We start from the raw sequence: 230,686 nt of genomic DNA on the forward strand, positions 1-230,686 counted from the left end.
ATCTATTCCTTCTCTTAATAACGGAGTTACATTATAGGCTAATCTTATATCTTTTGGAGTAACTACTGAGAAAGCTACTGCTTGAGTAACATTATATAACGTATCAGGTCTCTTAAATATGGCCTGAGTAACATTTGATCCTATTATTATAGCATTTCCTAGCAAACTAGGTAAATTGCCTTCAAATTTATAATACGTAATATTATTAAATTTTAAAGAATAGAACTTGCCGTTAAAAGCTTTTTCTAATTCTTTCATTTGTCCAGACGCTACTATAACATTTAGATAACTTTTCGCATTTATATTGAATGATTTAAGATATTGAAGAATATTATTTATAGAACTTTGAGGTACGAATAATTTCTCAACTTGAGAAGAGTTTAATACTGTATGATTTTCTAAATAAAGTTGTAATAATTCCAAATTTTTTGGTTGTTCTATGACCGTAACTGTTATATAGCTATTTGAATTAAGAGACGAATTTAGTGAAGTATTTATATGATTAGTTGAGATTAATGGTATTACTTGAGCGAGAATAATAACTGCAATTAACAGACTTTTTAGCATATTACTTTACTATTGATTATATTAGATAAAACTTTTCGATAGATCGTTTTTGGATAAGTCTACCACGTAAAATCTGTAATATAATAATTATGTGTATATTACATTTTTTTATAGATATTGAAAAACCATAAGAAAATATAAGACTATATTGCAATGCAAATAATGATGTATACATTTCCAGAAGAAGGCGAAAAGATATCTTTTAAAGATGGTAAATGGATAACACCGAATAAACCAATAGTTCTATATATAGAAGGAGACGGAATAGGTCCAGAAATAACACAAGCTTCTATAAAAGTAATAAACAAGGCAGTAGAAAAAAGTTATGGAAGCTCTAAAGAAATAAAGTGGGTTGAAGTATACGCTGGAGACAAAGCTCAAAATCTGATTGGAGATAGATTTCCTAAGGAAACTAGAGACGCATTAATGAAATACAGAGTAGTTCTTAAAGGACCACTACAAACTCCTATAGGAAAAGGATGGAAATCAGTAAATGTTGAAATGAGGTTAATGCTTGATTTATATGCCAATATACGCCCAGTGAAATACATAAAAGGAATAGAAAGTCCTCTTAAGAATCCAGAAAAAGTAGATCTTATAATTTTTAGAGAAAATACAGATGATTTATATAGAGGTATTGAATATCCGTTTGATTCGAATGAAGCCAAAAAAATAAGGGAATTCTTAAGAAATGAGCTAAATGTAAATATAGAAGATGATACTGGAATAGGAATAAAAGTAATAAGTAAATATAAAACTGAAAGAATAGCTAGAATGGCCTTTAAATATGCTATAGAAAACAAAAGAAGAAAAGTCACAATAATGCATAAGGGAAACGTAATGAAGTATACAGAAGGTAGTTTTATGAATTGGGCCTATGAGGTTGCCCAAAATGAATTTAGAGAAAAAACTATAACCGAAAACGAAATAAATCAAGGAAAAGATCCATCAGACAAGATAATAATAAACGATAGAATAGCTGATAACATGTTTCAACAGATAATAACAAGACCTGAGGATTACGACATAATATTAGCTCCAAATGTAGATGGAGACTACATTTCTGACGCTGCAGGCGCACTAATAGGAAATATAGGACTTTTAGGAGGAGCTAATGTTGGAGACGACGCCGGAATGTTTGAAGCAATACATGGTACTGCACCTAAATATGCTGGAAAAAATGTAGCTAATCCTACAGGGATAATCAAAGGAGGAGAACTAATGTTACGATTTATGGGATGGACTGAAGCAGCAGATCTTATAGAAAAAGCAATAAATACTGCAATAGAAGAGAAAAAAGTTACGCAAGATATAGCAAGATTTCTTGGAGTAAAAGCACTTGGTACAAAAGAATTTGCAAGTGAACTGGTCAACATAATTGACACGCTAAAATAAATATATTAACCCCCCAGTTTTACAGTAAAACAGCAAAGTTTCTTTAGTCATATACCCTAATATTTTTTGAATAACAGTCTTTTATTACATTTTAATATTGGAAAACTATATTCAAAACATATTATTTATGTATGATGCGTTATTATAATGATAATCAGTAATTCCTCATTCCAGATATTACCAAATATATATAACGGAGAGAGTAAAGAAGCATTGTTTTTAGATACCAAAAAATTAGTAAGAAGATATAAGTTTGTATATTTTAAAATTATGAAATTAAAGTCGTGATAAGTGGAGCTGTAAACTTCAAGAAACAGTTGAAATTCACAGAGAGAGTATTAGGGAATTTATATAAAGAAACTCTGTAGATGTACTGTAAAACTGGGGGGTTTCTCTGATGATGTATTACTATTACAGGCTATTACCTAGGTTATACTCTAGATAATATTGGAAACATGATTTAACTGAGGAAACAATTGAAACTGCTGTGATCAGAGAAGCATTAAAAGGTGGCAAAGGAGAGGTAATTAAAAATCCGAAGGTCTTTATTGACCCTTTGTCTGTATTTACTGACATACCTTATAGGGAGGATATAATCAGGGAAACTGCAGTAGCAATTAGATACTTTGTCAAAAACGACGTTAGATTTTCTAATTTGTTTCTTGGGCTTACAGGTACTGGGAAAACCTTTGTAGCTAAATACATGTTTAATGAAATCGAAGAGGTTAGAAAAGAGGACGATGATTATCTAGAAGTTAAACAAGCTTATATTAATTGCAGGGAGGTAGGAGGTACTCCTCAAGCTGTATTGTCTGTTTTGGCTGAAAAATTGAGTAGTGGTATCGTTCCTAGACATGGTGTAAACCTGGGAGAATATATAGATAAAATAAAAAATTCTGTAAAAGGAAAAAAAGCCATAGTATACTTAGACGAGGTAGATACGTTAGTGAAACGAAGAGGTGGGGATATAGTATTATATCAATTATTACGTTCCGATGCAGAAATATCAGTAATAATGATAAGTAATGATATAAATGTTAGGGATTATATGGAACCTAGAGTATTATCTTCACTAGGTCCGTCTGTAATATTTAAGCCATATGACGCAGATCAGTTAAAGGAAATATTAGCAAAATATGCTGAGTATGGTATCTTTAATGGAACTTATACTGATAATGTCTTAGCTTATATTGCCGCAGTTTCTGCTAAGGAACACGGCGATGCTAGGAAAGCTGTAAATCTTCTATTTAGATCTGCGCAATTAGCCTCTGGCGAAGGGTCTATAAAGAAGGAGCATGTTGATAAAGCTATAGTAGAATACGAACAGGAAAGGTTAGTTGAGGCTATAAAATCTCTTCCATTCCATTATAAACTAGCTTTAAGATCTGTTTTAGATACTGATGATGTAGTTACTGCACACAAGATTTACACAGATTATTGTAATAAGCTAAAGCAACGCCCTTTATCATATAGAAGATTTTCCGATATTATTTCTGAGTTAGATATGTTTGGAATAGTAAAGATTAAACTACTTAATAGAGGTAGAGCCGGCGGAATAAAGAAGTATGTAGAAGTACAAGATAAGGATAAGATATTGAAGGCTTTAGATGAGAACATTCTAGATGAAATGGGGTATGAATATTGAAGAAACTCTGAAGTTATACAGTAAGGTGAAATAAGATGCTATGGGAAAAAGTAAAAGATATAGAGGAAAGATTGAATGAAATAAAGCAAGAGAGAGAAAAAATAGAAAAAGAAATAAAAGAATTGCCAGATGGACATATAGACATTAAAAAAATAGGAAACAGAAGTTATTATTACCTAAGATATTGGGAAGAAGGAAAATTGAAAAGCAAATATTTAGGAAAAGATGCTAGTGAAATTGCTGCTAAAGTTAATTTGTGCAATGAGTTAAAGAGAAAATTAGTTTTAGTTAAAGACGAAGAGAAAAGGCTTGAAAAAGCTATAGAAAAGATAAAAAACGCTGTAGAAAACTCTTAAGTTTTAACGTGTGCACTTAATTCGTCCATCTTCTCCGCTAATTGAAAGTCCAGATCGGAGAGACCACCTACGTCATGTGTTGTTAGCTCTACTACAACTCTATTATAATATATACAGACGTCTGGGTGATGGTCTATACTATCAGCTACCGGTTCTACTAAATCTAAGAAGTTAATAGATTGCTTAAAATTGGAGAATTTGAATTCTTTCTTCAGTTTATTATTATCTAATGTCCATCCTTTTAGATTTTTTATTAAAGAATTTATTTCGGCTTCCGAAAGTTTCTTCATATAATAGTACTATCAACAATTAGTTTTAAGTGCGTTTTTTAAATAAGTCTAAATACTTACGAAATCAGACTGGTTCTTTATCTCGTCACCTATCAATTCAGGGCTCACTCATCATGTTAAACCTGAACTTTTACAGGATTCTCCCCATTTTCTTCTTAATCCCTCTTTTATTGCGTTTAAATACTCTTCTCTCGGGGTACCTTGGCCTTCCTTATAATCAGAGACATAAGCTGATGCGAAATATTCTTTACCGTTTTCATCTAAAACCTTCACTGTTTCTCTAAAATACTTTATAAGATGCTCTTCAGCTTTGTCTAGAGAGTTTAAGTCGTCTTCAATCATTAAGTAAATATATCCGCATACTTTACCCTCTGGATCTTCTTTTAAATTTGCGCAATATCCATACTTACACTTTACGTTAAATATTATACTATATCCTGGTAGGACCGCATTTATTTCTTTCAAGATTTTTCTTACACCTCTCTCCTTTAATATCTTAATATTGGTATTTTCGGCATAAGCAAAGTAATTTATTACTCTAGGCATTCCAACATATGCAGAGTAATCTCCACTTTCTATTTTGTCTCTGTATGAGATATCTTGATTATATACATAAAGATATACTCCATCCAAGTAATATTTTCTTTTCTGATCAAAAAATACTCTTGTTTTGTATCTTATGTACAGATCGTCTTCCTTACCCTTATAGTCCTCTACTTCATCCAGTGTTTTCAGTAAACTGTCATTAATTTCATAAACTTCTCCCCATATAATACCGTCTCCCTTTATTACACCTGGATAGCTTCCCAAATCATACATTTCAAATCCTTCTGTAAAACCGTATCCTACAAATCTGCTTTCTTTTAAGAAATGATTTAATTCAAATCCGTATCTTAAACTTCCATAAGCAAATAAATACATTTATTCTCCCTCTATGAATTCTATCCAAAAGCCTAATTCACTATCGTCCATCTTTCTTACTTCCTTTCCATTTTCTATTATTTTTGCATCTATAATCTCGATATAATTATTCTCTTTTTTTCCAGTTATTTCTATTGTTCTATTTACATCTTCTTCTATCCCAGAAGCTTCTGAATATGATGGTGGATAATAAAAGATCTTTATTATAGAATTTTCTTCTTCTATACTATAATTACTAGACGAATATAATTTTTGTAAAGCGTTATACGACAACTTCATTACTATTTGATTTCTTAACAACTAGTTTTAATCCTTGCATGCCAATAACTACTACTGTATCTCCCGCTTCTATGTTTTCATTTGATACTGCTTCCCAATATTCACCATTTACCATTATATATCCTCCTTGATTTGGAGATATATTATCAACAGCTTTTCCAATTTTCCCAACATATGTAAATAAATTTCTTTTTCTAGTCTTAATTATTATATAAAATATTCTATATGATATAAATCCAATAATTATGAACGATGGTATATCAACTAAAGGATCCGAAATGTATCCAGTAACTATGAGAGCTATAAGTACTACTATGATAATTATTATTGGAATAACTATGTGTGCAGCCACAAATTTTTATTTGGTAATTACATATAAATAGCTATATGAAAGCTATCTTTTTGATACTTATTATATTATTGCCGTTAGTATATACTCCTTTCTTTCATTCTCAGTCTACATTAGCTTATCCTACTGGAATGACGTTCTTTCCATTTACATCCAGTATATTGACTAATTTTGTGGAAGGCGTGATAAACGTGTATAACTTGTCTATAGGTAGTTCTTATTTGCCTAATGGTGCATATTTAACTTCTGGTAATGCATCATTACAATTAAATTCAATATTAAATGGAAAATTTTGGGCTCAGAACGTGGCATTATTTCATGAGATTAACTCTAAAGAATTTCTAGTGACTATGGTAGTAAACTTCTGGAATCTTTCTGGTCCGTTTGAAAATTATCCTAACACTACAACTTACGAAGGTTTAGGAGTATATTGTTATCAAGGGCCTTCCTTTATTCTTAAAACTCCATTTTCTCTAATTCTTTACATGAATTCTAGTAACGGTCTTGAATTCGGTTATATAGTAAATAATACACTTCATACATATCTGAAATTACCTTTTCCAGGGGAATTTACTTTAGGCGGATTTACAGCCGGTCTTCCTAACGATTTAGAACTTGTTTGGGGAGGTCCTGGAGGAGGAAGTACAGTATATATAAACGAAGTCGCATCAGAAGAACTATTTTATGAGAGTTCCAATAAACTTTCTATAGTTCCCTCAGCAATTAGTGTTGGATTAGATACTGCTGAGAGCGCATATGGAATTTCTGTAACATCAAATCTGGATAATATATTTCATCCTTTTGCTACTATTTCCAAAGGTTATAATACTCCTTCTATACTTTGGCCTATACCTCCATCAATAACTGTTACTCAAGTTAATAAAACAGTGAATGTAAAAGTCAGTATAAATGGTAAACCATTAGTAAACCAGGAAGTAGAGGTTCTTTATCCTACTTTAACAGGTTTTAAAGTAGGCTATGAAAATATAACAAATTCTTCTGGACTTGTAACATTCCCTAACGCTTCTACTGCTCTCTATATAATTTATTATCCAGGTAATTTTAGTTTGGCTACAGCTTATTCTTTATCATCATCTTCTGCGCCTATACTTCAAAGTATAGCATCAAAATTCATTTCTACTTTTCAAAGCTTAACTAATTTCCTTAAAACTTACAATTTTAAGAAGGCATTAAGTTCAGATTTTAATCACATAAAATATAAAGGATATTCAACATATAACATTAATTTAGTTCTTATAGAATATATATCTGCGTTTGCAATAGGAGTTTTAATATCGGCAATCTTAATTAAATATAAGTTTTAAATCTAGTAAGTTGAATATATATTAATGAGCGATTTAGGTTTAATAATAGGTTTAGTTTTCCTGTTAATAATAGTTCTTGTATTTGTAGGTCTGTCTTTTAGGATAGTTAAAGAATGGCAAAGAGCAGTAGTTTTAAGGTTAGGAAGAGTTTTGGGAGTTAAAGGGCCAGGAATAATTTTTCTTATTCCTTTTGTTGATAGACCCGTAGTAGTAGATTTAAGAATAAATAACGTTGATATTCCACCGCAAACTATGATTACTAAGGATAACGTTACTCTATCTATAGACGCTGTAGTATACTATAAGGTTGTGGATACAATAAAGGCTGTAGCGAATATATCCAATTATAATTCAGCCGTTGTAAATATTGCGCAAACTTCGCTAAGAGACATTATAGGGCAAATGAGTCTAGATGAGGTTTTAAGTGAAAGAGAATCAATAAATAAGAAGCTTCAAGAGATATTAGATAGTTATACTGAAGGCTGGGGAGTTAAAGTAACAGCGGTAACGGTTAGAGATGTTAAGTTACCTGCTGATTTAAGTACTGCTATGGCTCAATATGCAGCAGCCGATAGATTAAGAAAAGCTAAAGTTATCCTAAGTGAAGGAGAGAGACAAGCATCGACAATCTTAGCTGACGCATCAAAATCTTATAAGGAAAATCCAATAGCACTTCAATTGAGGTTCTTAGAAACTCTTTCAGATATTTCTCAAAAAGGAGGTTTAATTATAGTAGTACCAGCAGGACAAGAAATATATCCTACTTTATCAACAGCTGTTTCAGCAGGTCTTGTTAACTATAAGAAAGGCGAATGAGCTTTTGAAGGTCTTTCTAATTGGTGTTGGTCCTGGAGATCCCGAGTTATTGACGTTAAAGGCCTATAGGATAATTAAAGAATCTGATGTCATTTTCTATACAGGATCATTAATAAGTCCTGAAATTAAGGAGTTTTTTGTAAATAAGGAATCTTTTGATACCTCTAAAATGACTATAGATGAAATCACAGATAAAGTTTATAATAGACTCCTAGAAAACAAAAAAGTCTCAATTTTGCATGATGGAGATCCATCAATTTATGGTGCAATTAGTGAGCAAATATATTCACTCGAAAATAAGGGTATAAATGTGGAAATAATTCCAGGGATAAGTTCATTCCAACTTTCATCTTCTTTATTGGGACTCGAATTAACTTGCCCTCAAGGACCTCAAAGTATTATAATAACTAGATTACCATATAGAACAAATTATGAAAAGAAACTGTTATTATCGAAAAATGCGTCTATAATAATTTTTCTTTCTATTCATTTAATAGATAAAGTGAAGCAGCAACTCTTAGAAGTTTTTCCAGAAGATTTTCCATTTGCGGTTGTATATCATGCTGGATGGAAAGATCAGAAGATAGTAACTGGTGTAATAAAAGATATAGATAAAGTAGTTAAGTCAAATAAAATTTATAAAACGGCATTAATACTAATAAGTGAATGCTTAAAAAGAATTGAAAGGCACAGTAATCTTTATTCTGAGAACTTTACCCACTCATATAGGAGATCAACAAAATGAAACTATTTGGTATAGGCGTTGGTCCTGGAGATCCCGAGTTATTGACGTTAAAGGCCTATAGGATAATTAAAGAATCTGATGTAGTAATAGTTCCATTTAGTTCCAAAAAGATAACTTATAACATAGTGAAAGATCTTATAGCAAATAAGGATATTATAAAATTTGATCTTCCTATAAGAAAAGGTGAGGAAGCTTATAAAAAACTAATAGAAAATATTAGAGGCTATAATAAAGTTGCATACTTAACTTTAGGAGATCCGGCATTTTATAGTTCTTTCTATAGGCTAGCAAAATTTTTAGAACCTTATGAGGTTATCCCTGGAATTACGTCTTTTTCGTGGTGTTCTGCTATAAATAAAATACCTATAGCATTAGGCAAAGAAAATGTTCTAATAACTACACAATATCAAGAAAATGATAAAATAGATAATATAATCTTAATGAAAAATCAAGACAAATTTGGAGTATCGTGTGGTAACGGATATTTTACAGTTTCCCTTATCAAAAAACATCCTTATTATTGAATAGCTGATAAAACTAGATATTCTTCTAAATCTATATATTCTTCATATCTGCACATTTTTCATCAATATTACTTCTTAGCATCATTGTTTAAAAATACTAGCCTAAGGGATCTATAGACAAATGTCTATTGATTTATCTCCTTATCTAACCATTCTTGCCATTTTATACCATTTTCGTCTATTCCACTTTCTATTTCATATCCCATTGAAATCCAGCTCATCATACCTCCTAGCATATTAATAGTTTTCTTCTTGTATAAGTGAGGCATACCATATGTAGCATACCTGGACCTATTGCCATGTTCGCATACTACTGCGATCTCCTTATCCTGAATATATTTAGATAAAATCTCTAGATAATCCAAAGGTATTAACAAAGCGCCGGGTATATGATGATCTTCATACTCTTCTGGAGTTCTTACATCAACTAATGTTATTTGATTTTTTTTCCATAATTTCCTCACTATAGACGCAGGTAAGTCTATAATATGTCTAAAATATGGAGAAGAGTAGTTCTCTATAACTTGCATAAATTGATTTTCTTTAACGAGGTTAAAAAATCTTCTATATAAATTACATAAAATTTATTTTTATAAAAAATTTTTATAAAGATTTAAAAGATTTAGATTATATTAGTTTAATTAAAAATATAAGTCAGTTATAACAGGTAATTCTGTGACCTTTTTCCCTATAGCTTTTTCTATAGCTCTTGCTATAGCAGGCAATGTTCCTATTGCGGCTCCTTCTCCGATTCCCTTACTAGGTAGTGGAGCTTCAGACATACCTTTCTCTATATATTCCCAACTAATGTTAAATGACTCTACTGCTGTAGGTATCATATAGTCGCCAAATGATCCAGTAAGTAGATTTCCTTCGTTATCATAAGTTATTTTCTCTAATGTGGACTCACCAAAACCTTGAATTACCCCGCCCATGACCTGTCCCTCAGCTAACATTGGATTTACTACAAGTCCTATATCATCTATTGCATGATATTCTAAGACTTTTACGTTCCCAGTATCCTCTATCTCTACCATTGCAATATGGCTGCCGTAAGGAAAAGTCAAGTTATCTAAACCAAAGTATGCAGTGGCTTCTAAACCTGGTTCTTCTTTATATTGCCAAACTCCTCCTAAGGTTGCCATTCCCTTCTCTGAGATTTCCTTAAGTGTCATGAACTCCCCGGTTTTAGGATTTATAACCTTCCCATTATCATATTTTAGTTCCTGTATATCACTTTTCATAAATTGCGAAGCTAAACGAATTGCCTTATCCTTTACTTTTCTGGCAGCTAATAGTGCAGCATTTCCAGCTAATGTTAGACTTCTACTGCCATATGTTCCAAAGCCTTCTCCAATAGCATTAGTATCTCCCCATATTATTTCTACATTGTCTAGGTCTATTCCCAATTCTTCTGCTACTATCTGTGCAATGCCAGTAGCAGTTCCTTGGCCATGAGGTGCTGCGCCTATTATAACTGTAACTTTTCCATCGCCTCTGACTCTTACTGATGCACTTTCCCATGGTCCGAAGTTATTTTCTTCGAGATAAAATGAAAATCCAACTCCTACTCTTCTTCCTTTTTTCTTCTCTTCTTCAGCTTTGTTTTCCAGTTCTCTATAAATTTTTTCTGCTTTATTTAATAAATAAGTATAATCTCCATTATCATATTTTATCCCAAATGGATTAACATATGGTGTAGTTTTAATAATATTCTTTCTTCTAATTTCTATTTCATCTATTTTTAACTCGTCTGCAAGAATATCCATTATCCTTTCTATGACAAATGTAGCTTCTGGTCTTCCTGCACCTCTATACTGATCTAATGGTGTCTTATTAGTGTATACTCCATAAACTTCAGCTTTTATGTTAGGTATTACATAAGGTCCAGGTAACATTGTTGATGAAATATCAGCTAAATAGTAACCATGAGATGCTGCTCCTAAATCAATTATAACATTATCTATTATTCCTTGTAGTGTTCCATCTTTTTTAGCTCCTACTTTTATTTTATGAATTTGTCCTCTTCCATGATACGTCTGTCTTATATCTTCACTTCTTGTTGCTATCCATTTTATTGGTTTTTCAAAAATTATACTAGCGTATGCAGTTATATAATCCTCTGGATAAGGGAAAAGTTTTGAACCAAAGGCTCCACCTACATCAGCTTGTATTACTCTAATATCCTTTATCATATTTCCTAATGATTCGAGTAAATATCTTCTCATATAATGTGGAGACTGAGTAGAAGCATAAATTGTAAGAAATCCTTGTTGATAAATTGAAAGTAGACCTCTAGGTTCCATTGCGGCTGGGTATACTCTATTTAAAACGAATTTTTCTTCTATCTTAATATCTGATTCTTCTAATGCTTTTTCAGGATTTCCAGCTGAATATGTTTTTCTATACGCTATATTACTTCTGCCTTCAACTGCTTTCACATCATCTTTCAAAGCAATTTCTGGATCTATTACAGAGCTCAAAGGTTCATAATCTATCTGAACTAATTCTACAGCATCTTGAACTACATATCTATCAGTACCTACTATTGCTACTATTGGTTGTCCTACATATAACAACTCGTTTGTTGCCATAGGGAAATTCGTTGGTCTGTTCTCTACTTTTAAATTTAATCCGCTTATTACACCGACTATTCCATTTAACTTAGTAGCATCAGAATAGTCTACACGTTTTAAGATTCCATGGGCAATAGGACTTCTTACTATTGCTAAATATAGTGTTCCAGGATATTCTATGTCGTCTATATATCTTCCTTCTCCTGTTATTAGCTTTGGATCTTCTTTCCTCTTTATCCTTTGCCCAATATATCTATACTGAGACATCAAAGTAGATTAAAGAATAATGGATTTTAAATTATCTTATTGAAAATGATTTTAAGAGAACCAAAATTTAGATTGGTTAAATAGATAACCTCAGTACTAGTTGAAAATTCTTAATGTTATAGTCCTTAATTATCCATAGATTAGCGTATTAGTTTAAATGAATGTAAGAAATCGCTCTGAATATTATGTCTACCCTCTTGTAAGATTAGCGTTGATATTCTTTATAGGTTCTATATCGGAATTAATACTTGAGAATTTATCTAATATTATTTCTAAGTTAACAATAAGAAGCTATTTGACACTTATGTTAGAGAAGAATTAATAAGACTGTAATAAAATGTTAATTAAAATTGTTATTTATTCTTGTGAAAAATACTCAGTTTATAATTTTAGTAAACTCTTTTTCTATGCTTTATAACGAAACAAAGTGATTGAAGCGAGAGTGTAGAAACAAATTGTCAGAAAGTTTAAACTTTAAGTAACATAAGATATTTTAAAGTAGTTCTCATCTTTAAGTCTAAAGAAAACTTAATATATTTTCTTTTCCTGTTATTGGCTTCCTTCCTATGTACCCTTCTTCTGCATAATGCCAAAATTTTATGTCTTCTTCATCAATTTTCCAGCAAAGATATGCCGGCCTATCATTTATTATAGCAGGAAAATCAACTAATCCTAGATCAGGATCCCTAATAATTATTCCTTTTTTAGTAATTTCCTTAATTATTTTATCAACATTTAATATGTACTTTTCTATTTCCTTTTTATTTCCATTAACCAGTACTTCTTCAGTATTGTATTTTATTTCTTTAAGTTTTAGTAATCTCTCTTTTAGCCAAGGTAATATCTCTCTAGCAGTACTTAAATCAAAGTAAATGTAATCCATATATATTATCTTTGATATTCTTATATTATAAAATGTTTTATCTGTATTGGGGTTAATGGGGGTCGGACTTTCATAGAGGTTTCATGAATTTGTATTCGACCTCTCGTCCTCATGCCCCTTATTTCTCTCCCCATGCCGTCTACGGGAGCGGTAGTTAAACCACTCCCTTCAAGGACATAGGGAGCCTCATCGAACCCATCCTCCCCCTCACATTGCTCATCGAGTTCATTGTAGGGCTCTCTTCTACATGATAGTATGTAACTACAAAATTTATAAACTCTCATGAGAAGAGCTAGGAATGTTAAATGATATCAAATGACATAAAATTCACGGTTTATCTGAAACTGTTGACGACGGCGGAAGATCCCATCCGTGAGGTGGAGGATGGATAACCCACTTTGTAAAGCTTAAATAATTCTTTTTCAAATATTCTCTTAATGACACTCACTGACGGAGTAAGCGTTACCGCCTTGGTTAAAGCGAGGGTCCATATGGTACGCCTCTGCTCCAATCAATAGTTCCATATTGAGACACCGTAGGTTCACTGCTCGGGGTCGGAACGATAGTGCCTGTGGAGCTCCGCCCTCTGGCAAGGTGGGGCTTTGAAGCAGGAAGCCACGTCCGTTAGGGCCTGGTAGTTCACAAACAAGGATTTAAGATAAGATAAAAGTGGTATTATAAAATGATGTACCTTACAAGGGCTGACTGATGAAGAGCCGGTCCTTTCTGATCATTTCTTTTTAAATAACCTTGTAATATCATATATTTCTAAGTTATTTTTTGGACATGCTTCTACACAATCTCCACATCCAACGCAACTAATTCTATTGCTAAATCCTTTTGATAGTATATCTTTTCTTATTTCAATTTTAATAGGGCAAGCCTTTTCACATTGTATGTTATTACATACTCTACAATCCTCTACATTTTTTGCTTTTATCTTAAATATTATTTTATTAAATAATCCTACAAAAGTTCCGAATCCACACCATCCTTGTCTAGAGCAAGAATATGTACCAAATATAGGCGTTAAAAAGAAGAAGAACCACCATATATAATTTAATGTGAACATTCCAAATATATCCAAAGGATTTATAGCTGTCATTCCAATATGAGGTACTTTGGTTATTCCTAATTCCATACTGGACCAATATCCAAAAGTAATCAGCATTAGTGTGAACGGAATCCATCTAAAGTAATCCCAAAATCTGTAATTTTTCTTCGGCTTAAATTTATCATAGAATATATTTGTCCACATATGAGCAGACATGCACGCTAAATTGCAATAAGCTCTTTTGCCAAATAAGATAGACGCTATAATTATAGCAATTATTGATATTGAGAATCCTATTAATGTTACAGGGAATATCATACCACTCATCCCAAATATATAAAAGTCTGTATAGTATGGGATTAACCAAACAAATATTGGCATTCCTATCATTATTGCTATAGCCCAATACTTAATTTGTGAATTTTTACTTATTTTAAATCTCTCATAAACAAGGTATATCATTTCCGCTCCCATCATTATTACATAGAATGGCATCATAGTGGTCATCATAATAAGAATATAGGAACCCCAGAAAGTAGCGAAAATAATATTGTGACTATTCATTAATACATCTTTAAAAGACATTATTGTCATTGATAATGGATTCATTGGGAAGATCCACCAATATGGATTAGTGAAAGGACTTCTCATTGGCATTTTCATAGATTCCATGTGATGCGTCATAAAGATAGAGTTGGTAATGTTGAATCCTAGAACGCTTTCTCCAAATCCCATAGTAAGTTCTGCTAGATTTATTAAAATTAGAAAAATGAACGGATATTTTATTCCTATATTAATCTTTCTATCAGAAAATCTATAGAATATAAGAATGAAATACCATATCATAGAAAGTATCATAGAAATTGAAATTATGTAAAGATCTTTATAAGCAGCATAAGCTGAGAGACCTAACATCATAAAGAAATCAAATCCAGCTAGAGAAATTGATAAGAGTTGCATGTTGAAGGATATTCTTCTTATTTCAATTAAGTATAACATTATAATATTTATAATCATAATGATAGATGATACTGTAGAACCTACTAAACTCAAGTAAGTTCTAAATGTCAAAAAGATATTTGGCATAAAGGCCATTGACGCAGCAAAAGAAAATAGAGCAAATTCTCTTATGTTCTTTATAGAGGAAATTGCAAGGAAGAATATAGCATCACTAAGCATCATTATCCCGAAGGCTATATTACTTACTGAAGAAATTAAGGGATTTAATCTAGGGCCAAAAGCAGAGGAAAAGGCGTATCCCATTGCTAATTCGTCCAATACTATTGTAAATGCCAATGTTATAGATGCTACCTTATCTGCTCTCCACTGGATTGATGAATCTTTGAGCTTAACTGAAAGCACTGCTGGAATTGAAGCTAAAAGTAGGCTAATTGGTTCTGAAAATATAGAACCTTTATAGAATATTATATATCCTATATCTGCAGCCTCTACTGCCATATAGAGGAGTATCGAGGAGATGAAGAATATTACTCTTCTTGTTACTAAGCTTCTACGTAGTACATAGAACAATATTATGAAATCAGCTATCATCATTCCAACAATATATACGAGGATTGCTATTTGTAAAGGATTCATAGTATCAAATGAAATAGATCTACATTATAAACTTTTATTTATAAAATGTTAATTTTGCTAAATGTTTCTGTAAATTTATCAGCTAAATAAAATCAAATAATATGGGAATAAATATATCTTTTAACACTATAAGTATTGTTTGAATGAAAAAGATAATAAGAGAGGTAATTTCGTCTATACAAAAAAATACTTCTGGAGTAATTGTACTTCCTGGATTAAATGTTGATATATTAAGTAAAATTTTTGAAAGTATTTCTGGCAAATACTTACTTATAAGCAAGAGAAATGGTATAGATGTTTTACGTAACTATGTAGATGTTTCAAGTAAACCGTTAAAAGGTTATACTAAATACATAATTGATACCGCACATTTTTTTCCAGAATATGCAAATAAAGATGGATATATTTTAATTACGGAGTCACCTACAAGAGATATTATCAATAGTAATATCTTGCGTATATACCACTCAGAAAATTTAATAAAGAAAAAATATCTAGAACCTTTCAGAATAATTAGATACACTCCAAATAAATTACTGTCTCAACATAAAGGGTATAATAATCGAGTAGAAGTTTTGAAAGACATTTCTATAAAATATCCAAATGCAACAATTCTAGCATCCAATTCGATTGAGAATGGAGAATTACAAAAAGAAGGAATAAGTTCTGTTTTAGATATGAATGATATAAATACTAATAACGTAATTTTATCTAGAGAGCTAGAATCAATTCCTGGGTATTTATTTTTGCGTAATAAATTATGGGGAGGGACATTAATAGATTTGACAGATACTACTGAAAAATTTGAAAATTGGGAAAAAATAAGATTAGGTGAATTAGGCTTTTATAATGCCAATAAATATGATTTCGAAGGATATGAGTCATTTAATTTGGAACAAGTTAAAAACTTTACCTTAAAGTATGATGGGGAGAGTATAATTAAACCTAGATCTAATATTCCTAGTTTAATAATTAAAGACAGAAAACTTTTCCTTAAAGAAAAAAATCTAGGCGAGTTTGATACAAAGTCCAGGAAAGTAATTATTAAGATAAATTGTAGATCTATCCAAACATTTGCTTTATCTAAGCTTTCTTTAAGTCCATTTATTTCTCCCTTATCTACTGGAAGATGTAGTCTGCTAATGGCTTGTGTTGAGGTTTTTCAAGATAAGGATTTATGTACAAGAGTAGCTTTTGAAGGATTTCTCAAAATTAGAGATTATATTAGTAACTTATATAGCTCAAATATAGGTAAAATATTGTCATCTATTGTTACAAGAAAACTAATAGTTGATATAACCAAATCTAAAAGAATATTAAGTATAAATATTTCTGGAAAAAATATAGTTCTTGAACTTAATAGGAATGGAAATTATATAACTATAAGTTGTGATAGTTGTTCTAAAAAAACAAAAATAAGAATAAGAGGCGATATTAACTCAACTAGATACATTCTTATAAATTCCTTATATGATATCATCAAAAATGAGATATAGTTATAATATTTCCTAACATGAAATCTTTATCGTTTGTAGAAATTATTAGTTTAGATTTGTTATTTTTTATTAAATTAATCAGTTTTACTTTGAATTCGTTACTTAAATTTGCTTCTGGATCTTCAATGATAAAGTATCCATTTGAAGTTTCTAAGAGAAATTTCAATGGAAATAAACTTAAAGTATCTGGGCTTGCATTATAACCTGAAACATTATTTATCATAATTCCATCGCTTGCAGAAGTTAATTCATTCCCGAAAATATCATAGTTTACTCCTTCAGGAATTACTATAGAATTAATAAATTCTGAAACTATTCCTAAAGTTTTAGGTATGCCTGGAGTGCCCTCATTATGTAATATTAAAAATTTATGAAAAGCAGCTATAAGTCCAGATCTGTTACCAAGGATTATATATGGTTTTAGCTTCGGTATAGAGTTAAAATAGTATGAGTCTAATTTTACTAATCCTGATAACGAATTTTCTACATCGGGTATATCAAGTAATTTTACCTTTACAAAAATATTTTGTGTATCTAAATTTCCCTCTATAGAAATTTTGTCTGTGTTTATTTCGAATCTCATGTTATTGAATTTAATTCTTTCTAATTCCATATCAGATTTTAATATATCAAGAAATTTTATTTCGAATTCTTTTTTCCAAGCTTCTAAAATATTATCCTTAATTGAAATCCCATATAAACGTGGCATTGAATATAGAGTTTTCAGAATATAATATACTGCCCTATCTATTTGATACCTATCTGAAGAGCCAGTCAATGTGACTATTTGATCTTTTATGCTGACATGCTCTTTGCCGTAGTAAATATTGATCTCCATAATATCATAATGGATATATAGAAAGTAAATTTTTAACTTAAATTTAAGCTAGGACTTCATGGAAGTTAAATATTACCAGGTATTTTTAGATTTCGATTTTAATGAATTATACTATAGAGGAAACGAAAAAATAATAATAAATACTGAAGATAAGGTAACGCTAGATCTTGACGGAATCAAGATTTTATCAGTTAAAGTTGATGGAAAAACTGTAAAATATACATTAGATGACCAAAGTCTCATAATAGATTCTGGCAAATTTTCTGGGACTTTAGATATAGATTTTGAAGGAAAAGTTAGGGATGATCTTGTTGGAATATATAAAGCTCCATACAATGGCTCATATATTATAACTACTCAGTTTGAATCCACGCATGCTAGGAAATTTATACCATGTGTAGATAATCCTTCATATAAGGCAGAATTTAAGTTAATTGTTAAGGTAGATAAAGATCTAGATGTAATATCTAATATGCCTATAGAGAGAATTACAAATGAAGGAAGTAAGAAGACTGTAGAGTTCTACAAAACACCTAAGATGTCTACGTATTTACTGTATTTAGGTATTGGGAAATTTGAGGAATATCAACTCGGAGAGACTCCCAAAATAATTGTGGCTACAGTACCAGGTAAAATTTCGAAGAGTAAAATCCCTGCTGATTATGCGCTTAGATTTATTCGTTTTTATGAAAATTACTTTGGGATAAAGTATGTAATGCCCAAAGTTCATCTTATAGCAGTTCCAGAATTTGCTTTTGGAGCTATGGAAAATTGGGGAGCTATAACATTTAGAGAAACTGCTCTATTAGCAGATGAAAATTCTGCATTTAAGCAAATTAGAAGAGTAGCAGAGGTTGTAGCTCATGAATTAGCTCATCAGTGGTTTGGCGACTTAGTAACGATGAAATGGTGGAACGATTTATGGTTGAACGAAAGTTTTGCTACATTTATGAGTTATAAGGCGGTTGATTCTAATTTCTCTGATTGGGATTTTTGGGGAGAATTTATATCGGAAGAAACATCTGGCGCTATGTTAAAGGATTCTTTACATATAACTCATCCTATTGAAGTTGAGGTTAAATCTCCATCAGAGATAGAACAAATTTTCGATGATATAAGCTATGGTAAAGGGGCCAGCATTCTAAGAATGATAGAAGCCTATTTAGGTAAGGAAGATTTTCAGAAAGGTATAAGAGACTATTTAGAAGCTCATAAGTTTGGTAACGCAGAAGGAAAAGATCTATGGCAAAGTTTAGAAGTAGCTTCTGGAAAACCTGTCTCTAGAATAATGCCGGAATGGGTTACTAAAGAAGGATATCCTATAGTATTTGTTAAAACAAATGGAAATAGCATAGAACTTAGTCAAAAGAGATTTATGCTTTCTGGTTTGGAGGATAAGGTATATCCTATTCCATTAACTATAGAGATAAATGGTAAAAAAGAGTCTATTCTACTAGATAAGGATAAGGATATAATTAATTTTGGTGAGGATATAAAGTCATTAAAATTAAACCTCGATAGAACTGGAATGTACAGAGTTTACTATGATAATCTAGATTTATTCTGGAACTCTAATCCAAACCATTTTGAAAGATTTGGATTAGTTAACGATTATTTTAATCTATTACTTTCAGGTAATATACAAGTTAACGATTATTTTAAAATTATAAATCATGAGATGAATGAGCAAAACTATTTACCTGCAATGGAAATTTCTGATCAACTATTTACATTATATCAGATAAATTCTGATAAATATAGAAAAATTGCTTATGACTTTCACTCTTCTATGGTACAAAAATTCGAAAACGCAAAAAGTTCATTAGATAAGTTAGCCTTTGGAACTATTGCAGAGAGATTCATTAAAATAAGTGATGAATATGCGAGAAAGATATCTGAAGAGTTTTATAATTATGATAAATTAGACCCTGACATAAAGGACGCAGTGGTCGAGGCTTATGCTATAGTAAAAGAAGATGAGTCATTAGATACATTGCTAGAGAAATATAGAAAAGAAAAATTTGATGAGGACAGAATGAGATATTTAAAGGCTCTCTTATCATATAAGAAATCTTATCTAGTTGTTAATAATTTGAGTTTAGCTTTAACAGGAGAGATTAAAAAACAGGATGTAATAACAGTAATTTCTAACAGTATTGTATATCCTGAAGTAAGATACGCAGTATGGACATGGCTTAAAACAAATATTCAGTTTATAGCTAGAATATATCAGGGAACTGGAATACTTGGAAGGGTTATGTCTAATGTTATACCTATTTTAGGATTAGGAAGAGAAACTCAAGTAGAGGACTTCTTTAGTAAAAACAAAGTTTCAGGAGCAGAAAAAGGAATATTACAAGGATTAGAAATTTTAAAAGCGTATTCTAAGCTTGCATAGATGTTATTTTTTCTATAAATGTTAATGCCTTTTCTTTGCTTACTTCTTCTATAAAATCTATTTCTTTATTATTTTTAATATCTACTGAAGTAGACGTTATTATAGCCTTATCGTCTGCTACAAGTATAGAAAAACCTGGAGGATTCTGTAATTCTACTACCTCAAGATACTTAGACAAGTGTTGTCTAATATCATTATATTGGCCTTTAATTTTTTCTAATTCTTGTTCCTTTAAGGAATATTCATACTTATAGGACTTTACTTTATTTCTCGAAATGACTACTGAAATTACGATTACTATTATACCTGTAATAATTTCCGTAATAAGGTAAAGGGATACAGTGTAAGTCTTCAAGAAAGTAATAATGCTAATTGCAACAAATATAGTCATGACAATATATGGAAATCTTTCAAAGAATAAAATTCTATTTAATAATGCAGATAACTCTTTATTAAATCTTCTTTCCTCGTCGTAACCATAAGAATTTTTCCTATTTTCTAGCCATCTAGACCAATTCCTATCTGAAGTAATTACCTTCGATCTAACTCCACTACCTGCTTTTCTTTCAATATCTTCAACTATTGCGTCATTTAATTTATCAGAAAGTAAAACTATTGATATAGTGGCTCCATTTATAAACGACCTAATTTCATCATATATATCTTGGGCTACTTTTAGTTCCATTTTGGATCTTTCTCCTAGATTATTACAATAGAAGGCATTAATGGAAGTGCTATACCTTTCTTTCCCTTAATATCTGGTGCTTCTGGATCATCAGAATAATAGACTCTTATCTCATCCACATTGAGTTTATTTAATAAAAAGTTTACATTGCCAACTATAGTGTTAAATTCATCTAGATCGTATTCCAATATTAAATCCTTAATTAGATCTGGTATTTGTTGTAAATTATTTCTTATTCTTATTAGATAGTCAGACTCTGGCAACTCCTTATGTGCTCTTACTGCGTTTATAACATCACGTATATAGCCAATTTTTTCTGGACGTGTTACATAAAATATTATTTTTTCTGATTTTTTATTTAATATACTTTCCATTTTATTTATATAGTCTATAAGATATCTTATATATTCCATTGACATTAATATTTTCTTGTCTAATTGAAAATCGCTTGCGTTTGGAAATGATTCTTTAGATACAAATGTAGAATATCTTGAATGCCAAAGTTCTTCTGAAATAAAAGGAGCTCCTGGTGATAATAGTTTTATCCATGAATCTATAAATTTATTTAAAATATCTTTATTTGGATTTTTTCTAAACTCTAGATATTCTTTTAATAATTCATAAAATTCATATAATATAATATTATACGCTTTTCTAAACTCAAGATTGTCCATAAGAGAAGATATCTCTTTTATTTTATAATGTAATATTGATGAAAACCATATATCTTCGTCTTTAATATCATTGCTAACTTCCATTTTTGAAAAGAACATTATGGTATCATAAATCCTTTTTAATTGATTAGAAATAGAATTTGTAATATACGAGCTAAAATCTGTATCCTCAGATATTTCTGAGGATACTGTTAAAGCCAATCGAATAGGATCTGCACCAAATTCGTTTATAGCCTTGAATAATGGATAGACGTTTCCAAAACTTTTACTCATTTTTTTGCCTCCAACTCTAACAAATCCGTTTATTATAATTGACCTTGGAAGATATTTTTCACCAAAAATAGCAAGATGGTTATATAAGTAAAAGGGCAAATGATTTCTTATTAAATCTCTTCCACTATGTCTAGAATCTACTGGGTACCAATATTCGAATTCACTCTTGATATCTTCTAATATTTTTTTATCTAGTTGAAGTTCTTCAGAAATTTTATTTACATCTCCTTCGCCTAATAAGACGTAATTCCAAAAAACATCTTGGAGCTTTTCGGGATCCTGAGGTAATTTATGGGCTATTGTATAGAAAACTGTATATATAGTTGAGTCACTTAAACTGTCAACTATTTGTGAATTATCCCAAGGTAGTCTAGCGCCTAATCCTCTACTTCGTGAACATGCTCTCTTATTAAGGGAAAATATTACTTTTTCTAGATCTTTCCTTTCATCTTCTGGTATAATCTTTATCTTATCTAAAGATTTTAGGGTTAGTGATTTCCAATTTGGATCATCATAGTTAATAAACAATTGATTCTGCATCATTTTAACTACTATTTCAGTACCGCATCTACAATAAATAGGACCGTTAGATATTTCATAGATATTATCATAGTGTCCCAATTTCTTTAATAACTCTATTATTTTTTCCCTAGCATCCTTAACTGGTTTTCCATTAATTTCATCTTTTATATACTGTTTCATAAAATCGGGTACTAGATTTTCAAGATCATTAGCCATATAGCCCTTGTAATATTCGATTTTATATAATGATTCTATGTAATCTTTCAACTCTGCTGGAGTTTTTGTCCCAGCTATAGAGACTACCTCAACTGATGGTATATCTTCATATTCTGATGTATAGATTATTCTTTTTAACTCAGGCTTAATTCCTGATTCAATTAATGCTAAATAATGTAATGGCTCATGAGAAGGTACAGCCATAACTATTCCTGTTCCTACATCTGGCTCAACTATTTTGTTAGGTATAATATCTAACTTTTCACCAGTTAAAGGATTAATAACCTTTATTTTTAGTAAGTCTTCTAGTTTAATTTCTCCTATTTTTTCTAAATTCATTTGATATGATAATTTACTAAACGCTTTATCTGTTAATATCCACTTTTTAGAGTCCTTTTTAACAATTATGTACGTAGCTTTTGGATTTATCATTAATGCAGTAGCACCAAAAATCGTTTCTGGTCTAGGCGTTACAACAGGAAATAAATAATCATTATTTTCAAAAAGTATTACATTTTGCTTTACTATTTCTGGTTCTATATCTCCTTTAGTATCATGCATTCCTACTGGAAAATTATCATTAGGACAAAATCCTACTGCCTCAGTAGACTGCGAGACATAACCCTTATCCTTAAGTTTTCTAAATTGCCATTGTATAAATTTCTCAAACCTTTTATCTACAGTTGTAAATTCTCTTCTCCAATCTATACTGAGGCCTAATTTTTTTGCAGTATTTTCCATCTCATTCTTAAAATACTCTGCTAACTTTAATGGATCAGTGAATTCTTCCAATTTTTCTCTAGGAATGCCATAGATATCTATAAATTCAGATATTATATCTTTATCTCCTCTTTTTATAGCTTCTGACATAGAAAGTATAGGTGTACCTGTAAATTGGAAAGCTAGCGGGAAAAGTACATTATGTCCTTTCATTCTCATATATCTTGCGTAAATATCTGCAGTTACATATGTTCTTCCGTGTCCTATATGAAATGGACTGTTTGTATAAGGAAATGCTACAGTAATAAAGAATTTAGGCTTCTCATTAGGATCTACATTAAACAAGTTACAAAAATCTTTACTCCATTTTTCGGCGAGTTTGTTGAAGAATTGTTCATTAGACATTACTATTTAATAGATTGAGAAACTTAAATTATATCATTAAATCATGGAATTACTTCTGTAGAATCTAAAGTGGGATCATACTTAAGGTCGCTAAGTTTTATTGATCCTTTTCTTATAGCATTATCAATTTCAGGAATTATAGACAGTACTATTTTTAAATACTCTTTTGTAATATTATCTACAATATTAAATCCTTCTTCTCCCCAATATTTTTCTTTAGATGCATAAAGACATCTTCCGCCACAGTACCTATTATATTCGCAATTTTTACATATTTCTGGCAAGGGATCTTCCATTAGTTTGAAACCATCCACTGAACCTAATTCAGCCCACTTTTCTCTCACAGCTATAGGGCAAGATAATACTCTTCCATCAGATGTTACAGTTACTGACTTATATCCAGCTCCACAAGGAGATCCTTTATAACCTTCAAAATAATGAGCGGAAATTACACCTAATATAGGTATTATCTTAATTATTTTTCCTTCCCAAATTTTTTCTACAAAATAGTCTACCAATTTCTTTATTCCTGGTATATAATTTTCTCTTGCCCACCTTTCCACGTTCCATTTCTCTGTCCATATTACGTTTAGTTGCCAATGTATTTTGTCATATAAGCCTAAATTTATCAAATGCATCACCTCCTCATAAATATCTGAATCTTCAGTTACGGTCATTCTTGCTATAGTCTCTATTCCTAAAGATTTAAGTAATTTTGAATTTTCTGTGACTACTCTATAAATTTTTTTTCCTCTATGCTTGTCTGTAATCTCTTCTCTTCCATCTATAGATAATAACGCTACGTTAATTTTTTTCCAATACTTTAGAGGTAAAATTCTTATTAAAGTTCCATTAGTTTGTATACCTATTCTTTTAGCTCTCACGTTGTCAATAAAGTCCATTATAAATTTTGGATTATTAAGTGGTTCTCCACCATAAAAAATTACTGTAGGGTTACTATCATTTTCTATTAGTTTTTTAAGCTTATTTATATTATATGTAGTCTTCCATGGTACTACGTCTTTTGGGAAAGATCCACCACAATAATCACATATTAGATTACATTTCCCAGTAGTCACGAGTAGCCATAACATAAGGGTTAAAGGTTTATTAGACTAATAAATTCTTATTTAATCTTCAACTTTTCTTAGCAAAAACATTGGAGTAAAATATATTATCTACATTATTACTAATAAAAATATTAAATGAATATTGAGCTAGTTCGGAAAGGTTTACTTTATGTAGGGATAGGTTTGGTATTACTTAGTGTAATAGTTGGAGATATGTTTCTAAATGGAAATATGACAGCATCGAATCTAGTTCTAAATCGTAATCAGTTTAGTACGACTTTTACATTTTCTGAACCAGTAGCAGTAGAAGTTCATTCTGAAGCAAACGTAAATATAAAAGGAGGAAACGTATATACTGTTGGAAATAATTACATTGCAATACCTACATCTACTGAATTATTATTAAGTATAAAAAATTCTACATCTAGTTTTATATCAATAAATATATTTAAGCTACCGTCATATATCTATATGATATTTTCACTTATATTAACTGGAGTAATGTTAATAATCATTTCTATAATTATTATTATTTATATTAAGTTTAAGAATTTCTGATAGAATCTAGAATCTCTTTAGTTAATTTCAATGCTATGTCTTCCTGTGCTTCTTTAATTCTATAATATAATGATAATGAAACTAGAAGTTTATTTAGGGCCCTACTTAATGTGTCTGAATTTATAGGTCTCTCAAGGTGTGTTGCAATTCTTAGTTCATCATCAAGAGTTATAAATTCTATACCTTCAGAATTCAATAGATCGTTTACTATATCTTCTCCGTTAAAAGGAAATAAATTTAGATCGTTTCCTGTAAAAATCTTGTTTCCGTTCAAATGTAATGTTATATATTCTCTCCAATATTTTGGTTTATATAATATTTCTCTAAATTTGTCGATTTTACTAATTTTGTTTGAAAATGCATTCAGTAAATCGTCTGGAGCGTTAGTAGGATATATTAGAATCGCATACGTATCGAATTCCTTGCTAATATAGCTTCCCTCTTTTCCTTTTAATATGCTCCAGTCATTTTCATATGTTATTTGATAGTTTGATATTGATTCTCTAAATGCATAAAGATTGAAATATATCTCAATTATAGCTTCAGCGGTGGTCCTCTCATCATAATTCATGTAGTGCTCGACCTCATCATTTACTCTAGAATAATATATTCAGTCAGTTTAAATATTATATCATCCAATCCAAGGGGTGGAACATCATCACTAAATTGCATAGACTATATTAGGGGTTTGGGCTTCATAGGATTTCATAATATTTCATATCAATCCTCAGCCCTTGGGCTTCACCAGAGTCACGGGGAAACCCGTTACCCCTCCGCCCCTTTAGCGGGATAACCCCAACCCACACCCGCGGAATATCACGGATGCGGGGAAACCCGCACATCTTGAGGTATATGTTGAGAGATGCGTTCAATTGCCTATCCAGAGTGAACCCACACCTCTCACACCTAAAAGTCCTGCCGACCTTTCGGGAAACCCATCCACATCTGGGGCAGGACTTGGAAGTGAGGTGCGGGTCAACCTCCTTAACGAAAGAACCATATAAGGGAGCCTTGTATTTAAGCACACGGTGAATTGTCCTCCACACAGTCCTTGAAACCTTCTTAGACAGCTTGTCATCAGCGTCTTGGAACATTGACTGCTTATCCAACTTTTCAACAGCAATCAGAGTGAGAGGATACATTTCCAACAGTTTGTTCACGAACTTGTGAACATAATCCAGCACACGATTCCTCTCCCTATGAGAATACTTATTCATTAACACCTTCCCCTTCCTACCGTGTTTAGAAGCAAAAGATTGTATTTTACTCCTCTTCAACTCCATACCGTACTTCAAACTATACAACTCCTTCAAGGAGAAAGTGACGAACTTCTCCCCATCGTAAGCGTCTAATGTGTAAAGGTTACTATCAATTGAGAGAAAATCTATGGGAGTAAACCAAGGTAACCTGTAACGGAACGGTAGGTGAACTCTATCCTCCTTAATTATGGGCTCACACAACTCAAGCCCTTCAACCCTTCGTGAAAACCACTTGTGAGACCATGAGAAGGTGACGTATTCGTGAGGTCTTACAGTAATCCTAACGTCTTCGCCATCAACCTTCCTCAGAGTAGACTTTACCCTAACGTAAACCTTCCTCAGTGTTGGTTTCCTTAATGACGCTTGCCCCTTCTCAGCCCTCCTCTTCCAACTCTTCAACACTGAGTAAGCGTCATTTATTGCTTTGTCCACGTAATGTGAAGCTAGATTGTTAACCTTCTCAAGCTCATCCCTCAACTTCTTGTAAACCTCCTTTTTTTTAGGGAGAGTTATTTTAACCTTAGCGAAAATTTTCTTACCCTTCTTGACCTCCTTCCTCTCTATCCTAGTCTTTTCCCACAGATAGTCTAATGCCTTTTGCAGTAGGGCTCTGTAATTCTCCAGTAGTATTTTCGTCTCCTCCTTCTTATCGTTCTTCAGGGAGTAAGTTAGGTAGACGTATTCCTCCTGTGGTTGGAATGATTTAAGCCTTAAGTTCTTCGACACACTTCTTCACCTTCTCTTTCCTCATTCCTTGCAATTTCTCGCTGAATGATACTAGGATTGAGATTAAGTCTTCGATTAACTCTTGTTCTGGGGTTTTGTCCTCCTTGTTTAGCACCACGAGCTCGCAGTTGTGTGCTTTGCACACCTCTTCAATTATTTCAAAGCCGAACATTACTAGTCTGTCTGGGTAGGCTATGACTATTTTTGATACTTCGTTATTCAATATCATTCTCAGTAATTTGAGGAAACCTTTTCTCTTCATGTTTAATGAAGATCCCACGTCTGTTATTACTTGGTCGTAGTCCTTAACGTTCTCCTCTAGGTATTTAACTTGGTTTATCAAGTCGTCTTTTTGTGTGTTTGATGATACTCTAGCATAAAGTATCACTTTCCTCTTCCTAACAATCCCCATCAGTCTTTCTACGTCCTCTTCTCTGAACCTCCACTTCTCGCTCTGTAATACTACTGGTTGAATGTAGCCTTTCTTTACGTATTCTCTGAGTGTTGCGTATGAAATTCCTAAGCGTTGGCACACTTCTTTAGGTCTTAGCATTGTATAAAAGTTTATGATGAAATAATATAAACTTTACGGTTTATCTGAAACTGCTAACAACGGCTTTATTATATATAACTAAGTATTTATCATTTTTAGCTATTTGAAGTATATTCTATGGAATTTTGGCCAAAATATTTAAGATGACTAAAAGACATTCTCTATAAACCTTTTTATTTCTATAGAGTATTTGTTAATAGGCCTAAATTCACTTGAAAACCTTTTTTTATCTGAATAAACGAAGCTATTACAATCTGATGCCCATAAAATTTCCTTTTTATTAGAATTTAGCCAATAAATTAAATTAAAGCAGGAACCATTTTTATTTTTGATGTATATTTTTAATTTCCTTTCAGTGTTGAATCCTGGTTTATCTTGAAGGAACTCTTTATTTAATTCTATTTTTAACTCTTCTAATCCAAAATCTATATATTTCTTTGGTTCAAATCTAAATTCGCTCATGTCAATAAGAAAATCTTCAATTATAGATAATGGTATTTCGTGAATAATATGAGTTTTATTTACGTCTTCTTGAGTATTGTTTATCATATTATTAACTAATAATTTTATTTCTTGTATGGCTTCACTATCCTTTTTTACTGAAAGGTTATTGAAATCATACAATCTTCCATTACTATAATTAACTCTATGATTAGGATTAAAGATATTAAGAATTAATACATTATTATTCCAAGTTAGTTCAATTATATTTGATCTACTATTACATTGGAAGTTTATAGAAGTTTCACTACAATGGAAAGAGAAACTAAGTTCACTTATCCAGGTCATTCTATACCACTAATTTTTGTCTCATCGTTTCTCAGCGCGGATTCCCAGAACATTATTTCAAAGTTAATACTATCGCGAAATATAGTATTGAGTTCTTCTTTATAATCTATAGAATTTAGCGAGTCTAATATTATATCTATTCTGCTCTTATATTCATCAGACGCATAAAATTCTGCCCATTTTTTATATATATTATTTGAAGTATCTATTACATATTTTCCAATTTCGTAATATCCCCACATACATGGAGCCCATGCCGCTAAAAATTCTGCCCAACCTATTGTTGAATAATAATATAAATGTCTAGTATATGCATAGTTAACTAGAGAATATCCAGTTTTCTCTATTTCTTTTTCAGTAATTCCTAGTTTATCTAGTAAGAAAGAATGAACTTCTACTCCTTTATCTCTAGTTTGAAAAATCTTTGTAAGTATTTTAGAGGTTTGCTCGATAGGACCTAAAGAAGAAGCCTTTATCAAACTCTTTAACATTATTTTAACATATTTTGAATCCTGAATCAAGTAATATCTGAAATTCTCCAAATTGAGTGTGCCATTTCTCATTTTTACTACAAAGTCATGTTTTACATATCTTTCCCACAATTCTTTATTATTTTCTTTTAATTTATCGCTTATCATATTAATCTCACCCCACCATCTACTGGTATGACTACACCATTTACCCATTCTGCTTCTTCAGTCATTAACCATACTATTACTCTAGCAAAATCTTCTGGAGGTGCTTTTACATCTCCAAGTTTTCTTAGACTTTTCCAGTTTCTGCCAATTTCAAACTCCCCATAAATCCAACTAGGTGCTATGCCCACAACTCTTATTTCCTTTTTTATTAACTCTGAAGCTAAAATCTCTACTGCTTTTGCAGTACCTGCTTTAGATATAGAATAAGATAGCTGATTAGGTAGTGCCTTGTCTATACCTCTTAGAGCCGATACTAGAACTATAGCAGAATTTCTATTTAGATAATTCTCTGCAGCAGATACTATATATAAAGGCAATTTAATATTATTTGTTATCATCTCATCTAATCCTGATAAATTTTCTATAGTATCTTCAATATATCCTCCTATAAGTATGGCTAATCCATCTAGCTTTCCTAGTTTATTAAATGCTTTTTCTATGATCTCTTTTGCGTTTTCTTTAGATGATATTCTTCCTTGCAAATAATCTATAGTTCCATACTGCTTTAGTTTTTCTGAAATTTCTCTCAATTTAATCTCATTACCTGAATTTATTATCACATTTGCACCTTCTTGTAACAAAAAGTATGCTAAAGCGTAACCTAATCCTTTGCTTACACCTATTATTAATATATTCTTGTTCTTGAGTCTCATTAAAATCACTTTATAATTTAGTTATAAGAAGTCTCTTTACATCTTTCTCTTCAAAAATAGGTAAACTACAAGTATTTCCTATGCATATAAATGCTCGACTTTTTCCTTCAGACTCTCTCATCATAGATCTTATCAGACTGTTAACGTAATCTTTGTCATCAATACTTACCTTTTCTACAGCCTTAAATGGATAATACGTTAATATAGCTTCTTTATGCAATTTATTGGCATTTCCATCTTTCTCATCTATTATAATAATATGAGCTCCACCTTTTATATAGGAGCCTAAAGTTAATAACATTCCTGCTGTGAACGATGGATCGTCAGAGTCTGAAATGGAGCTTTTAAGAGTATTGCTAACGTTAGTATATCCCATTAGTTCTAGCTTGTACATTCCTTTTAATAAAAGAGATATTGCTGATTCGTTGGGTATATCGTTTTTTGGTATATCGCCTTGAGAATCTATAAAAATATCATTGGCCCTAAATTTTTGTAAAGAATTAAAAATATCAATGGCCATATCCAAATATTTATGTTGGGATGTTACTTCATAAGCTACTATACTTGCATTTAACGCAGATGCATAGTCTTCTATTAATCCGTCTTGACCGCCTTCTAGTCTTCGCGAGATTTTTTGTAATTTATTTACTATATTTAATCCTTCATTTAATCCTTTTCCAGAAACCATAGAAGATAGAACTAAAGATTCGGCTATTCTACAATTAGAATACGTATATTTATTGTCATCTATATTAGGCATTTTTCTAGAATTTAATCTATATTTTAATAATTCATCTCTAATATTACGTAAAAACGATATAGTTTCATTTATACTCAAATTCAAAAATTTTGATATATCTCTCATATCGTAAGCTAATCTAAGTACTTTTCTTCCCTCAACTTCTCCTCCTAACTGATAAAATCCGAATATTTTCTTAGCCTCTTTAGATTTTTGTCCAAGAGCTTCATCAAATTCATTCTCTGTCCACGTATAGTATCCTCCTTCTATTCCATCGCTATCAGCGTCTATGCTATTAGCAAAACCTTCACCTAGATATAAATCTCTCAAAACAAAATCTACGGAAAGATCCAGCGCGTCTAATATTTCTGGATCATTTAATGCTATATATTCATTAAAATAATCTAAGATAAGTTCAGCATTATCTATAAGTAATTTTTCAAAATGTGGAACTAACCATTCACGATCAACAGTATATCTATGAAAACCTCCGCCCACTTGATCAAAGATTCCGCCATAATACATTTTTTTCAAAGTATATAGCGATAATTTTTTACCTAAATCGTCACCTGTCCATGCGGAGTAAGCTAATAGGAATTCATCAATTTTAGGATGTGGAAATTTCATTGAATTACCTATACCTCCATATTCTATATCATAAGCTCCTACAATAGCAGAGTAAGACGATGAGATTAAATCGAAGTCTAATTTAGTATTTCCTTCTTCTATATTGAAATGTCTAATTATAGAAATGGAAGACGAATTTATTTTGTCTCTTTCATTTTTCCATATATTTAGTATTTCCCTTAAAAGTTTTTTAAATCCAATCCTACCGTAAAAGTCGTCTGGAGGAAAATACGTTCCACCGTAGAAAACTTTCTTATCTGGTGTCATAAAAACGGTTAAAGGCCAACCTGATTCACCAGAAATTGCAAAAACAGCATTTTGTAATGATTTATCAAGATCTGGTTTTTCATCTCTATCTACTTTTATTGCTATAAAATTTTCATTTATTATTTTAACAACATCTGGATCCTCATAACTTTTATCCATCACGTGGCACCAATGACACCAGGAAGCTCCAACGTCTACTATTATAGGCTTATTTTCGTTTTTTGCTATTTCAAAGGCTTCTTCAGTCCATTCATACCAGTTTATTGGGCTATTAATGGATTCTCTTAAGAAGGCACTTTTACTATTAGCTAATTTGTTCATTAATTAGACTTTTATCTTGAGAATTTAAACATAAAAATAAATCTCATTTATTTCTTTTATTAATAAGGTATATTGCGCCTAGTATTCCAAAGAAAGCCAAGCCTGCAAATTCATATTTAGGTATTGTAATAGGAGTTCCTTTATATTTAGAGAAGATAGCTGTTACAGACGTATTACCGTACGCTATTATCCAGTATCTTGGATAATTAGATAAGTTAGACCACGAATCAAAAGTATAGCCTTTAGATGCTTTTGGCTGCAATGTTAAAGTTGTTCCTTCAATTAATTTTAATTCTGTGGATTTATTTATAACAATTATTGATCCATTATATAATTTTGCAATTATTTCTCCTGGTCCATCTATACTCAAATTAAGATAAACGTAATTTGGAACTAACGATACATTTAACCATGAGACATTGTTTGGATTTATTTGAACTACGGATGATTCATTATTATTTATTTCAATATTATAACCAATGTCATTGGTATAAGCAAGAATTGTTACGCTAGAATTTGGAACTTGTACTGTGGAGTTTTTATTTAAACTTAAGATTGTACTGCCGTATTCTACTATTACTGTAATACCTTTGTTAAGTATTCTTACATGGATTGTACTTGAACAAGCAAGTGTTGAGAGTAGCGTAACTATAAGTATAATAAATAGCAAGTATCTCATGCTTTAAAAAAATGGTTAAAAATGATGCAGTCTTTTCCGAAAATTAAATCTTAAATACATTATTGCTAATAGTTTATCCTGAGTGTTGATCTCGACCTTATCTGAAAAATGATGATAGGTTGTTCGTCTGAACTATAAGTATTATGAATGATTAAGATATAACCTGTACTACCACATCATTTTCTGTGAAGGTAATACTAGGAGTTCCAGATACGCGAATACCAGTTTGGGAATTAAATTCTGCAATAATGATAAATCAACGTTCTTGGTCTAAAATTCCATGGGATAATGAAACATGGGTGGATAGTGGCGGATATCAAATAATGAAAGGAGAAAAAATTAGTCTAGAAGAAGTTGTAAAAAAATATCAAATTTTAGACGGAGATCAGTTCATGAGTCTTGATATTCCATCGTTTTGTGGTCAAGTTAATGAAATTAATTTTAAAAATTTTGAATATTTGTATGAGAAGATAAATGTAATACCAGTTATTCATGCTTACGATATTGATAATATAGACAAAGCTTTAGACTTTTACAAGAGATATTCAGATAAAATAGCATATGGGGGAATTGTTCCTCCTTCTTTAAAGGGAGGTAGAAAAATAGTTACTCTAATTTATCATTACTTAAGGCGAAAAGTTAAATACGTTCATGTTTTAGGGGCAGGTTCTCCTTTTATGAGAAGGATATTTTTTAACGCTGATAGTGTAGATACAGCCACTTATAGAATTAAAGCTATGAACGGTTTAGTGTTAATTCCAGGTAAAGGAGAAAGATACGTGGGTGAAAGGAAAATTTCTTGGAAAGCTAAAAGAGCTACAGAAGAAGAAATTGATAGATTGTATGATTTTTTAGATAAAACACGTTTTCCGTATTCTATAGATTTGCAAAATTGGAAAAATAGAGCAATAATAAATGCATGGACTTTATTGTATTCAGAATATGAGGATGAGAATTATAATATATCCTATTCGGTAGAGGTAAGTAAAATGGGCGAGGATTATTTAAGAAGTAGTATTGAAGATATATGTAAAAAGGCGCAAAAAATTGAATTGTCCTCCGCTTAAGGGAGAGAGAGTAATAAAAGAAAAAGGTAAAGATCCTTTCAAACATCCAGTAGTAATGGAATGGCATCAGTTTTTTATTAAGAATTGGAAATCTGATAAGGAAATAGCGTTCTTATTGCCATGTACATCAGTAAAACCATATAATAGGTCTCCAACACATAAATTAGCATATTCTATAGCTAAGAAGTTTAATTTGAATTTGCAGTTCTATTCTGTTTCTGAACCAATGCTATTAGTTCCACGTGAATATGAAAATTGCTATCCTTTTAATTCCTATGACTATCCTCCTAATATGATGACAGAAGAGGAAAAACAAGAGTTTATTAATTTATTATCAGTAGCTCTTCAGAAAATTGCGGAATTTCATAATAGAATAATAGCAGTTTTACCTAAACATCATTATACTATAGTGGAAAAAGCTGAACAGAAAGCTAATATAAAAATAGAACTTCATCCATATGGCAAATTAGCGTTTAAAACAATTAGCGACACACTTAAGTCTATTAAATAATTTTTCTTATTCATTCTAGATAAAAATATAATATGCTATCTAATTATGTTTGGTTAAAATTTTATCAATATTTATATTATTTTCATTAATTTTTATATTAAGTAGACTTTAAAGAAACTTAAACTATACAAGTTAGAGAATTTTAGGAAACTATTATATATAGAAGCCTATTCCCTTTAAAATAAACAAAAATAATACACTAAGTATGTTAGAAGATGGAAAAACTGTAGGAATAATACTGCAAAAAGGTGAAGCTAACTCATTACAAGCTGTAATTAATCCTTTTGAAGATATAACTTCAGGGCAATTATTTATCTTAAAAGATAACGATAAACTATCACTAGGTAGATTAGATAGTTATGAGTATATAAACGAATTTTATGATGAAAAAATTCCAATGTTGAAATCTTTAATTGGAGATAATAATTCATTTGAATTATTAAATATGAATACTATAATAAAAGGATCTATTAGTATAATAAAAAGATATAACCATAATTCTACTCCTAAGCCTGGATCATTAGTTAAATTATTACCCGAAATAAATAGTGAAATATCTTTAATGGAGTTCTACGGTATTTCGGATATTTCTGGGAATATAAAATATGGAAAATTTGTCGGTTCAGATATTCCATTGTTATTGGATTTAAACTCTATAACAATGCATGTAGGAATATTTGGAGAAACTGGTAGTGGTAAAAGCTATAACATGCGATATCTAATTTATTTGTTGTCTAATATCGAAATCAAAGGCGTTAAAACCGCTCTTCCATTGGTAATAATTGATGCTAACGGAGACTATTCTGACTTTGCGTCAATTAATTATTCGGTAGTTAAAGGAGGTAGAAAGTGGATAAAAAGATTCGTAATAAGAGATCCTATAAACGATAGTGAATCTAGACTTACTATAGATCTTTCTTTATTTACGCCAAAGGATTTAGCAGATTTTATAATTTCTTTAAAATTTAGTGGAGAATCCTTAAACTCTCTTCAAAGTAACTTACTAGATTTCATTTTATCTAGGCATGATATAAAGGAATATAACTTTTTGCTTGGAACTGACGAAGGCATTGAGAAGCTAAAAAGTGAATTTCAGGATCCTTCTCTAAAAGAAATAGGGTTTAGTTATGGAACTTTAAGGGCTGTATTAAGTGCATTAGAAATTTTCAGATCTAAAATGATTACAAAATATAAGCTCGTTAGTAATACTTCTAGTATTAATGAATCAGTCTTAGAGTTATTATGGAAAAATAAAGGGATGCTTATAATTGATTTTTCTGCTGATGGTTCTCCTGGAGTAGATATAGCAACAAAACAACTAATAGTAAGTTATATTTCGAGGCTCATACTTAATTATTTGACTAAAACTAAATATTCCGGATCTCAAAAACTTATAGGTTTTGTAATAGAGGAGGCTCAAAATTATATTCCTTCTAACGATTATCCAGTAAATGCCAGTATTACCAAAGATACGTTAGTCACTCTAGCGACTCAAGGTAGAAAATTTGGTGTTTCATTATTCCTGGTTAGCCAAAGGCCAGCATTCGTTGATAAATATGTATTATCTATGTTAAATACGTTCTTTTTCCATAGAATATACCATGAGGACCTTAGATACGTTATGTCAGCATCAGGGGGTTTACCAGAATCCTTAGCTAAATCGTTACCTTCATTAGATGTGGGTTACGTTATTGTAAACGGATTAATGTCAGAGCTTAAAGTTCCTGCACTTGTGAGAATACCTTGGGATCCTAGGTTAGGATCATACGCAGGTTCTGTAGAAAGAATTGATAGGCTACTTATTGGAGAATAGATCTAAAATGACTTGTAGTTACAGACTAAGTGAAACTTCTGCTGACAGTGAAAGTATTTATAAAATTTACAAGTGTGTTATGTCTAAGACCAAATTTACAGATAAATTAAGATTTTTTAGGCAAATAGGAGAAGAAATTATAAGAATAAAAAGTTCACGTGAATCTCCAGAGATTATTGTATTATTGGCAGACTGGGGTCAAGGTAAGACTACATTTCTGAATATAATTGAAGAGGCGTTACTTGAGGAAAAAAGAAGTATAAGCAAAATAAATTTCCTAGATATATTAAGAGATTTACAAAAATTAAATGAAATAGAATTGTCTGATATCTCTTTAATAGATGAAGTAGAATCTGGAATAGATTTTGCAGTTTATAAAGAATATTCAAGCTCTATTAGAGAGTTTTGGATTTTCATTAAAAATCTTGCAAATTCTAAAGGGAATAAAATAATATATCTTTCTATGACTCCAAGTGCGTTTTATAAGATATTCTCAAGCGGCGGACAATTAGGTATTATGTTTCCTGAAACATATTATTCTTTTTTACAGAGAATAAAAGTTATAAATATTAATACACCTAGTAAATTGGAATTTTATGCTATGTTAAGCTGTTTATTGGAATTTAATAATAAAGACGATAGTCTATTAAGATTTATGGACCTACCTTTTTGGACTATATCTCAAGAGAGAAGAAAGTATGCTAGATTTTTCAATGATATAATATGTAATTCATTTAATTTTGATAATATAATGGAATACTTATTCAAGTCTATTAAAGATTCTAAGTGGCTCAATGAAGAAGGAGAAACAATTAGAGAAAGTAATTTGTTGAATTTTGAAAAAAACATGGATATAGACGAAATAGAAAAATTCCATAGAGCGTTACTTAGCAGAATCTTATACAGAGATGAAATAATAGCTAAGTTAAGTCCATACGTGGTTAAAGGATTTACAATAGATTATGATTCTTGGGTTGAAATAGCCGGTCCTACTAATATTGATGATTTCGTTTTAACTTTTTTACCGAGTAAAACTTTTGATGATAGTCTTAAGGTTTTTGTATCTGAAGAATTAGATAAAATTGTTTATGAAGGATTTAACAAAGATGACTTAAGAAAAATATTAGATAGATTAAAAATTAGAAAAATTGATGAAGCATATAGTTTGAGTTGGAATTTCTTTGAAAGTTTAGTAAATACAAACGTAGGCGGTTTAGTAATAGATTTTAAATCTAGAGAAATAAAGGAAAAAGCTATAAAGTTTGTAAACGAAAATCTTATAAATCCAGAAAGGGAAATTGATGCTTTATATTCATTTATAAAGTTATTAAATAATAATTCTGAAGAGAAAAATATTTCAGAAAAAATAAGACTGATATCTCTACAATTAGATAGAAAGTATTCTGTAATTGTTGCTAACATAGCAAATGAGAGTGATTATACTAGATTGATGAATATATTAAATTCTAGGGAAAGAATAATTAATGGGTTAATATTGCTTTTAAATGATTTTATTAAAAACAATGATGACATAAGTAAATCAATAGCTAAAGAGACAGATAGACTTTCTATAGCATTTTTAGCGCTTGATCTTTCTACTCCAATAAAGAGGCAACTACTCTATTTGAATTTCATGGACATGCATCCGCAGTTAGTAAAACTGAGAGAAGACATAGTAAATCTAAGATTAGGGGATTTGAGAGATAATATTTCAAGACTTTTAAACGAAATGAAATCCAAAATAGAAGTTTATCAATTACCAGTAGCTAAAGGAAATAAAAGACCGTTACAATCAGTTAATTGGATACTTTTTAATGATGATATATATCCTGATAAAGTACGTAATGTATTTTCTAAAGTAGATGAGCTAGTTAACGAGAAGTTTAGGATTTTTGGTTCCAAACAATTTAGCCTGGAAGATATAGAGTCTGACGAAACTCTGAAAAACGATATAGTACAATATATGGCTGAAAATGAAATAATAAATGTATCAAATGAATTAATATATTACGATGACTTACCTGGAAGAATTGTTAAAAATTTCACAAAAAATCTATCTGGTTATCTTTATCAAAGGTTTGGTAATGAAACAGAAAATATGATCTTGGAGTATCTATTTTATCTTTCAAAGCTCAGAGACAAACAACAATTGACAAACATAAGTAAAATATTTGATACGAAAAAACAGACATCATTAGATTTCTTAATATATATGTCAGTAGTAAGCGGGGAAATAATTAATTATATAGATAGAAATAAAGTTATAAATAAAATAGAGGAACAATCTAAAGAAATATTAAATAATATACAAAACATTGATTTACAGCACGGCTATTTTATTACTGCTAAAAAAAGAGGCGCGGGGATAAGAAGCTTAAAAGATATGAGGGATTCATTAGTTAAGTTTAGGCAGAGCGCTATTAGATCTTTGGAGCGTGAGGATTTTCGTAATTATATTAGATTATCTTTTGTATTTTTTACATTATATTCACTATATAAAGATTTTATTGATGAAACAGAATACTCAGAAAATATAGTAACTAGTATTAAAAATGATATGAACACTAAAATCAATCTAATAAATTCCGCTAGGAAACTTATTGGAATAAAAGATAACATAGATGAAGAAAAAATTCTAGTAGAGATATTTAATTCTTTAGAATCTAATTTTGAAAATTATATTTCAGATATCTTTATCTCTATTGATATATTAACTAAGAATAAAGAAATGGATGATTTAAGGAATTTTATTCAAATAATACAGAAAAACTTTAATAATGAATATAACAATTTATACTTAATAATATGGGAAGCTATTAAATTGAGTCTAGACGGAATAATTTTACCATTCCCGCAATCGTTTAGAAATACCAAATTACATAACGATGCTTTAAGGTTAGTTGATATAGGAGGCAGTTTAAGAAGGCTTAGTAACATAATTTCAGAGATAAGAAAGATAGATCCTGAAATATCTAAATTAAGGGAAGAAGTGATAAGAAAGAAGGAAGAAGTAAACAAGTTAGTTAATACATTAGAGGCGAAGATTAGTGAATTTAACTGAATTAGTAATGGAATTAGAAAATTTTAAAAATAATTCAAGCTGGGATAAATTGAGAGATGAAAAAGAGAAGTTAGATAGTATATTAGTAAAATTGCAAGATGCCAATAATATAATTGATAAATTAAAAATTAATATTGAGAAATGTAAAAAAAGTGATTTAGAAGAAATAAATTTAGAAATAAACTACATCTTAAATATACTTAAAAGTAATAATGGTGATGCAATAAGTATCTACAGTGCAATCGAAAACGCTTATGAAAGATCTGATAAATGCATCAAAAAAATGAACGAAATTAGGTCCAAATTAATTATGGAATATACTAATAAATTAAAAGAATACAATAACAAGATCTTTATATATTTTAGACTATTCAATAATATTTTAAAAATTAATATAGATATATCTACTTTTGAAATATCTGATAATCTTAAAGAACTAGAAAACGAGATTAAAGAGGCAGAGAACGAACTTAATATTCTAAATGATAGATTAAAAGAGGAACTAATTAAGTCCAATTTAACACAAGAATATGCTAATCTATTGTTAGAGTTTTTGAATGAGGGAGAAATAGTAATCTCGAAAAAGAATTCTGATAAAATGCTTAAGTTACTAGAATTTTTGCTCTCAAAAAATATACCAATAAAAGTGAGAATTTGAAGCCAGAAGAAACGTTCAAGAGATTAGAAGATTTAGCAAAGGATGAGACTGAAAAATTAAGGAAAATAAGTATTATAACAGATTATATTGTAGACGAGATTACTTTAGGAAATATTGATCTAGATATGGAGATTGCTGAGCCTGAGGTTAAGCAACATGTTGCTACTAGCGTAGACGGAAGTATGTATCAAGTAGATATAGGGGATATATATTTAATAATAGCAAGAGCAGTCAAGATAACTGGTATATATTCTCAAAAGCGGGAAATTCCACCAGAAATATCAGAGGATTTCAAGATAGTTAGCGATTATTACGGTATAGATACTGCGAAAAAAGACGCTATACTTCTAATGCTAACTCTTGAAACCAACTTACTAGAATCATGCAATAGTGATATAATTTTTATTGATGGACCTTTAGTAGACCCTCCAGTTTTTAGTGACCAGATATATGGTAAAAATATACTTGAGAACTTAGCTTATCGTAGGAGTGAAATATTTAATAAAAATTATGATAAGGTAGTAGGAATAGTTAAGCGTTTTAGTCAGAGATTTATGATTAATTATTTATTATCAAGTGGATATTCTCAAATTGTAAATTCTATGGAAAGATTTTTCATTAGTAATTTAATATCTAAATTAAGGAATAAGAAAGGAATTAAAAATAACGTGCCAATTATATTAGGCTGGATTAACTGGGATAAAGCATTTGAGGGATCAGTTATCGACGATTTAGAGAGTACAAAGATAGCATATTTAAAATATAGAGAGAAATTAAACTATAGTATTTTCTCTGCATATTACCAATATGATGTAATCTCGCCAATAAGTAGAGTTGATGTTTTAGGCTTAAATTATCCATATAATTTACAAAATTTTATTACTGCATGGGGAGCAAGCGGGTACTCTGAAGTTACAATATTAAATAAATTAGCAGACGATTTTTCTGAGATTTCTAAAAACGAGGCAAACGCATACGCTAAGCTTTTGTTTTCAAAGATTAAAAGAGATATTAATCCTTCAGATATTGTGATGATGAGGAGATCACCAAATGATCTGTGAGTAGTCCTAGTCCAACTGAATTTTTAAACTGAAGGAACTTTACTTTTAGTTTAGTAATGGAAGATAAAATAAGTCTGTTTACTGAGGCAATTAAAGTAATATTATTTCAAAAAATACAACCAGAAAGAGCCTTTGATATAGCGTTCAAGAAATTGAATTTTCAAGGAGATAGAAGATCGTTATATTTAAGTTTCTTAGACATAATAAAAGGTTTTCAATATGTATCTTATATTAATCCTGAATTATCTATAAGAGAAAAAGTAATAAGAGCTATAGATTGTGATTATGACCCTTTATATTCATTTCCTAATTGGATTCTTGAAAGGCTTCTTCCTATACTAGGTAAAGACGGCTTAAGAAAAATCTATAATAAGTTTTACTGGATACGTGTTAACACATTAAAGGCCGATGTTGATAAAGTAGTGAGAAGCTTAGAAGCACAAGGATTCACCTTAGTTCAAGACGATTTTCCTTTCTTATTCAAAGTTGACAAATGGTATAAGATATCTAAGACAGAAGAATATAAACTGGGTCACATAATACCTCAAGATAAGGCTGCGGTACTTGCGGTTAAAGTTTTAGATCCTAAACCTTACGAAACAATTATAGAAATAGGTGCTGCTCCAGGGATAAAGACTTCATTAATTCAACAATTTACTGATAACAAATCAAGAGTAATATCTATAGATATTTCCAGTAAGAGGTTAAAAATTCAGCAAGAACTTATGAAAAAATGGAACGTGAAAAATGTAGAATTAATTCAAGCTGATGGGACTAGATTTCCTGCAATAAAAGGAGATAAGATATTTATAGATGCGCCTTGTAGTAACAGTGGAACAATTAATGCTGATCCATCAGTATATATGAGATTGACGAAATCGGAATTAATGAGACTCATACAACTTCAAAGTAGAATTTTAAGAGAGTCTTCAAAACTTAAGAAAGAAGTTGTGTATGTAACATGCTCATTATTTCCTGAGGAAGGAGAAAAAATAGTTGAAAAATACCAAAAATATTTGCGTAAGATAAATAATAAAGAAGATATGTATGGATATTTAAAAAGTAAAGTATGGTTACGAGTTATGAGAACTTATCCTCATATTCATGGGTCAGAAGGATTTTTTATTGCTAAGCTTTGTTTTGAGGAAGATTCTGAAAGTCTTCTGGGGAATTCTTACCTGTTACATAAGCCATAACCATAAGGTACTCTCTCATATGTCTTGTTATAACGAAGTTATTTCTAACGTGCTCCTTTGCGTTTTCTCCCAATCTTTTTGCTATATCTGGATTTCTAATAGAATGTATAATATAATGTGCAGCACCTTCTACGTTATCTACTAGGTATCCAGTAATATTATGTATAATCTGCAAAGGTATTCCGCCTGTTCTTCCTCCTATTACGAGTTTTTTCTTCCACATTGCTTCACTTACTGTTAGGCCAAATCCTTCTTTTATAGACTTTTGAAGAACTATTGTAGCTCCAGTTTGGAATGCGTTTATTTCAAGGTCACTATAAGGCGGCAACATTAGAAGACGAATATCTTTTTCTCCAGAAGCTTCTGCAGCAGTTTTCTTATATACTTCTTCTCCTTCTGGATCATCAGTAGCTGGACTACCAACATACGCCATTTGCAAGTCTATATGCTTTTTAGCCATTTTAAAAGCTCTAATTGCACCTATTGGATCTTTTGCATAATCAAATCTGGAAATTTGAACTAATAACGGCTTATCTAAATCTAACTCGTACTTATACAAAATTCTCCTTACAGTGCTGTCAGGTATTTTCTTATTCTTTATGCTTAATGGATCAATTGATGGCGGTATTATAAATTGAGGTATATCAACATCGTTTCTAGCAAATACTGGAGTAGATATTATCATTGAGTTAAATTTTGATAATCTTTTATTAAGGAATTCCCATACTGGCATATAAGGGTTAGAAATATCTATATGGCATCTCCATATCCATTTTCCTTTCTTTTTGTAATCTATTAATCCTAAGGGTTGCGGATCATGAATCATTATTATATCATAGTCTAAAGGTACCTCAGCAGAGTTGATCTCTTGCCATTTATTATAAGTTTCGAAAGCGCCTTCTGGTAAATTTCCTTGACCTGTCTGTAATGCATTATGGAATGATTTTGTTACCTTAAAAAAGTCATTATCTCCTCTTATTACTTTCCAGTCCACATTTAATCCTAATTCTCTCATTAATGGTACCATTCTATTTAATATTTCAGCTACTCCACCTCCAGCTCTAGTAGAGTTAACATGAAGTATAGAAAAATCCTTTAATTTTGCCGCTATTTTAAATAATGCGTCTATTTCATCTTCTCCTACTATTTCAGAATATTTTTCTATCATTTTAACAATTCACCTTCTATAATTTTTAATATATCATCTCTGAATTTCTCCTCATCTGTATATGTTTGAGGGTCTACTTTAGATAATTTTTCAGATAATTCAAATAAACCAAAGTTTTTTTCTAGCCAATCGCTTAAATCATTTTTGGTTTTCTCTCCTACTATACGTTTATAAACAAAATGATAAAAAAGAGATCTTGCGGGAACACTAGCTACTGAATCCAGAAAATCCGATAAGGTCTTTATTTCTATACCAAGGTAATATACTACTGGTACACAGCTTATAAAAATAAACGGATAATCTGCAGATTTATTATTTATGCCATAACTCTTAATCAATTCTAAGATTTCATTCCTTATATCTTCTACAGTTAGCGGCTCTAATCCAGAAATATCAGCTACAAGTTCAGCTAGATTCTCATCGTGCAATGAGTCCCTAATCCAAAATGCAAAATCATTAGGTAAATCTTCTGGAACTACATGACTAGAAAGCATTGGATGAAAAACATGATAAAAAATCGAATGCTTATCAACTTTGCTTATACCATCGTAAAGTTCTTGTAGTGAATTAGCCTTAATTTTAGTGTACGTAGGAGGATAATATGCAGAATAAAATCTGAATGGTATACCTTTACCACTGGAATCTAAGTCCATTTACAGTCTAGATTATATACTATAGGTCCATTAAATATATTTTATAAAAATAAGTATTACGTCATATGAAAGGTATGCTTATATTGAATAAAACTATAATTACAAGATTTATTATTATAATGATAATTGCTGCCAAAATCGCTATTCCAAAAGCCCCTCCCCAACCTACATTAAAAATATTCTTAAAAACCCATAATATACCAAGAAACCCAATTATCTGAGGTATTGGAAATGGCAATATGAGACCAAAAATTGCACTTAATATATAAAAAACTATTAACCCCGCTATTGTAGCTATCATAGCTTTGCCTAAACTAGCCGAACTATTAAAGAATTTGGCCGATATCCATATTGGAAAGGATATTATTATCCATGCGATTATTAAACTAACTAATAATATAATAAAATGTTGTAAACTATGTATCATGTAACTTATTTAAGATCTTGAATAAAAAAATTATTCTTCTGGAAAAGCTTCAGCATACATTTCTTCATCCAATTCTTCCTTTATTCCTTTTTCTAATGTCTCTAAATTATCCAATACTTCTTTCAACGTTTTATAATCAGTTGGAATATATTTTATTCTACCCTGTGACATCATATAAGAACCTGGGCATAGGAATTGCTTTTTAACTACTATAGCATCTACACCTAAGTCTAATATTACTCCCATCGCAGCCTCCTTACTTACGTTATGAGCAGGATTCTCATATTGTTCTACTTCTTTCTTTTCCTCATCTATTACTGCTATTATATCTGCCTCATCTAGAGGCTTTAGATTCTGACTTTGATCATATGTTATGGCTATTCTCATGTTCCCATTAACATAATGAATACTAGCTTAAATATAATTCGATTAAAGACGATTTATGATCTTTATAACGATAACTTTAAAATCTTAGTTTATTTATCAATTTAACATGAAAAGCATTAGAATAATTTATTGCAGGCCATGCGGTTATTTGGAAAGAGCTCTTGATCTTGCTAGAGATATACTTTCTTATTTTGATGATGCAAAAGTTGAATTAGAACAAGGTAAGAATGGAATATTCGATATATATTTGGATGGAAACAAAATTTTTTCTAGGTATGAGGAAAAAAGATTTCCAGAAAATGAGGAGATATTAAAAAAGTTAGCATAAATCTTATCTTTTATTTATTATTTTTATTATATTTAGTTTGGTATTTATTCTATCTAATCCAGAAGTTATTTCTTTTGGAACTTCTAATTGCATGGCTATTGTATTTATTGCTTCTCCAATAGATGCATTAGCCAAATTAGCAGATCTACCTTTTAACAATGTCAATACTAGGTTGCCTAACCATCCTAATGTAGCTACGTCAGCAATTACTGCACCAGCACTTGCTACTACTTCTGGTATAATATATGTAGGTATTAATGGAAATATCTCAGCTCTTCTTATTAGTCCAGTTAAGCCTAGATCATCAAAACCTACTACTATCATTGCTGTTCCTATCATATATCCGACCATGTGAATCCAGCCTATTTTATTAGAATACCACATTTTACCAGTTAACATTGGTATCATGTAATACAATGTTGCAAATCCTGCTGGAACTATTGACCAGAATATCATAGCATGGAAGTGACCAGGCACCCACATACTATTATGAATTATAGAATCAAAACTTAGATCAGCGTTAGCTATTCCAGTTACACCTGCAGCTATTGCTCCTGCAAAGCTAATTGATATCCAAACACTAATTAGATTAAGATTTATATTAGCCCCTTTTACTGTAGCCCATAAATTCAAGAACGTCATCATTGATGGTACTACTACTGCATACGTTAATACTTCTTGAAGTAGTTTTATTGCGACTGGTAAATCAACCATATATAAATGATGTATAGGCACATTATTTGAAAATATCAAATATAGTAATGCTGCAATCCTAGCACTTTTTTCACTGTAAATTGGCTTATTAGCTAACATTGGTATCAAATAATACATAGAAGCTACTGCAGGCATCCAAACTATATAAACTATTGAATGTCCTAGGATCCAAAATGCTATCTGATTTGCTATAGGATCCAAACCTGTTATTCCGAAATATGCTAAAATATCCCATGTGTTTGCAGCAGTTTCTCCACTCCATCCAATAGCTATCATTAATGATGTCATTAATGCGAAAACTGCAAATATAGGCAATTTTTCCTTTGTAGTCTTTGATACTAAATAATAATGGTATATTAGCCATATTACAAATATATAAGTACCTATATCCATTAATTCATAACCTATGAACCATAAAGGACTAAGTACATAATTAGAGTAAGTTGGAATGCCTAATGGGCTTAAATAATACCATCCACTGGCTCCGAAGAAATTGTCGTTGAAAGTTGGATATGCGACTATTGGGCCTTCAATTAACATAAAAGCTATATTAAATAATACGAATCCTATGTTTAAGAACCATTTAGCTCTAGGTTGGAAATTTAATAATTTATATGAGAGAAAAATAAAAATAGCTATTTCTAATTGTACTGCAAATCCGAATAAATCTCTAACTCCATGTAGTGTTATTCCTCCATAGTATTCTTGTGACGTCATAACTAGAGAGGCTGATGTAGCCCAGGCTGCCTCTTGGATTCTTGCCATTAATGCGTCTATTATTCCTAGCATCCCCCATATTAGGCTCATTACTATCATTGCCATAGTTATTCTCGATACCCAATCCTTATCAAGTTGAAATATAGAGTTCAGAAGTGTAACGAGTGAATTAGGCCTAGTGCTCATAAAGCACAATTTTTCTTTATCAGATTTATATCTTTCTTTTATAAATGTTATAAAAACTAGAATAAGTTAATTAAGAGCATTAACTAAAAAATCTTCTAATATTAAAGATTATTATTTATATTTAATTTTTCTTCTAAATAAGTTTCTAATTACATGTCTCACATCATGAAACATTATATTATTATACGGACAAGCTTCTACGCAATCTCCAACTCCTACACATTTCATAGATTTGAATTCGCCTTTCTTTATGAAGTTTCCAGCCATATCCGTTAGACCCACTGGGCAAGCTCTTGCGCAATCCTTAGTTTTACATTTTAAACAGATAGTGGGATCCTTAACTTGTAGCTTGAAGAATCCAAAACTGCCTATAAATTGATTAAATGTTCCCCATGAGCACCATCCTTGTGTTAAACAAGCATATGATCCCATAAATGGTATAGATATAAACACTATATACCATAATACGTTAAAATAAAAGGAATATAGAAATACTGTAGTATCAACTCCAAATATAGTGAAATTTAGAATACCTATTTCATTGAGATAAGATATTATTGCAGCAACTAATAAAGCGCTCCACACACTTATTACTATTAATTTAAACCAAGGTTTTAATTTACTTCCGAGCGTTTTTCTTCCTAATTTGGAAGATCTATTAAAAGTTTTAAGAGAATCATAGAAAGTTCCTTGATACATTAGAGGAGCAGTACAAGTTACTGAACATATTTGTCTTGCTCCGAAGAGAAATGAAAGTACTGCAGATACAGCATATGTGCCTATTATTCCAGTTAATAGTACACTTGGAGAGACTGGTCCTAAAGTTCCTAACCCCATTGACCACATATAAGGTATATATTGTACTTTAGAAGCTATTGGCGAGAAAGTAGGTAAAAATATAGTGTAAATTGCATAAGCTGAAATCATTAGAATAAATCTTATTTTATTTTCAGTATTCTTAAGGTTCTTAATCCTAAATACAGCTAGCATTCCCATCTCAGTTCCCATCATAATAAGGAACCATACAGAACCAGTTACTGATCCTATTATCGATATTAAATCAAATAATAGGCCTAAACCATAATAACTTAAAGGGTTTACGTATCCTAGGGATAGTGAAGAAATAAATCCTGGTATACTGGGAGCGAAAATTCCAGTAGCAAAATCTAAAACCCCTCCCATAAACCATTCCATTATAAATGTTAATGTTATGAATGAAAAAGTCCATTTAGCATTCTGCGTATAGTTTCCCTTTATTTTGCTAGGTCCAGAAATTGCTCTAAAAATAAACCATGTCATTCCTGCTATCATAGAAAAATCAAACAAGTACCAGCTTCCAATCAGAAAATATACGAATTCACCAGCCATCATTAACGTAAATATTATCATCATTTCTAGGGACGTCATAGTTTCTTGTGTAGCCTTTAATCTTTCCCTATATAATGTCTCGTAGATTATTATCGTAGCTACTATCATTAGACTGGCTGTAACCCAGATGGTATCATAAACAAATTTTATATTATTAGGAAATATGACAGGAGAAAATATCATTATGGGAAATAGTATAGCCAAATATTCTCTTAATGGGAAATTGATTGTTTTCAAGAAATATACTAATGTAAATAACATTTCAGTAGCCATCACGCCAAAGTAATAGTAGTTTTCAACTCCTAATAGTGGATTGCCTAGACTCTTTGTTAAAATGGAGTAAAACGTTTCACCCATTAAAGCTTCAGAAACTGCCATCAATAGAGCAAAAACAAATATGGTAAGATTATTTCTTATGTTACCAATTTTCTTCTTAACTAGTCCTAAAATAGCTAGTAAACCTATTATCATATAAAAAGAGTTTGACATTAAAACCAATGCTTCAGTTATTTTATTCTGTGTAGAAAAAAAGAAAGGCAAACTAGCGAACATTACGACCATGCTACCAGATAAATAAAGAACTACAAGAAAACCCAGTCCATTAATACCTTTTTTTATTAAGTAAATTAAATATATTGAAAATAATGCCATCAGTGATGCAACTACGATGAAAACTAGATCAAACTCCATAATTAAAAATCAGATTATTAGTTTAAAAATATTAACATATATGTTTTTTGTTTATACAACTTTTTAAAATATAATATTAAAATTTAATAGAGTATACTATCCGTTTTCATCTAAAAAAATAATAAACTCTTTTCTCTATAAGAAGTATAATGTATGTAAACTTAGAAGATCATAATAATTACTGCGTTATATCGTTTAATACGGGCGGTAAATATAATTTAGTTAATATAAAATTTATGATAGAATTCCTAGATACTTTGGCTGAGATAGAAAAAAATAGATCTTATAGATTTATAATGATTCATGGGGAAAACGGTAATTTCGGAGCTGGAGCAGATATTAGAGAATTACTTAAAGCTTCTGAAGATAAGGAATTTGCAATATCTTTTTTTAACTATATGAAAGCCATGTATCAAAAATTACTAAATATAAATAAGATTACAATAGCTCAAGTTAATGGCGTAGCGTATGGTGCCTCATTAGAGATGTTATTACTCATGGACTTTGTTATTGCTGAAGAAAGCTCTAAATTCGCGGCCCCTGGTGGTAAAATAGGAGTCTTTCCACCAGTATTAGTATCACTAGGTCCTTATATAATAGGTTTAAGGAACGTTAAAAGATTGGCAATGTTAGGCGAAGAGATAGATTCTAAAGAGGCCAAGAATATTGGTCTTATAGATTCGTATGGAGATATTAAGGAGGAGACGAATAGTTTAGTTTCAAAACTCGTGAGTTTTTCTCCAACTGCATTATTATCAATGAAAAGATTAGTTTTGAGTAATATGAGTCATAATCTAGATGATGCTTTTGAAAGCATTATTTCTCAAGTTACTAGCGATAATGCAAAAGAAGGAATATCATCATTCTTAGCTAAAATAAAACCGTCTTGGACTAATTTTCAGTTTTAACATTACTCAAATTCTCTTAGTTTCATTAATCTACTACCTAATGCTAGGAATATTAGTGTTCCTAATATTACGTAAATGATATAGAAGGGATTCGGAGGTACGTTATATACAATAATGTCTCTTATTATGCTATCTATAACGGAAACTGGTTGATATTGCACTACAACCCTTAGACTAGAAGGAAATGCATAAATAGAGAAAAAGGCTGTGCTAAGAAATATTAACGGGATAGTTACTACGTTAGCAGCTACATTAGAAACAAATAATTTATCTTTTGGTGTTAATCCAAATATTATTGCACCAAGACCAGAAAACATAAGCGTTGAAATTATCAGGAATCCAATGAAAGAAAGTCCAATTAAAGGTAGAAATCCGAATAATAATGATAATGCTAGAATGGGTGTAATAGAGATGAGCGTAATAATTATCTCATAGATTACTAATGAGGTTACCCATTCATAACTCTTCAATGGAGAGGCTGCTAATCTATCTACCAATCTATCCCTATAATATCCAGATGCTACTCCAGTTACTCCGAAAATACCATTTGATAATGCTACTACTCCAATCATTCCAGATATTATATATTCATAATATGAGTTTCCATACTTAAGAACTGAGGAATAGTGAATTTGTGAGTTATTAGTATAGTATTGATTAATTAAAGCTTGTAAGGACGGTACTAAATATTTATCGTCTTGAGGATAATAAATTGATACATTATCCTTGATAATCTGTACATAAATATAGTTGTGAAGAAGGGCTTCTTTTTCATTATTCCCATACAATGCAGTAAATAGTTGGCTACCATTTATAAATTTACCAACTTGGCTATTATTTATAATAACAAATTCATGGACTTGCGTACCTGCTCCAAAACCTAGTGCGAAAATTAGTGTTAAAAATATTGGGAAAAATATGATAAAGAACCAGGTCTCCTTACTATTAAGATTATCTTTAATGATGGCTTTTGTTGTTAAAAAAATATTTTTCATCATTGCTCACCTAAACTTTCCATTAGTGCTAAATATGCTTCTTCTAGGTTAGATTTATTAAATTCACTCATAAGTTCTTTTGGAGTTCCTATTCTCACAATTCTTCCATCATATATCACTGCTACCTTATCAGAAAGAATTTCAGCTTCGTCTAAATAATGCGTTGTTAAAAGTACTGTTATTCCACTTCTCTTTAAATCTCTTACAATATCCCACAAATTTCTTCTCGATTTTGGATCTAATCCTACAGTAGGCTCATCTAAGTACACTATTTTAGGATCTCCTGCTAATGCACAAGCTATAGCAACTCTTCTCTTGTACCCTCCAGATAATTGTTTAAATTTAGTTTTAACGTATTTTTTAAGATCTAGAATATCGATAAGCTCGTCTATATCTGATTTTTTATCGTATAAACTTGAGAAATATTTTATATTATCTTCCACTGTGAGATCAGAAAAACCTTGGAATTCTTGAGGGACTATGCCAACAATTTTTCTAACCTCATTACACATTTCTGGAATATTAAAGCCTAGAACACTCACTTTACCTTTAGTAGGCTTTAGAACACAGGAAAGAATCTTAACGGTAGTTGTTTTACCTGCACCATTAGGTCCTAATAACGAAAATACTTCTCCAGAATTTACTGAGAAGGAAATTCCTCTAAGAGCTTCAACCCTATTTTTATATATTTTCCATAAATCTTCAACTTCAATGCTCATCATGATTTATTTTATTTTTTCACAAGTAAATAATGTGTCTTTTGGTAAAATTTCCCCTGAGCAGTTTTTAAGTAGAATAAAATCTGGTAATTGCATTATATGTCCAGCATTAGGTGAAGACGATGCGGTATTAAAACTTAATAAAAAATATTTAGTTATTCATTCTGATCCTATTACAGAGTCTGGTCTAGACTCTGGATTTCTCTCAGTGGTTGTAGCATGTAACGACGTTAATATGAAGGGCACAGCATGTAAATGGGTACTTACTACTGTATTATTATCAAGAGAAGACAATCTTAATAATATAATAGACGGAATAAATGAGGCTTGTAGTTTAATAGGATGTAATGTTGTAGGAGGGCATACTGAAGTGGTTGATATAAATCGTGACATAGTAGTTACTACTGCATTAGGAGAAACAGATAAGATAATGGAAATCAATTCTGTTAAGGATGGCGATTATGTAGTTTTAATAGGCGACATAGGAATAGAAGGATCTTGGATTTTAGCTACTCAGTTTCAATCTTTACTTAGATCTAAAGGCGTTAGTGATGAAGTAATAGAAGCTGCTAAAGCCTTTAAGAAGGAATTAATAGTACAGTCTAAGGCTTTAGCTATTTCTAGATTAGTGAAATTTATGCATGATACAACTGATGGTGGGCTTTTACAAGCACTTTTTGAACTAGCTAAAAGATCAAATATGACAGTATCAATTAGAGAAGACTCTATACCATTAAGAAGAGAAGTTCACGAAGTAACGGCAGCATTAAATATTGATCCATTAAAATTTATCTCTTCTGGGGCTTTTATAGCTATAACTGATAATCCAAAAGAAATACTTAGTAAAGTAAATGGCTATATCATAGGCAAATTAGTAAAAGGGGAACCTATAGTTAAAACCGAAAAAAGAATAATAAATGATAATGTAAAGGAGGAATTAGCTAGGATTGAAAATAGTTATAATGGCTGGTGGAAAAGGTAGTAGATTATCTCCTAGAAAGCCATTATTAGAAGTCTGTAGTATTCCAATGATAGCTAGAGTTTATAATGTGGCTGAAAAAATATCAACTGATATTTATATTGCTACAATAAAAAATCATGTTATAGAAAAAGAGCTAATTTTACGTTTTCCTAATATAATTTACACATCAGGGAAAGGATATGAGAATGACGTATTAGAAGCTGTAACAACAATAGGATTTCCAGTTTTAGTTCTTCCTTCAGATATACCGTTTTTAAAAATAGATTATGTTAAGCCTCTTTTCACTTGTAAATCTTCTATCTGTACTCTTCTCTCTAGAGGAAAGTTTGTTGGTATAAGTTTATGGAATTCAGATAATCTTAATGACTTTTCATCAATTGAGAGTAATGTAGATATTATAAATGTTAATACTAAAGAAGATCTTTCCATAGCAAATAAATTATGCTATGAGAATATTTAGTGAGAATCTTGAAGAGGATAGTTATATTTTCTCCATTTAGAGGAATGTTATTGCCAGTTTATATTTTGCTTGGATTACTTTTAATGGTAGTAGCACTAGGTTATTTTAAGGATTTATTAGTATTCGTGGGTATTAGTAAAAAACTGAGCTATTTTTTTGCATTTGAGTTATCTTTTTTAAGTCTAGCGTTAAGTCCAGTAAATGTGGTGCTCAAAGAAGTTAGAAAGAAAGATCTTTCTCAGTCTTATGATGTTGTGTATGTTTTTGGTATACCATTTTATGTACCTAAACTTTCTCTTTCATATACTACTACGCTGATAGCTTTTAATATTGGTGGGGCTATAATTCCCGTATTATTATCTTTAACTTTATTGTTTTATCTTGTTTCTAAAATTTTTCTTATTTTAATAAATATAATTCTAATAACGATAATATCTAAATATTTTTCAAAAGTTATTCCAGGTGTAGGGGTAGTGATGCATCCTCTTATACCTCCAATATTTTCCACTATAATCAGTTACATTCTATTTTTGCATCAGCCTATTCTAGTTCCAGTCTCTGCATATATAGGTAGTGTATTCGGAACACTAATAGGTGCAGATTTACTTAATCTAAGGAAAATTATTGAAGCTAGTCCACAGATAGTTAGTATTGGAGGAATGGGTAGTTTTGACGGAATATTTTTATCTGGATTATTTAGTGTTGTATTCGGAGAATTACTAATATCTATATGATATTCTACCCTTCTTATATATCTTAATGAGAGCTACCGCTTCTCCTTGTTCTTTAAATTTTACCATAACTTTTCCTCCAGTAAATTGCCCAATTAAGTATTGTATATTACCTTCGGAATAACTATCGTAATCAAGTAGCTCTCCTAAGTTGAATTTATTTCCTATTCTGTCTAGAATGAAGAGTTCATAGTCTTCAGAGCTTATAGACCTAGGAGGGGTAGTAAAAACATATATCTTTCTCATAATTAATGATTAATACCATTATAGCTTAAATCGTTTACGTAAAAATAGATAGTATGGTTGAACAAACGGAAAGAGATCAAGTTTTGTTAAAGTTAAAAGAAGCCGCAGATTATTTTGTATCCAATCCTAAATCTTACTTGCTAATTCCAGAAATAAGAGTGAATATAGTATATGCATTACCTGACGCTAAAGATGAAAAAGACGTTGCAGCTATTCCTGGCAGAATAACTTCGGCTTTTAGTAGAGCAATATATTGTATGCCACCAGCTTTTGGCGCTTCAGATCATGTAGCTAGGGTTGTGCTAACTGCAATGAAGTATAATAAAGATAGAAGGAGTGCTATAGATATAAGATATTATGATAATATAGTAAAAAAATTAGATGATGTGTATATATTCGATAGAAGACAGGAGCCTCTAGAGTCTAGAGAAAAGGAAGGACATACTATGAACTTTATGGTAGATACAGCTTTTCGTAAAAAAGGCCAGATCCCCACTTATATAGTAGATCTAGGAGATATCGGTAAAGAACCTACAATATTTATACTAGGTAATGATCCATTGAGTGTAGTAAAGAAGTCTCTAGAACTACTTTCGTTCATTTAGCCTATTTTCTATTTCCTTCTTACAATTGTTTAATATTTCTGAGATTTCCTTATATTTTTCTTCATCTAGAATATCTTTATAATTATAAAGGAAAAATCCTAAATTTATTAGTTCTGAAACTAATCTTCTATATTCGCTATGAGTAGCGAAGAAAGTATTTACTTTTTCTTTTATCCTCAAATATTCTTTTTTGCCATCTTCAGTTATATAGTAAATTTTTTTGGAGTCTTTTTCTTCAACTCCTATAAGATTTTGAGACATAAGACCTTTTAATACTGGATACAAGGAACCTGGACTTGGTTTATAGATGCCACCGAATTTTTTCTCGATAGTCTTCATTATTTCATATGCATGCATTGGTTTTTCATTTAAACATTCCAGGATTAGTAGTTTTAATTTGCCTTTCTTTAGCCTCTCTAAGTTCATTCTCACATTATAAAATACTTCTGAAGTGTATAATATGTTTAGTTAGTCAGTGTGTAATTCTTATTTCCTACTAAATTTTCTATAACAGTGTTTATTTTATATTATAATCTAGTCCTCAAAGTATGTTAACTTGATTATTTAGATTATATTTTTCTATAAATTAAAATAAAAATCATTTAGTGTAACCCTTAAATAGTGAAAAACCAAAAATTGCATATGGCAAAAGTTGTAGTGATAGGAGGAGGAAATGCTGGTAGTATAGTTGCCAATAGACTTCAGAATAAGGGAATTGATGTAACTGTAATAGAACCATCGGATTTACATCTTTATCAGCCTGGAATAATAGATGTAGCTTTTGGTGAAGAAAGAGAAGAAGAAATAATTAGGCCAGTAAATCAAATTATTAAATCTAATATAATAAAAGATAAAGCCACTAAAGTCGATATAGAAAATCATAGCGTATATACTAGTAGAGGTCTAAAAATAGAATATGATTATTTAGTTATAGCCGCTGGAGCAGAAAATAAAAAAATAGAGGGATTTCCTCAATGGCACTCAATAGATGGTATAGGAGGGTTAAAAGAACAAATAAATAAATTTGATGGTAAAAAAATTGTAGTAGGTTACTCTGGAGTGATAAAATGTCCAGCTGCACCTTTTGAGTTTGCATTTTTTTTAAAACAAAAATTCCCAAAAGCAGAAGTAACGTTAGTTAATCCAGTTTCTCAGCCACCAGATATTCAGAAACCTATGGCAGAACTATTAGGGAAAAGAAGTAAGGAATTAGGAATTAATGTAATAAGAGGCTTTAAAATAAAAGATATAGATAAAGACTCTAAGATAATTTACTCTGAAGATGGCCAAAATGTTTCATACGATATGGCACTCTTGGACACTCCAATAAGGGCAGGACAAGAATTTGAGAACCTAACGGATAAAACTGGATTTATTCCTGTAGATAAATACACGTTAAAATATAAGGACTATGATAATGTGTTTGCAGTAGGGGATATTACAAATATAATGACCCCACCAAAAACTGGTGCTATAGCACACTTTGGAGCAAAAATTATTGCAGATAACATTTATGCTGATGTAAATGGCTATGAAAAGAAAAAATTCGATGGATCTATATTTTGTGCTGTATATGGAGGTTTTGGAAAAGGCTTACTAATACGTACGAATTATGAAAAGAGTTATGCTGCTGGTCCATTTTCAATTTTCTATATAGTAAAGAAGAGTTTTATAAGGCTATATTGGAATACGTTGACTGGAAACTTTATAATATAGACTATACAAAACTTTTTTACATAATACCTTGAAGGGAGATATTACCTATTTTTCTTTTCTTCTGAAACTTTTTCAGCTATTTTAAAAAGTTCTGGATATATCTGTTTTAGCCCTAATTCTAGAGCTTCTTTAGCTACCTTGCTCATTCTAAATCCAGGTTTAGTATTGTATAAGTATTGCAATACGAGGAAAGCAGGATAACTCCATACACCTATCTTTGGATCTTTATCTAGAAACTTCTCCATAGAGTCTTCTATTGGATCCCTAGATTCTTTAGTATTGTTTCTAGTGTCTTCTTTTACTATTATTCTTTCTTCTCTCTTCTCTTCATTTTCTTGACTATTTTTTGCATATTCTAGAGTATTCTCTTTCTTCTCTGTATTGTTCTTCTCTATACTATTCTGTGCATCTTCTTTCTTCTCTCTCTTCTCTTCATTATTCTCTATAGATTTTTTCCTATTCAGTAAAAAGTCTAGTTCGCTCACTCTAGAGTCACCTTTGCTAACTCTTCAAAGTACTTTGATATTTTCAGTCTCTTCGTTCTAATCTCTTCATACCTAGACGCTGGAACTCCTAGTCTAGATGCATCAATAAATAGTCTAGACTGAGGAACTGCTATGTTAACAAATTTAACGTTCTTAAGATCTAGGTTGGTTGCCTTCTTTGAGAAATTAGTGTAAGCTATAGCTATTTTTCCTATACTTTGTAGTCTAGAATCTAGATTTTTTATTGCCTCGAGTGCTAATGGTTGTGGAGCTACTGGTGAAATAATCTTATCTGCTGCTAACATGGAAGATACTGCTAACGTGCCTAAATTAGGCGGTGTATCTATAACTAAGATATCAAAATTTTTAGATATCTCTTTTATTATATTCACTATTTCATTTATATCTCCATTGAGTTCTAACTTAAGTAATCCTAAATGTGCTGGAAACACTTCTACATTAAAGATATTAACGCTCTTACTTCCTAAAGGTAACTCTTTTCTTTCTCTCTTCATACCGAAAGATGTCGTTGTTCCCCCTTCAGGATCTATATCTAATAACCCAACATTTTTAGTCTTAGAAACTACGTAAGCTAAATTGACAGAAGTAGTTGTCTTTCCTACACCTCCCTTTTGGTTAATAACCGTTATTATCATGTCTAGAGTATTCGTGCTAGACAAATTAAAGGATAAAACCTTGTAATACGATAAAAAAGTAGAGTGTATCAAATTATAAGTGTAAATAAGAGCTTATTACTTAATCTAGCTTACATTATTTTATGTAGAAATTTTAGACAGTAATCCAGAGTATACACTGTATACTCTGTATTAGAAACTTAATACATCTTATTTAAGGAGAATTAGGAGGCACAATGCTAAAAAAGCTTCAGTAATGTATGATTTTACTCTTATGTCTTTTTATAATTCTGCTCTAATTTTAGATAAATGTAATTAAACACTATTTTAATATGAGTTTTTAAAGATATTATTTTTATTGAAATAAAATTTTAAGCGAACCTTTAAGCTAAGCATAAAAATTTATTTTAAGAAACTTTATCTATATTATGTCTGTAGAGGAATATTTTCTTAAATATAACAATGAAAAAGTGTTTGTTATTTTGCTAGGCAGTAATTCTTCTAGGTCATATTTTTACTATCCCAAGGGCGATGCGTTATTTATAGTTAATGATCATATTGAATTGAAGGAGATAGATCAAATAATAGGTTCTTCATTAGCAGGAATGAAGCTTTCGAATCCTACAGATAGTTGGGATAAGATAAAATCTAGAGAAGTCAAATGGTATATTTTAGGGAAGGAAATTATTTCTGATAATATATATATAGTTCTTGAATCAGAAGATCAATTTAAATTAATTGAAAATGCGTCTCCAAATAGGTTAAAATATTATGTTTTACATGATCAAAATCCTTTTGATTATAAGGATTGGTGTTGTGTTTTAATTGCGTCTACTAAGGATATAGAAGTACCAAGCACATTCAAAAAAATAAGTATAAGGGAAATTTTAAGTAACTCTTAAATAGTAGTTACTATAAATTAGTAGTGATAACATGGATAAGTTAGTAGAAGAGAATTATTTAGACGAAGTTTTTGGCTATCAATTGTATAGTAACTTAGCCATCAAAGAGAATAATCCGAAAGTAAGGGAGATTTTGGAAGAACTTGCAGAAGGAGAAAAGAGGCATTCAGAATTCTGGAGAATGATAGCTTCTAAGAAAAATGTTTCATTAAAGTCGCTTACTTTTTGGCTAAAGTTTAAATTATTACTATTATTATTTTTGAGGAAAATTATTGGAATAGCTTTAACTTTAAAAATAGCCGAATATGGAGAAATTTCTGATGCTGAAAAATATGACAAGTTATCTAGAATGGACATTTTCTCCGATACCGAGAAAGAGGAAATAAATAAAATTAAAATGGAAGAACTTTATCATGAGGATTTACTAGTACAAACACAAATTAATATAGATAAGATTAGAGATGCAATATATGCTATAAGTGATGGGCTTATAGAAGTTTTAGCTGGAGTTTCTGGACTTTCAGGAGTTTTTAATACTCCTATTCTCGTAGCTCTAGGAGGTTTAATTATAGGCATTTCAGGAACAATTTCTATGTCTATAGGGGCTTACCTATCTTCTCAATCTGAAACAGATATAGAGAAAAGTTCTCTAAGGAAACTAGGTAAAACATCTCAAGATTCCCAAAAACCTAAGGAAAGTGTTACTACTACAGCAGTATCTTATATTATAGGTGCTCTTATTCCAGTTTTGCCATTCTTGATCGGATTATCTGGTATAGTAGGTATTATAGTAGCATATGCTGCAACAGGATTGGCAACTTTTGTTGTGGGAAATATTATAGGCTTATTGAGTAATGTAAACCCGACAAAGAAAGGTTTGCAAATGACTGTTTTAGCAATAGCTGCAGCTCTAGTGACGCATGCTATAGGAAGTTTATTCCACATTATAGAATAAAAGATAATATTTTTACTTCTTAAATATAAGTCTAATTAATGAAAAATGTTAAAATACCTGAAGTTATTTATTCTATCTTGCTTCAGAAAGCAAATGATGAGAGGAAAAATCTTGAGGACGTAATAGTCGATCTACTAATATCTTCTTTAAATGGTGACAAATCTAGACTATATACTCAGCTTTCTAGAGAGTACCTTCAATTGGCTACGAAATTAGAAAAAGAAGGTAAACTAAGTGAATCTGGAGAAGCATATTGGAAGTCTTTATCTTATATCTTAAGGAAAATAGGTAGTGAACTTAAAATGGATATAGAGAATTATCATGACTATTTTTCATTAATTGAATATTTATCATATAGAACGGACAATAAGGAGCTAATAGTAGATTTCTTAAATAGCGAGAAACTCCATGGTGAATTTCATCCAAGATCACAGAATGTAGAAGAATTTAAAATTAGAGTAAATCATCTTAAAAATCTTTTAAATATATTAGAAAATATTAATATTTAAATTGGCATTTTGTTCAATATTCCGTCTATAATATTTTCTTGAATAATAGTTTTTTTCTTAAAATCGTAATATATTGACGCTTTAGTAGTAGAGTCTAGAGTATTTCCTTTTATAACCTCGTTAGAGTCAACCTTTCCTGAAAGTATTTCATAGCTTAGACTTTCGTTATTCTTTTTAATTATAACCTTATTTTCTAGAAGCTTCACATTCATGGCTATTATAGAAGGAATAAGGAAAGTATCTAATGTAGGAGTTAGGTTTATTATAACCTTATCGGCCTCAACAACTTTATCTACAGATTTGGATTCCATAAATATACTTCTTTTCTTCTCTATATTTACTATTTTACCATTCTCAAATGTAACTAATACATCATCTTCACCTTGTTTTGATATTGCCTCATTTAATGAAGAATAAGAAGGATATGGCATAAATATGAATCTAAAGGTTCCTTTATTTACTATAGCTTTAGCAGGTACTAGATTGTTTTCTACAAATGTTATTTCGCTCTCTTCACTTATTGGAATAGCATAGTATGGAAATTCTATTATATCTTCTCTTTTAGCGTTATCTAATACTTCTTCGGCTTTTTTTATAAAAATGGATCTATCATATCCATACTGTTTAAAAATATTTTTTAGAATTGGCTCAAGATCTTTGACTAGGGAAGTTAATAAGTTATCTTCTAGGTAGAAGGATAATATAGGTACTAAGTGATTTTCTTCGCAATATTTTTTAGCTATATCTATTATTTTTGTAATAGCCGTATTCTTAGCTAACTTTGAAAGAGAACTTGCTTCCATTCATAAAATACTTTGTAAAAGAGTTAATAAAACGAGCTTGTAAAACGCTATACTATATTAATTAAATTTCTTCTACCGATGTATCAGATATTTCTTTCAATCTTTCTAATCTTAAGTGAAAATATGATAATGGATCTATATCTGCGATTGCATATCCATCTTCTTCACCTAATTCCGCAACAGTCAAAGTATCTACTAATTCCCCCTTTTTAATAGGTGTTAGAGCAAAGCTATTTCCTACATAATTAGGAGGATCTAATGCATTTGCGTTTACTATAGCTATTCTATTCTCTAGAGAGCGTATTTTTATATAATCTTTCCATATTTTTAATCCTTCTGTCGTTATTTTTGATGGAACTAGTAATATTTCTACGCCTTTTCTAAACATATTTCTAATCGTTTCAGGAAAATCTATATCATAACAAATTGATATGCCAAATTTTATTCCAGAATAAGTAAAAATAATTGATTTATCTCCTGGTAATAATCTTTCTTTTTCTTTCCCAAAAAGATGTAATTTTTTTGCTATACCTCTTACTTTTCCTGAATTATCAATTATAGGAGCGATTACAGAGACTCCGTCTTCTATAGCACCAGGGATAATATATGCAGTGTACTTTAGTGCTAGTCTCTGAAAATCGGATAATGGTATCTCATCCAGTGTTTTTACCCATTTTTCTGGTAATAATACAAGTTGAGCCCCTTTACTAAGTACAGTTTCTGTAAGTTCTATAGCGCTTTTAACGTTGCTAGGTTGTACTATACCTATTTTCAATCTTCCTCTCTCTTGAATCCTTTCTTATTCTCTATGCGTTTTAATTTTCTTATCAGCCTTTCCTCTACTTTTTCTACAGCTTTTTTAACAGCTACAATTGGATCCCAATCTGTTTCATTAGCTATGAAGTTACCTATTTTGGTTGAGGCATTAACGGTAACTTTGTATATCGTTTTATCCTGACTATTAGCTTCTTCCTTAAAAGATACTCTAAAGTTAATAATATCAGTTAATTTGTCAAGTTTGCTTAGATATCTTTCTAGAACTCCGTCAATCTCAGCCTTTATTTCCTCTTTTTTCAAATCTGAAGTTAGTTTTGCTTCTAAAGGTAGGGTAAGCTGATATTTAGATTGCAATGAGCTAATTATATCTATTCCGCTTAAGACTCCAGCTATATAATCTCCTTCTAATATTGGTAGGCCAGAAATCTTATTTTTCAATATTTTTTCAGTAACCTTGATTAGAGATTCATTTCCGTTTGCAGTGATTACAGGCGAAACCATAATCTCTTTTACGGGCATAGCCATTATTCTTTCTTCTTCAGTTAAAATTGATTCCTTTTTCTTTTCACCAACAGAGTATAATATGTTTACAATATCTCTAGATGTAACTATTCCTTCTAGCTTCTTTTCTGCTAATAATGGTAACCTAGTAACATTATTTTTTACCATTTCCCATCTAGCTCTAGCTACAGATTCTGATATATCTAGCGTAATAGGTGGAGAAGACATAAATTCTCTAGCCTTATTTTCTGGAATTTGTTTAGAATCTAGTAAATATTTTAATACCGTTTCTCTTGTTATTAGTCCAGTCAGTTCTCTTGATGAATTAACTAACGGAATAGCTCTAGCTTTACTTGTATAGAATTTAGCTACAACTTTTCCAAAATCATCGTTTTCAGCCAAGGATACCGTAGGAGAGGCTAGACTTAAAACTCTAGTCTCTAGACTTACTCTTCTTTTTAAAAGGTCTTTATCAGTAAGCATTGCTATAAGTTTCTTATCTTTTATAACTGGGACTACCCATTGATTTTCTTCCTTCATTTTATTAAGGATTTCACCTAGCTTGCTATTTATTGTAGCCACAACTTTAGGTTCTATGGCCAGGTCAGTTAGAGTCAAGTTCTCACGTGTAATATTTTATAATGAGAATTATTAAAAATATCTAATAGGAATAAGCTTTGCACAAGACAGCATTTGTTTGGGATGATAAATATCTATTATACTCATTTCCAGGTGAGCATCCATTTAAACCTCTTAGGGAGAGTATGGCAAAAAAATTAATGGAAGAAAGAGGTTTCTTTCACGAGATAGATTTAGTAAAACCATCAAGGATAGACGAAAATATACTACTTAAAGTTCATGATAAAAATTATGTAGATTTTGTAAAAGCTATGAGTGAAAAAGGTTCGGGTTATTTAGATTCTGGAGACACACCTGTATTTAAGGGAATTTTCGAAGCTGCTTTAATAAGAGTAGCAGGTACATTAAAAGCTTTGGAATTGTTAAATAGTTATGATCATGCGATTAATATAGGTGGAGGATTTCATCACGCTAAGAGAAACTCTGCAGAAGGATTTTGTGTTTTTAATGATGTAGCATTAGCAGCTAAAATAGCTGAAGAAAAATATGATAAAATAGCAATAGTAGATATAGATGGACATCATGGTGATGGAACACAAGAAATTTTATATGCAGATCCTAAAACCCTTAAAATCTCATTACATATGTATCATAGAAACTTTTTCCCTGGTAGTGGAAATATGGAAGAAATTGGAGAAGGTGATGGAAAAGGCTTGACGGTGAATATTCCATTACCTCCAGGTACTGCAGATGACGCGTATATTGAAGCATTTAACGAGATTGCTGTTAAAAAAATTCAGAAATTCTCGCCAAATCTCATTATCTTGGTAGAAGGAGGAGATTCTCATTTTGATGATCCTTTAGTTGAATTAAAATTGACAACTTTAGGTTATTTACAGATAGTAAAAGAAGTGCATAGACTAGCTCATGAATATTCTAATGGTAAATTATTACTTTTAGGAGTAGGAGGATATAACTATGACGCTACTGCGAGAATATGGACAGTTTCTACGGCAGAGATAGCTAACATAAAATCTCCAGACGTAGACGTTCTTAATGATTGCTGCTATACATCAAGTACTCCTTTTGTAATAAATAAAGTACATGATATAATAAATAAGTTAAAAGAAATTCATGGGTTAGTCAATTAAAATCATTGAAGACGCTTTTCTAGCTTTTTCTTTAGCTTCGTCTACGTTATTGCCTGTAGCTAACACTACTCCCATTCTTCTCTTTTCGTAGCTAGACGGTTTTCCAAAAAGTCTTATTTGAACTCCTGGAATTTTTAGAGCCTTATCTATATTGAGATATTTAGGAGCCCACTCTTCTTTTTGAGCCAAGATTACATGAGATGCTGCTGGACTCACTAATTTAACTTCTGGAGTAGGTAAGCCTAAAGCGCTTCGTATATGAACCTGAAATTCATTTATATCTTGACTAACTAGTGTTACTAACCCTGTATCATGAGGTCTTGGTGCTACTTCACTAAAAAGAACTCTATTCCCTGAAACTATAATTTCTACTCCATATATTCCTATTCCTCCTAAAGCGTCAACAACTCTTAATGCATAATCTTTTGACCTATTTAATATATCTTCATTTACATTAGCTGGTTGCCATGATTCTACATAGTAGTAACTAGGCCTTTTATGTTCTATAGCTGGGAAAGTATTCATAACAATTCCGCTATCATCTATATATCTATAAGTTAGGATAGTAAGTTCAGTATCTATTTTAACGTATTCCTCTACTATTACTCTTCTACTTTTTCCTCTAGCGTGAGAAATAGACTCTTTGAAAGCTCCTTCTACTTCTTCTTCATTGTTTATGAGAGCATGTCCATGTCCGCTTGAACTCATTTCTGGCTTTATTAAACATGGATATCCTATATCTTTACAAATTCTTTTTATTTCATCTGGACTTTCTGCAAATGCATAGTTAGTAGTTGGTACTTTTACTTTTTCTGCAGCTAATTGTCTTAAATCCATTCTATTCATACATATTTTAACCGCATTAGCATTGGGTATTATTCTAAATCCAGAATCTTCCAAATCAATTAACGCATCAGTATTTATAGCCTCTATTTCAGCTATTACTGCATCAGGATTTTCTCTTCTTACGACTGATTTTATTGCATCTTTATTCATCATGTCTATAACATATTTCTTATTAGCTACATGCATAGCTGGAGCCAAATCATATCTATCTACCGCAGTTACTTCTATTCCCATTCTTTGGGCTTCTACTGCCATTTCTTTACCTAGTTCCCCACTTCCTAACAATAGAACTTTATTACCACCTTCTAGAAGTGGTGTTCCTATCTGCATGAATGAAATAACTTGAATAAGTTAAAAAATATATATGCTTTCGAGTTTTTCTTTATTTGTTCAAGTAAAAATCTATACGTTTGGTTAGTCTTTCTATATCTAGAACGCAATTATTTACACATTGCCAAAATTTCGGCACTCTACAATTTCCAGAGAAAGGGATAGCTACAATACCATATTTAAAATAGCGCGAGTATGTTTCTATTTGATGATAATTATATTCCCCAACCTTTGCCTCTATAATCACCTTATTATTTACTAGAAAATCTGGTATATTGAAATTCCTAGAATTGGTTAATTTGCTCAAAGATTTAAAAATATTTGGATGTTTTACTATGTTATATTTGCCTTTTAGTCTTTCATAAATAAAATCCTCAAACGACGTGCCTAGTATCTGCAATAAACGTAGTCTACGCTCTTCCTCGGGATAAACAAGAGCAGGTAGAATATTTATTTTTTCTATTTTATTTATTTTTTCTATTAATTTGGCATCATCATTTGATAATAAAAATGAAACTTTATTTGTATCAATTTCTTCGCCATTTTTATACATAATTTTAACTAACTCTCCATCTACAAACGCTACTATATTACCTTTAGGATCATGGATAAGTTTCCCATCTTTTAGTGAAAAACTGAAAAGCCTCACCAGTTTTATAAGGTATGTCTATATTTAAAAAGTGTGATACTGACACTTACTGATGTTTTATGGGGCTCTCTATTAATAGTTTGGGTAGCAGTTGTTACACTTTATATTTCAAAAATATTTGCAAAAAAGTTCAACATATATGTTGCAAGGAAAGTTATTCATATGATGGGAGGTGGCGTTGTAGCAATTTTAAGCCCTTTTCTACTTTCTTCTCCTCTAATACCCATATTATCTGCATATCTACTAACAGTTTATTTATTAATTCATAGAAAAGAAGGAAAAATGTTATCGTGGTTTCAAGACAAACAGGATATTGGAGAGATTTATTTTACTTTTTCATTTGGAACAGTTTTGCTTTTGTCATGGATACTTCAGCCAACTTTTTGGTCTATAAATAGTAAATTCTTATATGTGGCTCTATTGCCTCTATTTTATATGTCATTTGGAGACGGTGTTACAGGAATAATAAGGAATTATGTATACAAAAAGCGTGTTAAGGGATTTTGGGGCTCATTAGGAATGCTTATCATTTCTTCTTCTTTAGGCTTTGTCTTTCTTTCTATTCCAGGTTTAATTTCAGGTATATTAGCTACATTTCTAGAAAGAATAAAGAAAATAGACGATAATCTAACTGTATCTTTAGTATCATTTCTATTTCTCTATATCGTTATAAAGTTTTTTTAATTTAAGAAATTCTTCCTGATTAAATATTTTTATTCTTAAGTCTGTGGTGTTTATAACTATTATACCATCTATCTTTGCTTCTTTTAATGAACTCAAATTGACATCCAAACTCTTGTGGTACTTTCTTATTAGAGACATTATTTCTCTTATTTCTTCTTCACTTCTTTCAAACGACGATTTTAAAAACATGTTAGGTACGGGAGGAATGTAGAAAGAAGGCACTGCTATAAAAAACTCTTTTGCTATATTGCTATACCTTGCTATTTTAAGTGCAGTTCTACTCCTTAGAAATTCTTCTTGGCTATTAGCAAAGTTTGGTGGGACAAATCCAGTTTCTACTTCTATCCCAATATCTATTCCTTTAATCCCGTAAACATCCATTATTTTTCCAGAATTTTCATATTCAACTGTAGTCCTAAATCCATTTTTTATCAAGAATGCTGCTGTTATTAACTCTAATGTTGAGTGCCCGGTATTTATGAAACCTAGCTTATGAAACTCGATAAGCTTATTGAAGATGTCCTCTATGTCTATTATACCGTAACGAGTTAATATCTTATTTTTTACATTTTGTAAATCTTTTATAAAGTTCCTATTTTTCATAATCCCACTCTCAGTGTGGGGAAACGCTCTTCACTGCTCAGAAAACCGTCACGTCATCACTGCTACATAATTTTAACATCTCTGGATTAAAACTATTTTTATGATAAGTTGGCTTCTTGGGTCTCAAGCTCCTCCTTGGTATTATTTAAGGGATATATTTTCAGATTATCGTAATGCAGGAATATATATAAATAATAAAAATGAAATAGAGATAATTAAAGTAAGTGATTTGGATGATTTTTTCATTCCTACATCTGTCCTATTACATGCAAAATACTTAAAAGAATTAAAACCTTATTATATAAAATTAGAAAAATATGTAGCCTTTCCTATTTTTGATATTAACGCTATAAAAATATTGATTCAAGGAAAAGGTTGGAGATCTATAGAATATTATTATTGTGACAATTTTATAGGTGGTTGGGTATTATATGATTGCACTAATTGTGAAGAGAAGCAAATGCTTCATCTTCAAGTTTCAAGAGACTTAGGTACTGAAGATCTTGTAAAAGCTCATCTAAAAATTTATAATTCATGAGCTTCTCTTCCTAATTCAAAGTTTTTTATCCCTCTAAATCTATCTAAGAGGTATTCCTTGTTTTCATAACCATTTTCTATCATATCTACAAGTAAAGACGCTATTCCAGGTCCTATTTCAGCTCCATATCCATTAAACCCACCTATATAAAACAGATTATCCAACAGTCGTCCATAAGCAGGTCTCATATCAGGGGTTCCTTCACAAAATTCACCAGAAGTATAAATATGTCTTAGATTACCTAGTCTTTCTTGAGCTTTTGTAATAACTTCCAATGGATTCACATTGATCTTAGTACCAGGTTTTGCTTCTATTGTTTTACCATCACCTACTATAGCAGTTTTTAATCCTATGCCAAGAAATGGTCTAGAATAGAACTCTTTCTCGTAATCATAAATAAAAATGTTATCCAGAATTTTATTCCTTGTAATTACTAATGATGCCCAGCAATAGTAACTTTTAGAAATTACGTTAAACAATAAATTATTCCATGGACCACTGGCTAAAATAAATATATCAGCATCTATTTTCTTATTATTTACAAGAACTTCCACGTTGTTACCCTTTTGTGATATAAAAGCCTTTTCTTTAACTATGGGTATAGAATCTATCATTCGTTTTACATAGACTAGTCTATCTCCATGTTCTGCTACTATTCCTTCAGTATTTAACCAGTCTATTTTATCTTTCTCAATTTTAACGCCAACTTGAGACCATAAATCTATTAGTTTTGCATCTATCTTCCCTATTGTGATTGATTTGAACTCCTTTAAAGGAATTTTATTTTCTATGTAAAAATCTAGACTTTTCTTAGCTATTATTACATCGCTGTCTTTTAAAAGCAATGAATGGATTAATGTCATAAATATTTTTCTAATTCTGGGATCTATCACAAATACTTCGTGATGTTTTTTCTTTAATTGAATATATAAGGAACTTCCTGCTATTCCTCCACCTATTATTACTATTTTCAACAAAACTCTTAGAATTGCTATATGTCTTATAAAATTATAGTTAATGGAAAGTTCAGATGATGATTCACTTGTATACACAAATATCCATAGAAATATTATAATTCAACTAATAAAATGTTTTAATAGAAGAATATTAATTTTCAAGATATTCTGCTAAAAATATCTAATAATTTTTACAATAATCATGAACACGAATATACTCGAAAACAAATTTCTTAATTATATTTAGAGAGATCAAGATATAGATGAATTATTAAACAAAACTTTGTCTGGGTGAAAGATAACGGTAACCGAAGGTTATTTTATAAAATATAAAGACGTTATATGGTCTGTAAAAGGATGCTTCCATCCTGACGGTTATGCGATAGCTGTTCCTAGATATTATAAGAACAAAAAAATTAAGAGAATGAAGGAATCTATGGATATTGTACAGCAGAAATTCCCATATTTATTAAAATATTATGACGAAATAGGATTTCGAGTTCCTGCAGTTCCATTAGATGAGAGTATTATATTAGATCCTTTTTCTTTTAATCCTTATGGAGTTCTTAGAGACTTTTCCTTATTTTTTAGGAACGTAGGAATAACAGGGAGTTATTTATATGAAGGAGATGGGAATGATATTGATTTATTGAGTTTTGATGAGAATAATTATAAAATATTAAGGCTATTAAGACAACAAGGAATTACTTCGCCTCTAGAGTCTATAAATTCAGAGGAAGTAGAAGGTTTAGACTCTAGAGACTTCCTAAATCTAAAGAAATTCAGAGTATTAGAAGGATTCTTTAAAGGGATTCCTTATACTTTTAAAATAGTGAGATGTGAAGATTTTGGAAAAGTAATGAAAATGGAAGAATTTAGTGGGACTCTAGAAATAAAAAATGCTATAAAACCCTATTCTATTCCAGTTAAATATTATACAGATAATTTCGTATTAACTAGTTTTAGAACAAGATATACAGAATTAGAAGAAGGGAAAAAAATTTTTGTAAAGGGAAAAGTACTGAGGAGAGATATATTTAATGATTTAGATTTAGACATAGCAGAGGAAGTTAAGATACTATCCTAGCGTATTAATAACTATTATTAAGCATTATTAGAATCTATTATTATGAATTCACACGAACTACATAGGGAATTAGCACCAAAGATATTGAATTTTTTTGTAATTACCATAAGCACATCTAGATACGAAAAAATGATAAAAAAGGAGCCAGTAGTAGACGAGTCTGGTGATGCAATAAAGCAAGAAATAATTACTGCAGGACACAAGATACTAGGATATGATTTAGTTCCAGATAACAAAATAAAAATACTTAAAGCTTTCTTAAATGCAGTAGATAATGAAAATGTAGATGTAATAGTTTCAACAGGCGGAACTGGGTACTCTCCATCTGATACTACAGTAGAGACTTTACGAAAGATTTTTGATAGAGAAGTAGAAGGTTTTAGTGACGTTTTTAGAATGCTCAGCTATAATGATCCAAAAGTAAAGTCAGCTGCATATTTAACTAAAGCATCTGCTGGAATAATTAATAGTAAAGTAATATATCTCTTACCTGGTTCCCCAAGTGCAGTAACTTTGGCAATGAAAGAATTAATTATACCAGAAGTTTCGCATCTGGTATATATAGTACGCTCTAAGTAGCAAATAGCTTTTCTATTCCTTTAACTATGTGATCTCTAATATTTTTATCTAGATCTATATATTTATCATTATTTAAATAAAATAGAAGTAGCTCGTCTTTAGATCTACTACTAAGAAAGTTTTCAATTAGATCTGTAAAGGCCTCATTTTTAACATTATCGTCAATATCAGTATACCATTCTAAATCTTTAAATAGTTCATTAAGGCTTCCTAGATAAGATATAAAATCTTTATAAAATTTATCTGAAATAGAATAGTCTATTTGAACATTGAATAAATCTAAAATATTTTTTATCCCTAACCTTCTTGCAGCTAGTGGACATAGACTTATATCGGCATTAGGATTTTTCTTACCATAACCCTCGTTATTGACTTCATTAAGAAATTCATAGCTGCATGTTTTATCTGCATTTTTAAAATTAGCATCATAAAAACACGGTACATGAACCTTCATTTTTTCTAGTTTATTCTTGATCTCTTTTTCAAGTAATTGGTATATGAACGTAACGTCAATTATTTTCACATTTTGGAGAGAACTTAAAAAGTGAAATTCTTCTGGAGTAAGCGTAATTATTTCGTCTATATATTTTATTCTTTCCTTAATATCATTATTAAATTCGGATTTTATTAATTCTGCATACGAAAGATCTAATGTAATTATGCCTACTTTTATTCCCATTGAATCAAGTATTTTGAATGCCTTAATTGCAAATTCTTTTAGATCTTTAGAAATAACTGTTAAAACTATTACTCTTCTAGAAAAAAGATTTATGTTAATACCAAGTTTAGTTTCTGGAAATTTGGCACTTTTAATAAGATCTAAAACTATACTAAGATCTACTGGACATACGTTTGTGCATTTACCACACATATGACAATTAGACACTTCTTTTTCCTTGCTAAAGGAAGACAATACGTAAAATCCTAATGGTGAAAATACACTAGAATCTCTCTGATCTTTATGCGGGCAAACTTCAGTGCATTTTCCGCATAATATACAGCCATTAAAAAGTATCTTATCATTAACATCCGAATATACAGTAGTATTTGGTAAGACTAACGGATTTTGTGAAAAAGCATAATAGTATACTTCATTTTTCCTGAAATGGAAATAAACTAAATCTGATCTCGAGAAAACTGAAGGTTCAAAAGAGACTAAAGTTATGTAGCCAGCATATCTGAATTTATGTTTTCTTATATCTTCATAAGGTGGTTTACTATCCTGGAAATTATCGATGAATTTTTTTACTAATACTTCTCTCGTTTTTGTATATGATACAAATACCTTGGCTTTATTGTTTTCTTTAATCAGTGTTACATCTCTAAAAACAGGGAAATCAGAAATAAACCATTTTTTAACTAGATTTGCTAGATATAGGAAGTCTCCTTCAAGATACTTGTAACACATTTCCTTATTTTCCTTATTTATTAGTACTGCAGATATTATTCCACCTTTGTATTTTCCCTCATATTTTTGGCCATCTATATAAGCCTCAACTTCTACTCTATCCTTAATGTATCCAAACTCATTAAATCCAAAACATGCGTCATTAAAAGATACTGAACCACCCACAGTAAAATCTCTTATACAAAAAATTTCTGGATTATAATTAATTATTTCTTTCCATTTAGTTCCAGGCATCACTTTAATTTTGTCTCCTAGATCTTCTACTCCTTTAAACTCGGTCAAATCAGCTATTTTGTTTCCCTGAAGTCCTCTTATAAATTCATATCTAGGAGTAAAATCTCTTAAGTTTTGTAAATCGTCTTCCTTACGTACTTTAATAATAACCTCTGGAGGATTTACCTTAACAGTAGGGGATAATGCTGAAAATAGAAATTTTTCCATCGTAACATCACATGATTTTTGAAGATTTTAATTCTATTTAATACTTATCTTATACTCTCTCCCCAAAATTCTTCGTCTTTGCTCCTTGTACCTTTCATTACTTCAGATATCAGTCTTAAGGATTTTCTTCTAGAAAGAACCTTATTATTATTCCCACAATAAGGATCATAAATGCATTTTGGGCAACCATCTTCACAATCACATTTTCCTACAATATCTAGGGCTACCTCATATGCGTCCTCTAATCTATCATAAAGTAATTTAGAGACACCGCTTCCACCAACTATTGAATCATAAATTACTACGTGCCCACTAGGATAACTTATACCAGATAAATCAGTGAGCGAAGCTCCAGCTACAACTCTTCCTGCTGAAATAAGTACATGTTCAGTAGCATGATACGCTTCCATTCCATCCATTAATGTGAATTCATCTAATATGGGATGTTTTATTATAAGACCTTTTGTTCTATATGAATAAGATATTGGATTTTCAAATTTAAATTCAGCAGAACTCTTATCTTTTTTTGAATAAAAATCATGTACTGTATATCCTTCTACTGACACTTTTACCATTACTTCTCCATATTTAACTGGGAGTCCAAATACGTTTCTATTTTCTATTTCATTAAATTCTTTTAAGTCTACTGAGTATAATGGCTTGGTATAATAAGGTAGATTATCACTAGTTTTCTTAACAGTAGCAATCATTTTTTTGAGATCAAGATTATCTACTATATAATTTCTCTTAGATGCAATATAAACTGCGTTAGGATATAAATCGTATAATGCTATAGGTAATTCTCTCTCACCTATTTTTTTATCATCATTATAAATCTTTACTATAGGACCTGAGCTTCTTAGTGAAGATTCTAAAACAAATTTTCTTGTTTCTTTAGTAGCGTAAGCTATCCCATTTACAATCCTTATGACGTTATTCTTTTCAAGTTCTTTACAAGCTTTTTGCCATAGATTAGGTAATTCTTTAATTTTTACCATATATTTCTCAAGAATGTATGCTGCTGTATGAACTTTAACTACCTCAATGTTTGATGTATCAAACGGTATAGGAGTTAGTTTTCTTGCAAAGAACTCTTTCGGTTTTCTTAAGAAATATGAATCTATGGGATCATCACTTAATATTGTAAACACGTACCCTGCTACATTTCTTCTTCCTGCTCTTCCTGCCCTTTGTAAATACTTTGGATAACTTGGTGGATTTTCTGCCATTATTACAGCGTCTATATTGCCTATGTCAATACCTAATTCGAGAGTAGGCGTAGCAACTACTCCATTTATTTTACCTTGTCTAAGGCCTTGCTCAACTTTTAATCTCTCTTCTGGTAAAATACCAGCTCTATGAACTTCTAGATCTGCGCCAAATCTTTGAGCTATTTTAGCAGTAACCTCAGCCATCTGTTGAGAGTCAGTAAAAATAAGTATCTTTAAGCCTAGTTTAATGAGGATAGCAGCTAAATAAGCTGAGAGAGTCCACCTACTTACACCATTAGAGTTTATTAAGACGTGAAATGCCATTCCTTTTCTTCTACTACTACCATATATTATTTCTCCTTGTTCTCCAAACATAGCCTCAAACATATAAGGCGAGGCGCCTATAGTAGCGCTAGAAGATATAATATGAATTTTATTATTGATATCTCTTAGTCTATCTATTATCATTCTTAAATGTGAGCCTAATACACCTTCATAAACATGAATTTCATCAAATACAAAATGATCAGCTTGTCGTATAGTTTCACTAAATCTTCTGCTCATAGCTAAACCAAAATGCAACATGTCTGGATTAGTTATCAGAATCTCTGGGGGATCTTCATATATTCTATTTCTTTCTATTCTAGGCGTGTCTCCATCGATAACCCCTACCCTTATTGGCAAATTTTTTATAAGTTTACAAATTCTATTTAGTTGATCTCTAGCTAATGCCTTTGTAGGATAAATTAATATACTTTTTTCGCCATTTATTGCAAAGTTTAATATTGGTATTAGAAATGCTTCTGTTTTTCCAGTTCCAGTACCAGAAATTATTAATATATTTCTTCTGTCTAGAATTTTATTTATAGCTTCTTCTTGGTATTTATATACTTTTTCAATTCCTATATTTTTTAACGATTTTTTAATTTTCTCATTTATATTTAGATTATCTACAGTAGATCCCAGATCTGGTTCAAAGGCTGTTTCAGTATAAATATGAGTGATTTCAGCGTTAAACAAATTTAATCTTTCCTTGACGTTCTCCAAAATATCCATATATTTATTAAGATGGTATTAGAAGAAAATAACTATGTCTGAGATATTGGATAATGAAGGTGATTTAAGTACATTCCTTGAAGCTCAAGAAAAATTGAGAACGCAAAAACTTGAGATAGTAATACCAGAAAGATTATTGGAAGAATCTCCTTATATTAGCAAAAAATACGGTTATTCAATAATAGATGGAGAAGATTTACCTAATGGATACATTAAATTAACTTTAGTATATAGAAGATAACGTTAAAACCTCACTTTTTACGCTTTAAAAGATAAAATTGTGTAGCGTAAGTGGAGTAATTATTTTTGATAATTCTAATTTTGATAAAATAGAGAAGAAATTTGCTCAAATAATGAAAAAGGCTGAGGATAGAGGTAGAGATAGTTTTGGAATAGTAGCTATAGAAAAAGATGGAAATGTGAGATCAATTAGATCCTTAGGAAAGCCTTCAGATTATGAAGAGAAACTATATGGAATATTTAATGAGAACACTAACGTTGTAATAGCTAATAATAGAGCCGAACCTACTACTGAATACATTAATAAGAAATCTGAAAAAGATATCCAGCCTTTTGAAGGAGGGAGATATGTTGTTTCTCATAACGGGATAATAGCTAATGATAATGAAATAGAAAGGAAATATGGTATACATAGACAAACTAAAATTGACTCTGCTATTATTCCTCCATTTTTAGATAAATTATGGGATGGTAGTCTTGAAAGTTTAAGAAAATCTCTTTCCGAAATTAAGGGAAGTTTTGCTTTTATATTAGGAGACAAAAAAAGACCCGATAGAATATTTGCAGTACAGAATTTTAAGCCAATCTATATGGCTTATGATTTTTCATTAAAAGCAGCATTTTTCTCGTCATTAGATGATTATTTTGACGTAAAGCCTTTTGATCCAGTTAATGTAAAAAAGTTAGATCCATACAGTATAGTAGAGATAACAAAAGATATGAAGATTAATCAAATACCTTTAATTTCAAAGTTAAGTAAAAGAGCGTTAGTAATAGCTAGTGGAGGTCTAGATTCAACTGTAGCTGCTACAAAATTGATAAGAGATGGATATGATGTAACTCTTATACATTTTAACTATAATCACAAAGCTGAGGAAAAGGAAAGAGAAGCAGTAAGAAAAATTTCCGAATACCTTAATGTAAAATTGATTGAAATGGATACTAATATATTTAAGATTATAGGTCATACGTCCCTTTTAAAAAATGGTGGCGAAATAATTAAGGATAGAATGGGAGAAGAAGGAGCAGAATTTGCTCATGAGTGGGTTCCTGCTAGGAATTCAATCTTCATGACAATAGCTCTTGGCATAGCTGAAGCTGAAGGTTATGATGCAGTAGCTACTGGTATAAATTTAGAGGAATCTGGAGCTTATCCTGATAATGAAATGGAATTTATAAGGTTATTTGATAAATTATCTCCTTATGTAACTGGTCCAAATAAGAAAATTGACATACTTATGCCAGTAGGTAATCTAGTAAAACATGAGATTGTTAAGCTTGGTGTCGAAATCGGTGCCCCTCTTCATTTAACGTGGAGTTGCTATGAAGGTGGAAATAAACATTGTGGAAGATGCGGTCCATGTTATATGAGAAAAACAGCGTTTAAAATAAATGGCTTAAAGGATCCTGTAGAATATGAAAGTTAGATTAGTTTAACATTTATAGTTTTTTTACCTTCAACCTTTATTTTATCTCCTTTACTGATCTTTAACGGACCTATAAAGGCTCCTAAAGAAATATATCCATTCATATCAGATTTTATTAGATCTTTTATAGAATATGAAGGACCTCCTTCTGCAGTGAATTTATCGTTTATAGATAATTTAAATATACCAAACGGTGGTTCAATCTCTTTTCCTACATAGAGTCTACCTGCAAAAGCATCGTCTGCTATTATATACTCTTGTGACAGATCCCATGTATTAAATCTCGTAGCAGGTAGCTCTAGTCCTAAGAAAGTTTTTTCCAATCTTCCATTTTTTACAAGTGCTATTATTTCCACTTCTAGTTTATGGGTTGGGAACCATAATTCAACATTATCAAAAGTTATCATTTTCTTGGTCAATATGCCTATGACTCCACCTTTAGCTATTTTATATCCTCCAAATCCTTCGTAAGAAACTAACATATTACTAAACTCTTTCCCTATATCTTTAGCTTCTTCTTGAGTTAAAGGAAAAGGCTCAATAGTTTTTCTTTCTTTATAAGCTTCGAACAGAAGTTCGGCTTTATTCATACCACTCATACTCAAACTTAATAATTTAGTTAAATAAAATAATTGCATGATAGCGTGTACGAGAGACTGTTATGATACATGTATTTTCGACAATAAGTATAAACCTTTGAATATTTTTCCCATAAATGGTTTTACTTGCTCAAGAGGAATTATGGATATAAAAAGAAATTCTATTAATAGGATAGAGTACCCTATTATTGATGGCAAAGAAGTTTCTTTACATACAGCAATTGAGCAAATAGCGAGAGTGATTAAAGGAGTAGAAGATAAAAGCAAAATTTTGCACATAGATTATGATGGTAACCAAGGTCTTTTAACTTGGTATTATCCTTCAAGATTATGGAATGTTATAGGAGCTTCTACTACAGACTATTCAATATGTAGTCTAGAGGGACATGAGGCAATAAAACAAATATATGGAACAAGTTTTGGTGCATTGCCTGAGGATTTTCTCAAATTTAATACGGTAGTATTTTGGGGAAGCGAGTCTGCAATAAGTTTTATTCATGGTTGGAAAATTTTGAAGAATAAATTTAAAGTCACAATAGATGTTAGACTAAGTGAAACAGCAAGAAGAAGTGACAAATATTATATTATAAAACCTGGATCAGATGTCTTTTTAGCAATAGGTATTCTTAAATTCTTATTAAAAAATAAGAAAATTGAAAATATTAAGAACTTGGATTTATATAATGTTAGTGATATAAGTCAAATAACAGGTATTTCAGAAGATAAAATTGAGGAATTAGCCAATTTTTATTCAGAAACTAAACCTTTAACAATTATAGGTTTTGCGTTAGGAAGGTCATTAAATGGAGGAAATGCTATAAGTACAATCTCTCTTATACCATATTTGCTAGGAATTCAACATGGATTTTTTTATTCTAATAGTCAAGGCTGGGGAATAGATTTTGATTATCTTAGGGGTCTTCACTTAGCTAGGCCAAGTAAAATAGTAAGCATGGCTGAAATAGGTGATAAAATAGATGAATTCCAAGTAATATTTGTATGGAATTCTAATCCTATAGTCTCTCTGCCTGGAGGAAATAAGATAGTCGAAAAAGTGAGAGAAGGTAAAGTTATTTTAATAGTTCATGATCCTTTTTGGTCAGAAACTGCAAAAATAGCTAACATAGTCATACCAGCATCTACTTTTTTGGAAAAAGAAGACGTAGTGTATAGTTATTGGCATCAATATCTAGTTTATAATGAACCTATTTTACCTAAAAAAGGAATCACAGAAATAGAATTTATTAATTTATTATCAAAAGAACTTAATATTCAACATAGTTTGCTTGAAGAGTCTCCTTGGAATGCTGTAGATTATTCTTTAAGAAAAACTGGTATTACTGTAGATTTATTAAAAAAGGAGAAAATAACGAAAATAACTCCTAAGATTACTTATAATGTTAAAGTAACCATTCCTCATCCTAATGAGTTGATAAAGCCAAGTGGAGATTTCATAGTATATTCTGCCCATCCTAATTATACTAATAGCCAATTTAAGGAAGTATATGGGGCAAAAACTGCGGTTATATATAATTCTAGTTTTGAAGGATATGGTTATATAACTTCTACATCAGGAAAATTAAAGGTACGATTTAAAAAAGATAATAAAATACCGTCTGGAGTATATTTTGTGTTTAAAAATTCATTATTAACTGATGAAGGGATATCAATAAACTCTATTATTCCGTCAAACAAAGGAAAATACGGAGGACCGTTACTTAACGTTAATTTAAAAATAGATTTTCTTAAAAATTAATAGAATAGTTTATTAGCTTTGTTTTTTGGCTTAAACCGAATATAGTTTGATAAATAGAGATACTAGATGGATGTTCTCAGCTTTATTTTTTGGTATAGTTAATGGTCCATTATCAACATTAGTTAGTTTAGAGATACTTAATTTAGGAGGAAACGCAATAGATGTAGCTTACGCTATAACATCAGCAAATGTAGTTCTTATACCAGCATCCATGTTTTGGGGAATTATTGCAGATAGATATCACTTAAGGAACATAATAATTCTAGGATTTTCGTTATCAACCTTATTTTTATCATTAATGTACTTTACGTATTCTATACCTCTTTTGACTCTATCTTATTCAATATTTACTTTCTTTAGTGTTGCTTATAGTACTCCAATGAATCTACTAGTTATGGAAACTAGTGAGAAAAGTAAATGGGCATATAATTTTTCAAGACTCTCAATGTTATCTTCTATAGGTTCTTTAATAGGTCTTATTTTATCCACATTATTAGTTGCAATAATAAGGATATTTCAAGTCTATCTTTTTTTAACAATATTTGGAATAATGGCTTTAGGTTCTTCAGTTCTTTATACACCTAAGACTATTATAGGAATAGAAAGGACTAGTATGCTACACCATAAGGAGTCATTTTTAACTAGATTAAAAATGATACCGCTTATTTTTCTTCATTTTCCTTCAGTTCATAGTTTCAAGATGTTTAAATTATCAAGATTATTACGAAAACCTATAAATTATCTTCCTTTGCTTTATCTAGCTATATTTATATTTTATATATCTAGTGGTTTATTTAATACAGTATATCCAGTTAGCCTTTATCAAGGAAATTTGTCTAAATCTGAAGTATTAGGTATAATAACTGAAGGTATGTTAGCGCAAATAGTTACTTTCCACTTTACCGGTAAATTATTAGAAAAAATCGACGAAAGAGAAGCTGCCTCTAAAGCTTTACTTTTAAGGGGAGGAAGTTACATAATTTTGGGTATAGTTACTTTATTCCCTAGTCTTCTCCTTGGTGCAGGAGCAATTTTTTATCCATTAGCAGCAGGTTTGGCATTTTCTACGTATTACTCGGCATCGAATACATTAATTTTTAAGGCAGTTGGAGGTAGAAGACAAGGTACTACATTAGGAGTATATAGTACATTAGTTGGAATAGCAATGTTTATAGGTTCTTTATTGTCCGGATATATTTCGCATTATTATGGATTTATAACAGATTTTATTATTGCTGGTACATTATTATTTATATCTAGTTATATATTTAGATATATAGAGGAAGGTTAATTACGTTTTCTTCCTACCTCTAATAAAACCTATAACTCCTACTGCTATGCCTACAAATATTGTCACTAGGCCTAAAATACTAGCCAATTCGATCAGAGTAATATCGAGGGCGCTAATATATCCATAAGAATAATACAAGTTTTGAGAGGTAGTTTGATTATTAGTTATTTGCATTGTTCCTTCTAACGGTCTTATATAATAAATATAAGTATGATTCTCTATATTAGACTCAGACACATTGGAAGGTAATCCGCTAACTCTAAGAGGTAGATAAGAAGAGGTATTGTATATTAATACGAACATGCTATTATTATTTTTTCCGTTAAAATATATATTTGTAGACTCTCCAGGATTTAATGCTACTTCATGTGAATTTTTGATTATTTGCGACGAAATATAATTAGCTTGTTGATATGCTAAAAGAGGTGATAATACAAATACTAAAACGAGTCCTACTATGGCTATTATTATACCTATCTTAAGTAAAGTATGCATTAATATATTACATCTCGTGATTGTCTAAAATATTTTATCCTAGTTTTATGTATACTTCTGATTTATCTAATAATATTGATGCAGATAAATATATTGAAAAATATTTGGAAAAATAATAACAATTACTCATTTAATCTTTCAATTTAGTTAGCTTCTTTTTAAGACCATTTAAACACGCATTACAACATGCATAGTATATTTTTTTACCTCTTTTGTAAATAATAGGTTCAGATTCAATTTTTCCTCCACAATAATCACAATATAACGAAGTTCTAACAAATCTCTTTCCTAAGGAACGGGCTAATATTACATTTTTTGGTTTTATCTTTTCAAGTTCATTCTCTATTTCGTTTAGAGTATTGCTTCTAATTAGAGAAATGAAGTCTCCGGAAATAGTTTTATAGCATTCTGTAGATTTACACGAATCAGTTACAACAAATGCTACTAATTCTTTATCTTTAGCCTCTATAGTAAACTTAACTCCTTTTTTCCTTAAGGAATTTATTATTCTAGAAACTGTTACTCTGCTTAAACCTAGCTGTTTTGCTATTTTAGCTGCAGGCATTCTAGCGTCTTCCTTTAGTATCTGAAGAACTCTAAATTCTATGTCAGATAGTTTTATTTCGTTTGTTTCTTCAGACATTGATTATAAGTTACATAACGATATTAAAAGTCTAGAGTAAATTGACGAATAGATAATAATCAATAATATTTTATCTCGAATATATAACATTAAATTATGATAGATCCTGTATGTGGAATGGAAGTCGACGAAACTTCAATTTATAAGACTATGTATAAAGGTAAACTATACTATTTTTGTAGCAATGGATGTAAAAAGGCATTTGAAAAGGATCCTGAAAAATATTTAAGGGAAGGACCTAAAGGAATGCCGTAGTCTACTAAATCATGGGCAACAAATACTTTTGAATGTAATCAAAACTTTAGAATATCAAGGAATAATCTGTTTTCCAAGCTCTTTTTTTATTTTTTCGAAATTTTCCTTTTCAGTAATTATTACGCTTATAAAAAACTCATCTCCATAATTATATACTTTGTCTAATACTTTATCAATAATTTTAGATTTATCTTTGCATGATGCTTTTTCTATTCCTACAAGAAAGTATTGGTCTTCATTTACAAACAAGTAAGCTTCCCCGGTAATCTGCTTTAGTACTTTATAACCCTCATATATACCTTTTGAAACATTCATATTTAATTTATTTTGAGTTACATACTAAAAATTTTTATCGTTATAGTTCTGGTTACAGATATTTAGTGCTGGTTTGCCCTTGCGGTATATTCCCAAAAGTATCAGTAAATTTAAAAATTACTAGCATACCTGCATTTCTTACGAAATAAAACGAATTCATGAATTCGTTTGCAGTTAGATTCTCTGCTATTACAACTCGTGTTATTTGAATAATTTGGGGCACTTCCTGACCCATAGGCAAAAATATTACATCTAATCCCATTTTTAATATATCGTATTTAATTTCATTAATGAATTTTTTTCTATCAGAATCTTTTAATTCTTTCAATGCGTTTTGATGAGTGGGATGTACTCCTACTCCCATAGCTATAATATAGAAATTACTATTCTCTAGCGGTCTTACAATATCTACCACTGGTCCTCCTTGTGGTGGAGTCACACTTATGTGGAAAAATTCTTTAGCTTGAGGAGGAGTAAATATTGATAATCCTAATGACTGAATCCAGTTTTTTATTTCATTATCTAGATCCATAAATATTAACAGTTAGGTAAATTATTATATCTTATGGTCAATTTTCCTTCCTATACATAGAGAATTATTTGGAAATAATGATTTAACTCTATAAACTCTATACAATTCTATACCAAATCCATATTTTTTACATAAATAAAGTAATTCCCAAGGGTAAAATAGTCTATAAAACCTATAATATGGACTTCCATTAATTACTGTTTTTTTATAAATATGCCTTTTAAATAAATATCTAAACTGGGCTAGCCATACGGTAATAATTATTATACCATTATTTTTAAGAACTCTTTTTCCTTCAATTATGGCATTTTCTGGAGAACGTAAATGATGAATAGACGCTATATAAATTAACGTTCTGAAAGATTCGTTTCTGAATGGTAAAAACTCCATATCTCCTTGAACTAAATTTTCGCACCCTTTTTTTCTTGATTCTAAAAGTTGTTTTTCCGCTATATCAAGACAGATTACATAACCTTTTATGGCTGAACAGTTTTGTCCTGATCCACATCCTATATCTCCTGCTGGAAACTCGGTTACATGAATGTTTATAGGTTTTCTTCTATGTACTATATGTTCATAAGCTTCCTTTGTAAGCTCTTTTTCTTCCACAAGATTATATATCACTTGAGCATTTTTGATTTTAATGAGAATTCTAGTTTTACATGGAAAAGGATCATCTCCAGACAAGATTAAGTGGCTTTCCAAACCATTAGAAGAATTTGGAGAAATTATAGTACCAGATTTTGATTATGAGGTAAAAGAAGGTGTAGAAAAAGCATTAAAGTATGACTTTGACTGTATAGCAGGTCATTCTAGAGGTGGTACAATAGCGCTAATGTCTAGTGCATTAACAGGCAAATGTTGCATTGCAGTTTCTGCGCCTTCTGATAGAGTAGAACAAATGAAATATCTATCATCTTTTCCTCAAGATAGCATACAATATAGAAATTACCTTGATTTATCCAAAATATCTATAGAAGATTTAAAAAAATATTCTCCAATCAACTATGCCGATAAGTTACATAATGTCCTTTTAATTCATGGAAAAAATGATAATATTGTATCTCCTACACATAGCATAAACTTATGCAATAAAATAAAGGAAAACGGCGGTAAATGTGAACTTTATCTAATTGAAATGAAACATTCTCCTCCAATGGATAAATACTCAGAACTTGCAGGTATTATAAAAAAATGGGTTAAAACTCAGATTTATTAACTCTGAGTTGTTACTAATTTTAATGCGAGACTCCTTCGGTTGGAAGAACGTAATAATATCAGGAATGGGAGTTTTTACAGATGGATATAATTTATATTCGATTTCACTAAGCTCATATTTTATTATACTAAGCATACATTTAACGAATTTAACTCTTGGATTACTTGTAGCTGGAAGTTACTATGGAGCAGCAATTTCTGCACTCTTCTTTGGAGTAGTTGCAGATAGGATAGGAAGAAAAAGAATGTATGGAATAGATGTAACTCTCATGGGTATTGGAGCTTTAATGCAGGCTTTTTCAGGGAACTTTGCTGAGCTATTTATTTCAAGGTTAATTTTAGGTATGGGTATTGGAGCAGATTATGTTCTTTCCCCAATTATAGTAGCAGAAAATTCATCTGCAAGAAATAGAGGTAAAATGATGGTTATTACGTTCGCTGTAATGTGGGGATTAGGTGCTGTTTTAGCTGCTTTTGTAGAGCAAGTAACGTTAATGCTAGCTCTTCCGGCTAGTCTTATCTGGAGAATTGTCTTAGGTTTCGGAGCTATTCCTGCTCTTTCAGTTATTTTACTTAGAAGGAGAATGTATGAGACAATTCTCTTCTTATCTAGAATAAAGCCAGATTATAAGGAAATTAATAGAATAGAGAAGGAAATAAAAAATAAGATATCTATCAATAAGGATACTTCGTCCTTTATATCAAGGCTAAGATCTTCTGTTTTACTTATTGCCATGTCCTCAATATTATGGTTATTATACGATGTTTATTCCTCAACTTTTGCTATATACGGTCCTATAACAATAGCCGAAAATTTAGGGCTAACTCCCATAATGTTTACATATGTAGCTCAGTTTATAGCCGGAATACCTGGACAATTAATTTGCATTTCTCTAATAGATAAAATTGGAAGAAAACCATTAATAGTAGTAGGTTATAGTGGAGTTGCATTTTGGTTATTTATGTACTCTTTGCTTTTATTAGATCCAACTTTATTTGGGGTCTCGCTAGTTAAAGGAGAATTAATAGGTTTTGCTGCAGAGTTAGGGTTTTCTTTCTATTTATTAAACTATTTATTTTCAGCTATGGGACCTGCATCAATTATAGGATCTGCAATGGTTGCGCCTGAATTAATACCAACAAAAATAAGAGGTACAGGACAAGCAATTAATGTGAGTATAGATAGGCTTGCGGCTGCATTAAATATAACTGCTTTTCCTACATTACTATTAAGCTTTGGCTTAGGTGCGGTCGTAGGAATATATGCATCTATAGCGTTAATATCTAGTCTAATTACATTAATCTTTATACCAGAAACTAAAGGAAAAAGCATAGAAATTATAGAGAAAAAGGAAATTGTAGATAAAAAAGAAACTGTTTCTTAAAAAAATATAAAGCCCAGATGCTTAAAAATATTTTTTGTCGAAGTTTAAACTTATGGAGCCGTTCTACTTCAAATCATATGATAGGATAGTTGGAGTCGCCCACGACGTTAATGAGTTGGAGAAGGAAATGGATAGGTTATCTAAAGAGGATATTGATTGTTTGGAGTATCATTTGAAGGAGGGTCATATAGTATCATGGTTGAATTACATAGGTGAGAGGGGTTTGGCTGAGATGTTGAAGGGCGTTAGCGATCCTAAGGAGGCTTTAGCTAGACTTAGAGAATATAAAGCACTAAAGGTAATACCTAGCTACCCAGACTATAAAGTAGGCCATGAGTATAAGGCTAGTTTTGGCAAAAGAAAATCCAAGAAAAGGTTCTGATTTTTTCTAAAAAGTCTTTTTTCTTAGATTCAGCATAGTTTTAGTTATAATGTTAATAAGAAAACCGGTAAGAATGCTGTCTGGAGTTAGTATAGTTTCTATAATGGTTCATCCTCATAGGTGTCCTCATGGTAAGTGTATTTTCTGCCCTGGAGGAGTTGAATATGATACTCCTCAGAGCTATTATGGTAGAGAGCCTACTCTAATGAGAGCGATAGAGAATAATTACGATCCTTATTATCAAGTTCAGTCTAGGTTAAGTCAATATATATCAAATGGGCATGTTCCTAGTAAGATTGAACTTATAATAATGGGAGGAACTTTTCTTTCTACTTCCATAGATTATCAAGATTGGTTTGTTACTAATGCGTTAGAAGCTATGAACAGATTTCCTGGAAGAAAAAAAGAAGGTTTTGTATACTTAGAGGATGCTCAAAATAGAAACGAGAAGTCTAATATAAGATGCGTTGGTATGACTATAGAAACTAAACCAGATTGGGGAAAAGAATGGCACGCTAATCAAATGTTAAGGCTAGGAGCTACTAAAGTTGAGCTAGGGATACAAACAATTTATGATGATGTACTTAAGATCAATAATAGGGGACATACGGTTAAGGATTCTATAGAATCAACTAGAATATTGAAAGATTCTGGTTTTAAAGTAGTATATCATATTATGTTAGGACTGCCAGGCTCTTCTCCAGATAAAGACTTAAATACTTTAAAAGAAATTTTTTCTAACCCAGACTTTAGGCCAGATATGTTAAAAATATATCCTACATTAGTTGTAGAAAGCGCTCCTTTAGTTGAATTATGGAAAAGGGGTAAATATACTCCATATGATACTGAAACATTAGTAGACATAATATCAGAAGCATATAGATATCTGCCTAGATGGGTAAGAGTAATGAGAATTCAAAGAGATATTCCAGCTAATATTATTCTAGCAGGCAATAAGAAAGGAAATTTGAGAGAATTAGTAGAAAAGGAAGTTGAAAGGAAAGGTATAAAGAATAATGATATACGGTATAGAGAAGTAGGATTAGCATGGCTTCATAGGGGAGTTATACCTTCTACGCCAAGGTTAATAAAAGAAAAATATGAAGCAAGTGGAGGAGTTGAGATTTTCATATCATTTGAAGACGATAAAGGAATTTTAATAGGATATCTTAGGCTAAGATACCCTAATAACCCTCATAGAGAGGAAATTAAGGGTTCTACTATAGTTAGAGAACTTCATGTTTATGGAATAGAGGTTCCAGTAGGAATGTGGGATGAAATAGGTTTCCAACATAAAGGTTATGGTTCAGCATTACTTGAGGAGGCTGAGAAAATATCTGCAGAAGAATTTGATGTTAAAAAGATTTCAGTACTTTCTGGAATAGGGGTTAGAGAATATTATAGAAACAAGGGATATGTTAAGGAAGGTCCTTATATGGTAAAATATCTTAATTAATTATATACGCTTTTATTCCCATTTTTCGTAGGGAAGAAACTAGATCTATATTAAATTTATCTCCATTTGTACAGAATATATAATTTTTATCTATTCCAGTTTTAAAAATGAATTCTATTACGTTTTTAGGACTTAACTGTATACCTTTTGCACATTCTGCACTATTAGTTAAGTTAATAATTATGGAATTTTCTGGTATTTTGTCAATAATCAGATCGTTTATATTAATAGATTTATTAGTATTTAAATCGACTTTTTCAACAGAATTTACAACACTCTGTATTGCATTGTCTAATTTCTTATCTATTTCTATAATCTCATTATAGCTTATCTTAATCTTAGGATGAAAAGAGAATATTGAGCAATACTCTGGTACTTTTTCTGAATACTCATATGTACCTATTTTTCTTGCTATTTTAGTTATTTCGTCCTTGTCGAAGCCAACTAATGGTCTTAACATTGGAAGAGAAATTTGATAATTTAGTGTTTTTATTGCAGGTAAGGTTTGAGTTGATACTTGTCCTAATGACTCTCCAGTCACTATAGCTTCATATCCCATCTTTTCGCTAATCTTTTCGGCTATTTTATATAAAGCTCTTTTGAATACTAGTGGCCATATTTTCTTATCCGTTTGAGTCATTATAGTTTTTGTTATTGCACTACAATCTGCAACGAATATTTTTGGAGTATATCCTTGACTCCATTCAACAAGTTTGTAAATTACATTTAAAACAGCATTTTTAGTTATTTCGCTTCCTAAATTGCAGTATAAGAAATCTACAGCTACACCTCTTTTCATTATCATCCACGAGGATACTGGAGAATCAATTCCTCCAGAAATTAGTGAAATTGCTATTCCTTCTGATCCTAATGGTAAACCTCCTGGTCCTTCAATAATATTATCGTAAAAATATGCTATATAATCTCTAATTTCAATATATAATTTTATTTCAGGATTATCTAAATCTACTTTTCCATCATGTTTTAATAGTACTTCTCCTACAAGCCTGGCCACGTCATATGAGGAAAAATTATGTTTTCCTACTCTTCTCACTATAACTGCAAATTTTTTCCTAATGACCTTATCTGCCCAAATTTCTACCGCTTTTTGAGCTATATCATTAATATTCTCAAAATGTAATTCTTCAGCAATACTTACGCTTTTTACACCAAAGACTTTTATTGAAGAGTTACTTAGGCACTCTACATTTCCATAAAGAAAGATTCTTCCTTGCTGTTTTTTTACTTCTGTTTTACCGCAATTATAAAATTTAGCTGAGGCTAATAAATTACTTATTAATGTATTTTCCATTTTATTTCTTGTTCCAGGTTTTTTAATTCCTATTTCATCGTATCTTACTATAAGTACTTTCATTAATTCTTTAATATGATTAGAAGATTAAACGATTATGCAGAACAACATAAGTAATTTAAATAAACGATAGCATAATTTACTTATGGAAATTATAGTTCCTAATGTAACTCCTTTCACTAAAGATAATAGAATTGATAAGGATAGACTAAAAGAGCATCTTGAAAATCTTATAGAAAAAGGTATAGACATAATCTTCATAAATGGAACTACAGGAATGGGTCCATCATTATCTGCAGAAGAAAAGAAGGAAATTTTAAATATATCATACGATGTAACTGGAAAAATAATTTTTCAATTAGGAGGTCTTAATTTAGACGATACATTAAATCTTTTACAATACTCTAGAGATTTTGATATAATAGGTGTAGCATCTTATTCTCCGTATTACTACCCTCAATTGCCTTCTAAGTGGGTTATTAGGTACTTTAAGACATTAGTAGAAAAATCTCCTCATCCAGTTTACGTATATAATTTTCCTGCAGCTACTGGTTTTGACATGAATTATGAGCTTATGAAACAAATAGACGGATTGGCAGGATTGAAAGATACTAATGATAATTTTGTTCATTCATTGCAATATAAAAGATTTCTTAATATAAAAGTCTATAACGGTAGTGATTATCTTACTGTACAATCATTAACTTATCTAGACGGGACAGTAACAGCTGGAGGAAATTATATGCCTGAACTTCTGTCGTTGCAGAAGAAACTTGTTTCCGAAGGTAAAATTAACGATGCTTTTGAAGTTCAAAAAACATACTATAAATTCCTTGATATAGCAAGAAAATATGGCCAAATGTCTGCTCATTATATACTAGTGAAGGAACTACAAGGATATGACGTAGGATATCCTAGAGAGCCTCTATATCCTTTAACTGAAGATGAGATAAAACAATTAGAAGCAGATGTTAAGGAAATAAAAAATGAATATACTTTCATTCTGGATAAATATGGTATCACTTCATAGCATTCATAATCTTATTTTTAATATCATCACTAAATGTATTTAATGCATTCATCATCAATTTTTGATCTCTATCCTGATAATTTTTAGGTAACTCTGATACTGCTTGCATTCTTAGCTTTAAAAATGCTGATAATGTATCTTCTGGTAGGCTTGATGCTACTTTTATATTAGTTTTGCACAGATTAATATATTCCTCATCAGATGCTCTATCTCCCATTTCTTTCAATAAGTTTTTTAATATCTCGAGTTTTTGTTTATCCGGCATTTTTAGGAGTTCTGAAAATAGACTAGACATTGTTTTTTCTCTTTCTTTTTCGTTTAACTTGCTTATTTGAACTATATCTGGTAAATTAATGCTCATACTTTAAAGATAGTAAAAACTGATTAAAAAATCTTTAATTAACAGTGTTTTATTCCTATAAAATATTTAATTAATATTATATAATCATATTATATTTTTTGCCACAAAATTAGAGGGAGATTAATATAAAAATTTACTAGTATTGTTTATTATTATATTATATATTCTTTTTAATAATAAAAACGTAATAATCTTGTTTATAAATAAAGCTTATAAGCCAGAAGATTCTCATATAGAATGCTGAGCTTATGAGGCGGGGGATGGCGTCCCCCTGGGTTATCCCAAACCGCCCGATATAGTATGAGGGCTGATGACGCCTATCTCTAATAGGTGAGATAGGTGAAGCCCATAGATTTAGAAACAATAAGCTTGGTCTTAATTCCTATAATAGCTAATGTATTCTTTTTTAGAGGTATAAAATATTCGAGTATAATAGCAGGAATACTTGAAATAATATTATCTTTAACTTTATTTATTAATTTACCAATAATAAGTTCTTATTTCTATATAACTAGAATTACATGGTACTTTATAATAATGGTATCATCAATTTATCTTCTTTCTGTTGTATTCTCTCATAATTACCTTAAGGGCGAGAAGACTAAAATAAGTGAAAGAGAATATTTTGCCTTACTGAATTTTTTTGCGTCGTCAATGTTCTTTACACTCATAATAAATAACTTAGGTCTAATGTGGGTAGGAATAGAGGCCACTACAGCATCTACTGTAATCTTGGTAATAACTGAAGGTACAGAAACTGCAATAGAGGCAGGATGGAGATATATAATTATAGTATCTGCAGGCGTTACATTTGCATTTATTTCCGTAATATTAGTATATTATGGATTACATAGCCTTCAAGTATCTTCAATCCTAGGAACACACTATTCACTTGTTCTGCAGTTAGCATCAGCAATAGCCCTTTTAGGCTTTGGAACCAAAGTTGGAGTATTTCCTGTAAATACGTGGCTTCCTGACGCTCATAGTGAATCGCCAGCACCAGTTAGCGCGCTTTTTTCAGGAGTTCTATTGCCTGTAGCGTTATATGTCTTGTATATAGTTTATCAAATATCTCCATTGCCTATGCTTTATTCTGCTTTCTCTATTGTATCAATAATAATAGCGTCAATAAGTATGGCCAGTCAAACTAATTTCAAGAGATTATTTGCATACTCTACAATTGAGAATATGAACCTAGCTTTGTTAGGTTTTGTTACGGGATCAATTATAGGCGCTATTATTCTCCTTGTAGCTCATGCTTTTGGAAAAGCGGGCGCATTCTATTCTTCTGGATCAATATTTAGAATGGTAGGAAGTAAAAAAATAGATGAGTATGGTTTATGGAAACTGAAATTTATTCCTTATTCATTGCTTTTATCATCTTTAGCAGTCACTGGTACTCCTCCATTTGGTACATTCGTAGGTGAGTTTCTGATATTATCTGCGTTATTGAAATTTTCTATTGCAGAATTTGCGTTATTAATTCCTTTTATAGCAATAGCGTTTATTTCGATAAACTCGCACATAAGTAGAATGATATTTAAGGGTGACAAAAACCTCAAGGAAGATAATTTAATGGGTATTATTTCGTTAATTTCGTCATTGATTTCCTTGGCTATAGGATTATTTCTAATATGGTGGTTATAATGAGGAGACTAATAGGGCAATTAGGAAAGTTTTGCCTTTATTCTGATACATATTTTGAAGGTACATGTCCACATATAGAAAACGAAGAAATAGCAAATTCACCATACGGTGCGTTTAATTTTACTTACGGTCCTTCAGCAGGTGGCTTATTTGAGTCAGTAGGCATTGATATAAACACCTTTGGCGAATATATACGGAATATTAAGGTTAATCCAAATTATAAGAAAAGAGAAATAAGAATACTGGATAAAAGCATAGAAGATGCTATTTTATACATAGAGAGAATAAATGCTGCATTTTCTGCTTCTCATGTTATATCATTTCTATCTGCAATAGATAAGATATCAGAATCTGACATAGATTCTGATGTGTTAAATTTAAGAATATTACAAATAGAAATGGAAAGAATTAGAAATAATCTATTTGTAATAGAAAGGTTAGTAGAATCTGCAGGTTTCCAGGTTCCTCTATATCAATTGCAGTATCTTATTGAAAATGTTAATAGGAAAATAGGAAAATTATTTGGGCATAGATATTTCTTTGGTGTTAATTCTCTACGTAAAATAAATATTAATGATCCAAAAGTAGATTTTACTGGAATTGAAAGAGAATTTAAGACGATTTACGAAGACATTATAGAAAACAGGATATTTATAGACAGACTACAGGGTAACGGGATAATCAAAGATGAAAGAAGCATTGGTCCAGCAGCTAGAGCAGCAGGATTTTATTATGACGCAAGAATAGAGGATGAATTTTTACCTTATAAAGACTTCGATTTTAAGATATCGACTTATAATTCAGCAGACGCTTTTGGCAGGTTAATTGTTAGAAGTGAGGAAATATTTGAATCATTAAGAATAATCTCTCAAATAAAAGTAAAATCTAAAGAATATAAAATTAAAGTAAATGATGGAGAAGGAATTGGAAGAGTCGAAAGTCCGTCTGGTGATTTAGCATATTTTGTTAAGGTAAACAATGGTAAAGTTGTAAATATAGATTTGCTATCTCCTTCTTCAATAAATATAGAGCTTTTTTCTAAATCTATGGTTAAGAATATTTTTACAGATTTTCCATTTAATTGGGAAAGTTTTGGTATATGGATATCGGAAGTTGGGGTGAGATTTATATGAATTGGTTTTTGAAAGGTCTTAAAAAAGGTATAAAAACTGAGAAATTTCCAAAAACAAACCCTATTGATATAGCTCCATGGTCAACAGAATTAAATGGTAGCGGTAATGTTAATTGTCCTACTAAAGCTATAGATAATGGAAGTTGGAATTCTGAAAGATGTATATATTGTAGAAGATGCTATCCTTTGTATTCTCCAACAGGAAATATAGATATTTTTAAAGTTAATAAGAAAAACAATATTTTCAGAAGGTCTTTTTACGTTTATCCTATAGATATTGGAACTTGTGGAGGATGCAACCTAGAATTAAAGCTGATATCCTCTCCGCAATATGATATGACGCGTTTTGGAATATTTTTTACTAACACACCTAGACATGCTGATGCTTTAATCATTATGGGTGTAATGACAGAAGGAATGAAAGAGCCTTTATTAAATGCTTATGAGGCTATGCCAGAACCTAAGCTCATTATAGCTTTAGGAGTTTGCGCTATATCTGGAGGGATACTGGGTACTGGTTCGCAAATAGAACCAGACGTTATAATTCCTGGCTGTCCTCCAAATCCATATACTATACTTAAGGCGTTAATTGAGGCTAAAGGTGATAAAGAATGATTTATTTTATTTACTTGTTGTTTATTTTGTCCATATTTCTATCCATATTTAAAAAGAAAATAGGATATGCTCTTTCTGCTATTACTTCTATAATATTTGTATATTATGGAATAACTATTGGAAATATATATGGCTATTTCTTTATAATATCCGGATTAGTATGGCTATTTTCTTCAATTTTTTCCATATTTTATGATACTTATGGTAGATGGCTTTCTCCGCTTTTTATAACTTCAATACTAGGCATGACAATAGCTCTAACAGCTAGGACTTACATAGAATTTTTAGCCGGTTGGGAAATAATGACTATTCCAGCATATGCAATAATAGGTTTAAATAGAAAGCTTGATTCTCCGGCGTTCATTTTTATGGGATTTGGTGAATTAAGTACAATTTTAATTTTCGCAGGATTTATTTATGCATATACTACAAGTAATTCCTTTTATTTTACAGCATTAGATACTTATATTCCGTTAATTGTGGTAACATTTGGTTTTATGATAAAGATGGGTATATTTCCATTTCTAGTTACAGAATGGCTACCGATAGCGCACGGTAATTCTCCTGCAAACGCATCTGCTATATTAAGTGCCACCATGACATTAGTTGCTGCATACGGAATAGTTAAAATGATGCTTCTTTCTCCTGATATTCCTATCCTAGGTTACATTCTTATGGGAATAGGTGGTTTTTCTGTATTTTTTGGTGCATTATATGCATATATTTCGGAACATGTAAAAGGTCTATTAGCATTTAGTACAATAGAAAACAACGGAGCTATACTATCTGCTATAGGAGTCTATATGACATATCCTACAAAAACTATTGCAGAATTTGCATTAGATGTAATTGTGACTTTTGCATTTGCTCATTCTATAGCTAAAACGGGTCTTTTTATGATATCTGGAACCGTAGAAGGTGAAGCATTAAGTAAATTGAAAATTATAAGGAATAAACTAGGAGAGATAGGAGGAATTTTACTTGCTTCTTCAATGTCAGGTTTGTTGCCAAATATAGGTGGTGTAGCTACATGGAGCTTATTGGAAAGTTTATTTATGGAGGCGTATATTTTACATTCTACTTTATCTTCAATTTCTATAATTACTGGGTCAGTAATAGCTATGGGTGAAGGTTTTGCATCGGCCGCTATGATAAAATTTATATCTTATACTCAAGTATTTAAGGGAATTACTGGAAAATCTGCTAAAATTACTATATTCTCTATAATAGGTTTTGTTATATTGATTCTAGGTTCACTTAGTTATCTGCTTTTCAGAAATTTCATATACGGTGTTCCATCGCTTGGTATTCCAAATGGGTTTATAATAATCTCTGAATACTCTTCAGGAAAAATATTCGGTGATATATCACCTTTCTATGTATTAATACTAATAGTAGTTTTTAGTTTGCTAACTCTAGGCATATTTGGAAAACCAAAAGTAAGAAAAACTAACACATGGAATAACGGAATAAAGCCAAGAGAAGAATATACAGCCTTTGCGTTTGCTAATAATATTAGACTTATGCTTTCTAAACTTTTAAGAACAGAAATAAAGAGAGATTCACTAGAAACTTCAACAGATATTTTTTGGAAAGTTATGTATTATATTGCAAAGAAATATGTAATTTTTTCTAGACTTTTAGCTAGAAGTTATATGAACAGTTCAATAAGCTGGTATATTATTTACATGATATTGGCTTTTATTCTAATTACAATTTTAGTGGTGATATTATGATAAGTGTATTTCTAGAAACTATAATTCAAGTAATTGGTGTAATTTTAGTTTCACCATTATATTCAGGAATACTTGATAAATGGAAAGCTAATGTAGCCTCTAGAAAAGGTCAAAGTATATTTCAGCCTTATTTTGATATATTTAAATTATTGAAGAAAGAGACAACAGTTTCTTCTAATGCGTCTTCCATATTTATTTATACCCCTTATGTTGTATTCTCTACCTATATAGTGATATCTTTAGTTATCCCAGTTGTATATCCAGAGCCTATACTATTAACTCCTACAGTAGATTTCCTTGGTGGTGCATTACTATTTTCACTTGCCGGATTTCTTAAAATAATAGAAGCCATGGAGTCTGGTAGCAATTTTGTGGCATTAGGCTCTGCTAGGGCTACTTCGTTTAGTTTCCTTGGAGAATCGACTCTTATAACAGTATTTTTTGCTGTAGCGCTAATTACTGGTACTAATAATCCTTATATTGAGCATGAATTTGCGCAGATACCTCAATATTATTTAGCTTTAGATCATATACTGGCAACTGTAGCTTTCTTTATGTTATGGTTATTCGAGACAGGAAAGCTACCAGTCGAAAGCTCAGGATTAGCAGAGTTAGGAATGATAGATGACGCTCTTATTTACGAATATAGCGGAAAGCCACTTGCTTTATTAAAATGGGGAGGATATATGAAGCAATACTTACTAGGATCTGTTCTTTTGAACGTCTTTCTTTTACCATGGGGAATGCAATTAGGTGTTCTAGGAGCTATGGAAGATATAGGGATTATGTTTATTAAATGGTTATTTTTACTATTCATAGCTTTAGTAATAGATACTAGCTTAGCGAAATTAAGGTTGTTTAAAGTTCAAGATTTTTTGGCTGTCGCATTTGTTCTTTCAATCATGTCGCTTTTGCTTTCGGTGATACAAAATGCTTAATATAAATACTGAAATAATAGATCTAGTATCTGTTTCAATCATAGCATTAGCATTTTACATGCAAGGCCAAGCTTACTATAAACCATTAATAGAAGCTAGCGGAATACAATCAGTTATATTAGCTGTTTTATCTACTTTCTTAGGATTTATCACAGGTATATATGATTATTTCGTTTTAGCAATAATTTTAATTTTATTACGAGGTATAGTAACTCCTTACGTGCTATTAAAGGCATTAGGAAAAAAATATGGTGAAAGAGAAAAAATAAAGGGAGTTACGTCATTATTAGTAGTAGATCTAGCATTTTTCTTTACTGCTGTCCTAATAATTTATGAATTTGTAATATCTAAAATACTTATTTCTACTACATACGGAGTATATGAGTTAATATTCCCACTCTCTTTATTTTTCCAAGGTTTATATCTAATAGCATCAAGGAATTCCACTCCTGCTCAAATATTAGGTTATATAGAAGAGGAAAATGCTTTAGTAATGTTTGGAATATTCTTAATTCCAATACCTTTGCTTATAGAAGCTAGTGTATTTCTTGATGTTTTAGCGTTGGTTGTTATATCTTCAGTCATCATTTTTGAGAAGAGAGAACATACGCCTATTGATGAACTAAAGGGATAGAAATGCCATGTTCAAGAGAAGAAGAAATACTAAAGAAGATAAAAGAAGAGAAGAAAACAATAGAAGATTTGAGGAAGAGAGTAGAGGAAGTGAAGAAAGATATAGAGAAGATAGAGATACTACAAAAGGAATCGAAAGCATGTACGAAGATGAATGCATAGATCTATTACGAGAGTTGTCTAAACTAACTTCGGAAAGTTCTTCTCTAAAATTTGAATTATACCAGCTAAATGAGACAGCACGTATAGAAACAATGAGACTAGCTGCTCTAATTTCAGAATGTGAGTTTTATGATAAAGAGAAAGCCCTGTTTTTAAGAAAAGAAATGGAGCCATATTTTAAAAAATATGTTCCTTTTTAATGAGAAATATACTGGAAAATTATAGTTTATAGCTTACTGCGTACTGTGCTACATAAAATTCTAATGTTATTTCAGAAATATTGTCATCATGAAAGCTTACAAATAAATCACAATCTTTAAAGATCTCACCTATTGCGGTTGCGGTAATATTACTAGTATTTATATTTCCATTTAACAAGAAAGTGCTACCTCCTTTAACTATAATGTCTAATGTTGTAATATTCGCTTTTATTCATCTTTATCACATTATATTTGAAAACTCTAACTAGATAATACGAGAGTTAGATTTTGAGTTGACGAAGAAGCACTATAGCCTTTGAAAGTGTTTTGAGACCATATAATAAATGAAAAACTTATAAGTATTATTAGAGCTAATAGTCTTTTGCTCATTACTAATATAATGTTTATGCTAGTTTTTTAGCTATCGTTTTTAATTAGATTCGACCTAGTATAATTGTATAGAATTTAGCAATGAACATTTCGACTTTTATAAAATAAAACTTTATATTGTAGTACAATTAAAAGTTTTAATCAATAGGTTTATAAATAATATTATAGTATACTTCAAATAATATTACAGTCAATAGAATATAACCGATGAATAAAACTAGGCGGAAATATTAACGAATTCTTAAAATAATGTTATTAACTAGTTTTGCCTATATTATATATGGTAACATGGAACTAGCACAGCTAACTATAAGAGATTTACAGAAACTTGTAAGGAGTTTGATTTATAGTATAAGTATTGTCGCTATGGGAGAGAAGGGCTCAACAAAGAAGGATTTGTTATCGATAAGGAACGAACTTAGGAGTTTTCTTAAAGAATTAAAAAAAGGTAAAGTAGGCTATGAAGACGTAGCAGGCGAATTTGGTTTTATTCTACTTTCTTTATCTATAATAAAGGGCGAGACTCATAATGATAGAACTATAGAAATGATATCTAAAATAGAGAGTATGCTTTATAGTTAAAAACTAATTAACTTACACTTATTATTTTTTATATTATAACTTAAGCTATGGATAAATATTATTTTGCACTTTTAGGTGAAGCTGGAGCGGCAGGAATAGCCAAAGCCTTCTATGTACGATTTAAATCTGAAAAACTTAAAGAATCATACATACAAGAAGAATCCCATTGGAAATATTTTAAAAAATATAGACGTTCAATACTAGAAATGCCAACGTACTACACTTTATTCTTGGTTGGAATAATAATTTCACTTTTTGGTTTTAAAATAACAAGAAAGGTTATAATAAGATTAGAGACTGCAGCAATAAATTTTTACATTAAAAATTTTTCAATTCAAGGAGATATTGAAAAGATTTTAGAAGATGAAAAACATCATATGGAGATTTAAGTATTTTTGAGAAGAATTAATATTATGAATATTGAAATTCTAAGCGTTAAAAAAGACGGTAACAAAACAGTGGTAGACGGCCTTGTTCCAGCTAAATGTGCTATAGGTTCTTATAAAGTTAGGATAATATTAGACAACAATAAGTTAGTCTCTTCTCAATGTCAATGTAAGGAAGAACTTTGTTCTCATGCAATAAAATTATATCTACATTATAGAGCATATAATTATATGAGAAATAGAAGTTAGATTTTTTTATCATTAAGAAAAAATGGAAAATTATGGACTACAGGCAACTTCTTATAGCTTCTAATCCTTTTGATAGGTTAGACGCATGGTTTAAGACTAAATGGATCTTAGACAATAATGTTCTAACGAAGGAAGACTTGATAGGTCTAAAGGAAAAGTTCTTAGAATTATTAAACGATTCTGATGAGACAGTTAGATTACATGCGTGGCAACAAACTCCTTTTCTTTTAGAAAATGGTATAATAGATTATTCTGATATAGATAAATACAAGACTAATCTTATTCTGTCTTTAAAGGACGGTTCTCTAGAAGCATGGCTCTTGGTTAACGATTTGTATCTAGGGAAGATTATAACTAAGGAAGACGTAGATAACGTAATTAATACATTTATTTCCATGCTTAAGGGTAATGAACTAGATAGAATAGCTGTATGGTCTTTAGTGCCAAATATGTTAAAAAACTCGTTGATCAGTGCGGAAATAATTATGGATTTAAAGAAATATGTTTTAGATTTGTTGGACTTTGACGATTATAATATACAGTTTAACGTTCTTTTCCTAATTGTTGATTTATACAGATCTAAAGTTATTACAAGAGACGAAATACAATCTAGAGTAGACAAAATAAAGGAGATAATGTCTGATGAAAGATTTAACGAATTTCTAAGACTATATGAGAAAAATTCTAGAGATTTAGATGAATTAATAATTATGTAGAAAACTACTGTGAATATTCCATATTCATTTTTAAAATATAATTCAAGATAATTAGTATGCAAGGATTTTCTACTGAAGAAATTGAAAACACACTAAAATTCTCAGGATTATTAGTTACAAAAATAGATAAAATATCTAATGGAGTTAGATTTTTTATAAATGGTAAGTCATATATTGACTTAATATATGATGGACATTTCATTATATATTATTTTAGGAAAATAGCTTGTAGTGAAATAGACAAGATAAGGCAATTAATCAAACATGAACCTAATGATATTATGAAGGGATTCTATATAACTGAAAAAGAATGTTTTTTACTTATTTCAAAAAGTAGTTTTAAGGAAGAAGAATTAGCAAAAAAGTATATAGAATTAATTAAAATAGCTGATTCCATTATTGATAAGTTATAGGCTTTGTTAATGAATGGAAATCTTCATAAAAAATTTAGAAATTTTCCAAAAATGGCATTTAAAAGTTTAATAGTTGTTTAATAATAGTTTACATTTATGGAAGATCCAAGTAAGATTGTTAGAGAGCATACTTTTGGAACATGGAGAAAACAGAAAGGTTGGGAACCAATAAATATCGTGAAGGCAGACGGGGTATATTTTTACGATTCTGCTGGCAAAAAATATTTGGATTTTTCTTCTCAATTAGTCAATGTCAATTTGGGTTACGGAAATAATCACGTTATAAAAGAAATAGAACATCAATTGGAAAATTTACAATACATATCTCCAGCTTTTGCTACAGAAACTAGGGCTAAAGCTGCTTCTTCTTTATTACAAGTGATGCCAAGAAATCTTACTAAATTCTTTTTTTCTACTTCTGGGACTGAGGCTAATGAAGGAGCAATAAAAATTTCAAGACTTGTGAAAAAACCTTCATATAAAGTAGTAGCTAGATACAGGGCTTATCATGGTTCTACCTTAGCTTCAATGAGCTTAACTGGAGATTATAGAAGATGGTTTACTGAGCCTAACACAATGCAAGGAGTAGTAAGAATACCTGAACCGTATTGTTATAGATGTCCGTTAAATCTTAAATACCCAGATTGTGGAATAGCTTGTGCTACATATTTGGACTATGTTATAAAAAATGAAGGTAACGTAGCTTCTGTTATAATTGAACCTATTACTGGAACAAATGGTGTTGTAGTTCCACCTAAAGAATATCTACCAATAATAAGAAAAATAACAAGTGAGAATAATGTGATTTTAATAACTGACGAAGTTATGACAGGTTGGGGAAGAACAGGAGAATGGTTTGCTGTAAATAATTGGAACGTAGAGCCTGACATTCTAACTACTGCTAAAGGTGCATCTGCTTCTTATCTTCCCATAGGAATTACTGCAGTAAATAAGGAGATAGCAGAATTCTTTGAAGATAATATTTTTGCGCATGGACACACGTTTGAAGCACATCCTGTTACTTTGGCTGCAATTCCAGCAGTTATAGAGGAATATAAAAGACTGGATTTACTGTCGCACGTAAAAGCTATGGGACAATACTTAGGTGATCGACTAAAGGAATTAAAGGAGAGACATAAAAGTATAGGTGATGTTAGAGGCATGGGACTATTTTGGGCTATAGAATTAATTAAAGACTCTAAGAAAACTCCTTTTGGCACTTATGAAGATAAATATGAAGGTAAGAGCACTCCAGTAGACGTTTTAACAAAGCGTTTGATGAATGATGGTATATATGTCTTTGGAGGACCGTCTTGGTTAGTTATATCACCTCCATTGATAATATCCAAAGAAGATATAGATATTGGAATAGAAAAGATTGATGAAACATTAAATTCTCTTGATAAGCAGTTCACATAAATTTTTTAATAATAATTTTATAATTGAATTATGGATGTAGATGTTTTAATAGCAGGAGCAGGAGGTGCTGGATATCCTGCAGCGTTTAGACTTTCTAAAGCAGGTTTTTCAGTAATAATGGCCGATCCTAAAGGCGAACTAGGTGGAAATTGTTTATATCAAGGCTGTGTTCCTTCCAAAACAGTCAGAGAATTAACACAAATGATAAAAAGAGCTAAATTATTAAATACAAATATCGATGTTAACTTTCAATTAATCCAAAATCATAAAGATAAAGTTCAGGAAACCAGATTTAAGCAACATAAATCAGAACTTTCAGAAACTCATGTTGAGTTTATAAAAGGAGAAGTCGAAATAGTGGATAATCATAACGCTATAATTAAAGGAGATAAAGATCTAAATGTAAGGGCAAAATATATTATTTTAGCTACTGGAAGCGAGCCTTTTAGACCTAAATTTCCAGGTGAAAATCTTTGTATAACTAGTGACGATTTATATAAATATAAATCTCCTATAAGAGAATTGCCTAAAGAAATGGTTATAATTGGTGGCGGTTATATAGCATTTGAAGCAGCTACAATGTTTAATATTTTGGGGACAAAAGTTCATGTTCTTGTAAGATCAGATAAGATATTAAGGGGAATTGATAGTAAATTGTCTTCCACTTTATTATCATTAATGGATAAAAATATAGATATAAGATTTAACTCCCCAGTTTTAGAAGTAAAGAAAAATAGTAAATCTTTAGATGTAATATTTTCACATAATGGCAATAAGGAGTTATTAACTGCAGACCAAGTTTTATTAGCTACTGGTAGATCGCCAGTTTATCCTAAAGGTATAGAGAAAACTGAAGTAAAAACTGATAGAAAAGGAATAATTGTAGATAATTCCATCATCACGTCTGTTAATAATATTTTTGCTCCAGGCGATATTAATGGTATATCAATGTTTTTCCACTCTGCAGTAAGGCAATCTTTAGTTGCTGCTCATAATATAATGTCTGGTGGTACCCCAATAGACTATATGGATTTCAATAGCGTGCCTAAGACAATCTTTACTTTTCCTCCTATAGCGTATATAGGCATAACACCAGACATTGCTAAGAAGAATGGAATTGAAATAGTGGAAGCTTCATATCCCTTTGCAAAGGATTCTAGAGCTCAAATGTATGAGGAAACGGAGGGCGAAATAAGACTCTTCTTTGAAAAGACTAGTCTGAGGCTTATAGGAGGATGGATAATAGGAATTGATGCACCTTCTCTAATCAATGAAATAGGAATAGCAATGGCTAATGGACTTACAGCTAGGCAGATAGCCGATTATGCTGATCAGCATCCAATGACTAATGAAGGCGTAAGTTACGCTGCAAGATCCATATTCTAAGTTTCAAAAGCTTTTTTAAATTTTTCATAAATTTTTCTTATATTTTCTTTCTCATCTATAGAAAGATTATCCCAATTATCAAGAATATAATCCACAAGCGAGTCTAACTCTCTTATACTATTAGATATCTTATTTTCTATGCTTGTTTCACCTATTATTTCTCTTCCTTTATCTGTTATTCCATAATATTTTTTCGTACCTTCAGTTTTAACTACCTTTATTAAACCTTCGTCTTCAAGAGCTTTTATCATAGGATAAACAGATCCCGGAGATGGTTTCCACATACCCATAGTATTTGCCTCAATTTTTTCCATTATTTCTGCTCCAGTTAAGTTTCCTTCATTAGCAAGCATATAAAGAATAAGATATCTTAATCCTCGTCTATGAAAATGGTGGTGCATCATAATATTACATGCTAATTATCAAAAAACTGTTAAAATGTTTTCTGTCACATCAATTTATTTCCGCAATTTAAGCAGAATTTAGCTCCTGGAGGATTTTGATATCCGCATTGAGAACATCTGAGACCTTGTGCTGTCGTCTGTGGCATTTGGGGCTGCATTGAAGGCATTTGTGGCGTTGGAGTCATTTGTGGTGACGGTGTAGGAGTGTAAGGCATATCAAATAACCCATCGTTAATTTCCTTATCTATCTGTTTGAATAATCTATGATCTATTAATTCTCTACCTAAGGCTCCTATATGTTCCTCTTCTATTATTATTCTAAAATCATTAGGTGCTCCAGTTATTCTTATAATCAATTCCTCAGCATGGTGCATATGCCCTTTTTTTAAACCTCTTACTATATAGTCCTGCATACTTCCCATAGGTGGGCTCATCATTTGTGTACTGCTTTCCCATCCTTCACCCGCTAATATACTATTTATCTCTTGTGCTAATGCTTGTAAATTTATATATCGACCTGTATATGTTTTCTCCATAAACTACTAACGTAATATTAAATTAATAAATTTTCGTCATTCTTTTTACTCATTCAATTGTAAATCTTTTGTTTCTTTCATTCTAATTGTTGAATAGATGGCTATTAGAATAAATGCTATTGAATATAGTGGATATAGAGCATAACTGATTGACCCTAAGAAATCTGATATATAGCTAGCAGGTCCAGCTATAAACGAATTTCCAAATTGATAAGCAGATGAACTACCAGAGTATCTGACTATTGTGGGGAACATTTCTGATAATGAAGCTGCTAATGGAGAATATCCTAATCCATGAAAAATTCCAAATAATGTCACGAAAAATATAAACGATGCAGGATTTCTAAATTCAAATGCTGGAATGATAATTGCTAAAGAGCCTAAATTTGATAACAGAAGTAGCAGTCTTCTTCCTATTATATCTGAGATTTTTCCAGATATAAATACAGTTGTTAAATCAGCTATAGCTAATAAACTTACTGCTATAAGTGAGATATTTTCACTTATGATTCCTAGTCCGCTAAAAACAACAGGTAATAATACAGCTCCAACATAAAATATTGTGCCTAAAGATCCTGCTAGTAACGTTCCTAGTAATAATTCTTTCCAATATCTGACTACCATCTCCTTACCAGGAAATCTAACAATTAATCCGGAATTTTTAACCTCTGTAAATAGCCGTGTTTCATCTATTTTTAGTCTTATTGTAATTCCTACAGCCACCATAATGAATGAAAGTAAAAATGGAATTCTCCATCCAAATGAGAACATTTCAGATGAAGGTAAATACGATGTTAAAATTAAAAATACTCCAGTTCCAAGAAGTAGACCTATTCCTACTGTAGACTGAACAAATGCACTAAAAAACGCCCTTTTTCTTTCGTTAGTTTCGTTAACTAACAATATAGCTCCTCCCCATTCTCCACCTAGTCCTAATCCTAGGACTAGCCTTAAAATAACAAGAAGTATTATTGTAATTAATCCTAGTTGTGCATAAGTAGGTAAAACTCCTACTAAACCACTAGAAATTCCAGAGATTAATAACGTAATAAGTAATGAATACTTTCTTCCATTTCTGTCTCCATAGTGTCCAAATAAGAATGCTCCTATAGGTCTGGTTAGAAATCCTAGAGCAAAAACCAATAATACGTCAAGTACAGCTACTGCTTTATTACTAGATGGGAAAAGTTCTTCTCCTATATATACGCTTCCAGAACTAAAAATGAAAATGTCGTACCATTCTATAATAGTCCCTATCATAGAACCTGCTATTGTTATTTTCTTCATAAATATGTGGGAAACTTTATTTGATATATAAATTTCTATATTTACAAGTTAAAATTGTTTATATTAGCTCTAACTAAGTTGCTTGAATAATATTACTTGATGTATTTTCAGACGTTATCTATTATTTTATTTTTAATACAATTTGATAAAACGCTTTAAAATAAAAACTCTTATATCATACTTATGCCTGTAGCAGTTGATGTCGGAGGAACTTTTACTGACATAATTTTTATGGATGAAAAGGGAAATTTGCAGTATTACAAGTTATCTACAACACCAAAAAATCCTGAAATTGGAGTGTATCAAGGTATTAAAAAAATTGGTATAAATACGTCTGAAATTATTCATGCTACTACTATAGCTACAAATTCACTACTAGGGCAGGTCAATTTAGATTTGCCTAAAATAGCACTTCTAACAACTAAAGGTTTTAGAGATATAATAGAAATAGGAAGGCAAAATAGGCCAGAACTTTATAATCCTTACTTTGAAAAACCGCGTGTTATAGTTCCTAGAGAATATAGATATGAAATTAATGAAAGAGTTGACGCTAACGGAAATATAATAATACCTTTAGATAAAGAGGAAGCAGAAAGTAAAATAAAAGAGATTGACAATAATGCTACTTCAATAGCGGTATCTTTTCTTCATTCTTATCTGAACCCTTCTCACGAAAAAATTGTAAAGGACATTGCGAGTAAATATTTTAAGTATATTTCAATATCTAGTGAGATTGCTTCAGAGCCGAGAGAGTATGAAAGAACTTCCACGACTGTTATAAATGCGTTGTTAATGCCTATAGTATCTAGATATTTGGAATCTTTAGAAAACTTGCTTCAGGAATTCGGAAGACCCAGATTATATATAATGTCCAGTTCTGGAGGTTTGATAGATTCTAAAGAAGCCTCGTATAGGCCTGTCCAAATAATTGAATCGGGTCCTACGGCAGGCGTAGTTGGAATACTAACAATGTCTAAATTTCTTGGTATTAAAAACGCTATAAGCTTCGATATGGGAGGTACTACAGCTAAAGCTGGATCAATTATAAATGGAGAAATAGAAATAACTTCAGAGTATGAGGTTGGAGGCAAAACTCATTATGGAAGAGTAGTTAAAGGTTCAGGCTATCCTGTTAGATTTCCTTTTGTTGATTTAGTAGAAGTATCTGCTGGTGGAGGTACAATAATATGGAAAGATGATGCAGGAGCATTAAGAATAGGTCCACTAAGTGCAGGAGCAGATCCTGGTCCTATGAGTTATAATAAAGGAGGAGACAAACCTACACTTACTGACGCTAGCCTGGTACTAGGTAAAATAAATGATAGACTACTTTCTGGAGATATGGTATTAAGGAAGGACTTAGCTATAAAAGGACTTAAGGAGTTAGGTGATGAAGAAGTCATCTCGACTAATGCACTAAAGCTAGCAAATCTCGAAATGAGTAGAGCTATAAGGTTAGTAACAGTTGAAAGAGGATTAGATCCTTCAGAATTTACTCTTTTTGCGTTTGGCGGGGCAGGTCCTCAGTTTGCGTTAGACATTGCTGAAGAATTGAGCATAAGAGAAGTTGTGGTACCGCCTGCACCTGGCCTATTTAGTGCTATGGGAATGCTTTTTGCAGATAAAAAGTTTGAAGCAAGAAAATCTTATCCTACTGATTTATTCAGAGATTATGAGACTCTAGAAAAAGAACTAATAACTAAACTAGGTAAAGTCGATTATTTCATAAGATATGCCGATGTTAGATATGAGGGACAAGGATGGGAATTAACTATTCAAGTATCTGATCCTTCTAGAATAAAACAAGACTTCGAGAATAAACATTTATCAGTATATGGATTTAAGTTGGATAAACCTATTGAAGTAGTTACAATTAGAGTCTTTGCAATAATATTATCAGCTAAACCTAAAATTCCAGATCCTCCTTCGACGCTAAATCCAAAAAATAGTTATAGGAAAGTAAAATTTGAAGACTGGATTAACGTTCCTGTATATATTAGAGAATCACTTCCATTAGGCTTTCATATAGAAGGACCAGCTATAATAGAAGAATATAGCTCTACTACTGTTGTAAAGCCAGGGTGGACTGCGGATATAGGGAAAATGGGTTCTATATTTTTGAGGTGTGCAAAATGTGGGAAATAGTTCATAAATCTTCAATATATATAGCCGAAGAAATGGGGGTAGCGCTAAAAAAATCTGCACTTTCTCCGAACATTAGAGAGAGAATGGATCACAGTTGTGCTATTGTTAACGATGAAGGTAAAATTATTGCTCAAGCCGAACATATACCAGTTCACCTAGGATCTTTTAAAATAGGAGTTACTAATATTCTAAATTATATTGAGAAAGAAGGTATAGAATTAAATGAAAATGATATGTTAGTATTTAATGATCCTTATATTTCTGGAACTCATTTAAACGATGTAGGAATTATAGCTCCTATATATATAGATGGAAAAATATCCGGTTATGTAATAAATAAGGCCCATCATGTTGACGTAGGAGGCCCAATTCCTGGAAGTCTTAATCCTTTTGCGAAAACTATCTATGAAGAAGGAACAGTAATTCCTCCTTTAAAGATAATGGAAAAAGGCAATATCAATAGAAGTGTGTTATCTATCATAAGAGAGAATTTCAAGGTTCCAGATTATTCTATAGGAGATATTAATGCACAAATTGCAGCTAATAGATTAGGTATAATTAGAGTAAAGGAGCTTTTTGGGAAATATGATAATGTTAAAGAAAATTGGAGAATATCTATAGATTATGTGAGAGAATTAGTTTTATCTCAATTAAGGAAATGGCCTAAAGGAATTTTTGATGCGGAAGATTACTTAGAATGGAATAATAACTTAGTTCCTATTAAACTAGAATTAAGTATTACTGGGGATAAAATATCTGCTGATTTTTCTGGAACTTCAGCTCAAATGGAAAATCCATTAAATGCAGTATTTGGTGTTACGTATTCTGCAGTATCCTTTGCAGTTAGATCGCTATTACCGGAAATTCCTACTAATGACGGATTTTATTCTATTATTGAAATTAAAGTACCAGAAGGTAGTTTACTAAATCCTAAAAAGCCGGCTGCAGTAGGGGGCGGCAATGTGGAAACTTCACAAAGAGTAGCTGATGTAACTTTCCTAGCCTTATCAAAAGCTCTGCCTAATAAAGTTCCAGCTGCAAGTTCTGGTACAATGATGAATATTATGCTTGGAGGTCTTTTTAATGGGAAATATTGGTCATATTATGAGACAATTGGTGGAGGAAGTGGAGGTAGACCTTGCAAGCCTGGAGTTTCTGCAGTTCAAAACAATATGACTAATACTCTTAATACACCAATAGAAATAGCCGAAAAACAATTTCCTATACTCTTTACTAAATATTATATTAGAGAAAATAGCGGAGGAAAAGGAAAATATCCTGGAGGAGATGGTATTATTAGAGGATTTAGGATACTTTCTAGGACAAGAATATCAGTTATAGCAGATAGATTTATGATAGGTCCATGGGGTATTGATGGAGGAGAAAGAGGAAAGCCTGGCAAGATCACTATTTCTGGTAAAAATATGCCTAGCAAGTTCTCAATGGAGATAGAACCTAATGACGAAGTTATAGTAGAGACTCCAGGAGGAGGAGGATACGGTAAGTTTAATTCCAATTTAAAATAATGCATTTTTAACTTAGATTGTGTATTTTACGAAGATATATTTTCAATGTACGCAATTATATATTAGGATATTTTTTTTATCTAATTAGTTTCTATAGAAAAATAAGAAAAAATTAAATGAATATTATATTGCTAAATTTATTTTTTGACAATTCACTGTTCCGTTCCACTGGAAAATCAAGAGATATCTCTTTTCTTGAAACTATAATTTAAATAGTTGAAACTAATACGAAGACTTATGAGTCTAAAACATAAAATTGTCGTCATATTATTTCTTTTTATATTTTCTCTTTCATTTATGAGTGAATATAATACATTAGAATTACAAGCATATTCTCCAGCTTCTACAAACTACACAGTATATTATTCAAAGTATGATTCTGTGTTATTCATTCCCACTCAAATGCCTCTACATGGTACTTACATGCATATGTTATCCCTTAATTCTACAATATATATGGTATCTAGCGAAAGATTTTACTCATCAAGTTTTCAAGGAAGTAATGTTCATCTAAGAGATAATTATGCAATATATTATATTACTGAAGGAACCCTAAAAAATGAGGAAATAAACTATACTATATCAATAAGAGACGGGATGTTTATCACTGTTCATTCCTCTCCACAGTTAATAAGAGTTTTAGTTAATAGTCAAGGAATGTTAAAAGTAGTATGGGCAGGTTATTTAGTAACTACAGGAAGTGTGACTGGATATACATATATTAATAATTCTGCAGAAGTTATTTTACAATATCTTAATGGTACATCAGTATTAAATATCACTGTGACTGTTAATCCAAATTCAAATGTTTCTGGACATTTGAATACATTTCTTATGAATTCGCAAATTACTAAAATTATATCTTATCTTAGAACTTCAATAGTTACAATTAATATGCCTAAAAGATATAGCAATATATATTCATTGGTGACATTGCACAATAATTCTATAGGATTGATTGAAAGATATAATGTTACTGTATCTCAACTTAACGGAACACTAGTTCCAGCAATATATTGGAACGGAAGTTCGTCTGTAAATTTTAACAATACAATACCTATAGTCAAACAGCCCATATCAAATAGAGGAGAAATTTATAGTCATTATATAGGATTTTATGGAATAAATGGAAGTCTAATAGGGTTCATTAGTACTAAAACATTTTCTTCCTATAGTCAGAAAAGCTTCATAATAGGTGGCAAGATTACTAGTAGCATGATATATACCTCGCAAATGATAGTATTTATAAACGGACATAAGGCTATAAGAACAGTATCTATTAATATCATGCACTTAAACAATGTTTACTTAGCTATAGCAATAACTGTTAATGGAAGTCTAGAGTCAACAGCTAATATTAATTTTACTCATACAGTATATATATCAACACCAGGAATTTTAGCTAAAGTATCTGTGAATTCCACAACCTATTATATAGTAGCGTTTAAAAATAATTATACCGCTCAAGTTCACACAATAAAACCATTATCTACACTAAATACTACAATAAATTATAATAACAGTAAATATTTTGCTGAAGAAGTTAATATAAACTCTAGCGGATATGTTTTATTTAATGTAACGTTGGTTCATAATTTAGCAAGAGTCATAGTGCTCGAGAAAACTAGCAGTGGATTGATGCAGTTAAACTCATCAGATTATTTTATTGTAAATAATACTGTAAACATATTTACAGATCCATACTCGACATATTATGTTATATATCCTACTATATCTACTTCAGTTCCTACTACAACTTCCGCAACTTCATCTTCTACAACTAACACCTCTGTTCCATTATCTTCTACATCCACGACCATCAGTTCTAAACTAAGTTATTATATAATAATTGGAATAGTTATAGCTATAATCATAGTAATTTCCATAATACTATTAAGAAGAAAGTAATTTAATTTCTTTTCATAAAATCTTCATAGAGCTTTATTTGATCTTGCGTAACAGAAGGCTTTACGATCTGTAAAACTTTTTTAAAATCATTTATGTTTATTTTTGTCCTTAGTATTTTAGTCTGTGTAGCTTCCTTAAGCAAATTTCTTTTTATCTCTTCAATTACTAGTTTAAGATCTGCTGGAGTAAAATTTTCAGTTAGTTTAGCTACTTCTTGAATAGTAAAATCGTCTATTTCCAGACCTCTTGTAATTACCTTTAGTACTTTTATCCTTCCTACATAATCTGGTGGTGGAACGAATATTATCTTATCGAATCTACCAGGTCTCAATAATGCAGGATCTATGTCCCAAGGTCTATTTGTTGCTCCTATTACTATTACATCTCCTATATCACGTATTCCGTCCATTTCAGCTAATAGCTGTGTTAAAGCGTTTCTCCACTCATTAAAAGCTCTTGCTCTAGCTAACATATCGACTTCATCTATGAATATTATAGATGGCGAATTATCTTTTGCTACAGCAAATTTTTCAGAAATAAGTTCTGGTGCTTTCAGCGGTCCTGCAGACGCTATTTCGTCTCCTGAAAGGATTATGAAACTAGCATTTATTTCATTTGATAAAGCTTTAGCTATACTGGTTTTACCAGTTCCTGGAGGTCCATAAAGTAGAATTCCTTTAACTGGTTTTATACCTAATTTTTCAGCGAAATCCTTATTCTTTAAGGGAAGCTCTATAGAATCCCTTATTATACTCTTTACATTTTCTAGATCTCCTAGGTCGTTCCACGTTACGTCTGGAATACCATAATTTTCTATTTCTACTTTAGTTCTAGAATATTTTTTAGCTATGTTCTCAAACTTAATTATAGTAGATATAGATACTGATGGTTTATAGTTTTCTATATATTTTAAAAAATCTTCTGTAGAGGGATATTTTCCTTTTTCATTACATTCTGAAATTACTTTTTCAGAAAGCAGTTTAATATCTGCTGGAGAAAATCTATTACTCTTTTTAGCAAGTAAGGAATAATCTATTCCTTCTATACCTACATATCCCTTCCATATTCTTTCACGTTCTTTTTCGTCTGGTAAATCGACGTAGATAACCTCATCAAATCTTCCTGGTCTTAGGAAAGCTTCGTCTATTTCTTGAGGTATATTAGTAGCACCTATAATTAGTATTTTATCGTTTTTATCATGCATTTCCTGAATTTTAGTTAATAGAATGTTAACAAGTCTATGAGTAACTTCGTGGATATCATCACTTCTACTCATAGCAAAACCATCAATTTCATCTATAAATAATATGGAGGGCGAATTATTTTCTACATCGTTTAAAAACGAATACAGTAAATATTCACTTTCTCCATACCATTTACTAAGTATATCGTTGGCCTTTAACTCAAAGAAATTCCATTGCATCTTATTAGCTATAGCCTTTGCAATCATGGTCTTTCCTGTTCCTGGTGGGCCGAATAAAATAACACCGTATGTCTTTCCCTCTTTTACTTCGTTTGCTATCTTTTCAAGCCTATTTTTTACGTAGTCTCTATCGTATATTCTATCCCAAGATACGTTTGGAATATAGCTTATTTTTTTAAGTCTCTTTTTTGCAAAGGTATTAGCTCTCATCATCATTAGAAAGAACATTATTGGTACTATGAAGAAAAGCACTTGAAGAATAAGTATTGCAATGTTAAGAGCTTCACTAGTGTTCATAAAAAAATCTTGAAATGCAAAAATAAAAATTATTACGTGTAAGGAGGAATAACTTCTCCTTTGGTTGGATCTTTGCTATAATCTATGTAAATATTCTTGACCTTGACATACTCTTCTATTCCATACTTAGAATTCTCTCCTGCTTGTCCAGACATTCTGAATCCAGTATGATATCCTTGGCTAGCCTCAGGTCCTGGCATATTAATATAGAGTTCTCCAAATTTAATCTCTCTAGCAGCTTTCATAGCTAAAGAGACGTCTTTTGTAAACAAATATGACGCTAAACCGTAATCTGAATCATTAGCTAAACTTATTACTTCATCGAAATCATCAGAAACCTTCATAGCGCCTATTACTGGCCCAAATACTTCTTCCCTAAATATTTCCATGTTCTGCTTTACGTCAGTAATAATAGTAGGCATGTAAAAGAATCCATTAGAATATCTAGAAGGCAATTCCGGCTTATTTCCTCCATAAATAATCTTAGCTCCATCTGATACAGCTTTTTCTACAAACCCAGAAACTTTAGAGAGAGCAGCTTTATTTATTAATGGGCCCATATCACTGCTTCTTGGTTCTCCTATTTTTAGTGATTTTGTCTTTTCTATGAAGAGATTTAGGAATTTATCATAAACGTCTTCGTGCACATAAAGCCTTTCGGCTGCTATACATGATTGTCCAGCGTTCCAATATTTAGCCCACATAAGAACTTTTGCTGCTAATTCTAGATCAGCGTCTTTCCATACAATGAATGGGGCTTTACCACCTAATTCTAAGATAAGCTTAGCCATTATTGATGACGAAGATTTCATTACCTCTACTCCAGTTTTAGACTCGCCTGTTAACGTAATAACTGATATTTTCTTATGGGAAGTCATATAATCTCCTATTACGCTTCCTTTACCTGTAATTAGATTAACTGTTCCTGCTGGGAACCCAGCTTGTCTAGCTTTTTCTACAAGCCAACCAGCTACAAACGGTGTATCAGAACTTGGTTTAACTATTACTGTGTTACCAGTAATTAAAGCCGGTCCCATTTTTCTTGCAACCATTGCAGCAGGGAAATTCCATGGTGTTATAGCTAAAACCACACCATAGGGTATTTTGTATTGATATATTACTCTATCTGGTTTTGTACCTTCTATTACATCTCCAGTTATTTTTCTTGCAAATTCAGCATAGTATTGTAATTGATCTAATACTCCATCAACTTCTTGGCTAGCTTCTTTCCTAGGTTTTCCTACTTCGTCCATTAATAACTCTTCAAGAGCTTCCCTATCTTGATTTATTAGCTCAATTAATTTGTATAGATATTTACTTCTTTCTACTGATGTTAACTTTTCCCATTTTTTCTGAGCATCATAAGCAGCATCAACTGCTCTATCCACATCTTCTTTTGACGCTGAAGCAAATTTACCATATAATTCTCCAGTACTGGGATTATATTTGTTAAGATATTCTTCAGAAGAAGGTTTTACCCATTCTCCATTAATGAAAAGATCTTGTGTTTTTTCCATATATAAATTAGAGATAATGTCTTTAATAAACTTCGATACAATATCTTCTAGATTTTGTTCATTAACACAGTTACAGATGCTATATATTGTACTTTATAATACTATCAAATATTATTAGTAAAATTATATATTATAAATTTATTTTCAAGCCAAATTATAATCGAACTTTATATATATAATTTAGACTTAAATATGATAAGGAGATATAGAATATATGGCTTTTGTAAGATGCTACATGTGCAAAAATATGTGTGGAATTATAGCCACTGTAGAAGGTAAAACAGTAAGAGTTGCTGCTAATAGAAATCATCCACAACCTGGAATATGCGGTAGAGGTGCTGCAGGTCCTTATCTTTTAACTCATCCAGATAGATTAAAGGGACCTATGATAAGACAAGGAGAATCTCTTGTAAAGACTGATTGGGATAGAGCTTTAGATGAAGTAACAAAGTACTTTAAAGAACTCATTGATGAAGGGCATCCAGAATATCTTGCTATTACTTTCCATGATTATGGGAAAGAAATCTTAGAAAGGTTTGCAGCACTTTATGGGACTCCTAATCTTATAGGTCATGAATCAGTATGCCATGGATCTAGAACAGTAGCTGCAGAGCTAGTTCTTGGAGCCGAAGGTCCTAGAAGTATAGATCCAGATTATCCGAATTCCAAATTCGTTGTATTTATTAGCAGAAATCCACTAGAAGGGATAGTTCCAGATATAGTAAGGAGAATAGATGAAGGAAGAAAGAAAGGAATGAAAATAGCAGTCATAGATCCTAGAAAATCAGCAATTGCTGAAAGGTATGCAGATCGATGGATTCCAATAAGGCCAGGGACGGATAGCGCATTCTTGTTGTCAGTAATTTATTATATGATAAAAAATAAAATGTACGATGAAGATTTTTTAATGAAATATAGCAACGCGTCATTACTGATATATGATGACCTTTCATCTGCTAACACTTACGCTAACTCTTTACTTTATGAAGGTCAAATAAATGGTAGGAAAGTTAGTACTGCATTTTCTCTACTTATGAAAGAAGGAGAAAAAGTTTATCCGAGACTAAAAGATATTACTGGTGTTACTTACGACGATGTCAAGTATATAGCAGAAAATCTGTGGGATAATAGACCGTCGGCAGTAATTGATGATGCATGGCATACATCTTTTTCAACAGATTCCACGTATGCTTGGATGGCAGCTTTAATTTTGAATACTATGATCGGAAATATAGATAAAAAAGGCGGTTTAATATTTTCTAAAAAAGGTAAGGTAAAATTATATGACGAATCTAGAGTAAAAGCTAAACGAATAGATAAAATAAGATATCCATTATCATATGCTGCTTTCCAAGAAGTTTATAGAAGTATCCTAACTGGAAATCCTTATCCTATTAAAGCCCTTATGGTTGTAGGTACTAATCTTGACGGTAGAGATCCCAATTCTGATTTTGTAAGAAGAGCATTGAATTCAGTTGATTTCCTTGTAGTAATAGATGTTATGCCATCTGACGTTACTGAATATGCAGATGTAGTACTTGCAGAATCTACATATTTGGAAAGAGACGAACTTCCTTTGCCTGTTGGATGGACTTTAGAGTCATGGATAGACGTGCATCAAAAAGCAATAGAACCATTTTATGATACTAAGCCTTTATGGTGGATAATCCTAGAGCTAGAACATAGGCTAGGTCTTTCTAAAGATACATATGCCGATTTAGAAAAAAAGATTTTAGATCAGTTTAAGATAAATAGGGAAGAACTTTACTCTAAAGGCTGTATTGAAATACCACAAGAGATTTATGAAATCTACCCTTACAAGAGGCCACTTTCTACTCCATCAGGAAAAGTAGAAATATATTCTGAAACTCTCCATAAATATGGATATTATCCTATTCCTACTTATATTGAGAAAAATGTAATGCCAAGAGCACAAGATGAATTTTTCCTAACAACTGGGCATACTCTTTATCATACTCAGGATAGCATAACTTTTGATATTCCAACGTTAATTAGACTTGCTCCAGATAATCCAGTTATGATAAGCAAAAATAAGGCGCAATTACTTGGCATTAAGGACAATGATGATATAGAGGTTATTTCACTTACTACTGGACAGAAGGTTAAATGTAAAGTTAAGGTAACCGATGGTATAAGAGATGATACTGTTTTCACATATTTTGGATTTGGCAGACATTCAAAAGGTGAAAGATATGCATATGGACACGGTTTCGATGTAAATAGCTTAATAAGCGATCAGATAACAGATCCAATTTCTGGAAGTGTTGCCCAATCTTTAAATATTGTTAAAATAAGATTATCTAAATGATTTATTTTATAAATATATTTTTCACTCAAATGGAACAGTAAAAATGCTATGAACGGAAATATAATCTTAAGGTGGAATGCTTATCATAACTTGACTGAAAATGAAGAATGGTATATTAATCGGGATCGTATTAGCAATTTTAGTTGTTATTGGTGCTGATTATTATATAATTAGTTTTCAGAGTTTAACACACACTAATGCATCTAATTCAACTACTTTTTCTTCTACTCAATCTACTTCATATCAAAATTCTCAAACTACAACTTCTCAAAATTCTACAAATAAGGAAACAAATAATATTCAACTAATACCTAATAAGGCGTTCTATTATAATGGATATGTAAAGTCTAGACTATTTATAAATGGTTTATACTTTTACGTATTACATGGCAATGATACTATAATAGATAGTACATCAAAAGGAATGAATATAACTACTATTAATAGTGTTATAGCTATAGGCTATATTATCCCAGGATATTATTACGAAACTACTGTTGATTTTTCGTTTAACCAACAAGGACCTTTTGGAGTATTTTTAAAAATAATCAATACATCACAATTAAATAATGAACAAAGATTGGATTCTATAGTGATAGCATTTTATAAACCACCTACTGCTCAACCGCCTGATGCAATATACTTATATAATATAACAATTCCAATAATTATCAATGGAACAGAAGAAAACGTAATATTTATGATATATAAAAGTCCAATACATATATTCTTTATCCCTCAAAAAACATTGTTAGGAAATATAACTCTTATACTGAAATATTTCACAGAAGCTTCTAATTATACTCTACCATATCAAGTAGGAATATTCGATCATTCTACCTTAAAGTCTAATACTACGTCAATAGCTACAGATTTTGTGTATAATTGGAGTTTAGATTACATTAAGTTATTTCAAAATCCTAATGAAATAGAAAGTCATATTCCAAATAAATTTGAAAGTATTATGAAGGAAATTTCTATCCATAATTATACTGACTTTGTAATTATAAAAAACGGATCAATTGAACTAGGAGGAGAAAAATATTATGCATTAAATTCCGGTATGCTTATTGTTGAACATTCACAGCCTAATAATGTAAGCTATAAGCAAGTAATGTTTGGAATATCTCAATATTCTAATGCAGAAACGTACAGTCAAATCCAAGCTTTAACAATAGGCTTAGCATATCACATACTTAATGGTACAGATAATTTTGGTATTAAAATAGCTTCAAATCAAGAAGTTTATTTGTTACTATATTCATCCAATATTTTAACATCTTCTAAAGTAGTAAGAATACCTATGGAAATTAATGGACATCCAGTATTTATGAATTTTTATGAAATTAAAAATGATAATGTAATATATTTATATCCTGAAAATGATATAAAAAGTGCTCAAGTAGTGATAAATGCGGAGATAGTGCTAAAAGTTCTAAAAATACCTGGCGAGGTATATTATGTAGATTTAGGAAACATATTACCTAGCAGTAATTATATGTACAGTATATTTTCTTAAAAAATTAAATTTTCTTTTCCTTTAATATATCGTCTACGGAAGTTATCAATTTTCCGTCCTTTTCTATTTTTGCTTTTGCAGGATAATTATCTTTATAGCTAGGAGCTTGTTGAAGTATTCTTTCTTCATAAATTGGAACTAACTCATTTTGATAGAATATACCTATAGGTATCCTAGTTCCCCACTCTAACGATTTCTGCAATGCTTTACTCATTTTTTCTCCTTCTTCTTCAGGAGATTTTACTATAGGATCCCAATCTTTTTCTGAACTCAAATTATATATTCTCTTATCATAGAATTCCTTAGTATAAACGTCATTATATGTTGGGCATGGTTGTAAAACGTCAATTACTGCTAAACCCTTATGTTTTATTGCTGCTTTTATGAGCTCTTTTAATCCATTAACGTCGTAGGCGTATCCTCTAGCTACGAATGTATATCCTGACGCTAGAGCTAAAGCTATAGGATTTGCATTATCGCTTATGTTAGGTACTGGAAGAGATTTAGGCTTATCTCCTCTTCTTAATGTAGGCGATGCTTGACCTTTTGTTAATGCATAAACTCCATTATCATGAATTATAACTGTTATATCTGGGTTTCTCCTTCCAGCATTTACAAAATGAGCTGCTCCTATACCTAATCCGTCTCCATCTCCAACATTGACTATTACTTCAAGTTCAGGGTTAGCTAATTTAATGCCTTGCGCATAAGCTAAAGATCTACCGTGTAATGTATGAACTCCAGATACTGGAATTCGCATAAAATGAGGAATTTTTCCTGAGCAGCCTATACCAGATACCATAATAATCTTTTTAGGATCTTCCCCCAACTCTTGGATTGCTCTTTGCTCAGCGTTAAGAAGACCAAAGTTTCCACAGCCTGGGCACCAATCTGCCCATTCTAATTTCCAGTTAGGCCCCGCCATGTAACACCACCTTTTTCTCGTCGTTATTTATAACTGCCTTTAAACCTTCTTTTACTTCATCTCTTCCCATTGGTCTACCATTCCATTTAAGTATATAGTGTGTAGCTTCTATTCCAGTATATAACTTAACAACCATAGCTGCTTGCCCCATGTAATTTCCTTCTATATCTATAATTTTTTCCTTATCTAAAAGTAGTTTTCTAACTAGATTTTTAGGAAATGGACTAAACATTCTTAGTTGAAGAACAGAGAATTTTATTCCTTCACTTTTTAATTCTTCCATAGCATCTAGAACAGGTCCCTTAGGAGATCCCCATGTTATTACTATATTTTTAGAATCAATATCTCCAAATGTCTTTATTCTATTCTCTTCTGGTATTTCTTTGTCGGCAGTTTCCAATTTTTGCATTCTTTTTGCGTACATTTTCTCTCTATTCGTAGAGGCTTCTCTAATGTGGCCCATTTCGTTATGTTCGTCTCCAGTGTAAAACATATATGTACTACCTAGAAACGCTCTAGGTGAAATTCCATCTTCTGTAAATTTAAATCTCTCATATTCATCTCCAGGGTTCTCAACTATTTTACCTCTTTCTGCATTTAGTTTTTCCATTTCTAGATCATCTATATCGAAGACTGAATATGCATTGGCGATAGCTTTTTCAACAAAATGAATTACTGGAGTTTGATATTTTTCTGCTAAACTCAAAGCCCAAACAGCGTCTTGAAATGCTTCTATATGATCTCCTGAGGCTAAAACTATTCTAGGAAATTCACCATGACTTACATTCATTACAAATAATAGGTCGGCTTGAGATGTCCTTGTCGGTTGACCAGTAGCAGGACCGCCTCTTATGTAGTAAGTTATAACTACGGGAGCCTCATCCATTCCAGCCCAACTTATTCCTTCTGTCATCAACGAAAATCCTGGACCTGATGTAGCGGTTGCAGCTCTAGTTCCAGTTAAAGATGCACCAATTGCCATATTTATTGCCGCTAATTCATCTTCTGCTTGCAAAACAACTATTGTTCTTTTCTTTTTATCTCCTGTTTCTGGATCTATATACCAAACTTCTTGATGAGCTTGTATATATGTGCTTTCATCACTTGCTGGAGATATTGGATAAAAACTTTGAAAACCTAATCCTCCATAAATTTTTCCTATTGCTATAGCAGTATTTCCATCAAGCTGAACTCTTTCTTTCGTCAATGGAATTTCTTTTAGTTGAAACATTGGAGACACTTGGGAAATACCCATTTCTGCAGCCATTGTATTGAATTTAACAAAGGTTTCATTTTTAAAAACATCTTTTATTGCTTTTAGTAAATACTGTTTATTTAAACCGAAAAGACCATAAGAAGCACCTATTGCTGCAGTGTTTTTTGTTCTCTCTACTACTGAAAGAGGAACTTTAACTTCCTCTGCAATTTTTCTTATTATTTCATCGTAATCTATTCCTATTACTGTTATTCCTTTACTTTTTACATAATTAACTACATCTCCTATAGTTGTATCATAACCATTTTGTTTAAGTACATTTATAGCTTCATCTGTAATTTCCGGTTCCATACTTTGAACATATTCTGCCTTAGTATTTAGAAGCCCTTTATTGTATATCAGTACTTTTTTCACTTCTGTAAAGTGTTGAAATACCGTTTCTGCATCAAAAGTCGCCAAAATATCGGTTGTAAATGAAAAGCTTCTTACTCTCTCATCGCTTACAGTTAGTGCAAAATAGCTATGCCTTCCTTTTATATCTGAATAATATTCTCTATTTCCATATATATAGTATCCGGCTCCTGCAATGGCATTACCAAAGACTAAAGCTGCAGTATCTACTCCTGCACCTTGTGCTCCTCCAATTAGCCAGTTTATCTTCATTTCACTTTATCTATCAACTCCTTACTATTTAAAGGATAATCATTATTAAGTGTTTAAAAAAGGTTTAACAATGTTAATATGTTTTTTCTAACTCCTTATTCTAATTAAAATTATGTATTTATATACCCCTAAAATCGAATAGGGAATTTTAAAATATTCTATATTGACATTACCGTCATGAACGAACTTCACTCTCTATGGGGAATAGTATTGTTAGATAAGAAAGTTAGGGTCTCCTTAGAGAAAATTATAGGTCTGCTTATAGAATTACATGAAAAGGAAGAAATGACGCTAGAGGAATCCAGGAAGATTATAGGGGATAAGGCATCTCATCCAATTATTATAAGAACGTTGGAAAAGCTTAATGTTTTAGAAAGATATAGATGTGAAAATAGATATTGTATAAAACTTACAGATATAGGAGAGAAAATCGTAACTGCGTATAATGAGTTAGACAAATCCATTATAGAGTGACTATTTTCTCTTACACTAATAAGGAATTTATATAATACCACTTTTATTAACAATTATGCAATTGAATATATTTATTCCAGATCCGTTATTTGAGGAAATAAAAGCAATATCAAGGAAGAGAAATACTGATATAGGGGATTTAATAATAGAGGCTTTAGAATATTATGTTGAGATTTCTAAATATGATTAATAAATATTATAAATTAAGAAAATTAATAAGCTTAAGTTAACTCTTTTTACCTTAATTTTCTTCCCGAATATTTTTGGGGTAATATTCTTTTCATATATTTTCAATATATAGCAAGGTGATTAGATGGGTATTGATCCAAACTTCCGAACGTCTAAACAAGTAGTTGGGGAACATGAAGGGCATAAGGTTTATGGTCCAGTAGAACCACCTAAAGTTTTAGGAATTCACGGAACTATAGTAGGAGTAGATTTTGATCTATGTATAGCAGATGGTTCTTGTATAACGGCTTGCCCGGTTAACGTATTTCAATGGTATGACACACCTGGACATCCAGCTTCAGAGAAAAAGGCAGATCCAATAAATGAACAAGCTTGTATATTCTGTATGGCATGCGTTAACGTATGTCCAGTAGCAGCAATAGATGTTAAACCACCCTAAACGAATAGAAGTTTATGTTATCCCTTAATTTTTTCTAATGATAAACCTTTAGTTTTTAGTCCGAATATTCCTAGAATGCTTCCAGATATTATAGCTGTTAAACCTACAATTGTAAAAGCTAATATTACATCTTGTTGATAATACAAAGATAAAATTATTGGGCCTATAACTCCACCCAAGTGTCCTATTCCATCTGCTATTCCGAAACCTAAAGTTCTTATTTTTGTAGTTATATTTTCTGCAGTGTATGTATACATTACTGGGAATTTGAATCCTTGTAGGAACATTATTGTAAATCCTATTCCTAAGAATGAAATTCCAGATAAGAATGGCCAACTAATAATTAGCACACCACTTAAGAAATTTGTTAGAAATGACGTTAGTTTCCTTTCTATCTTATCGTTTACTATAGAAGCAATTAATACTCCTAATGGATCACCATATAATATATATGTAAAATAAACTGCAGTGTTGTTAAAGCCTTTATTTCCAATTAGTGAAAAAATAGGATCTGAAAAAAGTGCATATCCTGCAAAATAACTAAAAAACCATGCTATTAGAAAGAGCAAGATGGTATTATCCCACTTGAATTTTTCGTTAGATTTCTTTATCCAAAGTTTTGACTCTGGTAAATAAAATCTAAAAAATAAAGACGGAATGGCTATTGTTACTCCTGCTAAAAATAATAATTTCCAATATTCTTGACCAGCTAATACTGCAATTGGACCAACTACAAGACTCATTAGAAAACCAAAAGACTCAACAATACCTATAGTTTTTCCTCTGTTTTCCACCATTTCTGAAATATAAGAAGGTACTGTAGCAACTTCACCTTCTATTCCCATTCCTATTATAAATTCTGATATAATTATCATAATAAATGATAATGATAAAAGTCCTATTACTGATCCTAAAGAAATTAATCCCATTGATAATATTAGTCCTTTCTTTCTTCCCCACTTAGATGCTATGTATCCATTAAAGCTACCTCCTATAAAATAGCCTAACATTTCTGCGCTTAAAGGCAAACTAGAAAGATCTGTGTTTACATTGAATATTTTTGATGCATAATCAACTATATATGGAACATTGAAAATATCCCAAAAAGACAAGGATGTACCTAACGCTAATAAGACTAAATATCTTCTTTCTAGCATATTTGTTTATACTTTTTAAACATCTTTAAATTTATCGTATATTTTCTTTTAATTAAACGCTTAGCATAATCTCTATAAAAGACTATTAATCTTAATTATGGGATTTTAAGACGAAAATTTTGTTAGAGTTACCAGTGAATAATTTATTGTTATATTTGATAATTTAATTTTACTTAAAATTTTCATTATAGTATTTATAAATATAAGTTCTTATCTTACTTAAAATTGCTATTATTAATAAAAAGATAAGAATAAAAATGCCTTTAATGCTAATTATAATTATGTTAAGAATAGTTAAATCTATAAAGACTAAGCATGATAGGAATTCATTGATTATTATTCTCTCTGATCCTTCTTTTATTTTACCTAGGATATTTCCTCCTATAAAAAGCGTCGAAAATAATAATAGTTCATTTATAGCTAAGGGTAAATTCTTATTTACAGATTTTTGTCTTAGAGGAAATGTATATTCTTCAATTGATAATATACGGTATATTTTTACATTGAAATCTGGGAATAAAACAGGTAACGGTAAGTTAGAATTTCAATTTACAGAAAATATTAACATAAGCTTTGAATATGATGGATGGAGAGATCTAATGGCTAGAAATTTTATGTCTAAATGGGTAAATGATTTTCTAGATAAATTAGACGAAGATATAAGAATGGAAAGAATAAGGAGAAAGATATAATTTTTTGTTAATTTAATAGTTAGTTTTTAACATGCCAAATAGTAAGGTATTTAACTTAGAGTAAGGAGAATGAATTAATGAATGAAGAGAATTATATAATTTTTCTTACCATCTCTTTGCTTATCGGATTCATATATTTTATGATAAATTCATATTTTGCTGTATCATCGCCTAAATTATTACCTAAAAAAAGTTATGATCTAAAAAAAGTTACCGCTATAATACCAGTATATAATGAAGATCCGGATCTTTTTGAAAAGGTTATGCAAAGCGTATCAGGAATAAAAACTATAGTAGTAGGAGACGGTTGCTTAGAACCATATTATTCCATAACTAAGAAATATGAAGGAGAGTTTATTTACATCAAAAATAGATCGGGTAAAAGGAATGCATTAGCTCAAGGATTAAAGAAAGTAAAAACTGAATTTGTATTGTTTTTAGATAGTGATACTATACTATCTGAAGGATCATTAACTCATATGTTAAGTCTCATGGACGAGAAAACTGGAGGAATTAGTCCAAGAGTTCTTATGATTAATAATAACAAGTACTCTTACTATTATTCAGAATTTTTTGAAAGAATGTCTGAAGTACTTCAAAGAGCCTTAAGTAGAAGAGGTAAAGTAGCAGTATTATATGGCCATTGTGCATTATATAGAGTTGATTTAATTAAAAAAATAGTTCTATCTAAAAATTTTACCAACCCTCAAGTGCTAGGTAAAAGGCTAACTATAGGTGATGATAGACAATTAACAAATTTTATTTTAAATAGTGGTTATAGAGCAATAATCGATTATGAGTCTACAGCTTTTACTATGCCTCCTGAAGATATCAAAGGTTTCGTAAATCAAGTTATAAGATGGACAAAATCTAACTATTTCTATTTTATAAGTGACGTTATTCATGGTACTATTTTCAAAAAAGGCACTTTATATATATTTAATTCATTTTACACTAATGTACTTCCGCTATTATTCATAGTATTTTTATTGCTTGATTTCTCGCATGATCCTAAAAGTTACATGTATGAATTATTTGAGTATCCTAAAATTCTGCTATACGTGATTTTCAGAATTATGGATTTTCTGGCATCAATGCCTATACTTATAAACATATTATATATTCATACTTCTCATTCATTCCATGGTACTCCTATACATTTATTCTATAATGGGCATAAGTTGCACGTAAAATTTCTCACGACCACTATTCATATTCTCAGTTCTTTATCATCATTACCTTTTGCTTTTGCTATGTTTAAATTAGTAGAAAGAGACAGATTGAAAATAATTATATTAGGTTCAGTAGCACTAGTCGTTCAATTTTTTGCTGCATTTTATGCTTTATTAACCTTATGGAAGCAGGATAGCTGGAGGACTAGATAGTTATATTTTACAATAATTTGTTTCAGTCCCTCTATAATTTGTTTTTTCATAGTACAAATATCCTGCATTTTTATCTGGTTCTTTTAAATGAATCTTAGCTGTAGTTATATAAAGTATATTCAAGTTATCTCCTCCAAAAGTTACAGAAGTTACATTTGGTGTAGGTAGTTCAACTTCATCTAGTATGTCACCATTATTTGGATCGCATCTTAAAACTTTCTTTCCTCCAAAAAGAGCTACCCATAGTTTTCCTTCAGAGTCTATAGTCATTCCATCAGGATTTCCATTATATTTAGAAAGATCTATGGCTACTACCATATTTGATAGATAACCTTCATTTATGTTAAAATCAAACGAAAATACCTTTTTTGTGGGAGAATCTATAAAATAAAATTTTTTATTATCAGAACTCCACGCTAATCCGTTAGATATTGTAGTTCCATCAAGTACCTTTTTATAGTTTTTGTTTAGATCCAAAACAAATAATCCTCCAGTAGGATATTTTTCCTCTAAATTCATTGTGCCTATCCAATATCTTCCTAAAGCATCACATTTACCGTCATTGAATCTGTTTCTAGAATCCCAATCCTTAACTTCAAAAATTTTATGAATATCGTTTTTCTCGAAGTTTATAGAATAAAGTCCGTGTCCTGATGTGGCTATTATATTTCCATTTACATGAGGCTGTATTGAACTAACATAGTTCTCTAAAACAATTTTTTTATATTCTTTTCCCTTTAATCTATGTATTTCTCCCTTTAGAATGTCTACCCAATATAATGAGTCCTTCACCCATATTGGTCCTTCATAAAGCTCTCCACTATAAGGAGATATTTTATCCATAGATTTACTATGCTAATATATTAAAAATATTTTATCTTAGAGTGCTAAGAGAGCGAAATTTCCCTTACACTAGGAGTATACTAGAAGTTTCATAAAATCCTTGTTAACGAAGCGAGTACGAAATAGCGAAAAATAATATAAAAAACCTTCCCAAAGTATTGTCGTCAACTAAGTGTTACTTTATCTCAAGGATTATCTTCTTATTTCTAATGCAGTTCTCTTTGTCGTGAACTGCCACGCCCTAACGGGCGTGGCTTCCTGCTTCAAAGCCGAGGCTTGCCAAAGGTAGAGGTCTCAGCTCCACAGGCACTAAGGGTCGTTCCGACCCCGAGCACTAATGTGAACCCACAGTATCCCAATATGGGACTGTTGAATGGAGTAGAGGCGTACCACATAGACCCTCGCTTTAACCAAGGCGTCTCGGTGACGCTTACTCCGTCAGTGACTGCCATTAATAGAATATTTGAAAAATACGTATTTAAATGTAACTACAAAGGGGGCTCCTACGGCGATTTTCACGAACAACACTCCTAAACAAGAAGACAAGCCTTACAAGAGTAAAACTTTTATAAAGAGAACAAGAAAATAACACAAGCCGAAAGTGAACATGGGGATAAAACCCCGTTGGATAGGCTGGCTATACGTCCCCGCGATCTAACATGTGGGACAACATCCCGAGTAGGAGCGTGCAAAAATTTAAGGGGACGTTCTCATAGTTAGTTCGCACTATCTCCTAACAAAATTAACAATACAACGCGTATTATAGAAAAATTCAAGAATTAGAAAAAGAGTATTACACATACAAAGTGAAGATCCTAAAGTTAACCTCTATCGAGTGGTTTCCTCGGCTCTTCAAGCTATCGCCTAGCCATGTTAGAGGCGAAGCATGTGGAGCCTATCCATCTCCACCCTTACAGATGGAGTCTTCCGCCCCCTTTGAACCCCTTGTTCAGATAAATTTTAACTAAGTTTTCCATAATCAGTTTAATAATACTATAGTATACAGTTTTCTAAAATACTGACATGGATCTTAGTTTTCTTTAAAATATAAATATATAGCTATAAATAGTTTACATAAATGAGCCTCCAAGTAACTGTTAAAGAAACAGAGAAGAGATTAAGTAAGATTTACTCTTTAAAAATAAGGAAATATTTATCAATAATATATTTATCAATTGGTCTATATTTTCCTATAGTTTACACTCTCACCGTATTTCATTTTAATTCTTTCATCCTAAATATAGTGGAAACTAGTATTTTCCTATTTATAGTAGGGTTTTGTATTTATCTAGACGTGAAGCTAAGCAAAGCTTTCACCATCCTACGAAAGCTACGTAATGTAACTCATACAAAAAATAAGGATAAATATTCCTTCTCCTTTTCTTCAATAGCATTTTTAGTAATTACCATCATAACAGCGTTATTTATAAGATCTTACTTACAGTACGTGATTCCCTTCGCTTTCCTAGAATATTATCTCTTTAACTTGTTTTTTTACCAAAGAGTTCACGCAAATGTAGAAGACTGGATAGTAATTGTCTCTACAATAAGTCTAATTTTTATTCCTCTAGATCAGCTATTCTTATCAATATTATTCAGTGTGAGTTGGATTACCGCAGGAATAATATCACTGGCGAGACTTTATGAGTGACGAGAAATCAAAAGAAATAGGTGAAATTCTCAAGTTCGTAGCTTCAAGTCCCATCTTTTCATCACCTATAAGGCTAACCATTCTTTTGGCGCTTGCTGGATTTAAAGAAATTAACTTCACAGATTTACAGAAAGCTCTAGAGGTAAATAAATCAACGTTATCAATAAACTTGAAGGTTCTGGAGTCAGAGGGAGTAATACAAATAAAGTATAAAATAGACAGGAATAGACCTAAGCAGATTATAATAATAACCGAAAAAGGCAAAGAGATAACTGAAAAATATCTATCAATGCTAGAGAAATATAAAAATTTCTTGACTAATTTATAAATGGACTGAAGATTCGTCCTTAATTATTAAATTACGTCTATATAGTCTTTGTGATCTCTTGTTTATAATAGTTAGTAAAAATGATATCATAACTGCTCCCAGACTCCATAATAATGAGTACGCGTTACCCTCTAGAGAATAATAAATTGATTGAGATACATAAGTGCTGGGTTCAAGAAAGACCAAATACCTATATGGTAGAGGAATAAAAGATAAAGGATAATAAACAGGAGCGAAGAAAGTTAATGCAAAACCCAAAACGTTAGAGTACTGACTCACCTCGTATGGATTTTTAATTACTGAGGCCAGTGTCATTCCAAATATAGAAGATAATGCTATAGAAGAAGATAAGGCAATTATAATTAAAGGAATAGATTTTAACTGTATATTGTATATAAGTACTCCTATAGTCAAAATAGTTAATATAGGCATGATATCTAAAATTATCTGTGACAATGCTATACTAATACTGTATAATTCCTTCCTTACTCCTGCATCTAGTATTAATGAAAACCTGCCAGATTCAATTTCATTAGCAAGATTATTCGCTACGGCAGTAAAAGTACTTATGAATAGATAAGCTGTAAGAGTGCCAGATATAATATAGAGTCTGTAAGAGTTAGACACGAAAGACGCAAATACTAACATAAATCCTAATGGAAATAGTAGGGAAAAGAACACGTAACCTAATGCATAACTCTTAGCTCCCTTTATCTGCATTACTACTATATAAAGTATTTCCCTTAACATCTCACTCACTTTGGAATATTTGTAGATATATATCCTCTAGACTTGGCGTTTTAACCTCGAATTTACCTTTAATTGACATTACTATATCCTTGACCTTGTCCCCTCCTACCTTGTATACTTTATTATTAGTATAATCTATGACCTCATACCATTCCGTGAACTTAGCCTTTATCTCCAACGGAGTACCTGAAAATATAACTTTCTTGTTCAGAAAGTAAATCCTATTAGACAACTTCTCTGCTTCATCTAAATAATGAGTAGTGAGAAGTATACTTTTACCATTCCTTTTCATATCGAGTAAAAGATCCCATATTTTCCTTCTTCCCTCAGGATCTAATCCGGTAGTCGGCTCATCTAAAACTAGAAGTTGAGGGTTGTTAACTAGCGCCATTGCAAGCAGTAACTTTCTTTTCATTCCACCAGATAGATCCCTAGCTATTTTCATCTTCACATGCTCTAGGTCAAGCTTTCTGAGTAACTCTTCTATCCTTTCCTCTAAAGTTTTCTTATTAACCCCCTTTATTCTCCCTATGTAAAACAAATTATCATAAACTGTTAACTGAGTAAAAGGTCTGACTTCTTGGGGAAGTGTGCCTATTTTCTTCTTCACTTTTACGTCAGTAGGTCTCTTATCTAAAATCCTTATTTCACCTTTATCAGGTTCAAGTTCTCCATAGATTTGTTTCAATAAGGTAGTTTTCCCTGCACCGTTAGGTCCAAGTATAGATACTATTTCATTCTCTCTAACTGTCATGGATACTTCTTCATTAGCCACAATTTTACCATAGCTTTTCCAAACGTTGTTTATCTCAATTAAATCCGTAGCTTTACACCTAGATTTAAAGTATGATTTTCAATTAGTTTAAACTATAGCTATAGTTTACTGTTTTAAACTTCAAACCATATATAATGTTAAAAATCTTAAAAATGGCATATCAATTAGAGGACGCAAAAAGATGATAGGTTTTAGTTTATATTCTATTAGAAAATTTGAAAGATATGAATTTCCTACAAATAGAAGATATTCAGATTTTACAGACTTTTATATAAATGGCAATTGTGGTTGCTCTACTGAACCTATGAGTGCCGCTACTTTTCCAGTGATGGTAGCTAGACATGCAAATATTTGTACATAGAGGAGGATACTGAGATGTCTTATAATGATTTTTTCCATTTAATCATTTACATCTATATACCAATACAACTACGTTAATTATAGATCTATTATCAATATTAAGCAATTATATATCATCTTTGCAAAATATTTACAAATTAACTCTTGAACACCTATTATCTGGTATCCCCAATTTAATTTTAACAAGTATAAAAAATGATGAAGACAATTTATCTTAACAAGGGGTTCAAAGGGGGCGGAAGACTCCATCCGTAAGGGTGGAGATGGATAGGCTCCACATGCTTTGCCTCTAACATGGCTAGGCGATAGCTTGAAGAGCCGAGGAAACCACTCGATAGAGGTTAACTTTAGGATCTTCACTTTGTATGTGTAATACTCTTTTTCTAATTCTTGAATTTTTCTATAATACGCGTTGTATTGTTAATTTTGTTAGGAGATAGTGCGAACTAACTATGAGAACGTCCCCTTAAATTTTTGCACGCTCCTACTCGGGATGTTGTCCCACATGTTAGATCGCGGGGACGTATAGCCAGCCTATCCAACGGGGTTTTATCCCCATGCCCACTTTCGGCTTATGTTATTTTCTTGTTCTCTTTATAAAAGTTTTACTCTTGTAAGGCTTGTCTTCTTGTTTAGGAGTGTTGTTCGTGAAAATCGCCGTAGGAGCCCCCTTTGTAGTTACATTTAAATGCGTATTTTTCAAATATTCTATTAATGTCTGACGTAGGGTTACGCTTCAGAGCGTACACTAACGAACAAACATTGAGGGCGTTAAAAGCCCAGTTGAGGTTAGCGTCAGAAGTATACAACACCCTACGTTGGGCAGACATCTATTTTCATGAAAGAGATGGAAAAGGACTCACTAAGACGGAGTTGAGGCAACTAGCTCTCGATCTGAGAAAACAGGATGAACAGTATCAACAAATCTATTCCCAAACACTGCAGCAGATTGCAGACAGATTCTACGACGCTAGACAGAGGTTCTTCGATGGGTTAGCACGTTTCCCAAAGGAAAAGAAAGCACACAAGTGGTACTCCCTCGTCTACCCTCAATCAGGTTGGAAAGTCCTGAAGGTGAGAGAAATAAGGACGAAGAGCAAGAAGAACAAGAAGAAGGTAATAACGCTTCAGCTGTCAAACCTAGGGATCTTCAACGTCGTTGTCCATAGGGACTTCCCGCTAGACAAGGTAAAGAGGGTCATAGTGAAGTTAACACCGTCAGGGAGAGTGTACATTACTTTCGTTGTGGATCAAGAGTATCCTCAACTCCCAAAGACAAACAAAGTTGTTGCTGTGGATGTTGGCGTAGAGAAACTTCTCACTACCTCTGACGGGGAATATGTCCCCAACCAGAGACCTTACGAGAAGGCACTCAATAAGATGAAGAGGCTTCATAAAGCTCTCTCACGGAAGAAGTTCTTGTCACGCAACTGGTTTAAGGCAAAGATTCGTCTAGCGAGGGCTCACGAACACTTGAAGAACCTTAGGAAGGACATGTACATGAAACTTGGTAAGTATTTTGCTGAGCATTATGATGTTCTCGTAATGGAGGATATTCATGTTAAGCAACTTGTTGGTAAGTCTCTCAGAAGGCTGAGGATGAGGTTACACGATGTTGCTATTCATGAGCTTAGGAGTATCATGGAGTATCAACTTGGGAAGTATGGTAAGAAACTCACTCTAGTGGATCCTGCTTTTACTTCAATGACTTGTGCTAGGTGCGGGCATGTTAAGAAAGATTTGACGTTGGCTGATCGTGTGTTTGTCTGTCCCAAGTGCGGTTGGGTCGCTGATCGTGATTATAATGCTTCTCTTAATATTCTGAGGAGATCGGGGTCGGAACGACCCTTAGTGCCTGTGGAGCTGAGACCTCTACCTTTGGCAAGCCTCGGCTTTGAAGCAGGAAGCCCCGTCCGTTAGGGCGGGGTAGTTCACTGCATAGTGAGATATATGATGATACATACCTAGATAAGGCTGCTATTGATAAATGGAATATTCTAATAATAATTTACAATTTATTTGAGACAATAAGGTATTTCTTACTTATTAATATAATTAATTCTTTACTCTCTGTTAATCATAAAGATCTACCAAAAATAATGTTGTTCGGTTATGGTGAATATTTACTTAACTATATAGTGAGAGACGTTTTCGCACAAAAAATTAAAACTTCTGAAATAAGTAATAGATATATATCGATCTACGCAAGTAGCCTAGGTCCAATACTTGACTATATTAAGGTCAATTCTAATGGACTTATGGATCTAACAAAAATAAGAATATACGCTGACAACAAACTATAATTTCTTCTTCCTTTTACAGAATGGTTATTATCTTGTTTCCTGTCATTTCTAAGACTTTCCTTCTTTGCTCTTTTTAATATATTTTCCACTTGTAATACTTTTCTATTCGTTACATTATAATACATTAATTCTTAGTGAAAGAGACTATAACTTACCTGCTTAAAACTAAGCCTTGATGATATGGCCCTACATAAAATTCCTTTTCTATTTTAAAATTTTTAAAAATATTAAGGTAATCTTCTTTGCTCATTCTAATACTCAAAGGAGGGCCGAAAGAAGTATTTTCCTTTTTCCAGTCTATTATAATAACTTTTCCTGTTGGTTTGAGTATTCTTAATACTTCTTCATAAACTTTCTCCTTATTTTTCATATCATGGAAAGAATTGGCAAAAATTACCTTATCTATAGAACTAGAAGGTATTGACGTGTGTGAAGAGTCCTCTATAAGAAATATAACATTATCTGAATTTACAATTCTTTTTGCTTCATTTATAAATTCTTCATTTTTATCTACACAATATATCTTATTTCTAGTAAGTTTAACTAGAAATTGGCAATAATATCCAGGTCCACAGCCTAAATCCGCTATAGTATCGTTTATATTAATTAAGTTAGGGAGAAACTTTTCAGGATCTTCAAACTTCTTTCTTAAAGGGCTAAGAAGAAAACTGTGATTATGCATAAATATATTTAGTATAGAAGTTTAAATGTTTATTGTAAGTTTAGAAAACAACTCATTATAATATTATTTTATGTTAATTTATCTTCATTAGAATTAATTACTGTAAAGTTTCTATATATTATTCTAGACATAACTTAGTGATATCTTATTCTTATTTTTATAACTTATAGTTTTATTAATTACTAATGCTAATTAATTTATTTTGATTCACTCTGATTTCTAGGTTATTGTGTAACCTGTTAGAAATCCTTTTATTATATTATCAGATAATTTATCAATTTGATTTGGAATATCTAACTCATTTAACGTTCCAGAAAATCCAAATAATTTCTCTATAAATGGTATGATTATACCTATTCCAAGTTTTTTTCTTTGTAATATTTTCTCTACTTCTATTCTAATATCTTCTAGATCTTTTGGATATGGTGGTACCATGTTTACAGTTAATCCTAGGGGTTTTCCAATATTAGTCGATTTCTCTATTTTTTCTATATAATTTTCTGTATTTTTCAATGTAGTAGCAGAATGATCAGAAACATATATTCTATAGGACTCTATATTAGGTAAGATTCTATAGAATACTTCTCTCTCATGGAATACTATATCGTTATTATAATTTACCATAGCGAAATTATCTACGATATAGAAATCGTATTTATTAGTATGCAGAATATTCGAGTATATCTCTTCAAATTTTTTCTTTGCTTCCCTATTTCTAGTAAGTATATATGAGTCGTTAAAAACTCTTGACGGATCTCCGTAAAATTTTATAACATCCAAATATCCATTTTCTATTTTTACACTTTTAAAAAAATTTGCCGAAATATTATCTATTATTGAATTTATCAAACCTTTATCTTTTATTCCTATAACATTAGAACTCCAACCTAATGGATCCCTATCGATTATTAGGACTTTCTTCCCTTTTCTTGCTAGTGTCTTTCCTAAGGTTAAGCATATAGTAGATTTCCCTATTCCTCCCTTCACTCCGTATACGGTAATTCTCATAAGTTCAATATAAATATCTATAAAGATAAAAGTTTTTTTGTTAAAGCTTTCTTACACCGCTAGTATCTATAAAAATGTTAGTTTTAAACTACATTTATTTTTCAAAAGTTTCCAAAGGAAAATCTTAAAACTCATTGAATAATCTATTTTCATGCTTTTTAATGTTATACCAAGAAGCAGATACCTAGATATATTAGCTGAAGGGCAAGAAGGTATAGTAACATTTCCAACTTATATACCTGGCTCTTATGTAATAAGAGAGTTAGAACGAAATATAATAGAAATTGAAGGAGTTAGAATGTCTAAAAATAAATTTTATGTTAAAAGTAAATTTAAATATAGAATATACACTTTAAGTAAAGATCAGAGAGAAGCTATATCTACAAGAGATTATTTATTTATTAATCCAGCTTCAGTATTTCCTTTTCAAGATATTAATGAGAAATATTGCGTTCAAATAGAAACTTCATGGAATATAATAACTCCGCTAAAAAAAGAGGGTAATTTTTATTGTGGTGAAAATTATCATGAGTTTGCAGATTCACCTATAGAAGCTTCTCCTTTTCTGAAAGAAATAAAAATAGACGATCTTCATTCAATATCTACAATTGATGAGATAGATATTTCGGCCATTAGAAAAATAGTTGAAGAAGCCGACAAGATAATTAAACCCAAAGAAAAATACATTTTCTTCTTTAGAAGATCTGATAAAAACTACGGAGGTATTGAGCACAAAAATTCGTCTGCAATTGTGGTTTCTTGGGAAAGAAAAGATTTATCAGAACTATTTGCTCATGAGTATTTTCACAGACTTAATGTAAAAACATTAATACCTAAAGATCTTGTTCACAATTACGAGAGAGAGATTTACACTGATTTATTATGGTTTGCAGAAGGATTTACTGACTATATGGCTCTTCTCATTTCATTAAGGGCCGGTTTAGATACTCCAGAAGAGGCACTGAGGGGTATTCTTTCTTCTTTATATAAATTAACATTTCCAGGTGCAAAAATAATGAGCTTAGCCGAATCTTCATATACTACCTGGATAAAATACTATAGGCAAGATGAAAATTTTCTTAATTCATCAATATCTTATTATAACGGAGGATTATCATTAGCATTTTATGTTGACATAAAGTTGACAAAAAATGGAAAAAGAATAGATGAAATATTTAAAAGACTACCAAACAGATATTCATTTTCCGATATACAAGGCGTATTAGATAAATTAGGATTTTATGAATCAGATCTAGTATATTCTCCTGCACGTAAGATATTAGACTCAATAAAGGAAGAAATATCCTTAGAATTTATGGACAAGGATAAACCTTACTATGGAATAATGCTCGATAATAATAAAATCCGTTTTGTAGAAGATAATTCTCCCGCAGACAACGCAGGATTACTTCCAGACGATCAAATAGTTGCCGTAAACGGAATAAATAAGCCTTTAGAAGTTAAAGACGAAGTAAATCTAACTGTTTTGAGAGAAGGAAGACTTAAAGACGTTAAGATTTCCTCTGGGAGAAATCCTGGACACGCTTTAAGAGCTAAAATAGATGGTAAGATTGCAGAAACTATTTTTGGTAAAAATGAAGTAAAAGCAGAATATACTTCAAGTATTCTTTAGGTCTTTCTATAACGCATTAAGGATATTATTTTATATACTACTTTTTATATATATGTTTACGATGAGGCGTAATTGGTTTACGATGCATCGTAATAATATTTATTTCCTAAAGCTCTTTGGTCCGGCATGGTTAGTAATGATGGCAGATATGGATGCTAGCAGTACCATAGGTGCAGCCGAAACTGGAGCTATTTTTAAATACGGATTAATTTGGTTCCTGCTTCTTCTTGTCATTCCCCTTTATTTTATACAAGAGGTTTCAGGAAGAATTGGTGCAGTTACAAGAAAAGGACTTGGAGAAGTAATAAGAGAAAACTATAGTAGAAAAACCGCTATCCTTTTATCTTTTCCAATGGCTCTAACTGATGTTATAACATATATAATAGAATATCTAGGTGTGGCAATAGGTTTAGAAATGATGGGAGTTCCAGTATATATTACTGTGCCTATAGTTTACATAATTCATATTTTAATAGTAACTAAAAGAAAATATATTAAAGCTGAAAAAATATTACTTCTAATATCATCATTACTTATAATTGGCTTTGGTGCTACTCTGGCAGTTAGAGGAATAAAGGACTATTCTCCAATTTACTTTGTGCCATCTCCAGATTTTATTTACATACTTGCAGTTAATGTAGGTGCAGTTATAATGCCATTCATGTTGTTTTTTCAAGCATCAGCAACTGCAGAAAAAATGAGATGGATTCCTAAAACTAGTGAGAATTTCTTAAATAGAGCAATAAAGCATGTAAAAGCTGAGACTCTTATAGGTGCAATAGTAACTGAGCTCTTAATGGCCATAGTAGAAATGGCTACTGCTGGAATAGATCCTTCTGCAAATTTTGCTTCCGCTAGCGATCTCTCAAGCGCTTTACAGTATATAGCAGGAAGTTATTCCCCATATCTCTTTGGAATCGGACTTATAGGAGCCGGATTTTTAGCTTTAGTTATAATATCGTTAGGAAGTGCTTGGGGTATCGTAGAAGCTCTAGGCATACCTAGGGAAAAATCTTATATCGTTTACATTCTAGAAAGCTTACCTGCAGTTATAGTAACATTAATCATTCCTTCTTATTTATTAATAAATGTAGTACTTAATCTTCTTGTAGCATTTATATTTGTATTAATAGGACCTGCAATAGTAATGGGAATGATAGCCAGAAATAAGAAAATAATGGGAGAATTTAGAAGTTCTTGTTTACAGAATGTAGAGTATTGGGGTAGCCTAATATTTATAGTTATATTCGGAATACTTGCTATTCTGTGAACTATCACGTCCTAACGGACGTGGCTTCCTGCTTCAAAGCCGAGGCTTGCCAAAGGTAGGGGGTAGAGCTCCACAGGCACTATCGTTCCAACCCCGATCTCTTCAGTATGTTGAGAGAAGCATTATAGTCACGATCAACAGTCCAACCACAATTAGGACAGACAAACACACGATCAGCCAAAGTCAAATCCCTCTTAACATGTCCGCATTTAGCACAAGTCATTGAAGTAAAAGCAGGATTAACAAAACGAATCTCCTTACCATACTTCCCAAGTTGATACTCCATGACACTCCTAAGCTCATGAAAAGCAACATCGTGTAACCTCATCCTAAGCCTTCTGAGAGACTTACCAACAATTTGCTTAACTTGAATGTCCTCCATGACCAAGACGTCGTAATGCTCAGCAAAATACTTACCGAGTTTCATTTACATATCCATCCTAAGGTTCTTCAAGTGCTCATAAGCCCTTGCTAGACGAATCTTTGCCTTAAACCAGTTGTGTGACAAGAACTTCTTCCGTGAGAGAGCTTTATGAAGTTTTCTTGTCTTGTTGAGTGCCTTCTCGTAAGGTCTCTGGTTGGGGACATATTCCCCGTCAGAGGTAGTGAGAAGTTTCTCTACACCAACGTCCACAGCAACTACTTTGTTTGTCTTTGGGAGTTGAGGGTACTCTTGATCCACGACGAAAGTAATGTAAACTCTCCCTGATGGTGTTAACTTGATTACTACCCTCTTTACTTTTTCCAGCGGGAAGTCCCTATGGACAACGACGTTGAAGATCCCTAGGTTTGACAGCTGAAGCGTTATTACCTTCTTCTTGTTCTTCTTGCTCTTCGTCCTTATTTCTCTCACCTTCAGGACTTTCCAACCTGACTGAGGGGTAACCCTACGTCGGACATTAATAGGGTATTTGAAATAGAATTATTTAAGCTTTACAAAGGGGGCTATCTATCTCCTTACGGATGGAGTCTTCCGCCCCCTTTGAACCCATGAATCTGATAAATCTAATATATTAAAAATGATTTTAAGAGTTTATATTTTATAAAAAATAAATAAAAAAGTAAAAAATATTTTTAATTTTATATTTTATCTTCTTCTTAATAATACTACTACAGCAGCCACTACAATTATTACTATAACTATTGCTATTCCAGCGTATACTATTGGAGATATTGATGGAGGATGAGTAGTAGTTGTAGTAGTTACTGGTGGGTGAGTTGTAGTTACTACTGGTACAGAGCTTACATTCAACGAACCATAAGAGTATTCTTCTAATCCACCAGGACTGATAATCTTAGCAACTATTTCATATATTCCTGCAGGTAATCCAGTAGTATTTATCATCGCTGAATATTCGCCTGGTGCTATCATTGACATTGTTACTGGTTTAGTGTAGTTACCATAAGGTACTCCCGGTACGTCTAAAGCTTTCAGCCATACATACGCAGTTCCGTTTGCGGGTGTTGGAACTAAGGAATCGGTAGAATTATCCCAATTATAATACGTAAATGTAGTAGTATAATTATATGGTGTTCCTGCTTTTACATTTGCCAAGAATATCAATGGATCTATCTTAAAGTAATGTGGATTATATGTTAACGTGAATTCTTCATCACTAAATGCACTACTTGTACTGTTCCACATATATGGCCCGTTACTTATTAATGGAGCATACTTATCTGTCCATATAGTCGCAGGTTGAATATGAGAGTATACGCTTGCTGGGAAGTATATGTCTATTTCAGTTAAAGTTTCATCTATTACTAAATCACTAGTTGAATTTAGATAGAATACTATTTGATATGGATTAGTTACTTGACTATCTACAAGTTGTGGGATAGATCCAAAAACATCAGTATTGATAAATGAGTTATCTATCAAATATGTGTAATTGAGAGTTATTCCATCAAATGTGTTAGTTCCACTTATTCCAGCTAAATCATAATACCAATATGTAAAGTTAACGTCATAAGCTGTTACCGGATATCCATTTATCCATGTTGCATTATGTACTAAGTTTACTGTAAGTATTGTTCCATTGACTATTTTTTCTCCGTTTGGAGCAGTAGTAGTTACTCCAGTGTCGAGTGTCCAATTCTTGGCTAGCATTGGTACTAATTGAGATGGTGGCAATACTGATGTTACATCTGTAAGGGGCGTTGTAGCCAACGGTTCATACATGCAATCTAATACGTTAAATGCATATAGTGATTCTGAAGCATATGGTTGCATATGTCTAGGTAGATCGCTAGCTACGGAAGAGAATAGAAAGTCTCCTGTTAGTGTGGAGTTTACTGGATGTATGTTCAATACATTTATAGCATATACTGCTGTTCCATCTTTCATATAGATATAGTTAGCCCAACCAGGTAAATAAACTCCTTGTATTGCATTACTCCATACTACTATAATATAAGGTAATTGCTGCTGTAAATCTAGTTCTACTTGCTTCATTATTGATATTGACTGAGAGAGAGACGGTGCAGTTTGTGCTTCATTTATTAAATTATCTATAGTAGCATTACTAAAACCTCCTACATTTTCTGGGGAAGTATATATAGTCATCCATTGAGGAACTAGTGGGCCTAGGTCAATCCATCCAAAAGTAGTCATATTGAAATCATATGGTGGTGTAACAGCGGTTTGAATTAAGGTGCCAAAAGGTTCTGCAAGTATAGTTACTGATATATTGATTAGTGCAAACTGGTCTTTTAGATAGTCTGCTAATCTTAATTGGGGTTGCTCATCTTCAGCATAAATAAAACTTAATGTCAATGGCTTACCTTTGTAATACCACTTACCATCTACGTGAGTTACATTAGGAATACTTTCTAAGTACATGACTGCTCTTGTTATATTATATGATTCATATTTCTGATAATATTGTTCAGCAGCTGTACTAAACCATTCTGAATAAACTTTAGGGCTAACGAAATATGGATAATCGATTCCTAATATCCCATTTTCCCAGACTATGTTAGTTATGTTTATAGGATTTATTAAACTACTTACTGCATATCTGAAGTATAGGTTAGAAGTTAGAGAGGAAATTGTACTATTAAATGAGAATACGAGTTGACCAAAACTCTCTACAGGAGCTATTCCTACAAATATTGTAGAATTATATTTTTCTAAAGCCTCTTTTACTTCACTAGCATGGTCTATTGTAGCAAAATCTATTTTGCCTGCAGTTAGGGCCTCAAACTCATCTGTATGTGAGGTATAAGAATAGAGGAAAGTTATTTTTCCTACCCAAGGTTGTGTATATCTTGCTTGGTCTGGGTTTAGTATCGGTGTATTAAAGTTGCCTATTGCGTACCCAGTAGTAAGTACTGGCATAGTTACTTCTAAGGCTATTACCATTATTAGAAATAATACCAAAAATATTCCTATATTTGGAAGATTTATGTTACTCATTTAGATCAGTTAAAATTTATGTTTAATATTTTTAAACCTTTCCATAGCAGTGCGTGATAATTTGAAAGTAATTTATAGTTTTAGTTATTAAAATGAAATTCTACTAAAATAAAAATGGATATTCTTTAATAGGTTTCATAAAATGTGTCATTAAAATCTAAATATTCAATATAGTTTGTAAGTTTATTAAATAGCTATTAAAATTAGTGTCTTTACTCTTCTGAAAGTATTTAAATATTAACCAAGTAGGACAATTACATAGGATGAATTCTAAAAATATGAAGATTATATCTATAGCGCTAGTTGTCTTCTTTATTATACTTTTAGTATCTGCAATATATTCTACATACTTTAGTGAAAACTATTCTATAATATATTTACCAAAATTTTCTAAAATAGTTTCATTTATACCTATTTCTTCTAACAGTATATTAATAGCAGGAAATGAAATTCTAGGAAATACAACTGAGGGATTAGCTGGAATATATTATATAAATAATAATTCGTTTATCGATTTAAATCTAAATGGATCTTTCGATAATGGTAGTATATATTCTGTAGCGTCTAATGGTTCTTCGTATCTTTTTGTTGGAGCTAAATATATAGGAACGGAACTGGTTCCGACAGCTTTCCTATATGATAATGGAAAAATATATAATTATAGTAAATATTTTTCTAGCTTTGCTCCTGGCCAGGCTTTTGCAGCAGATTGGTTTAATAGGACATGGTTAGTTGGTGGAGATTTTGTTATATATCAAAGCGGTGGACAGCATAGCATTATGTTTATGTTCTTGGTAGGGATAAAAGGTAATGAAGCAATAGACTATACTAAGAATATATCAATGGAATTAGGAGAATTACCAGAGGGTGAGATATTTACAATAAACAATAGTTCCAATGAAGTACTGATAGGTGGCTCTTTTTCAATTTATACATCTGTTTTTCTATTAAGTAATGAGAATCTGAACGTAGATCCTTCAACGATTCTGTATAAGACTCCTGGTTCTATACTTACAGCTTCACCTTATGGAAAATTATGGTTAGCAGGTGGGATGGAATTTACTCCTCAAAGTGTAGAAGCTCCTCAGCCTTATCCAGTTCCTTATCTAATTACAGTTGGTAATAATATTAGCCAAATAAATATTCCATATAAGATAGGAGTTATAACTTCAATTGCCACTGAAAGTGACAAGATTGCTGTAGCAATAAGAGTTCCCTTTAGTCAGTACCAGAATATTACTGGCGGTAGTGTTATTCTATATGGCAAATTATCTTCTCTATCCAAGGTATATCAAAGTGAGGATATATCTATTAACCAACTAAGTTTTATACATGGCTATCTTTTAGGTGTAGGATACAAAATAGCTGGAAACAATTCAGTTGGAGTTCTATTATTATATAAAGTATAAATTCTTTTCATCATAAATTATGGAAAATATTTTTAAGTGACTATTACTGAAATTCTTTTAATGGAATCTGCTCAGCAAGAGCTACGTAAAAACCTTCTTTCAGCGAGGAAGAATGCTCTAAGGGCAAATTTACGTTATATAGGTAGACGGCTGGTTTCTAGGCTTATTTTGCTTTTTGCTATAATAAACTTTAATTTCTTTTTATTTGATATCATTCCTGTAATATTTAATATTAATATAGCATCTTTTTATGTTCCACCAGGTTTTACTCATTCAGGTTTGAGTAGATCTACAATTGTTGAAGGAGTCGAGAGACAATTCGGTCTTAATAAGCCATTAGATATTAGATATATTGATTATCTTAAGGATATAGTTACATTTAATTTTAGCACCTCATTTCATTATGAAGAACCCGTTACGCAATTAATATTACAAAGGCTTCCCATAACGGCTATGATAGTCATACCTGCCTTGATACTAACTACTATAATGGCAATATTTTTTGGAGTTTACTCTGCAACAAGAGAAGGAAAGGCAGTAGATCATGTGATTTCAAATTCAGCAATTATAACTTATTTTATACCAGTGTTTTGGTTAGGTTTTATAATATGGTATTTTCTAACTATACAGACTAATTTATTTCCGTCTAGCTATACTTTAGCATTACTTGAGAAAGGAAACAGAGAACTTAATTTGATTTATTTACTTATACCACCAATTCTAACTTTATCAATAACATCTTTTGGAGTTAGAACAATACTTATGAGAAATAATTCTATAGATACTTTAGATCAAGATTTTGTTACAGTACTTAAGGCAAAAGGTTTACCAAGATCTAAAATCTTATATAAACATGTCTTCAGAAATGCTTTCCTACCAGTATTTACTAGAGTTGGAATAGATTTAGCGTTTCTATTAAGCGGTATTGTGTTCATAGAGGACGTATTTAATATTCCTGGATTGGGTAGATTGTTATTAACTGCGGCTACTCACTTTGATATACCTTTACTCTTGGGAGATTTCTTTACAATTAGTTTATTCGCAATTATAGTACTAACTTTGATGGACTTTCTATATGTATTAATAGATCCCAGGGTGAAATATTAAAATGAATAGTACATTCAAAAGATTAATATCCCAAAAATCATTTATAGTATCAATAGTAATAATAGGTTTTGTAGTAGGTTTAGCGCTATTCTCATTAGTGTATGGTAGTTATAATCCATACTATACCTCTTCATATTATGTTTCTGCGCCTTATTCCGTTCCTACATGGGCTACTATCTTTCCACAATATAAAGGTCTTCCCCCTAATTTGCATGAAAACTTTACCTATAATGGCCAACTTGAAAAATATAATTCTACAACATACGAAATAATAGTTAATCCTGGTCAAGTTAAAAATATATTTTTCGAAATTAATTGGAAATATAAAGCTCCATATTCAAGCGTTTTTAGCTTAGATGTATATCCAAATGTTTCAAGTAATCAAGCTTTCTTTATTAATATGTCATGGATTACTCCTTCTAATGTAAGTGAAGAATTAATTTCTGCTGCGCCAGTATCTCAAGAACCATTTATATTTGCTTCGTATATGACATTCATTTCTTCGGATAAATGGATTCCTATAGTATTTAATACTCAATATTCTACCACCATTCCCTCCCCTTTCGTATCTAGCTTACCTTCAAGAGATCAAATAATAGCTCCAGAAATCTTGCCGGATCTAATGTTTCCTAAACCTGGAGAATATCATCTTGAGCTTACATTTTCCAATAATTCTACAAAACCAGAAGAGTTTCTTTTTACTCTGCCAAGTTTTTCTGAAAAAGGATATGTATACGGTTTGTTAGGTACTGATGAGAATGGAGCACCGGTTTTTCCTGAATTTGCAATAGGAGCTAGATTTGATTTAGAGATTGCATTAATAGCTAGTATTTTAATTGTTTTCATAGGTGCAGCTTTTGGAATAATAAGTGGTTATTTTGGAGGAAAAACTGATACTGCAGTAGTAGGAGTAACCGATTTCTTCTTGCTTTTACCGGGCTTACCATTACTTATTACTCTAGAAATAATTCTAGTAAAGGCAGGAATTAATATCCCAAGAATTGATTTAATAGTTCTTTTAATTTCAATATTATCGTGGCCTGCGACTACTAGAGTAGTCAGATCCCAGGCTCTATCAATAAGAAGTAGAACTTTTATAGAGGCAGCAAAGAGTTTAGGTTTAAACAATAGACAAATAATGTTAAGGCATGTATTACCAAATTTAATTCCTATAATTGCTGCCCAAGTTGCGTACGATGTTCCTACAGTTATTTTAATAGAATCTGGATTAGATTTCTTGGGATTGGGGATAACTGGATTTCCTACATGGGGAAATATGTTAGGATTCGCTAGTACTCATATTTCAAGTGCAAATAGTTTTGCATGGTGGTGGGTTCTTCCGCCAGGACTAGGGATAGTATTATTAAGCGCAGCTTTCTATTATTTAGGAAATGCCTTCATAGATACTTTCAGCTCACGTAGAATAGGTGAATAATTATGTTCGATGAACTTGTACAAAATCCTATACTAGAAGTTAAAGATTTATCAGTTCATTTTTATTCTAAGACTAGAGAAGTTAAGGCTTTGGACAATATTTTTATCTCACTAGAGAAGGGTAAAGTCCTTGGAATAGCAGGTGAATCTGGATCTGGTAAATCTACTTTAGCTAAGGCTATATTTAGGATTCTTCCTTATAATGCTAGAATTTTAAAGGGACAAATTATTTATAAAGGTACTAATTTAATAAACGTAAATGAAAATGATTTACAGAAGAAAATAAGATGGAAAAGTATTGCTTATGTGCCTCAAGTTTCTATGAACAGCCTTGATCCAGTTTATAGGGTTAAATCGCAAATGTTAGAAACTATTTTTGCACATGAGGATGTAAGCAAAGCTGAAGCTTTAGAGAGAATAGAAAATGTTATAAAAGACGTTGGTTTACCTTCAGAAATTTTAGATAAGTTTCCTCATGAACTTTCTGGTGGGCAAAAGCAAAGAGTTATGATAGCGATGTCTATGTTGCTTAATCCAGAAATGCTAATAGCCGATGAGCCCACTACAGCACTAGATGTTGTAATTCAAGCACAAATAATAGCAATGATTAAGAAAATTCAGAAGGAAAAAAACTTATCAATGATATTTATAACTCATGACCTTTCTCTATTGGCTCAGATAAGCGATATCATGGCTATAATGTACGCAGGTAAAATAGTAGAAGTTGGTAAAGTAGAGGATATTTATTATTCACCTTTGCATCCGTATACGCAGCTTTTAATAAAATCTATACCTTCCATAAAAAATAGAAAGAAAAAATTAATAAGTATTCCAGGCGAAGTTCCTGACCTATCTGATCCTCCACAAGGCTGTAGATTTAATCCTAGATGTCCTCTTGCTCAAGAAATATGTAGGAAAGAATCTCCAGAATTAACTAGAGTAAATGGATCTCATTATGTAGCTTGTTTTATGGTAGGTGGGCAATAATGATAGAGGGAAAAGCTCTTAAAATATTTTTTAAATCTAGAGAGAAGTTAATAAAGGCGGTAGATGATATAACTATAAAATTACAAAAAGGTAGAATATTGGGGATTGTTGGCGAATCAGGTAGTGGGAAGACCACTTTGATTAGAGCTTTGATGGGATTACAGAAAATAGATGATGGAATAATTTTATATAATGATAAAGATATTTCTAAGTTGAAGTCTAAAGAATGGAAGGAATTTAGGAAAAATAATCAAATGATATTTCAGGATCCTTTTGATGCTATGGATCCAAGATTCAAGGTATATGATACTGTAGCAGAAGGTATAAGGGCTCAAGGTATTGCTTCTAGTAAACAAGAAGAGAAAGAGCTTGTATACAATACCTTGAGTAAAGTCGGATTAACTCCACCAGAAAAATTTTCCGATGTTTTTGTTACTCAATTATCTGGAGGTCAGTTACAGAGAGTCTCTATAGCAAGGAGTCTTGTATTGAAACCAGAAATTATAGCTGCAGATGAGCCTGTATCTATGCTTGACGTATCAATTAGAGCAGGAATTCTAAATATATTTTTGGATCTGAAAGAAACTGAGAATGTGGGTTTCGCAGTTGTCTCGCATGATCTATCTACTTTGTCATACATTGCCGACGAACTGTATATAATGTATATGGGTCGCTTTATGGAATCTGGAACTGTTGATGATATAATAGAGAAACCACTAAATCCATATACACAAGCCTTATTATCGGCAATTCCAGAACCTGATCCTAAACATAGAGGAAATGAAATAACGTTGAAGGGGGAAATCTCTTATGATCATTTTAAATATGGTTGTAGACTTTATCCAAGATGCCCATTCGCCATGGATATATGTGCCAAAGAAGCTCCTCAGCCGATTGAGGTTTCTCCTGGACATGTAGTGGCATGCCATCTTTATTTAAGGAGATAAGATGCAAGAAGAGTTAGAGAATCCATTAAGTAAATCGGAAAAGATATTTGCAATTTTTTTAGTGATTTTATCAATTATTATATCTTATCTGGAAGGGAATATTCCTTTATATCTATCTATATGTAGTTTATCAGTATTTGTTCTACTCTATAGATTCTATAGTATAGTTAAAATGCTAACTCAAAATAAGTATGAAGTAAATATAATACCAAAAGTTAGATACGAAAAAACAAGGTTTATTAATCTAACTATAATAGTAATGCTATTCTTATTCGTTCCCTTTGCTCTATTATATTTATTACCATTACGCTTATGGATAACAGCAACTTTAGGTATTATATCATTATGGCCTATTAGTTCACTATTAGCGTCTTTAATTATATATAAGATTGAAAGGAAGTTTAACGGAAGATTATTCAGATATTATATTATAGAAGAAAAATTAGGAGAAGTTGTAATAAAGGAATATGGATATAAGATAATCAAGTCATAGATTTTTCGTATATTTTAAATTTGTCTATAAGTTCTTGAGGAATTTCAGTAGCTTTCCACTTTTCTGGATCCACGCATACCATTACCAGATAGCCTGTTGTCAATAATTCGCCTTTTCTCTTTATTTCAAATGAATATTTTATAGCCTTTTTAGAGAGAAGTTCTGCAGTAACTTCCACGTCAAGTTCATCCCCTAATTTAGCTGATTTCATGTATTTAGCAGAAGATTCTACTACAACAAACCATACTCCTCTGTATGCTAAAGTTTCTGTGGAATCTCCAAAAACTTCTTTAGAAAAATTAGTTACAGCATCAGTAAAAAACCTATAATATGCAGCATAATGCGCTACTTGCTGAAAATCTGTATCATAAACCTTAACTACTTCTTTATTTACATACCTTATAGCCATAAGTATTTAGTGTTACTTAAAGTAAAAAATCTATACGACGTTCTCTTCTATTGATTTTTTAATAGTCAAAGAGAGGAAATTTTCAAGGAACTCAGAATTATCTTTTGTGACAACAATTTCTTCAATTTTTTGAATTTCAAAAATTTTCCATTTATGTATATTTTTAAATTTTACAGCTATTACTGCCTTTCCATCCATAGTAAACATTGAAAGAAATTCAAATAACTTTCTAATTTGAATTTCTCTTACTTTAACCTTATCTTCCCAAGTACTTTTACATTCTATAGCTAATAATAAGTTTCTCTTAGTAGCAAATATGTCTGGCAAAGGATTTGAGGAAGAGTTTGAAGTTGGTATTCTTACAGCGTAAAAACCTTCAGATTTAAGTATAGAGACTAATTCTCTTTCGGCGTTCTTTCCTATATCCCTGTTCACTCTTAAATAATAGGAATTGAAAGTCTTATAAGTTAGTTGCTTTTTGTGAAATAGATCCTCTAGGCCATGTTAGTAACGTCGCCATAACCACTGTTAATGAAGCATAACCCATAATGTTACCCCATACAGACGCTGAAGATAAGCCGTAAATTTGAACTAATGATCCCATTATTATTGAGCCTATACCCCCTATTACGCTTCCTAAATTGTAAGACAATCCAGTAAGTGCAGATCTAACTTCTGGAGGTACAGATTCTACTATTAATAATGGAGCTAATGGCCAAAATCCAGTTGATACTGAATATAACATTAATCCAGAAAGTATAGTTGGTGGGGAACGTAAATAGAACGAAATAGGTAACATAAAAGGTAAACCTATCATTTCTCCTATTACTCCTCCTATTATTAGTTTTCTTTTACTTATTCTATCTGCTAGTCTCCCAAAAATTATAAATGATATTCCCAATGCTATATTCGAAACTAGCATTATTGAACCCACAAAATTTTTAGATAATCCAATGCTTTCAGAAAATTCTGGATAAACTGCGAATATGGAATAATAAGAGAAGAACATTCCAGAAATTATTACTGAAGATCTAATTAGAACTGAGTAGTACTCCTTTATGTCTACTTTAATTTTACTTATTTTAATACTTACATTTTTAACTTTTAACTGAATATATGGCAATAATATTAAAGGAAGTGCTCCAGTTAATAGAAATATTCTCCAACCTATACCTTCCATATAAGGCGAGAATAAAATAAAAGCCATACCAGTAAATGCATAGCCCATTCCATAACCGGCTTGAACTATACCATTTATTAATCCTCTAAGGTTAATAGGAGCATTTTCGTAAGCTATTACTGTTCCTGCTGTCCATTCTGCACCCATAAAAAGTCCTTGTAGACTTCTCGCTAACAAAAGTATAATTATGTCTGGAGAAAAAGCCATTATACCTTGAAATAAAGCGTAACCTGCTGTACCTAGAATCAATATTATTTTTCTTCCTCTAATATCTGCTATTTTTCCAAATACATATCCACCTATTACTCTAAATATTAATCCTAAGGCAAATAGTAAAGTTCCATCGACTGTATTTAAACCTAAGTATTTTTCTAGATATTCATATACGTAAGTAATAATTAATAGATCATAAATATTTCCAGCCCATGCAAAGAAGGACGCTATTGTAGCGTGAATATAACATTTCATAAAATGGAGAATAATTTATAAAATAAAATAATTAATTTAAAGGTTATCTAGATGCTATTTATATTTTATTCATATAGCTTATATATTACGGTTTATGTAAAAGTAGTTAAATCAAAAAATATTTTTAAATTTCCATATTGAATGCTACTTATGAGCGAAGAAAAAGTATTATCTTCTCCTATAAAGAGAAAGATAGTATATTTATTAAAAACTGATGGTCCAATGATTTTTAAGACAATAAAAGATGAAATTTCTATATCTTCTGATTCTTTAAAAATCGCATTAAACGATCTTGAAGCTGACGGGATAATTAAGAAAAAGAAAGGTAAGATAGAACTTACAGAATTAGGGAAAGAAATTTCTCAAAAAATTTCTTCTATGGAGTAGTACTTTTTGCTAAAACGCTCATTCCCTCATATAGGATATTTGCGGCTAGCATTGATGTTATTTCGCTAACATCGTAAGGGGGAGAAACTTCAACAACGTCAAAGCCTATTATATCAAACTTAAAACTTCTCACTATTTCTAAAATGTCGAAACTCGTTAATCCCCCAACCTCGGGCGTTCCAGTGCCTGGAGCAAAAGCAGGATCTACAACGTCAATATCTATAGAAACGTAAGTTTTGCCCGAAGGGAGTTGCTTTTTAACTTCTTCCAATTTATATTTTAAATCTCTTATTGTGAAGCTCTTTATTTTTAGTCTTTTTGAATCCTCTATATCGTCTTTAGAATATAGTGAACCTCTAATTCCCATTTGAACAACTTCTTTTAATAGTCCTTCTTCTAAAGCTCTTCTGAGCCAAGTACCGTGAGTATATTTTTTACCCCAATAAGAGTCCCAAAAATCATAATGGGAGTCTAAATGAACAAGATTCACTTTACCGTAAGTTTTATACATAGCTCTAAGTACAGGTAATGTTATAGAATGATCTCCTCCTGCTATGAAAGGTATAGCATTTATTTTACTAACTTCTTCTTCTATTATTCTCATACTATCCTCTATATAACCAGGAATTGCATTAACATCACCTGCATCGCACATGTTTAGCGTATCGAAAGGATGAATATCAACGAATTGATTATAAGGTCTTAAAAGCCTAGATCCTTGCCTTATTGCTGAAGGACCAAACCTAGCTCCAGGCCTATAGGTAGTAGCATCATCGAAAGGTATTCCCAAGAATACTGCCTTTACGTTAACTAGTTCTTCACATATAGGTAATCTTCCATATGTTGAAATTTGTGTGAATCGAGGAGATTTTAATGCATCTAATTGTCGCATATTAACTCTTTTATATTAATCTAAAATTTAAGTCTTAAGATATTCAAACTAAAAATTTTTAATGTTATGTATACTACCTTAAAAACCTAAAAGTAGTAATTCGCTATATTATATCAAATAATAATCTTGGAAATCTCCATAAAATACGCATTATAGATCTAATTTAGAAATAAATGAAATAATTAACATTATGAAGATCTGTAATCAGTCTTTATAAAGTCTGCTATTTCATAGTTTATGTTTATATATAATTATTTTTATAATTAAAAAATGTTCATCTGATTACCTTAAATGTTTTTATATTATTTTTAACATAGACTTACTAGTGATAAAACCAAGAAAAATTACGGAAAGTAAGTTTTTCTTTGAATATGACGAGCCTTATTATTCAAATTTACTTGAAATTATTGATAAAATTCCTGATTTCTTCAAATACGTAGAGTTAATAAATGAAGTAGCTTATAGAGAAGGATTTACGTTCTATACGCAAGACTATTATAGATCAATAAAAGTTGATCCTATTCCACGAATATTACAAGCTCAAGAATTTAGAGAAATATCTAGGGGATTAAAAAATAGGGCTCTTGCAATAAATAAATTTCTATACGCAGTCTATCATGGTGAAAACACTCCAGTAGCTGAAGATTTCATAACATCTTCTCCTTATTTTAGGCCTGAAATGATGAATTTTGATCCTCCAAAAGGAATATATGTATATATTTTCGGCGAGGATTTAGTAAAAGTTAATGGATTTCCATTAATATTGGAAGATAATGTAAGAATACCTTCTGGAATGACTTACGCAGTTAAGGCTTCTGAACTTTTTGAAAGATTTTTGGGTGAGATGATGCAAATAAATAGGCAAAGACAGGATGGATTAGAATTATTAAAGAAGACTCTCCACTATGCTTCAGACACGAGAGATCCAGTAATTGCTATACTAAGTGATGGAACTTTAAATTCAGCTTATTTTGAGCATAGATTTTATTCTGATAAGTTAGATTTTCTCCTTATAGAACCTTCTGATCTTATAATAAAAGACGGAGAAGTTTTAGCTAAAACTTTAGACGGGGAAATACATATAGATGTAATATATAGAAGAATAGAAGATCTTGATATTTTAACGCCTGGATTAATGAAGGCCTATCTGAGAGGATGGGTAAATTTAGTAAATGCGCCAGGTACAGGGATAGCAGACGATAAGATAACTTTCTGTTACATGCCCCAAATAATGGATTATTTTGGAATAAAAGAAGGAGTAAAGCAACCTTTTTCCGTTCCTTTGGGAGCGTCTAAAGAAGAAATAATAAATAAGCTTGAAAATATGGTATTAAAAAGAAGAGAAGGTTATGGTGGATCAGGAACATATGTAATGAAAGATATGAGAGATGAAGAAAAGAGAAAAGTTTTGAAAGAAGTTTTAAGTTATCCAGAAGAATTTATGGCTCAGGAATTACTAAATTTTGATACAGTTTTATCGGCTATAAATGATAATTTTTATGAAACCTATGCAGATCTAAGATTTTTTGTATTCATAGATTCTACATCAAATACTATTTTAAGTAGAGTAGCTCCTCTAGGTAGTAGGATAACTAATAATTCGTCAGGAGGCATGGTGAAGCCTGTATGGGTGGTGTAACTTATGGAGTATTTTACCAGGCAAAATACGAATACGAGGATGTTGTAATGCTTAATGATAATACACTAAAGATAGTTCCATATGATGGAGATAATCAGCATGTAATCGAAGAAAAATTGGATACAGAACCTAAAGGGTATAGTGTAAAATTTAAGGATAATTTTGGAAATACTGTATATAGAGTAAAGATTTTGGATCCTCATAACGCAATGGTCATTACAAGTAAAAGTGTAGTGGAAGTCTACCCTAAAAAATTTGAAGATTGTGAAATTCCATGTTCTGAAGATTATGTTTTTACAAGGTCTTCAAGCTTAATAGATATAGACTACTTTAAGAATATAGCTACTGAACTACTAAAGAGCCATAAAACTTTAGATGATTTTGTTAGATCAACAATAGATCTGGTTAGAGGTAAAATAAAATATAAGGAGGGAGTAACTAATGTCTATACTAAGGCTCATGAAAGTTTTTCTTTAGGTTATGGCGTTTGTCAAGATTTTACACAAATAACTATAGGTATATTAAGAGCAGCAGGAATACCAGCAAGATATGTAATGGGTTTAGTAGATGATAATCCTAATACTACGCACGCATGGGTAGAATTTAAATCTAGGGATGGATGGATTCCAGTAGATCCTACAAGGAATAAATTTTATGATTTGTCCTACGTTAAATTCGCAATAGGAAGAGACTATAATGATGCTTCACCTATTGTCGGCTCATTCGTAAGTAGGGGAAGGGGATGGTTAAAACAATCTATTGTAGAGGTGAAAAAAATTGATTAAAAGTACTGCGTATAAAGTTTATTGGACAGGAAGATATTTAGAAAGAATAGAAAATATTGCTAGGTTTGGCGTGTATTTAGCTAATAATGGTATTTCTATTCAAGAGATGAATAATATTCTAGGAGTCAAAGATGCGTTCTTATATATTTCTAATGAATTTCAATTATTACGAGAAGATATTAGAGGATTTGGAGACGAAGCTGTTATGAATGCTTTATCTTCATTAGAAACTACTATTTATGCTAAGAGAGATAATTTAAGCAAATATTTTGCTGATATTTTAAATACTATCATATATCTGGAAAATATGGTAGAAGAAAATCTAAAACCTCAGTTCGTTTCTATTATGCCTAAAAAACAAGAAGAAATAGGTTCTCAAGAGAAAATAAAAAAGAGCTAACTTTTACCTTCCTTTTCTAACTAGACTAACTACTCCTATTATTATTCCTATTATTGCAATGATTATTGCAACATATATTAGATCTTTTATCGAATTTAATGATGAGTTTACTGAAGATATGTCAGAACTAATTTGAGAGCTTAAAGTAGAATTCTGCTCTTTTAGTTCTGTAGATAAATTACTTACTTTTTGATTAACTTGAGTCAAATTATTATTAACATTCGTTAATTCATTTTCGAAATTTACATAAATAGTTGCAGACGACTCTAAATTATCGTTCTGCAACGACGTTATTGTTAAATTGTATGTTCCATCGGGATATTTTTCGGTATTTAAGGTATATGTAAATGTTCCATTTCCTGAAAATGAAGTTAGCATTTTTCCATTTAAGTATAGTATATCTTGAGAGATGTTCTTCCCAGTTACAGTGAAATTTATCGTAATACTGCCAGTAACGTTCTGGTTATTTAATGGATAGGTAATACTTATAGTTGGTAATGATGGTGATATGTTAGTTATTACAGACTCCATAGTCAATATCTTAGAATTTTCTAAGGATATAGTATTTACTTTCGAATTTATTAAGATTAACATAGAATTTATAGCATGAATATTATCGCTTTGCGAATATAGTAGAGTCACATTTGAGTTATCAAATGTCACGTTTGTTATATTTGAATCGAGAATTCTCACGTTACCTATTACAGTGTCGTTAATTAGGATATCGTTAGTAAGTGAACCGTTAGTTATTATAGTGTCGTTAACTAATACTGCATCATAAGTTTGAAAACCATCTACTTTCTGGTTTTTAATCAAATTATATGGTAGAACATAGAATGTCTTTTCTGCAGACGGAGAATTTAATGTGGGATAAGCTTCTGAAGAGAGTCCAGTTACTAGGATCTCAAACGGTGCACCGTAGTAAAGTTCTCCTTCATAATATGTTAAATTACCAGAATTAAATGTAGAAGGTAATGTAACATTACCTATCCATTCTCCAAGATCAGAATTATACCATAGAGGTAATTCAACTATTTGACTTACTAATGAATATTCATTTGTTATAGCCATTGGATATACAGTTGCTGAGTACATCCCATAATTTACTTCACTACCGTTAGGATACGTTATATTAGCATATATCGTTAACGTCTGCCCTTGATAAGCATAACTTTCAGTTTTAATATTTATATGTGAGTAGTTATTTACATATATTGCTCCATAGAAGAAGCCTGTAATATTCTCACCAAGTGTAATTGAGCTGTAGTTAGACTCTAAGTAAATATAATAAATTCCTGGTTCTGTATTAGGAACTGGAAGATATCCTAAATATATTCCCTTCTCAAGATTAAATGGAATAACGGCCTTACTTACTACTTTCCCAGAACTGCTCACTAATTCAGCTGTTATGTTTGTCCCTTGAAGAATATTGTTAAATATTGGTTCTCCAGTTTGAATTGAGGTTATTGTTACTAAATTATATGGTGGAGTAGGCAATCCTTGTATTATTATATTTTGTCCAGGAGCTACAGAGCCAGGTTCTGCTACGTTTGGGGGTAATATAAATAAACTTTGTAGCATAGTCCCACTAGTGAATGCGTCAAAACCTTCGGCGTTTTCAGAAGTTATATAAAGATCTCCAGAAGGTAAATAAGGTATTTTCCCTACCCATATTAAACCAGGATATCCTATAACAGAAGCGCTAATTGGAATAAGATTTAATGTAGTTACTGGAGTATATTCATTAATACTGATATTGTAATAGTAAATGTTTACAGCAATTGGGAAAGTAGGCTGATTTCCGTATATGTCTGTTACGTTAGCTATAATTGCACTAGATACTCCAGTAAATATAGGCGCAAAAGTTACTGGAGATAAAAATTGTACATAATATCCGCTGAATGTCTCGTAAAATCCTCTTCCTGAAATTCCATCGGAACTTCCATATACATTTACGTAAAGTATTCCATTCGCAGTAGATGGTAACTTTAGTGTTCCTATCCACAATTTCAAAGACGGATTAAACGTTAATTGGACACTACTAATATTTCCTTGAGTAGTCTCTACTGTAGCATAGAAGTTACCAGAGGTTATAGATATTCCTTTGTAGGTTATATTTGCAATAATTTCCATTGTTTCGTTGGGGAAGAACTCTATAGGTGTTTCTCCAGTTGAATTTAATACATTAACTTCTATATTCAAACTTGGTTTTGTAATAATTTTACTATAGTAATATGCAAACTCCCCAACATTTAACGTACCCCATCCTGTTACTAGATTGTAACCATAACTAGCTACCCATGGAATATTATAACCAAAAGTTATAGGATTAAACACTTTATTATATAGAGAGGAATTAAATCCTATTTCGTATAAAATCGGATTTATTAAACCTAAACTACTGTTAACGTAATTCATTACTAAAGTCAATAAACCTGCATTTAATGGAGATGCCTCACTAGTACCTCCAGTTATGCATGTTATGTTGCCCGGACAGATTATATAAATACCAGGGTATACGTTAGCATTTCCTGAAATATCTGGAACTTCTCTACCGTTTGGATAACTTAAAGGAGTCTGCAAACCCCACTGATAGTAAGGTATTGGTTCTATTTCGCTTATACCTCCTGTAGAACCCCCATAATTTACATCATTTGGAACAAATCCGTAGTTAGACCAGGCTGATTGATAATATGAACCAGGGAACTGTATATATGTTGTAGTGCCCCCTACTGCAGTTACGAAAGGAGAAGTTGATGGATATCCTACTGTTCCTAAAGGTCCATTACTATATCCTGCCCCACCAGCATCCCCACTACTAGCTAGGAAAGTTATACCTTCTGCAGAACCCATCGCATAGTACATGTCAGATTCTACTACACAAGCATAAAATTCCTGAGCGTTAAATTGTGAAAAAGCCTCCTCTGGAATTGAAAAACTCTGGGATAAATCATTGACATTATCTAGTTGGTCTATATATGATATTATTGCAGCTAATGGAAGTGCACCATTAGCTATAAATAATGTTATATTAGCCTTAGGTGCCATAGTATGAGATATCTGTACATCCAAGCTTATTTCTCCTGCCCAACCAGTCTCTATTCCAAGGTTCGGATTATATGGCCCTATAGGGATTATCTTAAAACTTGGGGGATTAGGTAATCCAGTAACTTTATCGTAATATGCTAGTTGTTGTTGAATATAAGGATCACCGAAGAAATCTAAAATTCCAATTGATCTATTTTGTCCTTCATCTCCTAATGCATAAAGTGATGTTGCATTGTATACTTTTTGTAGCGCTGTAGGCCAGTAAGCTTCAATTGGGAAAGTCATATTAGATATTTCCACAGATTTTTTCAGATTTTGAATAGTCTTTCCTGTAACTAGAGTATTAGGATGAGAGAAAAATATTGTAGAAATATTACTAGAGTATACAAAAGCATTTATTGTAGGAGTTCCATATGCAGAATAATAGTAATCTGTCCCATTACTATACATCACGTAGGATAATCCTAGATATTGATGAATTTGAGAAACTGTACCTTCTGCGACTATAACTGAATCGGAAGATGTTAATAATATATTAAAGTTATCATTTTTTAAATAATTTAATACTTGATTGTATTGCTTTACAGGATAAAACATTTTTTCGATTTCTTGTTTGCTTAGAAAATGGTGATATAATGATGAAGAGGGATTGGAAGTTTCCTCAGCATAGTAATATAGATATCCTACGTTCTTAAGTGGTAAAAATATTGTAAACAATACTGGAGTATTAGGATTTAACGTTCCTATTTCTTTGAATCCATGAAGTTGGTAAGGTTGTATTGTAATACCTTGAGGATTAGATATTCCCAAACCAGTTATTCCTATTATACTTATTAAAAATACAGTTACTAATAATAGAGGTTTTAATGACATATAATTTAATGTTTTTAAATGATTTTAAATCTTCATGATATCATTATATAAAATTAAAACGTATTAACATAGTAAGTATGGATAATCTACTTTATTTTAAATAAGTATATATTCTTGTGATCAATAATAATGGATATCATTTTTTGCATATAAGATAAAAATTATTTAATCACTCGGAATATTTAGATAATATAAAATTGTACTTTCTAGAAGTTTAAGGGCAGACATTATTGTAAAGCTCATGATAAATTATGCATTATAAACTGACAGCAATAAGAATCTTGGTCTTTAGATTCTAAGAAAATATAGCCGGTTTATGATAAATTTCAGATTTTATGACAAAAATTTAAGATAGATATTAGAAATATTCATACTAATACAATATACTATATAATTTAGTTAAAAATTAAGTAATAATAACTAACAAATAAATATATTAATCGAATTCTTTCGCTCTGCTTATATAATGCTTTATAGTTAGATTTTATTTCTTTATATAAAAAATGTTCATATTTTTAATATTTTTGGAAATTTAAACGCTAGGAAAATTCTAATGCAAGTAAAGTTAATGCTGTAGTACCTAATTTAAGAACGCTCTCATCTACCATAAACTTTGAACTGTGATTCGGATAGATGTATCCTTTTTCTTCATTTCTAGTTCCTAGGAAAAAATATGTTCCTGGCGCTTTTTGTAGAAATCTTGAGAAATCTTCTGCTCCTAATATAGGCTCAGTTTCTATAGTTTTGGTTCCTTCAATTTTTTCTAATATTCGTATAACCTTTTCAGTGATATTAGGGTCATTTACTGTTATAGGATATACGTCTTCCATGAATTTTACTTCACAGTTAGCATTAAACGCAGAACAAATAGATTGAACTATTTTTTTAGTATATTCTATCGCTTTTCCTCTAGTACTTTCATCTAAACTTCTTATTGTTCCTTCCATTATTGCATCGTCTGGTATAATGTTATCTTTAGTTCCAGAATGAACGCTAGTTACTGAAAGAACGAATGGTTGTCGGGGATCTATAATTCTACTTCTAATTCCTTGTAATGCAAGGATTATTTGAGCTGAAATAAATACAGGATCTATAGTTTCATGCGGTGCAGATCCATGTCCACCTTTTCCATGAATAATAATTTTAAAGGAATCCGGTGTAGCCATTATAGGGCCTTTCCTCAATGCAAATGTCCCTACAGGATAGGCAGATGAGATATGAAGTCCAAATACGTAATCTACATCGTCCATTACTCCTGCATCTATCATTGGTTTGGCCCCTCCTAGACCTCCATCCTCCTCAGCTGGTTGAAATAACAATTTTATTCTTCCTTTTGTTAAATATTTTTTTATTAGAATAGACGCTCCTAGAAGCATAGCCACGTGACTATCGTGACCGCAAGCATGCATTATTCCCTTATTTTTGGATTTGAAAGGTAAGTCCGTTGCCTCTTCTACAGGAAGAGCATCCATATCTGCTCTTAACGCTACTGTATTTCCTGGTTTGCCTGAATCTATTATACCTACTACTGCAGTTGGCAATCCTACACCTTTAATTACTTGAATTCCTAGATTTTTTAAGAAACTTTCCACTAAAGCAGATGTATTAAATTCCTTATAGGAAAGCTCTGGATTTTCGTGAATTTTTCTCCTTATTTCAATTATTTTTGGTTCTATTTGTTTAGCTTCATTTAAAATTGATGTATAATTCATGGACTAAGAAAGTAAATAATAGTTAAATATTTTAATGTTTCAAGAATGCGTTTTGAGCCTTAGTCAACAATAAGAATAATTCTTAATAAAATTAAGTTATAGAAGCTAAAAACTTAAATTATCAACTACATAAGATTATTTAATGTTAGAGATTTCAGATGGAGATCTGATAGCTCAAATAATGGAAGAGGGAGCATACTTATATTCATTAACAAAGTCTGGAAAAGATGTTATTTTGAAAGGAAAAGAAAGGAAAACTCATGGGGGAATGGCACTTTTAATTCCTTATGCCAATAGAGTGAAGGATGGAGAATATATTTGGGAAGATAAAAAATATGAATTGCCAAAAAACTCTGAAGGTAATGCCATACACGGTCTTATAATGGATAAACTGTTTGACGTTAAATTCAAGGGTAAAAGTAGAGTAACTTTAGAATACCTATTAAGCCATCCTGGATATCCTTCTACCTTAAGAATAACTATAACGTATTCTGTTGTATTTGATCTCCTTGATGTATTCATAACTGTTAAAAACGAAGGCGAAGTTAGCGCTCCTTTAGTTGTAGGTGCACATCCTTATTTTCTAGTTAGAGGCAAATGGTCGATAACTCCAGATAGAGTTAGAAGGTGTCTAATGGAAAACAAAATACCTACTGGAAATGTTGAAGATTTTAGAATAGTTCAGAAAGATTACGATGACTGTTTTATAATAGAGAATAGGGAAATTACTCTGAAATCCGATTATTCTACAGTTGCAATAGAGAAAAGTAATATGGATTATATTCAGTTATACACTGGTGAACCAGGCGCTGTTGCAGTAGAACCCATGTCTGGAGCTCCAGATGCATATCATAATGGACTAGGGTTGATAATTTTGGAACCATCAAAAAGTCGTGATTTTAATTTTACTATTTCAGCAGTTATTCATTAAGGGGAATATTATTGCCTAAAAAATTTAGATTGAACCCAAAACCTTACGAGATACTTAAAATGTCTTCTTTATTACTCTTAGTTTACTCTTTTTCTTTTTCAATAACATACGAACTTGATCATAGTCTATTTTCCTATTTATCAATAATAGCATCTACTTTTTTTATTTTTGGATTCGGATATTATGTTAGGAAAGCATTTAATAATATGAGTGAAGAATACGGTCTAATAATAAAAGTATCTCCTGTCCTCTTTATTGGCCAACTAATTTATTTAGTTTCGTTCTTCCTTTATGATATTTCTTTTATGTCTATTGTAGAATATATAGGAGTAATCCTTGTTTTAGCTTATCTTTTAGAATTTTCTTTAGAAATATTGAGGTTAGCAGGCGAATTTAACTTAAGAGAATTGAAAATTTCAGCATATGTTATACTAGCTTCTCTTTTAGCGTTTGTAATTGTAGGTCCTATTCCTTTTTCTTTTATCCTTACAATAGGCTCAGTTATTCTCTATCTAGGTATAAACAAGATTTTGTATTTAAAATAGGAATTCTAGAAGTAAGGAATTTTGTAAGAACATTCAGAGAAAGCTAAGAATGATATTATATTAAAAGTTGAAAGTAGTTGATGTTAAAAGCTTCTTAATTTAGGAATAAGTGTGCAAGGCTCAAAGAAGTTAACATTGTTTCAAGCATTGTCAATAGGGTTAGGCAATATCATAGGTGCAGGAATATTCATAATGGCAGGTGCAAGTATAACTGCTGCAGGACCAGCTGCAATTTTAGCTTTTCTAATAACTGCTTTTTACGCTACTACAGTAGGAATTAGCAACGCCGAATTATCTTCAGACTTTCCTTCAGTAGAAGGAGGAGTCTATAGTTTTACTCTGCTTACTATGGGGGAAACACTTGGATTTTTGGTAGGATGGTTTAGATTAATAGCATATTCTATTAGTGGAGCAGCAACGGCTTTAGGATTTTCTGGGTATTTAATTTCTATAGGTTTACCTAAAATATTATATTTCCCTATAGCGGCTTTTCTTATATTAATTTTAGTGATAATAGACTATTTAGGTTTAAGATTAGCAGCAGTAATTGAAAGCTCTTTAGTAGTTCTTAATATTCTAGGTCTATTATTATTTTCATTTTCTTCACTATTTATTTCTGGAATTAAAGTAGGAAATTTTACTCCTTTTTTACCTCATGGTATTTTAGGCGTACTTGTAGCATCTAACATAGCGTTTTTTGCATATTCTGGATTCAATACTATAGCTACTTTAACTCCTAATGTAGAGAATGGAGAAAAAACAGTTCCAAAGGCTATTATTTTTTCTTTAATCATAAGTGCTTCACTTTATATGCTAGTTACATTCTCTATGGTGGACTCATTGTATTGGAATAAATTTGGTACAGCTTCAGATCCTTTATCTCTAGTATTGTCCAGCATAAGGGCTCCGTCTTATCTTATCTATTTTATAGATCTTACTGCTATTATTGCTACAATTACTGTTACTCTTTCGATAATAATAGCAGGAGAAAGAACTCTATCTCAAATGGTAAAAGATTCCATGTTGCCAAAAATTTTAGGAGGAAAAAAGACTACACTTTTAATCATAAGTGCAATAATGATAGCTTCATTATCTCTAGGAAACGTAGAAAGTATAGCTTTAGCTTCTAATTTTGGAATAGTATTTTCATACATGCTCTCTGGAATACAAGTGGCTATTGCAAGAAAAAGAAAAATCAAAGGAAAATTTAGATCTCCACTTTATCCATTTCTTCAGATATTTTCAGTAATTCTCTCAGCACTATTTATGGCATCATTAGGAGAAAATGCTTTAGTGATAGGAGTAGTAACTCTAATAGTAGGCCTAGTAGTATTTTCACTTCATAAAGAATTCATAAAGGAATTTGAAAGTAGAAGAGCAATTAGATAATTTAGTTCTGAAGAAAGTTAATATTTGAGTCTACGTTGTAATTTACGTAACGGAAAAATCTTGAATGGCAGAGTTTCATTTTAATATACTATTTATATAGATAGTAAATGTTCTCATTTTACTACTAACTAAAGTTAATATCTTCCAGTAATCTTGAGATAATACCTTAAGTATGGAGTATCCTCGATTTTTTCCTTAGTTAGAAATTCTAAATATAAACCAGTTGGTTTTTTCCTTTCAGAATGAGTTCTTATTAGTTCTTGTTCTGTCGCAATTATATCTACTGGTACATCAAAAATCTGATATGGAATTTCCTCAACAATTTGAACGCTATGAACTGTGGTAGCTACAGGAGTTTTTTCATCAATTTTACTAAGTTCTCTCAGTATAGCATATTCAAGCTCGCTATAACCTTCACCTTTTCCTACTCTATCTCCTTTTCGTGTAACTGCTACTGAACCTACTATAATAAGATCAATAGGAGGTATTTTATCAAAGTTTATCTTTTCTCCAAACGACGTAAATCCAGAGATGCTGGACGCTTTTTTAGGATCACTAATTTTCTTTCCATCTAAAAGGAAGAACTCTCCTTTAAGTCTTGGTGTAGGTGAGAGTACTTTCTTACCCTGTGTAAGTGCAATTTCTCTAATTTTACGTTGTGGAGAATCAGGATTTACCTTAATCACTTCAGCTTTTTTAAATTCTGGTGTTTTTGACAATATTTGGGCAGCTATATTAGAACCCTTAAAGTTAGGTATTCTTCCATATACTGGCCTGGGAAATGACGCTATGTTCTTTTCCTCTAATATTTTCCAAATTTCTTCTCTTATTTCCTGTTTATCCATAAAATATCATCTATTTCAAAAAATAACTATTTTAGCATTAAATAAGTTTTAAGATACTCAGCGTGAGACCATAATAGGGGCATTACTGAAAGAGGGCCTCCATTAAAGGGACTAATTTGCTCTGGTAACAATCCTGAAATTGAATGCTTTTCTGCCCATGCTAATAACTCCTTAGCCTTATTCATATCTTTTTTCTTTGCATAATATTGCGCTAACCACATTGTGGTTATTATCCAAGGATTACCAGGTATTCCATTATAATCTCCCTCAATTCTTTGATAAGAATCATTTTCATATCTAGCTAATCCTCCAATATTTTTAACCCATAATTTGTTTATAATTTCATTAATACTACTAGTTACTATTGGATCGTTAATATCAAAGACGTCAAATGTGACTATGCCTAGAATACTAGATTCCACTGTTTTATCTACAGAAGTTATTTTACCATCGTCTATGTTAATAAATTTGTAAAATATTCCTCTTTCTTTATCAAACATATAATTTTTCAATGAATTCTTTATTTCTTCTGCTACATCGTTCCATTTCTTCATGTTTTCCTCATCACCTACTACATTTGCAAAATTGCTTGCAGCTTTCAATCCTGCATATACTGATGCCACAGTATATGTATGCACACCTAGTTTTTCTTCCCAAAGATCAAAAGTCTCTAGGGGTAATTTCAATTTTTCATCTCTAAATTTAACCATAAAATCTGCAGCGTCTCTTATTGTATGATATATATTCTTTAACATGTCATAATCTCTGCTTTTTGTGAAGTAATTCCAGAAAGCCCATATAACTGTCGATGTTTCATCTTCTTGAATATTAAAGGATTTTTTTGTCCTAGCAGTCCACGAGTGCCATGTACTTCCCCACGTTCCGTCTGGATTATATTTTTGGAATAAATAGCCATTTTCAAATAATTTGTGGAATACTAAATCATAAAATTTCCTAGTAAACGATGAATATCCAGCCATGTCTAAAACATAGGCAGTTAAAGCTGCATCTCTTGGCCATACGTATGCATATGTATCTAGGTTAAATTTCAGTATATCAGTATCTAAAGAAGCTGGTACTGCACCATTATCGCCTATATGTCCTAACATTATGGCTAGACTTATTTTAGCTAGATTATCTGTAAACTCCGAGGTTATTGAATTCCAATAAAATTTATTTTTTGCGTAATGAAACTCTGGGTTTTCCTTAATCTCCTTATAAATACTAACTACATGATCAAAGGTTTCGCCAGCTATAATGAAGTAATAGAATGAAGGATATGCAATAGAAATTGCAGAAGCTACAGAACCTTGAGCAATAGAGTTTTTATTTAATGTTCCATCCTCACAGTCATTTAAAACTTCCTTTTTATCTCTCCTTCCAGTAGTATATTCATATAACTTATGAGAAGACCCTATCAAGAACCACGTGTTATCCTTATAGTGCAGTATGCTATCTAACTCTGGATCATAGAATGCTGTGTCACCAATTTCGTTTCCATTCAATTTGAAATCATGATAAAATATTATTCTAATATATCCTTCTCCTTTAACATCTACTTTCCTGATTATAACACTATGAGAAAATATAGCTACATCGGAGAATTTTACTTTTATATTATACCACTCTATTTCTGCATTTACTATTAAATTATCCATGTATATTTTCTTATCCTTATCATTAATCTGATCTAACCATGTAAATTTTCCGTCGTGCCAAATTCCTATTTTAAAGTATCCTCCTACTGAATGATTATATTGGCCAAGATATGGATAATAAAGCTCTCTTATATAGAAATTGTTATCATATAGTGCGGAGATTTTTCCATTAGATGTGAAACCTGATCTCATATTATTAATAGCGTAAAACAATATTTAACTATTTATTAATAATCTACATTAGTAATTCTTTATAATAGCCTAAAACTTTTATCTAGTTATTCAATCTATTAAGTTTCATATCAAATACATACATATTTCTTCTTTATATATAGATATAATTACTGAAAATTATTATTTCTTTTTAGTAGCCAATGCGTATATAGTTATAAATATTCCAGATCCTGTGATAATTAACCCTGCTATAAATCCATATTCTACAAATACGTCTTTCATTGTAGCTTCCTCTAAAATATACTGGAAAACTGATGTAGAATTATAAGGATTATATAGAGATAAATTTCCTTCTTTACTCGAGAAAAAACAAATTGTATATAATACGCTATTATTTAATAATGTGGCAGAAGAAGGATATCCACTGACATTTACTGGTAAAGTAGAGTTGTACGTAAATATAATTTCAGAGTCACTTAGATATGGTACAGAATATCTACTATATGGACCAAGAATTATGGAATTATTGGTTTTGTAAGTTTCTTCATGTGAGAAAATAAGTGAAAAAGACGCTACAATAACGCCAATAATGATAATTACTATACCTAAAACGGAAAGTAGCTTCATAAGTTTAAAGAAAAATCTATTGTTAAAAAGATTTTCTATAAGAAATTTTATATTTAATTAAATAAATAAAACATGATATATTAGCTAATATGAATATATAACATAACTAGTTTTGACTTGCTACACTTATGTAGATAAGAATGGAAATCTTTTAAAATGGGTAATACCATATTTTCATTCTAGGAAATGAGAACAGTTATAATAAATTCACTTTATGATAAATCCATGAGTAAACATAAGCTGTTAGCAAAAGACGTAATTGACGAGATTTTGCCTAAATTGATTACTAATGCGCATTATTTTAAGAGTAAGGGATCTATTTTTTCTTTAGCTTCTAGTAGTGAACTACCCTGCCCTAACGGGCGTGGCTTCCTGCTTCAAAGCCGAGGCTTGCCAAAGGTAGTGGGTAGAGCTCCACAGGCACTAAGGGTCGTTCCGACCCCGAGCACTAATGTGAACCCACAGTATCCCAATATGGGACTGTTGAATGGAGCAGAGGCGTACCACATAGACCCTCGCTTTAACCAAGGCGTCTCAGTGACGCTTACTCCGTCAGTGACTGCCATTAAGAGAATATTTGAAAAATACGTATTTAAATGTAACCACAAAGGGGGCAATCCATCTCCACCCTTATGGAGTCTTCCGCCCCCTTTGAACCCCTTGTTAAGATAAACATGTGTGGACCATGAAAGTTACTTTAGATCCCTTTAATGTAATACTATGTAAGTATGATTACAGTTATTGGTTACTTCCAGATCTAGAAATGAAGCTTGATATGTGCTTTAAATTAGAAGGTGAAATAGAAGAATACTTTAAAGAAAGATTTTTGAGATATTTACCAGTAAAAATGGAAGAATAATTAACAAGAAGTTTAATGTTTATTTTTTATTTTGTATAACAAAGTTTCTTTTGAGAGTCTAATATTTTTAAATTTCTAAGTAAAGTATGAATATAGCCAATTTCGTTAAGAAATACTTTTATCCTATTCATAATGCTCCTTCATATTCTATTTATGCCTTGGTTTATTACAACGAAATATTTTATGTAGATATTTCTAAAGATAATAAAAAAATATTAATATATAAGAAAAAAATAAATTCTAAATTAGATAAGATTTTAGAAAGTAAGGGAGGTATAGAAGATTTTAACAATATAAAGTTGGAAATAGATGTAGATAAAGATATTTTAGGAATTTTAAGAAAAGCTATATATTTTACTGAGGAATCTCATTACTCTAATAATATTAGAAAAGAATACAAAACCTATATTACTAATACAAAGTTCATTATAGGTAGGATGAACGTTAAAAAAGCTAAGAAATTGCTGACTAGAGCCAAATTACTAGCTAAAGATTTTTCCAAAAAATATAATTCCTGTGATTTACTTACAATGATTGATGTAGCTTCTTTAATAATAAAAGCTTTAGAAAAGAAAGAAGGCAATCCAATTGAGTTATACTTTAAGTATGCCGATTTTAGGAATCCTATTACTAACGAGGTCTATGGAGGAAAAGTATGGAATATATGTAAAAATAAAAAAGAAGAAGAATGTTTTGAAGAACTTTATAAATACTTGGATGAAAAGAGAAAAAATGGAACTTTAGAACCTATGTACTTTTATCAAAGTACTTATGATCACACTAACGAGATTTACTCTGGGAATTATGATTTCCATATACATTATGATGGTATATGGTGGGTCGGTTTCCACGACTTTACCTATAATTCGGATTATGCAATGAAATTTCAAGAAGAATTAATTAATGCTAATCTAGGTATAATAGTAAGCGATTTGGATTTTCTTTATAATCAATATATAAATCCAGAGCCTAAGGAACTTTCTTGGGAAGGGCTCCATTTTTATGTGCCAAAGTACGCTATTCCTATAATGCCAAATATTTCTGTACTTACTGATGACGGATTAAAAGAGTATGAAAAGATGAGGAAAAAAAGATACGCAATTCATTTAAAACATGACCTATAAGAAGTACTAAAATAATCATAGTGCTTATTAATAAAATTTATTGTTTTTATCAAATAAAAATATTAATAAGAAATTAAACTAGACCGTTTTAATTAAGGCATTACCAAGTTAAAGTTTAACCAGCAACAATGGAGAACGAATTAACAAAAAGTTTAATGCTTATTTTTGTATACTAATTATCAGTAATGAGTATTAATATAAGTGCAGAGATATATTATAACGAGGCTGAGGAGCTCTTATCTAAGGGTGATCTTGTTCAAGCTAGTGAGAAGTATTATAAGGCTGCTGAGGAGTCAGTAAAGCTTCTGGTTTTTGAAAACAATCTTAAAGACATAATAAAGGAATCTGAAGAATATGGATGGGATTCTAAGACCTTAAATGATGCAGTAACTGAATTATCTTACAAGCTAGGAGATAATCTAATAGACTTGTGGGCATCTGCAGTAACATTATTTACAAGTAGAAAATACTTAGATAAAGATTTAATAGAAAATTATAAGAAGGATGTTAAGACGTTGGTTGAGAAAGCCAAACAAAGCTTTCATCTTAAGGTTGTTGAATGAGGCTGAGGAGCTCTTATCTAAGGGTGATCTTGTTCAAGCTAGTGAGAAGTATTATAAGGCTGCTGAGGAGTCAGTAAAGCTTCTGGTTTTTGAAAACAATCTTAAAGACATAATAAAAACCATTGAAAATAGAGGAAGGTGGGAAAGTGAAGACTTATTTAAATCTTGTAAACTATTAAGATTTAAAAATAGTGAAATATTGAGATTTTGGACTAGCGCCTGGACTCTTCATGTAGAAGGATTTCATGAGCTGAGCTTAAGCGAGAAAGAAATTAGAAAACTAAAGGAGGACGTAAAAAGGCTAGTTTCTTTCACCATTAGTTAGATTTTTTGCCAAATTTTTTAGAAAGTAAAGTTTGTATTCGTTCTAAACTTAAACCTATCAATACTGAGCTAACAACAAATCCTTCTTGAGCGGTGTTTAATGAGATTGTATTTTGATGAAAAGAATAGCACCAGAAATCACTCCAGTATCGTATCCAAATAACAAACTACCTATTGCTGTAATTACTGTAGCTATTATAATGAATTTATCTTCCTTACTCTCAGAGGCATACTACAGATATAATATTCTAGTTAATAACTATTTCCTAGAAATAATGTAATATCTAAACCTTTAAAATTAATACTTAGCATATAAATTTAATTAATATTATAATTTTTATATTAATTGGAAAACTCAGAATTGAAACTATTCACAAACGAATTTCTGGACTTTCAGTAAAACTGAGACTATTTTTAGTTTTTAACTTACTTTCCTAATATCAAGTTATGAATTACTTAGTTCTAGGTTTAGGGTTTGTAGCTACTCATGTAGCAGAATTTTTATCAAATTATGGAAATGTTACCGTTACTTATAGGAATTTAAATCCAGTAAAAGAGATTTATATGGATTTATTAAAGGAAAAGCACGTGAACATAATAAAGTTAGATCCACTAATAGACGATATTGGAAAATATATCGCACAATCTGATACCATCATTAATTTAATAGGAGAAATCTCTGGTTCTGAAGAAGCATTAAGAAGGGCTAATGTAGAAGTTCCAAGATTATTATCTAAGACAATATCTGAGATTAATCCCAATGCTACTTTAATTCATTTAAGTGGTCTCCCTGGAGTTACTGGTAATAATGTTAAGCCAGAAACATCTCATTGTGAAGGGATAAATCCTATTACTCTATTCGAGAAAACAAAATGTGAAGGAGAAAGAGTTCTTAAAAATAATGCGAAATTTAATCTTGCAATATTAAGACCTAGTTTAATTTACGGTAAATATGGTGCTCATATTCAATTTATTACGATGTATAGATTTGCTAAAATGGGTTTTGTTCCATCATTAGGATTTAGGTTTTCGGTAATAAGCGCTAACGCCTTATCAAGAATAATCAAAAACTTGAGTGAAGCTAAGCCTAAATTTACATATTTTTATGTAACAGAATGCGAGCCAATTAGGATTGACGTCTTTTTTGAAATTATGGCGAAGACGCTCGGCAAAGGATATATCAAAGTACCTATACCTAAATTTTTAGCTAAGGCTTATCTTCCATCAGATATAAGGAATCTTCTAAAATATGACGGAACAACTTTCGATTGCAGTAAGGCTAAGGAATTTGCTGGTGATCTTAAATTTGATGAGAAAGAAGTAGAAGAGAACGCTAAGTTTTTACAATATCTAGATAAAAATAGAATTTTAATACCTACTTAAAAATTTTTAATCCATCATAAAGTACTTTTTTATATTCCAACATTTTCCTTATAATTGGATCTTCTAACTTATCTGTAGTTAATACCAAAATATCCGCTGAAAAACCTCTTTTCATAGCATATAATTTACTTGCTTCTTCTGCACTATCTTTAACTTTATCTAGGAAAATCATAATGTCGTAATCGCTTGATTCCCAAAAGTCTCCCCTAGCTCTAGATCCGAAAAGCGCAATGGAGACTTTTCCGTTATAATATTTTATAATCTCATTTATAAAATCCTCAAACCTCATTATGTTTAAATTATAGTATTTTTATTAAAAAACTATGGTTGAAAAGTTTTGGTTTGAAAAGAGTAAAGAATTTCTTGAAATAGCAAAAAAACTTCTGAATGATGGATATTTTTGGTATGCTTGTTTTAGTAGCCAACAAAGTGTAGAGTTCGCGCTTAAGGGAATTCTAGTTAAATATAAGGGAAGTTTTCCTTTTACTCATGATTTAGGAGAAATAATGGAAAAGATTGAAAATGAACTATCTATAAATGTTCCAGAAAATATTATGCATAATTGCGATTTTTTAACTCCTCATTATACAATGTCAAGATATTCTCAATTTACTGAATATAATAAAAGAAAGGCAGAAGAGTGCATAAGTTCAGCCATGGAAATTTTAGAGTGGCTAAAGAAAAATTTTAGTATATAAATACGCTTTTTTAATTCTTTATACTCTCTTTTTTTGTGGAAGAAGTAAGTTTTGCGCAAGCTATAGCTGTAGGACTAGGTGCTATAATAGGTGCAGGAATTTTTGTATTGAGCGGAACAGCAATATCATTAGCAGGTTCCTTATCTTTGATTGCATTTCTCTTCATAGGATTAATGAGTGTATTGATAGCAACACAATTAGGTGAGTTGAGTACTATTTTTCCTCATGCTAAAGGTTCAACGTATTCTTATGCATTTGAAGCTTTCGGGTATGAATTAGGATTTTTAACTGGAATAATGGTTTACTTTAGTTTTTCAACTTCTATAGCAGCCGTCGCTGACGGTTTTGGTGCTTACATTGTTTCTATTCTTGGTTTAGGTAAGTCAATAGCGGTAATTTTCTCAATAATATTAATAATTATTTTAACAATTTTGAATATAGTAGGAATTCAAAAAGCTGCAGAAGCAGATTTTTTCCTTGTATTGATAAAATTATCAATATTATCTATATTCATATTAGCAGCTTTCATAATAGCGTTTGGTCATTTCTCAATATCTCATTTTTATTCGTCACCAAATCAGATTGGGATTTTGCCATTCTTTTCTTCAAGTATAGCAATATTTTTTGCATACACTGGTTTTCAAGTTATAACGTCTTTTAGCGATAGGGTAAAAGGAGGACCTAATAATGCTGCCAAGGCAGTAGTGGTATCAGTTTTAATAAGCATGATATTTTATATTTTAGTAGCCTTCTCTTTAATTCTTCTTGTTCCTGCTAGTAGATTCAAAATAAATGCTGATCCTTTATCTTTTGCTTTAGATTATGCACATGCTCCTTCATGGCTTCATATAATAGTTGACATAGGAGGAATGATTGCCACAACGTCTGCAAGTTTAGCAATGATTCTACTATCTGGAAGGACTCTTTACCAAATAGGTAAGGATATGAATTTTCCTTCTTTCATAATAAAATATAATCAATCCAAAGACGTAGCGCCTATTGCAACCATAATATCTTCATTTATAGCAATCGTATCTCTTTTTGCCGGAAACGTTTATATTGTAGCGTCAATAAGCAATTTTGGCCTTATTTTTTCTTTTCTAATTAGTTCTCTAGCTGTTTTTCATTTTAGAAGGAAAAAAATTATTGGTACATATAAAGTGCCATTTTATCCATATTCTGTCATATTGACTATAATAATGCTAATGTTATTGTTAGTAGGATTTCCACGTGAATCTTTAGTAATAAATTCAAGTATAATGATTATTATAATCATTCTATCATATATACTTAAAGATTTAAGAGAAGAGAAGTTAAAAAATAACAAAATAAAGTATAATTAATAAATATTAAAATTAAGAGTTTAAACAGAAAAATTCATTAACATTCTAAATAGTAATAAAATATTCCTTAAACAAGATATATTATAAATATTTTTTAAAAACATTATATAAAGAAAAATTACTTTTTAATCAGACCTTTAATTTGTTCCCACATTTCATCTACATAATCTTGAAGTTTCTTTATATCTTCTGCAGATAATTTGGCAAATCTTCCTTGATACTTAATGTAGGATTCTACAGGTTTTCTTTTATCTTTATCTATTAGCACTTTACTTATACTAGTTAATCTGAATTCTCCATTTTCTATTTCGTACAATGGCCATATTCCAGTTTCAACTGCTAATTTAGCTATTTCTATCGTTAAGCTAGAATCATATCTCCAACCTGGAGGACAAGGAGATAGTAAGTGAATATATCTAAATCCTTTAATTTCCTTAGCTTTCTTGACTTTATTCTGATAATCAAAAATATATGCTACAGATGCAGTAGCTACATAAGGTACATTATGTTCTGCAACTATCATTGGTAAAGGTTTTTTAAATTCTCTTTTACCAGAAGGTGTTGTAGTAGTCCATGCCCCATAAGGGGTTAGTCCAGATCTTTGTATTCCAGTATTCATATAAGCTTCATTATCATAGCATACGTAAATTATATCCTCATTTCTTTCTGCGGCACCACTTAGTGATGCGAAACCTATATCTCCAGTACCCCCATCTCCAGCCCAAACAACTACTGAATAGTCTTTTTCACCTTTACTTCTTAACGATGCAGAAATTCCTGAGGCTATAGCCGGAGATGCTGCAAAAGCACTATGTACTACTGGAACAGTTGAAGGCATACCAGTAGTATCTCCCATTATTACCGTGGTGCATGAAGCAGGAACAACTAAGACTGTCTTTTTACCTGTAACCTCTAATAAGGCATCTAATTCTTTAGGAATAGGACAACCTGGACACGCTGCGTTTCCTCTTAAGAATTTCATAATAACCACCTCTCATTTTCAAGTTTTCCTTCAATCATATCTTCAGTTATTTTTTGAATTTCCATCGGTCTTACATCTTTTCCTCCTAATCCTGCTATTACATTATATATGGGAGTATCTAATCCGTATGCATTTGCCCTCGTTTCTATCCCTAAAACTCCGCCCGATCCAAAAGAATACGCTCTATCAAAAACTAAAGCTCCTTTTCTTCCCTTTAATATATCGTTCACTTCCTCCTTAGGGAATGGTCTGAAAACTCTTATTTTGAGTAACCCTACTTTTTTACCTTCATTTCTCATTCTATTTACTGCTACTCTGATATCACCTACCCATGCTCCCATTGCAATTAAAAGAAACTCAGCATCGTCGCACATATAACATTCGGTTAGGCCATATTGGTTCCTTCCAGAAATGTCTTCATATTCTTTAGCCACTTCCTTTATTACATTCTTTGATCTTTCCATTGCTTGCATAGCCTTATATCTAAATTCAATATACTTATCTGGAGTAGCTATAGGTCCAACACCTAATGGATTATCAAAGTCAATAAGATTAAACTGTCTAGGTGGAATAAATGAATCAACTACATTATCTGGTAACGTTTCTACTCTTTCCATTGTATGCGTTAAAATAAATCCATCAAACCCCATCATTACTGGTAAAACAACTCTTTTATCTTCTGATATTTTGAAAGCTTGTAATGTCATGTCATAAGCATCTTGGACATTCTCAGCCATCATTTGTATCCATATCGCGTCCCTCTTACTTACAAAATCTTGATGGTCATCCCAAATAGACCAAGGAGATGCAATAGCTCTAGTAGCTATTGCTGCAACTATTGGAGCCCTTTGTCCGCCTACCCAGTATATCATCTCAGTCATGTAAAGTAAGCCTTGAGAGGAAGTAGCAGTGAAAACTCTTGATCCACTTACTGCGGCACCATATATAGATGCCATTGCAGAATGCTCACTTTCAACTTTAATCATTTCGGCTTTTAATTCTCCTTTATCTACATACTCTGATAATTTTTCTAACATTGTAGTTTGAGGCGTTATAGGATATACTGCCAGAACTTGAGGTTTAGCTTGCTTTACAGCATAAGCCACTGCATGATTTCCTACTAAAGCCAATACTTTTCCTCTTACTACTTGCACTTCATTTCACCTCTGGTATCATATTTATGGCTTTTGTTGGACATACTTGTGCACATACTCCACATCCCTTACAATAATCATAGTCAATTCTTGGGTAGAGATTATTTTCTTGATCTATAGTATTTTCAACACAATACAAAATGCATAATCTACATCTAGTACATTTACTAAAGTCTATTACTGGTCTAATTACTCTCCAATAACCTGTAAGTCCTGCAGATCCTTTTTTAGGAGAAGCTAAAGGAAACTCATCACTCAAGTTTTTTCACCTCATTGAAACCTAATTTCACTGCTTCCGCATTAAGTTCACTTAGTTTTCCTTCAAATTCTTCCTCTGCAGCTTCTTCTACTTCATCTCTATTTAGAATGTCCGTTATTTTAGCTATAGCTCCTACCATGGCAGTATTTACAACTGCCCAACCTGCTATTACTAGACCTAATTGCGTAGCTATCTTTGTAGCATCTAATACGTAGGTGTTTTTCCAAATCTTCTTGGGATTGCTTGAGTTAATAACTACTATCCCAGTATTTTTTATACCTTCTAGCATATTTTCCAAGTTAATTAGCGAAGGATCGAAAATTGCTATTATATCTGGATTATATACTCTCCTATGCATAAAGATAGGTTCTTTGGACACTCTTACTTCTGAAGTAACAGGAGCTCCTCTCCTTTCTCCACCATAGAAAGGAATAGATTGACCGTAAATTCCTTCTTTAATTGCAGCAGAAACAAGTAATTCACCAGCAGTGACTACTCCTTGTCCTCCTCTTCCTTTAAGAGAAATTTCCAACATTAATATATATTTGTCTTCATAAGGAAAAAGTATTGCTTATAATTAAAAAACGTAAAAATGTTTAACCATGTTAATTTGCTGTAAGAATAAAATATAGATAAATAAATCTTTTAAAAAGATATATTCCGTTTATTGATTATATATTAAGTACAAAATATAGGATATAAAAGATCTATAATATACAGTGTATAGCAATGTGTATGTTTTATTATAATATGATGTTTTGTTCATATATTTTAGTTTATAAGACCTTAAGTATCATAATTTTTTAATTATCTTGATGAAGTGAATGTAAACTTTTAACGTTAAATCTAACATAAGCCATCGTAATAAACTTTAAAAGAGTTAAGGATTAAAAAAGAATTGACTTAACTTATTACCAAAAATTGAGCAGAACTATTTTATTGTTTTTTCTGCTCAGATCCTTGAGCTTGTTTCTTCTGTTTCTTTGCCATTTTAGCTCTAATTAAAGAGAGGTACGATATTAATATTTAAAAATTCCTCTTATGATTGATGTTAAATAGTTATGTAAATAGTGTATGGGACCATTAAATTTAGTTAGAATAATAATCTTGATCTATTAAAAAGTAATAGAATCTATCACTAACATATCTTAAATAGAGTTTAATTTTCTTAAGAGGGAGAATATATTTTTTTAAGGGTACTTAATCTAGTCTCACCTAAAAATACTATGTAGAGAACAATATAATATATATAATTATAGATTATATGAATAATCTATTAAAAAGAAATATTTTTGGATAATATTTTCTAGCGATCACTTCAATAGAGAGTTGAAAATGTATATAGATTATAGAAAGAATATACTAAAAACTTATTATTTTACTTTCTAATACATCGTTATGATAAGTTTAATTATAGTAAGGCATGGTGAAGCGGAGCCCAAAGTAGACAGTATTGAAGATAAAGAGAGAAAATTAATAAAGAAGGGAATAAAACAAATGAGGAGAGTAGCAGGATTTATTGATGAAATGGATTATAATTTTGATAGAATACTTACTAGTACTTACATTAGAGCTTATCAATCTGCCGAAGCTATATTAGATGAGCTTGGAGAAGATGAGAAAAAAATAGAAACTATCAATGAGTTAGACCCTGATAAGGATCCTTCAGAATTTATAAATAAAATAAAAGAATCAGATAATACTTCAATGCTTGTGGTTGGGCATGAGCCATTTCTTTCCCAGTTAATTAGGAATCTTACTGGAGGTAACATTGAGATAAAAAAGGGAGGTTTAGCGGTAGTTGATTACAATCCCGTCGACGGAAAGGGTGTTTTAAAAATGCTAATAACGCAAAAGATAATGAAGCTGATTTAAATGCTTTCGGCTGTTATAGATACTGGCTATAATTCTACAAGGCTATGTATCTATGACGTTTTTCCAAATAAGACCTTTAGATTATTAGGTTCATCAAAGTTTTTTCTGAGAATAGGCGAAGGTATAGAAGAAGGAAGTTCCATATCTGAAAATAAAATAAAAGATCTAGAAAATACATTTAGACTGTTTAGGAATTTATTAGATAAGAAAAATGTCAATAATATTAAAGTCGTAGGTACTAGCGCATTTAGGTACGCAACAAACGGCTTAGATGTAGCTAAAAAAATCACTGATATAATCGGAAGTCAAATGATAATTCTTTCAGGTGAGGAAGAAGGTAAAATGGCCGCCTTAGGAGTTATAGATACCTTACCTATTGACTCTGGAGTAATTTTCGATTTGGGAGGAGGATCGCTGGAAGTAATTTATTTCGAGTCAAGAGAAATAAAGGAGGTATACCATTTTAGACTAGGTGCACTAAAACTTTCAAGAGAGTATAAGTCTGAAGGAGAATTAAGAAAGAAAATTAGAAATGAGCTTTCGATTTTAAAGCCAATAAAAGGTACATTAATAGGTTCTGGAGGAAATATAAGAGCTTTAGGAAAGATGGATCAAAAGCTTTCAGCATATCCGTTAAAATCTGTTCATGGATATATAATAAAAACTAGCGAAATATCTAAGTATTCCAAGGTATTAATGAATTTAGATCCTGAAGAAAGATCGAGTTTACCAGGAATAAGTAAAGATAGGGCATATACTATTCACACAGCCTCTGTTGTTATAGAGGAGTTAGCTAATATTTTAGGTGCGTCATCCATTACTATTTCTGCATATGGCATGAGAGAAGGAGTTTTAATTCAAGATAAAATAGACGACATACAAAAGAATTGGCTAGACACTATATCTAGAGAATTTTTAATTGACCCACCGTGGGAGATATATAATTCATTTGATAATCCTTTTATGAAATTATCATCCTTTATAGCCACGATTATGAAAGAGGCTGGATTTTTGGATCCGTATGAGGCATGTTTTAGATTTTTAAAATATTCCACAATACCAGGATTTGAAGACAATGATGTTCTTATTTCATCCTTGTTATGTAAAGGAGCCTCTGGTAAGTTGAAAAAGAAATATTTTAAATTGATTAAGAATAATTACAATAAGAAGGACTTCCTTAAAATGGCTAAGGAAGTTAAAGAAGTAGTAAATGCGTCTGTAGCGGGAGTTAAAATATGAAAGGAAGTTTAATAGCCTTTGAAGGAATTGACGGTTCTGGAAAATCCAGTCAGACAGTTCTTTTGAGAGACTGGTTACTAGAAAAGAGAGACACATTTCTAACTGAATGGAATTCGTCAGAATGGATTCATGGAATAATTAAGGAAGCCAAGAAAAAGAATATACTTACACCAATTACATTTAGTTTAATTCATGCAACAGATTTTGCTGATAGATATGAGAAATACATTTTACCTATGCTTAAAACTGGATTTGCGGTTATTGCAGACAGATATGTTTATACTGCTTATGCGAGAGATAGCGTTAGAGGCGTAAATATAGATTGGGTTAAGAAATTATATTCCTTTGCAAGAAAACCAGATATAACTTTTTACATTAGGGTGACTCCAGAAGTTGCATTAGATAGAATAAAGAAGTCTAGAAGGCAAATAAAACCTACAGAAGCAGGTTCTGATGTTTTCCCAGGTTTAAAACCTGAAGATGGCTTCCTTAAATATCAGTCTGCAGTGCTTGAAGTTTATGATAAAATAGCAGATGAAAACAACTTCTTCATTATAGATGGTACATTGTCACCAAGGGAAATTCAGAAGATTATAAGGGAAAAGGTGATGGAAATTTGGAAAGAGGAAAAATAATAGCAATAGAAGGAATAGAGAGTTCTGGAAAATCGACTCATGCACAGACACTTAAATCGTACTTAGAAGATCAAGGATATGGTGTAATAATATTTGGACTGCAAATGTCCAAGCTAATGGCAGAAGCAATAGCTAGAGTAAAGAAAGAAATAGTTTTCCAGCGTAGAACTCTATTTCTAGCATATTTGACTGACTTAGCTGATCAAGTTGAGAATGTCGTTAAACCTGCTATAGACTCAGGTTTTATTACTATAGCGGATGGTTACGCTTTAACTTTGGAAGCATGGGGTCTAACTAGAGGTTTAGAAAAAGATTGGATGGAAGACGTTTTATCTGTGCTACCAAAGCCTTCAGTTTCAGTCTCTTTACTATCGCCTTCAGTTGAGATAATGAGGAGAATAATAAGGAAAAGAGGATTTTTGGATCCTTTAAGTGAGAATGTAGATCTTTGTGTAAACAGTGAAATATTTTCTTCATATAAATCATATATAAATAAATTTCAGTCATATCTGAAAGATATATCTATAGGTAAAAATATTATAACTAAGAAAAAAATAGAAGAGGTTAACGAAGAAATTGCCAAATATGTAATGGAGGTAATAAATCTTGAGACCTGAAGAATATGCAAACTTTCATCTTAAAAATTTTCTCAAGAATACCGGAATATTAGAAAAAAATATACATGATTCAAGAGTAGATTTAAGAAAATATCTCGCTGTAGCTAGATCAACTTATGTTCTTCATGGTAAAGCTGAATGCATACTTAAAGGTAAGAAAATAATGAAAAAATTGGGAAAAATAAGAGATATGGACGTAATTACTTGTTTAAAGACTGAAGATAGAGATAGTTTGGCAGTTGAAGTGGTTAAATCTTTCAATACGTTGGAAAATTGTTTTCTACCAAAACTTTACGGAAGTAGAATAGTAATTATTAAAAGCTTATATAATAATTATATAAAGCTTCTAGAAGAAAATGACTTTCATAAGATTAGAAAATTAATAAGAGAATCAAGATTTCTAATAGATAGTTTAGGATACAGTTCGCTAGATCTCAAAGATATATCTCAGGAGCTTGGCAATATGAGAGATACATATTTATTTCAAACTGAATGTCAGAATTTGCAACAAAAAATAGACTATGAAAGACTAAGAGAACTTAAAGAAAAAGCGTTAGTTGAAATTAGGTCTCAAATTATGATAACTAATTTTATTCACATAAAGGAATTACTTACTCATCATTTGAAATAAGGAACCTTATTATTTAGTTCTTGAATGATAGAATATAGTTTATCGTCGATTTCTATTCCTCTTTTCATTTTTATTTCTCTCATTTTAAGTCCGTGTTCTCCTGGAAGCTCTGATTTTATTATATTTCTCATAAATTCCAGTGAATCCTCTTTAGATTCCAAATATCTTGGATTTATTATTATCATTATTTCTCCTTTGTTAGGCGGATTTTCAGTGTTTAAGACACCCTTAACTTGTGGGCCTACTGCTGATCCAGATAAGTATGATACTAAAAGCTCTAATGCTAGCATTAGATAAAATCCTTTTTCTCCTCCTAACGGCATTATTCCACCGTTTAATGCGCTTTCTGGTTCGTCTGTTATCTCTCCGTTTTTATCTACTGCAACTCCATAAGGTATCTTGTATCCTTTTCTTGAAGCTTCAATAATTTTTCCTCTAGAAGTAGATGCTAGTGCCATGTCAAGAATTAATGGGATTTTACTTGGAATAGCAATACTTATAGGAGTTGTTGAAAGAATTTTATCTGAACTTCCAGGTTTTACAACTGCAGGCTCGGCATTTCCTATCATTATCCCTACTTTGCCTTTCTTAGCTACTTTTTCTGTATAATATCCTAAGAATCCTACATGGGAAGCATTTCTTACAGCTATTATACTTATTGTATCTCCAAATTCTTTTTCTGCTAACATGTTCCAAAGGGATATTCCTATACTATGCATTCCATCGACTAATATAGAATCGTTAGTTTCTCTAATAACTTCGAAGCAGAGTTCTTTCCTTATTGTACCAAGTTCTACTCCTTTAACTAATGGTATTAATCTTTGAACGCCGTGTGAGGAGTGTCCCCTTAGTTCTGCTTCTACAAAGTGATCTGCTATTACTTTACTTTCTTCTATTCCCCTTTTATTTAGAACTTCTGTAACTAATTCCTTTAATTTATTATAATCTGTTAGCATTAAACTAGAGACAAGAAAATGTATTAAAAAGATTTCCGTAACTGTCTTCTAATACTTCTTTAAATATCTAAGAATTAATTTGTTTAAAAAAATATAAAAAATCATGACTTCTTTATGTTTGATTTTATTGCATTTAAAACTTCATCTGGGATCGAATTCATCTTATGTTCAATTCGTGCATGAATGGAAAGTTCCTGCAGAAGTTCTTCTTCACTTTGGGCTCCATATATCTCTAACCCGCACTTTTGTCCTATATCCGAACATTTAAAAGAGTATTTCATAAATTAAGACTATATCTTAGGGATTTAAGATATAGTTAGAAGATTTCTAACAATTCTATATATATGTCTTGGACTAGCTTATATTTATGCTATTCAAAAAGAAAAAGTATTATTTTAATTGTGAAGATATAGGAATGAATTGCGGATATTCTATAAAAGGAGCGTCAAGCGAAGAAGAGGTTTTAAATATTCTCAAAATTCATGCAAAATATTCTCACAATATAAACGAGATATCTAATGATTTATTAGGAAAAATAAAATCTAATATAAAGAAAATGTAATTTTTCTAAAAATCTGAATTAGTTTTTATTTTTATTGTAATTTAATCCATATATATAGAAAAGTTTATAAATCTTTTTATAACACTGTTAATCATGGATGAGATTGACAAGAAGATATTATACTATCTTCTAAAAGATGGTAGAGTATCACAACGAAGTATATCTGAAAGTTTAGGATTAACTCCTCCTACTTTAGTTTATAGATTTAAAAAAATGAGAGAAGATGGAATTTTATATGGGTTTTCTGTTCTTGTAAATCCTAATTTTTACGGTAAATATTATGGTTTTGGAGCTTTTAAGAACATAAAGGACTTTTCAGCAGATTGGATATTTTTTAAATTAAAATGTTTTGAATGGTTAAACGTCTATGGAATAGAAGGTAACAGTATTGAAGATATTAAGGATAAGATATCTTACATGAGTAAAGATCTAGGAGAAATTCAGATGACATATGTACCTGAACAGGAAATAATTACACCTAATCAATTTGACGTAAGGATATTATCTAAACTTCTAGAAGATCCTAGAGCTCAGCCTTCTGATATAGCAGAAAGCCTTAATCTATCTTCTAAATTAGTTTCCAAAAGATTAAAAATAATGGAAAGTAGAGGTTACATTAAAGTTCTTCCAATTATAAACATTCCTAAATCTGGAAGCGTAATATTCTCCATGTTTTCAATGAGAATTAAGGATATAAGAAATATTCTAAATGAGTGCAGATTTATGGAAATTACGGACATGAAAGCTGGGATTCAAATATGTTTTGCAGAAAGTATGGAAGAAGCAAAAAAATACATAAATGCTGTTAGGGCTGTAGATAAGCAAGCTGATGTTATGCTAATATATGATTATTTTATAAAAAGAGTAGACGTAAAATAAGTTGTTTAAAATACAAATTTATGACACTATTTTAAGTAAAAGGATAGATTTGAACAGTATTTAGTTGTAATAATAACAATGTTTAAAAGGACTACATTGATGTTTGCAATATGGAACTAGATGACACTGACCTAAGGATATTGAAAATGATACAAGGAGACGCCAAGTTTCCATTAGAAAAAATGGCCGATATCTTAAGAATACCTAAATCAACTATTGCTTATAGAATAAAGAAAATGGAAAAATCTGGGATAATAAGAGGATACTTTACTTCTATAGATCCATCAAGTATAAAATTAGATTATGTTATAATATCACTAGTAAAGGCTAAATATGGGAAAGATTATCATGATATATTAGGCAAAAAACTATCAGAATTACCAGGCGTATGGGGAGTTTATTTTGTTTTAGGAGATAATGATTTTATTGTAATGGGAAGATATAAGACTAGAGAAGATTTCATGAAGAATTATTTAGAAAGACTTATGGATATGCCCGAAATAGAGAGAACAAATACTCAAGTCGTAGCAAAAACTATCAAAGAGACACCTTATGTAGTTATAGAAAATATTCTGAATCCAGATAATAAATAAGGTAATTTTATAAGATCTTATCAAATTCTCTCAAGTGGATTCAAAAGGAATATTTTATTCCGCTATCACTATTTTCCTTATAACGTTTGCTATTAGGGCATCAAATAATATGCTAATAACTACAATACCTTTAATTGCAGATTATTATTTTCATTTTACACCGACATTTATAGGCTTAGTGTCCTCTATGGCATCTATTTTTTCGTTTATTTCTAGTATTTTCATAAATTCTAAATTATATCCTAGTTTAAGAAGGAAAGTCTTCATAGCTTCCTCTTTTCTATACGCGTTTACTTTTCCTCTTTTCTATCTCGTAAATCCTATACTAGTGTGGATTTTCGCATCAATAGCAGGATTTTCTATGGGAATAATATTCCCTAATATTATAACATTCGCAGGTTCAATAGGAGATCAAAAAAGCAGGGAAAGAATGCTAAGTCTATATACTACCTCTTTGAGTGTTTCATTAATCTTAAGTCCATCAATAGAATCTTTAATCTTATCTAAGTTTACTTTGATTCAAGCTTTCCTGTTCTTTTCTTTATTAAGTGCTATAGTACCAATAATAGCACTTAAAATAAAATTTTTCGAAACTAATAAAAAGATGGGTAAAGTAGCTTTTGCCAATTACAGAGTAATAAAATCACCAGGATTTTTAGTTTCACTCTTTAATAACATAATGTACGATATACCTTTCGGTATGATCGAAACTTTTGGAGGTATTTATGCAATAACTCTTTTTCACGTAAGCTATTCTACAGCAACGCTGTTATTTACTTTCTATTTTCTTACATCCTTCATCAGTAGAAGTATACTTACTATAAGGCCTCCATTTCATGTTATAAAATTAGTAATTCTAAATTCTGTAATAAGCATTATAGGATTAGCTTTAGCTTCGATGTCATATAATCTATCTATGTATATATTCTCTTTACTTTTACTAGGAATTCCACATGGATTAACGTATCCTTCTTCTCTTATATTATTGTCAAGAAGTTTTACTGATGAGGAGACAAGAAGCGTGGCAAATAGTTATTTTAGTGGAATACTTATAGGTTTAGCCGCTATCATTCCAATAGTTATGGCAGTGTCAGTAGAAATTATAGGGTTAAGATATTCTTTTGGTTTATTAACTGCAGTAGTATTATTTTTCTTTTTACTAGTAATGAAAGAATATAATAAGCTTAAACAAAATATTTAATCTCAATTTTATTCTTCCAAATTTTATAAAATAATATAAACATTTTTCATATTTATAAATTTTACTCTTATTAATCTAACATTATCTTTAACAAGTTTTCTATAATTGGCTTATAAAAATAAAAGATTTTAAAGAGAATATGAAAAATATTTTTATATAATTTTTAGATTCCTTATCTCGATATATATGTTATTCACTCCTAAAGAGCAGGAAAAATTACTATTATCATGGGCAGCTGAAGTAGCCAGACGAAGAAAGGCTAAGGGCATAAAATTAAACTATGAAGAAGCTTTGGCTATAATTTCAGATTTTATAATAGAGAGTGCTAGAGAAGGTAAAAAAATGTCCGAAATAATTAAAGAATCGCAAATGCTTCTAAGCGAAAATGATGTTATGGAAGGTGTGCCAGAACTTTTAGATCTGATTCAAGTAGAAGCTACTTTTCCTGATGGCACGAAACTTGTTACAGTAAGAAATCCAATAAAATCTGACAAAAGTTTTCTAAATACATACGATATCAAAGATGGAGAAATAGAACTTTTAGATGAAGGAGAAATTTCAATAACTAATTCTGGAGATAGGCCTATTCAGGTAAGTTCTCATTATCATTTATTTGAAGTCAACAGTAAGCTTAAGTTTGATAGAGAGAAAGCTTTTGGTTTTAGATTAGCTATACCTGCAGGCACTGCAATTAGATTTGAGCCTGGACAGACTAAGTTAGTCAAAATAAGGAAAATTGGCGGGAACAGAAGAGTAACAGGCTTAAATAGATTAACTGAAGGTTCTCTTGATCATAATAAAGAAGAAGCTATGAAAAGAGCTAAAGAGAAGGGATTTATATGAAATTAAGTAGGCAAAGATATTCTGAACTTTATGGACCTACAGAAGGAGACAAAATAAGGTTAGCGGATACTAACTTGTATATTAAAATTGAAAAAGACTTAATTACAAAGGGCGATGAACTAGTTTTTGGCGCAGGAAAATCAGCTAGAGACGGATTGGGATTACTTCCTACATCTAGAGAAGAAGACTCTATGGATCTAGTAATAACTAACGCCATAATAATAGATCCAAGTATAGGAATAGTAAAAGCAGATATAGGAATTAAAAATGGAATAATTATCGGTATAGGGCACGCTGGAAATCCTTTTATAATGAACGGTGTAGATTTTGTTGTAGGATCTTCTACTGAAATAATTTCTGGAGAAGGTTTAATAGCTACCCCAGGATTTATAGATTCTCACGTCCATTGGGTAGCTCCTCAACAAATCTTTGATGCATTATCTGCTGGTTTCACGACCATAATAGGAGGTGGTACTGGACCAGCAGAAGGTACAAAAGCTACTACTGCCGTTCCAGGCAGTTGGAATTTAAAAATGATGATGGAAGCATTAGATCCCTTTCCACTCAATTTTGCCCTAACAGCTAAAGGATCCTCAGGAAGGATTAGTATGGAACAAGTAATACATTCTGGAGCTTCTGGTTTTAAGATTCATGAAGATTGGGGAGCAATGCCTAGTGTAATAGACGAAACTTTAACTGTTGCTGATGAATATGATGTCCAAGTTACAATACATACTGATACCTCTAATGAAAGCGGATATTTGGAAGATACATTAAATGCCATAGGCGGAAGAACTATTCATGCCTATCACGTTGAAGGTGCTGGCGGTGGTCACGCTCCAGATATAATAAGAATATCTGGGGAACCAAATGTTTTACCGTCTTCTACTAATCCAACTAAACCTTTTACAATTCATACTTATGATGAACACTTAGAAATGCTAATGGCTGTTCATCACCTAAATCCTAAAGTTCCAGAAGATATAGCTTATGCAGAATCTAGAATAAGAGCAGAAACTATGGCAGCAGAAGATTATCTTCATGATATAGGTGCAATAAGTATGATGTCCTCAGATTCTCAAGCTATGGGAAGAGTAGGTGAAACTGGAATAAGAACTTTTCAGCTAGCACATAAGATGAAAGAACTGAATTTAATAAATATAGATGATAATTTCAGAGTATTAAGATATATATCTAAAATAACTATTAATCCTGCTATAACTCACGGTATTTCTGATTATGTGGGTAGCTTATTACCTGGAAGGGTGGCTGATATTGTATTATGGGATCCAAGATTTTTCCCTGTAAAACCTTATATGATAATAAAAGGCGGTGCAATAGCATGGGCAATTATGGGTGAAACTAATGCATCAGTAGCCTACGCTCAACCACTACTTTATAAGCCTATGTTTGGTTATTATTCTGCTCCTATGGTTTCATTCTTTTTTACTAGCCAGGAAGGAGTTAAAGAAGCCTCAAAAGTTGTAAAAAGATCGGTCTTACCTGTTAAAAATACAAGGAAACTGGGTAAAAAAGACATGAAATATAATTCTACTCTACCAAAAATCGAAGTGGATCCAGATAGTTACGAAGTAAAAATCGATGGAATAATACCTAAAGTTCCTCCAGCTGTAAAACTTCCACTAACTCAATTATATTTTATGTTTTAAGGTGATAGTTATGAATGTCATTAAAAGGCTTGGAAATGAAAACCAATTTAGAAATTTAATTGAAAAAGCAAGAAGATCCAATTTATTAATAGAGGCCTATGTAGATCGACAATGTTTTGAGAGGCATAGATGTAAGATAAAGGTAGATAATAAAGAGATTTCTGTAAATATGTTAGGCATCCCGCTAAAGGACGGCGATGTTTTAGTGACAGATGAGGGATATATTGTAATACTGAGACTTAAAGAAGAAAGCGTGCTCTCATTCAAACTTAATGAATTAGAGAAAAGCTTCAAACTTGGTTATGAAATAGGAAATCTTCATTTAAGAATAATGTTAAAGGATAATGAGGTTATAATACCTACTGAAATAGGTATTGATTATTTATTACAAAAATTTAAGGATTATAATCCAAAATTAAAAAAAGAAAAGTTCCTTCCAAATATAGAACCTACAGCAGTAGTGATAAGCTTTGCTGATACCTAGAATTTTCCAGATCTTTGATAGTGCCTTACCTATAGGTTCTTTCAATTACTCTTCTGGAATAGAGGAGGCATATTATAGAGGATATAATATAGAGAATTTTATATATACGGTTTTTAATAATGTTATTTTAAAAGGAGACACAGTAGCTGTCATAAAATCCTTTAAAGATCCTTATTATATGGATGAGTTAGTGTATGCTTCTAAACTAACTAATGAATTAAGAGAAATGACAACAAATATGGGAAGATCTCTAGCTTCTTTAGATTTATGTCAAGATGATTTCATTAGAAACGTTAAAGAAGGTAAGACTTACGGTACTTATCCAGTTGTAGTAGCTAGAATATGTAAATGCTTAGGTATAAGTGAAGATGACTGCGCAATAGGACTAACCTATAGTGAAGCTTCTCTTTTAGTATTTTCTGCTGTAAGATTAGGCGCTATAAGTTACTATAGGGGGCAAGAGATTCTTTCTACACTTTTAAATAGAATAGAAATTCATGAAGAGTTTGAGCCTTTTGATCCTATTTTAGATATTTTATCAAAATCTCATGAGAAAAGGGAACCAAAGGTGTTTATGTCTTGATTAAAATTGGTGTTCTAGGTCCAGTAGGTTCTGGAAAAACTACATTAATAGAATTTTTAGCAAAAGAATTTATAAAGATGAAATTTAAAGTAGGAATAGTTACTAATGACGTAGTTTCAAATTTTGACGCAGTAAGGATATATTCAGATTTAGTCTTAAAAGATAAAGTATTGCCTAAGGAAAATATTGTGGGATTAGTTACTGGGGGATGTCCACATACTGCAATTAGAGAAGATCCTTCTTTAAATATGAGAGCTATAGAAACGTTATCAAGGAAATCTAAATTAGATATAATATTTATAGAAAGTGGTGGAGATAATGTAATGAGCACTTTTAGCCCATTATTATCAGATTATAGTATATTCGTATTAGACACATCTGCTGGAGATAAATATCCTAGAAAAGGAGGATTGGGTATTACACAAAGCGATTTGCTTGTTATCAACAAAATAGACTTAGCTCCATACGTAGGAGCAGATCTTAGCAAAATGAGAGAAGATGCAGAATCTGTTAGGGAAGGCAAACCTACGGCATTTATAAGTTTAAGAACTATGGAAGGAACAGAAGAGCTCATGAGAATATTGCTGGAGGATTTGAATATTGAAGGCTTACTTGGAAATAAATAATTATAATAATAAATTTTACATATTTAAAGAAGGTCCTCTAGGAGCATTTAAAGTAAATAAAACAATATATATTGTAAATCCTTCAGAAGTTCTAGCTAACAACGACAATATAGAAATTAAAATAGCTACTGATGAGGGGAAAATTACTGACCAAGCTTATACAAAAATTATATCTAAATCCATTGTAAATCTTAGAATTAGTATTTCTGGAAGTTTTTCATATATACCACACCCAATACTTTTTTACAATAAAGCTAATGCAGAAATAAATAACGAATTTTATGTTTCAGATAAAGCTATAATAATTGAATCATATATTTTAGGAAGGAAAGGACATGGAGAAATTTTTAGAGAAGGTAAAATCAAGTCTATTACAAAGATTTTTTCCAGAAATAGATTAAAGATATTTGATATTTTTAAGGTAAAAAATGAAGATTATAGAAATCCAAATTTAATGGGTAAAGAATGTATAATAAATATATATAAGATTGAAAACGATGAAGTCGATATAGATAAAAGAATAGTTTCTACAGAAGACATAGAAGAAGAATTATCTTTACTATATATGCTTACTAAATAATCGCATAATATTTATTTTTTATATATATAATTCTTCTAAATATTTGAAAGAATGAATGTATAAATTAAAAAATTCTTTAAAAATGCATAGGGAGTTGTCTCTAAACTATAAAAATTTTTCACAAAAACAATTATATAGTATAATAACATATTAATTAGCGGGTGGTAGAATTGATGTCTTTAAAATGTACGAATAAACATATATTTAGGAGTAGTTTATTTGAATATTTGATTCTTTTCAAACCTAAACAATAATTTTGGTGTATTTTTATGTTCGAGAATTATTATGCTGATACTATCAATTCTAAGGTTCTCTATGAAGAGGCAACAACAATTATCCCATACGGCGTAAGTAGTAATTATAGATTTTTCGATCCTTATCCTCTTTACCTAAAGCGAGGGAAAGGAAGCAAAGTATGGGATGTGGATGGAAACGAATACATAGACTTCAATTTAGGTTTTGGTGTACTAGAAGTAGGTCATTCAAATGAAATTGTTGCAGAAGAAGTTTATAACGCATTTAAGGAGAGTTCTATTCTTGGTTTTGAGTATTGTAAGGCTATTGAATTAGCTAAGATAATTAAGAAAAGGTATAATGTTGACATGGTAAGATTCTCTTCAACAGGCACAGAAGCAACAATGCACTCAATAAGAATAGCAAGAGCATACTCAAGAAAAAAGAAAATAATAAAATTCGAAGGACACTACCACGGATCACACGACCAATTACTAGTAAACGTTAATCCTACAAAAGAAGGTATAGTTCCATCTTCCTTAGGTATTCCTGAGGAGGTAATTAAAAATACTTTAATAGCAGAATGGAATAATCTAGAATCATTCGAAAAAATAATAAGAGAAAACAAAGACATAGGAGCAGTAATAATGGAACCAATAGCAATGAACATGGGACTAATACCCACAAAACTAGACTTTCTAAAGGGTGTAGTGGAGTTATCCAGAGAAAATAACATAGTAGTAATTTTTGACGAAACTAAAACGGGAGGGAAATATAACTCAGGTGCAGCTGGATATTTTAATCTTGAACCAGATATTAAAGTAATAGGTAAATCTATAGCTGGAGGTCTTCCTTTATCAGTAATAGCAGGAAAGAAAGAAATTATGTCTGTTATAGGTCCAGGTAAGGTAGCTCATGGAGGTACTTTTAATGCTAATCCTCTTTCAGTAAGAGCTGCAATTGTTACCTTAGAGAAAATTCTAACAGAAAACGCATTCTATCATATGCATAGATTAAGTGAAATTCTAGAGTCAGGATACAAGGACATAGCAGAAGATTCTAAGATAGAGCTAAGTGTAACTAGATGGGGACCTAGTGGTTCTATTTACTTTCTAGATAAGGTTCCAATGAGTTATAAAGAATTCATAAAAGCCGATTTTGGAAAATGGGGAACTTATTTCTTTGCAATGCTATCTCAAGGAGTGATACCTATGGCTGGATTTAATGAACAATGGACTATATCAATAAAACATTCTGAAGAAGATATACGTAAGCATTTAGAGTGTGCAGATAACGCGATAAAGTTAGCTAAAAATAAAAGAACAGAAGTAAATTTAGACGAGTCGTTCTAATGAACATTTTAAAGTTAATCATCTACTTTGCCTCAATCATAACTTTCTTAATATCCATTTTTAGGTTTCATAATATTTAATACTTTTCAGTGAATAGTCTTATATATAGGGTGTGAGGTTTACAATGTATATTTATTAAAACCAATTTTTTTACACTGTATTTATCCAAGGGATTTTAAACTTTTATTCTAGATGGTCTTCACGAATTTGGAGATGCAAAGTAAAAAGGTCTTCATAAGAGAAAGTTCCGGGTTAGTAAGAGAAGTAAGTCCTTGGTCATCCTTATTAGCATCATGGGCTTTAGTAACTGGAGGAATACCTATTCTGATTATAGAATGGTTATATCTAGCACCCGGAATAAATTGGACATTATCGTTTTTAATTACATTAGTGCCAGCAATGGGTTTGGCTTTTCTTTTTTATGTTGCAGGAATTTCTATGCCTCGTTCTGGCGGAGATTATGTTTTTAATAGTAGAGCATCTAACCCCGCTCTAGGTTTTATAAATTATTTTGGACTGTTTGTGGCGTTTGCTCTTTCATTGGGATTATATAGCTATTATGCCGCAAGTTGGTTTGCTTATTTGTTTTCTGGGCTCGGTCTTTATTATAATAGTTCATTTCTTTTATCTTTAGGTAATTTCTTTAATACAACAATGGGAAATGTTGTAATAGGAACTATAGTTGTTATAATAAGTGCAGTTCTCGCTGTTTCTGGTAGATATGCGTGGAAATTTATTCTCATATCTGGTATAATAAGCGTAATATCTACAATAATAATGTTTATAGCATTAATTAGTATAACTCCCACTGAGTTTTATTCTGCATTATCATCTTTTACTGGAAAACTCAAATGTTTACTCTAGTGTAATACACTCGGCAACGTCTAACGGTCTATCCTTCGTTACAAGCCCAATATTAGGATCCTTAATAGGTATACCTATAATTTGGTACTATTATTCGTGGTATAATTTACCTGCATCTTGGTCAGGAGAAATGAAAAGCGTTAGAAAAAACGTTATGTATTCTATTATAGTTTCCATGGTATTAATTGCAGTCTATTATATTCTATTTACTCAATTGACTCTTGACGCTTTTGGTTCTAGATTCCTCACTGCGTGGTCTTATATAAGTGGAAACAGTATTAATAATCCAGTTTATAATTCATTGTCTAGCATAGGTCCATTTACTCCGTTCTTTATGCTATTGGTAGACCATAGTATACCTCTTTATTTCATATCGTTCATAGCCTTATGGTTACCGAATTTTTATAGCAATCCGCCATTAGTAATAGCGTTAACAAGATATCTTTTTGCTTGGTCTTTTGATAGGATAGCTCCAGAGTCCTTAGCTGACGTTAATGACAGATTTCATGTTCCAATAAAGGCAACACTATTAATAACTATAATAGGTATATTAGGGGTATTGCTCTATGCTTTTCTACCAGTTATGGAAACAGTAGATGTTACTGTTGTTTTCGAGATAGGTTATGCGGTATTTGCAATATCTATAGCATTATTGCCATTTTTTAGGAAAGAAATATATTCTAATATTCCATTTAAGAGAAAGATACTAAATATTCCTATTGTGAGCTGGATTGGATTTTCGTCCTTTGCCTTCCTAATGTATGCGTTATTCATTACGTGGAATAATCCGGTATTATTGCCAATAAATGTTCCAACAATAGGCTCATTAGTGATAATATATGGCCTTGGAGCAGCAATATATTATGCCTCTAAGGAATTAAATAAGAAGAAAGGAATAGATATAAGTTTGGTATTTAAAGAAATTCCGCCAGAGTAGGCTATTCTATCCCTTTAGACAAAATATTTTTTATATCATTTAATGTATCATTTATCTCTTTTACTTTTAGTATAATTAGATTCATTAATATGTTGTAATCTAAATTAGAATATTTTTCTAATTCTTCCTTTAACTCTTTATTTTCAATTTCGTTTATTAGCTTGTCCGTATTTGATTTTTTCCTTACTACTATAATTTTCATTTTTACACCTCGGATGCCTTCTTAAGTATATCTCTTATTTCCTTCATGGATTTAGATTCTTCTTCTAGAGTAGAAAGAAGTTGAAGTAACATTTTCATGTCATCCTTAGAATAATCTTCTGTAGACTCTTCTAAAATGAATGCCCATAGAAAGTTAAATCCTGAAATAACCAGCGCAGCTATAGAAATTATAGTAGCAACTATAATTTCTACTTTAATTTCAAATAGTTCAAATGGTACCAGTATACCAATAATTAAACCACTAATAATTAATACTATTGAACTACCTTTCATCCTTTAGCCCCATTATAACTTGATTATTTATAATAATTTCGAAATCCTTTGCATAATACATTTTTCTTTTATGAGGCTTAGGTTCTTTTATCTCTATATATTCTGCTTTTAAGATTCCAGCTTCTTCTAACGCTCTAAGATGAAGATGAGCTAGTGCGTAAGGCATCTTCATGTCTTCCGCTATTTCTTGAACATACATAGGTCTTTGCAAAATCATTTTCAAAATTCTCACCCTTTGGGGTACTGACAAAGCTTTAGCTACTCTTACTAAATCGGAAATTCTCTCCAAATTCATGGTTTTCTCCTTACATACATGTATATAATTAGAAATATAATAGCATAGATAGATATTCCAATATACCATAAAATGTTCAGTTGGCCATCTAGGTTATATCTTAGTTCTTGTGCTACATACGTTGTTGGTTCAAGTAACGTTGGAATCTTAAAATATAATGGCAATACATAAAATGGTATAAATGTTGCTGCAAAAAAAGATAAGCCAAAAGAAAGCACTTGAGACAATTGATTTACTTTTCTTTGATCTAGTGACAGACCGAGATCTAGACCCATGAAAGAAGAAACTAAAAGTGAGATAAATGCGGTAATAGCTAATCCTAGCCAATTAACGTCTATTTTCACTATATTTTCTGCTAATATTACCAATATTATAATTAAAGGAATAGATGTAATAGTTGTCAGAAAAGCTAAAGCCAAACCTACCATCCATTTAGGAGCTCCTGAGGTATATAAAAGAGTTATATGGCCATCATGTTTCATGAAGGATATTTGTTGTGAAATAGATAGAAAGCCATCTATGAATATATATAATGTTAAAGTTCCTGCGACAACACTTGTTGAAAAATATGACTTTGAAAAGTCCAGTAGAAATGCTATAGGGAGTAGAATTAAGAAAAATATGGTTGTGAGAAGATAAAATCTTGTTTGTCTAAGAAATATTTCTATTAGAGTCAAAAATTTCATTGTGATATCACCTTCATATAAATATCTTCTAAAGAAGGTAATTTCACCTCAAATCTGAAATTTACAGAATTTAAAAATTTCTTTATTTCGTCTTCTTTTACATAATACCTTTCCCCATTTTCAATGTTTACAACCTCGTAGTAATTTGAAAATCTCTCTCTAATTTCTCCTATTTTTCCAGAAATTAATATCCTTTTGTTCATAAAATAAACTCTATCAGATAATTCCTCAGCTTCATCTAAGTAGTGTGTAGTCATTATTATAGTAGTTCCATCTTTTTTTAATTCCTTTAAATAATCCCATACTTCTCTCCTTATTTCTGGATCTAGTCCTACAGTAGGTTCATCCAAAATTAATAATTTTGGATTACTAATTACTGCAGATGCAATAAGTACTTTTCTCTTATTTCCGCCCGATAAGTCATCTACTCTTTTTTTAGGTTCTAGCTTCAATTTTTGTATTAGTTCATTACTCTTTATTTTAGCTTCTCTTCTAGATAATCCCTTTAAGATTCCTAATAGTTTTATATGCTCTTCCACAGTTAAATCTGTTAACGGCCTAGATTCTTGAGGAACTACTCCTATATACTTAATAGCTTTTTGTGGGCTCATTCCCATTATTTTTATCTCTCCTTTATCAGGATAAAGCTCTCCATAAATTTGTCTCATTAATGTTGTTTTCCCTCCTCCATTAGGTCCTAAGAAAGTAACAAACTCTCCTTCATCTATTTCAAATGATATATCCTCGTTTGCAATTATTTTGCCATAACTTTTCCATACATTTTTAGCTACTATCATTATTTAATTAGTAAAAATTCTAGTATATAAATCTCTATCAAGTGTTACTGATAGTGAATAAAAATACTTTTAATTATATTTCCATGATAATAAATAAGTATAATCATAAATACTAATTTTCATTATATCCTTATATTAGCTATTATCAAAACTCTTAATATGACACCAGAAGAAGCGTACTCAATTAAACTAGTTTCATATGTAAAAATTTCAGATAAAGGTTTATTACATGTAGAAACGGAAATTGATAAAGATAAATATAAGAACTATATTTATTTAAATAAAGTAAAGATAGGAGAAGGTCTTATTCCTCAATTTTACTTGAATAATTTCTATTATATAAGGGGAGATAAGACGAAATCCCTTATAGTTCAGACTGAATATGGAGAACCAAAGAAACTTTTTACGTTGGCTAAAATTTCTAAATATGTATTTCATAAAAAAGGAATATTAATATTAGGAGAAGAAAAAGCAAGCAAAAAGGAACCTTTTTACGCTAATAAGTTAAAATATAGATTTGATGGTAGAGGTCTACTTAGAAGTAGACAGTCTCTTTACATCTTTGACGGTAATTTAAGGAAAATATTGAGTGGGGATTTCGACGTAACAGACGTGGCTACTAATGGAGATAGAGTAATAGTTTCAACTACTCAGAGTGGAGATGATTATGGGTTAGACGATGTTTATGAAGTGAATATAGACAACGGTGATGTAAGAAAAATAACTAAAGGTGAAGGAAGAGTTTCTGCTATAGCCATGAATGAAAAAGGGGATATAGCTTACTTAGGCCATAGAAAAGGACTTTCTCCTTGGGCCACACAAGAAATTATCATGCCAGAAGAAGGTAAAAGCTTTATGTGTGGAAACAATTGTGGTAGTTCTGTCTTAACTGATCTTTTTGATGGATCTTCTAATCAAATAATTTTTAACAAAGACGAAATTTTATCTTTAGGTCAAGAAAAGGGCTCAGTAGATATTTACAGAATATCAGATAATAAGGTTGCTAAGCTAACCAACGGAAATAAAGTAGTTAAAGGATTTGACTATAATGGAAAGTTAGCTTATTTCTATACTACTCCAGAAAAACCATCTATATTATATTATGATGGAGAATACGATCCTAATCCTAATATTAAGGGAGTCTCGCCAATTCATATAGAAGGAGAAATAGAAGGTTGGGCTATAATAAGAGGAAAAGAGAATCCTACAATTGTATTTATTCACGGTGGACCTCATACTGCTTATGGTTACGGTTATTTTATAGAATTTCAATTCTTTGCAAGCAACGGATATAACATAATATATTGCAATCCAAGAGGTAGTCAGGGATATGGAGAGGAATTCGCTAAAGCATGTGTAGGAGATTGGGGCGGAAAAGATATGGAGGATATATTGAATTTTACTAAAAAAGTTATTTCACAATTTGACCTAAAAGGAAAAATTGGCGTAACTGGAGGATCATATGGAGGTTTTATGACTAATTGGATAGTAACTCAAACTGACTTTTTCTCAGCTGCCATAAGTGAAAGGAGTATTTCTAATCTTGTTAGCATGTGTGGAACAAGCGATATAGGTTTCTGGTTTAATACAATAGAAGCTGGAATTACAGATCCTTGGAGTAAAGACGGAATTCAAAAACTCATGAGTATATCTCCAATATATTATGTTAAGAACGTTAAAACCCCAACAATGTTAATTCAAGGTGAACAAGATTATAGATGTCCGATAGAACAAGCTGAGCAATTCTTTATTGCGTTAAAAATGAATAACATACCTACAATGCTGGTTAGATATCAAGGAGACGGACATGAACATGCTAGAAAGGGTAATCCAAAAAACATGAAAGATCGACTTAAAATAAAAATGGAATGGTTCGATAAATATCTTAAATAAAAATTTTATGACATATATATTAAATGTATATTTCTAAATTCATTATAGTTTTTAACATAAGTGTTATTAGTTCAATAAAGTAGAGTAGAGAAAAATTTTTAGATATTAGGGTAATAAAAAAGTATATGGACTGTATAACTTTGACTAATGTAGTGAAGCGATACGGAAGTTTCGAGGCTCTTAGGAATCTTTCATTTTCAGTACCTTGTGGCGGTAGATATGCTCTTTTAGGTCCAAATGGAGCTGGTAAATCTACCACTATGAAGATCTTAGCTGGATTGTTAAAACCCGATTTAGGTACTGTCAGTATAGCTGGTTATCCTCCAGATTCTAAAGAGGCAAAGGCAATTATGGGGTATTTGCCAGAAGATCCATTACCGTATAGAAATCTTACAGTAAGGGAGAATCTAGAGTATATAGCGGCTTTAAGGGGAATAAAAAATACTAAAGAAAAAGCCGACGAATTAATGTACGCATTCGATCTTACTCAATATGAGAAAATAGCCGCAGGAAAGCTTTCTAGAGGGAATCAGCAAAAATTGTCTATTGCATTAGCGATAATGCATAATCCTCAAGTAGTATTACTTGACGAGCCTTTAAATTATCTTGATATCCCTACTCAAGAGAAAGTTATTTCAATATTAAAGAACATGAATTCAACCTTTTTAGTTTCAACTCACATAATGTCAATAGCAATGAGATTAACTGATCATGTAATAATGATAGTTAACGGTTCTGTTTTATGGGCTGGAAGTATACAGGATTTAAAAGCAATGGGAAAAGAAGATGAGCCTATAGAGAGTGTAGTAGCAAGGATGATGACTAATGCTAGGTAAACTTATAAAACTTCTAATTTTAAGTAGATTTACAAAACCTCTATTAGCTTTGAACATATTAATTCTCCTTTTGGATTATACCTCAATGGAAGGACTTCATGATACCCCTCACGTTCCTAGGGTATTTACAGAAGAGGCTATTTTCATGTTAACTTTTCCTGTTATAATCTCCGCCTTAGCCTCTAGAGTAGTAGTAACTAAATCCGATATGGATTTTCTTTTTACTTTACCATTGGATAGAAGAGAAATTTTTACTGGCATTTACATAGCTTCAATATTTGCTACAGGGATTTTTTCTTTATATTTTGGTATATTTGCTGTAGTAATTTTAGGTACCATCGGCATAGTTATTCCAATACTTCTTGCTATAATGAGTACATCAATGTCTATAACGTTTTCTTCAATGAAGGGATTATATAGAGGAATGATAGGCGCAATACTTACAATATGGTTTGTTTCTCCTTACTTTGGTTTCCCATTTTCACCATTATCAATGATTATAGGATATTATTATGGGTACCCTATACTAATAGCACTAACTTTAATCTTTGTATATTCGTCAATAAGAAATTTCGATAATATAAAGTTCAAGACTTTTCAAGGTAGTAGTAAACCTATTAAAGACCTAATATCGTTTGAAGGCTCTACTCCTTTTACTGCTATATTAAAAAGAAATCTTTCATTTGTGGAATTAGGTGGAAGATTTAATTTTGCTGGGACACCAATGTATAAAACTGCCAGAGTAAAACTCTACTATATTATTCTTGCATCTACTATTATATCTATTATCTATTATTTTATAGTAAGAATGATAGGATTTTTCTCAATTTCCTTTTATTTAGTTATAGCAGAATATATATTAATTCTACAATTAGCACAAACAGCTTTCATGTACGAACCCTTATGGTTAGGATTGGGCATCATAAACCCTATACAGTACGTACGATATTATTTAGGTAGTAAGTCAATAGCAGCATTCTTCATGCTCCTACCATTTGGTATAGTCAATATCATTTTAGGAGTATATAGTTTAGGATTAGTCACAGTCATAGGTATACCTTTAAGCATGATATATTTGGCATCAATAATAGCAAGGCTAAACCCTATTCAAATAAAGGATGAGAATATTCCAAACGTTAGATTCACGGCTATGCAATGGTTAATAGGCCTTTTTACTTTCCCGATTTTAGTTATTGTTATGGTATCAGTATTTTTCCCTGGGATTATCTATGGCATTATAGCGGACGTTATATTAGCAATAATTTCTTTGCCATTTCTATTTTATCAGGGATTTTGGGAAAAGGTGAAAGATAAGATGATTGAAATGGGATTTGTATGATAAAACATTTGCCATTTTTTCTATCTAATGATTTTAAATTCGTAATAACAATATATTCTGTTTCAAAACTTCTTGTTTTTATTACAGGCTTTTTTATTCTTGGTAGTGATTTCTTCCAAATTATGGGAACAAAATGGGATAGTTATATTTATGAAAGTATAGCAAGCCATGGATACGCTGGATATTATATTGTCTTTTCTCCAGTTTACCCAGCGTTAATTTATATTCTTCATATTATACTGCCTACTGTATTTTCTGCATATATAATAGTAAATATATTTGGATATATTTTTGTATATATTATTTATAGATACTTAGGATTAAAGACCGCCTTATTAATTAGTATTTTTCCAGTCTATGTAGTATTCTCCACTATACCGTACTCAGACGATATATTACTTACATTTATATCTTTAGCATTATTTATTAATTCCAGCACTATATCTTCCATTTTTCTTTCATTGTCTGTATTAACATTTTATAATATCATAATCACAATTCCAGCATTTATCATGAAAAATTGGAAGATTATTATAATGCCAATTCTAACAGGCATAGGTATATTTATAGCCTATTTTATATTTTTTGGAAACCCTTTCATATATTTTAATATAGAAAAAGAATATTGGAACGCCGGTTTTACTTTACCGAATGTGCAAGCAATGTTCTTGTTAAATGGTTGGTTCACTAGTGAGCCCTGGAAGTTTTTAAACTTTGAAATTCCAAGACCTCTTTGGCTTATTAGAAATTACTTGTTTTTTATTTTCTATTTCCTTGGAGATTACTTTTTATTAAAATCCAATCTAAAAAACAGAAAGTTCCTTTTTCTATATTCTTTATTAGTCGAAATGCCTTTATTGTTCATTAATGGAGTTCCAGCAATATCTATTCCAAGACTACTTCTTCCAGCATTTCCTATATTCTATGGATACGCAAGCTTGCGTAAAAATATTATATATTTATATGCAATCATTTCGATATTTTTGATCCCAATAATTACAATATGGCAAATGACAGCATTTTTCTCGTAAGAAGCAATATATGCAATTAGTAGTTCACATTGATTCAATAGCTTCTAGATAGCTATTTGTAATTAGATATTTTCTCTAAGTTCTTTTATTTCATTTTTAATATTTTCATTTTCAATAATATCTAAAGGAAAGTATGCAGTAACTATCCAATTAGGAACATCAACTAGTTCGCTAACTTTAAGATCTAAGGCGGCACTAGATAACATGTAAGCTTCTATGGGCTCCATAAAATTAGATAATATTGATATAATTCCTTTTACGGCGGTTTTTGTTGCAATCCACAAATCTTGAGATATGCCCGGATAAGCTATATATTCTTTATAATCCATTTCTTTAACCTTAGATGTGTAAAATATGGGCTGTGAAATATTCATATTTTTGATAATTTTGACTTTTATCTTAACTTTTAAAGGTGCTTCTATCGCACTTCCACACACTTCTCCATCTCCTTGAGCTAAATGTGTATCCCCTATAGAAAGTAAACCGCCTTTTTTGAATACTGGCAAATATATTTTAGATCCAGTAGTCAAATGCTTTATATCAAGATTTCCTCCATTTTCTCTAGGGGGAATAGTACTCCACTTACCTGGATAAGGTAAAGCAGTCCCTATAACGCCGGGGAATGGAAATGTCCTTATTCTCACGTTAACTTTTCCGAACTTGGCTTTAGCGTAGCCTTCTTCAGTATTCCATATTGTTAATTCAGGTCCGGCTAGATCTATAGGAGTTGTATATAGATCTTGAGAAAGAAATCCAAAGCCAGGAATAACTGCAGTCCATCCCCAGCCAAAATCACTAAAATTTAAAAATTCTATTTCTAGTGCATCGCCTGGTTCTGCATCTTCGATTTCAATAGGTCCAGTTAATGGATGAATAAGATTAAAATCTAATTTCTTTAAGTCTTCCTTTGTTGAAGATTTGGTAATTTGACCATCGGATGCCTCTTTAGTCTCTATTTCTATTTCATCTTCATTTTTTATACTTATTATAGGCTTTAGGGAATTATCCCATTTATTATGGGTCTTAGCATGTATAGTGTACATTAAATAATTGTATAATATGAAGCTTATTTGTATTGCGAAATTGCTCTTATCAATCCTATCATTCTCTAATGATTATAAATCAAGAAAACTAACTTTAAATTAGTTTTAGGAATTAAAACTATTTTTAATAAAAATATTGTATACAAAGCAAAACTTAAATAAGCCTTAACATCACTTATATATGAATTATTAGGTTAATAACTATGATTAAATTTTTACGCAAGTTTTTAGTTACGAACGGTTATATAATATATAGTCTATAGTTTATTATGCTCATTTATAAACAATTTTTATCGTATTATAGTTATAAAAGAAACGCGTATATACTTCTTAACCTAAGAGAGATTATAGAGGTGAAAATAATGATAAGCAAAGTAACTTCGATAGTTGGCGGAATAGTAACATTAATAGCAGGATTGGTAGATATAATAACCAGACATCCATTAGATCACTATATTTATGGATTGAACATCATTAGCGGGTCTATAATGATATATCTCGGTATATTAGGAATAGTGTCTGGATTAATGACATTATACGGTACATACAAGGATAATAAGGACTTTGTTATAGCTGGAGGAGCAATAGGATTAGCTACTCCTACAGAATTCTCGCTCTTAAGTATAATTGGAGGACTTAGTATGAAAACTGAAAAACAAGCTACTAAGTCATGATTTTTTATTTTATAGCTATTTCATGATTTTTTGTTTCTATCTTTTTAGGCCATGTGTACATTGATACAAAAACTACACTTAAAGATGCTAAATTTATGACATTTATAAAATAAGGTAAAGATGTCATTCCAAAATATGCTATAAAAACTCCTAGTAAGGCTGAAATTACTCCTCCAGCTACTGCACCAATATTGTATGAAGTTCCGGTAATAAAGGCTCTAACTTCGGATGGAACTGAACTTGCTACTATTCCAGAAATTAATGGCCAAAAACCTACAGCAAAAGCATATAGAATAACTCCAGAAGACATTATTGAAATACTTTTGAATATTGATAACACGGGCATTGAAAGGAATGCTGCAATTAAAAGTGTTATTATACCAATATATATTAATTTGAAAGTTCCAAAGATATATGATAATTTACCGAATATTACATATGCGGCAGCCTGGATTCCATTGGCTAAAGCCATCAAAAATCCTACATTGTAAGTAGAAAATCCAGAGAATTTTGCAAAATCAGGGTAAATACTAAATATTGATAAGTATGCTATAAACATTCCAGACATTGCAAAAGAAGCCTTTATAAAATAATCCATATAATCTTTTACGTTTATTTTAAAAGTAGTAGAAACTGGATGAAACTTTTCTGAAACCTTAAACGCTATGTAAGGTACTATTGCAAGAGGAATTCCTCCAGTGAGCATAAATATTCTATAACCAGTAAGAGAATCTAGAGAACTACCTATAAACAAATATGTTATTCCAGTTAACGCATATCCTAAAGCATAACCTGCTTGAACTATGCTATTTATAAGTTGTATTTTTCTTGGAGGAACTTGTTCTATTGCTAGTACTGTTCCAGAAGTCCACTGAGCTCCCATAAATGCTCCTTCAATAGTTCTAAACAATGCCATTATAGGAAAGATTGTAGAAAAAGCAAAAGCTATTTGAAATATTGAATATCCTCCTGTTCCTACTATCGATATTATTTTACGGCCTTTCTTGTCTGCAAGTTTTCCAAATATACTTGCTCCAGCAACTCTACCTACTAATCCTAACGAAAATAATAAAGTAAGTTCTGGATAACTTAAATGTAAATATTGATGTAGAAATTCATAAGTATAAGTAATTAATACAAGATCGTAAATATTTCCAGCCCAAGCCAAGGTTGATGAAGTTACTGCGTGAATATAACTTTTCATACCATAAAATGCGAAATAACTTTTTAAAAATTTTATTTAGATAAAATTGTCATTTCCTCAATAGGAAAAGCTTGTATTTTTAACTAGAATTCTTACATTCTTCAACAAGTTTTTTGTAAGCTTCTTTATTACTAGGTCCTCCCGTAATTCCATTCTCTTTAAAATCTTTTTCTCCTATTATTAAACCATCAGCCTCCTTACAGAAATCTTTGAAATTTTCAAGAGATATTCCACTTCCTATGACTATAGGTAATTTTATTGAGGATTTAACTTTCTTAACTGTGTCTATACTTGGTGGAATATTGCTTCTATAGCCGGAAACTATAACAGCGTCAGCTCCTCCTCTTTCTGCTAAATCTTGTGCAGCAATCTCTATAGGTAGATTATATAAAGGATATGCATGTTTAACGTGAATATCTGCTGCTATCATAACTTTAGAATTAAGATACCTTTTTAATCGTAAAAGTTCTGCTGCCTTTCCCTCTATTATTCCTTGATCTGTAACATACGCTCCAATAAGAATATTACATCTTATAAACTGCGAGTTGGTTATATGTGAAATAGAAAAAGCGTCTATGCAACCATTTCTTAGTACATTTACTCCTACTGCATCAAAATTAAAATTTTTCCTAATTTCTCTGGTTATTATTGTCATAGAAGTTATAGTTATTGATGGTATTTGATCCTTAAAAAATGGATAATCTCCTAGATTTTCTATTATTATACCGTCTACTTTAGCTTCTTCTAATTTTTTACCTTCAGAATATGCAAATTTTAATATTTCATCAATATTATATACGTTGTTTGGAGATCCTGGTAAAGGAGGTAAATGAATCATTCCTATTATATACGGTTTTTTATGAAATAGGTCATCTAGCATTTTCTTAATACCTATAATTTCAATCTCTTTAAAATCTCTTTACTATAATTATAGTAATCTAATTTTCATTTATATAAATAAATTTATATTGCTATATAGTCTTCATTCTCTTTATCTTAACAAGGGGTTCAAAGGGGGCGTAAGACCCCTTCCGTTAGGTAGGAGATGGATAGGCTCCACATGCTTTGCCTCTAACATGGCTAGGCGATAGCTTGAAGAGCCGAAGGAACTACTTGATTGGGGTCAACTTGAGGGCCTTCACCACCTCCTCCCCTATACCTAGTCTTCTTAGTCTCACCCTTGTATTCCCCATCCTTGAGTACGTGATAAACTATCCTACACATCTTGTTGGCCAAGGCTAATGTAGCCTTTTTGGAATTGCTTGTCCTCTTCAACAAGGCTTGATAGAAGCCATTAAATTGGGCCGTGTTCTTAGCGGACCTTGCAACAAGGAATAGAACGCGGGATAAGTGCTTATTCCCCTTGATGAGACCGTTGTGAAATTCGGTCTTCCCGCTCTGCTTAGTCCAGAAACTCCAGCATAAGAAGCAGCTTGTTTCGAAGACTCAAACCTGCTCACGTCTCCAAGCTCAGCGTAAATTGTGGCTGCAGAGATTGGGCCTATTCCGGGTATCTTAGTCACTACTGCTTCCTCGGGTAGGAACTTCATTATCTCGTTCTCCACTTCCTTGATTTGTTCTTCTATAATGTTCATTAGGTCCAGGAGTTGTTTTAGGATGAACGCTTCTATTCTAGTTAATTTTCTTCCCAATAATTTGGAGTACTCCTTGATCTCTTCGTCAGTTAGCTTCTCATCAGTGGCTAGTTTTCTCACTATTTCCTTTGTCTTCTTTTCGAAGGTAGCTTGTATCCTGCTGTTTCTAGAACTTTCCTTATCTCGTTCTTTACTTGTGTCTTTCTCTCTACTAGTCCTTCTCTGTGTCTTGTCATTTCTCTTAGTTCTTGCATTTCTCCCGTTGGTACGATCCTTTTACTGTGCCTGCAGCGTAGGCTATTGCGAGTCTTATGGAGTCGTTCTTGTCTGTCTTCTTGCCTAGGACTTCAACTGTTTGGACAGGGTTTATCACGTTTACTTTTAGTCCGTTGTCTCTCAGTACGTTGTATACGTGGTAGAAGTATACTCCTGTTGCTTCCATTATTCCTTCTTCGTATCCTTCTAGGAATTTTATAAGTTCTTTGAGTCCTTCCTCGTTGTATTTGAATTCTCTCGTATCAGCTTCTTTTACTGTGTTGTTGTTTATTTCCATCTTGGTTGCAACAAGTCTTGATTCCCCCACATCTATTGCAAATACTTTAGGCTTTATCTTCCTTTCCATGTGTAATACTCTTTTTCTAATTCTTGAATTTTTCTATAATACGCGTTGTATCGTTAATTTTGTTAGGAGATAGTGCGAACTAACTATGAGAACGTCCCCTTAAATTTTTGCACACTCCTACTCGGGATATTGTCCCACATGTTAGATCGCGGGGGACGTATAGCCAGCCTCCCACATGGGGTTTTATCCCCATGTTCACTTTCGGCTTGTGTTATTTTCTTGTTCTCTTTATAAAAGTTTTACTCTTGTAAGGCTTGTCTTCTTGTTTAGGAGTGTTGTTCGTGAAAATCGCCGTAGGAGCCCCCTTTGTAAAGCTTAAATAATTCTTTTCAAATATTCTATTATGTCCGACGTAGGGTTACGCTTCAGAGCGTACACTAACGAACAAACATTGAGGGCGTTAAAAGCCCAGTTGAGGTTAGCGTCAGAAGTGTACAACACCCTACGTTGGGCAGACATCTATTTTCATGAAAGAGATGGAAAAGGACTCACTAAGACGGAGTTGAGGCAACTAGCTCTCGATCTGAGAAAACAGGATGAACAATATCAACATCTATATTCCCAAACACTGCAGCAGATTGCAGACAGATTCTACGACGCTAGACAGAGGTTCTTCGATGGGTTAGCACGTTACCCAAAGGAAAAGAAAGCACACAAGTGGTACTCCCTCGTCTACCCTCAATCAGGTTGGAAAGTCATGAAAGTGAGAGAAATAAGGACGAAGAGCAAGAAGAACAAGAAGAAGGTAATAACGCTTCAGCTGTCAAACCTAGGGATCTTCAACGTCGTTGTCCATAGGGACTTCCCGCTAGACAAGGTAAAGAGGGTAGTAATCAAGTTAACACCATCAGGGAGAGTTTACATTACTTTCGTTGTGGATCAAGAGTATCCTCAACTCCCCAAGACAAACAAAGTAGTTGCTGTGGACGTTGGTGTAGAGAAACTTCTCACTACCTCTGATGGGGAATATGTCCCCAACCAGAGACCTTATGAGAAGGCACTCAACAAGATGAAGAAGCTTCATAAAGCTCTCTCACGGAAGAAGTTCTTGTCACACAACTGGTTTAAGGCAAAGATTCGTCTAGCGAGGGCTCACGAACACTTGAAGAACCTTAGGAAGGACATGTACATGAAACTTGGTAAGTATTTTGCTGAGCATTATGATGTTCTCGTAATGGAGGATATTCGCGTTAAGCAACTTGTTGGTAAGTCTCTCAGAAGGCTGAGGATGAGGTTACACGATGTTGCTATTCATGAGCTTAGGAGTATCATGGAGTATCAACTTGGGAAGTACGGTAAGAAACTCACTCTAGTGGATCCTGCTTTTACTTCAATGACTTGTGCTAGGTGCGGGCATGTTAAGAAAGATTTGACGTTGGCTGATCGTGTGTTTGTCTGTCCCAAGTGCGGTTGGGTCGCTGATCGTGATTATAATGCTTCCCTCAACATACTGAGAAGATCGGGGTCGGAACGACCCTTAGTGCCTGTGGAGCTGAGACCTCTACCTTTGGCAAGCCTCGGCTTTGAAGCAGGAAGCCACGTCCGTTAGGGCGCGGTAGTTCACTTTGCTAAGGAATTGCAAATTGCTTCTATACTTTCAATTTTACAAAATTATGATACAGAATGGAAAGAAAATTATTCAAAAATAATAGAAATTTTAGATAAAATGGACGACTATATAGTAAATGGTAAAGAGTTACCTGACTATACTCTACTCAAAGATCTTGATAAGGGTGACATTACGTACTCCTATTCACAGCTCCAATCAATTCAGTTTTCTGAGAAAAAGACTAAAATATCTTTATTGTATTATGTAGCAGGTTTAATACAAGAAAATCTATATTGGTATTCTATACTCGCTAAAAAGGATAAATACGCCAAAAATTTTAATCCAGACGCGTTTGATATATTATATACATTGTTAAGCGTTGTAAGAAAAAGAGCCTATAGCATATTTCAAGAGAATTAAATATTTCTTAAAATCTTACTACTTTTTCCATAATAGCTTAATGAGTTGTTATGCTACAAAGTAAAAGCTAAGTAAAGATTTTGTCTTGTACCAATTTCTCTTCCACTTTTCTAATAACTAAGTGTTGCTCATAGAGTTTAACTAAAGCTTAAGTTAAACTTATATTTACGTTAAACAATACTATTAATATGGACGTTAAAGTGCATAAAAAGGGAATTATTGTAATTCCTGCAGAAGTTAGGAAAGAGTTTAATATAAAAGAAGGTGCAGTTATCGACTTAGAAATTGAAGAAGATAAAATAGTTTTAAGACCAAAACAAACTTTACTTGACGCTTATGGAATAGACGGAAAAGAGGCTGGAAAGAAACTACTGGAAGAGTTAGAAAAAATGAGGAAAGAAGAAGTTGAAAAAGAAAATTCTTCTTGATACTGGTTTCTTTCATGTTTATTTTTCAGGTTCTAACTATATTAGTAAGAAGGTAGTCGAGGAAATTTATGCAAATAAAATTATTGCGTATACTTTGGATTTAAACCTAGCCGAATTATTCTATACATATGCCAAAGTTAATGGAATTCAGTCTGCTAAAACTAAAATTTCATTAATACTCAGTTCACCTATAAAAATAGTAAGTACTACAAAGGATCTTGCAATAAAAGCTGGTGAGTTAAAGATAAAGAATAATAACTTGTCCATAGTGGACTGCTATCTGATTGCACTTGGCGAGACGGAAAATGCAGAAATATACACTACCGATTCTGAGATAGCCAAAATATATAATAATACTAATTTTTTGGAAAGAAATTAGTCTTCAAAATATTACTTAATGCAAATTTTGACTATAAATATAAAATTTGTATAATAAAATAATTATATATAAAGAATATATGACAAATATTAATACTTATATTTAAAATATATACTAGAATATCTAAAAAGCTAATTTCATTTTATTATTTATATCCTTTGCTACTGTGTAAAAGCTGTCGTCTTTATTAAATCATAAATTAATATTAAAGTATTTTTAATATATGGTAAAAAAGGCAGTAAAAGATTTTGTAGAAAAATAATGGGATATAGTGGTAAACTTAAGGCTGTAGTATTTTAAAGAATATATATTAAACTATTATCTACATAAATCATAAATATTTTGAAAACTATGAGAATAATGGTATTTAATATATGAAAATATATAAATGTCCTAAAATTTCATTAAAATACTACTATGTAAAGTTTAGTTCAGTCTGTAGGTTTTCTCTATCTGCAATGTATTACTGTAAAACAATAAGATAATATCAGAATGATATTGTAGTTGACAAATACTAATGTAAGAACGTTTTTAAATTATCTATAACATTAAATATATCATTTTATGTTTATAACGTAATTATATTAAAAGACTATTTGACTATAGTGCATAATATTTAAAAATTAAATAATATAATTTACACTATGGTTCGTGGGGCATTAATTAAATTTGCTATAAAGAGATTGATAGATGGTATAATAACGCTTTTCTTGCTGGTATTATTTGTTTTCATTTTAATTCATGCAGCTGCTCCAAATCCTGCAGCTCTTGCAAGAATATATGCAGGTAATCCTCATGCTCCTCCTTCTGAAATCCAACAAATAATAAACGAATATGGATTAAATAAACCTATATATGATCAATTTATAAGTTATATGTCAGATATATTTAGAGGAAATTGGGGTTTAGATCCTATATATAAGGTTCCTGAAATTAGTCTTCTTCCAGGTTTTCTTGCTATTAGTTTACAAATAGTAATTCCTGGAGATATTTTAGCTGCAATATTAGGTATAATTACTGGTGCAATAGCCGCTGCGAATAGGGGAAAGGTTAAAGATAAGGGCATAAAGGCGACATATGTTTTAACTTGGGCTTCACCACCATTTCTTGTTGCGTTTTTACTTCAATTGATAATAGCCTATTATTTAGGTTTACTTCCAGCTACTGGTACAGTAAATATACTTCTTCCTACTCCTCACAATTATACGCCATTCCCTATACTAAATGCTTTAATATCAGGCGATTGGGCATATTTTATTTCAGCGGTAAGACATGCGGTTTTGCCTTCCTTATCGATAGCCTTGATAACATTTGGCCTCTTTACAAGAGTAACTAGGGCCTCAATGCTTGATGCAATGGAGTCAGATTATACTAAATTAGCTTTTGCTAAAGGATTATCTAGGAATTACGTAGTTTATAGAATAGCATTAAGAAATAGTTTAATACCAGTTATGACTCTAATAGCCTTATTTTTTGGTTATTCGGTTGCAGGTGCTGTAGTAGTTGAAGACATATTTGACTATCACGGAATAGGTTGGTTCGTAACTCAAGCTATAGAAAGTTTAGATTATATTGCAGTTCTGGATTTTACGATAATAATAGGTATTGCAGTAATTATAGCGAATTTTATTGCAGACGTACTTTACGCATTATTAGATCCTAGGGTGAAAATAGGATGAAAAAATCTTTCCTAATTCCTATTATATACTTGATCTTAAGTATAATATTGTTCGCAATATTTTCATCTAGAGCCATATTAAAAATAACTGGAATATCTATACAAGATATTGTCCCTTTTATAATTTTCCTTTCAATAAGCATTATGATAAGTGTAGACGCGATATTATTTAATTTTTTCAAAAATAATAACTTCGTTAGATCAATAATTAGAAGTAAAGTAGCTTTAGTCACATTAACAATAATATCAATATATTATAGTTGGTCAATACTAGAAGGATTACTTCAATATACAGCATTTTCATTAGATTACATTAGAATCTCATATATGCTTTTGCCATATAATCCATTTGCATTTAATTTTCCATTTCAATCTCTTAAACCTCCTTCTTTATCTCACCTATTTGGTACCAATTATAATGGTGAAGATATCCTAACAAGAATACTTTACGCTACGCCGTCTGCTGCTGAAATATCTACAGTCGTCGTTATTTTTGCAATAATCGTTGGTGCAATAGTGGGAATAATTGCAGGATACTTTGGAGGAATTCTTGATGAAGTACTTATGAGAATAACAGACGTATTTCTAGCAGTTCCTGGTTTAATTCTTGTAATAGCTATAAGTGTAATTCTCCATCCCAGTTATACTAGTGCAATGATAGGATTAATGGTACCTTGGTGGTCAACATATGCTAGGTTATTTAGAAGTCAAACTCTTGTAGTTAAAAACATGAATTACATAGACGCAGCAAAGTTAAGTGGATTAGGAAACTTTAGAATATTGATAAAACATGTTTTTCATAACGTAATGGATCCTGTAATAGCTTATTCCGCATTAGATTTTGGCAATGTCATATTAACTTATTCTGTACTAACGTTTCTTGGAATAGGTATTCAAGCACCAGGATATCCTGAATGGGGTTCTATGGTATCAAATGGAATGGATTATTTACCAGCAGCGTGGTGGTATCCTTTATTTCCCTCAATAACTATATTGATTATAGTTATATCATTCGTATTGTTAGGTGACAGACTTCAAGATGTAATGGCTGGAAGAATAAACTATTAGGGTGATAGTGCTTGTTACTTCAAATAAAAAATCTTTCAGTAAGTTATAAAGTCCCAATAGGGAAAGTCAAAATTTTAGACAATATAAACCTTGATATCGATAAGGGCGAAATAGTAGGAATTGTAGGCGAATCTGGGTCTGGAAAATCAACTCTTGGCCATTCTATAATTAAACTTAATCCACCAAATGCCATTTATGATACTGGAGAGATTATTTTCGACGGAAAAGATATATTAAAATTAAGAGAAGAAGAGTTTAGGAAAATTAGAGGTGCAGGCATTTTTATGGTATTTCAGAACCCACTAAATAGCCTTAATCCAGTTAAGACAATAAGACTTCAACTTCTTGAGGCTCTTAAAGTTAAACAAGAAAGAGATGAGAAGAGAATTGACGATAAAGAAGCTGAAGAAATAATAATTAATACAGTAAGAGATGTTAGACTACCCGATCCTAAAGAAATAATTAAGAAGTATCCTCATCAACTTTCTGGAGGTCAAATACAGAGGGTCGTTATAGCGATGGCATTGCTTTTACGACCAAAATTATTAATAGCAGACGAACCTACTTCTGCCCTAGATGTAACAATTCAAGCTCAAGTAGTTAAGTTATTCAAACAATTAAGGGATGAAGAAGGAACATCAATAATATTTATATCACATGATATTTCCTTGGTGTATGCTATAGCAGATAGATTAGTTGTACTATATGCAGGAAGATTAATGGAAGATGGAAAAATAGAGAATGTAATAAAAACACCTTTACATCCTTACACTCAAGGATTAATTTCAAGCGTTCCAACTATAACAAAAAAAGAAGGGGAACTCAAAGCTATAGAAGGAAATCCACCTTCATTCTTAATCTTACCTAGCGGGTGTAAGTTCAATCCACGATGTCCTAAAGTTATGGGAATATGCAAGGAAAAAGAACCTCAAGTTATCGAAAAAGACGGCAGAAAAGTAAGGTGTTGGTTATATGAATGAACTTTATATAGCTAAAAATATTAAAAAATACTTTCTTACAGAAAATTATGGAATAATAGAAAAAATATTTAGAATTAAGCCGATAGTAGTTAGAGCACTAGACGATGTTACATTAAATGTATATAAAAATGAGACATTAGGAATAGTAGGAGAAAGCGGATCAGGAAAAACAACTTTAGGTAGAATTTTAGCTACCTTAGATCCTCCAACAAGCGGTGAACTTTATTTTGAAGGAGAAAAAATAACTAAAAATAATATTAATAAGGTAAGAAGAAAGGTGCAAATAGTTTTTCAAAATCCTGCTAGTAGTCTAGATCCTAGATTAAAAGTATTTGATGTAGTTTCGGAGCCTATAATGCATATGAGCTTCCAAGAAAGAAGTAAGATGGTTAAAGAGGTTTTAGACGAAGTTGGTTTAGATTTTGATTATGTTTACAATAAATATCCAAGAGAACTTTCTGGAGGCCAGCAACAAAGAGTAGCTATTGCAAGAGCAATAGTCGGTAATCCAGAATTTGTAGTATTGGACGAACCTACTTCTGCCTTAGATGTATCTATTCAAGCTCAAATATTAAACTTACTAGTAAGACTTCAAAGAGAGAGAAACTTAACGTACTTGTTCATTACTCATAACATAAACGTAGCTAAATATATTTCTGATAGAATCTCTGTAATGTATGCAGGAAAAATAGTAGAAATAGGAAATAATGAGGATATAGTTTCTTCACCAAAGCATCCTTATACTCAGAGCCTAATAGCGTCTGTTCCTTCTTTGAATAGGAAGGAGTTATCTCCACCAAAAGGTGAAGTTCCGTCGTTAATAAATCCTCCACCAGGATGTAGATTTAATCCTAGATGCCCATTTGTAATGGAGATATGCAAGGATAAAGAACCGCCAATGATCGAATTAAATGGGAGAAGCGTAGCATGCTGGTTAGCAGATCAAAAGTATCAAAAACAATAATAAAAGGCACCATAATAATTGCGATATTTTCAATTTTTTTAAAGATAAATTTGCATACAATTTTTAATTACTTGATTTTTCTAGGTATAGCATATTTTTCCCTTTTTCTATATATACTTTGGAAAAGATCTTACACATACGAAATTATGGACGATAAAATAGTTATTAAGTCCCCTTTAAAGCAGAAAATCATAAAATATGCAGAAATTTCTGATGAATTTATCTCGAGTGGCTTTTTAGCAAAAAGATTTAACTGTGGATCAATATATCTTATTTTAAATAAAAATACAGTGAATATAATTAAAGATGTAGAAAATCCTGAAAAGATAGAGGACGAGATAAGAACACATATGAGTAGTGAAGAATAAAGAAAGATATAAAGATTTTACATTTCTATATAGACTAGTTATTTTTTAAAAACAGATAAGAGTTCTACATATAGTAATGGAAAATTTTTTATACCGTTACACCCTTTTTAAAAATGATGAGAATGAAGAATAAAAAACTTTTAGGATTAGGTAAAACATTGGCTATAGTAATAGCAGTAGTCATAATAATAGCCGCAATAGGCGGAGTAGCATATTATGTTACTACTTCACATCATCCTCCTACTCCTACTGTTAAAACAATCTCCTTAGCAGCATCAAATCCTGATGTACTAACAGACGTAGCACAAACAGCACCACCAGACGCACTAGACCCAGCAACAGGATTCTATACGCAGGACGGTCCATTGTTTACTGCTGTTTTTCAAGAGCTTGTAGAGTTTAACGGTACTAATTATCACGAGGTAGTCCCAGTATTAGCTGAGAATTATTCTACTCCAAATTACCAGAATTATTACTTTAACTTGAGGGACTACGTTCACTTCGCCGACGGAGTACAATTCAATTCGTCAACAGTATGGTTCTCACTATACAGAACAATACTAATGGGTCAAGGACCCGGAGTAGCAAACTACATCGGATTATTATTCAACTCAACAGTTTACGGAATGACAGGATACGCAATACCTTGGGGAGTGAACTACGCAATACAGAACGCAACAGGATTACCAACAGCAAATAATTACACGCTAACAGCACAAGTACTAGCATCAATACTCTCGCACTTCAACGCGAACAACGCAACAATACAAAAGATAATGGAATACCCTAACCAAGCAGTAGTAGTAAAAGGACCGTATGAAGTAGAGGTTAGTACACTAGAACCTTACAAGTTCTTCTTGTACGATATTGCTGCTTGGTGGGGTGCTATTGTTAATCCTGTAATTGTTGATGAGCATGGTGGAGTTTCTCCCAATTCCGTTAATTCTTACCTTGATGAGTACGGTATGAATGGTACTGGTCCTTACGTTATAGTTAAGGTTTCTCCTGGGTTTTCTACCATAGAGTTGGAGGCTAATCCTAATTATTGGGCTGTAGGTCATGACGTTCCTCTAGTTGCTCAGCCTGCTCACATTAAGTACGTTGTTATTAATTATGGTTTGAGTCATAATGATAGGGTTGAGGATTTCTTGAAGAACGATGCTCAAATATCTTACATTTCAATACCCTACTTGTCCCAAATACTTGGTGCCTACCCATATAATACTATACCGATGAATTCTTCCTTCATTAACTTCGGTTCTGAACCTGGAGTATTCTACGTATCAATGAATATGGAGCAGTATCCTACTAATATTACTGATTTTAGGTTGGCTATGGAGTATGCTGTTAATTATTCTGCTTTGTTATCAATATTTTCTTATAATGGTAAGCCTTTGGCTTCTGAGTTTTTGGGTCCAATATCTCCTCAGTTTCCTGGTTATTATGATCCTAGTGGTCTTCCTGACTATAATTATAGTCCTTCTTTAGCTATGCATTATCTTAATGAGGCTGGTTACATTGGTCATTTTTACGTCGTTCTTCCTAATGGTAGTACTTTGGGTGATTCTTCTGGTACTCAATTGCCTCCCTTGTCATTGTATGCCTTGTCTCCTGTTAATGAGCTTGAGGAGGACGAGCTTGAAATAATATCTCACGATCTTAGCGCAATAGGAATATCTACTACAGTCTACTACGTACTACCATCAGTAACTGACGGATGGACGACACCAAAGGGAACACCAGTACTAGTAGACCTAGGCTGGTTCCCTGACTGGCCTGATCCTGTCTTCCAGCAATTGATGCCTTTGACTGATGTTGAGTTTGGTGGTATTTCCGGTAACTTAGCATGGGTTAACATTTCTACTCTGCAAACAATGTATAATACACTACCATTCATTACTAATACAAGCGAGCAAGAAAGTATGGTTGGTCAAGCCTATTCTATAATTTATCATGAGGCTCCTTACATGTGGTTGCCAGTTCCTGATACTTACTACTTTGTACAGCCCTATGTCCATGGATTCGAATATAACCCGTACGTAGGATATTTCTATAATCTAATGTATTATAACGGAACATATACATATACAACCTAAGGTAAACTTTTTTTATATACAATAATTATTTTTTCTCTTTCTTGCATACTTCTTTATGAATCTAATAGATTTGCACGAGGATTTTGCATATTCGTCAATGTATTCAGACGTAATAGAAGATACTGAGCAATCTAATATTAAGATATTAAAAAATTTTGATAATGTAATTATTTTTTCGGCTATATTTCCTCACATTAATGTATGGAATAATAGATCAGAAAAACTTACTTTGCTTTATGGAAATAAGACTAAAGCTACTGCTCCCTTATTTGATGTACTTAAGGAGCAAGTTAAGTTTTATCTCTATTTGGAGAGTAAAGGTTTAGTTAATATTGTTAGGGATAAAATAAATAGTGGAATAAACTTTCTACTGTCTTTGGAAGGAACTGACGTTTTGACTGATCCATACGATCTTTATTTGCTTAAAGAGTTAAATGTGCTATCTGTTGGAATTACATGGAATTATGATACTAAATTCGGATCTTCTTGTATGTCAAAAAAGGACTATGGGTTAACAGAAGATGGAGAAGAGTTAATTAGAATAGCTAATAAAATAGGGATAATCATAGATTTAGCTCATTCTAGCAAAAGAACACTTATGGACGCCGCTACAGTTTCTAATAAACCGTTAATAGTTTCTCACGCTAATGCTATGAGGTTGAAGAAGCATCCAAGGAATCTTGATGATGAAGAAATTGAAGCAATAGTAAAAACTGATGGAGTTATAGGCATAACTGCAATAGTTGAAACTCTACCTGAAGACAGCATTAAAGGGATTATAGATAACATTAACTATATTGGGGAGAGCTATGGATGGAGATATGTTGCGCTAGGTACTGATTTTTTAGGTATAGAAAAGGTACCTAAGGGTTTCGAAAATATAATTAAAGTAGGAGATTTGAATATGGATCATAAGGAAATATTCTGGGAAAATGCTATGAGAGTGATCAAGACTAATCTTAACGTTTAACGTTATATTAATAGTATAACGGCTATACGTAATCTTATTCAGATTTAAAAATAAGATAAGGCTATTCATAAAAATTAATAATAACTTTTCTATATGTTGAGAATTATCTCTGAATGATTCAGATATTTGTATTATTTATCATATTTAATTGTTAGATGAATTTTAAACCTAATTATATAAATTTTTAAGTAGTCCATTTCATTATGTTTGACATAAGCTAAAATTGTTTTTAAGTCCTTTCATGTATAGTAAGATAATTTTCAAAATAGACGGATTTCACTTCATCATAAATTTTAAAACTATAATATTGGAGCTTAGTTCATGTTAACATATTTTTATAATCTATAAATATTATTTTATCAAATAAGCTATAATATATGAATAATAATTATTATAATTAAGTAATCTTATATTATTTTATGCTTATTAATAACGTTTCTAAATCATTTAATGCTCTATCTATGAATATTTTTCCTTTATTTTCGTTTACTTCTATTTTTCCTCCTATATTTATTACACCGTAAGGATTAGCCTCATAGGATGTTATTGTTTTAAAAACTCCTTCTTTTACGCTATAATCGTTTATTTCTTTAATTTTTTCTTCATTTACTAAATAAGGATTTATAGCCTTAATTATAGACGTTTCTAGGGAACCAGAGTGCATATCTATTATATTGAACAGATCGTAATTTCTTCCTATTATGCTAAATAAATAGACCTTGAAGTGTTTATTAGTGAAGTTAATCTGTCTTCTGATTATATCGAGCACGCTTTCATTTCCCCCATGAGCATTTATTATTATAGCCGATTTTAGTCCAGCTTTTTTTGTAGTCTTAAGAATTTCAACCATATAATTTATCATTGTAATATACGATATTCCTATGTACGGATATCCGGAATGTTCTAGCGAGCATCCATAAAAAATTGTAGGAAATAAAATTACGTCTTCCTTATATTTTTCCTCTATTTTTGTTGCTATAGTTTCTGCTATTATTGAATCAGTACCCATAGGTAAATGAGGTCCATGTTGTTCTATACTTCCAATTGGTAGTAATCCTATTTTTCCTTTTATTTCGTCTCGAGTTATTTCAAGTAGTTTCATATTGATAATCTAAAATAAACTGAGCTAAAAGTCTGAGCTAAGATATTATATTTTTAAAAGAAAATAATATATAAATATAATATTCTGTTCTATACAATTTATACTAGATTATACTTATATTTTAATTTTAATTTCATATAATTGTGTTTCATCTTTCTTGGAATGAATTATTTCTATATTATCTTCTGAAGTTTATATAGATGAAACAGATCATACAAGTTCGACAAAAATGAAAATAGCTCTATTAATTTTAGGATTTATATTATTCATTGTGATATTAGCATCAATTCAACCTACGGCAATAATAAACAATTCTAATAGATCTCCTTCACATTCTACTTTTGGAGAAAAATATATACAGTTAGTTCCAACTACACAATATTATTCATATAATGGATATACAAGTAAAGCAAGATTACTATTAAATGACCTATGGTATTATAATATAAGAGGTGTAAGTGTTGAGGTTAATTCTACCCAATACATGAAAATAATATCTAATCAAAGTATTTTGGCTATTGGATATATCATGCCAGAATACTATAATGAAATCTCAGTAAATTATTCTTATAACCTAAAGGGAGCTTTTGGAGTATTCTTAAAGGAATTTAATTACTCAAGTAATGATAATCTTAAAGAAATGATGCTTAATTCTATAGTTATAGCATTTTATAAGCCTTCGTCAGCTCAACCTCCAGACGCAGTTTATTTATATAATATTTCCATACCAGTTATAATAAATGGAACTGAAAATGATATAACTTTTGATGTTTATAAGAGTCCTGTTCATTTGTTCTATATCCCAACAAAATACTTATTTGGAAACATAACCTTATTCGTCAACTACTTTACCGAGAATGCCAATTACACTAGGCCATATTTTATAGGTATATTTAATCATGCAGCAGTATCTACAGAGAAAAATGCTATAGCTATTGCTAACGTATATAGTTGGTTTATTATACAGGCTCACTCTATGCCTATTCCTCCAATGCCAAACTTCTTAAGATATGGAAATCTAGAAATCAATGGAATTAAATATGTTGCATATAATTCTACTATAACGTTTTCCAATACGTTTACAGAATTAGGAGCTAAATCTAAATCCGGTTCAGAGGCTTATGCAGTAACGCATTATGATATTATAGGAGTATCTTATAATCTTATAAGTGGTGAAAACTATTTCGGATTTAAGATTATTTCTACCACAAATATAATTTACATGTTCCTCAATTCACCAATAGAAAAATCCAACGAAACTATTTCTCTTCAAATAATAATTAATAAAATTCCTAGGATAATTAACTTTTACGAAATAGAAAATGGGTCTACTATATATTTATATCCTGAAGAAGAAATTAATAATGCTACAGTAGAAATGGATGCTCCGTATGTTTTATACAGTCTAGGTATTCATGGAGTAATACAGAATGTTTCAGTAGGTGATGTATATTATAGTGATAATATATCATTTACAATGAATTTCTATCCAGCTATATTTTATCCTACAGGGAAAATTTATGTTTCGTCTCAATCTCCAATATTTTATATAAACGGATCTGAATATGAAAGCAATATGACATATCAAATTTCTTTACCTGCAACTATAGAAATTCCTGAAGAATATTTAACTTATGGTACAAGATATTTGCTAATATCAGTAACATTAAATGGACAATCCATAGATAACGAATTTATGATATTTTATCCTGGAAATTATAATATATCTACAAATTATTTAGTTCAGTACTATGTAAGTTTACCTTTTAATGTAAGTGCTTACGTTAACGGAATTAAGGAAAACATATCTTCTGGTTGGTATAACGCATCTACAGTTATTATCATACCGTCTCAGATAATTAACATAAGTAAAGGCGAAATATATAATATAAGTGAAACTAAAATAATAGTGAATTCTTCAATAAATGAGACAATACCATTTAAATTGGAATACTACGTAAATGTAAGTCATCCAATAAGAGCTCTAATTAATAATGTGAATACGACTTTAATAAGTGGATATTATACTAATGGCACAAAGATCATAATACCAAAATACGAATACGTTAGTAATAATACTAGATACTATATAGAGTCAGCAGAATATGTTATAGTAATCAACTCATCTACCAATATCAATATAAATTTTGAGTTACAATTTCTCATAACTCTTCATTATCCTAACGGTACAATAACGGAGTGGGTAAATAACGGATCCATAATTAAATTGCCTTATATTATTCAAGTATCAAATAACGAAAGATTATTACTCAATTCAACTCAATATTATACTGTAAATTATCCTATTACAATATCTCCATATTATATACTTCAATATTATGCTACAATAGTCTATCCTAATGGTACTACGTCAAACTGGTATAATAAAAACTATATACTTACATTACCTTCAGAAATTTATATTAATAATAGTGTAAGATATGTTACTAATATAACAAAACTAGAAATATCTTCTCCAGGTAAATACATAACTTCGTACGAAGAACAGTTCTATGTAACAATAGTCTATCCTAATGGTACTTTATCTAATTGGTATAATAAAGGTCAAACTATAACTTTACCAGAAGAAATAGAATATAATGGAATAACATATAAACTAGTAGGTTCGAATGAAATAACTATATTATCCCCTGGTACTGTTAAGCCAGCATATTCTACTACTGTACCAGTATCAACGACTTCAGTAACTACAACTTCAGTAACCACTAGTACTGTAACTAATGTATCTGTTACATTACCTCACTCATCAATTTCGGTATCTCCACCAGTTTCGACAAGCGAAGTAATAGCTATTGCCGTTATAGCTGCAGCTATCGGTATAGGCGTAGTAGTGCTTGTTATAAAGAAATGAAAGATATTTTAGTTTTAATATTTAATTATATATAATGTTTATTTCACAAGTAATAGCCACTTTAGTTGTTGTATTTTTTGCTTTTATAATTTCCTTTTTTATAGCTTTTTTGTCTAAAAGAAAGAAAAAGAGATCCTAATCTGGAGGAATCTCCTTAAATACTAAACTTAAGTCAATTCCCTCTCTTTTTCTTACCTCTTTTGAAATTATATATGTTAAAAACCCTGAGATTGGCGGAATAAATATTGTAGATATATCAAAATATTCGTTTCCAGAAAATATTATAGATCCAAAAGAAAAATTACCAAATGTCACTATTCCATACAATATTGTAACTATAACTACAGTAATCAGGGATATTATTGAAAGTACAGCAGTTATAAGAATTTTTCTATCTAAATTTGAAAATTTTATAGAAGCTATAGATACTAATAAATAATTCCATATTATAAACCATAGTCCGTCTACTGCAAAACTTACAGAATATCCAAGATATACTTCAATAAATTCAAAAATAATTGATATAAAGAGAGATAATAGCATGGCATTTACTGGAATTCCTCTTTTTACGTCACCTAAGAACGATGGAAGAACTCTATCGAAAGCTAAAGAAAATATCATTCTAGAGGAGGCTGTAACGTTAATCATAGCATAGAGCAAATACCATGTTAACGCGCTCATTACAACTATAACCAGAATTTCTGGAATGTTTAAAAAAGGCAATACTCCAAAAGCTAATAAAGAAGATGTAGATATAGGTAAATTCCATCCATTTATTGTGGCGTAAATATAACCTTCCTTACCTATACTAAATTCTATTGCAAGAATTAAGAACACAGTGAATATTACAGCAGCAGAATATGAAAGTATATATCCTGCAAAGAATCCAGTTTTAGGTTTCTTAATTTCTCCACCAAAATATGCTGGAGCATTAGAAAAAGCATACATAGAAAGTACGAATATTGATGATAAAGCTAAGGTTTGAATATAATTTGTTGGTTCACTATAAGGTTTAGCATATTGCGAATAAGAACTCCTAAACACTATCATGCCAAAGATCATCATTACTATGCCTATTATTTGTAAAATAGTTAGATATCTAAAACTTTTTGTATAAATCTTGTAAGAAATAGATAAAAGAAAAGATACTAGAATAATAAAAGTAGTAGTTATTAATAGATAAAGATTGTTACTTAAAATGGAATTAGCAATAGTTATGAGTAATGAATTATGGAAAGATACTCCAATGGACTGGAGTCCAGGAATGATAACCATTATTACTTCTAGTTCAGCAAGTACTGGAAATCCCATAGAAAAGCTCATAATTAGCGACATTGCAAGTATTGTCCCAGCTAATTCTCCCATGGATCTAGATACATAAATATAATCTCCAGCAGATCTTGGTATATGATAAGATAATAAATAATAATTTAGTAGTAGAGGCAATACAAGGATAGCTCCCAAGATAGCTGAAAGAATCCAGCTAGCTCCAGCTATAGTCGATGCAACAAAAAGAGGATATGAAAGGCCTGCTGCTGGTCCAATAAAAGAGAAGTTCAGCGAAAACGCATCAAATGCTCCCAATTCTTTTACTAAACCCGTTGACTGTCTTAGAAATTTCATTTAGTTTTTCTTGCTTATATTAACCTTTAAAGCTAATTCTAGATCGTAAATATGACTAGTTAGACTTTCATTGTTATCAACATAAAGATGAAAAATAAACACATATAAACATCGCAATTAATATATTGATGATAGTTAGAGTTTGATATATTAATTTAGTTTTTATGACGAAAAATAATGTAGCATATTCTAGTTAATATAATTATTAAAATATGATATCTCAGATATTTTCTATCTAATTTTCTAATATCTTGAAGACTTTCCAATTCTTATCCTTTCTTTACTAATTTATATTTTGATATAAATAGATCGTATCCATAGCTTGTTTAGATATTAATTTATATTATTACAAGATTTTTATAACTTTTAATAATACTTGTTAGGAGAGCACATATACTTTCTTAGAATCTAAATGCAAAGATCTTATTCCTTTTAAGGCATAAGAAGAGCATAAGCGTTATTATAATAAAGTTTTTAAGTAAAACTCTTGATAATTTATATTGAGAAAAACCTCTGAGCCCTAGTGTAAGACTGGGGCAGATGAAGGGGAAAGCCCTAGAGCCCTAGTGTAAGACTGGGGCAGATGAAGGGGAAGTTACTCATGTTTTCTAAAAATTTTTATCGAATTATCGTTAGATAGGAACTATGCGTATTATATTTATAGATGAATCGATTAACGCTAATACTTTTATAGGCGGAATTTATTTAAATTTAGAAGATATTAATTTAATAATAGATTGTATTGACAGTAGTTGGAAAGAAATAGGTAAGGAATGGAAATTTCATTATATTATTGATAAAAAATATAATGTTAACGGTAAACCTATTTCTGAAATTTTTCTAAAAAATATAATCAAATATATTCCAACTAGAAATACTATAGTAGTTATGCATAAGGGTAATGTGCTTATTAAATGCAATGATCTTTACCCTATAGTAGTTTTTAATCTCTACTCTTTTCCAATATTTTTAAGTAGATCAGACTTTGCTTTAATAGATCCTAATCCTCAAGTAAAATTAACAGATCCAATTATTAAAAGAATAAACTATCCTAAAATATTTCATAATGAAGACGAACTAATTAATAAATTAGATAAAAATACAAAAAGTAGTATAATTAAAATTATTAGGGAGAATATAAGAAAAGCTCAGAGTAAAAGAGTATCAACTATTTTAAATAGAGAATTACAATTAAAACCTGATATTGCAATAAAAACTATTTTAAAATGGAGTCTAATGATTGCTGATTATGTAGTTTCTTCTTCAGATTCTAAAGATTCTACTTGGAATATAGTGGATCCTTATGGCTGTCAATTAAAATAAAGTATTATGCAATCTATACTCATAAAAAACTATTCTGGCGGTATTTCCTTAAATATAAGGTTTAAATCTATACCTTCATTTTGTCTATATTTCTTCGAAATAAGGAATGTTAATACTCCTAATAATGGTATTATGACTATTAATACTATATTGAGAGGTAAATTACCAGCAAATACCATTGAGCTATAAACTGGATTTATTATGGCATATCCAATTGCAAGAATAACGGATATAGATAATATAATAGATCCAAGTATACCATAAATCTTTAGCATATTCTTTTCTTTTTGGCTCAGATAAACGCCTATTATTCCCTTAAATCCAGCTACTGCAGCAGATATTGTAGCTTGTAAAAATTGATATATAAATAGAATAGCTATTAATGCTATTGTAGATACTGCAAATCCTAAATATAGTGTGGCTACTTCAAAAAATATTCCAAGAATCAATGCTATAACAGAAGCTATTAGTGGTGTTTGTAATTTTGGACTTACGTATGCTAGTTTTTCAGGAAGAATTCTATCAAAAGACATGGCTAGCATCACTCTGCTCGGTATAGCTAAAGATAAGGGACCTGCTACGAACTGTATACCTATATTTAATATACCTACGAGTACTGCCAATATTGGTACTGAAATGGCCATTATTCCTCCCCATGCTATATATCCTTCTCCAGCAGATACTGGATTTGAAGACCCCCAACCGTTTAAAGCTACATAATTAAAGAATGGTATTCCCATAGTTGTAGCTGTAAGTATTGTTAATGCTATTATTATTAAAGTAGCAATAATATAACCAGAAAGCATTCCAAGTTTTAAGGACTTAGCGGCTTGTTTATATTCTCCAGCAAAATACGAAGGTCCAAAAAACCATATAAAAAGCCACATTAGCATTAGAACTGCAAATATCATAGTCTGTAATGGGTCTGAAACTGGAGAATATAGCGACATACCATTAGAATATAAAGTAGAATATGTAGGACCAGAAAACATTGAAGAGAATTTGTTAAAATCTGCAGCAAAAGCCGAATTTCCTTCAGCAAATAAACCTACTATTATTAGTGCTCCAATTACTTGCATAGTTGCTATAGTAAACAAAAAGTTACCCATTATTCTTTGTGGCAATATACTTACAATCCACATTAGTATTAGTGAAGCTAAACTAGCTATAAAGTAATATGTAGGATTAATTAATATATTTACGCCTATATTGAATAAAGTTGTATTCCCTAAAGCTAAACCTATTATTTGAAGTGCAGGAGCTATTCCTGCCGCAACTTCTATCTGGGAAAGTATGGCAGCAAGTAAAGGTGTTGAGATTATATTAGCTATACCTTGAATGGTAGCTGGCAATGGTCCAAGTATTCTAGAGATATAGATATATTCTCCAGATGATCTGGGAATATATTCTGCTAATTTTAGATAAGTAAGAAATATTGGCAAAGCCATTATTGGAGCAATTATTATTCCTACAAACCAATTAGCTGCAGGTATTGAGGGGGAATAAATTAATGTATAGTATAACGATATAGGCACAATAAGAGCTAAGACTTTTGCAAATGCATGCTTAGCTCCCATTTGCCTAATTAGACCTGAAGATTCTCTAATGAATATTCTTTTATCAGACATAAGATAATCTACAAATAAACTATTTTTATATTTTATACGTAATTATCATGAATACTTTTTATTTTTATTTAGTATTAACTCCAAAATCTTTTCATAATTTTTTAGTCATAATCATCATTAAATAAAAAATATAAATAGTAGTCTACTATAAATGATATTTATAACTTTTCGTTTACCGCATAATATAAATCTATTTTTCTCTTTTTTAATTCTTCAATAAATTTCTCACTACTTATAACCTTTTCTGGTGGTAAAACGCCTTTTCCTTTAATACCGACAGAGATTGCTATTGCTGGTGATATACCAGTAACATACTGTGTTCCATCAAATAAACCCATTGGCTTAGCTACGAATTCAACAGACACTATCTTTTTTTCGTACTCAAATATCACTTTTGCAGCTTCTACTTCGTCCGGTATTGAAGAATATCCTAAAAGTCCCTTTTTCTTCAAAAGTTCCCTTAAGTACTTTCTTGATTTTATTCCTAAAATTTCATCATTATCTCCAAATAATTTCCCTATAAATATAATATTCTCAAATCCAGTTCCTCCTTCCATCCAATCCACATATTTAACTCCAGGAAAAGAAGAAGGAAAAGTAGCTAATTCACTATGAATAGTTAAATACGTTTTAATTTTACCTATTGAGAAATCAACTTCGTCAGATTTAGATAAAGGTTTGTAGTATTTTAGTTCACCATCGAATATTGGGGCATCCATAGTCATCTCATCAAGTTGTGTATCTATACTCCAATTGATATTATCGGTAGTCGATATCCAACCGTCCCTTAATTTTATTCTTTCAGGAATTCCATGTTTTTCATAAATCCACTCAGCTATAACATTTGTAATACCAGGTTCGGCTCCCATACCAATAACTGCCAATAATCCTTCTTTTTCGAAATCTTTATGCAATTCTAATTGTTTTTTAGTCATCCAAAAAAGTCCTCCTAAATCAACATAATTCACTCCAGATTTTAGACATGCTTTCATCACATTTAAATTAAAATAATATTGTGCGGCATTAATTACATAATCATAGTTTTTTACTTTAGACGAGGTCATTTCTATATCATTTAGATCCAAAAATTCATATTCAGCATTATATTCGGGCTTTACAATATCCATTACTGCGAAATCTATTCCTAAAGCTTGAAGTTCTCTAGCTGTTACTCTTCCTATTAAGCCAGAACCGCCTAATAATGCTATTTTCATATATTTATTTTATAACAAAAGTATTTAATTATAACTCAAATTATTCTCGTTTAAAAATATCGTGATGAAGTTAATGTTGTAGTTGATGATGAGGGAATTTATAAACCTCTCCTTAGGAGATGCGTTTTTGTTAGCATCTGCTAAAAGCACAAATTCAACTGCCGTGACCAGCGATCACGAGCTTAGTAAAGTTAAGGATGTTAAAGTAATACTGATTCCTAATGCATAATGCGAGGAGTTACTACTATCCTAGGGATTCACAACAAAGTGCCGATCTCAACAAGCTCTATATGCTTCGCCTCTAACAATCCTAGGATGTTCTCCAAGGTGAACATAAACTAAATCGTTTCAATAAAAACTCAATAGATCAATACCATGAGAATTTCATGCTTATACAAAATTTCTCTCAAATTTTGTATAATTGATCATCTATTATTACTATAAAATACTATGCAATAGATATATTAAAAACATTCTAAAATATGAAATATAGGCATTATTAGAATCATTAGATTGTAAATTTATAAGATAGCATATTCAGATTTTTAATATTTAATTCTATTGTATTTCCTTTGATATTATTTCTATTCCTTTTTCTATTTCTTCAGGAGAAGAATAAGAAAAGCTTAATCTAAGATATTCCTTACCATAGCCATCGAAGAAGAATTTACTGCCTGGAGAGAATATTACCTTATCCTTAACCTTAGTTAAAAGCTGTTCCGAATTTATACCTTTAATTTTTATAAAATAAAATAATCCTCCTTCTGGATAATTCCATTCTGCTTGTGGTAAATATCTGTTTAATGCTTCACACATTATTGACTTCTTTTCATTATATATTCTTTTGGCCCTCGTTAGTCCTTCCCAGAAGCTTCCATCCTTTAGAGATTCAAAAAGTAATGACAGGGAAAGAGTACTATTCCCTCCGTCTATATTTTCTTTTACCTTTCTAAATGTTTCATTAATTTCTTTATCTGCTACCATTATTCCTAGTCTAATCCCTGAAGAGAAAACTTTACTTAGTGTAGTTATGTAAACCACTCTTCCGTTTTTATCCATAGATTTTAAAGTAGGTTGCTCTGGTGTTAGAAGTCCATAGGCATCATCTTCAAGAATAATGAAATCTTTTTCTTCTGCTAATTCAAGAAGTCTTTTTTTATCTTCTAATTTCATATTAATTCCTGTAGGATTTTGCCCAGTAGGTATAACGTACATTGCCTTTATCTTTTCTTTTACTTCTATATTATAATAAGGTATAACTGGTAATTTAACAAGATCAGGATTTCTAGCTTTGAAAACCTTTATTGCACCAGCGAACGTTGGATACTCTATTGCTATTTTATCTCCAGGATCTATAAAAGAATAAGAGAAGATATATATACCTTGAATACTGCCTGTAGTTAAAAGTAGCTCTTCATTTTTTGCATTAATTCCTCTATAATTTAATATTTTTAGTAATTCCTTATCTAATTCCTGAAAACTAATCTCTGGTTCAAAGTGAATATCAGAAATTTTTTTAGGAAAAATACTAGGATCAGGTAAACCTCCGCCTAGATTATACGTCAACTTCACCATCCCCTCTAGCAGTTTTAGTAGCTAAATAAAAGAATGCAGCTGATGTAATTATAACAATTGGTAAAGACAAAAGAGTAGGAAGAGAAATTAAAGTTATTAATGTAACTACTCCGCTAAAACCTAGATACCACAATGCAGGAATATAATTCTTTGAAAAAGGTAACATTGCTATAATAGATAAAAGGATCACCATAGTACCAAAAAGAGTTTTTGGAAATCCAACAAAGCTAAATATTAATCCAGTTATTAGGAAGGAACCGAAAGATAATAATTTATTTTTATTATCATTGGAAATTACAAATAGACTAACAGGACCAGTTGAGTATGCTAATATTCTTGTAGCTACTAAATATCCTATAGATTGCTCAAAAGTAGATGAAAGAAAGAGAGTGAGTAAAGAAAACACTCCAAATAACATAACAGGCAATACTGGTATTCCTCTTTTAGGATCTACCTTACCTAAAGCTTTAGGAAAGCTCCCAGACTTAGTTAAGGCATAAGAATATCTTATCATATCTCCAGCACCTATTAGAGAGGCTCCAGAAGGAGATATTACTCCGTCTAAAATAAACAGAGCGCCCAGGGCAGGTATCCCAGCTATTATAGCACTTTCAGCTAGTGGTGCGCTCATTTTTCCTAAACTACTCCATCCAGCTGAAAGCACAGACGAAGATAGAGAAGCTATAAAAATTAACGGAACTAAAGTATAGATAATCATCGAAATTATGAACGCTATCATTATAGCTTTTCCAGTATTGCTTTTGGATTCTCCAGCATAAACCATGGCACTTCTAAATCCGCCATAAGCAAACATAGTTAAGGCTATAGCATAAAAGAAGTTAGAAAAAGATGGAGAAAAATTCATCGTAAGGTTAGATACGTGAAAGTCTAGAAATCCTACTGCCAATATGTATAATGCCAAAATTCCAAGCTTAGCATAAGTTATTGTATTTACTGAGATTGATAATCCCTTTATTCCAAGATAAACTAATGAATATATTAAAATAACTATAACTCCTTCAATTAAATACCCTAAGGGAGTAGGATATCCTTTATACATTATTGAAGGGAAAACATACGAAAGGTAATTTGCAGTAGCTTCTGCTTCTATAGGTATAGTTAAAAGTGTACCTATTAAATAAAGCCAACCTACACTGGAAGCCATGACTTTACCATGAGTAACGTTAATAAACCTTATTTTACTTCCTACAAACGGGAAAATATTGGCTAATTTAGAATAAACTATTACTACTGGCAATAATAATACACCGCCTACTAACCATACTATAGGACTTAATGGTCCAGTTAAAGACGCAGTTACTGCAGGTAAAAGAAGAATTCCAGAACCTATTATATTTCCTAATGAAAAAGCTATTAATGAGAAAATTCCCGCTTCTTTTCTAAAATTTGGATTATCCTTAATTCCTATGTTTAACTTATCAGCCATAGAATAGCAACTCAATAAATTGTATATAAGTATTTTCCATTTTTATACAAAAAATTTTTTATAGTTTAAGGTTAAAAAGTTAATATAGTTTATCAAATATATGATCAAATAATGTTGAATTTTAAAATAATTAAGTTATACATTCTAATGCTTTATGGGACAAGATGAAATATGTAAAACTCATTATAAATTAGGTATCGTAAACTTACTAATAATTATTTTGTCCTTTATATTCTAAGGAAGTATAATAGTATCTTCAGCCAGTTAATAATATGTTTATAAAAAAACATAATCTAAGTAAATGATATATCACGTTATATAAAATTATATATATTGGCAATTTTATTTAGATATTATTTTATGCCGTGCTCTTTTATATTTAATATGTCTTTATAATCTATTCATAGATGAACTAATAAGTGCAATAGAAACTATTTGAATTATGTCAAGATAAGTAAAGAAACATATCTCATATCGAAAATTCTAACTTCTAATAGATTAATGTATTATAATTTTTAGGAGAGAGTTTATTATAGGAATGGGCTTAATAAAAAATCTTGTATATCTTCAATATACTTTACTTATCATCTTATTTATTGTCACTTTCCGAATATATGAGCAATTCACGACTCTATTACTGAATGGAATAATAGAGAATTATAAGAGAGATATTCAATCAAATTATTACATCAACAAAACGTATTTGAAGGCTAAAGTCGTAATATTTTCTCTCAGATTATAAAAACAAAGTGAACTTACAAAGAAAACCTAAATGACCCTAATATATAAAGTTTTACTTTAAACTATTTAGTTTTGATGCTAAATAATGTTAAATTTTAATGTCATAAAATGTTACATTACACTAATACGTTTAAATTGTATAATATCATATTAAAAAATTATTAATAGTTAAAAAAAAGAAACCATTTACATACCATACAATTAGGTAATAAAGAAATGCAGAGTATTTCAGAAAAATGGGTTCATCAAAGCTGGTTGGATCTTGTAAAACTAAGTAAGAATAAGTTTAGTCGGCAAACTGCAGTTTGTTTGGATAATTGTGACTGTGTATAATTGTGACTGTGTATTAAAGCGTCAACAAGAGGTAATACACTATGATAATACAAGATAATAAGTTAGATAATAATTTTTTTCATATTATTTTTATGTTATCGGAACAATGTAATTTTAGGTGTATTTATTGTTATGAAAAATTTTCCAATAACAAAGTGAATGATTTGGATCAACGAATAATAAAATCTATTCATAAATTAGTATATTATTACAATATAGATAGGCTTAATATGTCCTTTTTTGGTGGGGAACCCATGTTATACTATGATAAAATTATAAAAATTATGGAATATAGTAATTCCATAATAAATACACATGGCGATATGACTACAAATGGATATTTGCTTAATAAGGAAAAATTTGAAAAATTAGTAAAACTTAACGTAAGAGAATATCAAATAACTTTTGACGGTTATAAGGATTATCATGATAAAGTTAGAATAACAATAGGCAAGACTCCTACTTTTGATATGATCTTCAAAAATATCGTATCGTATAAGGATCTAAAGGAAGATTTTAGAATTACAATAAGAATACATATGCATAAAAATAATTTTTCGTCAGTAAAAAAACTAATTGATTTATTAGCAGATTATTTAGCTGATGATAAAAGGTACGTGTTATTTTTAAGATCTATATCGCGACTTGGAGGACCTAATGATAATGCGATAATGTTACCGAGTAGAGAAGAGGTGGAAGACGCAATAACTTACGCTAAGTCAAGAGGGCTTAATATTGTCCTAAACAGAAATATGAGTAATTTCTGTTATGCTTCTCTACCAAATTCTATAGTTATTAGAGCAGACGGAAAAATATCCAAATGTACTGTAGATTTGTATTCAGATAGAAATATTGTAGGGTATTTAGATAGCAATGAAAATTTGGTGTTAGATCAAGATAAAATAAGATTTTGGGCTAGAGGATTTTTTACAGGTAATTTAGGAGAACTAAGATGTCCTCTTACTGGTGAGGATATTTATGATTGATATTTACATAGACTTTGGAGGAAATTTGGAAATAGGAATGCATAATGTAGATAAAAAGGAAATATATGTGACTACAATTCCCTTAATTCCTTATTTTTTTAATTTATTGGATAATAATTATAGAGACGATCCTAAAATAGATCTTTATTATAATCATAATTCTACAAAAAATTCTACATTAGAGTTAATAAGAAAATATATAAGTCAAAATTTCAACATAGACGATCAAATAGATAATATAATCGTTTCTGGTTCAGCTACTAATTTTTTGCAGAATCCCTTAGATAAAAGCCTTGATATAATAAGGAAAATATTCGGAAATAACTATAATAAGATTTATTACTTTACACTATTAAATACATTTATTGATATTACCAATAATAATTTCAAAAAGATAGATAACACTATATATTTACTTTCACATAAAACAGGAATTCTACCTCTTATTGAGCTATTAGGCTTGGGAGGGAAAAGTCTAATTTTTGAAATGGGTACTCAGTCTACTGGAATTTTCTTCTCTAATAATTTAACTAGTGATTTCTCATTATCTGATTTAGATTTTATGAGCTTAGGTCTATTTACAGATATCTCGTATTTCTATAACAATTATCATATTCCAATAGGACTTTCAAAAATTTTTCAAAGCGAATTATTGTTAATTATAATATATTTATTCTTATCTATAAAATCTAAAAAATTTGAGAAAGTCTCAGTTAAAACCATGGAGTTTTTAAAAATCTTTTCCAAGTTTTATTATACATATTTTACTGATTATTTAGTAAATAAAAATAATATTAATAATGAAAAAATTTTGCAAGATATAAAAAATATATTACAGACTGATTCCTATCAATTTAATACTTTAAATGAGAATAATGTATATACGATAGTATATAATTTCTATTATAATATTAAGGAGAAATTCATGACTAGAATTATTGATTTTCTTAATAAGCATGAACTTACTTTTTCTCTTAAGATGATTATAGGCGGAGTAGGCGAATATATACTTAGAGATCTATTAGGAGATCTTTCGGAAATTGATCAAATGGAATTAATTCAACTTTCTAATATTACTAATAAAGAAGTCTCGGTGCATTCACCTATTATAGGGCCTCTATTAAAAATAAGAAATATGAAACTTGAGCATACAGTGACAGTGATTTGAATATACCCAATGAGATAAAAATTATAATAGCTCTACTTACTCTTTTTGATTTCATAACTATGTTTGTAGGATACTATTTCGTAATAGACACCTATTTGATTTATAAGAATTTAATAATCTCAGCGTTAATTTGGATGTTATCAAATGCACGTAATATTTTTTCACTACCTTTGCCATACATTTTTATGAAAATAAAAAGCGTGAAAATCAATGTAATAATTTTTTCCATATTAATATCTTTTGTAATCCTTGCTTTAGCTCAGGAATTGGCTCCTTTAGAGGAAATCCTACTTGTCTCCATATTTAACTTCTTAATTGCAATACCCAGCAGAGCATTAGGATATTATGCTAGAACTCTATTAAACAAATATAATGAATTTATAAACTATAATTCTACTCTAAATATTTTCTTATTAAGTGCGACTATTCTAGCATTAATAACCGCAGGTGTCTTGAATAATTATTCATCTCACCTTTATTTACTCTTAATAATATTACCTTTACAAATAGTAATTCTCTTATTAATTACAAGATTAAACAACATTAAAATAACCCTTTCTTCTGCTAATTCCTTTAAGGTATGGATTAAATATATAAAAACTAATTATATATTTAGGTTTTTAGAAACTCGTTTCTATTCCATCACGGCATTATCTAGTGCATTAACTATATTATTTATTAAAATTATATATGTTAATAATACAACATTTTCAGAATATTATACTATAGTTTTCACTATAAGTCTAATAGCCCAGGCCGTTGGTGCCTCTATAGCCCTTAAGAAGAAGACCGAAATTCTGAGGAATCTCTTGTTATTAGTCTTTCCTGTTACATTATTTGACTTAATTTTTCCATTTATTTCTGGTAAGATAATACCTATTACTATTCTAACTTTCTTGCAATCTATGGTGGCAGCGTACGTTTACATACATCTTAATTCTATTTATCAGTATATTACGAGCAAAGATATTTATGTGAATATTTCTATTACACAAAGAGTTTTACAGCAGATCTTCGGATCTATAATGGTTATTTTAGTCTCAATAATGGCAACTGTCATAGGAGTTACATTTACTTATATAGGAATAGCATTGTTAATATCATCAATAGTATTACTTACACTATTTACTGATACTATTAAAAAGATAAAAATAGTAGATCAGAAGTAGTTACGTTCTTCTTCAAATAATAGGAGCGCATTAATTTTTCTCTTTAATGTAGTACTGGATTCTTTTTCCGTCACTATCAGACTATGTAAGTTATGAGTTGATTTTAAAAATTGAATAACACTGTTTATCTAAGAACTATTTCTAATCTAAAGAAATTTTTATATATTCTATCTCCTTGGTTTTTTCAATATCTTCATCCGTAGTAATAACTTTTCCTCCAATTTTTTTCGCCGTAGCTATAAGATAAGCGTCAGCCAATGAAAGGTAAGAATATTTACTCTTTAATATGGCAGCAGTCTCTGTTATATTTTCGTTTGGCGAAATTATCCTTATTGGCGAGTTTCTAATATACCTATGTCTTGCTATTGCAATATCTTTTCCTACTTTTGAAATATAATTATAAATAAATTCTGCAAGATTAACCTCATTCATGTAGATTATTACGTTATTATTATACATCTCCTCGAAGAATTTTTTTACGTCCTTTTTTCCTGCGAAAAATAGAGATAAAGGTCCTGCGTCAATGACGTACTTCTCTTTCAACTTCCTTCCTCCTTTCCTCAACTATAGCCTTCGCAACTTCTACGGCTCTATTTCCATCTACTCCAAATAGGTCTAGGAGAGTTTCGGGTTTCTCTATGCTTACCTTACCTTCATTAACTATAAGTTCTACTATATCTCCTTCCTTTATCCCAATCGTTTCTCTTATCTCTTTAGGAATAACTATAATTCCTTTCTTATAGACCTTTACTCTATATCGTTCCATGAATATATTTTCTCTTTAATGTATAAAAGTTTAACTTACGTAAAGTTAAACGTTTAACTTAGAAGATTTCAGAGCATTCTAAAATAAAAGTTCCATTAGAGATTCAATAAAGATTTTAAATTTTATTTTATTTTTAGATAGAAAAATTCATGTAGTAACTTTCTTTACCTTAGCAGGAAACTTTTATTACCGTATAATAACCTACTACATATTTTTCTCATATCGAGCGTAGATTCTCATTTGTTAGTAGTAAAGGTTAAATATCGATTATAAAATAAAAAATTATGGAAAATGAGATAGAGATAAATTACGATAATGTTTGGAATTTTTTACTAAATAATAAGGAAGTATACGTTATTAGAGCTAGTAATATACAGCCTGGAAAATACCTATGTAAACATAATAATAATACTGTCGAATGCTTTATTGATAAAGTTATTGATGCTAATCCAATGATAATGAGGCAATATGTAGATAAGAGTGGGTTTTCTTCTTTACAAGAGTGGATGAGAAGTGCCGCAAAAGTTCATATGAGCCATGTTAAAGGAGGTCCTTTTAGAAAAATGATGTCTCTAATGGATAAAAAATATATATTACACGTAATTCTAGTTAGTTCTGACTAAATTTCTTAATTATTAAAAACTCAAACATATTACTAACTAACTTATACTATCATTAATTTTTATTAATTGATCCCAGAGAGAATCTGGTAAATCTATGTTTTCTTTTTCAACTTTTCTTGAACCAGGAAAATGATAGAAAGGAGTAGTTGGTATTCTTT

General features: G+C 31.0%; 231 protein-coding genes, 3 pseudogenes and 1 riboswitch (2 of these 235 running past the window's edge). Of the genes and pseudogenes, 134 read left to right on the forward strand and 100 right to left on the reverse strand.

Going from position 1 to position 230,686, the window contains the following annotated elements:
* Nucleotides 1-567, reverse strand: partial view of a S53 family peptidase gene (locus DFR85_RS17390; RefSeq protein WP_110269379.1) — the 5' portion only. Its footprint begins 2,670 nt before the window's first position; only the first 567 of its 3,237 coding nucleotides appear in the window; it begins with the start codon at nt 565-567; its stop codon lies off the left edge, out of view.
* 165 nt (nt 568-732) lie between these two features.
* Between DFR85_RS17390 and DFR85_RS17395 the strand changes: the two genes are divergently transcribed.
* From DFR85_RS17395 to DFR85_RS17405, 3 genes are all read left to right on the forward strand, one after another.
* Entirely contained in the window at nt 733-1,962 is a 1,230-nt protein-coding gene (locus DFR85_RS17395) for an NADP-dependent isocitrate dehydrogenase (protein WP_110269380.1), read from the forward strand.
* Between the two features lie 487 nt (nt 1,963-2,449).
* On the forward strand, nt 2,450-3,607 hold the full coding sequence (locus DFR85_RS17400; protein ID WP_110269381.1) for a Cdc6/Cdc18 family protein: 1,158 nt from the start codon (nt 2,450-2,452) through the stop codon (nt 3,605-3,607).
* A gap of 35 nt (nt 3,608-3,642) precedes the next feature.
* Complete coding sequence (locus DFR85_RS17405; RefSeq protein ID WP_110269382.1) at nt 3,643-3,963, forward strand: DUF6788 family protein; 321 nt, start codon at nt 3,643-3,645, stop codon at nt 3,961-3,963.
* Here DFR85_RS17405 and DFR85_RS17410 read toward each other — a convergent pair.
* The 4 genes from DFR85_RS17410 to DFR85_RS17425 all read right to left on the reverse strand — a co-directional run bounded on the left by DFR85_RS17410 (nt 3,960) and on the right by DFR85_RS17425 (nt 5,805).
* Nucleotides 3,960-4,253 (reverse strand): 4a-hydroxytetrahydrobiopterin dehydratase, encoded by a 294-nt coding sequence (locus DFR85_RS17410; RefSeq protein WP_110269383.1) that lies wholly within the window; start codon nt 4,251-4,253, stop codon nt 3,960-3,962. The two genes, DFR85_RS17405 and DFR85_RS17410, sit on opposite strands and share 4 nt — an antisense overlap.
* Nucleotides 4,254-4,364: 111 nt before the next feature.
* Nucleotides 4,365-5,174, reverse strand: coding sequence for a gamma-glutamylcyclotransferase family protein (locus tag DFR85_RS17415; RefSeq protein WP_110269384.1), 810 nt, complete (start codon nt 5,172-5,174; stop codon nt 4,365-4,367).
* The gene (locus tag DFR85_RS17420; protein ID WP_110269385.1) at nt 5,175-5,453 is read right to left on the reverse strand and encodes a hypothetical protein; all 279 of its coding nucleotides are present in this window, start codon (nt 5,451-5,453) and stop codon (nt 5,175-5,177) included. It lies immediately after the preceding gene.
* Nucleotides 5,437-5,805 (reverse strand): NfeD family protein, encoded by a 369-nt coding sequence (locus DFR85_RS17425; RefSeq protein ID WP_110269386.1) that lies wholly within the window; start codon nt 5,803-5,805, stop codon nt 5,437-5,439. The genes DFR85_RS17420 and DFR85_RS17425 overlap by 17 nt, the downstream gene beginning before the upstream one ends.
* Nucleotides 5,806-5,840: 35 nt before the next feature.
* Here DFR85_RS17425 and DFR85_RS17430 point away from each other — a divergent pair, with 35 nt between their 5' ends.
* Genes DFR85_RS17430 through DFR85_RS17445 form a run of 4 tightly spaced genes read left to right on the forward strand, consistent with a single transcriptional unit; the run spans nt 5,841 to nt 9,212 of the window.
* Nucleotides 5,841-7,127, forward strand: a complete 1,287-nt coding sequence (locus DFR85_RS17430; protein ID WP_246252966.1) for a thermopsin family protease — start codon at nt 5,841-5,843, stop codon at nt 7,125-7,127.
* 24 nt (nt 7,128-7,151) lie between these two features.
* On the forward strand, nt 7,152-7,943 hold the full coding sequence (locus tag DFR85_RS17435) for a slipin family protein (RefSeq protein WP_110269388.1): 792 nt from the start codon (nt 7,152-7,154) through the stop codon (nt 7,941-7,943).
* Nucleotides 7,944-7,947: 4 nt separating this feature from the next.
* Nucleotides 7,948-8,688 (forward strand): cobalt-precorrin-4/precorrin-4 C(11)-methyltransferase, encoded by a 741-nt coding sequence (locus tag DFR85_RS17440; protein WP_246252967.1) that lies wholly within the window; start codon nt 7,948-7,950, stop codon nt 8,686-8,688.
* Nucleotides 8,685-9,212: an SAM-dependent methyltransferase gene (locus DFR85_RS17445; protein WP_110269389.1), complete on the forward strand. Its 528-nt coding sequence runs from the start codon at nt 8,685-8,687 to the stop codon at nt 9,210-9,212. The genes DFR85_RS17440 and DFR85_RS17445 overlap by 4 nt, the downstream gene beginning before the upstream one ends.
* 125 nt (nt 9,213-9,337) lie before the next feature.
* On the opposite strand, the gene DFR85_RS17450 is transcribed toward DFR85_RS17445, so the two are convergent.
* The 4 genes from DFR85_RS17450 to DFR85_RS17465 form a co-directional block, all read right to left on the reverse strand.
* Nucleotides 9,338-9,742 carry a rhodanese-like domain-containing protein gene (locus DFR85_RS17450; RefSeq protein WP_110269390.1) on the reverse strand — a complete coding sequence of 135 codons (405 nt, stop codon included), beginning with the start codon at nt 9,740-9,742 and terminating at the stop codon, nt 9,338-9,340.
* 111 nt (nt 9,743-9,853) lie between these two features.
* Nucleotides 9,854-12,055, reverse strand: coding sequence for a glyceraldehyde dehydrogenase subunit alpha (cutA, locus tag DFR85_RS17455; RefSeq protein WP_110269391.1), 2,202 nt, complete (start codon nt 12,053-12,055; stop codon nt 9,854-9,856).
* A 517-nt stretch (nt 12,056-12,572) separates the two neighbouring features.
* Entirely contained in the window at nt 12,573-12,938 is a 366-nt protein-coding gene (locus DFR85_RS17460) for a DUF2203 domain-containing protein (RefSeq protein WP_110269392.1), read from the reverse strand.
* Nucleotides 12,939-13,668: 730 nt separating this feature from the next.
* Complete coding sequence (locus DFR85_RS17465; RefSeq protein WP_246252968.1) at nt 13,669-15,588, reverse strand: 4Fe-4S binding protein; 1,920 nt, start codon at nt 15,586-15,588, stop codon at nt 13,669-13,671.
* 143 nt (nt 15,589-15,731) lie between these two features.
* On the opposite strand from DFR85_RS17465, the gene DFR85_RS17470 reads away from it, so the two are divergent.
* Nucleotides 15,732-17,084 carry a hypothetical protein gene (locus DFR85_RS17470; RefSeq protein WP_110269394.1) on the forward strand — a complete coding sequence of 451 codons (1,353 nt, stop codon included), beginning with the start codon at nt 15,732-15,734 and terminating at the stop codon, nt 17,082-17,084.
* Here DFR85_RS17470 and DFR85_RS17475 read toward each other — a convergent pair.
* On the reverse strand, nt 17,068-17,922 hold the full coding sequence (locus tag DFR85_RS17475; RefSeq protein ID WP_110269395.1) for a hypothetical protein: 855 nt from the start codon (nt 17,920-17,922) through the stop codon (nt 17,068-17,070). The genes DFR85_RS17470 and DFR85_RS17475 overlap by 17 nt on opposite strands.
* Before the next feature lie 58 nt (nt 17,923-17,980).
* Between DFR85_RS17475 and DFR85_RS17480 the strand changes: the two genes are divergently transcribed.
* The gene (locus tag DFR85_RS17480; RefSeq protein WP_110269396.1) at nt 17,981-20,320 is read left to right on the forward strand and encodes a M1 family metallopeptidase; all 2,340 of its coding nucleotides are present in this window, start codon (nt 17,981-17,983) and stop codon (nt 20,318-20,320) included.
* On the opposite strand, the gene DFR85_RS17485 is transcribed toward DFR85_RS17480, so the two are convergent.
* The 3 genes from DFR85_RS17485 to DFR85_RS17495 are packed head-to-tail and all read right to left on the reverse strand — an operon-like array spanning nt 20,307 to nt 24,909.
* Nucleotides 20,307-21,005, reverse strand: a complete 699-nt coding sequence (locus DFR85_RS17485) for a phospholipase D-like domain-containing protein (protein ID WP_110269397.1) — start codon at nt 21,003-21,005, stop codon at nt 20,307-20,309. The two genes, DFR85_RS17480 and DFR85_RS17485, sit on opposite strands and share 14 nt — an antisense overlap.
* A gap of 14 nt (nt 21,006-21,019) precedes the next feature.
* The gene (leuS, locus tag DFR85_RS17490) at nt 21,020-23,815 is read right to left on the reverse strand and encodes a leucine--tRNA ligase (protein WP_110269398.1); all 2,796 of its coding nucleotides are present in this window, start codon (nt 23,813-23,815) and stop codon (nt 21,020-21,022) included.
* A 41-nt stretch (nt 23,816-23,856) separates the two neighbouring features.
* Nucleotides 23,857-24,909, reverse strand: a complete 1,053-nt coding sequence (locus DFR85_RS17495; protein ID WP_110269399.1) for a TIGR04084 family radical SAM/SPASM domain-containing protein — start codon at nt 24,907-24,909, stop codon at nt 23,857-23,859.
* A 111-nt stretch (nt 24,910-25,020) separates the two neighbouring features.
* On the opposite strand from DFR85_RS17495, the gene DFR85_RS17500 reads away from it, so the two are divergent.
* Entirely contained in the window at nt 25,021-25,443 is a 423-nt protein-coding gene (locus DFR85_RS17500) for a hypothetical protein (RefSeq protein WP_110269400.1), read from the forward strand.
* Here DFR85_RS17500 and DFR85_RS17505 read toward each other — a convergent pair.
* The 8 genes from DFR85_RS17505 to DFR85_RS17540 all read right to left on the reverse strand — a co-directional run bounded on the left by DFR85_RS17505 (nt 25,430) and on the right by DFR85_RS17540 (nt 32,754).
* Nucleotides 25,430-26,014 (reverse strand): hypothetical protein, encoded by a 585-nt coding sequence (locus DFR85_RS17505; RefSeq protein ID WP_110269401.1) that lies wholly within the window; start codon nt 26,012-26,014, stop codon nt 25,430-25,432. The two genes, DFR85_RS17500 and DFR85_RS17505, sit on opposite strands and share 14 nt — an antisense overlap.
* A gap of 124 nt (nt 26,015-26,138) precedes the next feature.
* Nucleotides 26,139-27,428 carry an RNA-guided endonuclease InsQ/TnpB family protein gene (locus DFR85_RS17510; protein WP_110269402.1) on the reverse strand — a complete coding sequence of 430 codons (1,290 nt, stop codon included), beginning with the start codon at nt 27,426-27,428 and terminating at the stop codon, nt 26,139-26,141.
* Nucleotides 27,406-27,981 carry an IS607 family transposase gene (locus tag DFR85_RS17515; protein WP_110269403.1) on the reverse strand — a complete coding sequence of 192 codons (576 nt, stop codon included), beginning with the start codon at nt 27,979-27,981 and terminating at the stop codon, nt 27,406-27,408. The genes DFR85_RS17510 and DFR85_RS17515 overlap by 23 nt, the downstream gene beginning before the upstream one ends.
* Before the next feature lie 147 nt (nt 27,982-28,128).
* Entirely contained in the window at nt 28,129-28,770 is a 642-nt protein-coding gene (locus DFR85_RS17520; protein WP_110269404.1) for a hypothetical protein, read from the reverse strand.
* Nucleotides 28,767-29,414, reverse strand: a complete 648-nt coding sequence (locus DFR85_RS17525) for a TenA family protein (protein WP_168367233.1) — start codon at nt 29,412-29,414, stop codon at nt 28,767-28,769. The genes DFR85_RS17520 and DFR85_RS17525 overlap by 4 nt, the downstream gene beginning before the upstream one ends.
* Nucleotides 29,405-30,121, reverse strand: coding sequence for an SDR family NAD(P)-dependent oxidoreductase (locus DFR85_RS17530; protein WP_110271746.1), 717 nt, complete (start codon nt 30,119-30,121; stop codon nt 29,405-29,407). The genes DFR85_RS17525 and DFR85_RS17530 overlap by 10 nt, the downstream gene beginning before the upstream one ends.
* Before the next feature lie 10 nt (nt 30,122-30,131).
* On the reverse strand, nt 30,132-32,075 hold the full coding sequence (locus tag DFR85_RS17535; RefSeq protein ID WP_110269405.1) for a thioredoxin domain-containing protein: 1,944 nt from the start codon (nt 32,073-32,075) through the stop codon (nt 30,132-30,134).
* A gap of 43 nt (nt 32,076-32,118) precedes the next feature.
* Entirely contained in the window at nt 32,119-32,754 is a 636-nt protein-coding gene (locus DFR85_RS17540) for a hypothetical protein (RefSeq protein ID WP_110269406.1), read from the reverse strand.
* A gap of 185 nt (nt 32,755-32,939) precedes the next feature.
* On the opposite strand from DFR85_RS17540, the gene DFR85_RS17545 reads away from it, so the two are divergent.
* The 7 genes from DFR85_RS17545 (at nt 32,940) to DFR85_RS17575 (ending at nt 42,121) form a co-directional block, all read left to right on the forward strand.
* Entirely contained in the window at nt 32,940-33,821 is an 882-nt protein-coding gene (locus tag DFR85_RS17545; protein WP_110269407.1) for a tRNA guanosine transglycosylase family protein, read from the forward strand.
* Nucleotides 33,802-34,332, forward strand: coding sequence for a DUF5591 domain-containing protein (locus DFR85_RS17550; protein ID WP_110269408.1), 531 nt, complete (start codon nt 33,802-33,804; stop codon nt 34,330-34,332). The genes DFR85_RS17545 and DFR85_RS17550 overlap by 20 nt, the downstream gene beginning before the upstream one ends.
* 205 nt (nt 34,333-34,537) lie before the next feature.
* The gene (locus tag DFR85_RS17555; protein WP_110269409.1) at nt 34,538-36,145 is read left to right on the forward strand and encodes an ATP-binding protein; all 1,608 of its coding nucleotides are present in this window, start codon (nt 34,538-34,540) and stop codon (nt 36,143-36,145) included.
* A gap of 79 nt (nt 36,146-36,224) precedes the next feature.
* On the forward strand, nt 36,225-39,206 hold the full coding sequence (locus tag DFR85_RS17560; RefSeq protein WP_162582547.1) for a P-loop NTPase fold protein: 2,982 nt from the start codon (nt 36,225-36,227) through the stop codon (nt 39,204-39,206).
* Nucleotides 39,193-39,864, forward strand: coding sequence for a coiled-coil domain-containing protein (locus tag DFR85_RS17565; protein ID WP_110269411.1), 672 nt, complete (start codon nt 39,193-39,195; stop codon nt 39,862-39,864). Before DFR85_RS17560 ends, DFR85_RS17565 begins: the two co-directional genes overlap by 14 nt.
* The gene (locus tag DFR85_RS17570; protein WP_110269412.1) at nt 39,861-40,925 is read left to right on the forward strand and encodes a DNA double-strand break repair nuclease NurA; all 1,065 of its coding nucleotides are present in this window, start codon (nt 39,861-39,863) and stop codon (nt 40,923-40,925) included. The genes DFR85_RS17565 and DFR85_RS17570 overlap by 4 nt, the downstream gene beginning before the upstream one ends.
* 56 nt (nt 40,926-40,981) lie before the next feature.
* Nucleotides 40,982-42,121 (forward strand): RsmB/NOP family class I SAM-dependent RNA methyltransferase, encoded by a 1,140-nt coding sequence (locus tag DFR85_RS17575; RefSeq protein WP_110269413.1) that lies wholly within the window; start codon nt 40,982-40,984, stop codon nt 42,119-42,121.
* On the opposite strand, the gene DFR85_RS17580 is transcribed toward DFR85_RS17575, so the two are convergent.
* The 4 genes from DFR85_RS17580 to DFR85_RS17595 form a co-directional block, all read right to left on the reverse strand.
* A complete protein-coding gene (locus DFR85_RS17580; protein ID WP_110269414.1) occupies nt 42,054-43,289 on the reverse strand; it encodes a glycosyltransferase in 1,236 nt (411 codons plus the stop codon). The two genes, DFR85_RS17575 and DFR85_RS17580, sit on opposite strands and share 68 nt — an antisense overlap.
* A complete protein-coding gene (locus DFR85_RS17585; RefSeq protein WP_110269415.1) occupies nt 43,286-43,942 on the reverse strand; it encodes a DUF5752 family protein in 657 nt (218 codons plus the stop codon). The genes DFR85_RS17580 and DFR85_RS17585 overlap by 4 nt, the downstream gene beginning before the upstream one ends.
* 61 nt (nt 43,943-44,003) lie before the next feature.
* Entirely contained in the window at nt 44,004-44,369 is a 366-nt protein-coding gene (locus DFR85_RS17590) for a hypothetical protein (RefSeq protein ID WP_110269416.1), read from the reverse strand.
* A gap of 30 nt (nt 44,370-44,399) precedes the next feature.
* Entirely contained in the window at nt 44,400-44,756 is a 357-nt protein-coding gene (locus tag DFR85_RS17595; RefSeq protein ID WP_110269417.1) for a NifB/NifX family molybdenum-iron cluster-binding protein, read from the reverse strand.
* Between the two features lie 106 nt (nt 44,757-44,862).
* Between DFR85_RS17595 and DFR85_RS17600 the strand changes: the two genes are divergently transcribed.
* The gene (locus tag DFR85_RS17600) at nt 44,863-45,084 is read left to right on the forward strand and encodes an Rdx family protein (protein ID WP_110269418.1); all 222 of its coding nucleotides are present in this window, start codon (nt 44,863-44,865) and stop codon (nt 45,082-45,084) included.
* Nucleotides 45,085-45,087: 3 nt separating this feature from the next.
* Here DFR85_RS17600 and DFR85_RS17605 read toward each other — a convergent pair whose 3' ends face one another.
* Nucleotides 45,088-46,701 (reverse strand): cbb3-type cytochrome c oxidase subunit I, encoded by a 1,614-nt coding sequence (locus DFR85_RS17605; protein WP_110269419.1) that lies wholly within the window; start codon nt 46,699-46,701, stop codon nt 45,088-45,090.
* 111 nt (nt 46,702-46,812) lie between these two features.
* Entirely contained in the window at nt 46,813-48,759 is a 1,947-nt protein-coding gene (locus DFR85_RS17610; protein ID WP_110269420.1) for a 4Fe-4S binding protein, read from the reverse strand.
* A gap of 149 nt (nt 48,760-48,908) precedes the next feature.
* Here DFR85_RS17610 and DFR85_RS17615 point away from each other — a divergent pair, with 149 nt between their 5' ends.
* Nucleotides 48,909-49,667 carry an enoyl-CoA hydratase/isomerase family protein gene (locus DFR85_RS17615; protein WP_110269421.1) on the forward strand — a complete coding sequence of 253 codons (759 nt, stop codon included), beginning with the start codon at nt 48,909-48,911 and terminating at the stop codon, nt 49,665-49,667.
* A gap of 2 nt (nt 49,668-49,669) precedes the next feature.
* Here DFR85_RS17615 and DFR85_RS17620 read toward each other — a convergent pair whose 3' ends face one another.
* Together DFR85_RS17620 and DFR85_RS17625 are read right to left on the reverse strand one after the other, a co-directional pair.
* Nucleotides 49,670-50,662 (reverse strand): ABC transporter permease, encoded by a 993-nt coding sequence (locus DFR85_RS17620; RefSeq protein ID WP_110271747.1) that lies wholly within the window; start codon nt 50,660-50,662, stop codon nt 49,670-49,672.
* Nucleotides 50,662-51,384 carry an ABC transporter ATP-binding protein gene (locus DFR85_RS17625; protein WP_432417922.1) on the reverse strand — a complete coding sequence of 241 codons (723 nt, stop codon included), beginning with the start codon at nt 51,382-51,384 and terminating at the stop codon, nt 50,662-50,664. Before DFR85_RS17625 ends, DFR85_RS17620 begins: the two co-directional genes overlap by 1 nt.
* On the opposite strand from DFR85_RS17625, the gene DFR85_RS17630 reads away from it, so the two are divergent.
* From DFR85_RS17630 to DFR85_RS17640, 3 genes are read left to right on the forward strand one after another with little or no spacing between them, the layout of a single operon-like run.
* Complete coding sequence (locus DFR85_RS17630) at nt 51,374-52,363, forward strand: AIR synthase-related protein (protein ID WP_246252969.1); 990 nt, start codon at nt 51,374-51,376, stop codon at nt 52,361-52,363. The two genes, DFR85_RS17625 and DFR85_RS17630, sit on opposite strands and share 11 nt — an antisense overlap.
* Nucleotides 52,329-52,823 (forward strand): NTP transferase domain-containing protein, encoded by a 495-nt coding sequence (locus DFR85_RS17635; protein ID WP_246252970.1) that lies wholly within the window; start codon nt 52,329-52,331, stop codon nt 52,821-52,823. Before DFR85_RS17630 ends, DFR85_RS17635 begins: the two co-directional genes overlap by 35 nt.
* 8 nt (nt 52,824-52,831) lie before the next feature.
* Complete coding sequence (locus DFR85_RS17640; protein ID WP_110271751.1) at nt 52,832-53,557, forward strand: DUF1614 domain-containing protein; 726 nt, start codon at nt 52,832-52,834, stop codon at nt 53,555-53,557.
* On the opposite strand, the gene DFR85_RS17645 is transcribed toward DFR85_RS17640, so the two are convergent.
* Nucleotides 53,543-53,800: a hypothetical protein gene (locus DFR85_RS17645; protein WP_110269422.1), complete on the reverse strand. Its 258-nt coding sequence runs from the start codon at nt 53,798-53,800 to the stop codon at nt 53,543-53,545. The genes DFR85_RS17640 and DFR85_RS17645 overlap by 15 nt on opposite strands.
* A gap of 53 nt (nt 53,801-53,853) precedes the next feature.
* On the opposite strand from DFR85_RS17645, the gene DFR85_RS17650 reads away from it, so the two are divergent.
* Complete coding sequence (locus tag DFR85_RS17650) at nt 53,854-54,405, forward strand: thiamine-phosphate synthase family protein (protein ID WP_110269423.1); 552 nt, start codon at nt 53,854-53,856, stop codon at nt 54,403-54,405.
* On the opposite strand, the gene DFR85_RS17655 is transcribed toward DFR85_RS17650, so the two are convergent.
* The gene (locus DFR85_RS17655) at nt 54,388-54,831 is read right to left on the reverse strand and encodes a PadR family transcriptional regulator (RefSeq protein WP_246253056.1); all 444 of its coding nucleotides are present in this window, start codon (nt 54,829-54,831) and stop codon (nt 54,388-54,390) included. The two genes, DFR85_RS17650 and DFR85_RS17655, sit on opposite strands and share 18 nt — an antisense overlap.
* A 216-nt stretch (nt 54,832-55,047) precedes the next feature.
* On the opposite strand from DFR85_RS17655, the gene DFR85_RS17660 reads away from it, so the two are divergent.
* Entirely contained in the window at nt 55,048-56,121 is a 1,074-nt protein-coding gene (locus DFR85_RS17660; RefSeq protein WP_110269425.1) for an NAD(P)/FAD-dependent oxidoreductase, read from the forward strand.
* A 41-nt stretch (nt 56,122-56,162) separates the two neighbouring features.
* Here the strand turns inward: DFR85_RS17660 and DFR85_RS17665 are convergent, their stop codons facing one another.
* Together DFR85_RS17665 and DFR85_RS17670 are read right to left on the reverse strand one after the other, a co-directional pair.
* Entirely contained in the window at nt 56,163-56,606 is a 444-nt protein-coding gene (locus DFR85_RS17665; protein WP_246252971.1) for a hypothetical protein, read from the reverse strand.
* Nucleotides 56,603-57,262, reverse strand: a complete 660-nt coding sequence (locus DFR85_RS17670) for a ParA family protein (RefSeq protein WP_110269426.1) — start codon at nt 57,260-57,262, stop codon at nt 56,603-56,605. The genes DFR85_RS17665 and DFR85_RS17670 overlap by 4 nt, the downstream gene beginning before the upstream one ends.
* Before the next feature lie 407 nt (nt 57,263-57,669).
* On the opposite strand from DFR85_RS17670, the gene DFR85_RS17675 reads away from it, so the two are divergent.
* The 3 genes from DFR85_RS17675 to DFR85_RS17685 are packed head-to-tail and all read left to right on the forward strand — an operon-like array spanning nt 57,670 to nt 59,607.
* Nucleotides 57,670-58,143, forward strand: coding sequence for a hypothetical protein (locus tag DFR85_RS17675; RefSeq protein ID WP_110269427.1), 474 nt, complete (start codon nt 57,670-57,672; stop codon nt 58,141-58,143).
* A gap of 31 nt (nt 58,144-58,174) precedes the next feature.
* Complete coding sequence (locus DFR85_RS17680) at nt 58,175-59,098, forward strand: VIT1/CCC1 transporter family protein (RefSeq protein ID WP_110269428.1); 924 nt, start codon at nt 58,175-58,177, stop codon at nt 59,096-59,098.
* Nucleotides 59,099-59,136: 38 nt separating this feature from the next.
* Nucleotides 59,137-59,607, forward strand: a complete 471-nt coding sequence (locus tag DFR85_RS17685; RefSeq protein WP_110269429.1) for a PaREP1 family protein — start codon at nt 59,137-59,139, stop codon at nt 59,605-59,607.
* Here the strand turns inward: DFR85_RS17685 and DFR85_RS17690 are convergent.
* The 3 genes from DFR85_RS17690 to DFR85_RS17700 all read right to left on the reverse strand — a co-directional run bounded on the left by DFR85_RS17690 (nt 59,604) and on the right by DFR85_RS17700 (nt 62,306).
* Entirely contained in the window at nt 59,604-60,410 is an 807-nt protein-coding gene (locus DFR85_RS17690) for a hypothetical protein (RefSeq protein WP_110269430.1), read from the reverse strand. The genes DFR85_RS17685 and DFR85_RS17690 overlap by 4 nt on opposite strands.
* A 61-nt stretch (nt 60,411-60,471) precedes the next feature.
* Complete coding sequence (locus DFR85_RS17695) at nt 60,472-61,185, reverse strand: carbon-nitrogen hydrolase family protein (RefSeq protein WP_110269431.1); 714 nt, start codon at nt 61,183-61,185, stop codon at nt 60,472-60,474.
* Entirely contained in the window at nt 61,182-62,306 is a 1,125-nt protein-coding gene (locus DFR85_RS17700) for a CBS domain-containing protein (RefSeq protein ID WP_110269432.1), read from the reverse strand. Before DFR85_RS17700 ends, DFR85_RS17695 begins: the two co-directional genes overlap by 4 nt.
* A 59-nt stretch (nt 62,307-62,365) precedes the next feature.
* On the opposite strand from DFR85_RS17700, the gene DFR85_RS17705 reads away from it, so the two are divergent.
* The gene (locus tag DFR85_RS17705; RefSeq protein ID WP_110269433.1) at nt 62,366-63,418 is read left to right on the forward strand and encodes an acetoin utilization protein AcuC; all 1,053 of its coding nucleotides are present in this window, start codon (nt 62,366-62,368) and stop codon (nt 63,416-63,418) included.
* Here the strand turns inward: DFR85_RS17705 and purT are convergent.
* Nucleotides 63,407-64,594 carry a formate-dependent phosphoribosylglycinamide formyltransferase gene (gene purT / locus DFR85_RS17710; RefSeq protein WP_110269434.1) on the reverse strand — a complete coding sequence of 396 codons (1,188 nt, stop codon included), beginning with the start codon at nt 64,592-64,594 and terminating at the stop codon, nt 63,407-63,409. The two genes, DFR85_RS17705 and purT, sit on opposite strands and share 12 nt — an antisense overlap.
* Nucleotides 64,595-64,646: 52 nt before the next feature.
* Nucleotides 64,647-65,243 carry a hypothetical protein gene (locus tag DFR85_RS17715; protein ID WP_110269435.1) on the reverse strand — a complete coding sequence of 199 codons (597 nt, stop codon included), beginning with the start codon at nt 65,241-65,243 and terminating at the stop codon, nt 64,647-64,649.
* Nucleotides 65,244-65,276: 33 nt separating this feature from the next.
* Between DFR85_RS17715 and DFR85_RS17720 the strand changes: the two genes are divergently transcribed.
* Entirely contained in the window at nt 65,277-65,927 is a 651-nt protein-coding gene (locus DFR85_RS17720; protein WP_110269436.1) for a phosphatidate cytidylyltransferase, read from the forward strand.
* Here DFR85_RS17720 and DFR85_RS17725 read toward each other — a convergent pair.
* Entirely contained in the window at nt 65,895-66,530 is a 636-nt protein-coding gene (locus DFR85_RS17725; protein ID WP_110269437.1) for a hypothetical protein, read from the reverse strand. The genes DFR85_RS17720 and DFR85_RS17725 overlap by 33 nt on opposite strands.
* 100 nt (nt 66,531-66,630) lie before the next feature.
* Here DFR85_RS17725 and DFR85_RS17730 point away from each other — a divergent pair, with 100 nt between their 5' ends.
* Nucleotides 66,631-67,068, forward strand: coding sequence for a hypothetical protein (locus DFR85_RS17730; RefSeq protein ID WP_110269438.1), 438 nt, complete (start codon nt 66,631-66,633; stop codon nt 67,066-67,068).
* On the opposite strand, the gene DFR85_RS17735 is transcribed toward DFR85_RS17730, so the two are convergent.
* The gene (locus DFR85_RS17735; RefSeq protein WP_246252972.1) at nt 67,056-68,045 is read right to left on the reverse strand and encodes an FAD-dependent oxidoreductase; all 990 of its coding nucleotides are present in this window, start codon (nt 68,043-68,045) and stop codon (nt 67,056-67,058) included. The two genes, DFR85_RS17730 and DFR85_RS17735, sit on opposite strands and share 13 nt — an antisense overlap.
* Nucleotides 68,046-68,460: 415 nt before the next feature.
* On the opposite strand from DFR85_RS17735, the gene DFR85_RS17740 reads away from it, so the two are divergent.
* Nucleotides 68,461-69,111 (forward strand): hypothetical protein, encoded by a 651-nt coding sequence (locus DFR85_RS17740; protein ID WP_246252973.1) that lies wholly within the window; start codon nt 68,461-68,463, stop codon nt 69,109-69,111.
* 42 nt (nt 69,112-69,153) lie between these two features.
* On the forward strand, nt 69,154-69,690 hold the full coding sequence (locus DFR85_RS17745) for a MogA/MoaB family molybdenum cofactor biosynthesis protein (RefSeq protein ID WP_110269440.1): 537 nt from the start codon (nt 69,154-69,156) through the stop codon (nt 69,688-69,690).
* On the opposite strand, the gene DFR85_RS17750 is transcribed toward DFR85_RS17745, so the two are convergent.
* Both DFR85_RS17750 and DFR85_RS17755 read right to left on the reverse strand, forming a co-directional pair.
* Nucleotides 69,683-71,539, reverse strand: a complete 1,857-nt coding sequence (locus DFR85_RS17750; protein ID WP_110269441.1) for a 4Fe-4S dicluster domain-containing protein — start codon at nt 71,537-71,539, stop codon at nt 69,683-69,685. The genes DFR85_RS17745 and DFR85_RS17750 overlap by 8 nt on opposite strands.
* A gap of 44 nt (nt 71,540-71,583) precedes the next feature.
* A complete protein-coding gene (locus DFR85_RS17755; protein ID WP_110269442.1) occupies nt 71,584-73,806 on the reverse strand; it encodes a DEAD/DEAH box helicase in 2,223 nt (740 codons plus the stop codon).
* A 34-nt stretch (nt 73,807-73,840) separates the two neighbouring features.
* Between DFR85_RS17755 and DFR85_RS17760 the strand changes: the two genes are divergently transcribed.
* Together DFR85_RS17760 and queC are read left to right on the forward strand one after the other, a co-directional pair.
* Nucleotides 73,841-74,047, forward strand: coding sequence for a hypothetical protein (locus tag DFR85_RS17760; protein ID WP_110269443.1), 207 nt, complete (start codon nt 73,841-73,843; stop codon nt 74,045-74,047).
* 37 nt (nt 74,048-74,084) lie between these two features.
* Nucleotides 74,085-75,473, forward strand: a complete 1,389-nt coding sequence (queC, locus tag DFR85_RS17765; RefSeq protein WP_110269444.1) for a 7-cyano-7-deazaguanine synthase QueC — start codon at nt 74,085-74,087, stop codon at nt 75,471-75,473.
* Here the strand turns inward: queC and DFR85_RS17770 are convergent.
* Complete coding sequence (locus DFR85_RS17770; protein WP_110271754.1) at nt 75,470-76,063, reverse strand: 2-keto-4-pentenoate hydratase; 594 nt, start codon at nt 76,061-76,063, stop codon at nt 75,470-75,472. The genes queC and DFR85_RS17770 overlap by 4 nt on opposite strands.
* Before the next feature lie 46 nt (nt 76,064-76,109).
* Between DFR85_RS17770 and DFR85_RS17775 the strand changes: the two genes are divergently transcribed.
* Both DFR85_RS17775 and DFR85_RS17780 read left to right on the forward strand, forming a co-directional pair.
* Nucleotides 76,110-77,828: a molybdopterin-dependent oxidoreductase gene (locus DFR85_RS17775; RefSeq protein ID WP_110269445.1), complete on the forward strand. Its 1,719-nt coding sequence runs from the start codon at nt 76,110-76,112 to the stop codon at nt 77,826-77,828.
* 70 nt (nt 77,829-77,898) lie between these two features.
* A complete protein-coding gene (locus DFR85_RS17780; RefSeq protein ID WP_110271755.1) occupies nt 77,899-79,119 on the forward strand; it encodes an MFS transporter in 1,221 nt (406 codons plus the stop codon).
* On the opposite strand, the gene DFR85_RS17785 is transcribed toward DFR85_RS17780, so the two are convergent.
* Together DFR85_RS17785 and DFR85_RS17790 are read right to left on the reverse strand one after the other, a co-directional pair.
* A complete protein-coding gene (locus tag DFR85_RS17785) occupies nt 79,120-79,614 on the reverse strand; it encodes a hypothetical protein (protein WP_110269446.1) in 495 nt (164 codons plus the stop codon).
* A gap of 130 nt (nt 79,615-79,744) precedes the next feature.
* Nucleotides 79,745-80,257 (reverse strand): TRASH domain-containing protein, encoded by a 513-nt coding sequence (locus DFR85_RS17790; RefSeq protein WP_110269447.1) that lies wholly within the window; start codon nt 80,255-80,257, stop codon nt 79,745-79,747.
* Nucleotides 80,258-80,350: 93 nt separating this feature from the next.
* Here DFR85_RS17790 and DFR85_RS17795 point away from each other — a divergent pair, with 93 nt between their 5' ends.
* Nucleotides 80,351-80,512, forward strand: coding sequence for a YHS domain-containing protein (locus DFR85_RS17795; RefSeq protein WP_210433950.1), 162 nt, complete (start codon nt 80,351-80,353; stop codon nt 80,510-80,512).
* A gap of 54 nt (nt 80,513-80,566) precedes the next feature.
* On the opposite strand, the gene DFR85_RS17800 is transcribed toward DFR85_RS17795, so the two are convergent.
* From DFR85_RS17800 to DFR85_RS17810, 3 genes are read right to left on the reverse strand one after another with little or no spacing between them, the layout of a single operon-like run.
* Complete coding sequence (locus DFR85_RS17800) at nt 80,567-80,827, reverse strand: hypothetical protein (protein WP_110269449.1); 261 nt, start codon at nt 80,825-80,827, stop codon at nt 80,567-80,569.
* Nucleotides 80,828-80,879: 52 nt separating this feature from the next.
* Entirely contained in the window at nt 80,880-81,359 is a 480-nt protein-coding gene (locus tag DFR85_RS17805) for a DUF2299 domain-containing protein (RefSeq protein WP_110269450.1), read from the reverse strand.
* A 24-nt stretch (nt 81,360-81,383) separates the two neighbouring features.
* Nucleotides 81,384-81,929 carry a class I SAM-dependent methyltransferase gene (locus DFR85_RS17810; RefSeq protein WP_246253057.1) on the reverse strand — a complete coding sequence of 182 codons (546 nt, stop codon included), beginning with the start codon at nt 81,927-81,929 and terminating at the stop codon, nt 81,384-81,386.
* Nucleotides 81,930-82,002: 73 nt separating this feature from the next.
* Between DFR85_RS17810 and DFR85_RS17815 the strand changes: the two genes are divergently transcribed.
* Genes DFR85_RS17815 through DFR85_RS17830 form a run of 4 tightly spaced genes read left to right on the forward strand, consistent with a single transcriptional unit; the run spans nt 82,003 to nt 85,800 of the window.
* Nucleotides 82,003-82,578 (forward strand): alpha/beta hydrolase family protein, encoded by a 576-nt coding sequence (locus DFR85_RS17815; RefSeq protein WP_110269451.1) that lies wholly within the window; start codon nt 82,003-82,005, stop codon nt 82,576-82,578.
* A gap of 22 nt (nt 82,579-82,600) precedes the next feature.
* Nucleotides 82,601-83,962 carry an MFS transporter gene (locus DFR85_RS17820; protein ID WP_110269452.1) on the forward strand — a complete coding sequence of 454 codons (1,362 nt, stop codon included), beginning with the start codon at nt 82,601-82,603 and terminating at the stop codon, nt 83,960-83,962.
* 52 nt (nt 83,963-84,014) lie between these two features.
* Entirely contained in the window at nt 84,015-84,344 is a 330-nt protein-coding gene (locus DFR85_RS17825; protein WP_246253058.1) for a hypothetical protein, read from the forward strand.
* Nucleotides 84,345-84,390: 46 nt separating this feature from the next.
* Nucleotides 84,391-85,800 carry a tRNA uridine(34) 5-carboxymethylaminomethyl modification radical SAM/GNAT enzyme Elp3 gene (locus tag DFR85_RS17830; RefSeq protein WP_110269453.1) on the forward strand — a complete coding sequence of 470 codons (1,410 nt, stop codon included), beginning with the start codon at nt 84,391-84,393 and terminating at the stop codon, nt 85,798-85,800.
* Here the strand turns inward: DFR85_RS17830 and thiI are convergent.
* Nucleotides 85,793-87,175, reverse strand: coding sequence for a tRNA uracil 4-sulfurtransferase ThiI (gene thiI, locus DFR85_RS17835; RefSeq protein ID WP_110269454.1), 1,383 nt, complete (start codon nt 87,173-87,175; stop codon nt 85,793-85,795). The genes DFR85_RS17830 and thiI overlap by 8 nt on opposite strands.
* 82 nt (nt 87,176-87,257) lie before the next feature.
* On the opposite strand from thiI, the gene DFR85_RS17840 reads away from it, so the two are divergent.
* Nucleotides 87,258-88,142, forward strand: coding sequence for a bifunctional 2-dehydro-3-deoxy-phosphogluconate/2-dehydro-3-deoxy-6-phosphogalactonate aldolase (locus DFR85_RS17840; protein ID WP_110269455.1), 885 nt, complete (start codon nt 87,258-87,260; stop codon nt 88,140-88,142).
* Here DFR85_RS17840 and DFR85_RS17845 read toward each other — a convergent pair.
* The gene (locus tag DFR85_RS17845) at nt 88,132-88,503 is read right to left on the reverse strand and encodes a dehydrogenase (protein WP_110269456.1); all 372 of its coding nucleotides are present in this window, start codon (nt 88,501-88,503) and stop codon (nt 88,132-88,134) included. The genes DFR85_RS17840 and DFR85_RS17845 overlap by 11 nt on opposite strands.
* Before the next feature lie 247 nt (nt 88,504-88,750).
* Nucleotides 88,751-88,830, forward strand: a riboswitch (Fluoride riboswitch).
* A gap of 21 nt (nt 88,831-88,851) precedes the next feature.
* Here DFR85_RS17845 and DFR85_RS17850 point away from each other — a divergent pair.
* Genes DFR85_RS17850 through DFR85_RS17880 form a run of 7 tightly spaced genes read left to right on the forward strand, consistent with a single transcriptional unit; the run spans nt 88,852 to nt 95,566 of the window.
* Nucleotides 88,852-90,150, forward strand: coding sequence for a proton-conducting transporter transmembrane domain-containing protein (locus DFR85_RS17850; RefSeq protein ID WP_110271758.1), 1,299 nt, complete (start codon nt 88,852-88,854; stop codon nt 90,148-90,150).
* Nucleotides 90,150-91,283, forward strand: a complete 1,134-nt coding sequence (locus DFR85_RS17855) for an NADH-quinone oxidoreductase subunit D-related protein (protein ID WP_110271759.1) — start codon at nt 90,150-90,152, stop codon at nt 91,281-91,283. Before DFR85_RS17850 ends, DFR85_RS17855 begins: the two co-directional genes overlap by 1 nt.
* Complete coding sequence (locus tag DFR85_RS17860) at nt 91,280-91,897, forward strand: NADH-quinone oxidoreductase subunit B family protein (RefSeq protein ID WP_110271760.1); 618 nt, start codon at nt 91,280-91,282, stop codon at nt 91,895-91,897. Before DFR85_RS17855 ends, DFR85_RS17860 begins: the two co-directional genes overlap by 4 nt.
* Complete coding sequence (locus tag DFR85_RS17865; protein WP_110269457.1) at nt 91,894-93,633, forward strand: proton-conducting transporter transmembrane domain-containing protein; 1,740 nt, start codon at nt 91,894-91,896, stop codon at nt 93,631-93,633. Before DFR85_RS17860 ends, DFR85_RS17865 begins: the two co-directional genes overlap by 4 nt.
* Entirely contained in the window at nt 93,630-94,571 is a 942-nt protein-coding gene (locus DFR85_RS17870) for a respiratory chain complex I subunit 1 family protein (protein ID WP_110269458.1), read from the forward strand. The genes DFR85_RS17865 and DFR85_RS17870 overlap by 4 nt, the downstream gene beginning before the upstream one ends.
* Entirely contained in the window at nt 94,564-95,205 is a 642-nt protein-coding gene (locus tag DFR85_RS17875; RefSeq protein ID WP_110269459.1) for a hydrogenase, read from the forward strand. Before DFR85_RS17870 ends, DFR85_RS17875 begins: the two co-directional genes overlap by 8 nt.
* Nucleotides 95,206-95,212: 7 nt before the next feature.
* Entirely contained in the window at nt 95,213-95,566 is a 354-nt protein-coding gene (locus DFR85_RS17880) for a hypothetical protein (protein WP_210433930.1), read from the forward strand.
* Between the two features lie 19 nt (nt 95,567-95,585).
* Here the strand turns inward: DFR85_RS17880 and DFR85_RS17885 are convergent, their stop codons facing one another.
* Nucleotides 95,586-95,744, reverse strand: a complete 159-nt coding sequence (locus DFR85_RS17885) for a hypothetical protein (protein ID WP_162582551.1) — start codon at nt 95,742-95,744, stop codon at nt 95,586-95,588.
* A 500-nt stretch (nt 95,745-96,244) separates the two neighbouring features.
* On the opposite strand from DFR85_RS17885, the gene DFR85_RS17890 reads away from it, so the two are divergent.
* From DFR85_RS17890 to DFR85_RS17920, 7 genes are all read left to right on the forward strand, one after another.
* Nucleotides 96,245-96,538, forward strand: a complete 294-nt coding sequence (locus DFR85_RS17890) for a hypothetical protein (protein ID WP_162582553.1) — start codon at nt 96,245-96,247, stop codon at nt 96,536-96,538.
* A gap of 47 nt (nt 96,539-96,585) precedes the next feature.
* Nucleotides 96,586-96,927 carry a ferritin family protein gene (locus tag DFR85_RS17895; protein ID WP_110269461.1) on the forward strand — a complete coding sequence of 114 codons (342 nt, stop codon included), beginning with the start codon at nt 96,586-96,588 and terminating at the stop codon, nt 96,925-96,927.
* 24 nt (nt 96,928-96,951) lie between these two features.
* Nucleotides 96,952-97,173 carry a hypothetical protein gene (locus DFR85_RS17900; RefSeq protein WP_110271761.1) on the forward strand — a complete coding sequence of 74 codons (222 nt, stop codon included), beginning with the start codon at nt 96,952-96,954 and terminating at the stop codon, nt 97,171-97,173.
* 32 nt (nt 97,174-97,205) lie between these two features.
* Nucleotides 97,206-97,889 carry a hypothetical protein gene (locus tag DFR85_RS17905; RefSeq protein ID WP_110269462.1) on the forward strand — a complete coding sequence of 228 codons (684 nt, stop codon included), beginning with the start codon at nt 97,206-97,208 and terminating at the stop codon, nt 97,887-97,889.
* Between the two features lie 56 nt (nt 97,890-97,945).
* Complete coding sequence (locus tag DFR85_RS17910; RefSeq protein ID WP_110269463.1) at nt 97,946-98,302, forward strand: hypothetical protein; 357 nt, start codon at nt 97,946-97,948, stop codon at nt 98,300-98,302.
* A 96-nt stretch (nt 98,303-98,398) separates the two neighbouring features.
* Nucleotides 98,399-99,721: an aminotransferase family protein gene (locus DFR85_RS17915; RefSeq protein ID WP_110269464.1), complete on the forward strand. Its 1,323-nt coding sequence runs from the start codon at nt 98,399-98,401 to the stop codon at nt 99,719-99,721.
* A gap of 30 nt (nt 99,722-99,751) precedes the next feature.
* Complete coding sequence (locus tag DFR85_RS17920) at nt 99,752-101,107, forward strand: dihydrolipoyl dehydrogenase (RefSeq protein WP_110269465.1); 1,356 nt, start codon at nt 99,752-99,754, stop codon at nt 101,105-101,107.
* Here DFR85_RS17920 and DFR85_RS17925 read toward each other — a convergent pair.
* The 3 genes from DFR85_RS17925 to DFR85_RS17935 all read right to left on the reverse strand — a co-directional run bounded on the left by DFR85_RS17925 (nt 101,104) and on the right by DFR85_RS17935 (nt 103,334).
* Entirely contained in the window at nt 101,104-101,460 is a 357-nt protein-coding gene (locus DFR85_RS17925) for a PadR family transcriptional regulator (protein ID WP_246252974.1), read from the reverse strand. The two genes, DFR85_RS17920 and DFR85_RS17925, sit on opposite strands and share 4 nt — an antisense overlap.
* Nucleotides 101,461-101,555: 95 nt before the next feature.
* Nucleotides 101,556-102,047: a zinc ribbon domain-containing protein gene (locus DFR85_RS17930; RefSeq protein ID WP_110269467.1), complete on the reverse strand. Its 492-nt coding sequence runs from the start codon at nt 102,045-102,047 to the stop codon at nt 101,556-101,558.
* Between the two features lie 45 nt (nt 102,048-102,092).
* Complete coding sequence (locus tag DFR85_RS17935) at nt 102,093-103,334, reverse strand: MFS transporter (RefSeq protein WP_110269468.1); 1,242 nt, start codon at nt 103,332-103,334, stop codon at nt 102,093-102,095.
* Between the two features lie 183 nt (nt 103,335-103,517).
* Between DFR85_RS17935 and DFR85_RS17940 the strand changes: the two genes are divergently transcribed.
* The 3 genes from DFR85_RS17940 (at nt 103,518) to DFR85_RS17950 (ending at nt 108,913) form a co-directional block, all read left to right on the forward strand.
* Nucleotides 103,518-105,479: a hydantoinase/oxoprolinase family protein gene (locus DFR85_RS17940; RefSeq protein ID WP_110269469.1), complete on the forward strand. Its 1,962-nt coding sequence runs from the start codon at nt 103,518-103,520 to the stop codon at nt 105,477-105,479.
* Nucleotides 105,467-107,005, forward strand: coding sequence for a hydantoinase B/oxoprolinase family protein (locus tag DFR85_RS17945; RefSeq protein WP_110269470.1), 1,539 nt, complete (start codon nt 105,467-105,469; stop codon nt 107,003-107,005). Before DFR85_RS17940 ends, DFR85_RS17945 begins: the two co-directional genes overlap by 13 nt.
* A gap of 297 nt (nt 107,006-107,302) precedes the next feature.
* The gene (locus tag DFR85_RS17950) at nt 107,303-108,913 is read left to right on the forward strand and encodes a hypothetical protein (RefSeq protein WP_162582555.1); all 1,611 of its coding nucleotides are present in this window, start codon (nt 107,303-107,305) and stop codon (nt 108,911-108,913) included.
* A gap of 1 nt (nt 108,914) precedes the next feature.
* Here DFR85_RS17950 and DFR85_RS17955 read toward each other — a convergent pair whose 3' ends face one another.
* Together DFR85_RS17955 and DFR85_RS17960 are read right to left on the reverse strand one after the other, a co-directional pair.
* Complete coding sequence (locus tag DFR85_RS17955) at nt 108,915-110,633, reverse strand: AAA family ATPase (RefSeq protein WP_110269472.1); 1,719 nt, start codon at nt 110,631-110,633, stop codon at nt 108,915-108,917.
* Between the two features lie 32 nt (nt 110,634-110,665).
* The gene (locus DFR85_RS17960) at nt 110,666-112,150 is read right to left on the reverse strand and encodes a D-glyceraldehyde dehydrogenase (RefSeq protein WP_110269473.1); all 1,485 of its coding nucleotides are present in this window, start codon (nt 112,148-112,150) and stop codon (nt 110,666-110,668) included.
* Between the two features lie 214 nt (nt 112,151-112,364).
* On the opposite strand from DFR85_RS17960, the gene DFR85_RS17965 reads away from it, so the two are divergent.
* A complete protein-coding gene (locus DFR85_RS17965) occupies nt 112,365-114,479 on the forward strand; it encodes a molybdopterin-containing oxidoreductase family protein (RefSeq protein WP_110269474.1) in 2,115 nt (704 codons plus the stop codon).
* A 100-nt stretch (nt 114,480-114,579) separates the two neighbouring features.
* A complete protein-coding gene (locus DFR85_RS17970) occupies nt 114,580-115,998 on the forward strand; it encodes a hypothetical protein (protein WP_110269475.1) in 1,419 nt (472 codons plus the stop codon).
* 4 nt (nt 115,999-116,002) lie between these two features.
* On the opposite strand, the gene DFR85_RS17975 is transcribed toward DFR85_RS17970, so the two are convergent.
* Together DFR85_RS17975 and DFR85_RS17980 are read right to left on the reverse strand one after the other, a co-directional pair.
* Complete coding sequence (locus DFR85_RS17975) at nt 116,003-116,923, reverse strand: 2-oxoacid:ferredoxin oxidoreductase subunit beta (protein ID WP_110269476.1); 921 nt, start codon at nt 116,921-116,923, stop codon at nt 116,003-116,005.
* On the reverse strand, nt 116,910-118,802 hold the full coding sequence (locus DFR85_RS17980) for a 2-oxoacid:ferredoxin oxidoreductase subunit alpha (protein WP_110269477.1): 1,893 nt from the start codon (nt 118,800-118,802) through the stop codon (nt 116,910-116,912). The genes DFR85_RS17975 and DFR85_RS17980 overlap by 14 nt, the downstream gene beginning before the upstream one ends.
* 177 nt (nt 118,803-118,979) lie before the next feature.
* On the opposite strand from DFR85_RS17980, the gene DFR85_RS17985 reads away from it, so the two are divergent.
* The 3 genes from DFR85_RS17985 to zfx1 all read left to right on the forward strand — a co-directional run bounded on the left by DFR85_RS17985 (nt 118,980) and on the right by zfx1 (nt 119,904).
* Nucleotides 118,980-119,276, forward strand: a complete 297-nt coding sequence (locus DFR85_RS17985; RefSeq protein ID WP_110269478.1) for a hypothetical protein — start codon at nt 118,980-118,982, stop codon at nt 119,274-119,276.
* Nucleotides 119,277-119,331: 55 nt separating this feature from the next.
* Nucleotides 119,332-119,466: a hypothetical protein gene (locus DFR85_RS32100; protein ID WP_281351057.1), complete on the forward strand. Its 135-nt coding sequence runs from the start codon at nt 119,332-119,334 to the stop codon at nt 119,464-119,466.
* Nucleotides 119,467-119,589: 123 nt separating this feature from the next.
* Nucleotides 119,590-119,904 (forward strand): zinc-containing ferredoxin Zfx1, encoded by a 315-nt coding sequence (zfx1, locus tag DFR85_RS17990; protein WP_110269479.1) that lies wholly within the window; start codon nt 119,590-119,592, stop codon nt 119,902-119,904.
* Nucleotides 119,905-119,921: 17 nt separating this feature from the next.
* On the opposite strand, the gene DFR85_RS17995 is transcribed toward zfx1, so the two are convergent.
* A complete protein-coding gene (locus DFR85_RS17995; RefSeq protein ID WP_110269480.1) occupies nt 119,922-121,061 on the reverse strand; it encodes an MFS transporter in 1,140 nt (379 codons plus the stop codon).
* 281 nt (nt 121,062-121,342) lie between these two features.
* Between DFR85_RS17995 and DFR85_RS18000 the strand changes: the two genes are divergently transcribed.
* Together DFR85_RS18000 and DFR85_RS18005 are read left to right on the forward strand one after the other, a co-directional pair.
* On the forward strand, nt 121,343-121,753 hold the full coding sequence (locus DFR85_RS18000) for a DUF3211 domain-containing protein (protein WP_110271762.1): 411 nt from the start codon (nt 121,343-121,345) through the stop codon (nt 121,751-121,753).
* A 77-nt stretch (nt 121,754-121,830) separates the two neighbouring features.
* Complete coding sequence (locus DFR85_RS18005; protein ID WP_110269481.1) at nt 121,831-123,138, forward strand: glycosyltransferase; 1,308 nt, start codon at nt 121,831-121,833, stop codon at nt 123,136-123,138.
* Here the strand turns inward: DFR85_RS18005 and DFR85_RS18010 are convergent, their stop codons facing one another.
* A complete protein-coding gene (locus DFR85_RS18010) occupies nt 123,139-123,981 on the reverse strand; it encodes an SMP-30/gluconolactonase/LRE family protein (protein WP_110269482.1) in 843 nt (280 codons plus the stop codon).
* A gap of 1,078 nt (nt 123,982-125,059) precedes the next feature.
* On the opposite strand from DFR85_RS18010, the gene DFR85_RS18015 reads away from it, so the two are divergent.
* Together DFR85_RS18015 and DFR85_RS18020 are read left to right on the forward strand one after the other, a co-directional pair.
* Nucleotides 125,060-125,632, forward strand: coding sequence for a hypothetical protein (locus DFR85_RS18015; protein WP_110269483.1), 573 nt, complete (start codon nt 125,060-125,062; stop codon nt 125,630-125,632).
* A complete protein-coding gene (locus DFR85_RS18020; protein WP_110269484.1) occupies nt 125,625-125,960 on the forward strand; it encodes a transcriptional regulator in 336 nt (111 codons plus the stop codon). The genes DFR85_RS18015 and DFR85_RS18020 overlap by 8 nt, the downstream gene beginning before the upstream one ends.
* On the opposite strand, the gene DFR85_RS18025 is transcribed toward DFR85_RS18020, so the two are convergent.
* Nucleotides 125,955-126,710: an ABC transporter permease gene (locus tag DFR85_RS18025; protein WP_110269485.1), complete on the reverse strand. Its 756-nt coding sequence runs from the start codon at nt 126,708-126,710 to the stop codon at nt 125,955-125,957. The genes DFR85_RS18020 and DFR85_RS18025 overlap by 6 nt on opposite strands.
* 1 nt (nt 126,711) lies before the next feature.
* Complete coding sequence (locus DFR85_RS18030; RefSeq protein WP_349290775.1) at nt 126,712-127,524, reverse strand: ABC transporter ATP-binding protein; 813 nt, start codon at nt 127,522-127,524, stop codon at nt 126,712-126,714.
* A gap of 142 nt (nt 127,525-127,666) precedes the next feature.
* Here DFR85_RS18030 and DFR85_RS18035 point away from each other — a divergent pair, with 142 nt between their 5' ends.
* The 3 genes from DFR85_RS18035 (at nt 127,667) to DFR85_RS18045 (ending at nt 130,148) form a co-directional block, all read left to right on the forward strand.
* Nucleotides 127,667-127,846 carry a hypothetical protein gene (locus tag DFR85_RS18035; protein ID WP_110269486.1) on the forward strand — a complete coding sequence of 60 codons (180 nt, stop codon included), beginning with the start codon at nt 127,667-127,669 and terminating at the stop codon, nt 127,844-127,846.
* Between the two features lie 713 nt (nt 127,847-128,559).
* Nucleotides 128,560-129,765, forward strand: coding sequence for an RNA-guided endonuclease InsQ/TnpB family protein (locus DFR85_RS18040; RefSeq protein ID WP_110269487.1), 1,206 nt, complete (start codon nt 128,560-128,562; stop codon nt 129,763-129,765).
* A gap of 179 nt (nt 129,766-129,944) precedes the next feature.
* The gene (locus DFR85_RS18045; RefSeq protein ID WP_110269488.1) at nt 129,945-130,148 is read left to right on the forward strand and encodes a hypothetical protein; all 204 of its coding nucleotides are present in this window, start codon (nt 129,945-129,947) and stop codon (nt 130,146-130,148) included.
* A gap of 151 nt (nt 130,149-130,299) precedes the next feature.
* On the opposite strand, the gene DFR85_RS18050 is transcribed toward DFR85_RS18045, so the two are convergent.
* Together DFR85_RS18050 and DFR85_RS18055 are read right to left on the reverse strand one after the other, a co-directional pair.
* Entirely contained in the window at nt 130,300-130,830 is a 531-nt protein-coding gene (locus tag DFR85_RS18050; protein ID WP_110269489.1) for a class I SAM-dependent methyltransferase, read from the reverse strand.
* A gap of 219 nt (nt 130,831-131,049) precedes the next feature.
* The gene (locus tag DFR85_RS18055; RefSeq protein ID WP_110269490.1) at nt 131,050-131,838 is read right to left on the reverse strand and encodes a ParA family protein; all 789 of its coding nucleotides are present in this window, start codon (nt 131,836-131,838) and stop codon (nt 131,050-131,052) included.
* Between the two features lie 151 nt (nt 131,839-131,989).
* On the opposite strand from DFR85_RS18055, the gene DFR85_RS18060 reads away from it, so the two are divergent.
* Together DFR85_RS18060 and DFR85_RS18065 are read left to right on the forward strand one after the other, a co-directional pair.
* The gene (locus DFR85_RS18060; RefSeq protein ID WP_110269491.1) at nt 131,990-133,471 is read left to right on the forward strand and encodes a M61 family metallopeptidase; all 1,482 of its coding nucleotides are present in this window, start codon (nt 131,990-131,992) and stop codon (nt 133,469-133,471) included.
* 82 nt (nt 133,472-133,553) lie between these two features.
* The gene (locus tag DFR85_RS18065; RefSeq protein ID WP_246252976.1) at nt 133,554-134,741 is read left to right on the forward strand and encodes an NRAMP family divalent metal transporter; all 1,188 of its coding nucleotides are present in this window, start codon (nt 133,554-133,556) and stop codon (nt 134,739-134,741) included.
* An 11-nt stretch (nt 134,742-134,752) separates the two neighbouring features.
* On the opposite strand, the pseudogene DFR85_RS18070 reads toward DFR85_RS18065, so the two are convergent.
* Nucleotides 134,753-135,627 (reverse strand): annotated as a pseudogene (locus DFR85_RS18070) (RNA-guided endonuclease InsQ/TnpB family protein); the annotation flags it as partial.
* A 201-nt stretch (nt 135,628-135,828) separates the two neighbouring features.
* The gene (locus DFR85_RS18075; RefSeq protein WP_110269493.1) at nt 135,829-138,159 is read right to left on the reverse strand and encodes an ABC transporter substrate-binding protein; all 2,331 of its coding nucleotides are present in this window, start codon (nt 138,157-138,159) and stop codon (nt 135,829-135,831) included.
* 263 nt (nt 138,160-138,422) lie between these two features.
* Here DFR85_RS18075 and DFR85_RS18080 point away from each other — a divergent pair, with 263 nt between their 5' ends.
* The 6 genes from DFR85_RS18080 to DFR85_RS18105 are packed head-to-tail and all read left to right on the forward strand — an operon-like array spanning nt 138,423 to nt 144,536.
* Nucleotides 138,423-139,568, forward strand: a complete 1,146-nt coding sequence (locus tag DFR85_RS18080; protein WP_110269494.1) for a hypothetical protein — start codon at nt 138,423-138,425, stop codon at nt 139,566-139,568.
* A gap of 60 nt (nt 139,569-139,628) precedes the next feature.
* A complete protein-coding gene (locus tag DFR85_RS18085) occupies nt 139,629-140,675 on the forward strand; it encodes an ABC transporter permease (protein WP_110271764.1) in 1,047 nt (348 codons plus the stop codon).
* A 1-nt stretch (nt 140,676) separates the two neighbouring features.
* Nucleotides 140,677-142,110, forward strand: coding sequence for an ABC transporter permease subunit (locus tag DFR85_RS18090; protein ID WP_110269495.1), 1,434 nt, complete (start codon nt 140,677-140,679; stop codon nt 142,108-142,110).
* 2 nt (nt 142,111-142,112) lie between these two features.
* Nucleotides 142,113-143,096: an ABC transporter ATP-binding protein gene (locus tag DFR85_RS18095; RefSeq protein WP_110269496.1), complete on the forward strand. Its 984-nt coding sequence runs from the start codon at nt 142,113-142,115 to the stop codon at nt 143,094-143,096.
* Complete coding sequence (locus tag DFR85_RS18100; RefSeq protein ID WP_110269497.1) at nt 143,096-144,043, forward strand: ABC transporter ATP-binding protein; 948 nt, start codon at nt 143,096-143,098, stop codon at nt 144,041-144,043. Before DFR85_RS18095 ends, DFR85_RS18100 begins: the two co-directional genes overlap by 1 nt.
* Before the next feature lies 1 nt (nt 144,044).
* Nucleotides 144,045-144,536, forward strand: coding sequence for a hypothetical protein (locus tag DFR85_RS18105; protein ID WP_110269498.1), 492 nt, complete (start codon nt 144,045-144,047; stop codon nt 144,534-144,536).
* Here DFR85_RS18105 and DFR85_RS18110 read toward each other — a convergent pair.
* From DFR85_RS18110 to DFR85_RS18120, 3 genes are read right to left on the reverse strand one after another with little or no spacing between them, the layout of a single operon-like run.
* Nucleotides 144,526-144,945, reverse strand: a complete 420-nt coding sequence (locus DFR85_RS18110; RefSeq protein WP_110269499.1) for an acyl-CoA thioesterase — start codon at nt 144,943-144,945, stop codon at nt 144,526-144,528. The two genes, DFR85_RS18105 and DFR85_RS18110, sit on opposite strands and share 11 nt — an antisense overlap.
* A gap of 30 nt (nt 144,946-144,975) precedes the next feature.
* Nucleotides 144,976-145,380 carry a Holliday junction resolvase Hjc gene (gene hjc, locus DFR85_RS18115; protein ID WP_110269500.1) on the reverse strand — a complete coding sequence of 135 codons (405 nt, stop codon included), beginning with the start codon at nt 145,378-145,380 and terminating at the stop codon, nt 144,976-144,978.
* A 25-nt stretch (nt 145,381-145,405) separates the two neighbouring features.
* Nucleotides 145,406-146,593 (reverse strand): MFS transporter, encoded by a 1,188-nt coding sequence (locus DFR85_RS18120; protein WP_110269501.1) that lies wholly within the window; start codon nt 146,591-146,593, stop codon nt 145,406-145,408.
* A gap of 150 nt (nt 146,594-146,743) precedes the next feature.
* Here DFR85_RS18120 and DFR85_RS18125 point away from each other — a divergent pair, with 150 nt between their 5' ends.
* Nucleotides 146,744-146,980, forward strand: coding sequence for a hypothetical protein (locus DFR85_RS18125; RefSeq protein WP_162582557.1), 237 nt, complete (start codon nt 146,744-146,746; stop codon nt 146,978-146,980).
* Here DFR85_RS18125 and speB read toward each other — a convergent pair.
* Complete coding sequence (gene speB, locus DFR85_RS18130; RefSeq protein ID WP_110269503.1) at nt 146,970-147,872, reverse strand: agmatinase; 903 nt, start codon at nt 147,870-147,872, stop codon at nt 146,970-146,972. The genes DFR85_RS18125 and speB overlap by 11 nt on opposite strands.
* A gap of 325 nt (nt 147,873-148,197) precedes the next feature.
* Between speB and DFR85_RS18135 the strand changes: the two genes are divergently transcribed.
* From DFR85_RS18135 to DFR85_RS18145, 3 genes are read left to right on the forward strand one after another with little or no spacing between them, the layout of a single operon-like run.
* Nucleotides 148,198-149,511 carry a circularly permuted type 2 ATP-grasp protein gene (locus DFR85_RS18135; RefSeq protein ID WP_110269504.1) on the forward strand — a complete coding sequence of 438 codons (1,314 nt, stop codon included), beginning with the start codon at nt 148,198-148,200 and terminating at the stop codon, nt 149,509-149,511.
* A complete protein-coding gene (locus tag DFR85_RS18140; RefSeq protein WP_110269505.1) occupies nt 149,499-150,296 on the forward strand; it encodes a transglutaminase family protein in 798 nt (265 codons plus the stop codon). The genes DFR85_RS18135 and DFR85_RS18140 overlap by 13 nt, the downstream gene beginning before the upstream one ends.
* Nucleotides 150,289-150,696 carry an alpha-E domain-containing protein gene (locus DFR85_RS18145; protein ID WP_110269506.1) on the forward strand — a complete coding sequence of 136 codons (408 nt, stop codon included), beginning with the start codon at nt 150,289-150,291 and terminating at the stop codon, nt 150,694-150,696. The genes DFR85_RS18140 and DFR85_RS18145 overlap by 8 nt, the downstream gene beginning before the upstream one ends.
* Before the next feature lie 3 nt (nt 150,697-150,699).
* Here the strand turns inward: DFR85_RS18145 and DFR85_RS18150 are convergent, their stop codons facing one another.
* Together DFR85_RS18150 and cpsA are read right to left on the reverse strand one after the other, a co-directional pair.
* Nucleotides 150,700-154,617 carry a protease pro-enzyme activation domain-containing protein gene (locus DFR85_RS18150; protein WP_110269507.1) on the reverse strand — a complete coding sequence of 1,306 codons (3,918 nt, stop codon included), beginning with the start codon at nt 154,615-154,617 and terminating at the stop codon, nt 150,700-150,702.
* A gap of 539 nt (nt 154,618-155,156) precedes the next feature.
* Nucleotides 155,157-156,329: a carboxypeptidase CpsA gene (gene cpsA / locus DFR85_RS18155; protein WP_110269508.1), complete on the reverse strand. Its 1,173-nt coding sequence runs from the start codon at nt 156,327-156,329 to the stop codon at nt 155,157-155,159.
* 142 nt (nt 156,330-156,471) lie between these two features.
* Between cpsA and DFR85_RS18160 the strand changes: the two genes are divergently transcribed.
* From DFR85_RS18160 to DFR85_RS18170, 3 genes are all read left to right on the forward strand, one after another.
* The gene (locus DFR85_RS18160) at nt 156,472-157,260 is read left to right on the forward strand and encodes an aldose 1-epimerase (RefSeq protein ID WP_110269509.1); all 789 of its coding nucleotides are present in this window, start codon (nt 156,472-156,474) and stop codon (nt 157,258-157,260) included.
* 11 nt (nt 157,261-157,271) lie between these two features.
* On the forward strand, nt 157,272-157,805 hold the full coding sequence (locus DFR85_RS18165; RefSeq protein ID WP_162582559.1) for a hypothetical protein: 534 nt from the start codon (nt 157,272-157,274) through the stop codon (nt 157,803-157,805).
* A 111-nt stretch (nt 157,806-157,916) separates the two neighbouring features.
* Nucleotides 157,917-159,194, forward strand: coding sequence for an APC family permease (locus DFR85_RS18170; RefSeq protein WP_110269511.1), 1,278 nt, complete (start codon nt 157,917-157,919; stop codon nt 159,192-159,194).
* A gap of 134 nt (nt 159,195-159,328) precedes the next feature.
* Here DFR85_RS18170 and DFR85_RS18175 read toward each other — a convergent pair whose 3' ends face one another.
* The 3 genes from DFR85_RS18175 to DFR85_RS18185 all read right to left on the reverse strand — a co-directional run bounded on the left by DFR85_RS18175 (nt 159,329) and on the right by DFR85_RS18185 (nt 162,498).
* Nucleotides 159,329-160,039 carry a 5-formyltetrahydrofolate cyclo-ligase gene (locus DFR85_RS18175; RefSeq protein WP_110269512.1) on the reverse strand — a complete coding sequence of 237 codons (711 nt, stop codon included), beginning with the start codon at nt 160,037-160,039 and terminating at the stop codon, nt 159,329-159,331.
* Between the two features lie 26 nt (nt 160,040-160,065).
* On the reverse strand, nt 160,066-161,889 hold the full coding sequence (locus tag DFR85_RS18180; protein ID WP_110269513.1) for a glycoside hydrolase family 15 protein: 1,824 nt from the start codon (nt 161,887-161,889) through the stop codon (nt 160,066-160,068).
* A gap of 162 nt (nt 161,890-162,051) precedes the next feature.
* Nucleotides 162,052-162,498: a hypothetical protein gene (locus DFR85_RS18185; protein ID WP_110269514.1), complete on the reverse strand. Its 447-nt coding sequence runs from the start codon at nt 162,496-162,498 to the stop codon at nt 162,052-162,054.
* Between the two features lie 685 nt (nt 162,499-163,183).
* Here DFR85_RS18185 and DFR85_RS18190 point away from each other — a divergent pair.
* From DFR85_RS18190 to DFR85_RS18215, 6 genes are all read left to right on the forward strand, one after another.
* Nucleotides 163,184-163,357: a hypothetical protein gene (locus DFR85_RS18190; RefSeq protein WP_162582561.1), complete on the forward strand. Its 174-nt coding sequence runs from the start codon at nt 163,184-163,186 to the stop codon at nt 163,355-163,357.
* Between the two features lie 86 nt (nt 163,358-163,443).
* Nucleotides 163,444-164,481 (forward strand): hypothetical protein, encoded by a 1,038-nt coding sequence (locus DFR85_RS18195; RefSeq protein WP_110269515.1) that lies wholly within the window; start codon nt 163,444-163,446, stop codon nt 164,479-164,481.
* A gap of 185 nt (nt 164,482-164,666) precedes the next feature.
* Entirely contained in the window at nt 164,667-165,044 is a 378-nt protein-coding gene (locus DFR85_RS18200; protein ID WP_110269516.1) for a PaREP1 family protein, read from the forward strand.
* Nucleotides 164,986-165,369 carry a PaREP1 family protein gene (locus DFR85_RS18205; RefSeq protein ID WP_110269517.1) on the forward strand — a complete coding sequence of 128 codons (384 nt, stop codon included), beginning with the start codon at nt 164,986-164,988 and terminating at the stop codon, nt 165,367-165,369. The genes DFR85_RS18200 and DFR85_RS18205 overlap by 59 nt, the downstream gene beginning before the upstream one ends.
* Before the next feature lie 115 nt (nt 165,370-165,484).
* The gene (locus DFR85_RS18210) at nt 165,485-165,649 is read left to right on the forward strand and encodes a hypothetical protein (RefSeq protein ID WP_162582563.1); all 165 of its coding nucleotides are present in this window, start codon (nt 165,485-165,487) and stop codon (nt 165,647-165,649) included.
* A 166-nt stretch (nt 165,650-165,815) separates the two neighbouring features.
* Nucleotides 165,816-166,751 (forward strand): Rossmann-fold NAD(P)-binding domain-containing protein, encoded by a 936-nt coding sequence (locus DFR85_RS18215; protein WP_110269518.1) that lies wholly within the window; start codon nt 165,816-165,818, stop codon nt 166,749-166,751.
* Here DFR85_RS18215 and DFR85_RS18220 read toward each other — a convergent pair.
* The gene (locus tag DFR85_RS18220) at nt 166,744-167,040 is read right to left on the reverse strand and encodes a nucleotidyltransferase domain-containing protein (RefSeq protein WP_110269519.1); all 297 of its coding nucleotides are present in this window, start codon (nt 167,038-167,040) and stop codon (nt 166,744-166,746) included. The genes DFR85_RS18215 and DFR85_RS18220 overlap by 8 nt on opposite strands.
* 34 nt (nt 167,041-167,074) lie before the next feature.
* Between DFR85_RS18220 and DFR85_RS18225 the strand changes: the two genes are divergently transcribed.
* Complete coding sequence (locus DFR85_RS18225) at nt 167,075-167,449, forward strand: HEPN domain-containing protein (protein ID WP_110269520.1); 375 nt, start codon at nt 167,075-167,077, stop codon at nt 167,447-167,449.
* A 35-nt stretch (nt 167,450-167,484) separates the two neighbouring features.
* Nucleotides 167,485-168,792 carry an APC family permease gene (locus tag DFR85_RS18230; protein WP_110269521.1) on the forward strand — a complete coding sequence of 436 codons (1,308 nt, stop codon included), beginning with the start codon at nt 167,485-167,487 and terminating at the stop codon, nt 168,790-168,792.
* Between the two features lie 118 nt (nt 168,793-168,910).
* Here DFR85_RS18230 and DFR85_RS18235 read toward each other — a convergent pair whose 3' ends face one another.
* Genes DFR85_RS18235 through DFR85_RS18250 form a run of 4 tightly spaced genes read right to left on the reverse strand, consistent with a single transcriptional unit; the run spans nt 168,911 to nt 171,728 of the window.
* Entirely contained in the window at nt 168,911-169,774 is an 864-nt protein-coding gene (locus DFR85_RS18235; protein ID WP_110269522.1) for a 3-methyl-2-oxobutanoate dehydrogenase subunit beta, read from the reverse strand.
* A complete protein-coding gene (locus DFR85_RS18240; protein ID WP_110269523.1) occupies nt 169,771-170,928 on the reverse strand; it encodes a pyruvate ferredoxin oxidoreductase in 1,158 nt (385 codons plus the stop codon). The genes DFR85_RS18235 and DFR85_RS18240 overlap by 4 nt, the downstream gene beginning before the upstream one ends.
* Nucleotide 170,929: 1 nt before the next feature.
* Entirely contained in the window at nt 170,930-171,187 is a 258-nt protein-coding gene (locus DFR85_RS18245; RefSeq protein WP_110269524.1) for a 4Fe-4S binding protein, read from the reverse strand.
* Nucleotides 171,180-171,728: a 2-oxoacid:acceptor oxidoreductase family protein gene (locus tag DFR85_RS18250; RefSeq protein ID WP_110269525.1), complete on the reverse strand. Its 549-nt coding sequence runs from the start codon at nt 171,726-171,728 to the stop codon at nt 171,180-171,182. Before DFR85_RS18250 ends, DFR85_RS18245 begins: the two co-directional genes overlap by 8 nt.
* An 857-nt stretch (nt 171,729-172,585) precedes the next feature.
* Here DFR85_RS18250 and sixA point away from each other — a divergent pair.
* Genes sixA through DFR85_RS18275 form a run of 5 tightly spaced genes read left to right on the forward strand, consistent with a single transcriptional unit; the run spans nt 172,586 to nt 176,184 of the window.
* Entirely contained in the window at nt 172,586-173,062 is a 477-nt protein-coding gene (gene sixA, locus DFR85_RS18255) for a phosphohistidine phosphatase SixA (protein WP_110269526.1), read from the forward strand.
* Complete coding sequence (locus tag DFR85_RS18260) at nt 173,063-174,301, forward strand: Ppx/GppA phosphatase family protein (RefSeq protein ID WP_110269527.1); 1,239 nt, start codon at nt 173,063-173,065, stop codon at nt 174,299-174,301.
* Nucleotides 174,298-174,936 carry a dTMP kinase gene (gene tmk / locus DFR85_RS18265; RefSeq protein WP_110269528.1) on the forward strand — a complete coding sequence of 213 codons (639 nt, stop codon included), beginning with the start codon at nt 174,298-174,300 and terminating at the stop codon, nt 174,934-174,936. The genes DFR85_RS18260 and tmk overlap by 4 nt, the downstream gene beginning before the upstream one ends.
* A complete protein-coding gene (locus DFR85_RS18270; RefSeq protein WP_110269529.1) occupies nt 174,918-175,553 on the forward strand; it encodes a dTMP kinase in 636 nt (211 codons plus the stop codon). Before tmk ends, DFR85_RS18270 begins: the two co-directional genes overlap by 19 nt.
* Nucleotides 175,543-176,184 (forward strand): hypothetical protein, encoded by a 642-nt coding sequence (locus DFR85_RS18275; protein WP_110269530.1) that lies wholly within the window; start codon nt 175,543-175,545, stop codon nt 176,182-176,184. The genes DFR85_RS18270 and DFR85_RS18275 overlap by 11 nt, the downstream gene beginning before the upstream one ends.
* On the opposite strand, the gene DFR85_RS18280 is transcribed toward DFR85_RS18275, so the two are convergent.
* Complete coding sequence (locus tag DFR85_RS18280) at nt 176,172-177,140, reverse strand: Ldh family oxidoreductase (protein WP_110269531.1); 969 nt, start codon at nt 177,138-177,140, stop codon at nt 176,172-176,174. The two genes, DFR85_RS18275 and DFR85_RS18280, sit on opposite strands and share 13 nt — an antisense overlap.
* Nucleotides 177,141-177,241: 101 nt before the next feature.
* Complete coding sequence (locus tag DFR85_RS18285; RefSeq protein WP_110269532.1) at nt 177,242-177,421, reverse strand: DUF1059 domain-containing protein; 180 nt, start codon at nt 177,419-177,421, stop codon at nt 177,242-177,244.
* An 86-nt stretch (nt 177,422-177,507) separates the two neighbouring features.
* On the opposite strand from DFR85_RS18285, the gene DFR85_RS18290 reads away from it, so the two are divergent.
* From DFR85_RS18290 to DFR85_RS18345, 12 genes and pseudogenes are all read left to right on the forward strand, one after another.
* Complete coding sequence (locus DFR85_RS18290) at nt 177,508-177,702, forward strand: DUF1059 domain-containing protein (RefSeq protein ID WP_110269533.1); 195 nt, start codon at nt 177,508-177,510, stop codon at nt 177,700-177,702.
* 93 nt (nt 177,703-177,795) lie between these two features.
* Nucleotides 177,796-178,581: a winged helix-turn-helix transcriptional regulator gene (locus DFR85_RS18295; RefSeq protein WP_110269534.1), complete on the forward strand. Its 786-nt coding sequence runs from the start codon at nt 177,796-177,798 to the stop codon at nt 178,579-178,581.
* A gap of 110 nt (nt 178,582-178,691) precedes the next feature.
* Nucleotides 178,692-179,174: an Lrp/AsnC family transcriptional regulator gene (locus DFR85_RS18300; protein WP_110269535.1), complete on the forward strand. Its 483-nt coding sequence runs from the start codon at nt 178,692-178,694 to the stop codon at nt 179,172-179,174.
* Nucleotides 179,175-179,208: 34 nt separating this feature from the next.
* Nucleotides 179,209-180,375, forward strand: a complete 1,167-nt coding sequence (locus tag DFR85_RS18305; protein WP_110269536.1) for an MFS transporter — start codon at nt 179,209-179,211, stop codon at nt 180,373-180,375.
* Between the two features lie 186 nt (nt 180,376-180,561).
* Nucleotides 180,562-181,218 carry an urease subunit gamma gene (gene ureA / locus DFR85_RS18310; protein WP_110269537.1) on the forward strand — a complete coding sequence of 219 codons (657 nt, stop codon included), beginning with the start codon at nt 180,562-180,564 and terminating at the stop codon, nt 181,216-181,218.
* Nucleotides 181,215-182,888: an urease subunit alpha gene (ureC, locus tag DFR85_RS18315; RefSeq protein WP_210433931.1), complete on the forward strand. Its 1,674-nt coding sequence runs from the start codon at nt 181,215-181,217 to the stop codon at nt 182,886-182,888. The genes ureA and ureC overlap by 4 nt, the downstream gene beginning before the upstream one ends.
* Before the next feature lie 10 nt (nt 182,889-182,898).
* On the forward strand, nt 182,899-183,372 hold the full coding sequence (locus DFR85_RS18320) for an urease accessory protein UreE (protein WP_162582565.1): 474 nt from the start codon (nt 182,899-182,901) through the stop codon (nt 183,370-183,372).
* Nucleotides 183,359-183,955 carry an urease accessory protein UreF gene (locus DFR85_RS18325; RefSeq protein WP_110269540.1) on the forward strand — a complete coding sequence of 199 codons (597 nt, stop codon included), beginning with the start codon at nt 183,359-183,361 and terminating at the stop codon, nt 183,953-183,955. The genes DFR85_RS18320 and DFR85_RS18325 overlap by 14 nt, the downstream gene beginning before the upstream one ends.
* On the forward strand, nt 183,952-184,581 hold the full coding sequence (gene ureG / locus DFR85_RS18330; protein WP_110269541.1) for an urease accessory protein UreG: 630 nt from the start codon (nt 183,952-183,954) through the stop codon (nt 184,579-184,581). Before DFR85_RS18325 ends, ureG begins: the two co-directional genes overlap by 4 nt.
* Nucleotides 184,556-185,161, forward strand: coding sequence for an urease accessory protein UreD (locus DFR85_RS18335; protein ID WP_162582567.1), 606 nt, complete (start codon nt 184,556-184,558; stop codon nt 185,159-185,161). Before ureG ends, DFR85_RS18335 begins: the two co-directional genes overlap by 26 nt.
* A gap of 269 nt (nt 185,162-185,430) precedes the next feature.
* Nucleotides 185,431-186,747: an aspartate aminotransferase family protein gene (locus DFR85_RS18340; RefSeq protein WP_110269543.1), complete on the forward strand. Its 1,317-nt coding sequence runs from the start codon at nt 185,431-185,433 to the stop codon at nt 186,745-186,747.
* Between the two features lie 207 nt (nt 186,748-186,954).
* Nucleotides 186,955-188,548, forward strand: a pseudogene (locus DFR85_RS18345) (APC family permease).
* A gap of 1 nt (nt 188,549) precedes the next feature.
* On the opposite strand, the gene DFR85_RS18350 reads toward DFR85_RS18345, so the two are convergent.
* Genes DFR85_RS18350 through DFR85_RS18370 form a run of 5 tightly spaced genes read right to left on the reverse strand, consistent with a single transcriptional unit; the run spans nt 188,550 to nt 190,821 of the window.
* Nucleotides 188,550-188,750, reverse strand: coding sequence for a hypothetical protein (locus tag DFR85_RS18350; RefSeq protein WP_110269544.1), 201 nt, complete (start codon nt 188,748-188,750; stop codon nt 188,550-188,552).
* 2 nt (nt 188,751-188,752) lie between these two features.
* A complete protein-coding gene (locus tag DFR85_RS18355; protein WP_110269545.1) occupies nt 188,753-189,043 on the reverse strand; it encodes a hypothetical protein in 291 nt (96 codons plus the stop codon).
* Entirely contained in the window at nt 189,033-189,338 is a 306-nt protein-coding gene (locus DFR85_RS18360; protein WP_110269546.1) for an ArsR/SmtB family transcription factor, read from the reverse strand. The genes DFR85_RS18355 and DFR85_RS18360 overlap by 11 nt, the downstream gene beginning before the upstream one ends.
* A complete protein-coding gene (locus DFR85_RS18365) occupies nt 189,335-190,024 on the reverse strand; it encodes a hypothetical protein (RefSeq protein WP_110269547.1) in 690 nt (229 codons plus the stop codon). The genes DFR85_RS18360 and DFR85_RS18365 overlap by 4 nt, the downstream gene beginning before the upstream one ends.
* A complete protein-coding gene (locus tag DFR85_RS18370; protein WP_110269548.1) occupies nt 190,021-190,821 on the reverse strand; it encodes an ABC transporter ATP-binding protein in 801 nt (266 codons plus the stop codon). Before DFR85_RS18370 ends, DFR85_RS18365 begins: the two co-directional genes overlap by 4 nt.
* Before the next feature lie 159 nt (nt 190,822-190,980).
* Here DFR85_RS18370 and DFR85_RS18375 point away from each other — a divergent pair, with 159 nt between their 5' ends.
* From DFR85_RS18375 to DFR85_RS18390, 4 genes are all read left to right on the forward strand, one after another.
* On the forward strand, nt 190,981-192,714 hold the full coding sequence (locus tag DFR85_RS18375; RefSeq protein WP_110269549.1) for a S9 family peptidase: 1,734 nt from the start codon (nt 190,981-190,983) through the stop codon (nt 192,712-192,714).
* Between the two features lie 125 nt (nt 192,715-192,839).
* The gene (locus DFR85_RS18380; RefSeq protein WP_110269550.1) at nt 192,840-193,550 is read left to right on the forward strand and encodes an ABC transporter ATP-binding protein; all 711 of its coding nucleotides are present in this window, start codon (nt 192,840-192,842) and stop codon (nt 193,548-193,550) included.
* Nucleotides 193,540-194,889: a hypothetical protein gene (locus DFR85_RS18385; RefSeq protein WP_110269551.1), complete on the forward strand. Its 1,350-nt coding sequence runs from the start codon at nt 193,540-193,542 to the stop codon at nt 194,887-194,889. The genes DFR85_RS18380 and DFR85_RS18385 overlap by 11 nt, the downstream gene beginning before the upstream one ends.
* Before the next feature lie 122 nt (nt 194,890-195,011).
* Nucleotides 195,012-195,920 carry a hypothetical protein gene (locus tag DFR85_RS18390; protein ID WP_162582569.1) on the forward strand — a complete coding sequence of 303 codons (909 nt, stop codon included), beginning with the start codon at nt 195,012-195,014 and terminating at the stop codon, nt 195,918-195,920.
* A 62-nt stretch (nt 195,921-195,982) separates the two neighbouring features.
* On the opposite strand, the gene DFR85_RS18395 is transcribed toward DFR85_RS18390, so the two are convergent.
* Nucleotides 195,983-196,963, reverse strand: a complete 981-nt coding sequence (locus DFR85_RS18395; RefSeq protein WP_110269553.1) for an acetamidase/formamidase family protein — start codon at nt 196,961-196,963, stop codon at nt 195,983-195,985.
* A 362-nt stretch (nt 196,964-197,325) separates the two neighbouring features.
* Here DFR85_RS18395 and DFR85_RS18400 point away from each other — a divergent pair, with 362 nt between their 5' ends.
* Nucleotides 197,326-197,637: a hypothetical protein gene (locus DFR85_RS18400; RefSeq protein WP_162582571.1), complete on the forward strand. Its 312-nt coding sequence runs from the start codon at nt 197,326-197,328 to the stop codon at nt 197,635-197,637.
* 4 nt (nt 197,638-197,641) lie between these two features.
* Here DFR85_RS18400 and DFR85_RS18405 read toward each other — a convergent pair whose 3' ends face one another.
* The 3 genes and pseudogenes from DFR85_RS18405 to DFR85_RS32290 all read right to left on the reverse strand — a co-directional run bounded on the left by DFR85_RS18405 (nt 197,642) and on the right by DFR85_RS32290 (nt 201,058).
* On the reverse strand, nt 197,642-198,841 hold the full coding sequence (locus DFR85_RS18405) for an MFS transporter (RefSeq protein ID WP_110269555.1): 1,200 nt from the start codon (nt 198,839-198,841) through the stop codon (nt 197,642-197,644).
* A gap of 79 nt (nt 198,842-198,920) precedes the next feature.
* Nucleotides 198,921-199,721 (reverse strand): BtpA/SgcQ family protein, encoded by an 801-nt coding sequence (locus DFR85_RS18410; RefSeq protein ID WP_110269556.1) that lies wholly within the window; start codon nt 199,719-199,721, stop codon nt 198,921-198,923.
* A 200-nt stretch (nt 199,722-199,921) separates the two neighbouring features.
* A pseudogene (locus tag DFR85_RS32290) lies at nt 199,922-201,058 on the reverse strand (IS110 family RNA-guided transposase).
* A gap of 343 nt (nt 201,059-201,401) precedes the next feature.
* On the opposite strand from DFR85_RS32290, the gene DFR85_RS18420 reads away from it, so the two are divergent.
* From DFR85_RS18420 to DFR85_RS18470, 11 genes are all read left to right on the forward strand, one after another.
* Complete coding sequence (locus DFR85_RS18420; RefSeq protein WP_110269557.1) at nt 201,402-202,607, forward strand: RNA-guided endonuclease InsQ/TnpB family protein; 1,206 nt, start codon at nt 201,402-201,404, stop codon at nt 202,605-202,607.
* Between the two features lie 27 nt (nt 202,608-202,634).
* Nucleotides 202,635-203,027, forward strand: a complete 393-nt coding sequence (locus DFR85_RS18425; RefSeq protein ID WP_110269558.1) for a hypothetical protein — start codon at nt 202,635-202,637, stop codon at nt 203,025-203,027.
* Nucleotides 203,028-203,215: 188 nt separating this feature from the next.
* A complete protein-coding gene (locus DFR85_RS18430; protein WP_110269559.1) occupies nt 203,216-203,455 on the forward strand; it encodes an AbrB/MazE/SpoVT family DNA-binding domain-containing protein in 240 nt (79 codons plus the stop codon).
* Entirely contained in the window at nt 203,433-203,834 is a 402-nt protein-coding gene (locus DFR85_RS18435; protein WP_110269560.1) for a type II toxin-antitoxin system VapC family toxin, read from the forward strand. The genes DFR85_RS18430 and DFR85_RS18435 overlap by 23 nt, the downstream gene beginning before the upstream one ends.
* A gap of 644 nt (nt 203,835-204,478) precedes the next feature.
* Complete coding sequence (locus DFR85_RS18440; protein WP_110269561.1) at nt 204,479-205,513, forward strand: ABC transporter permease; 1,035 nt, start codon at nt 204,479-204,481, stop codon at nt 205,511-205,513.
* On the forward strand, nt 205,510-206,580 hold the full coding sequence (locus tag DFR85_RS18445; RefSeq protein ID WP_110269562.1) for an ABC transporter permease: 1,071 nt from the start codon (nt 205,510-205,512) through the stop codon (nt 206,578-206,580). Before DFR85_RS18440 ends, DFR85_RS18445 begins: the two co-directional genes overlap by 4 nt.
* An 11-nt stretch (nt 206,581-206,591) precedes the next feature.
* Nucleotides 206,592-207,560 (forward strand): ABC transporter ATP-binding protein, encoded by a 969-nt coding sequence (locus DFR85_RS18450; protein WP_110269563.1) that lies wholly within the window; start codon nt 206,592-206,594, stop codon nt 207,558-207,560.
* On the forward strand, nt 207,553-208,524 hold the full coding sequence (locus DFR85_RS18455; RefSeq protein WP_110269564.1) for an ABC transporter ATP-binding protein: 972 nt from the start codon (nt 207,553-207,555) through the stop codon (nt 208,522-208,524). The genes DFR85_RS18450 and DFR85_RS18455 overlap by 8 nt, the downstream gene beginning before the upstream one ends.
* Nucleotides 208,488-208,892: a PH domain-containing protein gene (locus DFR85_RS32375; RefSeq protein ID WP_489884298.1), complete on the forward strand. Its 405-nt coding sequence runs from the start codon at nt 208,488-208,490 to the stop codon at nt 208,890-208,892. Before DFR85_RS18455 ends, DFR85_RS32375 begins: the two co-directional genes overlap by 37 nt.
* A gap of 113 nt (nt 208,893-209,005) precedes the next feature.
* Entirely contained in the window at nt 209,006-210,988 is a 1,983-nt protein-coding gene (locus DFR85_RS18465; RefSeq protein WP_246252979.1) for an ABC transporter substrate-binding protein, read from the forward strand.
* Nucleotides 210,989-211,043: 55 nt separating this feature from the next.
* A complete protein-coding gene (locus tag DFR85_RS18470) occupies nt 211,044-211,958 on the forward strand; it encodes a membrane dipeptidase (RefSeq protein ID WP_110269565.1) in 915 nt (304 codons plus the stop codon).
* 412 nt (nt 211,959-212,370) lie between these two features.
* Here the strand turns inward: DFR85_RS18470 and DFR85_RS18475 are convergent, their stop codons facing one another.
* Nucleotides 212,371-213,060, reverse strand: coding sequence for a creatininase family protein (locus tag DFR85_RS18475; protein WP_110269566.1), 690 nt, complete (start codon nt 213,058-213,060; stop codon nt 212,371-212,373).
* A 229-nt stretch (nt 213,061-213,289) separates the two neighbouring features.
* On the opposite strand from DFR85_RS18475, the gene DFR85_RS18480 reads away from it, so the two are divergent.
* Nucleotides 213,290-215,932: a hypothetical protein gene (locus tag DFR85_RS18480; protein WP_110269567.1), complete on the forward strand. Its 2,643-nt coding sequence runs from the start codon at nt 213,290-213,292 to the stop codon at nt 215,930-215,932.
* 135 nt (nt 215,933-216,067) lie between these two features.
* Here DFR85_RS18480 and DFR85_RS18485 read toward each other — a convergent pair whose 3' ends face one another.
* Nucleotides 216,068-217,555, reverse strand: a complete 1,488-nt coding sequence (locus tag DFR85_RS18485) for an amino acid permease (RefSeq protein WP_110269568.1) — start codon at nt 217,553-217,555, stop codon at nt 216,068-216,070.
* Nucleotides 217,556-218,200: 645 nt separating this feature from the next.
* Between DFR85_RS18485 and DFR85_RS18490 the strand changes: the two genes are divergently transcribed.
* The gene (locus tag DFR85_RS18490; protein ID WP_110269569.1) at nt 218,201-218,878 is read left to right on the forward strand and encodes a hypothetical protein; all 678 of its coding nucleotides are present in this window, start codon (nt 218,201-218,203) and stop codon (nt 218,876-218,878) included.
* Nucleotides 218,879-218,907: 29 nt separating this feature from the next.
* Here DFR85_RS18490 and DFR85_RS18495 read toward each other — a convergent pair whose 3' ends face one another.
* Together DFR85_RS18495 and DFR85_RS18500 are read right to left on the reverse strand one after the other, a co-directional pair.
* Nucleotides 218,908-220,506 (reverse strand): APC family permease, encoded by a 1,599-nt coding sequence (locus DFR85_RS18495; protein WP_110269570.1) that lies wholly within the window; start codon nt 220,504-220,506, stop codon nt 218,908-218,910.
* 158 nt (nt 220,507-220,664) lie between these two features.
* Nucleotides 220,665-221,720 (reverse strand): saccharopine dehydrogenase family protein, encoded by a 1,056-nt coding sequence (locus tag DFR85_RS18500; protein ID WP_110269571.1) that lies wholly within the window; start codon nt 221,718-221,720, stop codon nt 220,665-220,667.
* 88 nt (nt 221,721-221,808) lie between these two features.
* Between DFR85_RS18500 and DFR85_RS32195 the strand changes: the two genes are divergently transcribed.
* Entirely contained in the window at nt 221,809-221,949 is a 141-nt protein-coding gene (locus tag DFR85_RS32195) for a PIN domain-containing protein (RefSeq protein WP_349290776.1), read from the forward strand.
* A 329-nt stretch (nt 221,950-222,278) separates the two neighbouring features.
* Here the strand turns inward: DFR85_RS32195 and DFR85_RS18510 are convergent, their stop codons facing one another.
* Both DFR85_RS18510 and DFR85_RS18515 read right to left on the reverse strand, forming a co-directional pair.
* A complete protein-coding gene (locus tag DFR85_RS18510) occupies nt 222,279-223,286 on the reverse strand; it encodes an aminotransferase-like domain-containing protein (RefSeq protein ID WP_168367104.1) in 1,008 nt (335 codons plus the stop codon).
* Nucleotides 223,276-224,742 carry an APC family permease gene (locus tag DFR85_RS18515; protein WP_110269573.1) on the reverse strand — a complete coding sequence of 489 codons (1,467 nt, stop codon included), beginning with the start codon at nt 224,740-224,742 and terminating at the stop codon, nt 223,276-223,278. The genes DFR85_RS18510 and DFR85_RS18515 overlap by 11 nt, the downstream gene beginning before the upstream one ends.
* A gap of 1,166 nt (nt 224,743-225,908) precedes the next feature.
* Between DFR85_RS18515 and DFR85_RS18520 the strand changes: the two genes are divergently transcribed.
* Genes DFR85_RS18520 through DFR85_RS18530 form a run of 3 tightly spaced genes read left to right on the forward strand, consistent with a single transcriptional unit; the run spans nt 225,909 to nt 229,139 of the window.
* Complete coding sequence (locus DFR85_RS18520) at nt 225,909-226,802, forward strand: radical SAM protein (protein WP_110271766.1); 894 nt, start codon at nt 225,909-225,911, stop codon at nt 226,800-226,802.
* On the forward strand, nt 226,795-227,970 hold the full coding sequence (locus DFR85_RS31755) for a hypothetical protein (protein WP_246252980.1): 1,176 nt from the start codon (nt 226,795-226,797) through the stop codon (nt 227,968-227,970). Before DFR85_RS18520 ends, DFR85_RS31755 begins: the two co-directional genes overlap by 8 nt.
* Entirely contained in the window at nt 227,967-229,139 is a 1,173-nt protein-coding gene (locus DFR85_RS18530) for a hypothetical protein (protein WP_246252981.1), read from the forward strand. The genes DFR85_RS31755 and DFR85_RS18530 overlap by 4 nt, the downstream gene beginning before the upstream one ends.
* A gap of 141 nt (nt 229,140-229,280) precedes the next feature.
* On the opposite strand, the gene DFR85_RS18535 is transcribed toward DFR85_RS18530, so the two are convergent.
* On the reverse strand, nt 229,281-229,682 hold the full coding sequence (locus DFR85_RS18535) for a type II toxin-antitoxin system VapC family toxin (RefSeq protein ID WP_110269574.1): 402 nt from the start codon (nt 229,680-229,682) through the stop codon (nt 229,281-229,283).
* Entirely contained in the window at nt 229,660-229,905 is a 246-nt protein-coding gene (locus DFR85_RS18540; protein ID WP_110269575.1) for an AbrB/MazE/SpoVT family DNA-binding domain-containing protein, read from the reverse strand. Before DFR85_RS18540 ends, DFR85_RS18535 begins: the two co-directional genes overlap by 23 nt.
* A 284-nt stretch (nt 229,906-230,189) precedes the next feature.
* Between DFR85_RS18540 and DFR85_RS18545 the strand changes: the two genes are divergently transcribed.
* Entirely contained in the window at nt 230,190-230,528 is a 339-nt protein-coding gene (locus tag DFR85_RS18545; RefSeq protein WP_110269576.1) for a hypothetical protein, read from the forward strand.
* 36 nt (nt 230,529-230,564) lie between these two features.
* Here the strand turns inward: DFR85_RS18545 and DFR85_RS18550 are convergent, their stop codons facing one another.
* Nucleotides 230,565-230,686 carry the 3' portion of an Ldh family oxidoreductase gene (locus DFR85_RS18550; protein WP_110269577.1) on the reverse strand. It continues 817 nt past the right edge of the window, so only the last 122 of its 939 coding nucleotides appear in the window; its start codon lies beyond the right edge, outside the window; it ends in the stop codon at nt 230,565-230,567.

The organism is Acidianus brierleyi (genome assembly GCF_003201835.2).
Classification (GTDB): Archaea; Thermoproteota; Thermoprotei_A; order Sulfolobales; family Sulfolobaceae; genus Aramenus; species Aramenus brierleyi.

Bases quoted from the DNA above. Each gene is read 5' to 3' on its own strand.
- DFR85_RS17395 (WP_110269380.1), top strand. From the start codon at position 733: ATGTATACATTTCCAGAAGAAGGCGAAAAGATATCTTTTAAAGATGGT.
- DFR85_RS17405 (WP_110269382.1), top strand. From the start codon at position 3,643: ATGCTATGGGAAAAAGTAAAAGATATAGAGGAAAGATTGAATGAAATA.
- DFR85_RS17410 (WP_110269383.1), bottom strand. From the start codon at position 4,253: ATGAAGAAACTTTCGGAAGCCGAAATAAATTCTTTAATAAAAAATCTA.
- DFR85_RS17415 (WP_110269384.1), bottom strand. From the start codon at position 5,174: ATGTATTTATTTGCTTATGGAAGTTTAAGATACGGATTTGAATTAAAT.
- DFR85_RS17420 (WP_110269385.1), bottom strand. From the start codon at position 5,453: ATGAAGTTGTCGTATAACGCTTTACAAAAATTATATTCGTCTAGTAAT.
- DFR85_RS17430 (WP_246252966.1), top strand. From the start codon at position 5,841: ATGAAAGCTATCTTTTTGATACTTATTATATTATTGCCGTTAGTATAT.
- DFR85_RS17435 (WP_110269388.1), top strand. From the start codon at position 7,152: ATGAGCGATTTAGGTTTAATAATAGGTTTAGTTTTCCTGTTAATAATA.
- DFR85_RS17445 (WP_110269389.1), top strand. From the start codon at position 8,685: ATGAAACTATTTGGTATAGGCGTTGGTCCTGGAGATCCCGAGTTATTG.
- DFR85_RS17450 (WP_110269390.1), bottom strand. From the start codon at position 9,742: ATGCAAGTTATAGAGAACTACTCTTCTCCATATTTTAGACATATTATA.
- cutA (WP_110269391.1), bottom strand. From the start codon at position 12,055: ATGTCTCAGTATAGATATATTGGGCAAAGGATAAAGAGGAAAGAAGAT.
- DFR85_RS17460 (WP_110269392.1), bottom strand. From the start codon at position 12,938: ATGGATTACATTTACTTTGATTTAAGTACTGCTAGAGAGATATTACCT.
- DFR85_RS17465 (WP_246252968.1), bottom strand. From the start codon at position 15,588: ATGAATCCTTTACAAATAGCAATCCTCGTATATATTGTTGGAATGATG.
- DFR85_RS17470 (WP_110269394.1), top strand. From the start codon at position 15,732: ATGAAAAAGATAATAAGAGAGGTAATTTCGTCTATACAAAAAAATACT.
- DFR85_RS17475 (WP_110269395.1), bottom strand. From the start codon at position 17,922: ATGGAGATCAATATTTACTACGGCAAAGAGCATGTCAGCATAAAAGAT.
- DFR85_RS17480 (WP_110269396.1), top strand. From the start codon at position 17,981: ATGGAAGTTAAATATTACCAGGTATTTTTAGATTTCGATTTTAATGAA.
- DFR85_RS17485 (WP_110269397.1), bottom strand. From the start codon at position 21,005: ATGGAACTAAAAGTAGCCCAAGATATATATGATGAAATTAGGTCGTTT.
- leuS (WP_110269398.1), bottom strand. From the start codon at position 23,815: ATGTCTAATGAACAATTCTTCAACAAACTCGCCGAAAAATGGAGTAAA.
- DFR85_RS17495 (WP_110269399.1), bottom strand. From the start codon at position 24,909: ATGTTATGGCTACTCGTGACTACTGGGAAATGTAATCTAATATGTGAT.
- DFR85_RS17500 (WP_110269400.1), top strand. From the start codon at position 25,021: ATGAATATTGAGCTAGTTCGGAAAGGTTTACTTTATGTAGGGATAGGT.
- DFR85_RS17505 (WP_110269401.1), bottom strand. From the start codon at position 26,014: ATGAATTATGATGAGAGGACCACCGCTGAAGCTATAATTGAGATATAT.
- DFR85_RS17515 (WP_110269403.1), bottom strand. From the start codon at position 27,981: ATGCTAAGACCTAAAGAAGTGTGCCAACGCTTAGGAATTTCATACGCA.
- DFR85_RS17520 (WP_110269404.1), bottom strand. From the start codon at position 28,770: ATGACCTGGATAAGTGAACTTAGTTTCTCTTTCCATTGTAGTGAAACT.
- DFR85_RS17530 (WP_110271746.1), bottom strand. From the start codon at position 30,121: ATGAGACTCAAGAACAAGAATATATTAATAATAGGTGTAAGCAAAGGA.
- DFR85_RS17535 (WP_110269405.1), bottom strand. From the start codon at position 32,075: ATGAACAAATTAGCTAATAGTAAAAGTGCCTTCTTAAGAGAATCCATT.
- DFR85_RS17540 (WP_110269406.1), bottom strand. From the start codon at position 32,754: ATGAGATACTTGCTATTTATTATACTTATAGTTACGCTACTCTCAACA.
- DFR85_RS17555 (WP_110269409.1), top strand. From the start codon at position 34,538: ATGTTAGAAGATGGAAAAACTGTAGGAATAATACTGCAAAAAGGTGAA.
- DFR85_RS17560 (WP_162582547.1), top strand. From the start codon at position 36,225: ATGTCTAAGACCAAATTTACAGATAAATTAAGATTTTTTAGGCAAATA.
- DFR85_RS17575 (WP_110269413.1), top strand. From the start codon at position 40,982: ATGGAAGATAAAATAAGTCTGTTTACTGAGGCAATTAAAGTAATATTA.
- DFR85_RS17580 (WP_110269414.1), bottom strand. From the start codon at position 43,289: ATGATAGAAAAATATTCTGAAATAGTAGGAGAAGATGAAATAGACGCA.
- DFR85_RS17585 (WP_110269415.1), bottom strand. From the start codon at position 43,942: ATGGACTTAGATTCCAGTGGTAAAGGTATACCATTCAGATTTTATTCT.
- DFR85_RS17590 (WP_110269416.1), bottom strand. From the start codon at position 44,369: ATGATACATAGTTTACAACATTTTATTATATTATTAGTTAGTTTAATA.
- DFR85_RS17595 (WP_110269417.1), bottom strand. From the start codon at position 44,756: ATGAGAATAGCCATAACATATGATCAAAGTCAGAATCTAAAGCCTCTA.
- DFR85_RS17600 (WP_110269418.1), top strand. From the start codon at position 44,863: ATGAAAAGCATTAGAATAATTTATTGCAGGCCATGCGGTTATTTGGAA.
- DFR85_RS17605 (WP_110269419.1), bottom strand. From the start codon at position 46,701: ATGAGCACTAGGCCTAATTCACTCGTTACACTTCTGAACTCTATATTT.
- DFR85_RS17610 (WP_110269420.1), bottom strand. From the start codon at position 48,759: ATGGAGTTTGATCTAGTTTTCATCGTAGTTGCATCACTGATGGCATTA.
- DFR85_RS17615 (WP_110269421.1), top strand. From the start codon at position 48,909: ATGTATGTAAACTTAGAAGATCATAATAATTACTGCGTTATATCGTTT.
- DFR85_RS17620 (WP_110271747.1), bottom strand. From the start codon at position 50,662: ATGAAAAATATTTTTTTAACAACAAAAGCCATCATTAAAGATAATCTT.
- DFR85_RS17630 (WP_246252969.1), top strand. From the start codon at position 51,374: ATGCTCATCATGATTTATTTTATTTTTTCACAAGTAAATAATGTGTCT.
- DFR85_RS17625 (WP_432417922.1), bottom strand. From the start codon at position 51,384: ATGATGAGCATTGAAGTTGAAGATTTATGGAAAATATATAAAAATAGG.
- DFR85_RS17645 (WP_110269422.1), bottom strand. From the start codon at position 53,800: ATGAGAAAGATATATGTTTTTACTACCCCTCCTAGGTCTATAAGCTCT.
- DFR85_RS17650 (WP_110269423.1), top strand. From the start codon at position 53,854: ATGGTTGAACAAACGGAAAGAGATCAAGTTTTGTTAAAGTTAAAAGAA.
- DFR85_RS17655 (WP_246253056.1), bottom strand. From the start codon at position 54,831: ATGAACTTAGAGAGGCTAAAGAAAGGCAAATTAAAACTACTAATCCTG.
- DFR85_RS17660 (WP_110269425.1), top strand. From the start codon at position 55,048: ATGGCAAAAGTTGTAGTGATAGGAGGAGGAAATGCTGGTAGTATAGTT.
- DFR85_RS17670 (WP_110269426.1), bottom strand. From the start codon at position 57,262: ATGATAATAACGGTTATTAACCAAAAGGGAGGTGTAGGAAAGACAACT.
- DFR85_RS17675 (WP_110269427.1), top strand. From the start codon at position 57,670: ATGTCTGTAGAGGAATATTTTCTTAAATATAACAATGAAAAAGTGTTT.
- DFR85_RS17680 (WP_110269428.1), top strand. From the start codon at position 58,175: ATGGATAAGTTAGTAGAAGAGAATTATTTAGACGAAGTTTTTGGCTAT.
- DFR85_RS17685 (WP_110269429.1), top strand. From the start codon at position 59,137: ATGAAAAATGTTAAAATACCTGAAGTTATTTATTCTATCTTGCTTCAG.
- DFR85_RS17690 (WP_110269430.1), bottom strand. From the start codon at position 60,410: ATGGAAGCAAGTTCTCTTTCAAAGTTAGCTAAGAATACGGCTATTACA.
- purT (WP_110269434.1), bottom strand. From the start codon at position 64,594: ATGCAGATAGGAACACCACTTCTAGAAGGTGGTAATAAAGTTCTATTG.
- DFR85_RS17725 (WP_110269437.1), bottom strand. From the start codon at position 66,530: ATGAAAAATAGGAACTTTATAAAAGATTTACAAAATGTAAAAAATAAG.
- DFR85_RS17730 (WP_110269438.1), top strand. From the start codon at position 66,631: ATGATAAGTTGGCTTCTTGGGTCTCAAGCTCCTCCTTGGTATTATTTA.
- DFR85_RS17740 (WP_246252973.1), top strand. From the start codon at position 68,461: ATGGATATTGTACAGCAGAAATTCCCATATTTATTAAAATATTATGAC.
- DFR85_RS17745 (WP_110269440.1), top strand. From the start codon at position 69,154: ATGAATTCACACGAACTACATAGGGAATTAGCACCAAAGATATTGAAT.
- DFR85_RS17750 (WP_110269441.1), bottom strand. From the start codon at position 71,539: ATGGAAAAATTTCTATTTTCAGCATTATCCCCTACTGTTAAGGTAAAT.
- DFR85_RS17755 (WP_110269442.1), bottom strand. From the start codon at position 73,806: ATGGATATTTTGGAGAACGTCAAGGAAAGATTAAATTTGTTTAACGCT.
- DFR85_RS17760 (WP_110269443.1), top strand. From the start codon at position 73,841: ATGTCTGAGATATTGGATAATGAAGGTGATTTAAGTACATTCCTTGAA.
- DFR85_RS17770 (WP_110271754.1), bottom strand. From the start codon at position 76,063: ATGAATAAAGCCGAACTTCTGTTCGAAGCTTATAAAGAAAGAAAAACT.
- DFR85_RS17775 (WP_110269445.1), top strand. From the start codon at position 76,110: ATGATAGCGTGTACGAGAGACTGTTATGATACATGTATTTTCGACAAT.
- DFR85_RS17780 (WP_110271755.1), top strand. From the start codon at position 77,899: ATGTTCTCAGCTTTATTTTTTGGTATAGTTAATGGTCCATTATCAACA.
- DFR85_RS17785 (WP_110269446.1), bottom strand. From the start codon at position 79,614: ATGCATACTTTACTTAAGATAGGTATAATAATAGCCATAGTAGGACTC.
- DFR85_RS17790 (WP_110269447.1), bottom strand. From the start codon at position 80,257: ATGTCTGAAGAAACAAACGAAATAAAACTATCTGACATAGAATTTAGA.
- DFR85_RS17800 (WP_110269449.1), bottom strand. From the start codon at position 80,827: ATGAATGTTTCAAAAGGTATATATGAGGGTTATAAAGTACTAAAGCAG.
- DFR85_RS17805 (WP_110269450.1), bottom strand. From the start codon at position 81,359: ATGGATCTAGATAATGAAATAAAAAACTGGATTCAGTCATTAGGATTA.
- DFR85_RS17815 (WP_110269451.1), top strand. From the start codon at position 82,003: ATGAGAATTCTAGTTTTACATGGAAAAGGATCATCTCCAGACAAGATT.
- DFR85_RS17820 (WP_110269452.1), top strand. From the start codon at position 82,601: ATGCGAGACTCCTTCGGTTGGAAGAACGTAATAATATCAGGAATGGGA.
- DFR85_RS17825 (WP_246253058.1), top strand. From the start codon at position 84,015: ATGGAGCCGTTCTACTTCAAATCATATGATAGGATAGTTGGAGTCGCC.
- thiI (WP_110269454.1), bottom strand. From the start codon at position 87,175: ATGAAAGTACTTATAGTAAGATACGATGAAATAGGAATTAAAAAACCT.
- DFR85_RS17840 (WP_110269455.1), top strand. From the start codon at position 87,258: ATGGAAATTATAGTTCCTAATGTAACTCCTTTCACTAAAGATAATAGA.
- DFR85_RS17845 (WP_110269456.1), bottom strand. From the start codon at position 88,503: ATGAGCATTAATTTACCAGATATAGTTCAAATAAGCAAGTTAAACGAA.
- DFR85_RS17855 (WP_110271759.1), top strand. From the start codon at position 90,150: ATGAGGAGACTAATAGGGCAATTAGGAAAGTTTTGCCTTTATTCTGAT.
- DFR85_RS17860 (WP_110271760.1), top strand. From the start codon at position 91,280: ATGAATTGGTTTTTGAAAGGTCTTAAAAAAGGTATAAAAACTGAGAAA.
- DFR85_RS17865 (WP_110269457.1), top strand. From the start codon at position 91,894: ATGATTTATTTTATTTACTTGTTGTTTATTTTGTCCATATTTCTATCC.
- DFR85_RS17870 (WP_110269458.1), top strand. From the start codon at position 93,630: ATGATAAGTGTATTTCTAGAAACTATAATTCAAGTAATTGGTGTAATT.
- DFR85_RS17875 (WP_110269459.1), top strand. From the start codon at position 94,564: ATGCTTAATATAAATACTGAAATAATAGATCTAGTATCTGTTTCAATC.
- DFR85_RS17880 (WP_210433930.1), top strand. From the start codon at position 95,213: ATGTTCAAGAGAAGAAGAAATACTAAAGAAGATAAAAGAAGAGAAGAA.
- DFR85_RS17890 (WP_162582553.1), top strand. From the start codon at position 96,245: ATGGAACTAGCACAGCTAACTATAAGAGATTTACAGAAACTTGTAAGG.
- DFR85_RS17895 (WP_110269461.1), top strand. From the start codon at position 96,586: ATGGATAAATATTATTTTGCACTTTTAGGTGAAGCTGGAGCGGCAGGA.
- DFR85_RS17900 (WP_110271761.1), top strand. From the start codon at position 96,952: ATGAATATTGAAATTCTAAGCGTTAAAAAAGACGGTAACAAAACAGTG.
- DFR85_RS17905 (WP_110269462.1), top strand. From the start codon at position 97,206: ATGGACTACAGGCAACTTCTTATAGCTTCTAATCCTTTTGATAGGTTA.
- DFR85_RS17910 (WP_110269463.1), top strand. From the start codon at position 97,946: ATGCAAGGATTTTCTACTGAAGAAATTGAAAACACACTAAAATTCTCA.
- DFR85_RS17915 (WP_110269464.1), top strand. From the start codon at position 98,399: ATGGAAGATCCAAGTAAGATTGTTAGAGAGCATACTTTTGGAACATGG.
- DFR85_RS17920 (WP_110269465.1), top strand. From the start codon at position 99,752: ATGGATGTAGATGTTTTAATAGCAGGAGCAGGAGGTGCTGGATATCCT.
- DFR85_RS17925 (WP_246252974.1), bottom strand. From the start codon at position 101,460: ATGCTTGCTAATGAAGGAAACTTAACTGGAGCAGAAATAATGGAAAAA.
- DFR85_RS17930 (WP_110269467.1), bottom strand. From the start codon at position 102,047: ATGGAGAAAACATATACAGGTCGATATATAAATTTACAAGCATTAGCA.
- DFR85_RS17935 (WP_110269468.1), bottom strand. From the start codon at position 103,334: ATGAAGAAAATAACAATAGCAGGTTCTATGATAGGGACTATTATAGAA.
- DFR85_RS17940 (WP_110269469.1), top strand. From the start codon at position 103,518: ATGCCTGTAGCAGTTGATGTCGGAGGAACTTTTACTGACATAATTTTT.
- DFR85_RS17945 (WP_110269470.1), top strand. From the start codon at position 105,467: ATGTGGGAAATAGTTCATAAATCTTCAATATATATAGCCGAAGAAATG.
- DFR85_RS17950 (WP_162582555.1), top strand. From the start codon at position 107,303: ATGAGTGAATATAATACATTAGAATTACAAGCATATTCTCCAGCTTCT.
- DFR85_RS17955 (WP_110269472.1), bottom strand. From the start codon at position 110,633: ATGAACACTAGTGAAGCTCTTAACATTGCAATACTTATTCTTCAAGTG.
- DFR85_RS17960 (WP_110269473.1), bottom strand. From the start codon at position 112,150: ATGGAAAAAACACAAGATCTTTTCATTAATGGAGAATGGGTAAAACCT.
- DFR85_RS17965 (WP_110269474.1), top strand. From the start codon at position 112,365: ATGGCTTTTGTAAGATGCTACATGTGCAAAAATATGTGTGGAATTATA.
- DFR85_RS17970 (WP_110269475.1), top strand. From the start codon at position 114,580: ATGAAGAATGGTATATTAATCGGGATCGTATTAGCAATTTTAGTTGTT.
- DFR85_RS17975 (WP_110269476.1), bottom strand. From the start codon at position 116,923: ATGGCGGGGCCTAACTGGAAATTAGAATGGGCAGATTGGTGCCCAGGC.
- DFR85_RS17980 (WP_110269477.1), bottom strand. From the start codon at position 118,802: ATGAAGATAAACTGGCTAATTGGAGGAGCACAAGGTGCAGGAGTAGAT.
- DFR85_RS17985 (WP_110269478.1), top strand. From the start codon at position 118,980: ATGAACGAACTTCACTCTCTATGGGGAATAGTATTGTTAGATAAGAAA.
- DFR85_RS32100 (WP_281351057.1), top strand. From the start codon at position 119,332: ATGCAATTGAATATATTTATTCCAGATCCGTTATTTGAGGAAATAAAA.
- zfx1 (WP_110269479.1), top strand. From the start codon at position 119,590: ATGGGTATTGATCCAAACTTCCGAACGTCTAAACAAGTAGTTGGGGAA.
- DFR85_RS17995 (WP_110269480.1), bottom strand. From the start codon at position 121,061: ATGCTAGAAAGAAGATATTTAGTCTTATTAGCGTTAGGTACATCCTTG.
- DFR85_RS18000 (WP_110271762.1), top strand. From the start codon at position 121,343: ATGTTAAGAATAGTTAAATCTATAAAGACTAAGCATGATAGGAATTCA.
- DFR85_RS18005 (WP_110269481.1), top strand. From the start codon at position 121,831: ATGAATGAAGAGAATTATATAATTTTTCTTACCATCTCTTTGCTTATC.
- DFR85_RS18010 (WP_110269482.1), bottom strand. From the start codon at position 123,981: ATGGATAAAATATCTCCTTATAGTGGAGAGCTTTATGAAGGACCAATA.
- DFR85_RS18015 (WP_110269483.1), top strand. From the start codon at position 125,060: ATGAGCCTCCAAGTAACTGTTAAAGAAACAGAGAAGAGATTAAGTAAG.
- DFR85_RS18020 (WP_110269484.1), top strand. From the start codon at position 125,625: ATGAGTGACGAGAAATCAAAAGAAATAGGTGAAATTCTCAAGTTCGTA.
- DFR85_RS18025 (WP_110269485.1), bottom strand. From the start codon at position 126,710: ATGTTAAGGGAAATACTTTATATAGTAGTAATGCAGATAAAGGGAGCT.
- DFR85_RS18035 (WP_110269486.1), top strand. From the start codon at position 127,667: ATGATAGGTTTTAGTTTATATTCTATTAGAAAATTTGAAAGATATGAA.
- DFR85_RS18040 (WP_110269487.1), top strand. From the start codon at position 128,560: ATGTCTGACGTAGGGTTACGCTTCAGAGCGTACACTAACGAACAAACA.
- DFR85_RS18045 (WP_110269488.1), top strand. From the start codon at position 129,945: ATGTTGTTCGGTTATGGTGAATATTTACTTAACTATATAGTGAGAGAC.
- DFR85_RS18050 (WP_110269489.1), bottom strand. From the start codon at position 130,830: ATGCATAATCACAGTTTTCTTCTTAGCCCTTTAAGAAAGAAGTTTGAA.
- DFR85_RS18055 (WP_110269490.1), bottom strand. From the start codon at position 131,838: ATGAGAATTACCGTATACGGAGTGAAGGGAGGAATAGGGAAATCTACT.
- DFR85_RS18060 (WP_110269491.1), top strand. From the start codon at position 131,990: ATGCTTTTTAATGTTATACCAAGAAGCAGATACCTAGATATATTAGCT.
- DFR85_RS18065 (WP_246252976.1), top strand. From the start codon at position 133,554: ATGCATCGTAATAATATTTATTTCCTAAAGCTCTTTGGTCCGGCATGG.
- DFR85_RS18075 (WP_110269493.1), bottom strand. From the start codon at position 138,159: ATGAGTAACATAAATCTTCCAAATATAGGAATATTTTTGGTATTATTT.
- DFR85_RS18080 (WP_110269494.1), top strand. From the start codon at position 138,423: ATGAATTCTAAAAATATGAAGATTATATCTATAGCGCTAGTTGTCTTC.
- DFR85_RS18085 (WP_110271764.1), top strand. From the start codon at position 139,629: ATGGAATCTGCTCAGCAAGAGCTACGTAAAAACCTTCTTTCAGCGAGG.
- DFR85_RS18090 (WP_110269495.1), top strand. From the start codon at position 140,677: ATGAATAGTACATTCAAAAGATTAATATCCCAAAAATCATTTATAGTA.
- DFR85_RS18095 (WP_110269496.1), top strand. From the start codon at position 142,113: ATGTTCGATGAACTTGTACAAAATCCTATACTAGAAGTTAAAGATTTA.
- DFR85_RS18100 (WP_110269497.1), top strand. From the start codon at position 143,096: ATGATAGAGGGAAAAGCTCTTAAAATATTTTTTAAATCTAGAGAGAAG.
- DFR85_RS18105 (WP_110269498.1), top strand. From the start codon at position 144,045: ATGCAAGAAGAGTTAGAGAATCCATTAAGTAAATCGGAAAAGATATTT.
- DFR85_RS18110 (WP_110269499.1), bottom strand. From the start codon at position 144,945: ATGGCTATAAGGTATGTAAATAAAGAAGTAGTTAAGGTTTATGATACA.
- DFR85_RS18120 (WP_110269501.1), bottom strand. From the start codon at position 146,593: ATGAAATGTTATATTCACGCTACAATAGCGTCCTTCTTTGCATGGGCT.
- DFR85_RS18125 (WP_162582557.1), top strand. From the start codon at position 146,744: ATGAGCGAAGAAAAAGTATTATCTTCTCCTATAAAGAGAAAGATAGTA.
- speB (WP_110269503.1), bottom strand. From the start codon at position 147,872: ATGCGACAATTAGATGCATTAAAATCTCCTCGATTCACACAAATTTCA.
- DFR85_RS18140 (WP_110269505.1), top strand. From the start codon at position 149,499: ATGGGTGGTGTAACTTATGGAGTATTTTACCAGGCAAAATACGAATAC.
- DFR85_RS18150 (WP_110269507.1), bottom strand. From the start codon at position 154,617: ATGTCATTAAAACCTCTATTATTAGTAACTGTATTTTTAATAAGTATA.
- cpsA (WP_110269508.1), bottom strand. From the start codon at position 156,329: ATGAATTATACATCAATTTTAAATGAAGCTAAACAAATAGAACCAAAA.
- DFR85_RS18160 (WP_110269509.1), top strand. From the start codon at position 156,472: ATGTTAGAGATTTCAGATGGAGATCTGATAGCTCAAATAATGGAAGAG.
- DFR85_RS18175 (WP_110269512.1), bottom strand. From the start codon at position 160,039: ATGGATAAACAGGAAATAAGAGAAGAAATTTGGAAAATATTAGAGGAA.
- DFR85_RS18180 (WP_110269513.1), bottom strand. From the start codon at position 161,889: ATGAGATCAGGTTTCACATCTAATGGAAAAATCTCCGCACTATATGAT.
- DFR85_RS18185 (WP_110269514.1), bottom strand. From the start codon at position 162,498: ATGAAGCTACTTTCCGTTTTAGGTATAGTAATTATCATTATTGGCGTT.
- DFR85_RS18190 (WP_162582561.1), top strand. From the start codon at position 163,184: ATGAAAGTTACTTTAGATCCCTTTAATGTAATACTATGTAAGTATGAT.
- DFR85_RS18195 (WP_110269515.1), top strand. From the start codon at position 163,444: ATGAATATAGCCAATTTCGTTAAGAAATACTTTTATCCTATTCATAAT.
- DFR85_RS18200 (WP_110269516.1), top strand. From the start codon at position 164,667: ATGAGTATTAATATAAGTGCAGAGATATATTATAACGAGGCTGAGGAG.
- DFR85_RS18205 (WP_110269517.1), top strand. From the start codon at position 164,986: ATGTTAAGACGTTGGTTGAGAAAGCCAAACAAAGCTTTCATCTTAAGG.
- DFR85_RS18210 (WP_162582563.1), top strand. From the start codon at position 165,485: ATGAAAAGAATAGCACCAGAAATCACTCCAGTATCGTATCCAAATAAC.
- DFR85_RS18215 (WP_110269518.1), top strand. From the start codon at position 165,816: ATGAATTACTTAGTTCTAGGTTTAGGGTTTGTAGCTACTCATGTAGCA.
- DFR85_RS18220 (WP_110269519.1), bottom strand. From the start codon at position 167,040: ATGAGGTTTGAGGATTTTATAAATGAGATTATAAAATATTATAACGGA.
- DFR85_RS18225 (WP_110269520.1), top strand. From the start codon at position 167,075: ATGGTTGAAAAGTTTTGGTTTGAAAAGAGTAAAGAATTTCTTGAAATA.
- DFR85_RS18235 (WP_110269522.1), bottom strand. From the start codon at position 169,774: ATGAAATTCTTAAGAGGAAACGCAGCGTGTCCAGGTTGTCCTATTCCT.
- sixA (WP_110269526.1), top strand. From the start codon at position 172,586: ATGATAAGTTTAATTATAGTAAGGCATGGTGAAGCGGAGCCCAAAGTA.
- DFR85_RS18260 (WP_110269527.1), top strand. From the start codon at position 173,063: ATGCTTTCGGCTGTTATAGATACTGGCTATAATTCTACAAGGCTATGT.
- tmk (WP_110269528.1), top strand. From the start codon at position 174,298: ATGAAAGGAAGTTTAATAGCCTTTGAAGGAATTGACGGTTCTGGAAAA.
- DFR85_RS18280 (WP_110269531.1), bottom strand. From the start codon at position 177,140: ATGCTAACAGATTATAATAAATTAAAGGAATTAGTTACAGAAGTTCTA.
- DFR85_RS18285 (WP_110269532.1), bottom strand. From the start codon at position 177,421: ATGAAATACTCTTTTAAATGTTCGGATATAGGACAAAAGTGCGGGTTA.
- DFR85_RS18290 (WP_110269533.1), top strand. From the start codon at position 177,508: ATGCTATTCAAAAAGAAAAAGTATTATTTTAATTGTGAAGATATAGGA.
- DFR85_RS18295 (WP_110269534.1), top strand. From the start codon at position 177,796: ATGGATGAGATTGACAAGAAGATATTATACTATCTTCTAAAAGATGGT.
- DFR85_RS18300 (WP_110269535.1), top strand. From the start codon at position 178,692: ATGGAACTAGATGACACTGACCTAAGGATATTGAAAATGATACAAGGA.
- ureA (WP_110269537.1), top strand. From the start codon at position 180,562: ATGTTATTCACTCCTAAAGAGCAGGAAAAATTACTATTATCATGGGCA.
- ureC (WP_210433931.1), top strand. From the start codon at position 181,215: ATGAAATTAAGTAGGCAAAGATATTCTGAACTTTATGGACCTACAGAA.
- DFR85_RS18320 (WP_162582565.1), top strand. From the start codon at position 182,899: ATGAATGTCATTAAAAGGCTTGGAAATGAAAACCAATTTAGAAATTTA.
- DFR85_RS18340 (WP_110269543.1), top strand. From the start codon at position 185,431: ATGTTCGAGAATTATTATGCTGATACTATCAATTCTAAGGTTCTCTAT.
- DFR85_RS18350 (WP_110269544.1), bottom strand. From the start codon at position 188,750: ATGAAAATTATAGTAGTAAGGAAAAAATCAAATACGGACAAGCTAATA.
- DFR85_RS18355 (WP_110269545.1), bottom strand. From the start codon at position 189,043: ATGAAAGGTAGTTCAATAGTATTAATTATTAGTGGTTTAATTATTGGT.
- DFR85_RS18360 (WP_110269546.1), bottom strand. From the start codon at position 189,338: ATGAATTTGGAGAGAATTTCCGATTTAGTAAGAGTAGCTAAAGCTTTG.
- DFR85_RS18365 (WP_110269547.1), bottom strand. From the start codon at position 190,024: ATGAAATTTTTGACTCTAATAGAAATATTTCTTAGACAAACAAGATTT.
- DFR85_RS18370 (WP_110269548.1), bottom strand. From the start codon at position 190,821: ATGATAGTAGCTAAAAATGTATGGAAAAGTTATGGCAAAATAATTGCA.
- DFR85_RS18375 (WP_110269549.1), top strand. From the start codon at position 190,981: ATGACACCAGAAGAAGCGTACTCAATTAAACTAGTTTCATATGTAAAA.
- DFR85_RS18380 (WP_110269550.1), top strand. From the start codon at position 192,840: ATGGACTGTATAACTTTGACTAATGTAGTGAAGCGATACGGAAGTTTC.
- DFR85_RS18385 (WP_110269551.1), top strand. From the start codon at position 193,540: ATGCTAGGTAAACTTATAAAACTTCTAATTTTAAGTAGATTTACAAAA.
- DFR85_RS18390 (WP_162582569.1), top strand. From the start codon at position 195,012: ATGGGAACAAAATGGGATAGTTATATTTATGAAAGTATAGCAAGCCAT.
- DFR85_RS18395 (WP_110269553.1), bottom strand. From the start codon at position 196,963: ATGTACACTATACATGCTAAGACCCATAATAAATGGGATAATTCCCTA.
- DFR85_RS18400 (WP_162582571.1), top strand. From the start codon at position 197,326: ATGATAAGCAAAGTAACTTCGATAGTTGGCGGAATAGTAACATTAATA.
- DFR85_RS18405 (WP_110269555.1), bottom strand. From the start codon at position 198,841: ATGAAAAGTTATATTCACGCAGTAACTTCATCAACCTTGGCTTGGGCT.
- DFR85_RS18410 (WP_110269556.1), bottom strand. From the start codon at position 199,721: ATGCTAGATGACCTATTTCATAAAAAACCGTATATAATAGGAATGATT.
- DFR85_RS18420 (WP_110269557.1), top strand. From the start codon at position 201,402: ATGTCCGACGTAGGGTTACGCTTCAGAGCGTACACTAACGAACAAACA.
- DFR85_RS18430 (WP_110269559.1), top strand. From the start codon at position 203,216: ATGGACGTTAAAGTGCATAAAAAGGGAATTATTGTAATTCCTGCAGAA.
- DFR85_RS18440 (WP_110269561.1), top strand. From the start codon at position 204,479: ATGGTTCGTGGGGCATTAATTAAATTTGCTATAAAGAGATTGATAGAT.
- DFR85_RS18445 (WP_110269562.1), top strand. From the start codon at position 205,510: ATGAAAAAATCTTTCCTAATTCCTATTATATACTTGATCTTAAGTATA.
- DFR85_RS18455 (WP_110269564.1), top strand. From the start codon at position 207,553: ATGAATGAACTTTATATAGCTAAAAATATTAAAAAATACTTTCTTACA.
- DFR85_RS32375 (WP_489884298.1), top strand. From the start codon at position 208,488: ATGCTGGTTAGCAGATCAAAAGTATCAAAAACAATAATAAAAGGCACC.
- DFR85_RS18465 (WP_246252979.1), top strand. From the start codon at position 209,006: ATGATGAGAATGAAGAATAAAAAACTTTTAGGATTAGGTAAAACATTG.
- DFR85_RS18470 (WP_110269565.1), top strand. From the start codon at position 211,044: ATGAATCTAATAGATTTGCACGAGGATTTTGCATATTCGTCAATGTAT.
- DFR85_RS18475 (WP_110269566.1), bottom strand. From the start codon at position 213,060: ATGAAACTACTTGAAATAACTCGAGACGAAATAAAAGGAAAAATAGGA.
- DFR85_RS18480 (WP_110269567.1), top strand. From the start codon at position 213,290: ATGAAAATAGCTCTATTAATTTTAGGATTTATATTATTCATTGTGATA.
- DFR85_RS18485 (WP_110269568.1), bottom strand. From the start codon at position 217,555: ATGAAATTTCTAAGACAGTCAACGGGTTTAGTAAAAGAATTGGGAGCA.
- DFR85_RS18490 (WP_110269569.1), top strand. From the start codon at position 218,201: ATGCGTATTATATTTATAGATGAATCGATTAACGCTAATACTTTTATA.
- DFR85_RS18495 (WP_110269570.1), bottom strand. From the start codon at position 220,506: ATGTCTGATAAAAGAATATTCATTAGAGAATCTTCAGGTCTAATTAGG.
- DFR85_RS18500 (WP_110269571.1), bottom strand. From the start codon at position 221,720: ATGAAAATAGCATTATTAGGCGGTTCTGGCTTAATAGGAAGAGTAACA.
- DFR85_RS32195 (WP_349290776.1), top strand. From the start codon at position 221,809: ATGAGGGAATTTATAAACCTCTCCTTAGGAGATGCGTTTTTGTTAGCA.
- DFR85_RS18515 (WP_110269573.1), bottom strand. From the start codon at position 224,742: ATGGCTGATAAGTTAAACATAGGAATTAAGGATAATCCAAATTTTAGA.
- DFR85_RS18520 (WP_110271766.1), top strand. From the start codon at position 225,909: ATGTTATCGGAACAATGTAATTTTAGGTGTATTTATTGTTATGAAAAA.
- DFR85_RS31755 (WP_246252980.1), top strand. From the start codon at position 226,795: ATGATTGATATTTACATAGACTTTGGAGGAAATTTGGAAATAGGAATG.
- DFR85_RS18540 (WP_110269575.1), bottom strand. From the start codon at position 229,905: ATGGAACGATATAGAGTAAAGGTCTATAAGAAAGGAATTATAGTTATT.
- DFR85_RS18545 (WP_110269576.1), top strand. From the start codon at position 230,190: ATGGAAAATGAGATAGAGATAAATTACGATAATGTTTGGAATTTTTTA.